Genomic DNA, 164,813 nt, shown 5'->3' with positions numbered 1-164,813 from the left:
CCGGGTCAAGCCCGGGCATGACAGAAGGGCAAACTCACACCCGTCCCTTCAGCGCCTCGCCGATCTCGTCGAGCGCCTTGGGATCCTCGATCGTCGCCGGCATGGTCCAGGATTCGCCGTCGGCGATCTTCTTGATGGTGCCGCGTAGGATCTTTCCGGAGCGCGTCTTGGGTAGGCGGCCGACGGTGATGGCGAGCTTGAACGCGGCGACCGGGCCGAGCTTGTCGCGCACCAGCGCGACGATTTCCTTCTCGATCTCGGTTGGCGGGCGCTTGACGCCCGCCTTCAGCACCAGGAAGCCGCACGGCACCTCGCCCTTGATCGCGTCCTTGACGCCGAGCACAGCGCATTCGGCGACATCGGGATGCGAGGCCAGGATCTCCTCCATGCCGCCGGTGGAGAGGCGATGGCCGGCGACGTTGATGATGTCGTCCGTGCGGCCCATCACGAAGACATAGCCGTCCTCGTCCTTGTAGCCGGCGTCGGAGGTTTTGTAATAGCCGGGGAATTCGCTCAGGTACGCCTCCTTGAAGCGCTCGTCCTGGTTCCACAGCGTCGGCAGGCAGCCCGGCGGCATCGGCAGCTTGATGACGATCGAGCCCATGGTGTTGGGGCCGACCGGCTTTGCCGCTTCATCGACGACATCGACCTGATAACCCGGCATCGGCACCGTGGGCGAGCCGTGCTTCACCGGCAGCATGCCGAGGCCGACCGGATTGCCGGCGATGCACCAGCCGGTCTCGGTCTGCCACCAATGGTCGATCACCGGTACCTTCAGCTGCTGCTCCGCCCATTCGACGGTCGGCGGATCGGCACGCTCGCCGGCGAGGAACAGCGTGCGGAATTTGGAGAGGTCGTACTGCCGGATGAATTTCCCTTCCGGGTCCTCTTTGCGGATGGCGCGGAAGGCTGTCGGCGCAGTGAAGAAGGCGACCGCCTTGTGCTCGGAGATCACGCGCCAGAACGCGCCGGCGTCGGGCGTGCCGACCGGCTTGCCCTCGTACATGACCGAGGTCGCGCCGTGCAGCAGCGGGCCGTAGACGATGTAACTATGACCGACCACCCAGCCGATGTCGGAGCCGCACCACCAGACCTCGCCCGGCTTGACGCCATAGAGGTTGAACATCGACCATTTCACCGCGACGAGATGACCGCCATTGTCGCGCACGACGCCCTTCGGCACGCCGGTCGTGCCCGAAGTATAGAGGATGTAGAGCGGGTCTGTCGCGGCGACAGGCACGCAAGCGGCGCGCTTGCCGTCGTTCAGCGCCTTGCGGCGCAGGCTGGCCCAGTCGTAATCGCGGCTCGGCGTCATCTCGCAGGTAAGCTGCGGACGCTGCAGCACGATGCAGGCCTTCGGCTTGCTGCTGGCAAGCTTGATCGCCTCGTCGAGCAGCGGCTTGTACTGCACGATGCGACCGGGCTCGATGCCGCAGCTGGCGGACAGGATCAGCTTGGGCTGCGCATCGTCAATGCGGGTGGCAAGCTCCTTGGCGGCAAAGCCGCCGAACACCACCGAGTGCACCGCACCGAGCCGCGCGCAGGCGAGCATCGCGACCACCGCCTCCGGCACCATCGGCATATACAAGATGACACGGTCGCCTTTGGCGACGCCGAAATCCTGCATGATTGCGGCGAGCGCCTGGACCTCGTTCAGCAGTTCGGCATAGGTGAGCTTGGCGACCGAGCCGGTCAGCGGCGAATCATGGATCAGCGCAACCTGGTCGGCGCGGCCGCGTTCGACATGGCGGTCGAGGGCGTTGTAGCAGGTGTTAACGACGCCGCCGGCAAACCAGCGGCCGTAGGTTCCTTGCGAGGGATCGAAGATCTTCGTCGCAGGCTTGATCCAGTCGATCTCTTTCGCCGCCTCGGCCCAGAAGCCCTCGGGATCGGCCAGCGAGCGCGCATGAACCTCGTGATAACGGCTTTTGCCGTTGACGTTTCCTTGGACGTTCCCTCGGACGTTCATTCCCGCGCTCCCGTGCCTTTATTCGCCTGGCGCCGACCCTTGTGGCAGGACAGGCGCCCCGCCATGACAAGGATCAATTGCCGGCCTTGTTGTGGGCTTATTTTCGCGGGAATGGGCCGCCGTTCAAGCTGAAAAGGATGGGCCTTTTGAAGGAGTCACAGGGCTGGCCGCCTTGGCGGTTCGCTCTCTCGCCCCGTTCTTACGGGGAGAGGGCTAGGGTGAGGGGCTGCATCGGCGAGTACGGTGAGAGATGAGTTCGCGGAGAGCCCCCTCACCCGGAATTTGCTGATCGCAAATTCCGGCCTCTCCCCGCACGCGGCAGGGCTAACTACATATGAAATGTAGCTATGGGCTGTCTCCACAGCGTCATGGCCGGGCTTGTCCCGGCCATCCACGCCTTTCCACGCAGCACAAAGAACGTGGATGCCCGGGACAAGCCCGGGCATGACGACCTCTGCAAAATTCAAAATGCGATGCCCCTGCCGCACGCGGGGAGAGGCGAAGACCGCCTAGCTCTCCATCGCGTTCAAGCGCTGCAAGCGATTTTGCATGACCTTTTTCAGATCATAGCCGGGGCGACGGAAGCTCGCATCGCGTGTGGCGAGGAAATCGCGCTGCGACTTGCGCAGGCTGTCGGCGGCGCGCTTGCTCGCGGATTTCAGCACCCGCTCGTAAGCCTCGGCGATCTGGCGGTCGAGCACGCCGAGCTGCGGATCGGCGCAGATCGCTTTCTCGACCTCGCGTTTTGCGGCGACACAATCGAAGGACGGCCCGCTGTCGTCGGCCGAGCGCGCATGCATCGGGCCCGGGGACGCCGCGCCGAACCTGGCGATCTCGGCGATCATGCTGCGACGGCCGTTCGCTGCATTCTCGTTGCCGGGATCCAGCTTCAGCGCCGTCTCATAATCGGCCAGCGCCTTCTTGCGCTCGCCCATCTTCTTGTAGAGCACCGCGCGGTTGTTGTAGGCCTTCGCGAAATTCGGATCGAGCTTGAGCGCAGCCTCGTAGTCGCTCAGCGCCGCCCCGAGCTCGCCCTTGAACTGATAGGAATCGCCGCGGTTGGTCAGGAAGTTGGCGCGCTGCTCCCGCCGGATCGCCTGGTCGTAATCGGCAATCGCCTTGTCGTACTCGCCCATCGCCGCATAGGTCAGGCCGCGGTTGTCGTAATATTCCGGCACTTTCGGGTCGAGCCTGATCGCCTCGCCGTCGTCGGCGACCGCCTTGTCGAGCTGGCCGAGCTTCTTGTAGGCCGCGCCGCGATTGGTGTAGGTGCGCGCGCGGTTGGGATCCAGCCGCAGCGCCTCGTCGAAATTCCTGATCGCCTTCTCGTTGTCGCCGCCGAGATAATAGGCCACGCCGCGGTCGGACCAGGCCTGCGCATCGTCCGGCTTCAGCTTGATGGCCTGGTCGTAATCGGCGAGCGCGCGGTCGAGCCGGCGCTGACTGGTGTAGACGACGCCGCGCAGCTCGTAAGCTTCGGCATCCTGCGGGTCGAGCTCGATCGCCTTGGTCAGATCCGCTGCGGCCCGATTGAGGTCGCCGCCGGCCTCGCGCAGGAGCTCGCCGCGCATGCGCCAGGCCTTCGCGTTCTTGCCGTCGAGCGCGATGGCGCGGTCGAGATCCCGCAGCGCCTGCGCCTGGCCTCCAAGGGTCTGCGCATTGGCTTCCGCGCGGACGACGAGGGCCACGCTGCGTTCGGCGGCGGGATTGGCGGTCTTGTCGATGATGGCGCTGCACGCGGAGATCAACTCGGCCGGGGCAGCCTTGCTCCCCAGCACGCACTCGGTGCTCGCCGCGGCCGGGGCCGCAAGAACGAAACTCATGGCCGCGCCAAGGAAGAGGGCGCGAAGCGAGATCTTGGCTGGCGAAAGCGCTTGCGCGGAGGCGTGAGTGCCGCACATGACATAGGGCTCCGTGACGTCGGGTTCTCACCGTTGTCGCAGCTGGCAAGAGATGGGTTCAAACCGGGCCTGGGGAGGGGGATGCGGACTCTCCCTCGCCCCGCACGCGGGGAGAGGCTAGGACTCAATACCCGTCCACGCCGTTGAGCCGCTGCAAGCGCTCCTGCATCGCCTTCTTCAGGTCGTATCCCGGCCGGCCGAAATCGGCATTGCGGCGCGCGATGAACTCGTCCTGCTCGCGCTGGAGCGCTTTGGCCTCGGCCGCATTGCGCGCCTCGCGGATCGCACGGGCATTGGAGGCAAAGACCTCGCGATCGAGATCGGCGAGCTCGCGATTGCCGCAGATCGCCCTTTCCACCGCCCGACGCGCTCGCGCGCAATTGAAGCTGGGCTTGCCGGCGAGCGCCATCTGCGCGCCGATCCGCTCAATCTCGCGCGCCATCGCCTTGTGATTGGCCTTGGCCTTCTCGTGGTTCGGATCGATCCTGAGCGCTGCGCCGAAATCCTGCACCGCCTTCGGCTTGTCACCCTTCTTCAGCCAGAGCTCGCCGCGCGCATTGAAGATGTCCGCAAGTCCGGGATCGAGCAGAAGAGCACGGCTGTCGTCGGCGATGGCGCGATCGACCTGATCGTGCCGCGCATAGAGTGCACCGCGCGCGATCAGGGCTTTGATCAGGTCACCCTTCGCCGTCTTCTCGTTCTCGATCACTTCGGCACAGGCATTGGCCGCCTTGTCCATGTCATCGGCTGCGGCCGCGGCGAGGCAGGGCGCGACGTCGACCTGCGTCACGGCCACCGGCTCGCCGCCGGTCGCGGCATCGGCCCGAGCGAACGAGATCGCGCAGAGCACTCCGGCGCCGATCAGCTGAATGAGAAAACGCATGCTCGTTGCAGTCGAAGCCTTGTCGTCGATGTTAAGCTCTTGCCTTGAAACCGCACTATCCACCATACGGCCGGATTGGTGCTAGCTTGTGGCGCCGCTGAAATCGGCTTCGGGGATCATCGTGTCGACATTCGAATGGATCATTGCGCTGCTGCTCGGCGCGGTTGGCTTATCGGCGCTGGCGCGGCGGATCAAGGTCCCCTACCCGACCTTTCTCGCCATCGGCGGCGCGCTGATCGCCTTCGTCCCGTCGAGCCCGTCCTGGACGCTGGAGCCGGACCTCGCCCTTGCCCTTTTTGTCGCACCGGTCCTGCTCGATGCCGCCTTCGACACATCGCTGCGCGACCTTCGCAAAAACTGGGTTCCGGTTTCGACCCTGGTGGTGGCCGCGGTCGGCCTGACCACGGCCGGCGTGGCCTATGTCGCGCACCGGCTGATGCCCGACATGCCCTGGGCCGCCGCGGTCGCGCTCGGCGCCATCGTGGCGCCGCCGGATGCGGCCGCCGCGGTTGCGATCCTGAGCCAGGTCAAGCTGCCCCACCGCATGGTCAAGGTGCTGGAAGGCGAAAGCCTGCTCAACGATGCCAGCGCGCTACTGATCTATCGCATCGCCGTCGGCGCCGTCGCCACCGAGCATCTGACCTGGAGCCAGGTCGCCCCGACCATGGCGCTGGCGCTGGTCGGCAGCGTCCTCGCGGGTCTGGCCGCGGGCCGCATCATTCCGCTGTTCATGGAGCGGGTGACGGAGGCGCCGAGCGCCATCATCGTGCAGTTCGCCACCACCTTTATGGTCTGGATCGCCGCCGAGCACCTCGGCCTCTCCGGCATCCTGACCATCGTGGTCTACGCCATCACGGTTGCGCGCACCGCGCCGGCCCGCATCCCGGCGCGGCTGCGGGTGCCCTCCTATGCGGTGTGGGAGACGACCGTGTTCGTGCTCAACGTGCTCGCCTTCATGCTGATCGGCATGCAGATGCGGCCGATCTGGACGCGGTTGGATGCAGACGTGCGCTGGGAATATTGTGTGGCGGCCGCCTGGATCCTGCTCACGGTGATCCTGGTGCGCCTGTTCTGGGTGACGTTCTATCGCACGAGCCTGCGGGTGCTGATCGCGCGAGGACTCTATCATCCCAAGGATCCGCAGCAGGTGGCCTCGCGCGAGGGCGGGCTCATCATCTCCTGGTGCGGCATGCGCGGTCTCGTCACGCTCGCCACCGCCTTTGCCCTGCCGGAAAGCTTTCCCTATCGCGACTTCATCGTCTTCATCGCCTTTGCGGTGGTGCTGGGATCGCTGGTGATCCAGGGCCTGACGTTGCGGCCGCTGATCCTCGCTTTCAACCTCAAGGACGATGATCCCGTCGGCATCGAGGTCGCACGCGGCCGCGCCGTGGCCTATCGCGCCGCGCTCGATGCGATCGAGAGTGATCCGTCGGAGGAGGCTGAAATCCTGCGGCTCGAATATCGCGCTATCCTGATGCAGGCCGAGACCGATCCCAACGGCGGCATCAGCAACGGCGAACTGCCCGCCGATCCCCTGCGCCGCCGCGCTATCGAGGCCGCGCGCAAGGCGATCTTCGATCTGCGCGCCACCGAGGTGATCGGCGACGATGCGTTTCATCGGCTCGAGGAGGAGCTCGATCGCGCAGAGTTAAGCGCGGGCGGATGATGTCTCTCCGCTGTCGTCCCGGTCAAGAGTTTTGGGGCGCTTCAGCAACGTGCGCCGAGTCACACACGGCGCTGCGAAGTTTGAACCAAACCCAGCCGCCCCAGACTCACTCCTGATGACAACCCTGATCGACGACCGTCGTGTACGCGCGCGTGATGCGTCGCCTGCACGATATTTTTATCTCAACATGGCGCTCGCCTGCGCCGCCACCGCCTTTCTCGGCTTCGCACCGACCTATTGGGTGCCGCTCGCTCACCGGACATTGTCCGCAAGCCCGGTGATTCATTTTCACGGACTCTTGTTCTTCACCTGGTCGCTCTATTTCGTGCTCCAGACCTGGCTCGCGGCCTCGGGCCGTGTGGTCAACCACCGCTCGTTCGGCATTGTCGGCGTCTCGCTTGCGACGGCAATGGTCATTTTTGGCTTCTTCGCGTCCGTGACCTCGATGAAGAACGCCGCGGCGCTCGGGCAGGCCGATGCAGGCATCGCCTTCTCGATCGTGCCGCTCAGCGGCATCGCATTCTTTGCCGTGGTGTTCGTGCTCGCCATCATGAACACGCGCAGGCCCGAGATTCACAAGCGCCTGATGCTGCTTGCCGCGGTCTCGATCCTCGACGCCGCGATCGCGCGCTGGTTCCTGACCTTCCTCGCACCTCCTGGACCTCCCGGCCCGCCGCCGGTGCCCGTAACGATCGCGCCGGCTGTAGTCGCCTCCCTTCTGCTTGTCGTCGCCATGGTGCGCGACTGGCGCGCCGAGGGCCGCGTGCATCCGGTGTACATTATTGGCACGCTCGCGCTTCTGGCGGTGAAGGTGCTGAACTGGCCGGTCAGCGAAACGGCGGCCTGGCACGCATTTGCCGGCGGCATTCTCGCGCTGGCGCAGTAGGCGAGCACACGCCGCTATCGTCCCGAGTCATGTGAGGGTGCACCCATCACGGCGGATTCTAAAGCGCGATGCGATTAGGATGAATCGTCATCGCGCTTTAGCTTATTGTTTGAGCATGATCTTTTCGGAAAACCGCTACGCACTTTTCCGGATCATGCTCTAGAACCGCGGCAAATCCGGGAACGCCAGCTTGCCCGCGTGGACGTGCATGCGGCCGAGCTCGGCGCAGCGGTGCAGGGTCGGAAATACTTTTCCGGGATTGAGCAGGCCCTTCGCGTCGAAGGCGCATTTCAGGCGCTGCTGCTGGTTGAGGTCGATCTCGCTGAACATGTCGGGCATGAGGTCGCGTTTCTCGATGCCGACGCCGTGCTCGCCGGTGAGCACGCCGCCGAGCTCGACGCACGCGCGCAGGATATCGGCGCCGAAGGCTTCGGCGCGCTCGATCTCGCCGGGCTTGTTGGCATCGTAGAGGATCAAGGGGTGCAGATTGCCGTCGCCGGCGTGGAACACGTTGGCGCAGCCGAGCTGGTACTTTTCCGAGAGCTCGCGGATGCGCGCCAGCGCCTTCGGCAGCGCGCCGCGCGGGATGGTGCCGTCCATGCAGAGATAATCGGGTGAAATGCGGCCCACGGCGGGGAACGCGGCCTTGCGGCCGGCCCAGAACAGGTTGCGCTCGGCCTCGGAATTGGAGATCTGCAACGTCACCGAGCCGCAGCCTCTCGCGATGCTCTCGACCCGCGTGATCAGCTCGTCGACCTCGATCTTGGGCCCGTCCAGCTCGATGATGAGCAGCGCTTCCACATCGAGCGGATAGCCGGCATGGACGAAGGCCTCCGCGGCGTGGATCGCCGGCTTGTCCATCATCTCCATGCCGCCGGGAATGATGCCGGCGCCAATGATGCGGGCGACGCATTCGCCGGCCGCCTCGACCTGCGCAAAGCCGACCATCAGCGCGCGCGCCGTCTCGGGCTTCTGCAGGATGCGCACCGTGATCTCCGTGATGACGCCGAGCAGGCCCTCGGAACCGGTGATGACGCCCATCAGGTCATAGCCGGGATTTTCGCACCCCTTGCCGCCGATGCGCAGGATCTCGCCACTCATCAGCACGATCTCGCAGCCGAGCACATTGTTGGTGGTCATGCCGTATTTCAGGCAGTGCACGCCGCCGGAATTTTCCGCCACGTTGCCGCCGATCGAGCAGGCGATCTGCGAGGACGGATCGGGCGCGTAATAGAAGCCGGCATGGGCGACCGCCTGGCTGATCGCGAGGTTGGTGACGCCGGGCTCGGTGACCACGACGCGGTTGTCGAAATCGATCTCGCGGATGCGCTTGAACTTCCCGAGCCCGAGCAGCACGCCGTCCTCGAGCGGCAGCGCACCGCCGGACAGTGAGGTGCCGGAGCCGCGCGGCACCACCTTGATGTTCTGTGCGGCACAATATTTCAGGACGAGCGAGACTTGCTCGGTCGTATCCGGCAGCACCACAACCATCGGCGGCTGCCGATAGGCGGTCAGCCCGTCGGATTCATAGGCTCGCATCTCGGCAGGCGTATCGATCACGCCCTCGCCGGGCACGATTGCGCGCAAGGCGGCGACGATTTCGCTGCGACGCGCCAGCACGGCCTGGTCGCTTGCGGGCATCATGATGGCCATTTTGAGAAGCCTTCGTCTGACGGATGGAATTATCTCGGCAAATCAATCATGTCTTGCCGTCTTTGGGTAGGTCCTCCGAAGGTCGCATTGCTTTGTTGCAGCGCAAGTTCTCTCTGGGGCAAGTCTGCTAGCAGGAAACCTGTCAAAGTTTCGCGGCTTGTCCACTTGCACCGGACCTGCCAAAACCACGACCCTCCATCTGACCCGGGAAGAGACGAAGAGCACACTTATGACAAAACTAACTTTCGGCGCGCTGACGATCCTCAGCGTCATGGCCGCCGCACCCGCCGCGATGGCGCAGGATGTCGCGGCCGGCAAGACATCGTTCAACAAGTGCCTGGCCTGCCACGCGATCGGCGAAGGCGCCAAGAACAAGGTCGGCCCCGAGCTCAACGGCCTCAACGGCCGCAAGTCGGGCACGGCTGAGGGCTATAGCTACTCGGACGCGAACAAGAATTCCGGCATCACCTGGGACGAGGCCACGTTCAAGGAATACATCAAGGACCCCAAGGCCAAGATCCCGGGCACCAAAATGGCGTTCGCCGGCATCAAGAACGAGACCGAGATCAACAATCTGTGGGCCTTCCTTGCCCAATACGACAAGGACGGGAAGATCAAGCAGTAAGCCCACACGAGGCGGCCGCTAGAGCTTCGGTTCTGATTGGACCAGAATCGAAGCTCCAGCTTTCTTATTTTGACGCGTTTTCTTCACGCGAACCGGTTTCTACTTCGCTCGAAAACGCTTTAGTCGGCGGCCGCCTGCGCCGGGGCGATGTGTCCGATCATCGTCTCGATCTCCGCCTTGACGAGATCCGGCACGGCGTTCTGCACCATGTGGCCGAGATCGGGCAGCACGATCAGCTTTGCATTCGACACAGCCGCGGCGAACGGACGCGCGTGGATGCTGGTTCTCACCGTCTTGTCGGGCTCGCCGGCGATGATCGTAACAGGCGCCGTGATCTCGCCATAGCGCACGGCTTGCGCGGCGACCGACTCCTTCAGCGTCACCAGATCATAGGCATTGGCGATGAACTCGCGTGGGCGCAGCAAAAGCGGCGTCGCGGAGTCCTGCACGAAACCATCCGGCATGGTTTGCGGCAGGAACACGTTGCGGGCTCCGGCTTCGGTGATGAAATAGCCGAGCGGCAGCGTAATGGTGTAGGCGAGCAGCGGGCCGATCACCGGCGTTGCGATGATCTCGTTGTAGCGCCCGACGCCACCGCGCCAGGGATGCGTGACGGGCGCGAGCATCACCAGACCCGCCACCCGGCGCGGGTGATCGAGCGCGATCCGCGCGCCAAGGGCGCCGCTCCAGGAATGCACCACGAAGACTGCACGATCGATCCCGAGCTTGCCGAGCGCCTCGTCGATCATCCGCGCCTGGATCTGCGGCGTCGAATCCTGGCGGCTGGCGCGCGTGCTCCAGCCATGGCCGGGGCGGTCGATCAGAATCACGCGATGATCCCGGGCAAGGAGATCGCCGAGCGGCCGCCGCATCGCTTCGAGGTTTGAGCTCGCGCCGTGCAGCATCACGATCGGCGGGCCGGCCTCGCGCGGGCCGATCTCGACGACGTGAAGCATGGCGCCGTCGACCTCGATCATGCGCCCCTGCGGCGGAAAGGCCCGCTGCACGGCGACGACCCCGGCTTGCGTGAGCAGCGCCAGCAGGACCAGCGCCGTCACGACTGACATCACGATCATGGAGAGAATCCGGGTGGTCCTGGGCACGGGGCAGCTACGGGTCTGCTCGGCCGGCAGTTTCGCCGCCGTCGATCCGCGCTTCCACCGAAAATGCTGGGGCTGTGGATATGTGCATAATTGCGGATCGAGAAAATTCAATGAAATCAGGGCTGTTCTAAGCGGCACGCAAGCTTCCGACCAGCTTCATGCGGGCGTCATCGCGGCTTCCATATAATCGCCATGGTCGGTTCCGCCATCTAGGCGCGGGTTGGGCGCCGATCCTCCTCGCAACGTCAGGGGATGCGGGAAAGGCCGGCAGGATTGTCCTGGTTTGAACCGGAGAATTTTCGATGAGCTTCAGATCGAACGATACTGCAATCGACGAAATCGTCGCGAGCTGCAACGGCGACCTGCGCGGTGCCGTGCGGGCGCTGCTCCTGATCAACGAGCATCTCGAGACCGAGCTGGCAAAGGCCTACGCCGCAGCCGCCGACCGCGGCCTCGTCGAGCGCGGCAGCAGCGTGCTGCATTGAGCGCAGGCTAGTTCGCCCCGTCCTCTTCCTTTTCCTGCTCGGGCGTGACCGGGGGACAGGCGCGGATCGTCGAGCGGGCAAGCTTGGCATCGGCCCTGGACTTGTAGGGACCGTCGCCGAACCAGACGTCGCCGATGATGACGGGATTGCTGGTCACGATGGTGCATTTGCCGGTGGCGCGGTTGCCGACCACCCAGAACAGTCCGTCGGCGAAGCTCACCGTTCCCGACGCGAGCAGCAATGTCGCTGCGACCATCAAACGCTTCATGGCTTTCGCTCCTGCCATGCAGGTAGGCCTGTAACAGGCCCCGCAATAGTCCTTGCGACGCCCTGACTCGGATCGTGGTTAATCCGCGCCGGCCGCGATCGCTCAAGAAATGATCGAGTTATAGCTAGATGTCGCGGCCTTCGACCTTCTCGGTCAGCGCCTTGACCTGATCGGGGATCTTTTCCAGGTGCGGATTGACGGCAAGCGCCTTGCGGTAGGCCTCGAGCGCGCGCTTCTCGTCCCCGACCTCCTGCATGATCATGCCGAGGCCGGCGAGCGCGCCGAAATGGCGGGGCTCCCGGATCAGCACTTGCTGAATGTCCGCGAGCGAGCGGCCATAATCGTTCTGCATGTAGTAGAGCGTCGCACGCCGGTTCCAAGCCTCGATGTAATCGGGCCTGAGCTTGATGACCGAATCCAGGAGCTTGATCGCGACGTCGATCTTCTTCGCATCGACCGCGGTCTTGGCGCGTGACATCAGGAGCGCGGCGGTGTCGCTCGGGGTCTGCAGCCAGATCGCCCAGATCCGCGCCTCGACGTGCTTGGCGCTGGCCTCATCGGGCGCGGCCTTCAGCGCGCCGAACAGGAAATCGAGATTCTTGCTGCGGTCGACCTTTGGCAGCTTTGACGGCGCCTCGGGGAGCTTCTTCTGCTTGCCGGGCGGCTCGACCTGCTGGGCCAGGGCGGCCGGAGCAAGGCCGGCGGTTCCCAGCACGAGGGCCAGACACAAGGTGCGCGCGAAGCGGAATCTCACTGCCATGGTGAAAGTCTAAACGCGCAAAGCCGCCCTTGCAAAGCAAAGGCGGCGTCAAACTCGTGTGAGACCGTGGTCTTGCGGGGCGCGCGAAAGGCGCCCGGCCAGGATCAACCGCTCAGATCAGCCTTGGCGCGCCTTGAAGCGGCGCTGCACCTTGTTGATCACATAGACCCGGCCCTTGCGGCGGACCAGGCGGTTGGCGCGATGGCGACCGCGCAGCGATTTCAGCGAGTTACGGACCTTCATGGCAGAATCCTGAACGTTCGAAAGGCCGTGTTCGGCACTACCGTTTCGGCACGCGCGAATGTGGCAAAATGAGATTTTTCCCGCTGGCGGACCGACCGCCCGGGACGGAGCGGTTCTTAAGGCATGGCGGGAGGTCATGTCAATGTTAACTGCCCGGCCTCCAACGAGCAAAATCGCGAAAACAACCCCATGCACAGTAGAAGCGGCCGGATCGGCCCGATCCGGCGCATTGCAGGTCAGGCCCGGCAAAGACTTTCGCCGCCTGCGCTTTCGCCGCCACCAGCGCCTTGCCAAATTCGTTATATCCTATAATCAATTCGGCAACCCGTCGGGAGGACACCCATGCCAAAGCTGAAGCTGCCAAACATCGACGACGTCGTCGCGATCGACATCCACACCCACGCCGAGGAGCCCTGCGGCACCCATCCCGACGACGGCTATGACGATTTCCAGGCGCAGATGGCGGAGTATTTCAAGTCGCCGCACAAGCATCCGCCGACCGTGCCGGAGACCGCGGCCTATTACCGCTCCAAGAACATCGCCGCCGTGATCTTCCCGGTTGATGCCGAGCGCGAGACCGGCTTCCGCCGCTACAAGAACGAGGAGATGCTGGAGATCGCCTCCGAGCATCTCGACGTGCTCATCCCCTTCGTCTCGATCGACCCGCACAAGGGCAAGCTCGGGGCCCGCGAGGCGCGCAAGCTGATCGAGGAATACGGCGTGCGCGGCTTCAAATTCCATCCGACCATGCAGGGCTTCTACGCCAACGACCGAATGGCCTACCCGCTCTACGAAGAGATCAACAATGGCGGAGCGATCGCCCTGTTCCACACCGGCCAGACCGGCGTCGGGTCCGGCATGCCCGGCGGCATGGGCATGCGGCTGAAATATTCCAATCCGATGTACATGGACGACGTCGCGGCCGATTTCCCCGACCTCAAGATCATCCTCGCCCACCCGTCCTTCCCCTGGCAGGAAGAGGCGCTCTCGGTCGCGACCCACAAGCCGAACGTCTACATCGACCTCTCGGGCTGGTCGCCAAAGTATTTCCCACCGATCCTGGTGCGCTACATCAACTCGATCCTGCAGGACAAGATGCTGTTCGGCTCGGACTGGCCGGTAATCACGCCGGACCGCTGGCTGTCGGATTTCGCCAAGATCGACATCCGCGACGAGATCCGGCCGAAGGTGCTGAAGGCGAACGCGCGCAAACTGCTGGGGATCTAGTCTAAGGCGTGATGAGACCAGGTTGATTGCTACAACGGAGGCGAGGCGCACTCCCTCTCCCGCTTGCGGGAGAGGGTCGGGGAGAGGGTGTTTCCGCACTGGGACAGTTTCCAAGAGGAGAAAGCCCTCACCCGGCGCGCGGGACGATGCTTCGCATCGCCCGGACGCGCCGACCTCTCCCGCAAGCGGGAGAGGTGAACGAGAACCTCAGACCTGCGCCAAGCCGCCGTCGACGAAGACCTCACCGCCGGTCATGTAGCTGCTGTCCGATGAGGCCAGGAAGGCTGCCACCGCGCCCGTCTCGGAGGGATCGCCCACGCGCCCGATGGGCGTCGCGCTGCCGAGTGCATCGAAAGCTTCCTCGCCCACGACCTCCAGCGCCAGCTCGGTCTTGGTCGGCCCCGGCGACAGCACGTTGACGCGGATGCCCGTGCCGCGCAGGTCCAGCGCCCAGCTGCGCGCCAGATTGCGGATCGCCGCCTTGGTCGCGCTGTAGATGCTGAATTGCGGCGTTCCCATCACGCCCGTGCTCGATCCGGTCAGAATGATCGACGACCCCTGGCGCATCAGCGGCAGGGCTTTCTGCACGGTGAACACCACCCCCCTCACATTGACGTCGAAGATCTGATCGTAATGCTCGGGCGTGATTTGGCCGAGCGGCGCAAACGCCCCGGTCCCGGCATTGGCGAACAGGACATCGACGTTGCCGCGTTCGGCTTTCACCGTCGCATACAGTCGGTCGAGGTCGGACAAGTCGGTGACCGATCCCCTGACGGCACGCGCCGAGGACCCCAGCTGCGCGAGCGCAGCGTCGAGTGGCTCCTGCCGTCGCCCGAACAGATAGACGAATGCGCCTTCGTCGACGAACCGCTTCGCCGCGCCAAATCCGATGCCCGTGCCGCCGCCGGTCACCACTGCCGTCTTGCCTTGTAGTCTGCTCATGATGTGCTCCTTCATTGAGGTTGCACTGAGCTGGCGGCGTACCCACCTATCGACAAGTATGCACCTTTTGGTAAGTACTCAAAAAATGTCGTCAGATCGTTCAGACCCAATCTCCCCGCCGGCGCAAGCTCAAGCAGACGTCCAGCGTTGCACGCCAAATCTGCCCGGCTTCACCTGCGGCCTGGATGCGACCTTGCGGGTCGTCTCGGGCAAGTGGAAGCCGCTGATCCTGTACTTCGTCGCCCAGGGCGGACCGACCCGTTACGGCGAGCTTCGGCGCGCCGTCCGCGACGTCAGCGATAAGGTGCTGATCCAGCAACTGAAGGAGCTGGAGGCCGATGGCCTGGTGAAGCGGACCGACTACAAGGAGGTGCCGCCCCGGGTGGATTACAGTCTCACCCCCTTGGGTCATAGCCTCGCCCAGGCCCTCGTGCCGCTCTGCACGTGGGGCACCGAGCACATGGCGGAGGTCAGCCGGGTGTTCGCCGAGCGGGCGACCTGGACGCGGCGAGGACGTCAGTCGACTGGCTAGCTTCCGCTGCACTCGTGTGAGGTTTTCTCCGCCCCGATTGCTGCGCGTTCGCGCAACTCGCCCTGAGTCCGGCTTTGGTCATAAGCAGGCGTCGTATCCTGCGGCGAATAGAAGGGCGAAGCCGCTCTATGAACAGCAGCTGGTGCAGGCAACAACCAGCCAAAGACAACGACCGCGGCACCCGCGCCGATGACCTCCGCTGCGATGAAGCCGAGAACATCCTGTGGCCTTATGCCAGCGAATGAGTCGGTAAAAGCGCGCGCGATGGTCAGCGCTGGATTGGCAAAGTCGGTGGCTGTGAACCAGAAAGCACCGCCGATGTAAGCGGCGACAACGCCGGCGACTGATGCCGGACGAAGCCGTGAGCAAACCCATACCGCCCCCAGCAGTCCGAATGTTGAGACGAACTCGCTCAATAAATTGGAAAAGCCGCTTCGGTCGTTGACCGAGACGGAAAAGACCGGCGCTGCAAACATTGCATTCGCCACGCCCACTCCCAACAAGGCGCCGACGAGCTGAACAGAAACGTATGAAGCCCCCGTTCGAAGCGGTAAATCGCCTCTGATCACGAGCGCGGCTGTCACCAGGGGATTAAAATGAGCCCCAGATACCGGGCCCAGCCATTCAATCAGCGCGTATAACGCCGCGGCTGTCGCGAGTGCATTGGCAATGAGCGCGATAGCCGTATTGCCGCTTGCCAGCCGAGCCCCGAGTATGCCGGATCCCACAACGGCCATCAGTAGAAAGCAGGTCCCGAGTCCCTCCGCCGCGAGTCTCTGCGACAAACTAAAGTCGGGAGAATGGGATCTCGAGCCCTCGCTCGCTTTCACGTCAGACAACCTGAAAGATCTTGTAGGCCACCGCGCCCTCGACGAGATATCCGGTTCCGACGCACACGATGTCATTCATCCAAGCGTAGGAGGACGAGCCGGTCTCGAACAACGGCTGCGTTCGGAAATAGTAGCGTGAGGGATCGACGCTGTAGCGCTTGGCCGGATCAGCCATGTCGGCCTTCAGCTCGGGCGGCGTGATCCAGCGTCCGCCATATGTCATGTAGATCAGTTCGTTGTCGTCGGTACGCAGGGTCAGCCGCACGTCGAGCGCCATCTCTCCGTTGGGCCGGAACAGGGCCCAGTCGCCACCGCCAGCAAGAACTTCACCGCGCACGCGCTCTCCGGCGAACGATCCGCCTGCGGCGCCGAACAACACCCGCCGGCCAACCGGCGTTTCACCAAAGGAAACACGTGGATTGAGGTCAACGACGATGTCGAACAGCGGCACCGTCTTGATATCGGCAACCGGTCTTATGCGCGGATCCATCGTGCCATTCTCCATTGCGTAAACGTGTGATGCCGGCTCAGACGACTAGAGAACTTCGCCAAAGAGCTTCTGGCGGACCTGATCGGTCGAGACTCCCGACTGCGCGCACAGGGCCGAGAGATCGAAGAAGAAGTATTCGCTTGCAATCAGGTCGTTACGGAAGGTGAAGCGGATAAAGACCGGAAGTTCGGCGCGCTTTCCGTTGGGAGTGACCCCAAAACGGTCTCCCGTCATGGTCATTCGCGCCTCTCCCCAGCAGACCAGCGTCTCGGCGTCGTTGGCGTGGCCGGACAGCACGACGTTGTAATCCGGGAACGACTTGAAAAACCGCGCCAGCGCCGCCTCGTTTTCCGCAAGTCCTTTTGCACGGGTGCCGAACGCGGGTCCTTCGAGCACCATGTCGCTGTCGAGAAAGGTAAGTGCAGAGGCAACGTCTTGCCGGCTCTTGGCAGCAGCCAACCCCTGGGCCAGCTCGAACATCCGGTCTCCATTCAAGGCAACTTCCTCCAGTCTAACATACCATGGGAATATTACATACTATGTGTATGTGATATTCAATTTGCATATGAGTTGTCAAGCGGTATGTAATTGGCCCATGAACAAGGCTGCAAATGACCAACGAACGCGCCGTGAGGAATATGCGGAAGCAACCCGGCAAGCGTTGCTTGCTGCGGGGCGGGAAATATTCGCCCGTGAGGGCTATCAGGCCGCGGGCATCGAAGCGATTTCAAGAGCTGCAAGAGTGACGCGCGGTGCCTTCTATCACCACTTCGAGGACAAGAAGGCTCTGTTCGACGCCGTCGTCGTTTCGCTTCAATCGGATGCCGCTGCACGCGTGCAGGAGATCTCCAAGCGGAAGTCGAAACTCTGGGAGCGGCTCTACACCGGCATCGACGCATATCTGGATGTTTCGATCGAGCCTGCTTACGCGCGAATTGTGGTTCAAGAAGCACCGGTCGTTCTAGGCAATGCCCGCTTCGCAGAGATCGAAGAGCAGTACCCAATGGCGCTTCTGAAGGCGACGCTGAGGGTGCTCAAGCGCGAAGGCGAGCTGGTCTTCGATGATATCGATCTGCTCGGACACATGCTTGACGCGGTCATTTGCGAGCTGTCGATCAAGCTTCCAACGGCGTCCGACCCCAAAAAAACCCGCGTTCTCGGTCGCAAGATCATAGAGGGGTTGCTGGACTCGTTTCGCCGTAAATAGCGGCGGCTACGCAGGTACTTGGAGGTGAGCTCCGATTCCGCTTCGGGTCCAGGAAGCGCCGGTCATTATCGCAGTGGCAGACTTCCGTTGTTCTTTGATAAGCTGGCATGGTGCACACTCCCGATCGGAGTTTCGAGTGATCACAGCGCCCTGGAAGGACAGCCGATGAGCATCAAAGCCGTCGTCTTCGACGCCTACGGAACGCTCTACGACATCCAGTCGGTCGCTGACGTCACCGAGGATGCGTTTCCGGGCTATGGCGCGATCATCACGCAGGTCTGGCGTATCAAGCAGCTCGAATACACTTGGCTGCGCTCGCTGATGCGGCGCTACCAGGATTTTGCCGTCGTCACCCGCGACTCGCTCGCCTATACGCTGCGTGTGCTCGGGCTGACCTATGAGGACGAGGCGTTCGAGCGCATCATTGAAAAGTACCTGCATCTCGATCTTTATTCGGACGCGACCGCAGCCCTCACCGCGCTCAGGCCGCGCAAGCTCGCCATCCTCTCCAACGGCAGCCCGGACATGCTCAATGCGCTGGTGCGCAATTCCGGGCTCGACCGCCTGCTCGATGCCACGATCAGCGTCGACGCGAAGAAAGTCTTCAAGCCGAGCCCACAGGCCTATGAGCTGATCGGCGAGGTGCTCGGCACCGCGCCTGATGAGGTTCTGTTCGTCTCCTCCAATCCCTGGGACGCTGCCGGGGCGAAATCGTTCGGGCTGAAGGTCGCCTGGATCGAGCGGGTGACGCCCGAAGCCATGGCGCTGGCTTGCGTCGAGACCGAACTCGTGGCACCGCTCACCATGTTTAGGGCGATCCGCACCCAGATGGACGAGCTCGGCTTTGAGCCGGATCATCGTGTCCGCGCGCTCTCCGAGCTGCCGGGAGTCGCTTAGGGGTCATCGCCCGCCTGTAAGATTGGAATGAGCTGCCCGGAATGAGCCTGGAATCCGTTCGCGCCTTCTTCGCCGAGAAAGCCCCCGACATCTCCGTCATCGAATCCCCGATCAGCTCCGCGACCGTGGCGCTGGCGGCCGAAGCCTATGGCGTCGAGCCGGGACGGATCGCCAAGACGCTGAGCTTGCGGATCGGCGAGCGCGTGATCCTGATCGTCGCGGCCGGCACCTCGCGCATGGACAACAAGAAGGTCAAGGCGCAGTTCGGCGGCAAGCCAAAGATGCTGGGTCTGGAGGAGGTCGCCGACATCACCGGCCACGAGGTCGGCGGCGTCTGCCCGTTCGGCCTGAAGTCGCCGCTGCCGATCTATTGCGACGTCTCGCTGAAGGCGTTCGATGTCGTGGTGCCAGCCGCAGGCTCGACCCACAGCGCGGTGCGCATCACGCCGGAGCGGATGGCCGAGCTGACCTCGGCTGAATGGGTCGACGTCTGCGAGCACCGGCCCTGAGCGGCGCTAGTCATCCTCGTCGTAAGGCCGCTGTGGAGGCGGCGGAGCGTTGTAGCGCGGTGGCGGCGCGGCGCGATTGCGCGGCACCTGTTGCGGCTGCACCTGGTTGCTGGATTGGAACACCGCACGGCAGCCGCTCGAAAGCTGCGGCGTGTTCTGCTGCAAGCAGGCTACGATGCGGTTCACATCCGGAATCTGATCGCTACACAGGCGCCACACATCGGGCGTGCAGGCCATCTGCTGTTCCATCGTGCCGCGGTATTCCTGCGCGGATGCAGCGCTCTGCGCCACGATGCCGCCGACCGCAAGCGCCACACCTAGCGCGATCCGCTCTGCTCGCATGTCCAGATCCTTCCCAAGTCTCTCGAATTCTCTTCAATCAATGAGACGCGAGCTTGTTCTGGACCAACAACAAAATGTGAAAAGCGCGATTGGAACCTACTCCACCTTGCCGATCTTTTTCACCGCCGCGATCAGACGCGCGCTGTCCGCCGCGATGAACTGCGCGAAGGCCGGCGCGTCCTGATAGGCGACGAGGCTGCCTGAGGTCTCGAACGCCTTGAGGACGTCAGGGCTCGTCATCACCTGCGCCATCGCCTCGCGCAGGCGTGTCGCGATCGGCGCAGGAAGAGCGCTCTGCGCGAACAGCCCGGCCCAGATGTAAAACTCGACGTCCTTGTAGCCGAGCTCCTGGAAGGTCGGCACATCGGGGAAGCTCGCGATGCGCTGCGCGCCGCAATTGCCGAGCACGCGCAGCCTGCCATCGTCGACCTGCGGCTTCAGCGTGCCGGGTGCGGCGGCGATCGCCTGCACGGTGCCCCCGAGGATGGCGGTCAGCGCGGGCCCCGCGCCGCGGAACGGCACGTGCAGCAGCTTGATGCCGGCGCTGCTCGCGAACATCTCCATCGCCACATGCAGCGTGCCGTACGGACCGGACGAGCCATAGGCGATTTGGGCCGGCCGCTTCTTCGCATCCTCGACGAATTCCTGCGCGGTTCTCCAGGGCGCCGAGGCCGGCACCGCGAGCAGCGTGGGATCGGCGAGCACGCGCGCGATCGGCATGAACTGCGAGAGCTCGTAGGCGACGGGACGATCGAACAGCCGGTCGGCCTCGGGCAGCACCGCGAGCGAGGACAGCGTCATCAGCAGCGTGTAACCGTCGGGCTCGGCTCGCGTGGCCGCGGCATTGCCGACCGATCCACCGCCGCCTCCCGCGCGGTTGTCGACGATCACGGGCTTGCTGAGGATCCGCTCCAACGCCGCCGCAACCGGTCGCGCCGCGAGATCAGCCTGCCCGCCGGCCGGGAACGGCACGATCATGGTGATGTTGCGCGCCGGATAGGTTTGCGCGAAGGCCTTGTCCGGCCACGCCAGCCGCAGCAACGGCAATGCCGCAGCGGCGCGCAAGAGATCGCGTCGATCCATGGTGGCCCTCCCCTGATTTTCTTGTTTCGCCCGCCAGCCTAACGTGGCGGCCGGCAAGAACAAGTCGTTTACCAAGCGTTAGCCATTGTCTGGGGTGGCCAGGAACGCCGGCCTGCAGCCACCGTTGGCCTTCCAGGGAGTGAGTGATGCACAATCTTGGAACCATCGACGTCGCCTTGGACGAGATGCTGGTGAATCTCGCAGCGATCGTGTTGCGGCTTTCGACGCCCGAATTGACGCGAACGCCGGAAGCGCGGCGCGCGCTGGCGCGATCCGTCCATCAATATGGGGTGTGTGCGGCACGGTCGAGCGATCCACGCGTTCACGAATTGAAGGCGCAATTGGAGGGGACGCTGACGCCGAGCCTGCGCGTTGTCGCGATCCATGGCGTGAAGGTGTCGTAGCCACACCCCGTCATTGCGAGGAGCTCTTGCGACAAAGCAATCCAGACTGTCGCCGCGGAAAGATTCTGGATTGCTTCGCCTGTCATCGGGCCGCGCTTTGCGCGGACCCGGTGGCTCGCAATGACGGGTGTTGAAGCCGTCCGCGCTACGTCCCCTTCACTTTCCCGCGCGGCCGCCGCTTGCACGTGCCGGGCAGCTTGGCTGCGAGGAAATCGGCGAGCGCTTCGACGCGCGCGGGGCGGGGGCCGCCGGGCGGGGTCACGAGGTGCACGGCGCCTTCGGCCTGCTTCCAGTCCTTCAGGATGACTTCGACCTCGCCCGACGAGATCGCCTCACCGACGATGAATTCCGGCAGCTCGGCGATGCCGAGGCCCGCGATCAACGCGGGCATCACGGCTTCGCCGTTGTTGACGCGAAGCTGGCCGCCCGGGCGCACGCTGGCCTGCTCGCCGGCCGAATTGGTGTAGTGCCAGGCGTTGGGCGTGGACAGATAGGCGTAGCTGAAGCATTTGTGCGCGGCGAGATGCATCGGGTGCGTCGGCCGGCCGTGTTTCTTGAGATAGGACGGCGCGGCGACCGTGTACCGCGGCATGGTGAAGAGCCGCCGCGCGATCAGCGAAGAGTCCGGCAGCCGCGCGATCCGAACCGCCATGTCGAAACCTTCGCCGATCAGATCCACGGTCGCATCGCTCAAGTGCAGGTCGACGGAGACCTCCGGATAGGTCTCGAAGAATTCCGGCAGCAGCGGCGCAACCGCCTTGATGCCGAACGTCATGGGCACGGCGAGCCGCACCAGGCCACGCGGCGCCACCGACTGCGCCAGCGCCTCGTTCTCGGCGGCCTCGCCGTCGGCCAAAAGGCGCGTCGCACGCTCGGCCAGCTTGTGGCCGGCATCGGTCAGCGCGAGCCGGCGCGAGGTGCGGTTGAACAGCCGCGCGCCCAGCCGCTCCTCCAATCGCGTGACCGCCTTGGACACCGTGGCCTTGGACATCCCAAGCTCGCTCGCAGCGCCGGCAAATGATCGCAGCTCCACGACTTTGGCGAAGATCGCGAGCGCTTCGAAGTCTGGGAGTTTTGCCATGGCAGCCGGTCCTTGGGGGCATTTAAGGAAACAATGCGTTTCAACAGTTTCTATTTCTATACCACAGGCGAATGCTTATCCAAGAGCCATCAGACATTTAGGACATGGAGAAATCCAATGACCAAGAAGCTCTCCGGCAAGGTTGCCCTCGTCACCGGCGGTTCGCGCGGCATCGGCGCGGCCTCTGCCCGTGCACTCGCCGATGAAGGCGCGGATGTCGCCATCAGCTACGTCGCCTCGCCCGACAAGGCGGGGGCCGTCGTCGCCGAGCTGAAGGCGAAGGGTGTCAAGGCGCGTGCGTTCAAGGCCGACCAGGCCTCCGCGAAGGAGGTGACGCAGCTCGTCAACGACGTCGCCAGGGAATTCGGCCATCTCGACATTCTCGTCAACAATGCCGGCGTCGCCGCCGGCGGCGCAATCGACGATCCCAAGGCCGACGCGGAGGCGTTTGCCCGCCAGGACGCGATAAACGTTCACGGCGTGATCGCGGCGATCCGCGCCGCCGCGCAATTGATGGGTGACGGCGGTCGCATCGTCACCGTCGGTTCGATGCTCGCGGACCGCGCCTCGTTCCCGGGCCTTGCCGACTACGTCGCCACCAAGGCGGCCATCGTCGGCTACACCAAGGGTGCGGCGCGCGACCTCGGCCCGCGCGGCATCACCGTGAACGTGGTGCAGCCCGGCTCGATCGACACCGACATGAATCCGAAGGACGGCGGCGAATTCGCCGAGACCCAGCGCAAGGAGCACGCGTTGCAGCGCTTCGGCCGCCCCGAGGAGGTGGCCGCCGGAATCGTGTTCCTCGCAAGCCCGGAAGCATCCTTCATCACCGGCACGGTGCTCAACGTCGATGGCGGGTTCGGCGCCTGAACAAGGCGCCAACCACTCACCCAAGGATTACGCAAATGATCGAACTCAGACCTTTCAATAAGCTCGGCGGCGCCGATCACGGCTGGCTAAAAGCAAAACATCATTTCTCCTTCGCTGGCCATTACGACCCGAACAACATGGGCCACGGTGCGCTGCGCGTCTGGAACGATGACGAGATCGCGCCGAACACCGGCTTTCCCGCCCATCCCCACGCCAACATGGAAATCATCACCTATGTGCGCGAGGGCGCGATTACCCATCAGGATAGCCTCGGCAACGAGGGCCGCACTGAAGCGGGCGACGTGCAGGTGATGAGCGCCGGCAGCGGCATCCGCCACTCCGAGTACAATCTCGAGCCGACCAGGACGCGGATCTTCCAGATCTGGATCGAGCCGACCGAGCGCGGCGGACAGCCGACCTGGGGCTCGAAGCCGTTCCCGAAGGCGGACCGCTCCGGCAGGCTCGTCACCATCGCCAGCGGCATTGCGGGCGACACGGACGCACTGCCGATCCGCGCCGATGCCCGGGTGCTCGCCACCACGCTGAAAGCGGGCGAGAGCGCGGAGTATGAACCGCAGAAGTCGCGGCATCTCTATCTGGTGCCGGCGGCAGGCGCCGTCGAGATCAACGGCGTCCGCGTCAATGCCCGCGACGGCGCCGCAATCCGCGACGAGGCCAGGCTGAAGATCACGGCGCTCGAAGATTCCGAGCTCGTGCTCGTCGACGCGGCGTGACGCGCCAACCACAAGCTCGTCATGCCCGGCCTGACCCGGGCATCCATCCCCTTAGCAAAGAGCTTTTCGAAGAGCGATGGGTTGCCGGGTCAAGCCCGGCAACGACACCGAACAGAACGGCTCACCTCATCAGCCCACGGAGACCACCATGACCAAAGTTCTCGTCCTCTATTATTCCGCCTATGGCCATATTGAAGCGATGGCCAATGCCGTCGCCGAAGGCGCGCGCGAGGCCGGCGCGACCGTCGACATCAAGCGCGTGCCCGAGCTGGTGCCGCCCGAGGTCGCGAAAGCTTCGCATTACAAGCTCGATCAGGCCGCGCCGGTCGCCAAAGTCGAGGACCTCGCCAATTACGACGCGATCATCGTCGGCACCGGCACCCGCTTCGGCCGCATGGCCTCGCAGATGGCCAACTTCCTTGACCAGGCCGGCGGGCTCTGGGCTAAGGGCGCGCTGCACGGCAAGGTCGGCGGCGCCTTCACTGCCACCGCGACCCAGCACGGCGGCCAGGAGACCACGCTGTTCTCGATCATCACCAACTTGCTGCATTTCGGCATGGTCGTGGTCGGCATGAACTACGGCTTTGCCGGCCAGATGAAGCTCGACGAGGTCACGGGCGGTGCGCCCTATGGCGCCACCACGATCACCGGCGGCGACGGCAGCCGCCAGCCCAGCGCCAACGAGCTCGCCGGCGCGCGCTATCAGGGCCGCCAGATCGCGGAGACCGCCAAAAAGCTGCATGGCTGATACGACCCCGGGCGGCATTCTCGGTCGGGAATGCCGTCCCCGATCCGGGCTTGGGTTAGGTCACCGTTAAATCTGCGTGATGTCGGCGTGAGGCCGAACCGGCTCCGTCCGTATAGGTGCGGGCGCCGTCGAAAGCCACCAGCCCTCACCGGCAAACCAGCATGTCTGGTCGGGGGCGCCCTCTCTCCGCAACGACTGCACCCCTTCCCAACCTTTCGCGAACGCCTCGCCCAATCGTCGGCCGGCCTCGGCATCCTGCAATCCCGCGCAGCCGATGAATTGGGCGCGGCTGAGGAATTTCGCCGGCCAGATCGCACCGTCCTCCGGCCGGGTGATCATCAACATGCCGCCGAGCATGCCTTCGGGCGCGAGCGGAAACACCAGCCGGCCGCCGGGCCGCAGCGCATCGAGCCATTCCGCCGCCGGCTGCGCCGCGCCCGCGCAGACATAGATCACGTCGGCCGTCGGCAGATCCGCGGCAATGCCCGAGCGTCCGCGCACGTCCACATGGGCGATGTCCTTCAGATTGTCGCGCGCAAGTCCCGCCAGACGCTCGTCGATCTCATAGGCGTGAACGCGGCCGCCGGGGCCGACGAGATGCGCGAGAATCGCGGTGTAATAGCCGCTGCCGGCGCCGATCTGGACCACGGTCTCGCCTTCCTTCACGGCGCAGCCGTTGAGCCAAAAAGCGTGCGCACCGGGCATTCCGATGTTGAGACCGCGCGCCGGGTCCAGCGCCAACAGCGCGTTCTGATAGAGGAAGGCGGGATCATCGTCAGGCGTGACCACATAGGGATGACCGCCGAGACAGATCGACCAAGGCCCGGGCCCGACGAACGGCTCGCGCCTGACGGTCCGAAAGGCTTGCTCGAGGCGAGGGTCCGCAGCCTTCGCCGCCGCGCAAATCAACTGCGCATAGAATGCACGATACTTTGCCGAACGATTTTCCATGCCGCCTCCGTTATTGAGGCGACGATAGCACATCGATTGCGATGTTCGAGTGACCTTGCAATCCGGTGCGGCGTCAACGCGCTCCCTTGCCCATCGCCCTCGCTGCGAGGGCGGCGAGCTTCGGATAGCGCCGCACGCCTTGAGCTGCGTGATCGCGCCAGGCGAAGGGCAGACCGCGCCAGGACAGCGCGACGCTGACGTCGGTCAGCGGCACCCTCTCGGCGCCGAAACGGCGCTTGTAGGCTTGATTGCCGATGCTGAGGTCGAAACGGCGCACGCCCAGTGCATGCAGCGCGGCCATGGTGCGCTCGATGACGAGCAGGCCCGGCGAGCAGCTCGACCATTGATCGCCGGCATGGCTGATGCGCAGCAGGATATAGGTCGCGCCATGCTTGACGCCGAAAGCGGTGGCGACAACGCCTTCGTCGCACACCAGCGCCGAGACCATGACATGACCTTGGGCGAGGCCCTGGCGGACGACCTCGCGATAGAATCGCGCGTGGGTGTCGTCGTTGAGAACGAACGGCGAGCCGAGCTTGCGCATGCGCGCGTGCTGCTGGGCATCCATCACGTCCAGCAGTTCGTGCGCACGCGCGACATCCGCGGCGATCTCGAACCGCGCGCCGGCATGACGGCCGAAGACCCGCCAGCAGCGCGGCATCTGCAGGCGCTTGATCGCGGCTTGATAGTCGTCATGGTCGTCGCCCATCAACACGAGATTGCAGTTGAGCGAGGAGGATCCGATCCGGCCGAGCGATACCAGCGGGTTCGGTTTGCCGCCGACCTCTGCCGGCATCTTCTTCAGGCGGAGCAGATCGAGACGATCGGGCAGCGCGCGCAACGCGCCGATCAGCGCCGTGTTGATCGCGTCCGTCGCCCCCGCATCCAACTCGGCATCGCGCGCCAGAATCGGCGCGTTGTTGTCGGAGACGCCGAGGTCCGCGAACTCGACGATGCGGATACCTCGCCTGACATGGCTGATCATCGGTACGACCGCGATGTCCTTGCGGGTGGCAGCATCGGAGATCACGGCGATCAGCGGAGCGACGTCGACAAACGCCTCGTACCAGGCGCCGAGCCAGTCAGCGTGCTGGAAAGCGGTGCGGTGCCCGGCGCTCAAGCGCGAGGCCGCGTGCCGCCAGTCACGCACGACATCGACCGCGATGGCCGGCGCGCTGGACGCAAGATCATCGGGCTGCTCGATGCTGAGGAGGGTCATCGGCGGGGCTCGCTCTGCTCGATGCATTGGAACCTCGCCAGGAAGTGCAGGCCAGCCACCGCCAGCGCGAACATGAACCAGATCGGATTCTGTCGTTCGAGCAGGAAGGTCTCGGTGGCACCGTAGTACAGGCCGAACAGCCAAACGGTCAGGAACAGCTTGGCCAGCGCGCCACTGCGGCTGTGAGCCTGCGCCGTCTGGAAATTGCCGAGCGGGGCGAGCACGAAGATGAGAATCACGAGCAGCAGCCCCGGCAGACCGATCGTGACCGCGAGATCGAGGTAGCTATTGTGGCTGTGCGCCGCCGATGTCGCCCATTCGGCGCCCTGAGCGGTGGCCCGCGCACTCACATCGTCCCAAAACGCAGCATAGCCGTGGCCGATGATCGGCTTCTCGGCGACGGCCGCGAGCGCGAAGTCCCAGATCGCGGAGCGTCCGGTGAAGGTGGGATCGAGCGGAAGCAGCCGCGTCATCGCCGCCAGCGCCGGGCTGACGACACTGCCGACGGTCAACAGGTTCATCGCAACCAGCGGCACGAAGCAGATGATCCGCTTCAGCCACAGGCTAGGAGTGACATAGACCAGTGAGGCGAGCGCGTAGATCGCAAGGCACAGCACCGACGACGTCTTGCCGCCGGTGAAGATCAGGAAGGTGCCGGCCAGCACGGCGATCGCCGGTCCCATCGCGAACGAGCCCACGGCGGACAGGTAGATGCCGACATAGACCAGGATGGTCATCACGGCCGAGGCGATGTTCTTGTGGCCAAAGCTGCCGCGCCAGTCACCGGCGAGCTGCGGCTCGGTGACGTCGAGCGCCGTGTGGATCGCATATTGCGGCGCGAGGACGACGCCGAGATAGCAGAGCGCGAGCAGCACGAGTGCGGCGGCACCGAGGCAAGAATTGAAGCTGCGCTGCGTCGGCGGCAGCAACGGCAACACGATGGCGAGCGACGTCACGCTGACCGTGAGCACGAATCGCTGCATCGAAACGCCGCGGCTCTCGGAGAAGACGATGTTGATCACAAGCCAGCCCAGCAGGCAGAGATGCAGCGGCGTCACCAGGCTCTTCAGCGCGGGCGCATCGGTGGCAGCGACACACAGCATAGCGACCGCAGCCAGCAGGCCCCAGACGATATAGGTCAGCGCCATTCGTCCGCCAACGATGACGGTGACGTCGGGATTGCGCAGGTCCGGGAACGGATCGAGCGTCACCAGCACCAGCAGCAGCGCCCCGACCGCGACGAGGCAGCGCGCCACCTGCACGGCATCGAGCCCTGCAAGGCGGTCGCGCAGGACATGGCCCCACGATCGGGCCTCGACGTCGGTCATGTCGGCGGCGCTGCGGTCCATGGTTCAAGACATTTGGTGGCGCGGGTGAGGCTTTGGCTCGCGGCTCAACCCTTCCGAGGCTTCGTCAACGGGCCTTGCGGCGGTCTGCGACACCGCGGGCTGCCGCATGATGCTCCGCGCGATCTCGTAATATTGCAGCGCCCGCTGCTCCAGCGTGAGATTGTCCAGGATGTAGCCGCGTGGATCGAACTCGCCCGCGGTGCACCCGGCCCAGAACTTGTCCCAGCCCGCCTCGAAGCCGGCGATGTCGGTGAACTTGACGCCGCAGCGTTCGTCCCAGTACGGCACCGACGATACCGGCGCGAACTGCACGCGGTGCGGATAATAATCGGGGTCGCGCCATGGCCCGCCCGGATCCCAGGCAAACACCGGCACACCGCAGGACAAGGCCTGTTGATAGGCGATGCCCTGGCTCTCGCTCTGGCATAGAAAAATCATCGCGCGCGAACGCGCGAGCGCAGCCTGATAATCTGCTTCCTTGTAGCTGCCGTAGCGCAGCTCAGTGAACGAGCGGCCTTCCTTGATGAGCCGGGCGCGCACGGGCTCGATCATCTCCGGCGCGTAGCGCTCGCGGTCCCAGTGCACCTTGTCGTAGATCAGGACATCGACGGTCTTTTGGGCTTGAGCCGACGGCGCCCAGAGATTCGTGTCGATGCCGACAGGCCAGGCCTCGGTATCGGGCCAATATGGCCGGTACATGTCGACGTACCAGGGACCGGGCACCACGACCTTCTTCACCGGCAGACGCTTGAACAGGTCAGGGTCGTCGAGCGGATGATTGTGGGCGGCAACGCCGAGCAGGATCGGGTTCCTCCATGCGAACTTGTCGAGCAGGAAGGTGCGCCCGATGATGCAGGCAAGCTCGTCGGGATGTTGCGCGATGTAGCCGTAATCGTTGACGCGGTAGCGGATGCCGAGCCGGTCGAGTCCCGCACAGAGATTGAGGAACACGCGCAGCTGGCCGCTCATCCGCGGCTCGCCGAGCAACAACCGGCGGGCGATGCGCCGCAGATGCCGATCGCCCGGAAACCAGCGGTCATCCTTGTCCTCGTAGAAGAGGTTCAGGATCATCGTATCGGGGGCGTGTTCGAACGTGTTTGCGGGCACTGGATTCCATCCGCGGCAGTCCGATGCGCATTCTCGCACGGGGCAGGCCGCCGCACTCTTCCAAATTTGCCACAGGCTTAATGCCAGCGGCTTAACGTTATTCTACGAAACAGGCGGCACACGAGCCTTCTCGGCAACGGTTCGAGTGCAATGTGAGTATCATCCGCGGACACCGGGCTTCGAGATCGCCAGCGTCACCAGCGCGGCACATGGGGCCTGGTTAACAGATCATTAAAGGCGAGCCGTAGCTTGATCACCGCCGAAGAGGTTCTCGAACTGCCGGCCGCCTCGCGCGCGGCGGCGCCAGCGCGCTTGCCGCTTCAGGTCGGCTCGACCACATCGGTATCGGTCGTCATTCCCGCCAAGAACGTTGCGGCCTATGTCGGCGAGACGCTCGCCAGCGTACTGGCGCAGCGCGAGGTGACCGAGGTGATCGTCGTGGACGACGGCTCGGACGACGAAACCGTTGCGATCGTCCGCGGCATGCGTGACCCGCGGCTGCACTTGATCCGCAACGATTCCGCTGGCGTATCGGCCGCACGCAATCTCGGCGCAAGGCGGGCAAGCGGCGAGTGGTTGCTCTTCCTCGATGCCGACGACCGCCTGCGCCCCGGCGCGGTGGCGGCGCTGCTCGCTGCAGCGCGCGGCGCGCCGCGCGCCGTTCTCGTCTATGGCGATTACAACACGATCGACAGCGAAGGCCGCCAGATCGGCCGACGCGGCCTCTTGAAGGGCCGTCGGAAGCCGTCCGGAGACGTGCTGACGCGGCTGGCCGCCGGCAATTTCATCGTCAATGGCGGCATCGCGCTCGCACGCGCGGAAGCTTTCCGTGCCATCGGCGGCTTCGATACGTCCCTCAAATATTGCGAGGACTGGCATTGCTGGTGCCGCCTCGCTGCGATCGGCGAATTCGAGTTCGCGCCGGAGTTGCTGCTCGATTATCGTCTTCACATCGCCAACACCATGAACGCCGCGGTCCGGACGCCAAAGGACTTCTTCCCGGCCATCGCGCGGGTGTTCGATGACGGATTGATCCTGGCGAGATTGCCCGAGCGCATGACAGCCGGGCTGCGCCTCGCCGCCGAGATTCATCTCGTCACCTATTCGGCGATGCAGGCGGTCCGCTTCGGCAGGTATCGCCAAGCATTCGCGTATCTTGCGATGATCGGCCGGCGGTCGCTTACATCGCTGCCACGCTCGGCGATCCGGGTCGCCCTCGCGCGCTTCGGCATCTAAAGCGCAAGGGCTTTAGGTTGAATCGCTTGCCATGGGCTCGTTGCAACCTCTCCCGCTTGCGGGAGAGGTCGCGCCGTAGGCGCGGGTGAGGGCTTTCTCCTCTAGGGGGCTATCTCATTGCGGAAACACCCTCTCCCCGGCCCTCTCCCGCAAGCGGGAGAGGGAGTGCACTTACCGTGTAGCAATCAACCTGATCTCATCATGCTCTAGTCGCCGCCGCCTCAAGACGCGATTTTCGAGGCCTCGTAAGGCTTCGGCTCGAGGCCGAGAGCCGCCAGGGCGGCGCCAAATGCAACCATCACGGGGTGCATCGCGACGACGCCTTTCGACGACGGCAACAAGGCCGCAGCGCGAAGGAGCGACAGCGGCAAGCGCCCCAACATCTGCGCGAACACCCGCGCCCGCGCTGCTACGCTCGGGGCGGCCTTGTACTGCACACGATAATTGATCGCGCCGATGCGCAGGCCGCGCTTTGCGATCCAGCCGAGGCTGGTGCGGTTGCGCGGCACGGTCTCGGTGATGACGGCCTCCGTCGTCCAGTGGAACAGCATGCCGGCGTCACGGCACCGCACGAAGAAGTCGCAATCGCCGCCGCCGAGAAAATTGAAGCGCAGGTCGAACGCGGGACGGTCGAACCGCTCGAAGGCGGCACGCGTGATCAGACAATTGCCGCAGCCGTAGATCAGCGGCACCGCACCGCTGTAGTCATAGGCTGGACAGAAGGCGGGATGACGCGAAAGCCAGGGCTTGCTGTCGTCGTCGAAGACCGGCAGCACCGGCCCGCCGACCACGTCGGCGCCGGTCGCCTCCGCGGTTCGGACCATCAGTTCGAGCCAGTCCGGCGAGGCGATCTCGTCGTCGTCGATCATCAGGAAACGGGTCGCGGCGGGAAACAGCTCCTGCGCCGTCTCGAAGGCAGCATTGATCGCCTGGCAATTTCCCTGTCGCTTCTCGAAAAGGCAGACGCCCTGGAGCCTTCCAGCGGCCAAGAACTCCGCGGCAACAGGCGCGCTTTCGCGCCGCACCGCATCGTTCTCGACCATGACGACGGCAAAGGAACGCGGGGTGCGCTGGCTCGCCAGCGATTCCAGCGTCAGGCGCAGGTGTTGCGGACGACGGAAGCAGGGAACACAGACGACGATGCCGACCGACAGGTCGATGACGCGAGAGCTCGCCACGATCTCCCGGTTGGGATCGCGCACGGCATCCGAGATGCGCGCGGCAGACAGGTCTGTCGGGATCAATGTCATGAGGTCTAGATGTCCGAGATGTATTGAAAAAGCCCTGCTTCGATCGCGCGTCCCACGACGGCACATCGCCGCGGGACAGATGCGTCTCAAAATGGACGGCTGCCGGTCGGTCCATGGCCACCAAGTTCGCCGCGCGTCATGCTGCAATTGGCGGTCCATGCGCCGACGCCAGCCCAACATGAACAATGCCGTAGTTAATGCGCATGCGCATTAACCGGGTCGTAAGCACTGCGACCGGTGAGACGATGCGGCATCGGATTTGCTCTTCGGGCAGGCGCATTTTTTCCTGTAAATTTGAATAGAACAAGCGCGGTCAGAGAATATGAACAAGCCAGCCACGATCGATTTCGCGACAGCCACGCCGATCCAAATCCCCGCGGCCACGCCATATGCCGAAGCGCTTCATGATCTCGTCCCCGGCGAAGCCCGCGACAGCCTGCTCACCGTCCATGACGTGCTGCGCCGCGAACTGCCGCAGGGACGGCTCGCCATCTATGAAGCCGGCGGCGGCTCGTGCAGCGTTCTGCCACCGGAATTACTGAGCCGCAGCAAGGTCACCGTCGTCGATATCGACGAGGACCAGGTCCGCAACAACACCTACGCCGACGAGGCGATCCTCGGCGATGTCCAGACCTATCGCTTCAACCGCGAGACCTTCGATCTTGTGATCTGCTACAACGTGATCGAGCATCTGCCTGATGTCGACGCCGCGCTGCTGAACTTCCGCGATGCGCTGAAGCGCGGCGGGATGATCCTGATCGGCGCACCCAATCCGCGCTCGATCTCCGGGTTCGTCACCAAATATTCGCCGCACTGGTTTCACGTCTGGTTCTACCGGCATATCCGCGGCATCAAGGACGCCGGCCTGCCGGGCGAGCCGCCGTTCCCGACCTTCTTCCATCCGCTGGTGACATTGCCCCGGCTCGAAGCATTCGCGGCCGCCAACGGCCTCGAGATGATCTATCGTCGTGAGGTCGAAAGTCCGCGCTATCCCGAGATGCGCCGGCGCAAGCCGCTGTTTGCGGCCCTGGTCGACGCCGGTGCAGCGGTGCTCAACGCCGTGCTGTCGCGCGGCACCGACGTCCGCCGCGGCGACTATCACGTCATCCTGCGGAGAATCTGACGGCGATGGCGCGTAGGCGGCCCATCACCGGACGAGCGGCGGCTCGCGGCCATGCTGCGCGCGGTAACGAACCGTTAATTCCTGGACGCGGCGAATATCGCGAGCGTCACGGTAACGTGCCGAGGGATGGCATGCGCTTAAACGCTTTGTTTGCCATTTCGGTGAATAGTCCCTCAATGAGTATGGTTAATTTTCCCTGTTGCGTTGATTGGGCACCTATATCCCGGGTGCGTGGCGTAAAGCGAAGAGTAACCCCTCAGCCCGCGGCAGTTGGAATGAAAGCTGGGGATCATGCTTGATTATAACCAGCCGATCGATCGAGCCAGACCGGAGGCCTCTGAGCGGAAGCCTCAAGTCGGCTTCAACGTGCTGGAGCTCGCCAATCTGCTCTGGCGGCGGAAGGTTCCGATCGCTGCGGCCGCCCTGCTCGGCGCGACGCTTGCCGTCACCATCGGCAAGAGCGTGACGCCCCGCTACACCGCCACCGCTCAGCTCTACGTCGACCCGCGCGAGCTTCAGCTCGTCGATCGCGAGCTCACGCCCCGGGCCCAGGACGTGTCCGGCATGGCCATGGTGGTGGAGAGCCAGGCGCGCATGATCACCTCCAACAGCGTGCTGCTCCAGGTGATCCAGCAGGCCGGTCTCGACAAGGATCCGGAATTCGGAGGCGGTGAGGCTGGGAGCCTGATGTCGTCGCTGCTCGGCCTGATCGGCCTGCAGCCCCGCGCGTCCTCCGCTGCGGAGACGAAGGAGGTGCAGCTTGCGGCGCTCGAGGCGCTAAACAGGCACATCGCCGTCCGCAAGACCGAGAAGAGCTTCATCGTCGACGTCGAGGTCTGGTCGACGGATCCCGCCAAGGCGGCGATGCTCGCCAACACGCTGACCAATGCCTATCTCGCGGAATCCCGCAAGTCGCAGGCTTCGGCGGCACGGCGCGCAACCAACGATCTCTCCAGCCGCCTGAAGGAGCTGCGCGACCGGCTGCGTAACGCCGAGACCGCGCTGGCGACCTACAAGGCCCAGAACAACTTCGTCGGCACCCAGGATGCGCTGATCAGCGATCAGCAGCTCTCCGCCAGCAACCAGCGGCTCTCCGCGGCCCGTGTGGCGACGATGGATGCGCAGGCGCGGCTCGACCAGATCGAGGCGAGCCGCCGCACCGCCGCCGATGCCGGCGCGATTCCAGAGGCGCTGCAATCGCCGACCATTGCGAACCTGCGCGCGCAATATGCCGACGCCCGGAAGAAATACGCGGAGCAGACCGGTGAGCTCGGCCCGCGCCATCCGGCGCTGCGCCAGACCGAGAAGCAGGTCGAGGACCTCAAGCGCACCATCAACGAGGAGATCGACCGCTTCGCCCAGTCCGCCAAGAACGATCTGACGCGCGCCCGGGATTTCGAGGCCTCGCTCAACCGCGCGCTGGAAGCGCAGAAGCGGCAGAGCGTCCAGCTCAGCCAGGCCGCCGTGCGCCTGCGCGAGCTCGAGCGCGAAGCCGATGCCAGCCGCGAGGTCTATCAGTCCTTTCTCAAGCGCTCGCGCGAGACCGAGGAGCAGGAGAGCCTGAACACCTCGGCCGCCCGCGTCATCGGCGAGGCGACAGTGCCGCAGCGCCGCTCGTTCCCACCGGCCATGAGCCTGTTCGCCATGATCGGCTTCATCTTCGGGGCGATCGCCGCATCGAGCTGGTTCGTTGTGGCAGACCTGCTGTTCGCCGGCGCAACCGCGCCTGCGACGCCGGCACCCGCCCGGCGTGAGCGCACGCCGGCGCCACAGGCGTCCCGAGCACCGGAGCTCGCGCGCGCTGCGGAGGTTGCTCAGCCGCGGCAGGCCTCGCGCGCTCCTGAAGCTGCGCCGTCAACGCCGGAGCTTGCCGCGCCGGCGCCGCAGCCTTCGATGGTCGAGCAGCCAGTGATCGAGAAGCCGCTGATCGCACGCTTCCAGGAGGCCGACGTCATCCATACGCTCGGCGCCATACTCCCCACAGGCGGAGGCGTCGATCTCACAAGGCTGGGTTGGCCGACGCTGCGCCCGGGCTTTCCCCTGACGAGCCTGCTCAACGCCTGGCGCGACATGCGCGCGGCGGTGGCGCGGCGCGCCGGTGGCAAGGCGATGCCGGTCGTCGCGCTCGTCGGTGCGGGCAGGACCAGCGGCCGCAGCGTGGCCGCGCTGAACTTCGCGCTGGCGGCCGCACGCGACGGCGCCCGCGTGCTGATGATCGATGCCGACCATCAGACGCGCTCGCTCTCGAACAGGGTGATCCGTCCCGGCAAGAGCGAGCCGAGCAGGCTCGGCTGGCTCTCGATCGGCAGCAAGGAGGCACGCGAGATCAAGACGGTCAACGGCATCTCGGTGCTGCCGGCCGCCGAAGGCGACGCCGGCAAGGCCGCCGATGCCATCCGCAAGGCGATTGCGCAGGCCCGTTCCGCCGGCGGCTATGATCTCGTGATCCTCGACGGCCCGACCATTCCGCTCGCGGCCGACGGCCGCAAGCTGCTCGACGACATCGACTCGCTGGTGGCCGTGCTGCCGACCAGCCTCGACGTCAACGACGGCCTGGAAGAGATCTTGACCGCGCTCGGCGAGGCCGAGCGCAAGCTCGTCGGCGTCGTGCTCGACGAGCTCACCCCTGCAATGCAAGCGCGTCAACGAGGCAGACAATATGCTTGAGCGCCGCGTCAACCTCGATGGACGGGCAGCAACTGCCGACGTGCCGAGAATCACCGTCGGCGGACTTCGCATGGCCGCGCTCGACCTGGAAGCCACCGCCGATTTTATGATCGAGGCGACGAATCCCGAGCATCGCATCGGCCGTCCGCTGTTCCTGACCTCGGCCAATGGCGAGGTGCTGGCGCGCTGCTCGACCGAGCCGCAGACCGAGCGCCTGTTCCGTGCCGCCGACTTGATCAACGCCGACGGTCAGCCGCTGGTCGCAGCTTCGAAGCTGCAATCCTGGTTCCCGCTCCCGGAGCGCGTCGCAACCACGGACCTGTTCCACATCGTCGCGCGCAAGGCCGAAGCCGCCGGCCGCACCTTCTACATGTTCGGCGCAAGCGAGCCCGAGAACGCCGCTGCGGTCGAGAACGTTCAGAGGATGTATCCACGTCTCAAGATCGTCGGGCGCAGCCACGGCTATCTGCGCGGCGAGGCGCTGCGTGCCAAGATCGAGGAGATCAACGCCCTGGCGCCGGATTATCTGTGGGTCGCGCTCGGTGTGCCCAACGAACAGGCATTCGTGAAGGAATTCACGCCGCAGCTGACCAATGTTGGCGTCATCAAGACATCCGGCGGATTGTTCAACTTCTTGTCAGGAAGCCGTTCCCGTGCGCCGCAATGGATGCAGAAGATCGGACTCGAATGGGCCTGGCGCACCTTGCTCGAGCCCCGCCGTCTGCTCTGGCGTTATTTGACCACCAACCCCCGCGCGTTTTATCTTCTCTTCAGCCGCAACCGCCCCCTCCGCTAAGAGAAGAGCAGAACACGACATGACCGACCGACCGACCGTCCTCGTCACCGGAGGCGCGGGCTATATTGGCTCGCATGCCTGCCGCGCATTGACTGCCGCCGGCTATCAGCCCGTCGTTTATGACAATCTCTCGACAGGTCATCGCAGCTTCGTATCCGGCCCGCTGGTGACGGGCGATCTGCTCGACGGCGCGGCGCTGGCGCGCGCCTTCGCCGACCACAAGATCACGGCGGTGATGCATTTCGCGGCGGCAAGCCTGGTCGGGGAATCCATGACGGACCCGCAGAAATATTACATCAACAACGTCCAGGGCACGCTGTCGCTGCTGCAGGCGATGCGCAACGCGGGCTGCCATCGCATCGTGTTCTCCTCGACCGGCGCGGTCTACGGCAACGCCGATTCCAAGGCGCTGCCGGAAGACTTTCCTTGCGCGCCGATCAATCCTTACGGCGCGTCGAAATTGATGATCGAGCGCATGCTCGCCGATTACCGCACGGCCTACGGCTTCGGCGCGTTCTGCCTGCGCTATTTCAATGCCAGCGGCGCCGATCCGGCCGGCGGCATCGGCGAGCTGCGCGACAACGAAACCCACCTCATTCCCCGCGCGATGATGGCGCTTCAGGGCCATGTCGAGTTCGCAGTTTTCGGCGACGATTACGACACGCCCGACGGCACCGCGATCCGCGACTACATCCACGTCACGGACCTTGCGGCGGCGCATGTCGCGGCTTTGAGGCTCTTGGAGCAAGGCGATGCCGGCGGCAGCTTCAACCTCGGCACCGGCTCCGGCTTTTCCGTGCGCGAGATCCTCGACGCCATCAGGCAGGAGACCGGGCGCGAGGTGCCGCACACGATCAAGCCGCGCCGCGCCGGCGATCCCACCTTTCTGGTCGCCGATCCCACTGCCGCCAGAAAGGTGCTGAACTTCGTCCCCCGTCACTCCGACCTGCCGACAATCGTCCGCACGGCCTGGGCCTGGCACCAGAAGGCGCATCCGTTCAGGCCGCGTTAGGCAATTGCGGCTCCAATTGCTTGCTTGCCGTGCCCTCCAGCGGCTAGAATGAATCATCGTGGCTGCGCCGGCGCATCGCCGACAGCCGCGCGTTCCGCATTGCCGACGACGACGTCGGCCTGCATGGTTCGGCCCTGTTGCACGAGCCGATTTTTCCGAGCGACGTGACGATCAAGTCAGCGTGTCGACCCGTCGTCGGACGCGATTCTGGGAGCATCGAGCATATGCATCAGGCTGCACGCCTGGAATTCGAACGCGTGATGGAGGAGTTCGTCCGCTGGCATGTCGTGCCGGTGGACGAGCGTTCGCCCGCGCCTGCCTGGTGGTGGGGCCCTGCGATGGCCGTGGTCGACGACCAGGAGCCGATGAGCCCAACGTGCTGCTGCGCGTTGAATCTGAGCGAAGGGACCAGCTTCGCCGCGGGCGCGCGCGCCATTCTCGCGCTGTTCACCGAGCAGACGTCACTGACGGGCCCCCAGGATTTCCCGAGCAAGGCCGAGGGGGAAGAGCACGACGTGCGCGAGCTGCACCCGCAGCCGTCAGATGACAGCGCGTTTCAGCCCTGAGGCTGCGTCTTCGCCGGCCGCTTCCGGCTGGAGCGGCGGCGCGACGGGCAGCACGGTGGGCCGCAACAGCTCGCCCATCTGCCGCGCCGGCAGCGGCTTGGAGACGAGGAAGCCCTGCATCTCGTCGCAGCCATGGGCGCGCAGGAACGCCTCCTGCTCGGCATTCTCGACGCCTTCGGCGACGACGGTCATGCCGAGGGCCTTGCCCATGCTGATGATCGCCTGCGCGATGGCCTGATCCTCCGAATCCTGCGGCAGGTCGCGCACGAAAGAGCGGTCGATCTTGATGGTGTCGATCGGAAAGTGCTTCATCAGCGACATGGACGAATAGCCGGTGCCGAAATCGTCGATGGCGAGACGGATGCCGCGGCTCTGGATGGAGTCGAGCACCTTCAGCGCGCGGCCGACATTGCGCATCATCATGCTCTCGGTGACCTCGAGCTGGAGCAGCACAGGCGACATGCCGGAGGCCGCCAGCGCCTCGTCGACGTCCTGCAACAGATGCTCGTCGGCAAATTGCCGCGGCGACAGGTTGACCGCCATCGACAGCGGCAGCAGGCCGCGGCGCTGCCAGGCCATGGCCTGCGCGCAGGCCTCTTTCAGCACCCAGCGGCCGATCGGCACGATCAGCCCGGTTTCCTCCGCAAGCGGAATGAACTGGGCCGGCGAGACGTTGCCCAGATCGGGATGCGCCCAGCGCAGCAGCGCCTCGACGCCCGTGATCTGACCGGTCGCCATGTCCACCTTGGGCTGGTAATTGAGCGAGAACTGCTCGCGCTCCAGCGCGCGGCGCAGCGCGCTCTCCAGCGACAGCCGCTCGATCGACTGCGTTTTCACCTCGTTGGAGAAGAAGCGATAGCCGTTCTTGCCATCCTCCTTGGCGAGGTACATCGCCATATCGGCGTTCTTGGTCAGGGTCTGCGCGTCGGAGCCGTTCGCCGGATACATCGCAATGCCGATCGAGGCGGTGGAATGGCACTCGTGGCCGGCCAGCTGCATGGGCTCGGCGAGCGCGGCGAGCAGCCCGGTCGCGATGCGCTGGACGTCCTCGATCTCGCCGCACTGGTCGAGGATCACCACGAACTCGTCGCCGCCGAGGCGCGCGACTACGTCGCTCGCCCGCAGGGCGCCGCGCAGGCGGTTCGCCACTTCGAGCAGGAGCAGGTCGCCGGCCTCGTGACCCAGCGAATCGTTGATGACCTTGAAGCGGTCGAGATCGATGAACAGCACCGCAAAGCGGTGATCGTGGCGTTGCGCCGCATCGATCGCCTCGCGCAACAGCCCGTTGAAGGTCTCGCGGTTCGGCAGATCGGTCAGGCTGTCGTGCGAGGCGAGGTATTCGATGCGCTCGTCGGCCTTGTTCTTCTCGTCCGCGCGATCGAAATTCTCCATCGCGAAGGAGACGTTGTCGGCGAGGCGCTGCAACAGCTCGACGAATTCGGGCGTGAAGGTCGCCGGTTCGGTCGACATGTAGATCATGACGCCGACCGCCTGGTCGTGCGCAATCAGCGGAAACGCGGCGCCCGACCGCGCGCCGTCCCTGCGCACGATGGGGTGGAAGACACGGACGCGGTCGTCGTTGAGATAGTCGTTGCTGATGCAGGGCTGGCGCGTGCGGAATGCCGTTCCGCTCATGCCGCGCCCTTCGGGCCGTTCGGGATCGATGGAGAGACGCACATTGCGCGTGGTGCCGGCGGACGGACCGGCGGCGGCGACGATCTCGAGCTGGTCCGTGCCGGGTCTGGCCAGGGCAATCGTGGTCGAAGTGAACTTGGCGCCGTTCGATGCCGCAAGGCAGACGAGGTCGAACAGCTCGGCACGCGACTTCGCGCGCATGATCGCCTCGTTGGTCGCGCTCAGGGCGGCGAACATGCGCGTCAGGCGCTCCTTCTGCGCTTCGGTGCGGTCCTTCTCCTCGGCGCGCTCGAAATTGTCGAGTGCGAAGGAGACGTTCTCCGCGAGGCGCCCGAGCAGCTCGACCAGATCGGGCGTGAACGTATTCTCTTCCGGTGCGAGGAAGAGCAGAATGCCAACCGGTTCCCGTCCCGCTCTCAGAAGCGGGAAGCTCGCCGCAGCCCGTGTTCCATCCTCGATGGCCTTCGCCCGCCAATATGCGGAGCGCGGCTCGTTCAGATAATCGTTCATCACACTGGGCCGGCACGTCCGCAGCGACGTCCCGATGATGCCCTGGCCCTCGGGATGGTCGGCGGAAATGATGCAGGTACGCCCGACCATTCGCTCCTGGAGACGTCCCGTCCCGGCGACGACCCGCACGACTTCGCGTGTCTCGTCAATGATCCCGATCGTCGCCGATGCGAACATGCCGCCGAGCACGGCCGCCTGGCAGGCAACTTCAAACAACTCCTCGCGGGTCTCGGCGCGCATGATCGCTTCGTTCGTGGCGCTCAATGCCGCGAACATGCCGCTCAGGCGGTCGCGTTGCTTGTCGGCTTTGGCCTTCTCATCGGCACGGTCGAGATTTGCGATCGCAAATGAGACATTGCGCGCGAGACGCTCGAGCAGTTCCACCAGCTCCGGCGTGAACGTGCCGACCTCGAGGGAATTGAACAGGAATACGCCCTCGACCCGGTCGCCGCTCAGCAACGGCAACGCAGCGGAGGACTTCACACCGGTACGTCGGGCACTCTCGTGCCACGGCTTGAGGCGGTCATCGGCCATCAGATCGTTGGCGAGGCAGGGCCGCCCGGTGCGGTAGCACGTGCCGGTCAGGCCGCGTCCCTCGGGTACGTTATCTGTGGTGGCGAATTTGAGCCTGCGCACCTCGTCCGAGTTTGGCCCTGCGGAGGCGACAACCCGCAGCCGCTCGGACGCAGGATCGGCGAGTGCGATCGTTGCCGATCCGAACTTGCCGCCTTGCACCGACGCTTCACAGACCAGATCGAACAGCTCGGCACGCGAGGTCGCCCGGATGATCGCCTCATTGGTGGCGCTCAGCGCGGCGTACATGCGCGCGAGCCGCTCCTCCTCGCGCGCGATCTCCGCCTTCTCCTGGTCGCGGTCAAAATTCTCGAGTGCAAAGCACACGTTCTCGGTGATGCGCAGCAACAGCGCGACGATGCCCTCGTCCTTCGCCCAGGACTTGCTGACGAAGAAGAACATCACGCCGACGCTGGTTCCGCGCTTGATCAGCGGCGCCACGACACAGGCGACCGATCCGGCATTGACGTTGGCCTGCTCCCAGATCGTTCCCTTGGTACGACCGGCGAGATCGTCTTCGACCATCGCCTTCTGGGTCCGGAAGACCTGGCCGGAGATGCCCTGTCCGTGAGGATTGTCGGGATCGATCGAGTAGCGCGCCTGCCTGATCAGATGAAGATTCTGGCCGGTCGCCGCGACCGGCGTCAGCCAGTGCGAATTCGGCTCGCGCAGCAAGACGAAGGTCGCGAGCGACTTGCCGTCGTGGACCGAGGCGTCGCACACCAATTGATACAGCTCCTGCTCGGACTTGGCGCGCAGGATGGCCTCGTTGGTGGCGCTGATGGCTCCGAACATGCGGTTGAGCCGCCGGGTCGCCCGCTCGCTGGTCTGGCGCGCGGTTTCGCGCGCGAAATTGTCCAGCGCGTAGGAAATGTTCGCCGACATGCGCTCGAACAGCGACACCATCTGCTCGTTCAGCGAGTTGGCCTCTCTCCGCGTCACATACAAGACGCCGACGCTCTTGCCGTTGCAGAGCAGCGGCAGCGCCGCGGCCGCACCGATATGGGCCTTGGCAGCGCCCTCGCGCCAGGCCAGCGAGCGCGGATCGTTCAGATAATCGTTGCTGACGCACAGCTTCTGATCGCGAAACGCCTCGCCGCCGACGCCGGACCCCTCCTGCGTGCCGGCTTCCGTCGTGATCACGATCGAACGCAGCCGCGGAATGTCGTCGCCACAGCCGGCCGCGAAGCACAACCTTCGGCCGTCCGGTTCGACCAGGAACACGGCGACGGCCAGAAAATCCCCGCTCGAAAACCCGGCGTCGCAGACCTTCTGGTACAGCTCCTCCGGCGATCTCGCGTAAAGAATCGCTTCATTGATGGCGCTCAGCGCCGCAAAGGTGCGCGCGAGTGTCGTCGGCACGATCTCAGCTCCCAGGCATTTCTGCCTATTTATCCCGGTGCCTTTTATGAGCGGCGATCGCCTAAGTGGTCGTTATTACGCGGCGCAAACCGTCGATCAAAGTGAACGAGCTGCGAACGGGCGCGACAAAACCGACGGGAATACCGCTGCGAGGCCGAGCCGTCGACGCAAGGCATGTTCCGTTTACCAATCTGCAGCCCCGTGTTGGTTTACGGGAGATTGATGTCGCGGTGCCCAGCACCTCCTTCAGAACGGCAGCGCCACGCTGGTCTTGATCTCCTTCAGCACCACGTTGCTGCGGACGTAGCGGATGCCGGGGATGCGGAACATGAACTCGTCGAGGAAGCGGTTGTAGGCTGCCATATCCTGGACGACGACGCGCAAATGATAGTCGGCGTCGCCGGTGGTCGCAAAACACTCCAGCACCTCACGGCGCTTGGTGACCCTCGCCACAAATTCGTCGACGAACTTCGCATCGTGCCGCTCCAGCGAGACGTGGAGGATGGCGGACATCGCAAAACCCGCCTGCTCGCGCGCGACCAGCGCCGCATAGCCCTGGATGACGCCGCTTTCCTCCAGCGCCCGCACCCGCCGCCAGCAGGCCGAGGTGGACATGCCGACCTCGTCGGCGAGTTGCTGGTTGGTGGCGCGGCCATCTCTCTGGAGATGGGCGAGAATGCGGGCGTCCTGCTCTTCGATCATGGGGGGCTCCAGTTCGAGCAGACCTACCAGATTGAATGCTCATATGCAAAATTCTACCGATTCTATGCGCTAGAGGGGATAAATAGGTAAGACCTACCAGCGGCGCGGGCATAACCTCCCAAACTGGGCAGGATGCCGCGCGAGGTCCGCCATGGACGCGATTCCGTCACTCGACACGTACGAACTCTCCGACCGCTACGAGCGTGAGGAGGGCCGCGTCTTCCTCACGGGCACGCAGGCCATCGTCCGCATCGCGCTCGACCAGGCGCGACGGGACCGTGCGGCCGGGCTCAACACCGCCGGCTTCATCTCCGGCTATCGCGGCTCGCCGCTCGGCGGCATCGATCTCGAGCTCTGGCGCATCCAGGAGCGGCTCAAGCGGGACCGCATCGAATTCCTCCCCGCCGTGAACGAGGACCTCGCGGCGACAGCTGTGCTCGGCTCGCAGCAGGTCGAGACGCAAGCTGACCGCGAGGTCGATGGCGTATTCGGGCTCTGGTACGGCAAGGGCCCGGGCGTCGATCGGTCCGGCGATGCGCTCAAGCACGGCAACGCCTACGGCTCCTCGCCGCATGGCGGTGTGCTGGTGGTCGCCGGCGACGACCATGGCTGCGTCTCCTCCTCGATGCCGCACCAGTCCGACGTCGCCTTCATGAGCTGGTTCATGCCGACGCTGCATCCTGCCGACGTCGGCGAATATCTGGCGTTCGGCGAATATGGCTACGCGCTGAGCCGCTTCTCGGGCATGTGGGTCGGCTTCAAGGCGATCTCCGAGATCGTGGAATCAGGCGCATCCGTCACGCTGCGCCCGCCGCGCATGTTCCGCACGCCCGACTTCACGCCGCCGCCCGGCGGCCTGCACTATCGCTGGCCCGATTTGCCGGGCCCGCAGATCGAGGAACGGCTGGAAGCCAAGAAGCACGCGGTCTACGCCTTCGCCAAGGCCAATCCGATCGACCGGCACATCTACGATATTCCCGGCGCCACCTACGGCATCGTCACGACCGGCAAGGCGCATTTCGACTTGATGGAAGCGTTGCGGCTGATGGGCCTCGATGAAGCGGCCTGCCGCCGCATCGGCATCGACGTCTACAAGGTCGGCATGGTCTGGCCGCTGGCGCTGCATGATGCGATGGAGTTCGTGAAGGGCAAGCGCGAGATCCTGGTGGTCGAGGAGAAGCGCGGCATCATCGAGAGCCAGTTCAAGGAATACTTTTACGACTATCCCGGCAGCAAGCCCGAGCGCATGGTCGGCAAGCACGACGAAACCGGTGCACGGCTGATCTCCTGGATCGGCGAATTGTCGCCCCGCGCGCTCGCGAGCGTGCTCGCGCGCCGGCTCGATCCGATGTTTCCGGGTCTCAGTCTCGCCGCGCGCGCGGCCGCCCTAATGCCGGAGGCCGCGCGCACGATCAATGTCAGCGGCGCGACCCGCACGCCCTATTTCTGCTCGGGATGTCCGCACAACACCTCGACCAAAGTACCGGAAGGATCGAAGGCGCTCGCCGGCATCGGCTGTCACTTCATGGCGAGCTGGATGGACCGCGAGACCTCCTCGCTGATCCAGATGGGCGGCGAGGGCGTGAACTGGGCAGCCTCGTCACGCTTCACCGGGCACAAGCACGTGTTCCAGAATCTCGGCGAAGGCACCTACTACCATTCCGGCTCGATGGCGATCCGGCAGGCGATCGCGGCCAAGGCCAACATCACCTACAAGATCCTGTTCAACGATGCCGTGGCAATGACCGGCGGCCAGCCGGTCGACGGTCCCATCAGCGTCCATGCGATCGCGCACAGCGTCCGCGCCGAAGGGGTGACGCGCATCGCGCTGGTGTCGGATGATCCCGCGCAGTTCTCGCCGTCCGACCTGCCAGCCGGCGTCACCATTCACCCGCGTGAGGAGATGGATGCCGTGCAGCGCGAGCTGCGCGAAGTTGCCGGCGTCTCGGTCCTGATCTATCAGCAGACCTGCGCCACCGAGAAGCGGCGCCGACGCAAACGCGGGCAGATGGCCGATCCCAAGCGCTTCGCCTACATCAACGATCTCGTCTGCGAAGGCTGCGGCGACTGCTCGGTCGAATCCAACTGCCTCAGCGTCGAGCCGAAGGAGACGCCGTTCGGCCGCAAGCGGCAGATCAATCTGTCGACCTGCAACAAGGATTTTTCCTGTCTGGACGGCTTCTGCCCGAGCTTTGTCACGATCGACGGCGCAACGCGGCGGAAGAAGAACGCGAGCCGGATCGATGCGGCCGGCCACGCCGCGACGCTCCCCCTGCCCGCGCCCGCAACGCTCGACCGGCCCTACGACCTGCTCGTGACCGGGGTCGGCGGCACCGGCGTGATCACGGTCGGCGCGCTGATCGGCATGGCCGCGCATCTGGAACGCCGCGGCGTTTCGGTACTCGACTTCACCGGCTTTGCGCAGAAATTCGGGCCTGTGCTGAGCTACATTCGCCTGGCGGCGAGCCCCGAGGCGCTGCACCAGGTTCGCATCGACCAGGGCGCTGCCGACGCGCTGATCGGCTGCGATCTCGTCGTCAGCTCCTCGCCGAAGGCCTCAGGCACCTATCGCCGCGGCACCCGTGCCGCCGTCAACACCGCGGAGATGCCGACCGGCGACGTGGTCCGCTTCCGCGACGCCGATCTCGCTGCGCCAAGCCGCCTGCGCGCAATCGGTCAGGCCATCGGCGAGCACAATCTCGACACGATCAATGCCAATGCGCTGGCCGAGCGCCTGCTCGGCGATGCCGTCTACGCCAACATCATCATGCTGGGCTTTGCCTGGCAGCGCGGTCTCGTCCCTGTTTCGTTGCAGGCGCTGCTGCGCGCGATCGAGCTCAACGGAGTCGCGGTCGAACGCAACCGGCAGGCCTTTGCCTGGGGCCGGATCGCCGCCGCCGATCCGGATTTTCTGCCGAAGGCGGACGATGTGTCCACGGTCGAGACGCTCGACCAACTCATTGAACGCCGCGCCGACTTCCTCACCGCCTATCAGGATGAAGCCTATGCCGCGCGCTACCGGGCGATCGTTGCGAAGGTCCGCCGCGCCGAGGCTGTCCTGAGCAGCGAGGCCATGACCGATGCGGTGGCTCGCGCCCTGTTCAAGCTGATGGCCTACAAGGACGAGTACGAGGTGGCACGGCTGCACATGCGAAGCGGCTTCTTCGACGAGCTGAAGCGCGAATTCGAGGACGGATTCAGCATCCAGTACCACCTCGCCCCGCCATTCCTGCAGTCGCGGCGCGATGCACGGGGACGTCCGCGCAAACGGGCCTTCGGCCAGTGGATTCAGGTGCCTCTGGCCATGCTCGCGCGCCTGAAGGGGTTGCGCGGAACGCCGTTTGATCCGTTCGGCTACACCGGGGAACGGCGCGCCGAGCGTGAGCTGATCGCCTGGTATGAAGGCCTGATCGAGCGGATGCTGGGCGAGCTCGACGCGGCGCGCCTTCCAGATCTCATTGCCATAGCCAAGGCCCCCATGAACATCCGCGGCTATGGGCCGGTGAAGGAGGCTGCGATCGCGCAAGTCAAGACCGAGGTCGAATCACGGCTCGGCCGGCCGGCAATGGCGCGAGCGGCCTGAGCACGGTGCCGCTCATGAATACGGATTGATCAGCTTCTGTTGCTCGGCGCTGTGGTGCACGAGCAGGTCGATGAAGGTCCTCACCTTCGCCGACAGATGATGACGATGCGGATAGACCGCGTTCATGGAGAGCTCGACGGTCCGATATTCCGGCAACAGGCGCACGAGGCGGCCGGCTTCGAGATCATCCTGAATGAGGAACCCCGCCATCAGGCAGATGGCGGCGCCCTCCAGCGCGACCTTGCGCAGCGCTTCCCCGCTATTGGTGACGAAGCTGCCGGAGACGCGCACCGAGGCCGGCGTGCCCTTGCGATCGAGGAACTGCCATTCGTCGCCGAACGGATAGTTCAAGTGCCGACCACAATTGTGCCCGGTGAGCTCGTCGAGCTTCTGCACCCGGCCGTGCTTTTCGATGTAATCGTGGGAGCAGCACAGCACGTGACGCCAAGTGGCAAGGCTGCGCACGATCAGGCTGGAGTCCGGCGGCGAAGTCATGCGCAGGGCAACGTCGTAGCCTTCCTCGATGAGGTCGACCTCGGCCTCGCCCATGCGCAGATCGATCTTGAGCTCCGGATAGGTCGACAGCAGTTTCGCCGCAATCGGCGCGACGAACGGCACCATGTGCGTGGCGACGTGAATGCGCAGCGTGCCGCGCGGCACCGACTGCAATTCGCTCGCGATGTCGTCGGCCTGTTCGATGTCGGCGAGAATCTGGACGCAGCGGTCGTAATAGGCCTTGCCGATCTCGGTCAGATTGACCTTGCGCGTGGTGCGGTGAAGCAGCCGCACCCCGAGCCGGTCTTCCAATGCCTGCACGTGATTGCTCACCATGGTGGTCGACATGTTGAGCTTGCGGCCTGCTGCGGAGAAGCCGCCGGTCTCGACCACCCGGCTGAACACTTCGAGGCTGGTCAATCGATCCATGGCTTTCCTTGCACTGGGATGTGCGCCTCAGCAGCAATCGCGCGACAGAGACGGCAATCGCCCTGGCGCAGCTGTGCGCCTGACCCGGTAGACATCACGGTGACGGCTTAGATTATCCACCCTCAATGGATAATCCTTCCAGAATTTAGCCGATTATCATCCGTGCCAGCAAGACCGATAGTCTCAGCGAGCTGACAGGAGACCGCAATGTCCGAAATGCCCCGCACCGAGACCTTCCAGGAAGCAACTGAAATCACTCGTGATTACGCCAAGGCGCCGCCCACTGCCCAGGCCCGGAACAGGGTCCGGCGCGCGGCCTTGGTGCTCGCGCTCCTCGCAGGCACGGCAACCATGGCCTACTACGGACACGATTACTGGACTAACGGCCGCTACCTCGAATCGACCGACGACGCCTATGTGAAGGCGGACTCCACGATCGTCGCGCCGAAGGTCTCCGGCTACATCGCCAAGGTGCTGGTCGGCGACAACGAGAAGGTTCGGGCGGGCCAGCTGCTGGCCAAGATCGACGACCGCGATTTCAAGGCGGCGCTCGACCAGGCGAAAGCCGACGTCGCTGCCGGCGAAGCCTCGGTCCGCAACATCGACGCCCAGCTCGAACTGCAGCAGCCGATCATCGAACAGAGCACTGCCGATGTCGCTGCTGCGGAGGCCAATCTGAAATTCGCGCAGGAGGAGCGCGCCCGCTACGACGACCTCATGAAGTCGGGCTCCGGCACGATCCAGCGCGCGCAGCAGACCGATGCGGCGCTGCGCGCCAGCAGCGCGCAATTGCAGCATGCCAAGTCCGGCCTCGTCGCCGCGCAGCGCAAGGTCGACGTGCTCACCACCCAACGCGCCCAGGCCGCCGCCCAGCTCGAACGCGCCCGCGCAGTCGCGCAGCAGGCGGCGCTGAATCTGTCCTATACGGAGATCACAGCTCCCGTGGACGGCACGGTCGGCGCCCGCAGCTTGCGGGTCGGCCAATACGTGCAAGCCGGCACGCAATTGATGGCGGTGGTGCCGCTCGACGCCGTCTATGTCATCGCCAATTTCAAGGAGACCCAGCTCACGCATGTGCGGCCGGGCCAGCCGGTCGAGCTGCACGTCGACAGCTTCCGCAACACCACCCTGCGCGGCCATGTCGACAGCCTGTCGCCGGCGAGCGGGCTCGAATTCGCACTGCTGCCGCCCGACAACGCCACCGGCAACTTCACCAAGATCGTGCAGCGCGTTCCGGTGAAGATCGTGCTCGACGACCACAATCTCACCGGCTTGCTGCGGCCCGGCATGTCCGCGGTACCGACCGTCGACACCAAACAGGCTGTGCTGGCCGAGCGCGACAGCGCAAAGCGTGTGGCTGACAACGCACCAAACCCAAACGGCGGCTGAAGCCGGCAGGCTCCGGCCGGACTGTCGAATCCGCAAGGATGATCCTTCCAGAACGTCCACGATGATCGAACCCACCCGCCTAACGCATCCTGTCTCCGTACCCGAGACGAGGCTTCCATGAGCACGCTCCAACCAGCCCTCAACGCCACCTCCGCCAATCTCGCCGTCCGTGCTGCGCCCACGGCGCCGGCGGTGTCCACAAAGACCTGGATCGCGGTGATCGGCGCCACGCTCGGCGCCTTCATGGCGGTTCTGAACATCCAGATCGTCAACGCCTCGCTCGCGGACATCCAGGGCGCGATCGGCGCCGGCATCGACGACGGCGGCTGGATCTCGACTTCCTACCTGATCGCCGAGATCGTGGTGATCCCGCTGTCGGGCTGGCTGGCGCAGGTGTTCTCGATCCGCATCTACCTGCTCACCAATGCGATCCTGTTCCTGGTTCTGTCCGCGGCCTGCGCATTGGCGCAGGATCTGTCGCAGATGATCGTGCTGCGCGCCATCCAGGGTTTTACCGGCGGCGTGCTGATCCCGATGGCCTTCACGCTGATCATCATGCTGCTGCCGCGCGCCAAGCAGCCGGTCGGGCTTGCGCTGTTCGCGCTGTCGGCGACATTCGCGCCGGCGATCGGCCCGACCATCGGCGGCTATCTCACCGAAAATTTCGGCTGGCAATACATCTTCTACGTCAACCTGGTGCCCGGCGTGATCATGGTCGGTATGCTCTGGTACGCGCTCGAGACGAAGCCCATGAAGCTGTCGCTGCTTCGCGAGGGCGACTGGGCCGGCATCATCACCATGGCGATCGGGCTGTCAGCGCTCCAGACCGTGCTGGAAGAAGGCAACAAGGACGACTGGTTCGGCTCGCCCTTCATCGTCAAGCTCTCGATCATCGCCGCCGTTGCGCTGACCGCCTTTCTGATCATCGAGCTCACGGTGAAGAAGCCGCTGCTCAATCTGCGCCTGCTCGTGCGCCGCAATTTCGGCTTCGGCATGCTCGCGAACTTCCTGCTCGGCATCGCGCTCTACGGCTCGGTGTTCATCCTGCCGCAATATCTGTCGCGCATCCAGGGCTACAATGCCGAGCAGATCGGCATGGTGCTGGCCTGGACCGGGCTGCCGCAACTCGTGCTGATCCCGCTGGTGCCGCGCCTGATGCAGAAGCTCGATGCGCGGATTATCATCGGCGTCGGCTTCGTTCTGTTCGCGGCATCCAACTTCATGAACATCGACATGACCAACGACTATGCCGCCGACCAGCTGCTGTGGCCCAATATCGTGCGCGCCATCGGCCAGGCGCTGGTGATGGCGCCGTTGTCGGCGGTGGCGACGACTGGCATCGAAGCGGAGAATGCGGGCTCGGCCTCCGGCCTGTTCAACATGATGCGCAATCTCGGCGGCGCCGTCGGCATCGCGCTGCTGCAAACCGTGCTGACCAAGCGCGAGCAATATCACTCCAACGTGCTGATGCAGTCGGTTTCTGTGTTCGAGGAGGCCACGCGCACGCGGCTCGAGCAGCTCACGCAATATTTCGTCAATCACGGCGTTCTCGACCGTGCGGACGCCGCGCATCGCGCCTATGTGGCGATCGGCCATATCGTGCAGAAGCAAGCCTTTATCTTCGCCTTCAGCGATACTTTCTACCTGCTCGGCATGGCGCTGATCGTTGCCCTCGTCGCCGTATTCTTTCTGAAGAAGCCCGGCCAGGTCTCGGCCGGTGGAGCCCACTGATCAACCAAAGAAAAGGAGAACGACCATGAAGCCCCGCATGAACTACTACCAGGCCGCGCCCGATACGATCAAAGCGCTGCTGGCGCTGGAAGAGCAGATCCAGTCGACGGGCCTGGAGAAATCGCTGATCGAGCTGGTCAAGATCCGGGCGTCGCAGATCAACGGCTGCGCGTTCTGCATCAACATGCACACCGAGGATGCCCGCAAGCGCGGCGAGACCGAGCAGCGCATTTACCTGCTCAACGCCTGGCGCGAATCCCCGCTCTATTCCGACCGCGAGCGCGCCGCGCTAGCCTGGACCGAAGCGGTGACGCTGATCGCCGAGACGCATGCGCCCGACGAGACTTACGAACAGGTCCGGGCGCAGTTCTCCGAGGAGGAGACGGTGAACCTGACCATGCTGATCGGGGCCATCAATGCCTGGAACAGGATCGCGATCGCGTTCCGCGCGGTCCATCCGGTGAAGGTGAAGGCGTCGGTGGCGTGATCTGACCAAAACGGCCAGCTTCCTCGCGGCGACAACCCCTCACCCCACCCTCTCCCCGTAAGAACGGGGCGAGGGAGAGAGAGAGCGACGCGTTCCTCACCGCAATAATCCAAGTGAAGAGTCCATCTCGGCGCACTCAACCTCTCCCCGCTCTTCTGCGGGGAGAGGTCGGATCGCGTAGCGATCCGGGTGAGGGGCAGGGCAATACGTGGCCTAGCGAAAAGTACGTCCGACTCGCAAAGCTTCTCAGACCGCCGTCGCCTTGGCGAACTCCACGTAGATCTCGCGAAGGCGCGTCGCCATCGGGCCGGGCTTGCCGTCGCCGATCGTCTTGCCATCGATGGCGACCACCGGCTGCACGAAGGAGGATGCGCTGGTGATGAAGGCTTCCTTGGCGGCGAGCGCTTCGGCGACCGTAAAGGAGCGTTCCTCGACGCGAAGCTGGCGCTCCTCGGCAAGCGCGATCACGGCCTTGCGGGTGCAGCCGGGCAGGATCGCGTTGGAGTTCTGGCGGGTGACGATGACGTCGTCCTTGGTCAGGATGAACGCCGTGGACGAGCCGCCTTCGGTGACGTAGCCGTCCTGCAGCATCCAGGCTTCGCCGGCGCCGGCTTCCGCCGCGGCCTGCTTCGCCAGCACTTGCGCAAGCAGCGCCACGCTCTTGATGTCGCGGCGCTCCCAGCGGATGTCGGGCACCGTGATGACGTTGATGCCGGTCTTGGCCACCGCGGCGTTGATGATGTCCTTCTCGGACGTGAACATCACCAGGCTCGACTTGACGCCAGCCTTGGGAAACGGGAAGTCGCGCCCCTTGTCGGCGCCGCGCGTCACCTGGAGATAGACGAGGCCGTTCACGAGCTTGTTGCGCGCGATCAGCTCCTTCTGCAGTTCGGTGATACGCTCGATGGTCTCCGGCAGCTTCAGCTTGATCTCCCCGACGGACCGCTCCAGCCGGGCCAGATGCGAGGCATTGTCGACCAGCTTGCCGTCGAGCACGGCCGAGACCTCGTAGATGCCGTCGGCGAACAGGAAGCCGCGGTCGAGCACCGAGATCTTGGCTTCGGAGAGCGGGACGAATGAGCCGTTGACGTAGGCGATCGAGTCCAAGGCAGGTCTCCTGGGAGGGAAGGGGGAATTGCCTGTTCGTATATGGGATTTGGTGGCGCCACGAAACCCTCAACCTGTCATTCCGGGGCGGCGCGCAGCGACGAGCTTTGATGCGCAACTGCGCATCTGAGAATCCATAACCCCGGCTGGTGGTTATGGATTCCGGGCCCGCGCCAGGAGGCGCGTCCCGGAATGACAGAGGAGCTAATGCGACAGAATCTTCGACAAGAACTTCTGCGCGCGGTCGCTGCGGGGCTTACCGAAGAAATCGTCCTTCGCTGCGTCCTCGACGATCTCGCCGCGGTCCATGAAGATGACGCGGTTGGCGACCTTGCGGGCAAAACCCATCTCGTGAGTCACGACCATCATGGTCATGCCCTCGCGGGCAAGATCGACCATGACGTCGAGCACCTCGCTGACCATTTCCGGATCGAGCGCCGAGGTCGGCTCGTCGAACAGCATCACGATCGGATCCATCGCGAGCGCGCGTGCGATGGCGACGCGCTGCTGCTGGCCGCCGGAGAGCTGCGCCGGGAATTTCTGCGCCTGCTCCTTCAAGCCGACGCGCTCGAGCAGCTGCATGCCCTTGGCCTGCGCCTTGTCATGCCCCCTGCCCAGCACCTTCTCCTGCGCCAGGCAGAGATTGTCGATGATCTTGAGGTGCGGAAACAGCTCGAAATGCTGGAACACCATGCCGACGCGCGAGCGCAGCTTCGGCAGATCGGTCTTGGGATCGTTGACCTTGGTGCCGTCGACCAAGATGTCGCCGCTCTGGAACGGCTCCAGCGCATTGACGCATTTGATCAGCGTCGACTTGCCCGAGCCCGAGGGGCCGCAGACCACGACCACCTCGCCCTTGGTGACATTGGTGGTGCAGTCGGTCAGCACCTGGAAGGTGGGGCTGTACCATTTGTTGACATGGCTGATTTCGATCATGATCGACACGCTCTATCGAATGATGGCGATGCGCGCCTGCAGGCGGCGGACGCCGTAGGACGCGATACAGGAAATGGTGAAGTAGACGATCGCAGCGAACAGATACATCTCGACCAGGCGGCCGTCGCGCTGCGCCACCTTGCTCGCCGCGCCCAGAAAGTCCGTGATCGACAGGACGTAGACCAGCGAAGTGTCCTGGAACAGCACGATGGTCTGCGTGATCAGCACCGGCAGCATGTTGCGGAAGGCCTGCGGCAGCACGACGTAGCGCATGGTCTGCGCGTAGGTCAGCCCCAGCGCGCTGGCCGCGGCCGGCTGGCCGCGCGAGATTGACTGGATGCCGGCGCGCATAATCTCGGAGAAATACGCCGCCTCGAACATGATGAAAGTAATCAGCGAGGACGCGAAGGCGCCGACGCTGATCGGGCGCGAGGCGCCCGTCACCCACTGCCCGATATAGGGCACCAGGAAGTAGAACCAGAAGATCACCAGCACCAACGGCAGCGAGCGCATGAAGTCGACATAGACGCCGGCGATGCGGCCGAGGATCTTGAAGCCGGACAGGCGCATTAGGGCGAGCGCCGTACCGAAGATGAGGCCGCCGAGGGCGGCGAGTGCCGTCAGCGTCAGTGTGAACGTCATGCCCTCGTAGAACAGATAGGGCAGCGCACGGCGGATAACGTCGAAATCGAGATTGCCGAACATCGCTTATTTCCCCGTGATGTAGCCGGGGATCGCGACCCAGCGCTCAAGGAAGCGCATCGCGGTCACGACGACGGCGTTGACGAGGAGATAGAGGATGGTCGCGGCGGTGAAGGCCTCGAACACCTGGAACGAGAATTCCTGCATCGAACGCGCCTGTCCGGTCAGCTCGAGCAGCCCGATGGTGATGGCGACCGCGGTGTTCTTGATGGTGTTGAGAAACTCGGAGGTCAGCGGCGGCAGGATGATGCGGAATGCCATCGGCAGCAGCACGTAGCGATAGCCCTGCACCGTGGTCAGACCCAGCGCGGTTGCGGCCATCCTCTGCCCGCGCGGCAGCGAACTGATGCCGGCCTGCAGTTGCACGGCAACGCGCGCCGACATGAAGAAGCCGACGCCGATCGCAGCCGTCCAGAACGGCGCGTTCGGCAATTGCTTCAGCCACAGGCCCGCGGCCTTGGGCAGGATCTCCGGCAGCACGAAGAACCACAGGAAGAGCTGCACCAGAAGCGGCATGTTGCGGAAGAATTCGACGTAAGCGAAGCCGAACCAATTGGCGCCCTTCGACGGCAGCGTGCGCATGACGCCGACGATCGAGCCTGTGATCAGCGCGATCACCCAGGCCAGCGCCGCGGTCTTGAGGGTCAGCACCAGCCCCGACAGCAGCATGTCGAGATAGGTGCCGGTCCCCATCGGGTTCGGCTGGAAAAAGATTCCCCAGTTCCAGTTGTAGTTCACGTGTCCCCCGCGCGAACGCGCCAGTCATGGATGTCCCGGCGCCTATGCAAATGTCCGGCCATTCTCCCTCCAGAATGTCCGAAATGTACCGCCTCTCCCCTCAAGCGGGGAGAGGCGAATAGCTCATCTTACTTGTAGTCGTCCGGGTTCGGCGAGTCCGTCGGCTTGGCGAACTCGTTCTTCAGCTCGGCCGAGATCGGCGTGTTGAGGTTCAGGCCCTTCGGCGGGATCTTCTGGGTGAACCATTTGTTGTAGATCTTCTCGGCCTCGCCCGAGGAGTAGAGCGCGGCGGTCGCAGCATCGACCACCTTCTTGAAGGCAGGGTCGTCCTTACGCAGCATGATGCCGTAGGGCTCGGGCTTGGAGAACGCGTCCTTGGAAATGGCATAGTCGTCCGGCGACTTCGAGCCGGCGACGAGGCTCGCCAGCAGGATGTCGTCCATGACGAAGGCGACCGCGCGGTCGGTCTCGACCATCAGGAAGGCTTCGGCGTGATCCTTGGCCGGAATGATGTTGGCGCCGAGGCCCTTGGCGACGTTGGCTTCGGTGAGCTGCTTGATGTTGGTGGTGCCGGCGGTCGAGACCACGGTCTTGCCCTTGAGGTCCTCGATCGACTTCAGGCCGCTCGATTTCTTGAAGACGTAGCGGCTCGCGGTCAGGAAGTGCGTGTTGGTGAAGGCGACCTGCTTCTGGCGCTCGGCATTGTTGGTGGTCGAGCCGCATTCGAGGTCGATGGTGCCGTTGGCCATCAGCGGGATACGGGTCGCCGAGGTCACCGGGTTGAGCTTGACCTCGAGCTTGTCGAGCTTGAGCTCCTTCTTCACGGCGTCGACGATCTTGTAGCAAATGTCCATCGCGAACCCGACGGGCTTCTGGTTGTCGTCGAGGTAGGAGAACGGGATCGAGGAGTCGCGGAAGCCGAGCGTGATCGCGCCGGTGTCCTTGATGTTCTTCAGCGTGCCGGTCAGCTCCTGGGCCCCGGCCTGGCTGACGACGAAGGTCGCGGCGAGCGCGAGCCCGATGTGACGGAAATGTTTCACTTTTCTTCCCCTTTCGGATGATGCGGCCCGGATGCAAGCACAAATCGAGCCGGATTAGAATGTAACTTTCGGCTGGATCAAGGGCTCAGGTTAACGGGCCTGTCAGTGGTTTTGGCAACTCGCCGAGATCCCAGAACAGCCCGGCCATCACCGTCAAGGCTTCTTCGGTCAATGGCAGCAGGATGTGCTCATTGGGCGCATGCTGGGAGCAGCCGGGATAGGAATGCGGCACCCAGATCGTCGGCAGGCCCAGGATCTCGGAAAACACGTCGTTGGGCAGCGAACCGCCGAAATTCGGCAGCACGGCCGGCGCCTTGCCGGTGGTCTCTTGTACCGAATCCGCCGCCCATTTGATCCATGGGCTGTCGAAATCGGTGCGCGATGCAGCAAAACTCTGCGCGGCGCGCACCTTGACCATCGGAAAACCGTGCCCGACCAGATGCGTGCGGATCGCCTCGATCAGCCCATCAACCTTCGTCCCGACCACGAACCGCAGTTGCAGCACCGCATTGGCCTGGCCCGGGATCGCATTGGCCGGCTTCTCGATATTGCCCGAGGACATCGCCAGCACTTCCAGCGTGTTCCAGGCGTAGAGCCGTTCAGCGGCCGAAAGACCCTCCTCGCCCCAGTTTTCGGCCAGCGCCGGCTCGTCCGCAGTCGGCACCACCTCGACGTCGGCGAGATAGGAGCGGATCTGGTTGGTCAGCCGCGGCGGCTTCAAGGCGTCCAGCTGGAGACGGCCGCGGCCGTCGACCAGGGTCGAGATCGCGTTGACCAGGATGGTCGCGGGGTTGGCAAGCACGCCGCCCCAATTGCCGGAATGGTGACCGCCGTCGCGCAAGTTCACGTCGAGATGGATGCGGATGCCGCCCCGGCAGCCGAGAAACAGCGTCGGCCGCTCGGCCGAGAGGCGCGGGCCGTCGGAAGCCATGAACAGGTCCGCCTTCAGCGCGTCGCGATGGAGGTCGCAGACCTTGCCGAGATCGGGCGAGCCGATCTCCTCGCCCATCTCGATGATGAACTTGGCATTGAAGCCGAGCTTGCCGCCGCGCGCCTCGCGCACCGCACGGAGTGCCGCCATGTTGATGCTGTGCTGGCCCTTGTTGTCGGCGGTGCCGCGGCCGTAGAGGCGCGCCCCTGCTACGGTGGTGCGCCAGGGATCGCGGCCGTCACGCCATTCGCCTTCCATGCCGTCGACGACGTCGCCATGGCCATAGACCAGCACGGTCGGCGCGGACGCGCTCTCGTGATGCTCGGCGAACAGGAACGGCGCCTTGCCGCTCGGGGATTCGACGATGCGGCTGGAAAAATCGAGCGCGGCGAAAGCCGGCTGCATCTCCTGTTCCAGATAGGCACGCAGCTCGGGGCCGCGCTGCGGATTCTGGCTCTCGGTCTTGTAGGCGACGCGGCGGTCGAGTTCAGCGAGGAACGCGCCGGAGTTGAAATCCTCACGGGCGCGGGCAATGGCGTCGGCTCTGGTCATACTTGCTTTTCGAGATCGTGGACAAAGGACCTTACCCGAGGCGGGTTGGCCTTCGAAAGTGGCGAGGACTTGGATAGTTCTTGTACTTCCCTTGCAGTTCTCTTGGGATTTCGCTCTTGCTTCGTTGAGATCGGCCTGCCAAGCGCAGCTGCGACGCTGACTTTGGCCTTGCCAAGCGCAAGCGATATGCAAGAAGTTCGCCAAGTTGGGGCGCACATCTATCATTCGAAGAGCGCTCAGTACAGGGTGCCGAGGGATCAGCATGGCCAAAGAGATCAGGCTCAACGCCTTTGCGATGAATTGCGTCGCACACCAGTCACCAGGCCTGTGGACCCATCCGCGCGACCGCACCGCCGAATATAACCGCCTGCCCTACTGGATCGACTTGGCCAAGACGCTGGAGCGCGGCCGCTTCGACGGGCTGTTCCTGGCTGACGTGCTCGGCGTCTATGACGTCTATGGCAATAGCCCTGACGCAGCCTTGCGCAATGCAGCGCAGACGCCGTCGAACGAGCCGCTGCTGCTGCTGTCGGCGATGGCGGCGGTGACGCAAAATCTTGGCTTCGGCGTCACCAGCAATCTGTCGTTCGAGCCGCCCTACCCGTTCGCACGGCGGATGTCGACGCTCGATCATCTCACCGAGGGGCGGATCGGCTGGAACGTCGTCACCGGCTATCTCGACAGCGCCGCGCGCGGCGCCGGCAAGGACAAGCAGACCGGGCACGACGACCGCTACGACATCGCCGACGAATATATGGAGGTCGTCTACAAGCTCTGGGAAGGCAGCTGGGAGGACGATGCCGTGCTGCGCGACCGCAAGCGCGGCATCTTCACCGACCCGGCAAGAGTTCATCGCGTCAATCATGACGGCCCGAACTTTCGCATCAACAACACGATTCATCTCAGCGAGCCATCGCCGCAGCGCACGCCGGTGCTGTACCAGGCCGGCACCTCGCCGCGCGGCCGGCAATTCGCGGCCAAGCATGCCGAGTGTGTGTTCATGTCGGGGCCGTCGGCCAAGGTGATCGCGCCGCGCGTGTCTGCGATCCGGCAGGAAGCCGCCGCGCTCGGCCGCAAGCCGGCCGAGATCCTGATGTTCTCGATGATGACGATCATCCTCGGACGGACGGAAGCCGAGGCAAAGGAAAAATACGCCGACTATCGCCGCCACATCAGCCCCGAAGGCGCGCTGGCGCTGATGTCGGGATGGACCGGCGTCGACTTCTCCGGCTACGACCTCGACCAGCAGGTGCGCCACGTCCAGAACGATGCCGGCCGCAGCGCGATGGACAACGTCACCCGCGCCGATCCTGACCGTGTCTGGACCGTGCGTGACGTCATCGAGCATGTCGGCATCGGCGGCGCCGGCCCGGTCGTGGTCGGCACGCCCGAGATGGTCGCTGACAAGATCGAAGAATGGTTCGAGGCGACGGATGTCGATGGCCTCAACGTCGCGTTCGCGATCTCGCCCGGCGATTTCGAGGACATCGCCGACATGCTGGTGCCGGAGCTGACACGACGGGGAAGGTACAAGAAAGAGTATGCGAAGGGGACACTGCGGGAGAAGCTGTTCGGCGGCGGGCGTGCGAGGCTCGACGCGCCCCATCCGGCAGCGGGGTATCGGGTGGGAAGAAAGGGGTAGGTTGCCGCCTCCTCGTCATTGCGAGCGAAGCGAAGGAATCCCTCCGCAGACACAGCCTGGATTGCTTCGTCGCTGCGCTCCTCGCAATGACGGTTGAGGCGTCCTGCCTCAAACCTTCCCATCCACCATCACCTCGATCAACTTCGTCCCCGGCCGGTTGAACGCCGACGCCAGCGTCGCCTTCAGTTCGCGGGGATCGCTGACCTTGATCGCCTCACAGCCGAGCGCCTTGGCGACGCCGGTGAAATCCACGGGCGGATCGGCGAAATCCATGCCGACGTAATTGTCATCGCCGTGGAAGGCGAGCAGCCGCTGCTTGATGATGCGATAGCCGCCGTTGTTGGCGATGACGACGTTGAGCGGCAGCTTGTGATGCGCCGCCGTCCACAGCGACTGGATCGAATACATCGCGCTGCCATCGCCGGAGAAGCACACCACGGGGCGATCCGGATTGGCAATGCTCGCCCCGACCGAGGCCGGCAGGCCCCAGCCGATGCCGCCGGAGGCGAGCCCGTGGTAGCCGTAGCGATCGCGATGCGGATGCAGGGCCGTGACCTGCCGGCTGGAGGTGAGGCCTTCGTCCACGAGAATGGCGTTGTCAGGCATGGCTTCGATCATTTGCAGCACGAGAAAGTCCGGATCGATCGGTGTGCGGCCCGCGCTGTTGCCGATCTGTTCGACCAAAGCGGCACGGCGTGCAGTCCAGTTCTTCGGCGCGAGCTCGGCGAGACGCTGCTTTGCGCGACTCGCGAGTGTCGCGCCGCCCATCTCCTTCAGCACCGGGATCAGCGCGCGCAGCGTTTCCTTCAAATCCGCCTTCAGCGCGATTTCGGCCCCGTAGTTCTTGGCGATCTCCCAATCGACGAGGCCGATCTGCACGATGCCGAGGTGCTCGGGCAGCGCGTCGACCTCGCTATAGACCGACATCCGCAAGGGATCGCCGCCGAGCGCGATCAGCAGATCGTAAGGCGCGAGCGTATCGCGGGCGGCCTTCTGCACGCGCGCGAGCGTGCCGACGAAGCTCGGGCTCTCGGACAGAAAGTGCGAGCCATACGGCGTCGAGGACTGATAGGCCGCAGCGCCGAGCAGCTCGGCCAGTCCGGCGGCCTCCTTCAGCGCATCGCTCTTGACCACCTCGTCCATGGTGACGATCACGGGACGCTCGGCCTTGAGCAGGCGTGCGGCAAAGGCCTTCAGCGCCTCGTCCGATGGTTTCGTGCGCGCATCGATGCGGGTGGAGCGGCCGAGATCGATGCCGGCTTCGCTGTTGAGGATGTCGCCCGGCAGCGAGATGAACACCGGCCCGGTCGGCGGCGTCATCGCCACCTTGGCGGCGCGGCGCACGATGCGCGGCAGGTCCTCCAGCCGCGTCACCTCGACGGCCCATTTCACCAGCGGCTCGGCCATGCGCACCAGCGGACCATAGAGCACCGGCTCCATCAGGCCGTGGCCCTGCTCCTGCTGGCCCGCGGTCAGGATCATCGGCGTGCCCGTGAACTGGGCGTTATAGAGCGAGCCCATGGCATTGCCGAGGCCGGGCGCGACATGCACGTTGCAGGCGACCAGCTTGCCGGAGGCGCGGCTGTAGCCGTCGGCGATCGCGACCACCAGGCTCTCCTGCATCGCCATGACATAGGTGAGATCGGGATGGTCCTTCAGCGCATGCATGATCGGCAGCTCGGTGGTGCCGGGATTGCCGAACAGATGCGTGATGCCCTCGTCCTTGAGCAGCGCGAGAAAAGCGGAGCGGCCTGTGATCTTGTTCTTCATGTTTCCTCCAGGAGCGGACAATTGCCGCAAGGACTGAAGGCATGATGGCCGAGATGTTGGCAGACGCGCAAGGAAGCGCGGTCATGGCTGCGTTGCGCGGGCGAGGCAAACTGCGCTCTCGCGTCCCGGACGCGGCGCAGCGCCATAGCGCGCCGAAGACGCGCGTGAACGCGCTTACGGCGGTGCGACGCAGAGCCGGGACCCAGATTCGCGCCGAGCTCGCTGATACATGGGTCCCGGCTCTGCGCAGCGTTTCACGCTGCAGCGCGTCCGGGACACGAGAGCGGAGCGAACAGAGCTACATCTCCTCCCGCCCGAGTTCGAACGGGTCCTCGGCGCCAGCGCGCTTCTTCTTTTTCGAGCGCTGCCAGACGACCCCGGGAAAGCCCTTCAGCGGCACCAAGGGCTCACCGGTATAGGCCCATTCCTGCAGCTCTTCGATGGCGATGTGATAGAGCGGCTGGCGGCCGGTGCGCTCGTTGAACAGCGCCCGCGGGATGTTGACCATGTGCGGGCCGCGCGGGCGTTCGTACATGATCGGCGTGCCGCAATGCGAGCAGAAGCTGCGCACGGTCTTCGTCGCCCTGTCCTCGTAGCGGGTCAGCGCGGTCTTGCCGGAGGTGATGCGGAAGCGCTTCTTCCAGCTTCCGACATAGGTGGCATAGGCCGCACCATGAGCGCGGCGGCTGGCGGCGGAATGATCGTGCCAAGCCCAGCGCGCAGGCACGTCGATCTCGAAGGCGACCTTGCCGCAGAGGCATTGGCCAGTAGCGATCCCTGCGGCGGCTGCGGCTTTGGCCATAGACGTCTCTCCGTTGTCATTGCGAGCCCAGCGAAGCAATCCAGAATCTTTCCGCGGAGGTAGTCTGGATTGCTTCGCTGCGCTCGCAATGACGGAAACTGTGGTGGCGGTCGCGCAACAAATCAATGTCGTCATTCCGGGGCGATGCTCCGCATCGCCTCGGAATGACGGAGCAAGCTACGCCGGCGTCAGCTCGTCATACACCGGATAATCCGTGTACCCCTTCTCCTCGCCGCCGTAGAAGGTCGCGCGGTTGTACGGCGTGATCGGGTAGCCGTGCTGCAGGCGCCGCGGCAGATCCGGATTGGAGATGAAGATGCGGCCGAAGGCGATGATGTCGGCGTGGCCTTCCGCGATCGCCGCGTTCGCGGTCTCGCCGGTGAAGCCGCCCGCCGTCATCAAGACGCCGCTGTAAAGCGGGCGGAACAGCACCATCGCCGATGGCACGTTTTCCCAATGGACATCAGCACGGCCCGCGCCGCTCGAGCGCGGCTCGATGAGATGCAGATAGGCCAGACAGAGCTGGTCGAGCGCCTTCACCACATGGGAATAGAGCGGCATCGGATCGGGCTCGCCGGAATCATTGGCGATGCCGTAGGGTGACAGCCGCACCGCGACGCGGTTCGCGCCCCAGACGTCGATCGCGGCGTGTGTGACCTCGAGCAAAAGGCGCGCGCGGTTCTCGATTCCGCCGCCATATTGATCGGTGCGCTGGTTGCTGCGCGATTGCAGGAACTGCTCGAGTAGGTAACCGTTGGCGCCGTGGATCTCGACACCGTCGAAACCGGCGGCGAGCGCATTCTTGGCACCCTGCCGGAACGCCTCGACGATGCCCTTGACCTCATCGGTCTCCAGCGCGCGTGGCGTCTCGTAATCGGCGATCTTGCCGTCGGCCGTCATCGCCTTCATGCCTTCGGCCTTGATCGGAATTGCCGAGGCCGAAACCGGCAGCGCACCGCCGTGGAAGGAGGAATGCGAGACGCGGCCGACATGCCAGAGCTGGAGGAAGATGATGCCACCCTTGGCGTGCACCGCGTCGACCACCTTGCGCCAGCCCGCTACTTGCGCCTCCGAATAGATGCCGGGTGTCGCCGGATTGCCGCGGCCGTGCGAGAGCACCGGCGAGGCTTCGGCGATGATCAGGCCGCCCTTCGTCGCGCGCTGGCCGTAATATTCGGCGTTGAGCGGCCGCGGCGCGAAAGTGTCGCGCTCGGCACGCATGCGCGTCAACGGCGCCATCGCAACGCGATGCGCAAGCTGGTAGGGACCGACCTGCAACGGTCGAAACAACGCCTCGAATTTCATGCTGGCCTCAATTGGAGCTTGGTAAGATGACGATCATATAGCGGGGGGCGACACCCGGAAAAGGTGCCGCCCCCTCGAAGAAAATTCCTCCTCGCGAAACGCAGGAGGGACACTAGGCCGTCTTGATCCAGACGGCCTTCACGTTGAGATATTCCTCGACGTGCTGCTTGCCGGATTCGCGGCCGTAGCCGCTCATCTTGTAGCCGCCGAACGGCACCGCCGGATCCATCGCCTGGTAGCAGTTGACCCACACCGAGCCGGCACGCAAGCGTTTCGCCACCGCATGGGCCTTGCTGACATCGCGCGTCCACAAGCCGGAGCCGAGGCCGAACGTGGTGTTGTTGGCGCGCTTGACGAGTTCGTCCATGTCCTTGAACGCGATCGCGGAGATGACGGGGCCAAAAATCTCCTCCTGCGCGATGCGCATGTTGTCCTCGACGCCCGCGAACACCGTTGGCGAGACGAAGAAGCCCTTCGACAATGCGCCTTCGGTCACGCGTCCGCCGCCGGCGAGCGCCCTGGCGCCTTCCTTCTGGCCGATGTCGAGATAGCCGGTGACACGTTCGAGCTGCTGCTCGGACACCAGTGGGCCGATCTGCACGTTGGGATCGAGGCCGTTGCCGACCTGCAGCTTCTTGCCGAACTCGGCGACGCGGCCGACGAACTCGTCGTAGATCGACTGCTCGACGAACAGGCGCGTGCCGGCGCTGCAGATCTGCCCCGAATTGGCGAACACCGCCATCGCGGCACCCGGCACGGCGGCGTCGAGATCGGCATCGGCGAATACGATGTCCGGCGACTTGCCGCCGAGCTCGAGCGAGACGCGCTTGAGGTTGCCGGCCGAGGCACGGATGATCGACTGGCCCGTGACGTGCGAGCCGGTGAAGGCGACCTTGTCGACGTCGTGATGCGAGGCGAGCGCCGCGCCCGCGGTCTCGCCATAGCCGGGAACGACGTTGATGACGCCGGGCGGCACGCCCGCTTCCATCGCAAGCTCAGCGATGCGCAGCGAGGTCAACGGCGCTTCTTCGGCCGGCTTGAGCACCACGGTGCAGCCGGTCGCGATCGCGGGGCCGATCTTCCAGATCGTCGCGGTCAGCGGACCGTTCCAGGGAATGATGGCGCCGACGACGCCGACCGGCTCCTTCAGCGTGTAGGAGAAGATCTCGCCGGGCAACGAGTTCTCGATGGTCTCGCCGTGGATCGCGGTGGTCTGGCCGGCATAATAGCGCAGCATGCCGATGGCGCGGAGACGATAGGCACGGGTGCGGCTCAGCGGCGCGCCCATGTCGAGCGTGTCGAGCTGCGACAATTCGTCAAAGTTCTTCTCGACGAGATCGGCGAGCTTCAAGAGCAGGTTCTGCCGCTCGAACGGCTTGACCTTGCTCCACGGACCTTCGAAGGCGCGGCGCGCGGCCGCAACCGCACGATCGATGTCTTCCTTGTCGCCCTCGGCGACGGTTGCGAGCAGCTCGCCGGTAGCGGGATTGCGGGTCTCGAAGCGCTTGCCCGAGGCTGCATCGACCCACTTGCCGTCGATCAGCATCTGCTTGTAGGACCCGTTTGCAAACGGATGGCGCGTGATCGGAATAGCCTGCGACACAGCCATGGCTGCACTCCCTGTCAGGTGATTGATTGGTTCGATCTGGGCGGGATCGTTCGGCCGAGGATACAACCGTGCCTGATCAGCGTAAAGGCAGCGCGGAACGAAGACCTCCCATGCCGACTTGTGCAGGGTCGCACTGCTGCCATGCTATAGCTCGGCCGAAGGCTTTCCACGGAGAAGATCCATGTCACACCCCGCCATCGTCAAAGACAATGTTGCCGTGATCACGGGTGGCGCTGCCGGCATCGGATTTGCCGCGGCCGCCGCCTTTGCGCGTGCTGGAATGAAGGTGTGTATCGCGGATATCGATGAGGCACGCTTGACAGACGCCGCAACAAAACTGTCATCGGTCACATCTGCCGCGAACGTGATGACCTCGGCCGTCGATGTCAGCAAGATCGAAAGCGTGACGGAACTCGAGCGCGCAGTCCGCGAGCGGTTCGGCGGCACCGACGTCCTCATGAACAATGCCGGCATCCAGCCGGGCAGCACCTTGTTCGACGCGCCGGACAATTGGCAGCGCATCATCGCCGTCAACATGTGGGGCATCATCAACGGCTCGCGTGTCTTCGCACCTGACATGATCGCGCGTGGCAGGCGCGGCCTCATCATCAACACCGGTTCCAAGCAGGGCATCACCACGCCGCCGGGCGATCCCGCCTACAATGTCTCGAAGGCCGGCGTGAAAGCGTTCACCGAGGCGCTCCAGCACGAGTTGCGCAACACCAAGGACTGTCGCGTCACGGCGCACCTGCTGATCCCGGGCTTCGTCTTCACCGGCCTGACCGCAAAGGGACGCACCGAGAAGCCGGCCGGCGCCTGGACGCCGGAGCAGACGGTCGATTTCATGCTGGCGCGGCTGCAGGCCGGCGATTTCTACATTCTCTGCCCGGACAATGACGTGCCGCGCGTGCTCGACGAGAAGCGCATGCTCTGGGCGGCCGGCGATATCGTGGAGAACCGCCCGCCATTGTCGCGCTGGCATCCGGATTATGCCGATGCGTTCGCGAAGTTTGTGACGCAAGACTAGGCCTGCACCGCTCAGTCGCTCGCCCCGGGTCTCGCGGAGGGGGGTGGGGTCCCGCTCACCTGGCTATGCCCAGCTTGACTCCCCCAAAATTCGTTATACAACATAACTATTCTGACAAGGACGCAAATGACACAAGGAAACGCCGAGACCGCGAACGCGAGCGCCTCCGGGCTGTTGAGGATCGAGCGGGCGGACCGGGTTCTGACCGTGGGTCTGAACCGGCCGGCCAAGCGCAATGCGCTCAATGACGGCATCATCCTGGAAATCGGCGAGTGTTTTGCGAACCTGCCCGACGACATCGGCGCGGTCGTCATCCATGGCATCGGCGACCATTTCTCCAGTGGTCTCGACCTCTCCGAGTTGACCGAGCACGACGCCACCGGCGGGCTGCTGCACTCCCAGATGTGGCACCGGGTGTTCGACCGCATCCAATACAGCCGCGTGCCCGTGATCGCAGCGCTCCGGGGCGCCGTGATCGGCGGCGGGCTGGAGCTGGCCTGCGCGGCCCATATCCGCGTCGCCGAGCCTTCGACTTATTTCGCGCTGCCGGAGGGGCAGCGCGGCATTTTCGTCGGCGGCGGCGGCTCGGTGCGGCTGCCACGGCTGATCGGCGTTGCCCGGATGATGGACATGATGCTGACGGGACGCGTCTACAGCGCGACCGAAGGCGCGTCCTACGGCTTCGCGCAATATCTGACGGAGGCCGGCAACGGGCTCGGCAAGGCGCTGGAGCTTGCGACCAAAGTGGCGTCCAACGCCCCGCTGACGAATTTCGCAGTGCTCCAGGCGCTGCCGATGATCGCAGAAGCCAACCCGCAGACCGGCCTGTTGATGGAGTCGCTGATGGCCACCGTCGCGCAGAGCGACAAGGAGGCCAAGCGGCGGATCCGCGAATTCCTCGAGCACAAGACCGCGAAGGTGAAGCCCAAGCCATGAGCGCTAAAGCCACGAGCGTAAAGTCATGAGCGCGCAGCCGTCCTCGTCCGGCATGGAGCGCGGCGCGAGCAATGTCCCGCTGCGGCCCATCTCGTTCGGCGATCCCGTCGTCAACATCGAGCGGCGCGACGACGGCACGATTTACCTGCGGCCAAAGCAGCCGCTCGGCGACTATCCCGTCCGCATCACCGACCGCCTGCATCATTGGGCAACGACGACGCCGGACCGCGTCTTCATGGCCGAGCGCGAAGGCGGTCGCGGCTGGCGCAAGATCACCTATGCCGAGCTGCTCACCGCGAGCCGTCATATCGCATCCGCGTTGATCCAGCGCGGCCTATCGGCGGAGCGGCCGGTCGTCATCCTCTCCGGCAATTCGATCGACCACGCGCTCCTGGCATTCGGCGCCTTCTATGCCGGCGTTCCGTTCTGCCCGGTGTCGCCGGCCTATTCGCTGGTGTCGAAGGATTACGGCAAGCTGTCCTATCTGATGAAGCTGCTGACGCCGGGCCTCGTCTTCGCCGACGACGCCGACAAATTCGCCGATGCGCTCGCCGCCAACGTCTCGCTCGGCACCGAGATCGCCGCGTCCTATGGGCACGTGCCGGGCCGCGACGTCACCCTGCTCGCCGACCTCATGGCGACGCCGATCCGTGGCGATCTCGACGACGTCCACGGCAGGATTGGGCCCGACACGATCGCAAAATTCCTGCTGACCTCGGGCTCGACCGGCAATCCCAAGGCGGTCATCAACACCCAGCGCATGATCTGCGCCAACCAGGTGATGCTGCGCGAGACGCTCGCCTTCCTGAAGGACGAGCCGCCGGTCATCATCGATTGGCTGCCGTGGAATCACACCTTCGGCGGCAATCACAATATCGGCCTGACGCTCTACAACGGCGGCTCGATGTATCTGGACGCCGGCAAGCCGGTGCCTGGCGGCATCGAGGAGACCGTGCGCAACTTGCGGGAAATTTCGCCGACGGTCTATTTCAACGTGCCCAAGGGCTACGAATCGCTGCTGCCCTATTTGCGCGACGACCAGGGCTTGCGCGCCAAGTTCTTCGACCGGCTGCATGCGATGTTCTTCTCCGGCGCGGCGCTGTCGCCGTTCGTCTGGAACAGCCTCGACGAGCTCGCGGCGAAGGAGAAGGGCTATCGCGTGCCGATGCTCACCGGTCTCGGCGCGACCGAGACTGCGCCGTTCTTCATGTCGGTCAATCCGCGCACCAGCCGCTCCGGCCATGTCGGCCTGCCCGTCTCCGGCAACGACGCCAAGCTGGTGCCGAACAACGGCAAGCTGGAAGTGCGCGCCAAGGGGCCGAACGTGATGCCCGGCTACTGGCGCCAACCCGACATCACCGCAAAATCCTTCGACGAGGAAGGATTTTACAAGATGGGCGACGCGCTCAAGCCCGCCGATCCCGATGATCTCAACGCTGGCTTCGATTTTGACGGCCGCGTCAGCGAGGACTTCAAGCTCGCGAGCGGCACCTGGGTCAGCGTCGGCCCCCTGCGTGCGCGCTTCGTCGCAGCCTGCGCGCCCCTGGTGCGCGACGTCGTCATCGCCGGTATCAACCGCGACGAGATCTCCGCGCTGGTCGTGCTCGACCTCGACGGCTGCCGGCTGATCAACCCGACACTGCCGCCGGACGATCTCGTCGTCGCGACGCGCGACCGGCTCGTCCGCGAGGCTTTTCGCGAGCGCCTGACCCGTTTCCTCGGCCAGGCCACTGGCTCCTCGACACGGATTACACGCGCGATCCTGATGGACACGCCACTCTCCATCGACAAGGGCGAAGTCACCGACAAGGGCTCGATCAACCAGCGCGCGGTGCTGGAGCATCGCGGCGAGCTGATCGAGGAGCTCTACGCTGCCAATCCGTCGAACCGTGTGATATCGGTCGGCTAGAAAATTATCGCCAAAGGAGAACGCCATGTTGTTGAAGGATCAGGCAGCCATCGTCACCGGCGGCGCGTCGGGACTGGGCGCGGCGACCGCGAGAAAGCTGGCGGCGCAGGGCGCCAAGGTCGCGGTGTGCGACCTCAACACCAAGCTTGCGGAATCCGTTGCCGCCGAGATCAAGGGCGTGGCCGTCACCTGTGACGTCTCCGATGCCGCCTCCGCTGAAGCCGCGATCGCGCAGGCGACCAAGGCCCATGGCCCGGCGCGCGTGCTGGTCAATTGCGCCGGCATCGGCGTTGCCAAGCGCGTGGTCGGCCGCGACGGCCCGATGGCGCTTTCCGATTTCGACAAGGTGATCAAGGTCAACCTGATTGGCACCTTCAACATGCTGCGCCTCGCCGCCACCGAAATGTCCAAGCTGGAGCCGCAGGCGACCGGCGAGCGCGGCGTCATCATCAACACCGCCTCCGTTGCCGCCTATGACGGCCAGATCGGCCAGTCCGCCTATTCGGCCTCCAAGGGCGGCATCGTCGGCATGACGCTGCCGATCGCGCGCGAACTCGCCCAGTTCGGCATCCGCGTGCTGACGATTGCCCCCGGCCTATTCCTGACGCCGCTGCTGGCGAACCTGCCGCAGGAGGCCCAGGACTCGCTCGCCGCCGCCATCCCCTTCCCGCGCCGGCTCGGCCAGGCCGACGAGTTCGCCGCGCTCGCGCTGCACATGGTCGAGAATGCCTACCTGAACGGCGAGGTGGTGCGCCTCGACGGCTCGCTGCGCATGGCGCCCAAGTAAATTCGCAGAGCAAGGCCAGCCAGATGTTCGTGAACCGGCGCGAGGTCCAGATCCAGTGGGGCGATTGCGACCCCGCGAACATCGTCTACTACCCGCGCTATTTCGCGATGTTCGACGATTCGACCTCGACCCTGTTCGAGGTCGCCGGCTTCTCCAAGCAGGACCTGGTCCGCAAATACGGCCTCGTGGGCATCCCCATGGTCGACACGCGGGCCAAGTTCTACATCCCCTCCACCTATGGCGACTGGATCACCATCGAGACCAGAATCGAGAGCATCAAGCGCTCGAGCTTCGAGGTGAAGCACAACGTCTACAAGGGCGAGGCGCTCGCGATCGAGGGTTTCGAGACCCGCGTCCTGGTCGGCCACGATCCTGATAATCCTGACAAGCTGAAATCCGCACCATTCCCGGCGGAAATGGTCACCAAGTTCACGGGGAGTTAAGTCCGGAGCTAAATCGCCGCATCACCAAAAGACGGGGCTGAATTACCCACCGATTTCTGCTTTCAAATAAACACGTCAAGGGAGGAATAGATGAAACGCTTTTATTTGACCGCTGCCATCACTGCGGCCGCGTTGGCTCTGCCGGCGCTGCCCGCGCTGGCCCAGACCAGCGAAGTCACCATCGGCATCACCACCACCACGACCGGCCCGGGCGCGGCACTCGGCATTCCCGAGCGCAACGCGCTGGAATTCGTGCCGAAGGAAATCGCCGGCGTGCCGCTGAAGGTGATCGTGCTCGACGACGGCGGCGATCCCACCACCGCCACCACCAACGCCCGCCGCTTCGTCACCGAATCCAAGGCCGACATCATAATGGGCTCGGCGCTGACGCCGCCGACCATTGCGGTCTCCAACGTCGCCAATGAAGCCGGTATCCCGCACTTCGGCCTGGCGCCCTTCCCGATCACGCCCGAGCGCATGAAGTGGTCGGTGGCGATGCCGCAGCCGATTCCGATCGTCGGCAAAGTGCTGTACGACCACATGAAGGCCAAGGGCGTGAAGACGCTCGGTTACATCGGCTATTCCGATTCCTACGGCGACCTCTGGTTCAACGACCTGAAGGCGCAGGCCGTGCCGATGGGGATGACGATCGTCGACGAGGAGCGCTTCGCCCGTCCCGACACTTCGGTGACCGGCCAGGTGCTGAAGCTCGTCGCCGCCAATCCCGACGCCATCCTGGTCGGCGCCTCCGGCACCGCGGCCGCGCTGCCGCAGACCGAGCTGCGCGAACGCGGCTACAAGGGGCTGATCTACCAGACCCACGGCGCGGCCAGCATGGACTTCATCCGGATCGCCGGCAAAGCGGCCGAAGGCGTGCTGATGGCCTCCGGTCCCGTCATGGATCCCGAGGATCAGCCGGATGAAGCCGCCACCAAGAAGCCGGGTCTCGCGCTCAACTCGGCGTATGAAGCCAAGTACGGCCCGAACAGCCGCAGTCAGTTCGCCGGCCACTCCTACGATGCCTTCGAGATCCTCAAGCGCATCATTCCTGTGGCATTGAAGACGGCCAAGCCCGGCACGCCGGAATTCCGCGAAGCGATCCGTCAGGCCTTGCTGACGGAGAAGGAGCTCGCGGCGAGCCAGGGCGTCTACAACTTCACCGAAAAGGACCGCTACGGCCTCGACGAGCGCTCGCGCATCCTGCTCACGGTGAAGGACGGCAAGTACTCGCTGGTGAAATAGGCTTCGCGAAGATTCAAGACGACGAGAGCCGGCCCAATGGGCCGGCTCTTTTGTTTGGCGCTTGAAAATAGGCAGAGATCCCGGCGGCGGTGCGCTCCCTGTCCCGCTTGCGGGAGAGGGTTGGGGAGAGGGTGTCTCCGCGCAGGGATTATTCGATGTTTGCCGAGGAAGCCCCCTAGCCGAGAGAACCCTCACCCGGCGCTTCGCGCCGACCTCTCCCGCAAGCGGGAGAGGTGCACGCACCGAGCCCGTGGAAGCAATATTCGCCTCAAGCCGCCTGCCGCAGCGGGGTCCAGGCGAACTCCGGATAATAGTCGTCCATCATGCGGTCGACATAGGCGGTGAGGTTCGGAAATCCCTCTGCGCGCTCGCGCAAGGCGGATTCGAAGAACGGCGAGAGAACGCCGGCGAGCATGCCGAACGCAGTGGCATCGACGCCGCAGGGCCTGCTGCCCATCAGATACGCCTTGTCGCCGAGCTGCACCGACAGCGCGAACAGCGAACGCGCGGCAAGATCGACGTCGTCATCCGGCGCATGGCGGCCGAGCCCGGAGAGCAGATAGTTCTCGGCGACGCGGAATTGCGCATCCTCGCGCAGCTTCTCGCGATTGTGCTCCGGCGCGCCGTCGAAGAAATGCGCGGGCCCCTTGGCGAAATTGACCGGATCGACCCAGCGCGCGCCGACCAGCGCCCAATAGACGTGGTGCTCGATCATGCGCTCGAACGCCCAGGCCTGCGCACGCTCAGGCAAGGAGAGGCCGGCATCGAAATCGAAGCCGTAGCGGCGCTCGATATGGGCCCGGATGAAGGTGGAATCGGCCACTGCCTCGCCGCCATCGTCGATGAAGGGCAGCTGCCCCTTGGGAGAAGCCGGCGGCATCGCCCGCTCTTTCCGGTAAGGCAGTCCCGCCATCTTGAGCTGCACCTCGGTCTTGGTGACGAAGGGGCTGATTTCCGGCAGGCCGAAGCCGGCGCCAAAGCCGTAAAGCGTGATCATGCAAGCTCTCCTGAACCTGTCGAACGAGTGGAAGGAACCTAGCGGCCGGCTGCTGCCACCATGGTGGCAGCAGCCGTGATATCTTCTGCGAAGCGGGCCCCGCGCCAGGCGCGGCCCATCACATGGCGGACCAGCGCATCCGCGGCATGGACCAGCGAGCGCGTCGCGGCGGTCGCAAGCGCAAGGCGGAGGTCGACAACTGTCGTGGCATCAAGCGAGACGAGGCGGCTGAATGCCCAGGCATGCCATGCCTGGACCTGGAAAGGCCGGCTCCGCCACAACGGGCCGGCCTGGCCGAAATGGGATGGAATGATCATGGACAAATCCTCTTCAGTCGATGTGTTGTCCCGGTATAGAACTCCCCTGCTGCCAACATCCTGTCAGCAACCGCGCGCCGCCTTGAAAACACCACCTTAGAAAAAAGCAGCGACAAGAGACCTGTCATGAGACGCGCCGACCGGCTGTTTCAAATCATCCAGGTGCTGAGGCGCACGCGTAAGCCGCTGACGGCGGACGCGATCGCGGCCGAGCTCGAGACTTCGAAGCGCACCATCTATCGCGACATCGCAACCCTGATCGGCCAGCGCGTGCCGATCCGCGGCGAAGCCGGCATGGGTTACATCCTGGAAAAGGGTTTCGACCTGCCGCCCTTGATGCTGACGCCCGACGAGATCGAGGCGGCCGTGCTGGGCGCGCAATGGGTCGCGGGCCACGCCGATTCCGCGCTGGCGCGCGCGGCCGAAGACTTGATGGCCAAGATCGCCGACACCGTGCCGGAGCGCCTGCGCCCCTTCGTGCTGGAGCCGGCGAGCCGGGCGCGTCCGAGCTGGAACCGGGAACCGGACCGCCTGGACATGGCGCGTACCCGCACCCAGATCCATGAAGGCAAGAAGATCATGCTGCGCTATCGCGACGAGCAGGGCCGCCCCAGCGAGCGCGTGATCTGGCCGATCTCGGTCGGCTATCTCGAAGCGGTGCGGCTGTTGGCGGCCTGGTGCGAGCTGCGCGGCGACTTCCGCAGCTTCCGCACCGACCGCGTGGTCGAGGCGACCTATCTCGACGAGAAATATCCTGAAAGGCGCGACGTGCTGCGCGCGAGATGGCGGCAGAGCCTGGTCTGGGGTCCGCCGAAGGACACGTGAGGACGATGGACGAGATCGAGCTGTCGAGCTGTTGCCAGGGCTGCGGTGCCTGCTGCGGCTATTCGCAGAACTGGCCGCGCTTCTCGATCGAGAGCGACGATGAGCTTGCCCTGATCCCGGAGGCGCTCGTCAACGACCGGCAATCGGGCATGCGCTGCGAGGGCGATCGCTGCGCGGCGTTGCAAGGTGAGATCGGAAAGATGACGGCCTGCGGCATCTACGACGTGCGGCCGGAGGTGTGCCGCACCTGCATGCCGGGTGACGCCGAATGCGCGATGGCGCGGCGGAAGTTCGGCCTGCCCGTTATTGAGGCCGCTTAGGCGGGAACGGCTTCGCCGATCTCGTCGTCGAGCTCGTCATCGAGCGGTGCGAGCACCGAGAGCGGCTTGGTCGACAGCGTGATCGGCTTGCGCCCACCCGACAGCGACGTTGAAGCTTTCGCCGTGCCTTCGCGCGACAGCGCGAAGAGGGTCGAGCCGACGCGGCCGCCATTCTCGATCAGGTCGCGCTCGCTGCAGCTCGCTGCGATCGCGACCGCCAGCGAGTGCAAATGGCTGCGGCGGTAGCAGAACAGCGCCAGCCTGGCGCGCACGTCAGGGGAAACGCTCTCGACCAGCCTCGGCAGGCCACTCTCGCTGGCCCGATACATCTCGCCAAGGAGCTCGTCGCGGACCGGGCAGAAATCGCTTTCAAAGGCGTCGCGGCTTGAAAACATTGCAGTTCTCCCTCGTGTGGGGAAGATGCAGCGCAATTCTCTAACGAAAGGTTAACCACGCTGCCCGGTAGTCAACCGGGGTGGTTGCGCGTGAGTCGCGAATCAGAGGGGCCCGGTAGGCAGCTTCGCTGCGGCCATCCTTCGAGACGCCCGCCTTCGGCGGGCCCTCAGGATGAGGTCCTTATTCGCCGCGAAATACCAGATCCTCATGGTGAGGAGCGCCGCCATACGGCGCGTCTCGAACCATAAAGGCCGAGCAGCCAGCCGCGGCTACCCTCAGTTCGCCGCCATGAAGATGGAGAGGCCGAAGCCGGTCAGGTGATGCAGCGCCTGGTCGACACCGATCAGGGTCCAGAACCAGGGATGGGTGAGGTCGACGCCGAAATTGGCGGAGACGAATCCCTTGGCGCGGTCGATCGTGATGTGGATCGCGAAGTCGATGAAGGCCACGAACCAGAATCGCGGTGCCACGATCACGATCAGCGGCAGCGCGACGGCAAGGTGGACCAGGCAGTGCACCAGGAGCGGCAGGGCCCAGCCATGCTTCTGGTCCTTGCCGTGCGCCATCCAGGCGGTCTGAAGCACGAAATCGGCGATGACGTGCTTGAATGTGAGCAGCAACATCCAGCCAATGAGCGCTTCAACCGGAATCGCCGATGACATGGGTGGAAACGACAAAGCTGACGCCCTCATTGACGTGACGAGAAGAATTGGAGCGTTCAGCGCAACTTCTTCTTGGACCGGTCAAATGGCCGGGACGCGCATTTTATGACATCTCCCGCGGCGGAATGCAGCCGGGTGGAATCGGAAAATCGCCAAGTGTGGCTAACTGGTGATACGATGACCAATCGCCGCGGACAGATCGAGTAAGGTTACCTTCGGCTCGAAATTTGCATTCCAATGCCTTCGCGATATCATCGGCGATCGAGAATATCGTTCTTTTTTCAGGCGTTTACGAATTACCGGGCCCGCCGCGCTTCCAAGCCAGGCGCCGCCGCCAGCCAAACGATAAGGCCAGAGTGCTGCCATGAGTACTGAAGGCCCCACCGCATCGCCGACCGTGCCGCCGCCCCGGCGCCCCAAGGTGATCAAGACCAACCAGCAGCAGGTTCTCCTCTACGTCGTGCTGACCCTGCTGCTGTCATTCGCCACCGTCTGGGCTGGCCGCACGCTGGTGCACAATTCGGAGACGCTGACCTTTGCCGTCGGCGGCCCCAACAGCGACGAGGCGCTGTTCGCGGCCAAGCTCGCCGCCCTCCTGAAGAACAACGCATCGCGCTTCCGGATCAACATCGTCAACAACGCCGACAATGCCAAAGCGCTCGCACAGTTCGACCGCAGGCAGGCCGACCTCGCCGTGCTGCGCACCGACGCCAAGGTGCCGCTGCGGGCGCGCACGCTCGCGATCCTCGAGCACGATCTCGTGCTCCTGCTCGGTCCCGGCAACAAGAAGATCAAGTCGCTGGCCGAATTGAAGAAGAAGAAGGTCGCGGTCGTCGCCGAGAACGAATCCTCGCTCGCCTTCGTCCGCAGCATCCTCGACGTCCCCGATGGCCCCGAGGCTGCGAAGATCCAAATGGCGCCGCAGGGCGCGACGCTCGACAAGCTGTTCGCCCCGGCAAACGGCTTCAGCGCGGTGATCGCGATCGTCCACGCCTCGAAGGCGGTCCGGGACAAATCCTATGAGCAAGCCGCCAAGCGCGGCGGCTTCACGCTGAACGCCATCGAAGAAGCCAAGACGCTGGCGCGCAAATTTCCCGGCATTTCCGACGAGACCGTGACGGCGGGCTCGGTGGCGACATCTCCGCAGATTCCCGACGACGATCTCGACACGATCGGACTCGAATGGCTGCTGGTCGCGCAATCCCGGATGTCCCCGACCACGGCCGGCGAGCTGGCCCGCATCGTTTACGAGAACAAGTCGGCGCTCGGGCTCGACAACGGCTTTGCCACCAGGATTGAGCCGGCCTCAGTGGAGAAGGACGCCTTCGTGATCGCGCATCGGGGCGCCGCCGACTACATCAACGACGACACCAAGTCGTTCATGGATAAGTACAGCGACTTGATGTATCTGAGCGCCGCAGCGCTCAGCGTCATCGGCTCGATCTTCGCCGCAATCTACGCCAAGATCACCCGCATCGCGCCGGAGAAGGCCAGCGAGCTCTCGACCGCCATCCTCGACATCGGCGAGCGGATCGAGCACGCCCACTCGCTGGATCAGCTCGAATGTCTCCAGGATGAGCTCGAGACCATCTTGCGTGGTGCCGTCATCGGCCTCAGGGACGGCACGATCAGTACCGACGGGCTCGACACCTTCAAGCTCGGCTACGAATTCGTCCGTGACGAGATCGGCATGCGCCGCGACTATCTGAAACGTCATGCCGGCGAAGCCGACAAGACGGTACGCGATGCCGGCCCGGCTCCGTCGGACGACAGCAATGTCGTGGTGGTGAAGACCGCCCAGAGCGCCTGACCCGCCGGATTGGGCAATCCACCGTCCGTGTCCCGGACAAGCGGCCATGGCCGAGGCACTGTAGCGCTGAGCCGGGACCCAGGAACCGGGCACAATACGCGTTGCCGCTCCTTTGCGGTGCATCACTTGTGCTGCGCCGCGTCCGGCCACGCCACGGAGGACTCCCGTCCGATCGCCAACCAGCCTTTCGGGAACCCTGCCCATTCGCAACCGTTGGTTACCAGTCGCAACCGGAGAACGCGGCATGCGTGCACTCCTCATCATCCTTCTTTTGGCAATGCTGGCGGCGGCCGGCTACTTCGCCTATTCCGCAATGGCGGTCGAGGCTGAGCCGATCCCGACGGAAGGCTATGTGGCACTGGCGCTGGGTGCGGGGTTTTCCGTCATTGTCGGCGTCGGGCTGATGGTGCTGCTGTTCTTCAGCAGCCGCCGCGGCTACGATGAGCCGCCGCATTTCAGGTAGGCATCCCCTCCAGTGACGTCGGCACCGACGGCAGGCCGATGCAGCGGCGCCGGCAAAACGGCCTGCGCCGTCGTTGACGACCTACGCCCGGGCAGGCACTTTGGCGCCGACGTCCCATCCGGGGCCTCGAGACCTGCCCCGAGACCGAATAGCCTTCTTCGCATGTCCAAGCCGCTGATCTCCGCTCTGGCCCAGTTCGCGGCCGCCACGGCCGGCCGCAACATGACCAAGGCGGCCTATGTCGCGGTGACCATCGGCGTGCTCGGCATGGTCCTGCTGACGGATAACCAGGCCAAACAGGCATGGGGCTGGGTCGGCGCCCTGCTCTGGGTCTGCCTCGCCTATTTCGTGTTCGAATGGCTGGTCCGGCTGCGCCACATGGCGCGGCAGGGGCGGCTTTCGCTCTACGTGTCCTCCTCCGCCGGCATCGTCGATGCGATCGGGGCGCTGGCCGTACCGACCGCGCTTCTCCTCGGCGTCGAGCCGAAGACGGCCTGGCTGCTCAGTGTGCTCTGGGTGCTGAAGGTGGTACCGGGCATTCCCGGCCTGCGGCAGCTGCGCCGCGTTCTGGTGCTGGAATCGGGCCCGCTGGTCAGCGTGCTCGTGATCTTCCTGATGGTGGTCTTCCTCGCCTCCGTCGCTGAATATTTCCTGGAGCGGGACGTGCAGCCGCAGACATTCGGCAGCGTCCCGAGCGCATTGTGGTGGGCGGTCGTAACGCTCACCACGACGGGCTATGGCGACGTCGTGCCGGTCACCCCGCTGGGCCGCGTCGTGGCAGCGCTGGTGATGATTTCCGGCCTCGGCGTGTTCGGCCTCTGGACCGGTATCCTGGCGACCGGCTTTGCCGCGGAGACGCGGCGCGACAATTTCCTCAAGACCTGGGAATCCGTCAGCAAGGTGCCGTTCTTCGCAACCTTGGGACCGGCGGCAATCGCCGACGTCACCCACATGCTGCGCACCATCGAGCTGCCGGCGCGCACCACGATCATCCGCAAAGGTGCGCAGGGCGACTGCATGTATTTCATCGCTGCCGGCGAGGTCGAGGTCGATCTGCCCGGCAAGAAGGTGCAGCTCGGCGAGGGTGCCTTCTTCGGCGAGATGGCGCTGCTCGGCAACAACACGCGCGGGGCCAACGTCTCGACCACGAAGGTGTCGCGGCTGCTGGTGCTCGACCTGGTCGATTTCCGCATGCTGATGGCGCGGCATCCCGATCTTGCCGAGACCATCGATGCGGAAGCAAAACGGCGCGCGCTCGAAAACAAGTAATGGAGACAAGAATGTCGGACACAGCCGACGCAGCCAGTGGCCCCCTGCTCGAAGTCACCGGCGCCCGCGCCACCATCCGCCTCAACCGGCCGAAGCATCTCAACCGGCTGCAGGCGGAGGATCTCAGCGAACTGACGAGATTGTTCGACCGGGTCGAGGCCGACCCCGATATTCGTGTGCTGGTGCTGACGGGCACCGGGCGCGCCTTCTCCGCCGGCTACGATCTCAATTCGGTGGCGGAACGCGCGGTCAGCGCGAGCGAGCAGCAGAGCGCGGGCTCGGCCTTCGAGGCGGTCGTGAACCGGCTCGAGGACCTCGGCGTGCCGACGATCTGCCGGCTCAACGGCGGCGTCTATGGCGGCTCGACCGACCTCGCACTCGCCTGCGATTTCCGCATCGGCGTCGATACCGCGGAAATGTTCATGCCGACGGCGCGGCTTGGGCTGCATTATTACCCGAGCGGCATCAAACGCTACGTGACCCGCCTCGGCGTCGACAATGCGAAGAAGCTGTTCCTGACCGCACAGAAGTTCAGCGCGCCGGAGATGCTGCGCATCGGCTATCTCACCGCGATGGTGCCGGTGGAATTCCTGGATGAGGAGGTCGACAAGCTTGCCGGCGTTCTCGCCGGCAACGCGCCGCAGGCGATGCGCGGCATGAAGCGCGCGATCAACGAATTCGCCCGCGGCGAGCTCGACGAAGGCGCCGCCGACCGGCGCCACCGCGACAGCATGCGCGGCGACGAGATCAAGGAAGGCATCAAGGCGTTCGCCGAGAAGCGGGCACCGAGGTTTTGAGGCGCCCTCTCATCCACCCGCTACAGCCGCGTGTTGCGCCGCCATCTCGGCATCGGCGGCATTGATGCGCTGGAACGCCGGACGTGCCGTCATGCGCTCGGCATAGCGGACGAAGATGTCCTTCCTCGGCACGATGCCGAACATCATGGTCCAGCTGAAGGCGACGCCCCACAATACGTCGGCCGCCGTCATGCGCTCGCCGAGCAGATAGGGCCCGTTCGCCAGCTGGGCCTCGAGCGCACCCAGCATCGTATCGTAATCGGCATAGGGCGATTGCGTGATCGGCGCCGGCTCACGCTGCATGAACTTGTCGATCAAGGCCGGCTCGAACGACGACCCATAATAGGCGATCCAGCGCAGGTAAGGCCCGCGCAGCGGATCGTTCAGGGCGGGCGTCAGCCCCGCCTGCGGGAACAAATCGGCGAGATAGATGGTGATCGCGACCTGCTCGGTCACTAGCGCCTCGCCGTGGCGAATCGCCGGCACCTTGCCGAGCGGGTTGACGGCGAGATAGGCGGGCTTGCGCTGATCCCCGGCCTTCATGTTGAGGACATGCAGATCGTAAGGAGCTCCCAGCTCCTCCAGCAGCACGCGGGTGCCGGTGGCGCGCGTCTGCGGCGAATAGAACAGAGTGATGCGGTTCGGATCGGTCATGGCAGTCTCCATCTGGCCGGCTGGCGATGGCGCCGCTTGTAGCGGACCATACCTGACATCCTGTGTCAGGTATGGTTTAAGGGATCATGCGCGCGAGCCGGATGCTGTCGATTCTCACCACCCTCCAGGCCAAGGGACAGGTCACCGCGCCCGAGCTCGCGGAGGCCTGCGAAGTGTCGGTGCGCACGATCTATCGCGACATCGACGCGCTCGCGGCGTCCGGCGTTCCCGTTTATGCCGACCGCGGCGCGGAAGGCGGCTATCGCCTGCTCGACGGCTATCGCGTGCGGCTGAACGGGCTGTCGCAGAGCGAGGCGGGCGCGTTGTTCCTGGCGGGATTGCCGGGCCCGGCCGCCGCGCTCGGGCTCGATGCCGCGATGATCGCCGCCCAAAACAAGCTGATGGCGGCACTGCCTCCGAATTTGCGCGAGGATGCCGGGCGGATGCAGGAGCGTTTCCACCTGGACGCGCCCGGCTGGTTCGGCGAAGCGGAGGACCCCAAGCACCTGCGCACAATCGCCGGCGCCGTCCTGCGCGGGACGCTGATCAGGATTCGGTACCAGAGCTGGCGTGCTGAGAAGCAACGGCGCGTCGCGCCGCTCGGCCTCGTGCTGAAGGGCGGCAGCTGGTATCTCGCAGGGCAAGTCGACGGCAGCGTGCGCACCTATCGCGTCGCACGCGTGCTCGACTGCACAGCCCTCGGCGACCGCTTCGATCGTCCGGCCGGCTTCGACCTCGCCGCCTATTGGCAGGCCGCGACGCTGCGGCTCGAAGCGGAGATGCATCCCAATGTCGCGGTCGTCCGGCTGTCGCCGTTCGGCGTCAAGCTGCTCGACGCGCTGAGCCAGCCCTACGTCAAGGCGCGTACGCAGCTCGAAGAGACGACCGACGCAGACGGCTGGCGCATTGCGCGCGTGCCGGTCGGCAAGACGTCGTGGCACGCCGCGGCCGAATTGCTGCGGCTCGGTCCGGAGGCCGAAGTGCTGGAACCGGCCGATCTCCGCGACAAGATGGCCGAGATGACGCAAGCGATGGCCGCGCGCTATCGCGCGGCGCGCAAAGCCTGATCGCGGCACATTCTTCCGCAGCCGACGAAACAATCCTGAAACACGATTCTTCCCGCTCGCCGTGAACGCGATCGCGTCTCGTCTCGACCGAAATGCAGGGACGCAACAATGGCCCTAGCGCCGAATGGAGAATGAAAATGTTTCGTAGGCTTGCACTTGGTCTGATCGCCGCCGGCTCGCTCGGCGTTGCCGCTCTCGCCCCCACCGCCGCTTCGGCCGGTGGCTTCCATCATCACCACTGGGGTCATCACTGGGGTCCCGGCTGGGGCTTCGGCGGCGTCTACGTCAACACTGGTGTCGGCAACTGCTACCAGGAGCGCCTAGTCCAGACCCGTCATGGTCTGCGCGTGCGCGTCGTGAACGTCTGCGCCTACGGGATCTACTGATATCTCGCCTTGACGACAAAGCTCCGGTCGCATCGCGGCCGGAGTTTTGCGTTGAGCTAGCTGGTCTGCCGCTGCCGGCGAAACCAGGCCCAGGTCTCGCGCGTCGTTCTGATGTAGCCGCGGCCGCGATGGACGATCTCGCCATCGACGATCGCGTTCAGCTTCGGCAGGGCGTGAAAGGGGATCGAGGGATAAGCGTGGTGCTCGACATGATAGGGCATGTTCCACGCGAACCATTTGACGATCGCGCCGGTGTAAGTCGTGCGGGTGTTCTGGAAGGCGCTGCGGGTGCGGTCGCAACCGGTATGCTCGGCGTAGAGATAGGGCCGCAGGAAGAACTGCCCGATCACAAGCGGGACGATCCAGACCCAGAGCAGCAGCGCTGAAGAGAACCACAGCGATAGCGCGAGCAGCAGGGCGTACAGCGCGACATAGGCGCGCGCCTCGGCCACGATGGTGCTGTGCTTGCTCTCGGGGATCCATGGCACGACGATCTTGCCGGTGATCGCATGGCCGAGCATCAGCCGCAGACGGCCGGCGACCTGGAGCAGGCCGCTATAGGCGATCGCAAGCTGCGCATCGGACGTCGGCTTCACGCCGACGATCAGCTCGGGATCCTTTTCCGGGTCCTGCGTATAGCGATGATGGTCCCAGTGAAACAGGCAGTAATATTCGTAAGGCAGCCCGATGATGAAGGCCGAGAGATAGCCTACGCCGAGATTGAGGCCCCGGCTCCTGAACGCCGTCTTGTGCGCGGTCTCGTGCACCGCCATGAACAGGAAGGCGACGACATAGCCCTGCACCACCATCAGCGGCAGCGCCCAGAGCGCGCCCCAACTCGACGAAACCATCCAGATCAGCGCGCCCACCAGCACAATCGCGCCGTAATGGCCGAGGCTCTGCGCCGCACCTCTGAGGTCGGAGCGAACCGACAATTCGCGCAGCATGGCCGGCGTCAGCGGCTTCAGGCGATGGCCGGTGTCTGAAACGGTTGCCTCGCTCATGATCGGTTGCCTGCCCTACTTGCGGAGAAGCTCGGCGACCTCGGCCTTGATGAAGGCTTGGTCGCGTGGATTGTTGATGGGGTTGCCGGCGCGATGGCCATGCAACGATAGGATCGGATGCAGCACCGCCGATCTCGCGTTGACGAGCTTGCCGAGCTCGTCCTCGTTGTCGTGCACGTCGAAATAGCGGTCAGTCGCGCCCGGCATCAGCAGCATGTGTGCCTTGATCGCCGCCAGCGCGCGATCGAGATCGCCGGCGAACGCCGCACAACGACTGATGTCGCCACGCTGCCAGATGCCGATCTGCGCCAGGAGATCATTGGCATCGCGCCGCGCGAAGGCCGCATCCCAGGCGCGGACGAGATAATCCTCGAGTGAGGTGAAGCCCGCTTCGCGCCAGAGCTCGTCGCGATAGAAGCCGTGCGACATCGCCCAGCCGGCATAGACGCGGCCCATGGCGCGGTAGCCGGCGGCGGGTTTTTCGAGGAAACGGCCATCGCGGAAGGCTGGATCGGCCGTGAGCGCGGCCTTCACACTTTCGAGGAAGACGTAATTGTAGGGTGCGCAGCGGGCGCTGCCGCAGACGATCGCGGCGCGCTCGACCATGTCGGGATGCAGCGCCGACCAGTGATAGGCCTGCATGCCGCCCATCGACCAGCCATAGACCAGCGCAAGCTTCGAGATGCCGAAGCGTTCGGTGAGCAGCCTGTGCTGCACCGCGACGGCATCGTGATAGCTCACCTCGGGGAAGGGCGCGGGCGTGTTCGAGGGCGAAGACGACAGGCCGTTGCCGAACAGGTTCGGGATGATGATGAAGTAACGGGTCGGATCGAGCACGCCGTCGGAGCCGATCAGCCATTCCGTGTCGGTGTGCTGGGCGCTGAACGAGGTCGGATAAAGGATGACGTTGTCTTTGGCCGGGCTCAGCTTGCCGTAGACCTTGTAGGCGAGCTTCAGCGCGGGAAAAACGCTCCCGGATTGGAGCGCGACGTCGCCGGCTTCGAAAATCTCGTAATCGCGCTGCGCCGTCATGCACTCAGCTCCCGCTAACGCGGCCTTCTCAGCGTCCCCGATGCATCGATCATGCCGGCTTTGGCCAGATGCGTCGCTTGCCTTATAATGTACTTTTAGTACAGTTATTCGGGATCGGCAAGATAAATCCGATTCCCAGCCCGGCTCAGGCGATGGCCGCGAGATAGCGCGCGACCGACGCAGCAAACGCCGCCTTGGCACCGCTGGCGATGTTGCGGCCCCACCAGGCGCCGTAGATCCGGTCGAAGGCGAACGGCTCGACGGCTGCCGCAATCCGTCGCACCGCGGCGGCGTTGAGCGGCATGTAGTTCGGATAGGAGTACATGAAGCTGACGAAGCGCCGGTCCATCGTCACCTGCGCGATATCCCCCGTGAGCAGTGCGCCCTTGCCGTCCGCACCACGCGCATAATGCAGCACGGTGGCGCCGGCGAAGTGGCCACCGGTGCGCAGCAGCAGCACGTCCTCGGAGAGGCGATGGCTTTCGCCGGTCCAGTGCACGATCGCCGGATGAGGCCGCGTGACGAAGGCGCGATCGTCAGCGTGCAGATAGACGGGCACGCCGCCGAACGTGTCGCTCCAGTCGGCGGCCGCGCCATAATAATGCGGATGCGAGATCGCAATGGCCTTGAGACCGCCGAGTGCTGCGACGTGCTGGATGGCCTCGTCGGTCGCGAGCGGAATGCAATCCCACATCACGCAGCCGTCGTCGTCAGGCACCAGCAGCGCACGCTGCCCGATGGCAAAGCTCGGCTCCATCCCGATCCCGGTCAGGCCGAGATCGTCGCGCCCGACCAGTCGGTGCTTGCGCGCGAGCTCCTCGCGCGTGAGGAAGGCCTGACCGTCCCAGCCGACGAACTGGCGCTCGTCCTCGCAGATCGGACAGGCCGCAGGGGGATTTCCGCTATCCGGGAATTGAGCGCCGCAGGTTGCGCAGGTCCAAAGGGCCATTGCGGTGATCCATCATGAGTCCATTCCTGCAAGACATGACGTCGCAGCCGCCGGATCGCAAGAGGAGCCGGAACCAACGCGATGAGAGCAGGTTAAGTTCTGGTCCGCCCCGGGCAACCGCAGCGCCCGCCTCATGCGAGATCCGATTCGATCGGCCATCAAGTTCAGCGTCTCGATGACATCGCGCCCATCAACGTCTCGCATCTGGCCCCTGTTCGCGCTCAACTTCTTCATGGCCGACATGCAGTCGGGCATCGGGCCGTTCGTCGGGGTATTCCTCCAGGAGCGTGGCTGGGCCAGCGGCCTGATCGGCACCGCCATGACCATCGGCAATGTCGCGGGCATGCTGATCACCACACCGATCGGCGGCTTCATCGATTCCAGCCGCAACAAGCGGCTGTGGGTGGTCATTCCCGGCATCTGCGTGGTCGCGGCATCCGCGATCATCCTGATCTCGCAAAACTTCTGGGCGGTGACGTTCTCGCAAGTCGCGCAATCGCTGGCGAGCGCCGCAATCGTGCCGGCGGTCACGGGCATCACGCTCGGCATCGCCAAGCAGAAGGGCTTCAATGCGCTCAACGGCCGCAACCAGGCCTACAACCATGCCGGCAATATGGTTGGCGCCGCCTTGTCGGGTTATCTCGGCTACAAGTTCGGCTATGTCGCCGTATTCGCGCTGGCGGCTGTATTCGGGGCCATCGCCATCGCCTGCGTCATGATGATTCCAGCCCAGGCGATCGACGACCGCGCCGCGCGCGGCATCAGGGAGGACGATTCCAAGGCGCCGCCGGATGCGATGACAATGCTGCTGAAGCACAAGGCGCTGCTCGTGCTGGCTCTCGCCCTCGCGCTGTTCCACCTCGGCAATGCCGCGATCGTGCCGTTGTACGGACTTGCCGCGGTCGCCGAGGGACAGGCCAACGGCCCGAGTTTCGTCGCAACGACCGTGGTGATCGCACAAGGCGTGATGATCGTGACCTCGCTGATCGCGATGAAGGCCGCGAGCAAGCGCAATTACTGGCCGGTGATCCTGGTGTCTTTCATGTTCTTGCCGATCCGCGGCGTGCTCGCCTTCTTCGTCACGGGATGGTGGGGCGTCGTGCCGATGCAGGTGCTCGACGGCATCGGCACCGGACTGCAAACGGTCGCCGTCCCCGGCATGGTCGCGCGCTCGCTCAACGGCACCGGCCGCATCAATCTCGGCCAGGGCGCCGTGATCACCGTGCAGGGCGTCGGCGCGAGCCTCAGTCCCGCCCTCGGCGGCTGGATCGCGCAATGGATCGGCTATGGCCCGACCTTCCTGCTGCTCGGCGGCTTTGGCCTCGCGTCGATCGCGTTATGGCTGGCCTTCGGTGCGGCGGTGAAGAAGTATTGAGCCTCACCGGCGCGGAATGCCGAGCTGCGGCACCTCGTCGCTGGCGCCGCGCGTAGTTGCGTGTGGCTTTTCGCGCAATCCCGCGCTTTTCTCGTTGTCGCAGTGCGGCGCACCAACCAGGATACCCCTGCAACAGATCGCCCACCGACGCTTACCGCCGACCAATGACCCAGCCTCAGCTCTCATTCAGCGGCGATCCGACGGGACCGGCCTATGAGGGCTGGCGCGAGCAGTTCTGCCGGCAGGTGATGGGGACCGATTTCGTTCCGATCGGAGACGGTCCAGTGCACCGAACCATCAGGCCCGCCATCCTTCCGCGCGTGAGGCTGTCCGCCTCCCACGGTACGCCGATGAGCTTTGTGTCCATGGGCACCAACGACGAATTGGTGGTCGTCATGTCGCCGAATTCGGCCCTGAACGGGACCATGGCCAGGCGCGCGCTAAACATCGCCGCCGGCGACCTCACGATCGGAGATCCGTCGATCAGGGGTGCGCGAGTCACACAGATGGCCTACGGCAACTTCCAGACCGCACTGTTGCCGCGCAAGGCGCTGCTGCGCGCCTGCCCGAATGTCGAGGACCTGATTGCGCGACCGATTGACGGCGTCAAGCCGATCACATCGATGTTCCTGCGATACTACGACCTCGCGCACGCGCACGCGGACAAGCTCGCGCCGGCAGAGCTCGACGCGTCTCGCAGCACCTGTTCGACCTCGCCGTCCTGATGCTCGGCGCACGCGGCGATGCCGCCGAAGAGGCGCGACTGCGCGGCCTTGCGGCAGCGCGCTTCGAAGCCATCAAGGCCGACATTCTGGCGCAGCTGGACAGCCCCGCATTGTCGCTGTCCGACCTCGCAGCCGCGCACCGCATCAGCGCGCGCACGATCCAGTTGCTGTTCGAGAAGGCCGGCATCACCTATAGCGGCTTCGTGCTCGAGCAACGTCTGCTGCGCGCCGAGCGGCTGCTGAGGAACCCGGGCCTGCGCTCGCGCAAGATCATCGAGATCGCGCATCTCGCGGGATTCCACGACGTCTCCTACTTCCATCGCGCATTTCGCCGCCGTTTCGGAGCGACGCCCGACGATGTCAGGAAGCTGGCCAGCGAGGCCGAATAGGCTTATTCCGCCGCGACGGCGCCGGAACGGTGCCGACTATGTCCCAAAGCTCTTCTGGACCGCCTTGTCGAGCGTCTCGCCGCCAACGAAGCGCTGGCGCAGCTCGCGCTTAAGCAGCTTGCCGCTCGGATTCTTCGGCAGGGCGTCCACGAAGATCACGCGCTTGGGCACCTTGAAATGGGCCATCTGGCCGGCGCAATGCTTGATGACGGTGTCTTCGTCGAGCTTTGCCCCGGTCTTGACCACGACGATGGCGGTCACCGCCTCGATCCAACGCGGATCGGGCAGGCCGACGACCGCGACCTCGGAGACCTCTGGAATGCGATAGACCATCTCCTCGACCTCCCGGCTCGCGACGTTCTCGCCGCCGGTCTTGATCATGTCCTTGACGCGGTCGACCACGGTGATGTGGCCTTCCTCGTCGACGGTGGCGAGATCGCCGGAATGAAACCAGCCGCCGGTGAATGCCGCCGCGGTCTTGACCGGATCGTTGTAGTAGCCGGAGAGCAGATGCGGCGAGCGATGCACGATCTCGCCGACTTCGCCGACCTTGACGTCCTCCATCGCCGTGTTGACGACGCGCGTCTCGACATTGAGCACGGGCTTGCCGGCGGAGCCGGCCTTGCGCAGCTGGTCCTCGGGACGCAGCACGGTCGCGAGCGGCGCGATCTCGGTCTGGCCGTAGAAATTCCAGAACTTTACGGCAGGCAGCCGGCGCTGCAATTCGAGCAGCACCTCCACCGGCATGATCGAGGCGCCGTAATAGCCCTTCTGCAAGGTCGACAGATCGGTCTTGTCGAAGTTCGGCGAGCGCAGCATCGCGATCCAGATCGTCGGCGGCGCGAAGAACGAGGTGATCCTGTGCGCCTGGATCAATGCCAAGATGTTATCGGCCGTCGGCTTGCCCGTGATGACGCCGGAGGCGCCGAGATACACCTGCGGACCCAGGAACACATCCAGCTGGGCGCAGTGATAGAGCGGCAGGGCGTGCAGGAACTTGTCGTCCACGCTCATGCCGCCGTCGATGATGCAGCTGACATACTGCCACATCACGGCTTCATGGGTCAGCATCGCACCCTTGGGCAGCGATTCCGTGCCCGAGGTGTAGACGATCTGCGCGAGATCGCGGCTATCGACCGAGGCGTCCAGGAACGAGCCGTCGGGATGCAAGAGATCATCGAAGGTGGTGAGGTCCGCAGGCGTCGCGGCCGGATCCTCGCCCGGCAGCCAGATCATCTTCTCGACCGCGCAATCCCTCGCGCTCGCCGCGCGTGCCGGCCCGACGAAATCGGCACCGGTCGCGAGCAGCTTTGCGCCTGAACTCTTCAGGATGAAATTGATCTCGTCCGGATTGAGCATGAAGTTGATCGGCACCAGCACCGCGCCGATCCGCGCCGCCGCGAAGCGTAGCGCGGCAAAGGCGTGCGAGTTGCGCGAGAGCACGGCGAGGCGGTCGCCCTTCCCGACGCCGAGGCCGAGCAGGCCGCGGCCAAGCCGGTTGCAGATCGCGTCCATCTCGGCAAAGCTCCAGCTGACATCGCCGCAGCTCACGGCAAGCTTGTTGGGCTCGCGGCCTGCGGAGCGGCGCAGGAGATCGCCGATGGAATGCTCGCGCGCTTTCGAGATGGTGGCTGCAATGTCTCCGGTCATTTCTTCCCCGTGGAATTTTCGTCCAGCACAAATGCTGCGAGTTTTCGCGTTCCGCGGAGCGTAGTCGGCGCTTCCTGCGCCGTCAAATTGCGCGCGGGCAGGTTGAGGCTGCAGCTGAATGAGTCCGCGCGACAGACGCCGCGCATCAGTACGGCTCAGGGTTTGCGCCCCTTCTGCCGGAGCTGCTCGATCAGACGCTGCTTCAAGTCGTCAGCGACCTTCTGGCTGACGTCCTGGCCGACCTGCGCGCTCGCCTGCGCCAGCGCATCCGACTTCGCCAGGAATTTCTGTCCCACGGGCTGGGCGTAGAACGCCTCGATCTGGCGCAACTCGTCGGCGCTGAAGCTCGCAGCATAGAGCGCGGCGATCTGGTCGGTGATCGCCGCAAGGGCCGGAGCGTAAATCTCGGAGCCGGCGGCCGTCATCGCGTCATAGTCGCGCTCGATCTCCGGCCGGTCCTGCGCAACCACCGGACGGAGCTTGAGCAACAGCTGCGGCAATAGCGCGCGATAGGGGTCCGCGATCTTCAAGGTGGCCACGAGCTTGCGCGCCGCGTCCATCGCCTCCGGCGAGGGCGTCTGTGCCGATGCAGCGCAGGTGAAGAGCAGCAGGACCCCGGCGATGGTCAACATACGTCTCGACATGAATCTCTCCTTCGCCCCATGGAAGCCGGGTGCACGATGTTTCAACGAGCCGCAGGCGCCGTGGCGGCCGTCGCCGCCGGCGTGCTCTCCAATGCCGCCTCCTCGACCTCCGTCACCTTCACGAACAGGTTCGGCACCCGCTCGGCCCGGTCGAGCAGCCAGGCCGCGCCGATCATGATGACGATGCCGGCGATGGAAACGGCAAGCTGCTCCCAGACGCCCTTGCTGTACTGAGTGAGGATCCAGTGCGCCGAGAACGACAAGAACACACCCAGGCAGAAGATCGGCAGCGAATGCTGGCCGCAGAGGATCACCGGGCGCAGCCAGCCGCGGTACAGCGGCCGCCATTTGCGCGAGATGAAATAGGTGACCCAGATCGCCAGCGCCAAGAAATGGGTGAAGCGCAGCATGTCGAGGTCGGTCTTGTCGATCGGGTAGATCGCCTTGATCATCCATTTCGGGATCAGGGCTTCCAGCGCGGGGACGTGCCAAGTCATCACGATCAGCAGCGCAAAGACGAGCCAGGCCGCGGCCAGCACCATCGCCGGCTTCGACCACACCCATCGGGCGATCTTGTCGATCTGGCCGATGCCGCACCAGGCCGCGAACACGAACATCAGCTGCCAACAGAACGGATTGAAGTACCAGTGGCTGCCGGGCGGATAGGACGCCACGTTCCAGTCGAACCAGCGCGAGAGAATGTAGAGCACCACCGAGCCGGCGAGCGTCAGGTTCGGCCGCCGCACCAGGCACCACACAACGAAGGGCGAGGCAAGCACCAGCGTGATGTAGAGCGGCAACACGTCGAGATTGACTGGCTTGTATTTCAACAGGATCGCCTGCCCGATCAACTCGTCCGGATGCGCCAGGAAATTGAACACGTTGAACTCGTGCTCGTACATCGGATTGTCGAAGCGGCGCGTGGTGCGGGCGATCTGCGCGGTGAACAGCAGAAACAGCATGATGTGGGCGACGTACAGCTCCGCCGCGCGGCGCCACAGCCGCTTGAGCGCAGCGAGGAACCAGCCGCCGGCGACGATCGGACCGTAGATCCAGCCGACGATATAGCCAGAGATGAAGACGAAGAACTCGGCGGCATCGCTGAAGCCGAAATTGCGCAGCGTCAGCCAGGCCACGACATCGTGCGGGATGTGGTCGAGGAAGATCATCCACAAGCCGATGCCGCGGAAGAGATCGAGCCGCAAATCGCGCTCGACCGGCGCTAACAATGCCGACTGGTCCTTTGTGATCATGGCCCCGCCTCTTCCGCTGGGCGTCGCGCCAAGAGCGGCGCCGAACGATCGGATGCTAAAAAACGTGAATCAAAAGATCGACTGCCGCAATGGCTAGCCCGACAACGGTAACCAACCCCGGGAGCCACGCAAGGGACTTGTGGGGCAGCAAACCGCGCCTTCGCACTGCAACAGGCGAGGCCGACATCAAAATCGCGAAAACAACCCCATGCACAGTAGACGGTGGTTGCAAGATCAATGGGTTAAGTGGGGCGCGAGATTGGGTGCGGGTCGGGTCGGAGTTCAGGAGCCCAAAATCCAAGGGATCGTGGTTTGATCCGCCCGTCCGGCTCGCCCAAGCGAACCGAGGAGATTTGGCCGCGACCGTTGCCGCCCATTCCGAATGAGGTCTCCCGTGATTTGCTTCGTCGGGCAAAACAGGAGCATAGTGCCATCATCGCAGGAGGTCGGACAGGCGGGATCTGACCGGCGCCTTTTCGAGGCGAGCGAGTTGCGCGGTCGAGGCTTGTTAGGACTTTTGTTTTTTGCGACGTGATGCACACCGACCAAGCGCGCGATCACAACTATCCATCAGGTAGCGGTTTGGCACTCCAACCTCAATTGCCGCGCTTGACCAGCGGGCATTCACTGTCAGCCAAGGAGGCATAGACTTCGCCGCTTGGAACTTTTTCGAGCACGTTATAGTACTCCAGGGCGCCTTGACCTCGGACAGATCCTTCACCTGCACAAGGTAGAAGTCGTGCACGAGCTTGCCGTCCTCGCGCAAGCTCGCGCCGCGTGCGTAGAAATCGTTGACGGGCGTCGAGCGCATCTTCTCCAGCACTGGATCCGTTGCATCCGTGCCTACGGCAGCGATTGCTTTCAGATAGTGGCTGACGCCGGAATAGACCGCGGCTTGCGGCGCCGTGGGCATGGCGTTACGAAGCTTGAAGAAGCGCTGGCCGAACGCCCTGCTCTCCTCATCCAAAGCCCAGTACCATGCCGTGAGCGTGGTCAGACCCTTGGCAATGTTCGGGCCCATGGCATGAACGTCGGTGTCAAACATCAGTTCGGCCACGGGCTTCTGGCTTCCCGTGTTCATCCCGAACTCGTTCCATTGCTTCATCAAATTCACGAGTTGGTCGCCGGCATTGGCGAAGGCGATCGCCTTGGCGCCGGAGGCCTTCGCCTGCAGGATGAACGAGCTGTAGTCCGCGTTGCCGATCGGGTGATACACCGCGCCGAGCGACTTGCCGCCGGCCGCCGCCAGCACGCGCTGCGATTCCAACACCATGTTCTTGCCGAACGCGTAATCGGCCGCGATGAAGAACCAGGTGTCATAACCCTGGCTGACCAGGGTGCGGATCGGTCCCGACACCAGATTGTAGGAATCGTGTAACCAGGCCAAGCCGTTTCGCGAACATTGCTTGCCCGTCAGTTCGGTGGTCGCCACCGCAGAATAGACCGCAATCTTGTTCTTGTCGCGGGCCAGCGACTGGATCGCCAGCCCCACGGCCGAATTGGACACGTCGGCGATCATGTCGACGCCGTCGACGTCGAACCATTTGCGGACAATGCCGACGCCGATATCAGGCTTATTTTGGTGATCGGCGGCCAAAATCTCGACCTTGATCGACGGCACCAATGCCTGAAAGTCTTCCGCCGCCATCTTGGCCGCCGTGACGGAGCCCGATCCCGACAGGTCTGACAATGGTCCGGTCTGGTCGTTGATGATGCCGATCCGGACCACGCCACCGGATATTTCGGCGGCGCGCGCGGTCGGAAAAGATGCGGTGAGAGTTCCGGCGACGAGAAGGGTAGCGATGCGGCCGTGCCAGTTCATGCGAACACCTTTCCAATAGTGGCGCTTGTGGCTTTCCTCCCTGTCCCGAACGAGCTTAAGCCGCCGTTGCTTTCGCCTTGAGCTTAGAAACCGCCTTCTGCACCGCGGCTGCGCGCTTTTGCAGCCAAGGTTCGGCCTCGAAGCGCATGCGGGAAATCAGCTCACGCGGCGCATTCTGCACGGTGATATCGAACGGCGGCTGCGGCTGATATTCCAGCATCAGCTGGAGCTTTTTTGCAACTTCTTCGCCGCAGAGTTCGGCGGCGACCTGAAAACCGAAATCGATACCAGCGGTGACACCGCCGCCGGAAATGCGGTTGCGGTCGACCACGACGCGTTCGTCGACGGCGATTGCGCCAAAGGCAGCAAGCTGGTCGCTCATCAGCCAATGGCAGGCTGACTTGTATCCATCGATCAGGCCTGCGGCGCCGAGGATTAGACAGCCGGCGCAAACTGAGGTGACGTAGCGCGCCGATCCACCCTTGTCGCGAACGAACGCGATCACCTCGTCATCGTCCATCGTGGCGACCTGTCCCGGGCCGCCGCCGATGCAGAACACGTCCAGATCCGGGCAGTCGGCGAACGTCGTGGTTGGTAGCAGCGGCAGACCGACGTCGCTGACGACGGGCTCAATGCGCTTCCACAGCAGGTGCATGCGGACGTTCGGCAGACGAGCAAACACTTCGAAAGGTCCGGTGACGTCCAGTTGCGTCATCCCGGGATAGTACAGAATTCCGATTTCGATCCGGTTGCCGGACATGGAGCCCTCCCACGATGGATAACCCATGTTGACAGCGGAGGGCATTTGCCGAAATGTCATAACACACGCAATTCCTGCCAAGTCTTCTTCTCTGGTAAAGGCGCTGCCAATGGCCCGTTACGCCCCCCGCCGCGTGGTCTTCGTGCTGTTCGACGACTGCCTGTTGCTCGACTTCGCAGGGCCGCTACAGGCCTTCGAGCTGGCTTGCGAAACGTCCAAAGCGGGGCAAGCGCCCTATGTCTGGCAGATCTGCTCGTTGAGAGGCGGGCCGGTCAAAACCTCGTCTGGTCTGGAGGTGATGACGACCGCCCTCGCTGACTGCGACCACAAGTACATCGACACCCTCATGGTGGGTGGCGGTCCCGGCGTCCATCGCGCCGCTGCAGAAGCCGCGCTGGTCGATTGGTTTCGCTTGGCAGCACCGAAGGCAAGGCGCGTCTGCTCGGTCTGCACGGGCACATTCGTCTTGGCTGCGGCCGGGCTGCTGGGTGGGCGGCGCGCGGTCACCCATTGGGGTTCCTGCGACCTCCTGCGCGCAAAACATCCTGACGTTTCGGTTCAGGTCGATCCGGTCTTTGTGCATGACGGCGGCATCTGGACATCGGCAGGCGTGACGGCCGGCATCGACCTGACGCTCGCGCTGCTGGAAGATGATCTCGGCCATCGCGAGGCCATGCGCATCGCGCGCCGCCTCGTCGTTTTCCTCAAGCGGCCCGGCGGGCAGGCGCAATTCAGCGTGCCGCTGTCAATTCAGGCCTCGGAAGACCGGGCTTTCGAAACAATTTCGAGCTGGATGCAGGAAAATCTCGGCCGCGATTTGCGCGTCGAAAGTCTCGCCGAACGAGCGGGCATGAGCCCGCGCACCTTCGCGCGCGTGTTTCGCCAGAAGACCGGCCGCACCCCCGCCAAGGCGGTGGAAGAGCTTCGCGTCGAGGCTGCCCGACGCGCGCTGGAAGAGTCCGCCTCCCCTATCAAGGAAATCGCCGCGCGCGCAGGCTTTCAGAGCGAGGAGCATCTGCGTCGCGCGTTCCGTCGCCGCCTTAATGTGCTGCCGCATGACTACCGGGTTCGATTCCACCAGGGATAAGGACAATAAGCGACGGGGCGGGTTAGCTCGACCGTCCCGCGATGGCCTCGGAAAGGTCTTCAACCCACGGGTCTTCTATCGCGCATGCTCTAGAACGGCGGAAATGCTCGCGGCACTCATGTAATCTGCGGCGGCTCCAGTTGATCATCTCCCAAAACAAAACGGCCCGCATCGCGCTGGGCCATTTTTCTTCGGGGATCCGGTCAACCCGAATTTCGTTACTGGAGCTGCCCCCACCGAGACCGACAATTGCTGCCATTTGACGCGATGGGCGCCCAACGCTGGCCTCAAAAAGCTACCCCTCCAAAATCGCGACCGCGCGCGTCCAGCCTGCCGAGGCTCGTTCGATCTTCACGGGGAAGCATGACACCTTGAAGCCGGTTGCCGGCAGCAATTCGAGATTGTGCAGCTTCTCGAGATGGCAATAGCCGATATGACGTCCGGCCTTGTGGCCTTCCCAGATCAGGCTGGCGTCTTTCGTCTCGGCATATTTCTTCGCGGTATGGACGAACGGCGCGTCCCAGCTCCAGCCGTCGGTGCCGGTCAGGCGCACACCGCGCTCGAGCAGGTACATGGTTGCTTCGTAGCCCATGCCGCAGCCCGAGGTGACGTAGTCCTGCCGGCCATATTTGACGCCGGCGCTGGTGTTGACCACGACGATCTCGAGCGGCTTCAGCTCATGGTCGATACGCTTGAGCTCGGCCTCGACGTCTTTGGCCGTTGCGACATAGCCGTCCGGAAAATGCCGGAAGTCGAGCTTCACGCCGGGCTGGAAGCACCACTCCAGCGGCACCTCGTCGATGGTCCAGGACCGCTCGCCGCGATTCATGGTGGGGTGAAAATGCCAGGGTGCATCGAGATGCGTGCCGTTGTGGGTCGAGAGGCTGACCTGCTCCACCGCCCAGCCCTGCCCATCCGGCAGATCCTCGGCCTTCAGTCCGTTGAAGAACTGCAGCATGGCCGGCAGGCCCTGCTGGTGATTGATGTACTGGATCGTCGGATGGTTGCCGGGCGGGTCGGCCGGCACGTCGTTCTGCAGGGGGACGGAAATGTCGATCAGCTTGGTCGTCATGGCGCTTCCTCGTTGATTGTTTCGTTGGCGGCAATCAGGCGTCTCTTCAGGCGTCTTGCCGCTCGACGCGGTTCTTCAAGATACCGATCTTCTCGACTTCGAGCTCGACTGTGTCGCCATGCTCGAGATACCAACCGAGCTCGAGGCCGCAGCCATTGCCGACCGTGCCGGAGCCGATGAATTCGCCGGGCATCAGCGTCTCGTCCTGGCTGACATGGGCGATGATCTCCTCGAAGGAGAACAGCATGCCCTCGCTCACGCCTTTGGAGCGGATCTCGCCATTGACCCGCGCTTCCATCTTCAGCTTGTAAGGATCGCCGATCTCGTCCGGCGTCACGATCCACGGCCCCATCACGTTGCCGCCGTCGAAGCTCTTGCCCTTGGCAGGGCCGAGCCGTCCCTCCATCTCGATGCGCTGGGCGTCGCGCGCGGAGAAATCGTTGAAGATGGTGTAGCCGAAGATGTGATCTTTGGCCTTCGCAGGCGTGATGTTGGCCCCTTTGTTCTTGGTGATGATGCCGAATTCGAGCTCGTAGTCCATCACCTTGCTGTAGCGCGGCCATTTCACCGTGGTGTTGGTGCCGCGGACGCTGAAACGGTTGGTGATGTAGAAAATCGGCTGCTTGCGATAGACCTCCGGCAGCTCGCCGAGCGGCTCGGCGTCGATCTGCGCCAGCTCCGCCATGTCGCCCCTGGCGCGGGCGGCGAGCTTCCGCTGCCCGCGCGGCGCCTGGAGGATGTGCAGGGCAAAGGACATGCCGTCGCGCATCTGTCTTGGCTCCGGCACCGGGGCGAGGATCTCGACGGTGCCGACCGCCGTCGACAGCGTCGCGTCCTTGCCGTGCTTGTCGAACAGCGCGCGGGCCTGATCGAGCGCGCGGGGACCTGCGTCGATCAGCGCCAGCATCGAGCCGAAGGCCGGGTTGGCCTCGCTGTCGCGCGCTGCTGCGGCGGCGAGGTCGAACACCTGACTGTCATTGTTATGGACGACCCCGATCTTCTCCTGACCGGCCGAACTGAATGTTGCGAGCTTCACCTTGGGTACCCCCCTTGCTATTGGTTGAAATATATGATCAGATAAAATATCGATAAACAAGAACGAAAAATACAAATTTGGGAGAGCGCGGTGAGGCGAACGCAGGTAGGAGCGGTGTTGGCGGGTCTCGTGGTTGGGTCGACTATTGCCTTGACCGCACCGGCGCTGGCGCAGGCGAAGATCAAGATCGGCTGCACCGCGACCTCCGACTGCGCCTCGGCCATGGTCGCCGTCGACGAAGGCATCTTCAAAAAGCACGGCCTGGACGTCGAGATGACGCCGATCGCGATCAACTCCAACATCCCGGCGGCAATCCTGTCGAACTCGATCCAGATTGGCGGGCCGACCTCGACCGTGTTCCTCCAGGCGGTCGACGGCGGGCTCGATCTCGTTGCGATTGCGGGCGCTACCGTGATGAGCCCGGTGAACCAGAACAGCATCGCCGCCTTCGTTCGCAACGGCATCACCATCAAGGAGCCGAAGGATTTCGCCGGCAAGAAAGTCGGCGCGCCCGGGCTCAATGCCTTCCTACATGTATTGTTCGTGAAGTGGCTCGTGGAGAAAGGCGTCGACTCCAAGAGCGTCAAGTTCGTCGAGGTCACCTTCCCGACCATGGCCGATATCATCAAGTCGGGCGGCGTCGACGCGGTGCTCACGGCCGAGCCGTTCGTGACCCGTATGCTCAATGCCGGCCTCGGCTCGGTCGGCGCCCGCTATGCGCTCGATCTTGCCCGAACCGATCCGATCATCTTCTATGCCGCATCGCGCGAGTGGGCGGAGAAGAATGCCGCGACTGTGAAGAAATTCCGCGAGGCCATTGCGGAAGCCGCCGTCATCGTCAACAGCGATCGCGAGAAGGCTTCCGCCTCGATCGCGAAGTTCACCAAACAGCCTCTCGACCTCGTCATGGCGACGCCGCCGAACCAGTCCGAGCCGAACCTCAGGGCAGAAAATCTCAGCTGGTGGATCGACGTGATGTCGTCGCAGAAGATGCTGCAATCGAAGCTCGACGCCACGAAACTGGTGCTCAACTAGAGGACATCGGCGATGCCTGCCCCCGAGCGCACCCTCGAACGCCCACAGGCCGAGGCCGGCACCTTGAGCGAGCGCGCCGCAAGCCTGATCGAGCAGGACATCCTGGCCGGACATCTCGCGCCGGGATCACGGCTCGGCATCGTCGATCTGGTGCAGCGCTACGAGATCGGCGCGACCCCCTTGCGCGAAGGCCTGTCGCGGCTGATGTCGCGCGGCCTGATCGTCGGCATCGGCCAGCGCGGCTTCCGTGTCGCCGAGGTCAGCCGCGAGGATCTTGCCGACATCACCTGCATGCGGACGGCGGTCGAGATAGAGGCCGTGAGGCTCGCGATCCTGCACGGCGATGCCGCCTGGGAGGCCGGCATCATCAGCACGCTGCATCAGATGCGGCGGCATATCGAGCGCACCGGCAATGAATTCCGCGAAGGCGCGGCCGATTTCGACCGGCTGCACAAGGGTTTTCATACCGCGCTGCTCGCCGCCTGCGGCTCGCAGCGCATGCTGGCTGCCCATTCCGACCTCTACGACCAGGCCTACCGCTATCGCCGCGTGATGATGGCAGCCATCGACAGCGGCGAAGGCTTCATCCGGACTCACCAGATGCTCGCCGACCACGTGCTCGCTCGCGATGTGGCCGCCGCGCAGAAGATGCTCGCAGCGCATCTGCACTCGACCATCGATTTCGTCTATCCATCGGCCAGCCGGGAGCAGTCATGAGCGTCGTTGCCAGACTCGACGAGGCGCGCGCCGCGCGGCGGCAAAAAACACTGATCGCGTTCAACGCCGCGACGCTGCGGCTCGGCGGCAAGACCATCATCGAGAATCTCGATCTTCAGGTGCGGCCGGGCGAATTCCTCTGCATCGTCGGCGCCTCCGGCTGCGGCAAGACCACGGCGCTGCGGCTCGCCGCGGGCCTCTATCGCCCGACGAGCGGCGCCGTGACCTTTGACGGCGAGCCGATCACCGAGCCGCGCCGCGAGGTCGCGATCGTGTTCCAGGATTACGGCAAGGCGCTGTTGCCTTGGCGGACCGCGGCCGGAAATATCTCGCTGGCACTGGAGGCCTCCCGTGTGCCGGTGCGCGAGCGCGGCGCGCGTATCGAAGCGCTACTGCGCAAGGTCGGATTGCCCGGCCATGCCGATAAATATCCGACCGAAATGTCGGGCGGCATGCAGCAGCGCCTGCAGATCGCGCGCTGCCTTGCGCAGGAGCCGTCGACGCTGCTGATGGACGAACCGTTCGGCGCGCTGGATGCGATGACGCGCCAGGGCTTGCAGGACGAGGTGCTGTCGCTGACGCAGGCGAGCCAGACCACCGTGGTCTTCGTGACCCACGATCTCGACGAGGCCATCTATCTCGGCGACCGCGTCATCGGCCTCTTGCCGCATCCGGGCCGGATCGGGATCGAGCTCGACGTCGACCTGCCGCGTCCGCGCGACCAGCTCGCCACCCGCGAGCATCCGGAATTCCTGCGGCTGCGCCGGCAATTGTTCGACTTCATCAAGGCGACCGAACATTGAGCCTCGACCGCACCAAGCCCTTGCTGCTGCCGCTGGCGCTGATGCTGGCGCTCGAGCTCTGGGCGCGCCTTACCCAACTGCAAAGCGACAGCCTGGCCCCGCCGAGCGCGATCTTCGCGGCGCTGGCCGCGGCGCTTGCCGATCTCTCTATACCGATCGCGACCCGGGACACGCTGTTCGCTACCTTTGCAGGCCTTGCCATTGGCAGCGCCATCGGGCTTGCGCTCGGCATCGCCTTGGGCGTTTCGCGTCCCCTCGACCGGCTGATGGAGGTGACGGTCGAGGCGATCCGCCCGATTCCCTCGATCGCGCTGCTGCCGATTGCGTTGATCGCGCTCGGCTTCGGCTACCGCATGGAGATCGTGATCGTGGCGTTCGCCTGCGTCTGGCCGATGCTGATCATGACGCGCAGCGCGGTGCGCAGCATCGAGCCGCGATTGATGGAAGTGTCGCGCGCCTTACGGCTGAGCGCGCCGCAACGGATCGCGAAGGTCGTGATCCCGGCCGCACTGCCGCGGATCTTTGTCGCCTTCCGCCTGTCGGCCGGGATCGCCCTGATCGTCGCGGTCACCGTCGAGATCGCCATCAACCCGATTGGCTTGGGTGCCGGCATTATGCTGGCGCAGCAGGCACTGCGCGCCGACCTGATGCTCGCCTATCTCGTCTGGATCGGCGCGATCGGCTACGCGCTGAACATGCTGTTGATCGTGGCCCAGCGCCGCCTGTTCGGCCGCGCCGCGCTCGCCGGAGACCATCCATGAAGCGAGCGGCGATCCTCTGGCGTGTCGCAAGCGTCCTCGTCGCGGCCGGCTTCATCGCGGCGTGGCAGCTCATCGCCAATCTGAAGCTGGTGTCGCCGGTGTTCCTGCCCGGTCCTGATAGAGCCTGGGCCGCTTTGGTGCGCGGCTTCTCCAGCGGCGATCTCGCGGGCAAGCTGATCGGCACGCTGGAGCATATGGCCTATGGCTGGTTCGCCGCCTCGATCGCCGGCATTGGGCTTGGCGCGCTGATCGGTTCGTCCAAGATGATGCGGGCCTATGTCGCGCCGTCGCTGGAATTCTTAAGGCCCCTGCCGGTCTCGGCGATCATCCCAGTCGCGATCGCGATGCTCGGGCTGACGCAAGGCATGGCGCTGTTCGTGATCGCCTTCGGCGCGATCTGGCCGATCATGCTCGCAACCATTCACGGCTTTGCCGCAGTCGAGCCGCGGCTGTATGAGGTCGCCCGCTCGCTGCAGATGTCGCGCGCCGCAATCATTGCCAAGATCGCCCTGCCCTCGGCATTGCCGGACATCCTCGCCGGCATGCGGCTCAGCCTGACTGTCGCGCTGATCCTCTCGGTGGTCTGCGAGATCCTGGCCGGCCTCGACGGCCTTGGTCACTGGGTCCTGCTCTCGGCACGCGCGTTCCGATCCGCCGACCTCTTTGCTGGGGTGATCCTGCTCGGCGCCACCGGATATGTCACCTCGATAGCGATGTCGCTGCTGGAGCAGCGACTGCTCGCGTGGCAAGCGGCGGCACGGTGAAGAGGCTCAATTTCCAATCAGAGGTCGAGCTGAAGATCAAGCTGGCCTGCCCGGACCTGACGTCGCCTCAGCATCCCCACCGCCATGAACACGAGTTCGGTCAGATCTTCGGAATTTTCGCTCGTTCCACCACCGCAGACCATTTGGCGATTTCGGACTCGATCAGTTGTTTCATTTCATCGGGCGTGCTTCCGCGGACTTCACCTCCAACGGCGGTCTCAAGACGCTGCCTCAGTTCCGGATCCTTCAGTACGTCGAGCGTGGCGGCATTGAGGGCGCCGACGACGGACGGTGGCGTTCCCTTGGGGGCAAGTAGTCCTGCCCAGGTGCGCACGTTGTATCCCTTGACGCCAGCTTCCTCGACGGTCGGCACATCCGGCAGCAGCGCGGTCCGCTTCGGCGACGTGACCGCCAGGCCGCGGATCGCACCGCTCTGGATCTGCGGCGCGAGCAGGACGGGCGTGCCGACGACGACAGGCACATCACCACCGAGCAGCGCGGTGAGCGATTGGGAATCGCCGCGATAAGGCACATGCATGATGTCGATGCCGGCCGTCGCATTGAGCAGCTCTCCGGCAAGATGATGCGTGCTGCCAAAGCCGACCGATCCGAAGCTCAACGTCCCGGGCTTCTCTTTGGCCATAGCAATGAGCTCGCCCAGCGATTTGGCCGGATGATCGCTACGCACCGCGATGACAAGCGCGTAATAGACCAGCGTCGAAATCATGTCGAAGCTCTCGGCCGGCTGATAGCTGAGACTCTTGTAGGTCGCCGCCGATATCGCGTGCGCGCCGGTGACAAGGCCGAGCGTGTAACCGTCGGGCGCTGCTTTTGCGACGGCGTCTGCCGCGATGTTGCCGCCGGCGCCGGGCTTCGCTTCGACGACAATCGGCTGCCCGAGCTTCTTCGAGAGCCCATCGGCGATCATGCGCGACAGCGTGTCGGCCGCGCCGCCCGCGACAAAGCCGTGTAGCAGACGGATCGGGCGCGACGGATAAGTGTCCGCCGACGCCGGACCCGTCGCGAGACAAGAGCCCAGCAGAAAAATGGCCGCAGCAAGCCGCTTGATCCGACCCATGGATGCTTCTCCCGTTTGGTTATTGTGTTGTTGGCCGCAATGTGTGCGGCGATCTTCAAGTCGTCGTTGAGCCGCTACCGCGCGAACTCCGTGCATTCAGGCGATGGCGGCATGCCCCAGACGTCGCGCGGCAGCCCGACCCAGACTTTTGGCCGCTGTGGGCGATCGCGATGCCACGGACGCGGCTCGAAATAGCCGAGCGCCTCGTCGGTCATGCGGTCGAGGTCGAAGAACAGCTCGACCAGGTGACCGTCGGGATTGCGGTGGTAGATCGCGGTGTTGTGCCCGGGACCATGACGCACCGGCCCCCAGAGCACGGGGACCTTGTGCCGCGCGAGATGGTCGCAGGCTTGATGCATGTGGTCGGGGCCCCGCAGCTCGAAGGCGAAGTGATGAAGATTGCGCACCGGCGCGCGGGCGAAATTCAGCGTGTGGTGCTCGAAGCCGCTACGCATGAAGACGAAGCGGTCCTCGATCCAGTCGGAGACCCGCAGGCCCATCGCATTGGCGTAGAACTCGGAAGCTGCTTGCGGATCGGGCGTGCGCAGCGCGACATGGCCGAGCTTGCTGACGGCGAGCCCTGCGATGCGCTCCTGCGCGGGCGTCGGCGTCCAGCCCTGGATCAATTCGAAGCGTGTCCCCTCGGGATCGCTGAACGACAGCAGGCGAGAGATGCCCGGCAACGGATCACTGTGAAGCTCGGGCCGCAAGTCAGCCTGCTTCAGCGCAGAGCCGAGCGCCTCGAACTGGATGTCAGGGGATATTTCGAAGGCGATGCTCTTCAGCGCGGCATTGCCGGGCTCGATTACCAGCGAGAGCTGCTCGGACTCATTGGCGAGAAACAGGCGGCCTCCGTCGCGAGCGACTAGGCCAAGACCGATCACGCCGCGGTAGTAGTCGAGCAGCCGTTCCGGATCCGGCGAGGTGAAGGTCGCGTGCCGCAGCCGGGTGAGGCGTGCAATGGGTGCTTGTGTCATCGTGCGGTCCAGCCCCTCATGGCGTCATGATGATCTTGCCGAGCGCGGAGCCTTGCTCCAGCAGCGTATGCGCTTTCCTGACCTCGTCGAGCCTCAAGACCGCCGAGATCGCCGGCTTGATCGCATTGCGACCCAGCGCCTCGATCACGCTGCGCATCAGGGCGCGACGACCGTCGCGATCATGGTCGTAGATGTGGAAGGAGAAGCAGCGCACCGCCGGACAGATATCGAGATGGTTGCGCATCGCCGTCATCAGGTTTTCTTCCGGCAGCCCCGCGAAGGCATTGTACGACAGCAGCGCGCCCCATTTGCCGAGCGCGCCGAGATAGGCGGTGAATTCGGGCCCGCAGACGTGATCGAGCACGAGGCCGACGCCCTCGCCCTTGGTCAGCTCGCGCGTCCGCGCCACCACATCCTCGCTGCGGTAGAAGATGATGTGATCGGCGCCGTTGGCCTTCGCGAAGGCGGCTTTCTGCTCGGTCGAGACCGTGCCGATCACGGTCATCCCGGCGAGCTTTGCCAGCTGCACCAGCGCGGTGCCGACGCCGCCGGCAGCGCCGATCACCAGCACGCTGCTAGGTGCGCGCGGATGGCGGCACTCGTGCAGCAGCGCGTAGGCCACCTGGTAGTTCGACAGGCACACGGCGGCTTGCAGATCGACATGGTCGGGCAGTGTATGCACAGCGTCTGCGGGCGCCACCACATAATCGGCGTAGCAGCCGCCGCGCTGGGACAGATCGCGTGCGCTCAGCAGCACCTTCTGGCCGACGGCAATGCCCTCGACATCAGGCCCGAGCGCGGAGATGCGGCCCGCAACGTCGTTGCCGGGATTGGCCGGCAGAGGCGGCATCCATTTGTACACGCCGCGCCGGATCAGCGCGTCGGGCTGCCCGACCCCGAACGCCTCAGCCCTGATCTGCACCTGGCCTGCGCCCGGCCCGGGCACGGGAACCTCGACCACCTCGAGTGCATCCGGCCCACCCGGCTGACGCACCAACACCGCCCTCATGTCTCCACGCTCCCCAGACCTCTTCAAAACGTTATTTTCGAAAATCATACCGTTTGCGAAAATTATTGCAAGATGGTCGTTGCCGCGGCATCTTGGGCCATCGATTCATTGGCAGGCCCATGCCCGACAGCGCCATTCGTCCCCGCAAGGAATTCGGCAAGACCATTGCCGCCGACATCACCCATCGGCTGCGCGAGGAGATCATCGCCTGCAGCCTGGCACCCGGCGAGCCGCTGCGTTTCGACGTGCTGCGGGAGCGCTTCGGCGCAAGCTTTACGACGCTGCGCGAGGCGCTGACGGCGCTTGCCGCCGAGGGCCTCGTCGACGCCCAGGAGCAGCGCGGGTTTCGCGTCGCGCCGGTCAGCCGCCAGGATCTGGTGGAGGTCACTGATGCCCGCGTGCTGATCGAGGTGGAATTGATCCGCCGCTCGATCGAGCGCGGCGATGACGACTGGGAAATCGCCGTGATCTCGACGCTGCACCGCCTGAAGCGGATCGAACAGCGCGATCCCGCGCATCCCCTGCGCGATCCCGAATGGAAGATCGCTCACCGCCAGTTCCACCAGGCGCTGGTCTCCGCCTGCGGCTCGGCAACGCTGCTCGCCATCCGCGCCGAGCTGTTTGACCGTGCCGAGCGCTACCGGCACCTCTCCGCCAATTTCCGCCCTCGCCCACGCGACAAGGCCGGCGAGCACCAGGCGATCATGCAGGCGGCGATCTCGCGTAATGCCGATCTCGCCGTGCAGCTCATCGAGGCGCATATCCGCTCGACCTTCGACAACGTGGCGACTTACGCCGGCCATCTGCTCGACGCCGAGTAGGCAGTACGGACATTTTCACGCCGCGGGCTTGCGTCGCGAGCAATTTTCGAAAATAATACGCCTCATCGAAAATTGAAACCCTTGGGGCGAAACCATGAAGCTGCTGTCGTTCTTGGACGGAAACCGGGAAAGCTGGGGTGTCGTCGTCGAAAATGGCGTCATCGATCTCGGCCGCGCCTTGCCCCAGTACCCGACGCTGGCAGACTTCCTCGGCAGCGACGACTACGCGCGCCGCGAGTCTATCGTCGCCGGGCACAAGCCGACGATAGCGCTGAGCGACGTCAAATATCTGCCGGTGATCCCGCGCCCGGAAAAGATCGTCTGCGCCGTGCGCAATTACCTCGACCACCACAACGAGGCGGTGGCCTTCGGCATGAAGCGCGAGATCACGGAGTTTCCGCCGATCTTCCTGCGGGTCTGGCGCTCCCAGGTCGGCCACAATGCCCCGGTGATCCGGCCGAAAGTGTCGGACAATTTCGACTGGGAAGGCGAGCTTGCGGTCATCATCGGCAAGGGCGGCCGTCACATCAGCCAGGCCGAGGCCTGGAGTCATGTGGCGGGCTACTCGATCTACAATGACGTCAGCGTGCGCGACTGGCAGCGCCATGCGCAGCAGATCGCTTCCGGCAAGAACTTCGTCGGCACCGGCCCCTTCGGACCGTGGCTCGTCACTCCCGATGAGATCGGCGACCCGACCAATCTCAAGCTGGAGACCCGCGTCAACGGAACGGTGATGCAGTCCTCCAACACCTCGATGCTGATCTTCTCGATCCCACGCCTGATCGAATATTGCTCGACCATTTTCGACCTCGTTCCGGGCGATGTGATCGTCACAGGTACACCCGCTGGCGTCGGCTTCACACGCAAGCCGCCGATCTTCCTCAAGCCCGGGGATATCGTGGAGGTTGAGATCGAGAACATCGGCGTGCTGAGCAATCCGGTCGAGGATGAGGCATAGGCCCGGCATGTCGTCATACGACATTCGCAAGACCGCACTCAGCGTCGAGACGATCTTGCACGAGCGCGGCCCCCGGCTGGAGAAGCCGCTGCTGGTGGGGACCGCGGTCGCAGTGATCCGCAATCCCTTCACCGGCCGCTATGAGCCTGACCTGATACCGTTCCAGGCGTCCTTGCGTGGGCTCGGCCGCGAGCTCGCGAGCCGACTGATCGCGCAACTCGGCGGCGCCGAGCGTATCGAAGCCTATGGCAAGGGCATCATCGTCGGCGAGGACGGCGAGCTCGAGCACGGCGCCGTCTGGCACGAAGCCGGCGGCCAGGGCATGCGCGAGGTGCTGGGACAGCCCAAAGCGATCGTGCCGGCGGCGAAGACCATTGGCGGCGCCGGCACGCGCCTGATGGTGCCGCTCGGCCATATCCACGCGGCCTACGTCCGCAGCCATTTCAGCACGGCTGAGATGACGATCTGGGATGCGCCCAGGCGTGACGAGATCGCGTTCGGCCTGGTGATGGCGACCGGCGGCAGACCTCATGCGCGGATCGGGGGCCTCGCCGTGTCGGATATCTCGGTGCACGATGGGCAGCGCTGAGGATTGACGGCGGATTCCGCCTCAGACATCACAAACCCTGGCAGTCATGACGCCCGCTGGTCTAACAAAGGCGCCGGTTCATTCCGGCGCCTTGTGCTTTGACTGAAGAGCCTTAAGCCAAACTGGGTCGCCGCGATCCCATCGACCTCGATCATCAAACCGGGCCAGCCTGGATTCTTCACGGCTATCACCTCTGAGAAGCGGCCCTCGGCCCATTCACTGTAATTGGAGCTCTGTTCTCGTAGCCGCCTCCGTGCTGGGCTGGGCCTACATCACGAGGCGGCCAATTCGGCCCCTACGCAAATCACACCATCGCGTTCCATGAGGTTGCGTCAGCGACTGCTCGCCTAGCAAACTGCGGCGCGGTAGCGCGGCGATCACACCGCCAAAACAAAAACGGCCCGCTTTGCGCGGGCCGTTTTTCGTCACGGATCCGGTCAATCCGAATTTGGTTGCGGGGATAGGATTTGAACCTATGACCTTCAGGTTATGAGCCTGACGAGCTACCGGGCTGCTCCACCCCGCGTTAAACCTTTGCGCGCCTTCGGTTAAATCCCGGGGACGGTCGGTTGAGGCCGGCGCTGGTCGCGCTGGCTTTCCGCTTCCGTCCCAAAGGCTTCCTTGGAAGGCGACCCCCGGGCAATGCCCGTCGGGTGCGGGCGGTATGTATCAAGGCGGGCTGCCTTTGGAAAGGGCTGCGGGAACGTTTTTTTCGACTTTGTGACAGGGGGATGGACGAATTTCCGCACCGTTCCGGGCGCTCTTGCCAGAAGTTCCACAAAGGGCCAGCTTGCGGCAACAAGATTAAGGCTGAACGCCGGGGGTCATTCCGGGGCGATGCGCAGCATCGAACCCGAAAATCCGTTTCGCAGCACGTCATGCGGCTGAATGGATTCCGGGCTCGCGCTTCGCGCGCCCCGGAATGACGGTAAATGGGGAAACATATTGACCGACACATTCGATTTCGTCGTCGTGGGCGCGGGCTCGGGCGGCTGCACCGTCGCGGGGCGGCTGTCGGAGGATGCGCCGACATCCGTTGCGCTGCTCGATGCGGGGGGACGGAACGACACCTGGCGGATCACGACGCCATTCGGGCTCGCGCTGCCCTATGCCGCGGCCAACTGGGCCTTCGATACGGTGCCGCAGAAAGGATTGAACGGCCGCATCGGCTATCAGCCGCGCGGCAAGGGCCTCGGCGGTTCTTCGGCGATCAACGCCATGGTCTACATCCGCGGCCATAAATGGGATTACGACCATTGGGCCGCGCTCGGCAATACCGGCTGGTCGTATGCGGACGTGCTGCCCTATTTCAAGCGGTCGGAGAACAACGCCGATTTCGACGGCGAATATCACGGCAAGGGCGGCCCGCTGCACGTCAACCGGCTGCGCTCGGACAATCCGATCCATGACGTCTTCCATCAGGCCGCGCGCGAGGCGCAGTTCCGCATCCGCGAGGACTTCAATGCCGAGGACCATGAAGGGCTCGGCAGCTACCAGGTGACCCAGCGCAACGGCGAGCGCTGGAGCGCGGCGCGCGCTTATGTGGCTCCCCATCTGGGCAAGCGCGCCAATCTGCGGGTCGAGACGGGAGCACGGGCAACGAAGATCCTGTTCGAAGGTGGGCGCGCGGTCGGCATCGAATATGTGCAGGGCAACCAGAAGAAGCAGCTGCGCGCCCGCCGTGAGGTGGTCCTCGCCGCCGGCGCCTTCCAGTCGCCTCAGCTGCTGATGCTGTCGGGACTAGGTGACGGCGATGCGCTTGCCGCGCACGGCATTGCCGTCGTGCATCACCTGCCCGGCGTCGGGCGCAATCTGCAGGACCATCCGGATTTCGTGTTCGTCTACGCCTCCGATTATCCGCACTTCGTTCACGCCTCGATCAGTCGGCTGCCATCCCTGCTGCGGGGTATCCAACGATATCGCCGCGAACGGCGCGGCGTGATGACCACCAATTTCGCCGAGTGCGGCGGCTTCCTGAAAACCCGGCCTGATCTCGACGTGCCGGACATCCAGCTCCACTTCGTCATCGCGATGCTCGACGACCACGGCCGCAAGAAGCACAAGGAGGCGGGCTTCTCATGCCATTTCTGCCTCCTCAGACCGAAGAGCCGCGGCAGCATTTGGCTGAAAAGCGCCGATCCGCTCGCAGCGCCGCTGATCGACCCGAACTTCCTGGGCGAGGCGGAGGATCTCGAGGCGATGGTCGCCGGCTTCAAGACGACGCGGCGGCTGATGGAGACACCTGCGATGCGGGCGCTACAGAAAAAGGACATGTTCACATCGGAGGTGAGAACCGATGACGACATCCGCGCCATTCTGCGCGCGCGCGTCGACACCGTCTATCACCCCGTCGGCACCTGCAAGATGGGCACCGACGCGATGGCCGTGGTCGATCCGGTGTTGAAGGTGCACGGCGTGGCAGGATTGCGCGTGGTCGATGCCTCGATCATGCCGACTCTGATCGGCGGCAACACCAATGCACCGACCATCATGATCGGGGAGAAGGCGGCGGATATGATCCGGGCGGAGATGCGATAACTCCCTCTCTTCCGTCATTGCGAGCGCAGCGAAGCAATCCAGGGTCTTTCCGCGGCGGGATTCTGGATTGCTTCGCTGCGCTCGCAATGACGGGGTGGCTAGAGCAGTGCGTGTCGGCTCAACTCAACAAGAACCCGCCATCCACGGTCACCACGCTCCCGGTCATGTAGCGCGACGCGTTGGAGGCCAGCAGCAGAATCGCGCCGTCGAGATCGGACTCGGCGCCGACGCGGCGTTGCGGGATGCGTTTGGCAAGGCGCTCGCCTGCCGGCGTCGACCAGAAGGCGTGGTTCATCTCCGTATCGATATAGCCGGGCGCGAGCGCGTTGATGCGGATGTTCTGGCCCGCGAGCTCAAGTGCCATCGCTCTCGTCGCCTGGATGATGCCGGCCTTGGAGATCGCGTAGGGCGAGAGCGCCTTCAAGACGCCGGTGCCGAGCACGGAGGCGATGTTGACGATGTTGCCCGGCTGCTTGCGCGCGATCATGCGGCGCGCCACTTCCGTCGCGAGGAAATAGGCGCCCTTGAGATTGGCGCCGATCACCGCGTCCCAATCGGCCTCGGTCTGCTCGGTCGCGAGCTTCTCGATGGCGATGCCGGCATTGTTGATCAGCACCGTGACGGGCCCGAGCGCGGCTTCGACGGCGTCGACAGCCTTGGCGATCGAGGCGGTGTCGGTGACGTCGAGCGCGACCGCAGTCGCGCGGCCACCCTTGCCGCGAATGTCGTCTTCCAGGCTCTTCAATTTGTCGGTCTGCCGCGCAGCGAGCGCGACGGCCGCACCATGCGCCGCCAGTACGCGAGCAAATTGCCGGCCCAGCCCCTGGCTCGCACCCGTGACGAGAATGGTTTCTTTACTGACGTCGAATAGGTCTGACATGACGCGTTCCTTGCGCGGTTCCCTTAAGCTTTGGAGCCACCAATACAGACGATTTTAGCGATCTGAAACCGGAATGATCAGCTCGGCGTTCATTCGTTCCGTCGAGGCAGGGTTGTGCGTATGAACAGTTTCGATCTCGCCATCTACGCCGCGCTGGCCGTCGCGGTCGGCTTGGGGTTCAGAACCGGGCTGCTGCGCAGCGCCATCACCATCCTCGCTTATCTGCTCGCCGCGCCGATCGCGGTGGCGCTGATGCCGCTGATCGCACCGCAGATCGCCAGCAATCCGAACTCGCCGCTGCTGCAGAACTGGATCTGGTTCTTCGCCATCTTCGTGGTCGTCGGCGTGTTGTTCGGCCATATCGGCCGTGTCGCGCTGAACGACACGATCGGTGAGGCCGGCATCGGCGACCGGCTCGGCGGCGCGGCGCTCGGCGCCGTCAGGGTCGGCCTCGTCGCCACCACCTTGGTGCTGGTGTTCGACCAGATCGTGCCGACGAACCGCGAGCCGCCCTTCCTCGCCGGCTCGCATCTGCGCCCGCTGTTCTCGACCGTGGGCCAGATGGGCTTCAAGTCGCTGCCGCCGGAAGCCGCCGCCGCAATCGACCGCCTCAAGCAGGAGCAGCGGATCTGATCTGGCGCATTTGCATCGCTGGCCGCGAGGCGCATGCATTTTGGTGCGGGCCGATCCCTTATCAGCGGCATCACACTTGGCTAAGGTAGCCCCCGTCCAAAACCTGCCTGACATTTACGGGAGTGAAAGAGTGGATCTTGGGATCAAAGGTCGCCGCGCCATCGTCTGCGCATCCAGCAAGGGCCTCGGACGCGCCTGCGCCGTCTCGCTGGCTGAGGCCGGCGTTCACGTCACGCTGACAGCGCGCGGCGCCGAAGCACTGAAGAAGACCGCCGATGAGATCCGCGAGGCCTATCCCGACGTGACGGTCACCGAGATCGTCGGCGACATCACGACGCCGGCGGGCCGCGAGGCGGTGCTGAAGGCCTGCCCCGAGCCTGACATCCTGATCAACAACGCCGGCGGCCCGCCGCCCGGCGATTTCCGCAATTGGACCCGCGACGACTGGATCAAGGCGATCGACGCCAACATGCTGACCCCGATCGAGCTGATCAAGGCGACGGTCGACGGCATGATGGCGCGCAAGTTCGGCCGCATTGTCAACATCACCTCGGCCGCGGTGAAGGCGCCGATCGACATCCTCGGCCTTTCCAACGGCGCCCGCGCCGGCCTCACGGGCTTCATCGCCGGCCTGTCGCGCAAGACTGTGATCAACAACGTCACCATCAATGGCCTGTTGCCGGGCCCGTTCGAGACCGATCGGCTCACCGGCACCGCGAAGGCCGAGGCCGACAAGCGTGGCGTCAGCCCTGAGCAAATCCTGGCCGAGCGCGCCAAGCAGAACCCCGCCGGCCGCTTCGGCCAGCCCGAGGAATTCGGCTATGCCTGCGCCTTCCTGTGCGGCGCCAAGGCCGGCTTCATCACCGGACAGAACATTCTGCTGGATGGCGGTGCTTTCCCGGGGACGCTGTAACGTATCTCACTCTCCCCGTCGTTACGGGGAGAGCGCTCTCCGCCTCACCGTCGCTTGGTCGGCTCGTCCTCATCCTGCTGGCTCGGAGCGGAGGAATCGGCGGTGGTGCGCTCATCGGTCCAGTCGATGCCGAATTCGTCGAGCCCGTTCGCGAGCAGATCCCCCAGCATGGGCTCGCCGAGCAGGTAGTGCACCGTTTCGCGGCGCGGGCTGCCATATTCACGGCGCGCCTCCGCCGCGCGGGCGCGCAGATCGTCCCAGTCATCGATCGTGCCGTCACCGCGGCCGAGCCAGGTCAGCGCGACGAGATCGAGCTGCTCGTCCTCGTTCAAGGCGATCATGAAGCTGCCGAGCTCTTGCACGACGGGATCAGAGCCATCGTCGTCGAGGACATCCATCATATCGTCGTCGGCCGCATTCGAGCCGGAATCCGGATCGGAATCGCCCTCCTTGACGTCGAATTCGCGCGCCTTCTCGATGATGAAGGCAACCTTCTCCGCGGAAATCGCAAGCTCTGGCATGGCGTCCTCTTCGGCTAACGTCCAGTTCCCCGCGATAACGCCACATCACCTCAGATGATCCATTGCGCTCGATGGCAGAAAATGTGCATGTTCCAGCACAAGAGCAAGAACACGGGGGAGGCGCCGGTGGAGTGGAAGGTCGGCAAGGTCAAGATCACGAGATTCGTCGAAATGGAGACGGTCGGCTCGACCCGCTTCATCCTGCCGGCAGCCACCAACGACGAGATCCAGAAGCTGCCTTGGCTGACCCCGCATTTCGCCACCGAAGAAGGCCGGCTGAAGATGTCGATCCATTCGCTGGTGGTGGAGACACCCTCGCGCCGCATCGTGGTCGATACCGGTCTCGGCAACGACAAGCAGGGCCGCGGCGTGCCCACCTGGAACAACCGCAGCTCGCCGTTCCTGGAGACGATGATTGCGGCCGGCTTTCCGCCCGAGAGCATCGACACCGTGCTGTGCACGCATCTCCACGTCGACCACGTCGGCTGGAATACGAAGCTGGTCGACGGCTCATGGGTGCCGACCTTTCCCAAGGCGCGCTACGTTTTCGGCATGACCGAATACGAATATTGGCGCGACCATTCGACCGAGCCGGACAAGCAGGCCGTGTTCGGCGATTCCGTCCAGCCGATCGTCGACGCCGGCAGGGCCGATCTGATCCCGAGCGACCACAGGCTCTGCGAGGAGATCAGCATGATTTCGACCCCGGGCCACAGCCCCGGCCACATGAGCGTCCTGATCCAGTCCGACGGCGAGCAGGGCCTGCTCACCGGCGACGTCGCCCACCACCCCTGCCAGATGGCGCATCTCGACTGGTCCTCCACCGCCGATTCCGACGGGGCGCAATCCGCCGCGACCAGGGCGGCGCTGTTCGGCCGCTTCGCCGACACGCCGACGCTGGTGATCGGCGGGCATTTTTCGGCCGGGCACATCAAGCGCGACGGCGACGCGTTCAGGTTTGAGGCGCTGGGGTGATCTCCGTTTTGAGCGGTTGAATTTCCCGCCGCCCTGTTCCAAGAAGCTATTCAACCGATCGGTCCAATCTCCAGGGAGAAACGAGAATGAAGCTTGTTCGTTATGGCGAGAAGGGGGCGGAAAAGCCTGGCCTGATCGACAGATCCGGCCAGTTGCGAGACCTGTCGGCGCATGTGAAGGACCTCACCGGCGAGGCCTATTCGCCTGAATCCCTGAAGAAGCTCGCGGCGCTCGATCCCGCCTCGCTGCCCGCCGTTTCCGGCAAGCCGCGGTTCGGCGCGCCCGTCACGGGCATCTCGAAATTCGTGGCGATCGGCCTCAACTATTCCGACCATGCCAAGGAGACCGGCGCCGAGATCCCGAGCGAGCCGATCATCTTCATGAAGGCCAACACCTCGCTGTCGGGGCCGAACGATCCGGTCGAGAAGCCGCGCGGCTCGACCAAGCTCGACTGGGAGGTCGAAATCGCCGCCATCATCGGCACCCGCGCGAAATACGTCTCGGAAGCCGACGCGCTGAACCACGTCGCCGGCTATTGCGTCTGCAACGACGTCTCCGAGCGCGCCTTCCAGATCGAGCGCCTGGGACAGTGGACCAAGGGCAAGTCGCACGACACGTTCGGTCCGCTCGGGCCGTGGCTCGCCACCAAGGACGAGATCAAGGACGTGCAGAACCTCTCGATGTGGCTCGACGTCAACGGCCAGCGCCGCCAGACCGGCTCGACCAAGACCATGATCTTCTCGATGGCCAAGTGCATTTCCTATGTCTCGCAGTTCATGACGCTGTTGCCCGGCGACGTCATCACCACGGGCACCCCGCCCGGCGTCGGCCTCGGCATGAAGCCGCCGACCTTCCTCAATGTCGGCGACGTCGTGACGCTCGGCATCGAGGGCCTCGGCGAGCAGCGCCAGGAGATCATCGCGGCGTAAGGCGCACCGTCATTGCGAGCGAGCGAAGCAATCCAGAATCCTGCCGCGGTGACACTCTGGATTGCTTCGTCGCTTCGCTCCTCGCAATGACGAACCAATTGATTCATTTGGGACACAACAATGAAGCTCACCTTTTCCCCCGCGTCGCCCTTTGCCCGCAAGGTGCGCATTGCCGCGATCGAGCTCGGGCTGATCGATAGAATCGAGCTCGTGCCCGCGAGCGTCGTGCCGGGCACGGCCAACGAGGACTACTCGAAGATCACGCCGCTGAAGAAGCTGCCGGTGCTGATCACCAACGACGGCGACGTGATCCTGGATTCCTACGTCATCGTCGAATATCTCAACGAGATCGCCGGCGGCAGCCTGATTCCGGATTACGGCCCGCGGCGCTGGAAAGCCAAGACCAATCACTCGCTGATCAACGGCATGCTCGATTCCATGCTGCTGTGCCGCTACGAGAAGATGGTGCGGCCGCAGGGCCTGCAATGGCAGGCCTGGTCGGACGACCATTGGAACAGAGCCTGGACCGGCATGGCGCGCTTCGAGAACATGCCTGACGTGCTGAACGGCCCGTTCGACATCTCGCAGATCGGCCTCGTTTGCGTGCTCGGCTATGCCGACTTCCGCTTCGCCGATTGCGGCTGGCGCAAGGCCTATCCGAAATGCGACGCCTTCTACCAGAAGATGCTGGAGCGGCCCTCGGTGAAGATCTCGGTGCCGCCGCCCGCGTAAATTTCGGGAGTCCTCATGAGCCTCAAGTTCTCGGTCGGCGATCTCACCATCCATCGGATCATCGAGCAGGAGACCTCGTTCGTCCCGGCGCTGGAGATGCTGCCGGGACTGACGGCCGAAGTGCTGGCCGAGAACCGCGCCTGGATGCGCGAGGCGAAGGCGCTGGACGAGCAGGACGTGCTGCTGCTGTGCTTCCAGTCCTACGTGGTGAAGACGCCGCACCACACCATCCTGGTCGACAGCTGCATCGGCAACGACAAGCCGCGGCCGCAGCGGCCGAAATGGAACATGAAGACCGACGACACCTATTTGCGCGGCCTCGGCGCCGCGGGGTTTTCGGTCGACGACATCGATTTCGTGATGTGCACGCATCTGCATGTCGACCACGTCGGCTGGAACACGCGGCTGGAGAACGGCCGCTGGGTGCCGACCTTTCCCAAGGCGCGTTACATCTTTGCCAAGCAGGAATTCGATCATTGGTCCGCGCAGAACGCGAAGGCGGAGATCCCGCCCTTCGTCGACAGCGTGCTGCCGGTGGTCGAGGCTAACAGGCACGAGCTCGTCGGCAACGACCACGAAATCGGCGACCACGTCCGCATTCTGCCGACACCGGGCCACACGCCGGGCCATATCGCCATCACGATGGGCCGCGGCAAGGACGATGCGGTGTTCTCGGGCGATCTCATGCACTCGCCGCTGCAGACGCTCTATCCGGAGCTGTCGATCAAGTTCGACGTCGATCCGGCCGCAGCCGCGAAGACGCGCCGCAGCTTCCTGGAACGCTATTGCGACACCGACACGCTGTGCTGCACGGCGCATTTTCCCTCGCCGTCGGTCGGTAAGATCAGGCGCAAGGGCAGTGCGTTCGAATGTGTGGCGGTTAGCGAGATGTCGTAGGGTGGGTTAGCTCCGCGGCTGCGCAAAGCGCAGTCGCTGAGCGTAACCCACCTCTTCAGGATCTGCAGAAACAGAAGCGGTGGGTTACGCCTTCGGCTAACCCACCCTACGATTCCACTGCCCGTGTTGAGAGATCACCCCACCCCGCTCGCGCTTCGCGCGATCGACCCTCCCCCTCCAGGGGAGGGTAAGAGACCCCTACGACGGAGGAATTGATGACCGCACTCCCCGACATTCCCCTGCCCGCCGGCATCCGCTCGCGCACCATCGACGGCGTCAACGGCTTGCGGATGCATGTGCTGGAGGCCGGTTTCGAGACCAAGGGACGGCCCTGCATCCTCTTGCTGCACGGCTTTCCCGAACTCGCCTTCTCCTGGCGCAAGGTGATGCCGGCGCTTGGCGCGGCCGGCTACCACGTGATCGCACCGGACCAGCGTGGCTACGGGCGCACCACGGGATGGAGCGCGGACTATGACGGCCCTCTCGCGCCGTTCTCGCTGTTCAATCTCGTGCGCGATGCGCTCGGCCTGGTGTCGGCGTTCGGCTACAGGCAGGTCGATGTGGTCGGGCACGATTTCGGCAGCCCGGTCGCAGCCTGGTGCGCCTTGATCCGGCCCGACGTGTTTCGTTCGGTGACGATGATGAGCGCGCCGTTCGGCGGTCCGCCGGCGCTGCCGTTCGGCACTGTCGACAATCCGGCAAAGCCCGCGGTGGAAGACCCCGTGCATCGCGAGCTCGCCGCGCTGCCGCGGCCACGCAAGCACTATCAATGGTACTATTCGACACGGGAAGCCAATGCCCACATGCAGCAGGCACCACAGGGCGTGCATGATTTCCTGCGCGCCTATTATCATCACAAGAGCGCGGACTGGACCGACAACAAGCCCTATCCGCTGCAGGCATGGTCGGCGCAGGAGCTGGCGAAGCTGCCGACCTATTACGTGATGGACTTGCACGAGACCATGGCCGAGACGGTCGCGAAGGAAATGCCCTCGCCGGCCGCGATTGCCGCCAATCAATGGCTGCCAGACCGCGAGCTCGCCTACTACAGCGCCGAATATGGCCGCACCGGATTTCAGGGCGGGCTGCAATGGTATCGCTGCGGCACGTCGGGGGCCTTCAACAGCGAGCTGCAATTGTTTGCCGGCCGCAGCATCGACGTGCCTTCCTGCTTCATTTCGGGCAAGCAGGATTGGGGCACTTATCAGCGGCCGGGCGTATTCGAGACGATGCAGCGCAGCGCGTGCACGAAGATGCTCGGCTGCCATCTCGTCGACGGCGCCGGCCATTGGGTGCAGCAGGAGCAGCCGGGAGAGGTAAGTCGGTTGCTGCTCAACTTCCTGGCAAAGGCGCGCACAGCTTGATTTGACCCGGAACCCGCAGCCTCCTATAGTTTAGAACCGTTCTAAATTTTGGAAGCCAGGGCTGCTGTGAAGAATTTTGCCGATCTGACCGAGCGCGAGGTGCTGGCGGTCGCGATCTCCTCCGAGGAGGAGGACAGCCGTATCTACATGACTTTCGCCGAGGACCTGAAGGAACGCTATCCCGACTCGGCCAAGCTGTTCGAGCAGATGGCCGAGGAGGAGCGCGGCCATCGTCACATGCTGCTCGAAATGTACGAGCAGCGCTTCGGGCAGCATCTGCCGCCGATCCGCCGCGAGGACGTCAAGGGCTTCCTGCGCCGCCGCCCGATCTGGCTGACCAAGAACCTGCCGCTCGATACGATCCGCCGGGAAGTCGAGACCATGGAGCTCGAGGCCGAGCGCTTCTACGCCAAAGCCGCCGAGCAGGCCGAGGACGTCAACGTGCGCCGGCTGCTCGGCGATCTCGCCGAGGCCGAGAAGAGCCACGAGCACACCGCAGCCCGATTGACCGACGAGATCCTGAAGCCCGACGTGCGCGCCGAGGAAGACCGCACCCGGCGCCGCATGTTCGTGCTGCAATATGTGCAGCCGGGTCTCGCCGGCCTGATGGACGGCTCGGTCTCGACGCTGGCACCGCTGTTCGCGGCCGCCTTCGCCACGCACCAGAACTGGCAGACATTCCTGGTCGGCCTCGCCGCCTCGATCGGCGCCGGCATCAGCATGGGGTTTGCGGAAGCTTTGTCCGACGACGGTTCGCTGACCGGGCGCGGCTCGCCCTGGCTGCGCGGCGTCACTTGCGGCGCGATGACGACGCTCGGCGGGCTCGGCCACACCGCGCCTTATCTGGTGCCCGATAGCTGGGCCAACGCATTCTGGATCGCGACGGTGATCGCCTGCGTCGTCGTGTTCTTCGAATTGTGGGCGATCGCCTTCATCCGCTCGCGCTACATGGACACGCCGTTCCTCCAGGCCGTGTTCCAGATCGTGCTCGGCGGCGCCATTGTGCTGGCGGTGGGGATCGTGATCGGGGCGGCGTAGACGTTCCGTCCCGCCAGAATATCAATCGCGATCAAACAGCCGTTGCAGCATTCGGCCAAACTGCGCATCATTCTTCGACAACAAGAACAGGAGAAGCGACGTGGCAAGGTCGGAATGGAGTTTCAAGAGCGCAGTGGAGCTGTCCGCCGCATTGACCGCGAAGAAGGTCTCCGCAGTCGAGCTCACGCAGGATGCGATCGACCGCATCGAGCGGCACGACGGCAAGGTCAACGCGATCTGCGTGCGCGATTTCGACCGCGCGCTTCAAGCAGCGCGCGATGCGGACGCCGCTTTGGCACGCGGCGAGCGCAAGCCCTTGCTTGGCCTGCCGGTCACGGTGAAGGAATCCTACAACGTCGCCGGCCTGCCGACGACCTGGGGCTGGCTCCCGCAGAAAGATTTCAAGCCGGCGGAGGATGCGCTCTCGATCAGCCGAGTCAAGAACGCCGGCGGCGTCATTCTCGGGAAGACCAACGTTCCGGTGGGGCTGGGTGACTGGCAGAGCTACAACGACATCTACGGCACGACGAACAATCCGTACGACCTAGGCCGCACACCCGGCGGCTCGTCGGGCGGCTCCTCGGCAGCGCTCGCGGCCGGCTACGGCCCGTTGTCTCTCGGATCCGACATTGGCGGTTCGCTGCGCGTGCCGGCGTTCCATTGCGGGGTCTACGCGCACAAGCCGACCTACAATCTATGTCCGACCCGCGGCCATACGCCGCCACCATTCCCTGCGATCCCGATGGAGCGCGACATGGCGGTGATCGGACCGATGGCCCGCAGTGCCGCAGATCTGACCCTGCTGCTGGACGTGCTGGCCGGCCCCGATCCGCTGGACCTCGGCGTCGGATACAAGCTCGCGCTGCCCGACGCACGCCACGTCAGGCTGAAGGATTTCCGCCTGCTGGTGATCGACAGCCATCCGTTGCTGCCGGCCAATGCCGAGATTCGCGGCGCGATCGAGAAGCTGGCCGGGCAACTGACGAGCCTCGGCGCGAGCGTCATGCGCGAAAGCCCGCTGTTTCCGGACTTCCGCGAGGGCTCGCGTCTCTACATGCGCATGCTGATGAGCTTTCTCGGCGCGTTCTTTCCGCCCGACATTCTCTCCGGTGCCCGTGCCGGCGCAGCGCAGCTCTCGCCCGACGACACGAGCCTCGCCGCGGAGCGGCTGCGCGGCATGACCAGCACCCATCAGGCCTGGGTGTTCGACGAGGGCGCGCGCGCCGGGCTGCGCGCGCAATGGCGGCAATTGTTCAGGACGTTCGATGCGGTGATCTGCCCGATCATGCCGACCCCGGCCTATCCGCATGATCATTCGCCGGAACAGGAAAAGCGGCGGATCAACATCGACGGCAAAGACCATGTCTATCCGGACCAACTCGCCTGGCCCGGCATCGCAACGCTTCCGGGTTTGCCGGCCACGGCGATCCCGCTCGGCCTGTCGAAGGACGGCCTGCCGGTCGGCGTTCAGATCGTCGGTCCCTTCCTCGAAGACAGGACGCCGCTCAAGCTCGCCGAGCTGATCGAGCGCGAGTTCGGCGGCTTCGTGCCGCCGAAGATGTTCGATAACTAGCGGTCCTTCGTCATTGCGAGGAGCTCTTGCGACGAAGCAATCCAGACTGCATCCGCGGAAACAGTTCTGGATTGCTTCGCTTCGCTCGCAATGACGAAGGTAAATCGCTCAACTGTCGAATACGATCACGCTGCGCAGCGTCTTGCCGGCTTTCATGTTGGCAAAGCCCTCGTTGATCTCGTCTAGCTTCAGCTTGGCCGAAATCCAGTCTTCAAGATGCAACCGGCCGCGCAGGTAGAAATCGACGAGGCGCGGCATGTCCACGCGGAAATGGTTCGAACCCATCGAGGAGCCCTGGATCTTGCGCTCGCGCAGGAAGTCGAAGCCGTGCAGCTCGATCTTCTGACCGAACGGGATCATGCCGACGATGGTGGCTGTGCCGCCGGAGGCGAGCATCGCAAAAGCCTGCTCGGCCGTCTCCTTGCGGCCGAGCACCTCGAAGGAATGGTGCACGCCGCCATTGGTGAGATCGCGGACCTGCTTCACGACGTCGCCGTCGGCCGGATTGATGATGTCGGTCGCGCCCAGCTTGGTCGCGAGCTGGAGTTTTGCGGGATTGGTGTCGATGGCGATGATACGGCCGGCGCCGGCGATCTGCGCGCCGTTGATCGCGGCCATCCCGACGCCACCGCAGCCGATCACGGCCACGGTCTCGCCGGCCGTCACCTTCGCCGTGTTCACCACCGCGCCATAGCCGGTGATGACGCCGCAGCCGATCAGGGCGGCGAGATCGAGCGGCATGTCCTTGCGGATCTTCACGATGGCGTTTTCGTGCACCAGCATCTGCTCGGCGAAGGAGGAGAGATTGAGGAACTGGTGCAGCTTCTCCGGCTTCGACCATTGCATGCGGTTGGAGACGCCCGGCAGCATTTTCACCGTCGCGTCAGTGCAGAGCACGGTGCGGCCGGTTGTGCAATTGTCACAGGTGCCGCAGAAGACGGAGAGACACGTGACGACGTGGTCGCCCGGCTTCACATAGGTAACATCGGAGCCGACCTGCTCGACCACGCCGGCGGATTCGTGCCCTAGCACTGCAGGCAGCGGATGCGGATAGAGCCCTTCCATGAAATGCAGATCGGAGTGGCAGAGGCCGGCAACGGCGGTGCGGATCAGCACCTCGCGCGGTCCCGGCTTCGGCAGGCTGATGTCCTCGATGACGAGCGGCTGGTTGACTTCATAGAGGACGGCGGCCTTCATCGGTGTTTCCTCGGTTATTGTTGGTTCGTTGTATGTTGCTCGTGCGGCGGTTCTTCACCTCTCCCCAAGGGAGAGGTGAAAGAAAGCCTACGCCGCCAGGACCAGTTCGCCAACCTTGCTCATGCCGGCTGCGCGATCGCCGAGCAACAGTTCGGCCATCTTCGCTTGCACTGCATTTTCCGTCAGCCGGAATGGATCACTCGGCGTTACGCGATGGTCGATCACGAGGCGCGAGAGCAGCAGCCGGCGTGCATCGCCGCGCATCTCGTGGATGCGGTGCGATTCCCAGGCGAGTGCCACCGCGCTGGCGACGTGGTAGAGCGCGCTGGTGGCGCGGCGCGCATCGGCTTCGTTCTCGGACTTAGCCGCAACGTCACGTGCGAAGCTGACCGCGCGGTCGGTGAGATCACGCAAATTGTCGCGCCAGGCCTGCGGCACCGAGCCGCTGTCGTCGAGCCGGGCGTGCAGATCGGCCGCGAGCGCGGACTCCGCGCCGTGGCGGCCCACTGCGCGGCAGAGCGCATCGATCGCGACGATGTTGCCGGTGCCTTCCCAGACCGAGCCGAGATGCGCATCGCGCAGCAGGCGGGCGGTGGCGAATTCCTCGATATAGCCGATGCCGCCGCGCATCTCGAGCGCATCGCCGCAAACCTTGCGCGCATCGCGCGTGGCGCGGAATTTCAGCGTCGGGGTGAGGATGCGCAGCAGCGCCGCAGCGTCCTGGCTGCCGGCCTCGGCACGGTCGAGCGCGTCCGCAGTGAGGAAGCTCATCGACAGGCCCTGCTCCACCGGCAGCATGATCTTCAGCATCTGCCGCCGTCCCAGCGGCAGATCGATGATGCGCTGGCCGAACACGACACGGTTGGTCGCGACCGTCATCGCGTCATGATAGGCGCGGCGCATCAGCGCAGTGGACTTGACGCCGTTGGAGAGCCGCGAGGAGTTCACCATCTCGGCCATCTGCACGAAACCACGGTCGAGCTTGCCGACGGCGTAGGCGATCGCGCCTTCAAGCTTGATCTCGCCAGAAGCCATCGAGCGGGTGCCGAGCTTGTCCTTGAGACGCACGATCCGGTAATGGTTCTGCGTGCCGTTGTCGAGGAAGCGCGGCATCAGGAACAGGCCGACGCCGCGCGTGCCGGGCCCGGCGCCTTCGGGCCGCGCCAGCAGCATCACGACTTTCGCGTCGGCATTCGAGCAGAACCATTTCTCGCCGTAGAGGCGCCAATGGTCGCCCTCCTGCACCGCGCACGTGGTCAGCATGCCGACGTCGGAGCCGCCTTCCTTCTCGGTCATGAACTGGCCGCCCTGGGTCAGCTTGCTCATGTCCGTCGAGGTGAGGCCGTCCAGATATTTCGCCTTCAGCGCCTCGCTGCCGAAATTCGCCAGCAGCTTGGCGCAGCCGTCGGTGACGTTGATCGGACAGCCCATGCCGAATTCAGTCTGGTTGAACAGGAAGGTGAAGGCGTGCTTGGCGACAACAGGGTATTTGTCCGGCCAGCCCATGATGCCCTTGCGGATCGAAAGCGCGTGAATGCCGAACTCGCCAAACGCGGCGTTCTCCAGCTCGCGATAGGCCGGGTGATATTCGATCCATTGCACGTCGCGGCCGAACTTGTCGCGCTGGTGCAGGATGGGCGTGTGCCGGTCGGCGAGCCGCGCGCATTCATCAAGATGGCCGCCGGCGAGCTCGCCGAGCCGGTCGAGATGCGGCTCGATGTGGCGGAACAGATTCTCCGGCAGATGGATGCGGAGCAGGTCCGTGAGCGCGGGATCGGCGCGGTAGAAATTCATGCCTGATGTATCGGGCGCCAGCAGGCCGGATGGTGCGGCCGCGACATCTTCTGGCTGCGCTATCACAGGTCTGGGCATGATCGTCCTCTTCGCTTCCGTCCCACGGCAATTCTTTGCGCTTGCCGCTTTGGATGATGTCGATCATGCTCCAGTCGCGGACCGCGATAAAGCCGCAAAATGTCAGGGCGGCATGATCGCCGTGAGGGAGCACTTCGCCCTCGCGGAATTGTGGCCACGCCGGCTGGTTGTCCGCGCGGACCATGCATAGATCAGCGGCTCCCTTCTTCCGAGAGATCACGCCATGGAACACCCGAAATACAAGATCGCCCTCATCGTCGGTGCCGGCGAAGGCCTCAGCGCGTCGCTGGCGCGCCTGCTTGCAGCGCAGGGCATCCGCATCGCGCTCGCCGCACGCAAGATCGAGAAGCTTGGCGCGCTCTGCACCGAGACCGGGGCCAAGGCCTATGCCTGCAACGCCGCCGAGTCTGACGAGGTCGAGCGGCTGTTCGGCCTGGTCGAGCGCGAGATCGGCACGCCCGATCTCGTCGTCTACAATGCCTCAGGCCGCACGCGCGGGCCGTTCGTCGACCTCGTCCCGGCCGACGTCGCGCAGGCGATTGCGGTCAGCGCCTATGGCGGCTTCCTGGTGGCGCAGCAGGCGGCCAAGCGCATGCTGCCGAACCAGCACGGCGCGATCCTGTTCACCGGCGCCTCCGCCAGCGTCAAGGGCTATGCGCAGTCCGCTCCCTTCGCGATGGGCAAGTTCGCGCTGCGAGGACTGGCGCAGAGCATGGCGCGCGAATTGTCGCCGCAGGGCATCCATGTCGCGCATTTCGTCATCGACGGCGGCATCAGGAGCGCGACGCGGACGGACCCGGCGGATAGACCGGATTCGACGCTCGATCCCGATGCGATCGCACAGAGCTATTGGAACGTGCTGCAGCAGCCGCGCAGCGCCTGGAGCTGGGAGCTGGAGCTGCGGCCCTGGGTGGAGAGGTTTTGAGGCAAGCCAACAACAACAACCCGTCATTGCGAGGAGCGAAGCGACGAAGCAATCCAGACTGTCTCCCCGGAAAGACCCTGGATTGCTTCGCTTCGCTCGCAATGACGAACTAGGGAGAAACCATGACCAGCGAAACCACCATCGACACCGGCACCAGTGAGCTCCTCTGCGTCATCCGCGACCGCGTCGCGGTCATCACGCTGAACCGGCCGGAAGCGCGCAACTCGCTGTCGGATGCGCTGACGCCGGCGCTGCGCACGATGATCCGCAGCTGCGGCGAGAATCCCGATGTCGGCGCGCTGCTGCTCACCGGCGCGGGCGAAGCGTTCTGCGCCGGCGGCAACGTCAAGGGCATGGGCGCGCATCGCGACAAGGCGAAGCTCGACATGTCCTTTGACGACAAGGTCGCCGATCTGCAGGAGCGGCAGCGGCTGCTCACCGGCGCGCTGGTGTCGGTGCGCAAGCCGACCATCGCTGCGCTCCCCGGCCCGGCGGTCGGCGCCGGGCTTGCCATCGCCTTGGCCTGCGACATCCGCATCGTCGCGCAATCGGCCTTCGTCGCCACCGGCTATGCCCGCATCGCCCTCAGCGGCGATTACGGCATCGCCTGGCTGCTCACCCGCCTCGTCGGCACCGCGCGGGCGCGCGAATTGATGTTCACAGGCGACCGCGTCGATGCGGCGCGCGCCGAAGCGATCGGCCTCGTCAACCGCGTCGTGCCCGACGACAAATTGCAGACCGAGGCGTTCGCGCTGGCCAAATCGCTCGCCGAAGGCCCGCGCCTCGCGCTGCGCTACATGAAGGACAATCTCGACGAGGCCCTGCTGTTCGACTTCGAAACCGCGCGCGACCACGAAGCCGAACGGCTGGTCCGCCTCACCACGACCGCCGACCACAAGGAGGCGGTGCAGGCCTTCATCGAGAAGCGCAAGGCGGTGTTCACGGGGAAGTAGGCGCGCCCAACGCCCAGGGCGTCATTCCCGGCGATGCGGCGGGGACCGCGCAAGGCGCGGCCCGGAGCATCGAACCCGGAATCCATTGGGCTGCAAGCCGAGCCGCGAAATGGATTCCGGGTTCGCGCTACGCGCGCCCCGGAATGACGATGGAGAGAGAGCGACGGCAAAAAAACGCCCGGCCCTGGCTTGGCCAGGCCGGGCTGCAGTCATGTCAGGCCGAGGCTGAGGGGCTGTCGGCCTGACGGGAAAGGGCGGCGAGCCGCCAGCTCGCACAGGGAATGTCTTGCGGAGCGAGGTTGATCTCCTTGTCGAAGCGCACCAGCTTCCAGTCATCAGGGTGGTTGACGAACGTAAAGCCGGATTTGCGCGCGAGCGAGACCATGGTCTCGTTGGCGCGCAGCGTGTCGCCGTACATGTGCTCGGCCCCGAGCGCGGCCGCGCGGCATTCGAGGTTCTTCATGAGCGCGGTGGCGATGCCGTGGCCCTGCCAGCGGTCATCGACCGACAGGCCGAACTCGAGCGTCGCGGTCTCGGCATGGAAGGCATAGCGGGCTTCAGCCACAATGGTCTCGAAACCGTCGATCATCATGGTCGCCACGATCGTGAAGCGATCGCGCGCGCCGACCTCGAGGAAATCGTGCAGCAGGCCCTTCGGCAATTCGCTGATCGCGCCGAAGAAGCGGTTGTAGCGGGAGCGGGTCGAGAGCGAGCGGAAATAGTGCTGCACCTCATCGGTGTCGCGCGGCTCGACGAAGCGGACATTGAGCCGCTCGCCGTGCCTTGTGCGCAGCACGTCCGAATATTGCTTGAGGTCTTCGACGTGGAAAGTGCTCATGACACGTGCCAGGCGGAAAAGGGGACCGCCGGCGCCCCTGTGCTCAGGCGGCGCCGGCCTGACGGCCTATCAGGCCCGCCAGAAGGGTTTGTCGGCCTCGTAGGCAATGTCGGACCAGGACAGCCCGACGTCGTGGAGGTCGCGGGCGGTCCAGTGGGTCAGCTCGCGCCGGGTCCGGTAGCGCTCGTGCCAGACGTGAAGGATCTGGCCGATCTGCTGGAGCAGGCCGGGTACATGATGATTTGTCATCGAATTGTCAGTCAGCGTAGACATTTTCAGCTCCTGGAGCTAAGTTGACCGCTAATATCTGCCTTCTGCTGCGCCGCGACAAACGACAATTTGTACCCTTTCGCATGAAATAACGTCATGCATCCTGCTGCCAAATGACTGCCAGATTGCCCTCCCTGAACGGATTGCGGGCGTTCGAGGCCGCCGCGCGCCATCTCAGCTTCACGCTCGCAGCCAGCGAGCTGAACGTGACCCAGACCGCGATCAGCCATCAGATCCGCAGGCTGGAGGAGGAGCTCGGCATCCGCCTGTTCATCCGGCAGAACCGGGCGCTGGCGCTGACGCCGGAGGCGCGCGACTATCTGCCGGGCGTTCGCGCCGCCTTCAACGATTTGCGCCTCGCCACCGACCGCCTGCTGCGGAAAGAGGACGACAAGGTGCTGACGGTGTCGACTCTGGCCTCGCTCGCCGCCAAATGGCTGCTGCCGCGGCTGACCGATTTCCAGGAGCAGCATCCAGGCATCGACGTGCGCATCACCACCTCGACCAGCCTCGTCGACTTCCAGCGCGACAACGTCGATGCCGCCATCCGCTATGGCCGCGGCCAATGGCCGGGCCTGCGCGCCGACTGGCTGATGGCGGACGAGCTGTTTCCGGTCTGCAGCCCGTCGCTGCTGCGCGGCGACAAGCCGCTGCGCCGCCCCGAGGACCTGCGCAACCATCCACTGCTGCACACATCCAACACCAACAGCGATGACTGGCGGCTATGGCTGACCGCGGCGGGCCTGCCGGCCGATATCGCGCGGCATCCGGGCATCACGTTCGACATGATCTTCATGACCATCCAGGCGGCGATCGACGGCATCGGCGTCGCTATGGGACGGACATCGTACGTGCGGGATGACATCGCCAAGGGCCGGCTCGTGGTTCCATTCAAGATCGCGCTGCCGGCCGATGCCGGGTTCTACCTGGTCGCACCCGAGGGACGCCGGGAGGCGCCGAAGCTTGCCGCATTCCGACGATGGGTGCTCGCGGCAGCGCAGAATAAGGCGTGAAGAAAACAGCGGCTTCCCGCCCCGCTGTCATTCCGGGGCGCCTCGAAGAGGCGAGCCGGGAATCCATTTCTCCTAGCATTTCTGTCGCACGATGGATTCCGGGTTCGCGCTACGCGCGCCCCGGAATGACAGCGAGAGTTACAGCTCCACCACCACGTAATCGCTCTCGACTTTCACCGGGATGGTTTCGGCGACATACGGTCCCTTCACCACGCTGGCGCCCGGCTCGACATGGGCGGGGTAGGCCTTCACGCGGAAACGGCGCGGATCGCAATAGGACTGGCCGGTGCGGATATCGAACTCCCAGCCGTGCCAGGGGCAGCGGATGATCTCCCCCAGCTTGGTGTATTCGATCTCGCCGGGATTGCGCGACTGCGCGAGCCCGATCAGCGGACCCTCGCACAGCGCCGCGCCCTGATGCGGGCAGCGGTTCATCAGGCCGAAATATTCGCCCTTAATGTTGAAGACTGCGATCGGCCGCCCTTCGATCTCCAGGAATTTTCGCGTGCCGGGCGGAAGTTCATCCACTGGCGCAATGACGTGCCGCGCCATGCTTATGTTTTCCGCATGATCTGATCGAAAAACCGCTTCACACTTTTTCGGATCATGCGGTGATCCCGTACAGCTTTTTCGCATTGCCGAGATAGAACGCCTCGCGATTGGCCTCGCTGACTCCCGCCGGCAGCACGCGCGAGGGCTCGTCATAATCCCAGTGCGGATAGTCAGTCGCGAACAACAGCTTGTCCCAGCCGATCCATTTGATGACGTCGAACAGATCCTCGCGGCTTTCAGGATCCTCCATCGGCTGCGTCGTCCACCACACCTGCTCGCGGATATATTCCGACGGCGGGCGCTTTACATGCGGCACCTCGCTCCTGAGCCGCTGCCAGGCCTTGTCGAGCCGCCAGCACAGCGACGGCGCCCAGCCGAAGCCGGCCTCGATCATCACCATCTTCAGTTTCGGGAAGCGCTCGAACACGCCCTCCAGCACCAGGCTCGCCAAAGCCGATTGCTGGCATTGCGAATGCCCGACCATCTCCTCGATGTAATAGGACGGCCAGCCTGAGGGTGTGATCGGGTTGCCACCGAAGCCGAAGGCGTGCACGCCAACGGGAAGGCCGGCCTCTTCCGCGGCCTGATAGATCGGCCAGTAACGGCGCTGGCCGAGCGGCTCGACATTGCGGCTGAGCAGCAGCACCTGCACGAAGTTCTTGTCCCCGGCGCGCTCGCGGATCTCTGCGGCCGCCGACGGGCCATCTTCATTACCGACGACGATGGAGGCTTTCAGCCGCTTGTCCTTGCTGGTCCATTTGTCGATCTGCCAATCGTTGATCGCCGAACACAGAGCGGCCGAGAGCTCGTGATTGCGGATGCCCTGCCCGGTGTTGAGCGGGTTGAGCACGCCGAGCTGCACGTTGTTGGGATCGAGCAATTGCTTCTGCATGAAGGCGAGCGAGGAGCCCTGCGGGCCGCCTTCCGGCGGATAGGCATCGCGGCGCGAGGCGTTGGGCTGGGCCTTCGGATAGGGCGGGCCTTCCATCATGCCCTGATAGGCATGGACGCCGTAGATCTCGAGGTGATGCTGCCAGCGTTTGGCGAGGTAGGGATAGAGCTCGGTGGGGGTCGTTCGTGCCGGATGGATGTCGCAGTCCGCGATCGCGGGTTTGACGGTCAGTGGGGAAGCGGCTTCTTGGTTCTCGCGGAACTGGATATTCATCGCCTTGCCTCCTTTGGCAGCGGGCTCATTTCAGGCGGGGGTAGGTTGCATGCGGATTGTCGATCATGATCTTGCGCACGAGATCGGGGGACAGCCCTTCGGGCAGCGCGTCCTGGCCGTCGAACTGCCAGTGCGGATAGTCCGTGGAGAATAGGACCAATTCGTCCGACTGCATATGCTCAAACAGGCGAATTAATGTCTCCGGTTCCGGCGGCGCATCAAATGGCTGTAACGAGAAGCGGATGTTGCTGCGCACAATCTCCAGCGGCGCGCGATCGACCCACGGCGTCTCCATCCGCACCCCGCGCCAGAACTTGTGCAACCGCCAGAGATAGGGTGCGATCCAGGACACGCCGGACTCCAGCATCACCATTTTCAGCCGCGGATATTTGGCGAACACGCCCTCGACGATCAGGCTGGTGAGCTGGGTCTGGAACGCCTGGGCCTGCCCGACATAATCCTCGATGTGATAGGACCCCCAGCCCACCGCGGTCGGCGGATTGTGATAGGCGGAACCGGCGTGGATGCCGATCGGGAGTTCCAGACGTTCCGCGGCCTCGTAGATCGGCCACAGCGCGCGCTTGCCGAGCGGCGTATCGCCCATCACCAGCATCAGCACCTGCACGAAGCGCTTGTCCGGTGCGCAGCGCTCGATCTCGGCAACGGCTTTCTCGATGCTTTGCGTCGGGATCACGATCGAACCACGCAGCCGGGCGTCGCGATCGAGCCATTCCTTTGCCAGCCAATCGTTCAGCGCGCGGCAGAAGGCGGCCTGCATGTCTTCCGAAAACACCATCTGAACCCCATAGAGCGGGTTGCAGATGGCATGCTTGAGCTGGAAGGGGTCGAGCACGTGGCGCTGCATGGCCGCCAGACTCTCGCCGGGCTTGCCGGTCTCGGGACGCCAGTCCGGTCGCGCGGTGATCGGGGAGTTCTGTGGATAGGATTGCGAGATAAGGTCGACCATGCCGCGCGTCGTCACCTGATCGCGCCAATAATCGTTCAGGTACGGCAGCAGGCTGGTCAGATGCGGCACGGCCGGATGCACGTCGCAATCGATGCCGCCGGCGATCAGGGACGCCATCACGTCTCCCTTCTCACGTTTCCTCGCATGTCTCTTCTTATCCCATTCAAGCAGGCCTGCCCGCCGCCCGCAACTCGGCCAAGCATCCTGTCATATGCTAGGAAGGCTGAGCTCGGTTGCGAAGGAATGAGGGGTTGCGACATGAAAGAGCTCGTGGGCATTGCGGAACAGATCGCCGCCAAACTGATCGCGCGCAAGCAGACCATTGCGGTCGCCGAGTCCTCCGCCGGCGGCCTGATCGCGGCCAGCCTGCTCGCGGTGCCCGGCGCTTCCGCCTATTTCCTTGGTGGCGCGGTGGTCTATACGCGCGATGCCAGGCGCGTGCTGATGGATATTTCGGACGAAGGAATGAAGGGCTTCCGCTCCTCGTCCGAGCCCTATGCACGATTGCTGGCCGAGCAGATGCGCAGCCGCTTCGGATGCGACTGGGGGCTGTCGGAAACCGGCGCAGCCGGCCCTACCGGCAACCGCTACGGCGACGCCGCCGGCCACAGCTGCATGGCGGTTGCGGGGCCGGCGGTGGAGGTGATGACGCTGGAGACGGGAAGCGATGACCGGTTCGGCAACATGCAGGTGTTTGCCGCGACGGCGCTGAAGCTAATGTTGAGGAGGCTTGAGGGGTGAGCGGGCCCACGCTCATCTCACCATCGATGCCCCTGCTCAGGGGCAAGACAAGCCATTACCGGGTTCGCGGCACAGCTTCGCGCGGACCTCCACGACATCGATTTTGCTATCCCTGGCTCGCCGCAGGCGCGAGGCGTAAGCTGAGTAAACACTGTCTGCTGACAGCAGATTGAGCTGCTTCTTGATGGCTGCGCTGCACATCAGAGCGGGGTTGCCGTCGAGGTATCTCGACTGTGCCCCGAGCTCCTGGCGGGTGAGCTCCGCGAAAGGCCCCAGACGCAATTGCATCTCGATCGCTCTGAGCTCTTCGTCGTCAGCCTGCGCCCGGGCGACACCTTTTATCTTGCGTTCGAATCCGTTTGCGATCGCCGCCCCGTGAGCCGCCCCAAGCTCCGCAAGTTGTTGCGCGGCGTCCGAAAACTCGCCGCGCTGGAAACCCGCCATGAGGAAGGACTTGCATGCCAATGGGTCGCTCATCAGCTTCAGAAGGGCTGCCAGCTCCGCCCGATCCAGTGCATTGATGTGCTCGTCATCGGCATAGGCTTCCATCTCGTTTGCCAGAATGATGTTGAGCACGCCATTGGCAGCGGGCCATCCGCCTTCATTGAAGGCCGCCTCGGTCTTTCGGAGCAAGACCTCCCGGAGAGCGGGATCGCTGCGGGCGATAGACGCCGCCAGTGGGAATCGCGCGAGGTTCTGATCGAAATCGCGTGCAAACCCGCTGGGCCCGGAGAGGCTGGCATATGCCAGATTTCCGGCCAGCAGGGCGACGGCGACGAGCAGCAGGAGTGATCTTCTGGTCATGCGAGAATGTTGGCGTGAATTACCGCGAGACATCATCGCACGCCGGGTCGGCGCCATCCATTGCAACTACAGGCTGCCGTTAACGAATCCTTTCGCAGCCAATCCTTTCACCGCCTGGCGGATCGTATGCAGGCTGGACTATTTTGCCAAATGCCGCATGAAAATCCGCACCACATAGCCTGGGAATCGCGGTGCTTCGTCGTAGAGATCCGACGCGATCCGCTCGATGGTCTCGCGCAACGACAGGAATTGCGCCTGACGCGCGCTGCTTTCGGTGCCCTGCATGCCCGCGAGCTCGTCCATCGCGGCGTCGCTGATCTGGCACTGCACGACCTCGCCGTCGTTCAGCATGGTGAAGCGAAAGGCCAGCCGTTCCAGATCATGGCCAATGATCTTATCGCGCATGAGCGGCATCAAAGCGTCCCGGTCGAGCCCCGCGCCGGACAATGCTGAAAATCGCTCCGCTTGTCAGCAGCAAAGTGCGGCTTCGGCCCTACTGGAATGCCACTTCGGCAAAGCTGCGGAGCTTGCGCGAATGCAGCCGCTCCGATTCCTGCTGCTTGAGTCGCTCCAGCGCCTTCAGGCCGATCTCGAGATGCTGGCCGACGCGGCGGCGGTAGAACTCGCTGGCCATGCCCGCAAGCTTGATCTCGCCATGCAGCGGCTTGTCCGACACGCACAGCAGCGTGCCATAGGGAACGCGGAAGCGGTAGCCGTTGGCCGCGATCGCGGCCGATTCCATGTCGAGCGCCACCGCGCGCGACTGCGACAGGCGGCGGATCACCTCGGGCCCGGAAATTTCCCAATTGCGGTTGTCGACGCTCGCGACCGTGCCCGTACGCATCAGGCGCTTGAGCTCGAAGCCTTCAAGCCCGGTGACGTCCTCGACCGCCTCCTCGAGCGCGACCTGCATCTCGGCCAGCGCCGGGATCGGCACCCACAGCGGCAGCTCGCGGTCGAGCACGTGATCCTCGCGCACATAGCCGTGCGCGAGCACGTAGTCGCCGAGGCGCTGCGTGTTGCGCAGGCCGGCGCAATGGCCGAGCATCAGCCAGGCATGCGGCCGCAGCACCGCGACGTGGTCGGTGACGTTGCGCGCATTGGACGGACCAGTGCCGATGTTGATCAGCGTGATGCCGCGATAGCCTGACACGACCAGATGGAAGGCCGGCATCTGCGGCGCGCGAGCCGGCGCGGTGCCGCTGATGGCGCCGCCGCTCTGCATGATTACGTTGCCCGGCCCGACGAAAGCGTCGAGGCCGGCCTCGCCGGACTGCAGCCGCTGCTGGCACGCTTGCGCGAAGGCGTCGACATAGAACTGGTAATTGGTGAAGATCACGAAGTTCTGGAAATATTCGGGATCGGTGCCGGTGTAGTGATAGAGCCGGCGCAGCGAGTAATCGACGCGGGCGGCGCGGAACAGCGACAGCGGCTCGGGTGCGCCGGGCTGGAGCTCGAAGGTACCGTCGGCAATCGAATCGTCCATGGTCGCGAGATCGGGAACGTCGAACGCATCGCGCAGTGAGCGTGTAACGAGCGAGTTCTCGCTGGTGGTGATGGCGGCTTCGATATTGATGTCGCGCCGATAGGCGAAGTGGATCGGGATCGGCTCGACTGACTCGCCGACCTCGACGGGCACGCCGTGGTTCTGGATCAAGAGGCCGATCTGCTCGGTGAGATAGCTGCGGAACAGATCCGGCCGCGTCACGCTGGTTTCATGCACGCCAGGTCCGGCAACGAAGCCGTAAGCGAGACGCGAATCCAGCCGCGCATGGGTCGCGGTGGTGATACGGACGAAGGGGTAGTAGGCGCGCACTCGGGCCGTGATTGCTTCGCCGCCAACGTAAGCCTCGAAACGATCGCGCAAGAATTTAGTGTTGCGCTCGTAGATCTCTTCGAGGCGGGCAACGGCGAGGTCCGCATCGGTGAAGGATTCGGTGGCGATGGAGGGAGGGGATTGCATGCGTCGACCGCCGGATTGATGTTTTGCCATCGCAGTATAGCAAATTGCCAGCCAAGTCGTCATTGCGAGCGCAGCGAAGCAATCCAGAAATCTCGCCGCGGAGACAGTCTGGATTGCTTCGCTACGCTCGCAATGACGAGGGAAGGTGACGCGCTTATCGCGCGTCACTTCTCGCGGAACGCCCGCATCAGCTGGTCGTGCAGCGGCTTCATCAGATAGGACAGCATGGTGCGGTCGCCGGTCTGGACGAAGGCTTCCACGGGCATGCCGGGGATCATCTTGACCTCGCCGAGCCGGGCGATCTCTTCCGGCGGCATCGAGACACGGATGGTGTAATAGCCTTGGCCGGTGCGCTGGTCGGTGGTGACGTCGGGCGAGACGCGGCTGACGACGCCGTTGAGCTCGGGCGTGGTGCGCTGGTTGAATGCCGACAGGCGCAGCAGCGTCTTCTGGCCGATCTGGAGCTTGTCGATGTCGACCGGATTGACCTTGGCCTCGACCTGGAGATCGTCGGCCTGCGGCACGATCAGCATCAATGTGTCGCCGGCGGTGACGACGCCGCCGATCGTGTGCACCGTCGATTGCAGCACCATGCCGTCCTGCGGCGCGCGGATGTCGACGCGGCGGAGCTGGTCTTCGGCCGCGACCTTGCGCTCGATCAGCTCGCCGATCTTGTCATTGGTCTCGCGCAGGTCCTTGGAGACCTCGCTGACCACGTCCTTGTCGATCTGGATGATCTGGAGCTCGGTCTCGGTGATCTTGCCCTTGGCCTGGGCGCGCGAGGCGATGTACTGCGCGCGCTCGCCGTTGAGGCGGGCTGAGTCGCGTTCGAGCTGGGTCAGGCGCGAGATCTGCACCAGGCGCTTCTCGTAGAGCTCGCGCACGCCGGTGAGCTCGTTCTGCACCAGCGCGATCTCCTGGTCCTTGGCCTTCTCCTGGGCACTGAGACCTGCGATCTCCTCGTTGAGCTGCGTGATGCGTTCGCGCAGCTGCGCCTTCTGCCCGGTGCGGCCGTTGACGCGAACGTCGAACAGCTTGGTTTCGGCCGCGAGCAGCGCCTTGACGTCGGGATCGCCCGCCCGCTCGATGAGGCTCTGCGGGAATTCGATTCGATCGAGACCGCGCTGCTCGGCTTGCAATCGCGCCGCACGCACCTGGGCCGCATCGAGATTCTTGGTGACGATGGCAAGGTTGGCCTTGGTGACGGTGTCGTCGAGCCGCACCACGATGTCGCCGGACTTGACCAGGTCACCGTCGCGGGCGCGCACCTCGCCGACCACGCCGCCGGTCGGATGCTGCACCTTCTTGACGTTGGATTCGACCACGATCTGGCCCGGCGCGATCAGCGCGCCCGAGATCAGGACGGTCGAGGCCCAGCCGCCGAGGCCGACGACCAGGACCACAACGATCGCGAGGCCGAGCATCAGGTGGAACCTGATGGAGTCGCGTACGGTCTTCGCGGCCGCCTTGGTGCCGCCGATGGGCAACGTGCTCATGGCTTCGTGCTCATGGTTTGGCCACTCCGCCTTCACTGACGATCTTGATCGGGGCCGGCGGCGTCACGCGCGGCTGCAGCACCTGGGCGAGCACCTGCTCCTTCGGGCCAAACGCCTGCATGCGGCCATCGCGCAGCACCAGGATCTGGTCGACCGCCTCGACGCCGATCGGCCGGTGCGCCACCACCACGACGATGGCACCGCGCTCGCGCGCCGAGCGGACGGCGCGGGTCAGCGCTTCATCGCCTTCGGTGTCGAGATTGGAATTGGGCTCGTCGAGCACGATCAGGAAAGGGTTGCCGTAGAGCGCGCGCGCCAGCGCCACGCGCTGGGCCTGGCCTGCGGAGAGCGCGGCGCCCTGCTCGCCGACTTGCGTGTTGTAGCCCTCGCGCATCTTGATGATCATCTCGTGCACGCCGGCCTCCTTGGCCGCGGCGATGATCGCCTCGGAGGTGGCCTCGGGATCGAACCGGCTGATGTTCTGCGCGATGGTGCCGCCGAACAATTCGACGTCCTGCGGCAGATAGCCGATATGGCGGCCGAGCGCGTCGCTCGACCATTGATCGAGCGCCGCGCCGTCCAGCCGCACCTTGCCGCGCATCGGCTGCCAGACGCCGACCAGCGCGCGGATCAGCGACGACTTGCCGGAGCCGCTCGGGCCGATCACGCCGAGGCCGTTGCCGGCGGCGAGCGCGAACGTGACATCCTGCACCACGAGACGCTGATCGCCGGGCGGCACCATAGCGACGCCTTCGACCGAGAGCCGGCTGGTCGGCGCCTGCAACTGGGTCGGCATCGCCTGCGCCGGCATCTGCTCCAACAGGCGCGTCAGGCGCTGCCAGCTCTGGCGCGCCGCGACGAAGGATTTCCAATGCGCGATGGCGAGATCGACAGGGGCGAGCGCGCGGGCGGAGAGGATCGAGCCGGCGATGATGATGCCGGCGGTCGCCTCCTGATGAATGACGAGATAGGCGCCGACCGCGAGCACGGCTGATTGCAGCATCATCCGCAGCACCTTTGCCACCGCGCCGAGACCGCCAGCGACGTCGCTCGCCCGCTGATTGCCGGCGAGGTATTTTTCGTTGGCCTCGCTCCAGCGCTGGTTCATCCGGCCGGCCATCCCCATCGACACCATCACTTCGGCGTTGCGGCGGCTGGCCTGGGCGAGATCGTTGCGCTGGGCGGCGAGGCCCATTGCCTCCTTCGCCGGCTGGCGGGACATGAACTCGGTGACCAGCGTCAGCCCGACCAGGATGATGGCGCCGACCAGCGCGGTGACGCCGATCAGGACATGGAAGGCGAAGCAGATGGCGAGATAGAGCGGCAGCCAGGGCAGGTCGAAGAACGCGCTCGGGCCCATGCCGCCGAGGAAGGAGCGGACATTGTCGAGATCGCGCAGCGGCTGCAGGCCCTCGTTGCGGCTCCCGACCAGCAGCGGCAGACGCACGATGGTATCGAACACGCGCTTATTGAGGGCCTCGTCCAGTGAGGTGCCAATCCGCCCCAAGATGCGGTTGCGGATCATATCGAGCACGCCCTGCGCCATGTAGAGGAAGCTGGCGAGGATGATGAGGCCGACCAGGGTCGGGATGCTGCGGCTCGGCAGCACGCGGTCGTAGACCTCCAGCATGAAGATCGACCCGGTCAGGTAGAGCAGGTTGATCATGCAGCTCATCAGGCCGACGCCGATGAAAGCCGTGCGACAAGCGCGCAAGGCGTCACCGAGCTCCGAACGGCGGACGCCAGGGTTGGCTGCCATCAGTCTGATCTCTTTCAGGTGGGGGCCACAGCCCCTGATTTCACTGGCAATTCAGGGTACTCGACCCGGATTAACATCCTGTTCACTCTGCGTCCAACGCAGCCGAGTTCATCCAGAGCCCTGATGGGCCACATCTATCCCCGACGGCCTCGCACGCAAGTCCGGTATTTCACAGTCTTTGCGGCTTTTTGGTGCAGAGGCCGCAGCCCTCAGCCAGCAGAGTTGGCAAGTTCCGATCCATCGAACCGAGCGGCTGGCTACAGCCGGCCCCCGCCGCGCACCAGCCGCACCACCAGCAGCAGGATAACCGCGCCGATTGCGGAATAGACGATCTCGGAGATCAAGCCGGTGCCGAGGCGGATACCAAGCTTTGGAAACAGCAGGCTCGCCACCAGCGCACCGCAGATGCCGATCACGATGTCGCCAATAATGCCGAACCCGGCGCCACGCACGATCTTGCCTGCGAGCCAACCGGCGACGAGACCGACGAACAGGATGACGAGCAGGCCTTCGTTGGAAATGTACATCAGTGAGGTCCCCTCTGCGTGAACGGGAGCCATGGAACGGGAACCGGGATGAATGGGGTGTGAATGCTGGGAAGGCTCGCGCAGCCCGGTTCAACTCATCCGAACTATGACGGCACGGTGGCCGGCTCCGCCAGGACACATCGGGCCGCCCGACCCGGCCCGACCGCGACATTCCCGGGCAATTGCTCCAGGCAGCGCGGCTCGGCGAGCTTGCAGCGGGGAGCGAAGGAGCAATTGTGCGGCTTCTCGGCCAGCGACGGCGGCGTGCCGGGGATGGTCTCCAGCCGCTGGCCCCGCTTGGCGCCGTGGATGGTGGAGGCGAGCAAGCCCTTGGCGTAGGGGTGGACCGGCGAGCGGACGATGTCGCGCAAGGTCCCCTGCTCCACGATCTGGCCGGCATACATCACCGCGACGCGGTCGCAGATCTCGATCGCAACACCAATGTCGTGGGTGACAAAGATGACGGACATGCCGAACTCGCGCTGAAGTTCGCGCAGCAAGAGCAGGATCTGGATCTGCACGGTGGCATCGAGCGCGGTGGTCGGCTCGTCCGCCAACAGGATCTTCGGCCGGCAGGCGAGCGCCAGCGCGATCATGGCGCGCTGGCGCATGCCGCCCGACATTTCGTGCGGATAGGCATCTAACCGGCGCTTGGCCGAGGGAATGCGCACGACCTCGAGCATCTCCAGCGCCCGCGCGCGCCCTTCCGCAAAGCTCTTACCCTCGTGGCGCACCACGCTTTCGGCGATCTGCGCGCCGATCGTGTAGACCGGATCGAGCGCCAGCGCCGGCTCCTGGAAGATCATCGAGACGGTCTGGCCGCGGAACGACGACAGCTGCTCGTCGTTCATGGCCAGCACGTCCTGTCCCAAGACGTTGACCGTACCCGAAATCTGCGTGCGCTTCTTCGGCAATAGCCGCATCAAGGCACGCAGCGTCACGCTCTTGCCCGAACCGGATTCGCCGAGCAGGCCCAGCACCTCGCTGTTGCCGAGCGAGAGGCTGAGATCGTTCACGGCATAGACCGTGCGCTCGCCGGTGAAGCGGATGTTGAGGCCTGAGATCTCGACGAGGTTTGTCATGACGGCAGCTTCGGCAATCGGTCGTGATAGTCGGTGACGCGCTGGAACGCGGCGCCAATGGTCAGCAGGGTGGCTTCGTCGAAGGAGCGGCCGATCAGCTGCATTCCGACCGGCAGGCCGGTCTTGGTGAAGCCCGATGGAATGGTCAGTGACGGCAGGCCCAGGAAGTTCACCGGGCGGGTGAACAGCGTCAGCCGCTGCAGCAGCGCCGGCGCGTTCGGGCCGCCGCCGACGTCGCTCTCCTCGATCGTCGGCGCCGGCACCGGGGACGCCGGTGCGATCACCGCATCGACGCCTGCTGTCGCGGCATTGTGGGCCGCGAGCGCCGGCCCGCGCCAACGCATCGCTTCCAGATAGGTGATGGCGGGAACGGCGAGGCCGTTCTGAAGCCGCATCAAGACCTGCGGTCCGTAATCCTGTGGACGCTCGATCATCCAGCGCTTGTGGAAGGCGGCGGCTTCCACGGCGAGCACGAGCTGGCTGGCCGAGGACAATTGCCGCTGGTCCGGCAGCTCGACATTGACGATGTCGGCGCCTTCGCGCTTGAGCACCGCGATGGTCTCGTCCAGCACGCGCGCGACCTCGCCGTCGAGATCGTCCACATAGAACGAGGCGGGCACGCCAATCTTCAGACCTTTGAGCGAGCTCTTGGTGGCCGCGACGTAGTCCGAGAGCGGCTCATGGCTGCAGGTCGAATCGGCGGGATCGGGCCCGGCCATCAGCGCCAGCAGAAGCGCGCAATCCTCGGCGGTGCGAGCGAGCGGACCGACGGTGTCGAGCGATTGCGACAGCGGCATCGCGCCGGCGCGGCTGACGCGGCCTACGGTGGTCTTCAAGCCTGTGACGCCACAGAAATGCGCGGGCATGCGGATCGAGCCGCCGGTGTCCGAGCCGAGCGCCGCATAGGTCAGGCGAGCGGCCACGGCCGAGCCGGAGCCCGATGAGGAGCCGCCGGTGATATGGGCGACATTCCAGGGATTCCGCACCGGCCCGTAATGGGCGTTGTGGCCGGTCGGGCCGTAGGCGAACTCGGCAAGATGCAGCGTGCCGAGCCGGACCTGGCCGGCGTCCTTCAGCCGCTGCAAGGCGGTGGACGTGACGGTCGGCACGAAATCGCGGCGGATCAGCGAGCCGCAGGTCGTGACGTGGCCGGCATCGTAATACATGTCCTTGTGCGCGAGCGGCACGCCATGCAGGGGACCCCGGACATTGCCCTTGGCGAGCTCGGAATCGGCGGCATCCGCCGCTTTCAATGCAGCCTCGGCCTCGATCGACATGAAGGCGTTGAGATGCGGCTGCCACTGCGCGATGCGCTGCAGCAGCGCGCGCGTCGCCTCGTGCGAGGACACCTGCTTCATCGCGATCGCGCGCGCGACCTCGGTGAGCGTCAATAGAGCGGGCTCACGGCTCATTTCGACACCTTCTGCATCTGCGCGAGCACATAGGTGGCGGGCTCCAAATCGAACGGCAGCGTGCCGGCGATGGCGGCGAAGCCTTCGAAGGCGGGGCCGATGGCATTGGAGATGCGGGTTGCGATCTCGTCGTCCACGGGCACGCCGGCGATGTGCGCGATCGGCTTGATCTCTTTCGGTGTCGGTCTCGTCATGCGATTTCTCCCCTGGGCGCGCGGCTATGGCCTGAACCCGGTATCGCCATGTAGCACGCGGCCTCGTGGCCCATATTATCCAGCGCAGTGAGCTTTGGTGTCGCATTTGCGCAGAGCGGCTCCGCAAACGGACAACGGGTGTGGAAACGGCAGCCCGACGGCGGATCGATCGGATTGGGCGGGTCGCCCGTGATCGGCGGCGTCTCGGTGCGGCGATCAGGATCGGAGGAGGGCATCGCGGCGAGCAGCGCGCGGGTGTAGGGATGCGCCGGGCTGTCCCAGACCTGGTCGACAGGGCCGAGCTCGACGACCTCGCCGAGATACATCACCAGCACGCGGTCCGAGATGTAGCGGACCACGTTGAGGTCGTGGCTGATGAAGAGATAGGTGAGGCCGAATTCGCGCTTGAGATCGGCGAGCAGGTTGAGCACCTGCGCTTCGACGGATTTGTCGAGCGCCGAGACCGCCTCGTCCAGGATCACCAGCCGCGGCGACAGCGCCAGCGCACGGGCGATGTTGACGCGCTGGCGCTGGCCGCCGGAGATCTCGTGCGGATAGCGGCTCGCGAAGTTTTCCGGGCGCAGGCCGACCTTGCCGAGCAGCTCGCGCGCAAGGATGCGCGCCGCACCATCGGCCATGCCATGGACTTTCGGGCCGAAGGCGATGGACTCCTCGATCGTTAGGCGCGGATTGAGCGAGGCGTAGGAATCCTGGAACACCATCTGCATGCCGCGGCGCAGCTCGCGCAAGCTCAGCGACTGGCCGACGGTCATGCCGTCATAGATGATGTCGCCGTCATCGCGCGGCATCAGGTGCATCAGGAGCCGCGCGGTGGTGGACTTGCCGCAGCCGGATTCGCCGACGATGCCGACCGTCTCGCCCTTGGCGACGGAGAAGGAGACATTGTCGACGGCACGCACGGTGCGCTTGGCGGCGAACAGGCCGCCGCGCACCGGAAAGTGCTTGGTCAAACCGTTGACCTGAAGCAGCGGCTGCGCAACGCCGCCGCGGTCCTCGACCGGCTCGAGCATGGCGACGGAGGTGTTGGTTTCGCTCATGGCCTAGTTCCTGATGTCCATGGCGCTGCGCAGGCCGTCCGAAAGGAGATTGAAGCAGATCGAGACTGCGAAGATCATCGCGCCCGGCAAGGCTGCGACCCAGGGATTGACGTAGATCGCGGTGCGCAGCGTGTTCAGCATCAGGCCCCATTCCGGCTCCGGCGGTTTTGTGCCGAGGCCGAGGAAGGAGAGACCGGCCGCCAGGATCATCGAGACTGAAATCAGACTGGTGGCATAGACGAAGATCGCGCCCAGCACGTTGCCGAGAATGTGCACGCGCATGATGGTGAAGGCCCCCGCGCCGGAGGCACGCGCGGCCTCGACGAAGTCCATGTTGCGCACGCCGGTCGTGACGCTCTCGGCGACGCGGGTGATCTGCGGCACGAACACGATGGTCAGCGCCACGATGGAGTTGAGAATGCCGGCGCCGAGCGCGCCGGAGATCGCGATCGCCAGCAGCACCGACGGGAAGGCGTAGAACACGTCCACCGTGCGCATAATCGCGGTGTTGAGCTTGCCGCCGACATAGCCGGCGATGATGCCGAGCGAGGTGCCGATGCAGAAGGCCAGGATCACGGGCAGGATGCCGATCACCAGCGAAAGCCGGCCGCCATAGATCAGCCGCGCCAGCATGTCGCGGCCGAGCTCGTCGGTGCCGAGCGGATAGCCTGTGGTGCCGATGTGGCGGAGGCGACGGATCATCGAGCCCTTGTAGGGGTCTTCGAGACCGAGCCACGGCGCGAGGATCGCGGAGAGGAAGATCAGCAGCAGCACCAGCGCACAGGCCATGCTGACCTTGTCGCGCATGATGCGGCGGCCGACGGTCGTCCAATAACCGCGCGCCCTGGTCGCGGGCGCGGCCTGCAGCGCAGCATCGGCGGTGGCGGACAGGGGGAGCTCGCTCATCGGCCTGCTCCCGGTTGGCATTGACGCGATCGGTGCAAGCTCAGCGCTCGGTGCACCTCTCCCGCTTGCGGGAGAGGTCGCGCCGCAGGCGCGGGTGAGGGTTTTCGCCTCTGGGGGGTTCTCGCGAGCGGAGACACCCTCTCCCCAACCCTCCCCCGCAGGCGGGGGAGGGAGCGCACCGTTTGCGTGGCGACAGCTGGGCTCATCCGTCAGCCCCGCTTGATGCGGGGATCGATCGCCGCTTGGGCGATGTCGACCAGGAGATTGAGGAAGACGAAGAACAGCGCCAGGATCAGGATAGTGCCCTGCAGCAGCGGCAGGTCGCGCTGGAAGATCGCGGAATTGAGCAGGAAGCCCGAGCCCGGCCAGGAGAACACCGTCTCGATCAGGATCGATCCGCCGAGCATGTAGCCGAGCTGGAGCCCCATCACCGCGAGCGCGGTGGGCGCGGCGTTCTTGATGACGTGACGAAACACGCCGCGTTCGTGCAGGCCCTTTGCGCGCAAGGCCTCGACGAAATCCTGCGAGAGGATGTCGCCGGTGAGCGCGCGTACCGTGCGGGTGACGATGCCCATCGGGATCACCGAGGTCGTGATCGCCGGCAGCACGAGATATTGGAGATGCGCCCAGTCCCAGGCCCAGGAGTTGGAGCCGCTGGGGCCTGCGCCGACCGCCGGCAGCCAGTTCAGCTGGACCGAGAAGATGATGACGAGCAGCATGCCGAGCCAGTAATGCGGCACCGAGACGCCGGCGATGGCAAAGGAGGTCGCGACCTTGTCGATCCAGGTCTCGCGGAAATAGCCGGCGATCAGGCCGAGCAGAATGCCCATGGTAAAGCCGATGAGGGCGGCGGCAATCGCCAGCGTGACGGTGTTGCCGACCGCGCGCATGACCTCGGCGAGCACCGGGCGCCCGGTCGCGATGGAATTACCGAGATCGCCATGCAGCGCACGGAGCAACCAGAGCCCGAACTGCACCGGCAACGGCCGGTCGAAGCCATAGGCGGCGCGCAGCTGCGCCGCGAGCTCCTGCGACGCATCGGCCGGCAGCACGGCGACCAGCGGATCGCCCGGCGTGACGTGCACGAGCAGGAAGCACACCAGCGCCACGCTGATGACGATGGGGACGACGTAGACAATGCGTCTGGCGGTATAGGCGAGCACGTTGTTTCTTTCTTCCTTCTCCCCTTGTGGGAGAAGGTGGCATAGGCCGCCTCCGGCGGCCGTTTTTAGTCGACGCCGAAGCGAAGCTTCGGCTACGGCGCCGGATGAGGGGTTCTATCCGCGGCTATAGCCTTTCAAAGGAGAGAGAGCCTCTCCGCGGAGAGAGACCCCTCACCCGGCTTCGCTACCCGCGAAGCCACCCTCTCCCAGAGGGGGAGAGGGTGCACTGAGCAAGTCGAACCTCACTGCGCAATCGACACCGGCGAGAAGTCGATGAACCAGCTCTTCGGCTGCACGACGCCTGTCACCTTCGGGCTCATCGCGCGCGGGCCGACGTCGTGGGCGACGTAGAGGAAGGCGGCGTCGTCGACCGAGGCCGCGTGCAGCTCGGCCAGCGCGGCGTCGCGCGCGACCGGATCGAAGGTCTGGCGCGCCTTCTTCACCAGCTCGTCGAATTTGGGGTTGTTGATGAAGCCCCAATTGTTCGAGACCGGCGGCGCCATGCCCGACTGCAGGAAGCGCACCAGCGCGAAGAACGGGTCCATCGCCGCATAGGTGACGTTGGTCGCGTGCGAGCCGTTGGCGCTGGGGTCCTTGGCGCCGCGGCGCCAGTTGGTGAACAGCGTATTCCATTCGATAACGTCGAGCTGGACATCGAAATAGCATTCGGCCAGCGCCTGCTGGAGGTACTCGTTCATCGGCAAGGGCTGCATCTGGCCCGAGCCGGACGCCGACGTCTGCGTCTTCACGGTCAGCTTCTTGTTGGGACCGTAGCCGGCCTCCTGCATCAGCTTTTGCGCAGCCGCCTTGTCGTACTTGATCTGGAAGGTGGGATTGCCGCGCCAGGGATGGCCGGGCTCGAAGGTGCCGGTCGCCGGCACCATGAGGCCGGCGAGCAGACCGTCCTTGAGACCTTCGCGGTCGACGCAGAGGTTCGCGGCCTTGCGCACCCGGATATCGTTCCAGGGCGAGCCCTCGACGCGCGAGAACTGCCACGGCCAGACGTGCGGCTGCTCGTTGGCGTAGAGCTTGAAGCCGCGCTGCTTCAATTCGGGAATCGCGTCCGGCGCCGGTGCCTCGACCCAATCGACCTGACCCGAGAGCAGCGCCGCGGTGCGCGCGTTGGCTTCCGGCATCGGCAGGAGCACCATCTTGTCGATCTTGGGAACACGCGCCTTGTCCCAATAGTTCGGGTTCTTGACCAGTTCGAGCCGCTCGCGCGGGGTGAAGCGCGCCATCTTCCACGGGCCGGTGCCAGAGGCGTCCTTGGCGAAGGCGGTCCATGCAGCTTGTGACTTCGCCTTGGCGTCGGCGCCTTCGGCCTTGTCATAGAAGGACTGCCACTTCGCCGGGCTCGCCATGAACAGATTGGTGAGGTTGATCGGCAGGAAGCTGTCGGGCTCCTTGGTGGTGAGCTCGACGGTCATGTCGTCGATCTTCTTCGCGGAAGCCAGCGTCGGCATGCGCGAGGCCGTGACGCCGACCTGGCTGGCGTCGAATTGCGGCGCATCCTGCTTCAGCACCTTCTCGACGTTCCACACCACCGCGTCGGCGTTGAACGGCGAGCCGTCATGGAAGGTGACGCCGGGGCGCAGCTTGAAGGTCCATTTGGTCTTGTCGGCGTCGTCGACCTTCCACTCGGTGGCAAGGCCGGGGATGACAACGCTCGGCTTATCGGCGGATGACAGGTCCCAGCCGGTCAGCGCGTCGTACATGGTGAGACCGGTGAAGCGGTTGCCTTCAAAACCCTGATCGGGCTGGCCGAGCGTGCGCGGAATATCGGCAGCAGTCATGCCGATGCGCAACACAGTTTCCGCAGCCACCAGGCGCGGCCATGCGGCCGCGCTGCCGAGCGCCAGGAGCGCGATCAGCGCCGCCCGTGTCTTCTTGTTTTTCATAAGCATCGCCTCAGTCCCTTTCCGGCTTTCGATGATTAATTTTGATGCAATCGTATGCAATGGCTATGCCAAGGAGAAACTTTTTCTGCAAATTGCCCCTGCGTCGACAAGTCCTTGTGATGACGCACGGGCGAAACCGGCGCGCTGCCTATTCTGGCATCAAGATTGCAGGTTTGACCCGGAAATCTCCTGGGAGCTTTGGGCCATGCGTAATCGTCTATCGACCTGTCTCGCCGTGCTTGCGCTGGCGGTGTCCGCCATCTCTGCGCGCGCCGAAACAATGGTGCGCTACGGCATCTCGATGGCGGATATTCCGCTCACCACCGGGCAGCCCGATCGCGGCGCCGGCGCCTATCAGTTCACGGCCTATACGATCTACGATCCGCTGGTGGCCTGGGAGATGGACGTCGCCGATCGGCCCGGCAAGCTGGTCCCGGGCCTGGCCACCGAATGGAAGGTGGACGACGCCGACAAGACGAAGTGGCGCTTCACCCTGCGCAAGGGCGTGAAGTTTCACGACGGCAGCGATTTCAACGCCGATGCGGTGATCTGGAACCTCGACAAGGTGCTCAACGACAAGGCGCCGCAATTCGACAAGCGGCAGAGCGCGCAGGTGAAGACCCGCCTGCCCTCCGTCGCCAGCTACGCCAAGATCGACGACTTCACGGTGGAGATCACCACCAAGACGGTGGATTCCTTCTTCCCCTATCAGATGCTGTGGTTCCTGGTCTCGAGCCCGGCGCAATATGAAAAGCTCGGCAAGGACTGGGACAAGTTCGCAAGCCAGCCCTCCGGAACCGGCCCGTTCAAGCTGACGAAGCTGGTGCCGCGCGAGCTCGCCGAGCTAGCCAAGAATCCAGACTACTGGAACAAGAAGCGCATTCCGAAGGTCGACAAGATCGTGCTGGTGCCGATGCCGGAAGCGCTGACGCGCACCAACGCGCTGCTCGCCGGCCAGGTCGACCTGATCGAGACGCCGGCGCCGGATGCCGTGCCGCAGTTGAAGGCGGCCGGCATGAAGCTGGTCGACAACGTCACGCCGCATGTGTGGAATTATCACCTCAGCGTGCTGCCGGGCTCGCCCTGGACCGACATCCGCCTGCGCAAGGCGCTGAACCTTGCGATCAACCGCGACGAAGTCGTCGGCCTGATGAACGGCCTCGCCAAGCCCGCCAAGGGCCAGGTCGACCCGTCGAGCCCATGGTTCGGCAAGCCCAGCTTCGAGCTGAAATACGATCTCGCCGCCGCCAAGAAGCTGGTGGAGGAAGCAGGCTATTCCAAAGCAAAGCCGCTGAAGACCACCTTCATCATCGCGCAAGGCGGCACCGGCCAGATGCTGTCGCTGCCGATGAACGAATTCCTGCAGCAGAGCTTCAAGGAGATCGGCATCGAGATCGACTTCAAGGTGGTCGAGCTCGAGACGCTCTATACGCATTGGCGCAAGGGCGCCGCCGACGAGATGAACGCCGGCATCACCTCCAACAACATCGCCTATGTCACCTCGGATCCGCTCTACGCCATCGTCCGCTTCTTCCATTCCGGCCAGATCGCGCCGGTGGGCGTCAATTGGGGCGGCTACAAGAACCCGAAGGTCGATGCGCTGATCGACGAGGCCAAGCAGACGTTCGACAGCACCAAGCAGGACCAATTGCTGGCGCAGGCGCATGCGCTGATCGTGGACGATGCCACGCTGGTGTGGGTCGTCCACGACACCAACCCGCACGCGCTGTCACCGAAGATCAAGCAGTTCGTGCAGGCGCAGCACTGGTTCCAGGACCTGACGACGATCGGGGTGGAGTGAGGAACACGCAAGGGTGGCCACGGCGCTTTGCGCCTTTGCCCACCCGGGATACAAGCGCTGCGCGCGATCACCGCCCCTTGGTCGGAATCTTGTTGTACGGTACGTCCTTGTCGACGCGGATGTCGCCCGGCAGGCCCAGCACGCGCTCGGCGATGATGTTGCGCAGGATCTCGTCGGTCCCGCCGGCGATGCGCATCGAGGGCGAGGACAGCAGCATCTGCTGGAATTGGCCCTGCGCCGTCTCCTCGTCATTGCCGGTGAGGACACCGGCCGCGCCTTGCAGGTCCATGGCATAAGTCGCAATGTCCTGCAGCATCATGCCCGAGACCAGCTTGCCGATCGAATTCTCCGGGCCCGGCCGCTCGCCCTTCGACAAGGCCGAGATCGTGCGGTAGCTGGTATATTTCAGCCCGTTCGACTTGGCCGCCCAGCTCGCGAGCTTCGAGCGCACGGCGGGATCGTCGATCGCGAGGCCATCCTCCAGCATCAGGTTCGAGCAGAACTCGAACATCTCGGGCACGCCGGTCGCGAGCCGCGCGCCGATCGACATGCGCTCGTTCATCAGCGTGGTCAGCGACACGTTCCAACCGTCGCCGACGGCCCCGAGCCGCTGGCTGTCGGGAATCACGACATCGGTGAAATAGACCTCGTTGAACTCCTGCATGCCATTGGCCTGCTTGATCGGCCGGACCTCGACGCCGGGGCTCTTCATGTCCAGGAAGAACATGGTGAGGCCCTTGTGCTTGGGCACGTTCGGATCGGTGCGCGCGATCAAAAGGCCATAGTCGGAATAATGCGCGCCCGAGGTCCAGATCTTCTGGCCGTTGACGACCCAATTGTCGCCCTTCTTCTCCGCGCGGGTGCGAAGTCCTGCGACATCGGAGCCGGCGGACGGCTCGGAGAACAGCTGGCACCAGATCTCCTCACCCGATGCGAGCTTCGGCAAGTAACGGCGCTTAGCCTCCTCGCTGCCGAACGCCATCACGGTCGGGCCGCACATGCCCTCGCCGATCTGGAACGGCTGCGTCAGCTTGCCGTAGACGCCCTCCTCCTGCTGCCAGATCACCTTCTCGATCGGCGTCGCACCGCGGCCGCCATATTCCCTAGGCCAGTGCAGGCAGGCCCAATTGCCCTCGAACTTCTTCTTCTGCCAGGCCTTGCCGACATCGACGATGTCGTGATTGGCAAGGCGGATGCGGCCGAGCGAAGATTTCGACAGCTCGGCATGCAGCTCCTTCGGCGCATTGGCATCGATCCATTTGCGCGCGGTCTCGCGGAACTCGGCTTCCTGCGGGGTGTCGTCGAAATTCATGGCGGACCTCTCAATCCTTGCGCGATGCGTAGGGTGGGCAAAGCGAAGCGTGCCCACCATTTTTCCCTCGATAGAATTCGTGGGCACGGCGCGCACCGCGCCTTTGCCCACCCTACGATTTCAGCCCCTTCCTTTGGTCGGGATCTTGTTGAACGGCACGTCCTTGTCGACCCTGATATCGCCGGGCAGGCCCAGCACCCGCTCGGCGATGATGTTGCGCATGATCTCGTCGGTGCCGCCTTCGACGCGGGTACCCGGCGCGCGCAGCAGCATGGCCTGGAAACGGCCGGCCAGCTCGGCATCCTCGCCGCTGACGATGCCGGCCGCGCCCTGCAGATCGAGCGCGTAGGTCGCAACGTCCTGGATCATGGAGCCCGCCACCAGCTTGCCGATGGAGTTCTCCGGCCCCGGGCGTTCGCCCCTCGACAACGCCGAGATCGCGCGCATGCTGGTGTATTTCAGGCCGCTCGCCTTCACCGCCCAGTTTGCCAGCTTGGATCGCACCGCGCGATCCTCGATCGCCGGGCCGTCGTCGAGCATCAGGCTGGAGCAGTACTCGAACAGTTCAGGGAAACCGGTCGAGACGGCCGCGCCGATCGCGCTGCGCTCGTTCATCAGCGTGGTCAGCGAGACATTCCAGCCGTCACCGACCTCGCCGAGGCGCTGATGGTCGGGGATACGGACATTGGTGAAATAGACCTCGTTGAAATCGGAGGCGCCGCTCGCCTGCTTGATCGGCCGCACCTCGACGCCGGGACTCTTCATGTCCAGGAAGAACATGGTGAGGCCCTTGTGCTTGGGCACGGTCGGATCGGTGCGCGTGAGCAGAATGCCGTAGTCGGAATAATGCGCGCCCGAGGTCCAGATCTTCTGGCCGTTGATCACCCAGTCGTCGCCGTCCTTTTCGGCGCGCGTGCGGAGGCCTGCGACGTCCGAGCCGCCGGCGGGCTCGGAGAACAGCTGGCACCAGACGTTCTCACCGGAGGCGAGCGGCGGCAGATATCTGCGCTTATGCTCCTCGCGCGCGAACGCCATCATGGTCGGCCCGCACATGCCGTGGCCGATGATGAACATGCGGGACAGCTGGCCGTACGGCCCTTCCTCCTGCTGCCAGATCACGCGCTCGATCGGCGAAGCGCCGCGGCCGCCATACTCCTTCGGCCAGTGCAGGCAGGCCCAGCCGGCATCGGCCTTTTTCTTCTGCCAGGCTTTTGCGACCTCCAGAATATCAGCGTTTTTGAGCACGGTGCGGCCGAGCGAGGATTTGCGCAGCTCCTCCTCGTATTGCTTGGGCGCGTTGGCGCTGATCCAGGCGCGGGCGGTGGCGCGGAACTCGGCTTCCTGCGGAGTGTCGTCGAAGTTCATGGTCTCATCTCTCGGTTCGTTCCCCGGACGCTGCGCAGCACGAAGTGATGCGCTGCAGATCCGGGGTCCATTTCGGCCCCTGGGTCCCGGCTCTGCGAAGCGGCACTACGTGCCGCATCGCGTCCGGGACACGCACATCGACATCAAGCCGCGTTCTTCTTCCGCATCCGTTCGATCAGCTGGTCTTCCCAATAGGACAGGCTGCCCAAGCCCAGCGCCATCGCATTGGCGCGGCGGTAATACATGTGGCAGTCGAATTCCCAGGTGAAGCCCATGCCGCCGTGAACCTGGATGTTGTTCTTGGCGCAGTGCTGGAACGCCTGCGTCGCGCTGATGCGCGCGGCGGCGGCGGCTTCCGGCAGCTCGGCCGCTTTGGTCGAGAGCGCCCAGGCACCGTAATAGCTGTTGGAGCGCGCCAGCGTCGCCGAGACGTACATGTCGGCGAGCATGTGCTTGACCGCCTGGAACGAGCCGATCGGACGACCGAAGGCGATGCGGTCGAGCGCGTAGTCGCGGCCCATCTCCAACGCGCGATCAGCGCCGCCGACCTGCTCGAACGCGCACAGCACCGCGGCGCGGTCGAGCACCTGGGTGAGGATGCTCCAGCCTTCGCCGGCAGCTCCCAGCGGCTCGGCTTTGGCGTCCTTAAAGGTGATCTCGGCCTGTCCGCGGGTCGGATCCAGATTGGTGAGGTTCTTCACGTCGACGCCGCCGGCTTTCAGATCGACCAGAAACAGCGAGATGTCGCTGTCGCGCCCGCTCGATCCCGTGCGCGCGGCAACCACCGCAAAATCCGCGATCGCACCATCGGCGACCGGCTTCTTGACACCGCTGAGCACGCCGTTCGCAGCGGTCAGCTTGACGTTCTTCGGCGCCGGGTTGCCCTTGCCCTCGAACAGCGCCAGCGTGCCGATGGCCTCGCCGGCGGCAATCGCCGGCAGCCACTTCTTCTTCTGCGCGTCACTGCCGGCGATCAGCAGCGCTTCGGCGGCGAGGTACACGGTCGAGGAGAACGGCACCGGCGCGTTGGCCCGGCCCATTTCTTCTGCGATCACGCAAAGCTCGAGATGACCGGCGCCAGCGCCGCCGAATTCCTCCGGAATGGCGACGCCGAGGAAGCCCATCTCGGCGAGACCTTTCCACAGCTCCTTGTCGTAGGGCGTCTTGCCGTCGAGCACGACACGCACCGCCTTGGGCGAGCATTTCTCGGCGAGGAATTTGCGCGCCTGGTCGCGGAGCTGTTTTTGGTCGTCGGAGAAATCGAAGTTCATGGCGGGCTTACCTTTTATTTGTCGCTTTGTATTGATGCCGTCATTCCGGGGCGTCGCGCAGCGGCGAACCCGGAATCCATTTCGCCACGCGCATGCGGCCCGATGGATTCCGGGTTCGCGCTCCGCGCGCCCCGGAATGACAAATGGAGAGAGATGGGCTTCATCGCTGCACGATCACATCTTCATCCGGCTTGTCCGCATAGAGCCGCTCCACCAGCGCCGCGCGGCGTTCGAGGCCGGCGCGCTGGTTGATGTAGCCCTTGTCAGTGAGCTCGTTGCCATCGATCGAGGGTGGCTCGACCATCAGCATCGCGCGTGCGATGACCCGGCTGCTCGCGCCCTCGCATTCTTTGTTATGCGCTTCCAGGCCGCGCCTGAAGCAGGCGACCACTTCCGGATGCCTCACCGCATCGGCAAAGCTCAAATCGGGATTGCCGACCAGTTGGCGGCAGGCGTGCAGGTTCGGCCACGCCAAGAGGCCGATGAAGGGACGGTCCTGACCCGCGACCAGCGCGTCGTGCACGACTGGCGTTGCCGCTGCGATCGCATCGGTCCGCAGCGAGCCGACATGCACGAATGTGCCGGTGGTGAGCTTGAAGTCTTCGACCACGCGGCCGGCAAAGATGATGCCTTGCACCGGATCGGCATCGTCGACGAAGATTCCGGCATCGCCGATGCAGTAAAAACCTTCCTCGTCGAACATCTTTTTAGTCAGCTCAGGCTGACCAAAGTAACCGGGCGTGACGTTGACGCCGCGCAGGCGCAATTCGTACTTCGAGCCGCAGGGCACCATCTTCAACTCGACGCCGGGGAACGGCAGGCCGATCAGCCCGACGCGCTCGGTGTCCCAATAGGTGCCGGTCGAGGTCGGCGCGGTCTCAGTCGAGCCCCAGCCGGTATAGAACACGATCCGCTCGCCGGTGGTCTTCACTGCGAGAGCCTGCATGCGCTCGTAGAGATCGTCGGGCAGCCGCGCACCGCCGTAGGCCATGATCGAGAGGTTCTTGAAGAAGGAGCGGCAGAGCGCGTCGTCCTTCTCCATGGCGGCGGCGAGCGCGGCATAGCCGGCGGGCACGTTGGCGTAATAGGTCGGCGAGATTTCGCGCAGATTGCGCAGCGTCTCCTCGAACTGGCCCGGCATCGGGCGGCCGTCGTCGATATAGAGCGTGCCGCCGTCGACCAGGATCGGATGAAACGCGGCATTGCCGCCCATGGTGTGGTTCCAGGGCATCCAGTCCAGCATGGTCGGGATCGGCCCGTTCGGATCGCGCGGCCGCACCTGCATCATCATCGCCGCATTGGCGCACATCATCTCCTGGGTGTTGATGACGGCCTTGGGCATGCCGGTCGAGCCCGACGTGAACAGCAGCTTGCCGATGGTCTGCGGCGTGATCTTCGCGATCGAGGCCTCGACATCGGTCGTGACAGGGGTTGCCGCGAGCTCGGCGAAGCTGACGCTCTTGATGCCCTCGCAGGGCCGCGCGACGTGAACGACGGGCACGCCGCCGAGGTCGAGCGCCTTCAGCGCCTTCTCGAAGGTCGGGCCGTCCTGCACCATCAGTACGGCCGGCTTGATCAGGTCGAACAGGTACTTCAGCTTGACGTGGTCGTGGCTCATCAACGAGTAGGCCGGCGACACCGGCGCTGCCGGGACGCGCGCCTGCATCGCGGCCTGCGTCATCAACGCATGCTCGATCGAATTGCCGGAGAGGATCGTGACGGGCCGGCCGTCGAGCTTAAGATTGAGCAAGCCTTGCGTCAGCGCGTCCACGATGCGCTTGGCTTGCCCATAGGACACCTTGCGCCATTCGCGGTTCGGGCCGCCGCGCTGTGCCAGCCAGATGCGCTCGGGTGCTTCCTTCGCCCATTTCGCCAGAGAGGCCGGGATGTGCTTCTCATAAGGCTGCAGCGGAATGCGTGACTTCAGCACCAGCGTGCCATCGCCGCGGCGCTCGACCTCGATGTCGCGCGCGAGCCACTGGACCTTGCGAAAGGCGGGCTTCGTCATCATCACCGCCGCGCTTCCACTCATTTTGCGTCTCCCGGAATTATTGTCCTTTGCGGATCTTCGTGGTTCAGCGCCTGATATAGACAGGCTTTCGCTTCTCAAGGAAGGCCCTGATGCCTTCCGAAAACTCTTCCGAGCGGCTGCACAGGACCTGGTTGCGATCCTCCATCGCGATCGCAGCTTCCAGCGAGCCGGCATCGACGCTCATGTTGAGGCATTCCTTCGATAGCCGCAGGCCCACGGGCGAGGCCGTCATCATCGCCTCGACGTAAGGCTCCGCCGCGTCATCGAGCTTGTCCTCGTCCACGACCTCCGAGACGAGACCGACCGCAAGCGCGCGCTCGGCGCCGATGAAGCGTCCGGTGAGGATCAGCTCGGATGCGACGGAGACGCCGACGAGGCGCGGCAGGAAATAGCTGGTGCCGATGTCGCAGCCGCCGAGCCCGAGCTTGATGAAGGCGCAATTCATCCGCGCCGATCTCGTCGCGATGCGGATGTCGGAGGCCAGCGCCAGCGCAAAGCCGCCGCCGGCGGCCGCACCCTGCACCAGCGCCAGGATCGGCTGCGGACAGCGCCGCATCAGCATCACGATGTCGGCGATGCGGCGCTGCGAATCCAGGGACTCCGTGACGCCGGGTGGCTCCTGCTGTCCGGCCCGGCGCGCCATCGCGGCCTTGAGATCGAGGCCGGCACAAAAATTCTTGCCGGCGCCGCGAAGCACGATAACGCGCGTGTCGCGATTGCGCTGCCGGCACTGGAAATAGTCGTTGAGCGCATCGATCAGCACAGGATCGAGCGCGTTGAGGTGCTCGGGACGGTTGAGCGTCACCCGGTCGACGCCGTCGTTGTGCTCGATCAGCAGCGGTTGGGACATGAGGCGCTCCTGCATCCGCTCTTAGAGTGGCGGTTATTGCGCCCTCTCCCCTTGTGGGAGAGGGCATGCACGTCGGTAGCCAAGAACTCACTTGGGTGAGGGGTCTGTCTCCGCGGATAGAGACCCCTCATCCGGCGCTTCGCGCCACCTTCTCCCACAAGGGGAGAACGAAAAAAGCGTCTTACCTTGGCGCCATGCGGATGGCACCGTCGAGGCGGATGGTCTCGCCGTTCAGCATCGGGTTCTCGACGATGTGCACCGCGAGCATGCCGTATTCGGCGGCGTCACCGAGCCGCGAGGGATGCGGCACCTGGGCGCCCAGGCTCTTGCGAGCCTCTTCGTTCAGACCCATCAAGAGCGGCGTGAAGAACAGGCCGGGCGCGATGGTGTTGACGCGGATCTTCTGGCTGGCGAGATCGCGCGCAGCGGGAAGCGTGAGGCCGACGACGCCGCCCTTCGATGCCGAATAGGCGATCTGGCCGATCTGGCCTTCGTAAGCTGCAACCGAGGCGGTGTTGATGATGACGCCGCGCTCTTCGCCGATGGGCTCCGCAGTGACGAGGCGCTCGGCGAACAGACGCAGGCAGTTGAACGTGCCGATCAGATTGACGTTGATGATGCGCGCGAACTTTTCGAGCGGATAGACGCCGTCGCGGCCGACGATGCGCTGCGAGCCGCCGATGCCGGCGCAGTTCATCAGCACGCGGGCGACGCCGTGTGCGGCTTCCGCTTTGGCAATCGCAGCCTTGATCTGCTCCTCGCTGGTGACGTCGGCGTGCAGCGCGACGCCGCTCACTTCGGCGGCGACCTTCTCGGCGTTTTCCTTGCTCTGATCGATCACGCCGATCTTGGCGCCCTTGGCGGCCATGGCGCGGGCGGTCGCGGCACCAAGGCCCGAGCCACCGCCGGTGATGAGAACGGCTACGTCTTTCAACTGCATCGCTTGTACCTTTCCTTGAGCGTTTCTTCTCTAGACTTGTGAACTGTTGGCCGGACTATCCGGCCGCAGCGGCTTCCTCGGCTTGCGCGAGGATGCCGCCGCAGATCAGCGTTTCCATGTGCTTGATGTATTGCCGGCAGACATCGTCGGTGACCGGGCCGATGCCGGTCGCGCGGGACATCGCGTGCCGGCCGAAGAACAGATGATCGCAGGCGCCGATCAGGCTGGTGTAGAACAGCACCGGATCGGTCTGGCGGAATTCGCCGCGGCTGACGCCTTCAGCCAGCAGCCGGCGATGGAAGTCCAAGAGCGGCGCAACGAAGAATTTCGAGACTTCGTCGGCAGAGCTCGCGCTCGTCTCGTGCAAGAGATAGTGGATCAGCCGGTTCATATAGGGGAACCGGTGATAGGCGCGGATGATGCCGGCGATGTGCAGCTTCAGCTTCGCCGTCGACGTGATCGGCTGCGCCAGCAGATATTCGAGATTGGACATCTCGGTCGCAGCATCCCGGGCGAGCAGCGCCAGCAACAGGCCGTCCTTGTTGCCGAAGTGATATTTGACCAGCGCGGCGTTGGCGCCCGACTTTTGCGCAATATCGGAGAGCGAGATCTCGATCGAGGAGCGCTCGATCATCAGCTCGCTCGCGGCCAACAGCAATTTCTCTGCCGTGGAATTTTTCCCGCTGGGGAGCCTGTTCGGTACGCTGGTAGCCACGGAGATCCCTGTTCGGCCGCTGGAGCGGGCGCAGATAAGCGCAAGCAGCGCCTCATCACAAGAGTTAATTGATCGATTGACTAAACGACGATCCACCCCTTAAATCCGCCCCCGACAACCCAATCCAAAACAATCATGGGAGAGACCGAAATGGCCGAGGCTTACATCGTCGCCGCTGCGCGTACCGCCGGCGGGCGCAAGGGGGGCCGCCTCGCCGGCTGGCATCCGGCCGATCTCGCCGCGAAGGTGCTGGACGAGCTGGTCGACCGCACCAAGGTCGACCCGGCCCAGGTCGAGGACGTGATCATGGGCTGCGTCATGCAGGTCGGCGAGCAGTCCAACAATGTCGCGCGCAATGCGGTGATGGCCTCGAAGCTGCCGGAAAGCGTGCCGGGCACCTCGATCGACCGCCAGTGCGGCTCCTCGCAGCAGGCGCTGCACTTCGCCGCGCAGGCGGTGATGTCGGGTGCGATGGACGTCGTGATCGCCGCCGGCGTGGAGTCGATGACGCGGGTGCCGATGGGCCTGTCGTCGCAGCTGCCGGCCAAGAACGGCTTTGGCAATTACAAGAGCCCGGGCATCGAGAAGAAGTATCCGAACATCGTATTCAGCCAGTTCACGGGCGCGGAGATGATGGCCGAAAAGTACGGTCTCTCCAAGGATGAGCTCGACGAATATTCTTACCAGAGCCATCAGCGCGCGATCGCGGCGACGCAAGGAGGTCACTTCAAGAAGGAGATCGTGCCGCTCGACATCACCCGCGCCGACGGCTCGAAGGACACCCACCACATCGACGAAGGAATCCGCTTCGATGTCACGCTCGACGGCATCAAAGGCGTCAAGTTGATCGCCGAGAACGGCAAGCTCACCGCGGCCAGCGCCAGCCAGATCTGCGACGGTGCCTCCGGCGTCATGGTGGTGAACGAGAAGGGCCTGAAGCAGCTCGGCGTCAAGCCGCTCGCCCGCATCCACCACATGACCATGATGGGCGGCGATCCCGTGATCATGCTCGATGCACCCTTGCACGCCACCAAGCGCGCGCTGGAGAAGGCCGGCATGAAGATCGACGACATCGACCTGTTCGAGGTCAACGAGGCCTTCGCCTCGGTGCCGACCGCCTGGCTGAAGACCACCGGCGCCGATCCGGAGCGTCTCAATGTCAACGGCGGCGCCATCGCGCTCGGCCATCCGCTCGGCGGCTCCGGCACCAAGCTGATGACCACGCTGATCCACGCCCTGCACCAGCGCGGCAAGCGCTACGGCCTGCAGACCATGTGCGAGGGCGGCGGCATGGCCAACGTGACGATCGTGGAACGGCTGTAAGTCGCGGCCACACAAACAGTATCGTCCCGGACAAGCGCGCCTCAAGCGCGCGCCGATCCGGGACCCATAACCACAGGAGGCTGTGGTTATGCTGCGCCGGAGCTCCATCTCGTTTCAACGACCACGCCCTTTGGTTATGGGTCCCCGCCTTCGCGGGGACGACATCTCGTTTGCCTCGGGACTTGCGCTTATGACCCACCCCTCCATCCACGCAAAGACGACGCCCGACAAGATCGCCTACCGGATGGCCGGGACCGGCAAGGCGATCACCTATCGCGAGCTCGACGAACTCTCGAACCAGGGCGCGCAGCTGTTCCGCTCGCTTGGCCTCAAGGCCGGCGACCACATTGCGCTGTTGATGGAGAACCGGCTCGCCTTCATGGAGCTCTGCTGGGCGGCACAACGCAGCGGGCTCTATTACACCGCGATCAGCCGCTACCTGAAGCAGGACGAGATCGACTACATCATCGCCGATTGCGGCGCCAAGGTCGTGATCACCACGCCGAAATGCGCCGACCAGATCAAGGGCCTGATCAAGGGCGCACCCGGCGAGCCGATCTTCTACATGATGGACGACCCACGGCCCGGCTTCCGCTCCTACGACAAGGAAGCCGCCGCGCAACCGACCACGCCGATTGCCGACGAGGTCGCCGGCTACGATATGCTCTATTCATCCGGCACTACCGGACGGCCCAAGGGAATCAAGAAGGCTTTTGAAGGCAACAGGATCGACGTGCCGAACGCCTTCCTGCGCGTGCTCTGCGCCGACATGTGCGGCATGAATGCGGAGAGCACCTATCTGTCACCGGCGCCGCTCTATCACGCGGCGCCCCTGCGCTTCAACATGATGGCGATCGTGCTCGGCGGCACCTCAATCATCATGGAGCACTTTGACGCCGAAGAGTTCTTGAAGCTGGTCGAGAAGTACAAGGTGACGCAATCGCAGCTGGTGCCGACCATGTTCGTGCGCATGCTAAAGCTGCCGGACGAGGTGCGCGCCAAGTACGACGTTTCCAGCCTGAAGGGCGCGATCCACGCCGCCGCGCCCTGCCCGGTCGACGTCAAGGCGAAGATGATCGAATGGTGGGGGCCGATCCTGATCGAGTATTATGCCGGCTCGGAAGGCAACGGCGTCACCGTCTGCAACTCGAAAGAATGGCTGGCGCATCGCGGCAGCGTCGGCCGTGCCGTGGTCGGCAAGATCAAGATCCTGGACGAGAACGACGAGGAGCTGCCGGTCGGCGAGATCGGCACCGTCTACTTCGCCGACGCGCCCGCCTTCACCTATCACAATGATCCCGAGAAGACGAAGAAGGCCTACAACGCCAGGGGATGGTCGACGCTCGGCGATGTCGGCTATCTCGATAAGGACGGCTTCCTCTATCTCACCGACCGCAAGTCCTACATGATCATCTCCGGCGGGGTGAACATCTATCCGCAGGAGACGGAGGACGTGCTGATCACCCACCCCGAGGTCGCCGACGTCGCCGTGTTCGGCGTGCCGAACGAGGAGATGGGCGAAGAGGTCAAGGCGGTGGTGCAGCCGCACGCGATGAGCCGTGCCGGCAAGGCGCTCGAGGCCGATTTGATCGCCTTTTGCAAGAGCCGCCTCTCCGCCATCAAGTGCCCGCGCTCGATCGATTTCGAAGCCGAGCTGCCGCGCACGCCCACCGGCAAGCTGGTGAAGCGGCATTTGCGCGATCGGTACTGGCCGAAGACGGCGGCGAAGATTTAGGGCGCTCTTACCCTCCCCCGGAGGGGGAGGGTCGCTGAGCATGAAGCGAAGCGGAGTGCGCAGCGGGGTGGGGTGATCTATCCACACAAGCACTGCCCGCGTGGAGAGATCACCCCACCCCGGCGCTACGCGCCGACCCTCGCCCTCCAGGGCAGGGTGGCAGGCGCGTCAATCAAACAAGCTCGGCGTGTGGTTCACCAGCGCGCCTTCGATCTCGAGCATCTTCAGCTTCGTGACCACGCCGCCATTGGCCGAGAAGCCGCCGGGCTTGTTGCCGGCCGCCAGCACGCGATGGCAGGGCACGACGATCGGGCACGGATTGCGACCGAGCGCCTGGCCGACGTCGCGCGACAGCTGGACGCCGCCGAGCTGTTTTGCGATGTCGCCATAGGTGATGGTCTTGCCGGGCGGAATGGTGCGGGCGATCTGGTAGACGCTGCGATTGAACTCGGGCACGCCGTCGAGGTCGAGCGGGATGTCGGTGAGATCGTCCGGCTCGCCCGCGAGCAGCTTTGTCATGCGGTCGATCGCCTCTCGCACCTCGGCGGTCGGCTCGGTCTCGAGCGCGTCGGCATGGCGCTGGCTGATGCGGGTGCGGATCTTCTGCTCGCCGCCCATCGGCAATTGCGTGCCGTTGATGCCGCGCGGGCCCCAGGCGATGGCGCACAGGCCGATCCTGGTGTCGAACAGGGCAAAATGCTGGTCGGTCATGGCTTGGTTCCTGGCTTGCTTTCGTTGCAGGCCGCACTTTCTTCTCGCGCCAAATCTAGGCTTGGAAATAGTTGCGATCCACCCGGTTTCCGGGAATCTTGCACAGCCGTTCCGATTCTCTCCCGCGAGTCCATCATGCAGAGCCTCCACGTCAACGGTTACGACATGCCCTATCTCGACGTGGGCGAAGACAGGAACCGTCCGCCTCTGGTCTGCGTGCATGGATCGCTGAATGACTTTCGCGTCTGGGGCTGCGTGCTGGGGCCGCTGACGCAGCGGCACCGGGTGATCGCCGTCAGCCTGCGGCACTTCTTCCCGGAGCGCTGGGACGGCCTCAGTGACACCTATTCGATCGCGCAGCATGTCAGCGACGTCATCGCCTTCATCGACAAGCTCGATCTCGGGCCAGTCGACCTGATGGGCCACTCCCGCGGCGGGCACATCTGCTTCCGCGTGGCGCAGCAGCGGCCCGATCTCTTGCGCCGGCTGATCCTGGCCGAGCCTGGGGGCGAGCTCGATGCCAGCCTTGATCCTGATTACGTCGGCGGCCCCTCGCCGCTGCTGGCACGCTTCACGGCCTCGGCCGAGAAGATCGCGGCCGGCGATGTCGACGGCGGCCTTGCCGTCTTCGTCGATACGCTGGAAGGCCCCGGCACCTGGCCGCGGCTGCCGGCGATGGTCAAGCAGAACCTGCGCGACAACGCCTATACCCTGATCGGCCAGGTTCGCGACAACCGCCCGCCGTTCTCCAGGGCGGATGCGGAGGCGATCAAGATGCCGACGCTGTTCATCCTGGGCGCGCGGACCAAGGGCCTGCTGCCGAAAGTGCTGCATGCGCTCGCGGCGCATGTGCCCGATTCCAAGACGGCGATCATCCCGAATGCAACGCATCCAATGTTCGAGCAGGCGCCACAGAAATATTCCGAAGTGGTGCTGGATTTTCTGGCGAGCTGACCGTGCAAAGCTTCCGCGTCAACGGTTACGACATGGCCTATCTCGAAGTCGGTGAGGGCCCGCCGCTGGTTTGTGTGCACGGCACGTTAGGTGATTTCCGCACCTGGTATTCGGTGCTCGGTCCGCTGTCGCAGCATCATCGCGTGATCGCGGTGAGTCTGCGGCACTTCTTTCCCGAGCATTGGGACGCCGTCGGCGACGACTACAAGATGGCGCAGCACGTTGCCGATACGATCGCCTTCATCGAGCAGGTCAAGCCCGGCCCCGTCGACCTGATGGGCCATTCGCGCGGCGGACACATCGCCTTTCGCGTGGCGCAGCCGCGACCTGATCTGTTGCGCAAGCTGGTGCTGGCCGAGCCCGGCGGCGATCTCGACGCATCCCTGCCTGTGCCCGAAGGCACGCCCGCGCATCCACCGCTGGCGGCCCGCACCGCGCGATCGGTCGAGATGATCCGCGCCGGCGATCTCGAGGGCGCGCTGCGGAATTTCTACGAAGGCATCGAGGGCGACGGCTCCTGGCGGCGCGTGCCGGCCGCGGCGAAGCAACAACTGCGCGACAACGCGCTCACCTTCCTCGGCCAGATCAACGAGCAGCGCCGGCCCTACACGCTCAGCGACGCGCAGGCGATCAGGACGCCGACGCTGCTGATCGGCGGCGGCGCCACCAGCGGCAGCCTGTCGGTGATGTGGCGCGTGCTGGCCGCACACATCGCTGGCGCCGAGACGGCGGTGATCGCGAACGCCGCCCACTGGATGTTCGAGCAGGCGCCGCTCGAGTTCGGCGAGGTGGTAAACAGATTCCTCGCGAAGTAGCTCACACCTTCCACACGCCGACGGGCATCTTGATCGTCGCGTTCAGGCGGTTCCACACGTTGATCGTCGCGATCGCGAGGATCAGGGTGGCGAGCTCGCGCTCATCGAAGTGCTTGGCGGCTTCGTTCCAGATCGCGTCGGGCACCGGATCCTCGCGATCGGCAAGACGCGTGACGGCTTCGGTCAGGGCCAGCGCGGCGCGCTCGGCGTCGGTGAAGTAGGGCGCCTCACGCCAGGCGGATACGGCGAACAGGCGCTCGTCGGTCTCGCCCAGCCTGCGGGCGACCTTCGGGTGCATATCGACGCAGACGCTGCAGCCATTGATCTGGCTGGCGCGCAGGTGCACCAGTTCCAAGAGCTTTTCCGGCAGACCTTGCTTTGTCAGGTTGCCGAGGGACTGAAGGACATTCATGGCCTCGGGGAAGACCATGACAGGGTGTTTCATGCGGGCGTGCATCATGTTGCGTCTCCATCTGTCGAATCTCGAAGGTTCCGGTCACATCGGCCGGATTGGCTCCGTCATGGGCATGACGGATCGCGACGAGGAAATGTGACCGATGACCGAAGAAAATTTTCTCACTGAACAGTTCGAGGCGAGCAGGGACCATTTGCGTGCGGTCGCCTACCGCATGCTGGGCTCGCGCGCCGAGGTCGACGATGCCGTGCAGGAGGCCTGGCTGCGGGTCAGCCGCTACGACCTGTCGGACATCGCGAATTTGCGCGGCTGGCTGACCACGGTCGTCGCGCGCATCTGCCTCGACATGCTGCGCGCCCGCAAGTCGCGTCGCGAAGATCCGATGGGTCCGCACGTACCCGAGCCGGTCGACGATACAAGCGAGCGCGAGGCGGAGATGGCCGATTCGGTCGGCGCGGCGCTGCTGGTCGTGCTGGAAACGTTGCAGCCCGCGGAGCGGCTCGCCTTCGTGCTGCACGATATGTTCGCCGTCCCGTTCGAGGAGATCGCGCCGATCGTCGGCCGCTCGGTCGATGCCTCGCGGCAGCTGGCGAGCCGTGCCCGGCGGCGCGTGCAGGGCGCGCCGGTGCCCGAAACGGATCTGGCGCACCAACGAAGGATCGTCGATGCATTTCTCGAAGCGTCGCGCGAAGGCAATTTCGAAGGGCTGCTCGCGGTGCTGGATCCCGACGTCGTATTCCGCGCCGATCAGGCGACGGTACGGCTCGGCTCGCTGGCGGAGATCCGCGGCGCGGAGGCCGTCGCGCAGCTCTACAAGGGACGCGCCCGGGCCGCGCGCACCGCGCTGGTCGATGGCGAGATGGGTGTTGCCGTCATCCTCGGCGGACAGCTGCGTATTGCGCTGCGCGTGACGTTCGTGGGCGAGCGGATCGGGGCGATCGAGGCGGTGGCCGATGCGGAAGAGATCGCCGCGATGGAGGTGGAGGTGCTGGACAGCCCAGATCCGGACCAATCGCGAAAACAACCCCATGCACAGTAGACGGGCCTAGCAAAATCAATAGCTTACCCGAGCGAGAAGAAGCCATCGGATCGCCCGAGGATACGGCTTGACGCTCCATCTCGCCGAGCGTAACTTCGAATACGGAATTCCGTATTCCGATATAGCGATCTGTTGGAGCTGCCGGCGTGATCCCTCTCGACCCGCTCCCGAACCTGATCGACCAGGTCTATGCGCGGATCCTGGAGGCGATCTCCGACCGCACGCTTCAGCCCGGCCAGCGCATCCGGCAGAACGAGCTCGCCGACCGGCTCGGCGTGTCGCGCCAGCCGGTGTCGCATGCGCTGCATCTGTTGCATCGGCAGGGACTGGTCGCCGAGAGCGGCCGCCGCGGCTTTGAGGTGACACAGCTCGATCCCGCGCGCATCCGCCAGCTCTACGAGGTGCGCGGCGCCATCGACGCGCTGGCGGCCGGACTTGCCTCTCAGCGCGCGGCCAGCGACGCAGCGGGACGCGCGCGACTGGAGGCAGCGCTCGCCGCCGGGCATCGCAGCGACCGCAACACGACGCTATCCGAGCTCATCGCGCTCGATGTCGATTTTCACCGCGCGATCTATCAGCTCGCCGACAATCCCGTGATCGAGGAGACCATGGCGCCGCAATGGCCGCATATGCGGCGCTCGATGGCGACGGTGCTCTCCGAGCTCGATTATCGGACCAAGGCCTGGGCCGAGCATGCTGATATTGCCGGACACATTCTCAGCGGCAACGCGAAGGCGGCCGAACGCTCAGCGCTCGCGCACGCACAGACGGCGGGACGGATGACCGAGGAGAGATTGCGGGCGACGGAAGAGGCGGCGTAGCGATTTACACGCACGCCGTCATGCCCGGGCTGGTCCCGGGCATCCACGTTCTTCCGGAGGTGGAGCAAAGACGTGGATGGCCGGGTCAAGCCCGGCCATGACGAGAGAGAAAACAAGAAACAACACAGCAGGAGGACGACCCATGAAACTGTCCCAGGAGCAATTGGAGTTCTTCCACCGTGAGGGCTGGCTGTTCCTGCCCGAATTGTTCGCCCAAGAGGAGGTCGACCTGCTCGCGCGCGAGGCGGTCGCCATCTACGACGCCAACCGGCCGGAGGTCTGGCGCGAGAAGAGCGGCGCGCCGCGCACGGCCTTTGCCGCGCATCTCTACAACGAGGCGTTCGCGATCCTCGGCGCGCATCCGCGCATGATCGAGCCGGTCGAGCAGGTGTTCGGCGAACCCGTCTACATGCACCAGTTTAAGATCAACGCCAAATCGGCCTTCACCGGCGACGTCTGGCAATGGCACCAGGATTACGGCACCTGGAAGCGTGACGACGGCATGCCGGAGCCGCGCGCGATGAACATCGCGATCTTCCTCGACGAGGTGATGCCGATCAACGGCCCGTTGATGCTGGTGCCGCGCAGCCAGAACGCCGGCGATCTCGAGGCTTCGCATGATCTCGCCACCACCTCTTATCCGCTGTGGACGCTGGACGAGGATACGGTGACGCGCCTCGTCAAGCAGGGCGGCATCGTTGCGCCCACCGGCAAGCCGGGCGGCATGCTGATGTTCCACGGCAATCTCGTGCATGGCTCCAGCGGCAACATCACGCCCTATCCGCGCAAGATCGTGTACCTGACGCTGAACGCAGTCTCGAACTATATCCGCACACCGACGCGGCCGGACTACATCGCGCATCGCGATTTCACGCCGATCAAGACGGTCGACGACGACGCGCTGCTGCGGCTGGCACGGGCCCCGCGGCAGGCGGCGGAATAACCTGTCATTCCGGGGCGACGCGGAGCGTCGAGCCCGGAATCCATAACCACCATCGGGAGTATGGATTCCGGGCTCGCGACTTCGTCGCGCCCCGGAATGACGACGTTGATAGTTCGCGTGGTCACCCGATCGCGACTGCAATCCTGGATCTTTCCCATGAACCTCTTCCGCCTCCTCCAGGCCCGCGCATCCGCCGGCAAGCCCGTTCGTGTCGCGCTGATCGGCGCCGGCAAGTTCGGCTCGATGTTCCTCGCACAGGTGCCGCACACGCCGGGACTCGAGGTGCCCATCATCGTCGACATCGACCGCGACCGCGCGCGCGAGGCCTGCCGCAGCGTCGGCTGGGACGCCGAGCGCATCGCCGCGACCGTGTTCGCCGATGACGGCGTGCGCGCCATCGCGGGCGGCGCCATGGACGTGGTGGTGGAGGCGACCGGCAATCCCGCCGTCGGCATCCGCCACGCGCGCGCCGCGATCGCGGCGGGCAAGCATATCGTGATGGTGAATGTCGAAGCCGACGTGCTGGCGGGCCCGCTGCTCGCCGACGAAGCGCGCAAAGCCGGCGTGGTCTATTCGCTCGCCTATGGCGACCAGCCGGCGCTGACGGCGGAGATGGTCGATTGGGCCCGCGCCACCGGCTTTCGTGTCGTTGCCGCCGGCAAGGGCACAAAGTACCTGCCCGCCTATCACGACGTGACGCCCGACGGTGTCTGGCAGCATTATGGCCTGACCGCGGGCGAAGCGCAGTCGGCCGGCATGAATCCGCAGATGTTCAACTCCTTTCTCGATGGCACCAAATCGGCGATCGAGATGGCCGCGATCGCCAATGCTTGCGGCCTCGACGTGCCCGCGGACGGCTTGCTGTTTCCGCCCTGCGGCGTCGATGATCTGCCGCACATCATGCGGCCACGCTCGCGCGGCGGCGTGCTGGAGCGATGCGGTGTCGTCGAAGTCGTCTCCTCGCTCGAGCGCGACGGCAGGCCGGTGTTTCGCGACCTGCGCTGGGGCGTTTATGTCGTGCTGGAAGCGCCAAACGACTATGCCGCCGACTGCTTCCGGCAATATGGCCTGAAGACCGATTCCAGCGGACGCTTCGCCGCCATGTACAAGCCGTATCATCTGATCGGGCTCGAGCTGAACATCTCGGTGCTGTCGGCCGCGCTGCGGGGCGAGCCCACCGGGCAGCCTTACGGCTTCCGGGGCGACGTCGCGGCCGTGGCCAAACGTAACTTGCGCGCCGGGGAGATGCTCGACGGTGAAGGCGGCTACACGGTATGGGGCAAGTTGATACCGGCGGCCGCGAGCCTCAAGGCCGGCGCCCTGCCTATCGGGCTCGCACATCGCCTGAAGCTGAAGCACGACGTCGCCCATGGCACGTTGGTACGCTGGAGCGATGTCGAATTCGACCCGGGCAACGAAACGGTGAGGGCGCGCAAGGCCATGGAAGCGGCGTTCGCACCGCAGCATTAATCGGCGCAGGCGGCCCCGCAGCCAAAGTGCGCTTGATTTGCGGTTCCCCTTTGGTCATCCTGACCGCGATCCGGGAATACTGAATTTCGGACACCAAGAAACGTCGGCCACCGGCGGAGACGAAAGCGGCAGCAAGACCGCGATCCCTCGTCGAGGACACGACATCACAGGAGGGAAATGCATGGAACGTCGTAAATTCCTGACGGCAGGCGGGCTGGGCCTTGCCGCAAGTGCAGTCGCTGCGCCGGCGATCGCGCAATCGATGCCCGAGGTGAAATGGAGGCTGGCGGCGAGCTGGCCGAAGTCACTCGATACGCTCTACGGCGGCTGCGAATATTTCTGCAAGCGCGTCGCGGAGATCACCGACAACCGCTTCCAGATTCAACCGTTTGCGGCCGGTGAAATCGTGCCGGGCCTGCAGGTGCTCGACGCCGTCTCGAACGGCACTGTCGAGATGGGCAACACGGCGCTCTATTATTATTGGGGCAAGAACCCGGCGTTCACCTTCGGCACGTCGCTGCCGTTCGGCCTCAACACGCGTCAGCACATCTCCTGGCTGTTGTGGGCCGGCGGTCAGGACATGCTCAATGATCTCTTGAAGGAGCACAACGCGATCGGCGTGCCGACCGGCTCCACCGGAGCTCAAATGGGCGGCTGGTTCCGCAAGGAGATCAAGACCGTCGACGATCTCAAGGGTTTGAAGTTCCGCGTCGGCGGCTTCGCCGGCACGATCGTCGCCAAGCTCGGTGGCGTGCCGCAGCAGATCGCGGCCGGCGACATCTATCCGGCGCTGGAGAAGGGCACGATCGACGCGGCCGAGTGGGTCGGACCGTATGACGACGAGAAGCTCGGCTTCGTAAAGGTGGCGAAGTTCTATTACTATCCCGGCTGGTGGGAAGGCACCGGCCAGGGCCACAACATCATGAACCTCGAAAAGTGGAACGCGCTGCCGAAGCATTATCAGGCCGCGATCAGCACGGCGTCGCTGGACACCTTCACCTGGGTGACGGGCAAGTACGACTCGGTCAATCCGCCCGCCCTGAAGCGCTTGCTGTCCGTGGGCGCGGTCCTGAAGCCGTTCCCGCAGGAGGTGCTCGAGGCCTGCTACGGCGCAGCCAACGAGATCTACGCCGATCTCGCCAAGAACAACCCGCATTTCGGCAAGATGTATGCGAGCCTCACCGCCTTCCGCAGCGAGTCACTCGCCTGGAATCAGGTGGCCGAGCTCAGCTTCGATACCTTCATGATGCGGATGCGGACGCGGACGTAAGCGCATCGCGTGCTGCGCGCGGCGAAACGACGAAAGCCCCGGAGATATCTCCGGGGCTTTTTGTTTGGCGATGAACGGGCCGTCCCGAAAGTGTCATCGCCAGGCTTCGACCGGGCGATCCAGTATTCCAGAGGCGGTCATGAAAGAGCTCGCTCTCAGCGCATCCGCCGCGGCGCACTGGATGCCTCGCTTTCGCGGAGCATGACAGCGGGGGTTGTGGCATGCGGTGCGGCATCCTCAGGCCGCGCCAAGCATCGCGCTTTGCGAAGCTGCAACATCCTCAATTCTCATCGTCGCCGAGCGCGGCAACTAGCTTGTCGTAGTACTTGGCGACGAGATCGATGTTGCCTTTGTTCTCGACCGGCGGCACCGGCGTCTTGAGCGCCTGGTTGAGCTCGTCGAGGGCTTCTTTCTTGTCCTTGGCCGGCATCTTCTTGTCGGCCTGGATCTGCGCGATCTGCGCCTTGATCACTGCTTCGGGACCGACATATTTCTTGGTGGCGGGATCGAAGCCGCCGATGACGAGGCTGATGTTATCGACGACGTTGTTGTAGTCGTCGTAGCTGGCAAAGCCGTGCTTCTTGGCGACCTCTTCGAGCTGCGCGATCACCTTCTGATCGGGCGCGGTGTTTTCGGGAAGCTTTTCGATGATCGCATCCATATCCTTCTGCGCGGCAAGCACGCCGTCGAGCTGCTTGTCGGTCAGCGCGATCTGCTTCAACGCGGGCGCCTCCTGCTGCGCGGGCGCGGCTTGCTGAGCGGGCGCGGGCTGCTGCTTGGCTTGTGCGAACGCAGTGCCGGAGGAGGCGATCGATGCTGCAGACACGAGGCACGCGACGCCGAGCGCGGTGAAGGCGGAACGAAGCAATGCTGGCATGGAAGTCTCCTCCTGAAGCGGATGGTTGGTTTTGCCGGCGGGAAAGCTAGGGGCCGCGAAATGAACTTCGTATGAACTTGCGCGCCTCCGTGCTAGCGGCAGATCATGGCTGAATGATCACGACTCGGTGGGAGCCTGATGGCAG

Annotated in this window: 157 protein-coding genes and 1 tRNA gene; 74 read left to right on the top strand and 84 right to left on the bottom strand. The window is 64.6% G+C overall.

From position 1 onward, the window contains the following. Nucleotides 1-34: 34 nt before the first annotated feature. From HZZ16_RS19310 to HZZ16_RS19300, 3 genes are all read right to left on the bottom strand, one after another. Nucleotides 35-1,969, bottom strand: coding sequence for a propionyl-CoA synthetase (locus HZZ16_RS19310; protein WP_197950605.1), 1,935 nt, complete (start codon nucleotides 1,967-1,969; stop codon nucleotides 35-37). A gap of 509 nt (nucleotides 1,970-2,478) precedes the next feature. Continuing rightward, on the bottom strand, nucleotides 2,479-3,870 hold the full coding sequence (locus HZZ16_RS19305) for a tetratricopeptide repeat protein (protein WP_197950603.1): 1,392 nt from the start codon (nucleotides 3,868-3,870) through the stop codon (nucleotides 2,479-2,481). A 124-nt stretch (nucleotides 3,871-3,994) separates the two neighbouring features. Beyond that, entirely contained in the window at nucleotides 3,995-4,753 is a 759-nt protein-coding gene (locus HZZ16_RS19300; RefSeq protein WP_197950601.1) for a tetratricopeptide repeat protein, read from the bottom strand. A gap of 88 nt (nucleotides 4,754-4,841) precedes the next feature. On the opposite strand from HZZ16_RS19300, the gene HZZ16_RS19295 reads away from it, so the two are divergent. Further along, nucleotides 4,842-6,419, top strand: coding sequence for a cation:proton antiporter (locus HZZ16_RS19295; RefSeq protein WP_197950599.1), 1,578 nt, complete (start codon nucleotides 4,842-4,844; stop codon nucleotides 6,417-6,419). A 115-nt stretch (nucleotides 6,420-6,534) separates the two neighbouring features. Further along, on the top strand, nucleotides 6,535-7,305 hold the full coding sequence (locus HZZ16_RS19290; protein WP_197950597.1) for a hypothetical protein: 771 nt from the start codon (nucleotides 6,535-6,537) through the stop codon (nucleotides 7,303-7,305). Nucleotides 7,306-7,464: 159 nt separating this feature from the next. On the opposite strand, the gene HZZ16_RS19285 is transcribed toward HZZ16_RS19290, so the two are convergent. After that, nucleotides 7,465-8,958: an FAD-linked oxidase C-terminal domain-containing protein gene (locus tag HZZ16_RS19285; RefSeq protein WP_197950595.1), complete on the bottom strand. Its 1,494-nt coding sequence runs from the start codon at nucleotides 8,956-8,958 to the stop codon at nucleotides 7,465-7,467. Nucleotides 8,959-9,187: 229 nt separating this feature from the next. On the opposite strand from HZZ16_RS19285, the gene cycA reads away from it, so the two are divergent. Next, on the top strand, nucleotides 9,188-9,583 hold the full coding sequence (gene cycA, locus HZZ16_RS19280) for a cytochrome c-550 CycA (protein ID WP_197950593.1): 396 nt from the start codon (nucleotides 9,188-9,190) through the stop codon (nucleotides 9,581-9,583). A 119-nt stretch (nucleotides 9,584-9,702) separates the two neighbouring features. On the opposite strand, the gene HZZ16_RS19275 is transcribed toward cycA, so the two are convergent. Beyond that, nucleotides 9,703-10,659 (bottom strand): alpha/beta fold hydrolase, encoded by a 957-nt coding sequence (locus tag HZZ16_RS19275; protein ID WP_197950591.1) that lies wholly within the window; start codon nucleotides 10,657-10,659, stop codon nucleotides 9,703-9,705. A 329-nt stretch (nucleotides 10,660-10,988) separates the two neighbouring features. Between HZZ16_RS19275 and HZZ16_RS19270 the strand changes: the two genes are divergently transcribed. After that, nucleotides 10,989-11,171: a hypothetical protein gene (locus tag HZZ16_RS19270; RefSeq protein WP_028180446.1), complete on the top strand. Its 183-nt coding sequence runs from the start codon at nucleotides 10,989-10,991 to the stop codon at nucleotides 11,169-11,171. Between the two features lie 7 nt (nucleotides 11,172-11,178). On the opposite strand, the gene HZZ16_RS19265 is transcribed toward HZZ16_RS19270, so the two are convergent. The 3 genes from HZZ16_RS19265 to ykgO form a co-directional block, all read right to left on the bottom strand. Next, nucleotides 11,179-11,439, bottom strand: coding sequence for a hypothetical protein (locus HZZ16_RS19265; RefSeq protein WP_197950589.1), 261 nt, complete (start codon nucleotides 11,437-11,439; stop codon nucleotides 11,179-11,181). Between the two features lie 124 nt (nucleotides 11,440-11,563). Further along, nucleotides 11,564-12,199 carry a tetratricopeptide repeat protein gene (locus tag HZZ16_RS19260; protein ID WP_172787131.1) on the bottom strand — a complete coding sequence of 212 codons (636 nt, stop codon included), beginning with the start codon at nucleotides 12,197-12,199 and terminating at the stop codon, nucleotides 11,564-11,566. A gap of 117 nt (nucleotides 12,200-12,316) precedes the next feature. After that, nucleotides 12,317-12,442: a type B 50S ribosomal protein L36 gene (ykgO, locus tag HZZ16_RS19255; RefSeq protein ID WP_006611362.1), complete on the bottom strand. Its 126-nt coding sequence runs from the start codon at nucleotides 12,440-12,442 to the stop codon at nucleotides 12,317-12,319. 342 nt (nucleotides 12,443-12,784) lie between these two features. Between ykgO and HZZ16_RS19250 the strand changes: the two genes are divergently transcribed. After that, nucleotides 12,785-13,669, top strand: coding sequence for an amidohydrolase family protein (locus HZZ16_RS19250; RefSeq protein WP_024337500.1), 885 nt, complete (start codon nucleotides 12,785-12,787; stop codon nucleotides 13,667-13,669). A 207-nt stretch (nucleotides 13,670-13,876) separates the two neighbouring features. Here HZZ16_RS19250 and HZZ16_RS19245 read toward each other — a convergent pair whose 3' ends face one another. Beyond that, nucleotides 13,877-14,611: an SDR family NAD(P)-dependent oxidoreductase gene (locus tag HZZ16_RS19245; RefSeq protein WP_197950587.1), complete on the bottom strand. Its 735-nt coding sequence runs from the start codon at nucleotides 14,609-14,611 to the stop codon at nucleotides 13,877-13,879. Between the two features lie 160 nt (nucleotides 14,612-14,771). On the opposite strand from HZZ16_RS19245, the gene HZZ16_RS19240 reads away from it, so the two are divergent. Next, nucleotides 14,772-15,143, top strand: coding sequence for a winged helix-turn-helix transcriptional regulator (locus tag HZZ16_RS19240; RefSeq protein WP_197950621.1), 372 nt, complete (start codon nucleotides 14,772-14,774; stop codon nucleotides 15,141-15,143). Here the strand turns inward: HZZ16_RS19240 and HZZ16_RS19235 are convergent. Genes HZZ16_RS19235 through HZZ16_RS19225 form a run of 3 tightly spaced genes read right to left on the bottom strand, consistent with a single transcriptional unit; the run spans nucleotide 15,140 to nucleotide 16,943 of the window. After that, a complete protein-coding gene (locus HZZ16_RS19235) occupies nucleotides 15,140-15,973 on the bottom strand; it encodes an aquaporin (protein ID WP_311974215.1) in 834 nt (277 codons plus the stop codon). The genes HZZ16_RS19240 and HZZ16_RS19235 overlap by 4 nt on opposite strands. A gap of 1 nt (nucleotide 15,974) precedes the next feature. After that, nucleotides 15,975-16,463 (bottom strand): DUF3237 domain-containing protein, encoded by a 489-nt coding sequence (locus HZZ16_RS19230; RefSeq protein ID WP_197950583.1) that lies wholly within the window; start codon nucleotides 16,461-16,463, stop codon nucleotides 15,975-15,977. A gap of 45 nt (nucleotides 16,464-16,508) precedes the next feature. Next, entirely contained in the window at nucleotides 16,509-16,943 is a 435-nt protein-coding gene (locus HZZ16_RS19225) for an ester cyclase (protein ID WP_246510213.1), read from the bottom strand. A gap of 115 nt (nucleotides 16,944-17,058) precedes the next feature. On the opposite strand from HZZ16_RS19225, the gene HZZ16_RS19220 reads away from it, so the two are divergent. From HZZ16_RS19220 to HZZ16_RS19210, 3 genes are all read left to right on the top strand, one after another. After that, the gene (locus tag HZZ16_RS19220; RefSeq protein ID WP_197950579.1) at nucleotides 17,059-17,670 is read left to right on the top strand and encodes a TetR/AcrR family transcriptional regulator; all 612 of its coding nucleotides are present in this window, start codon (nucleotides 17,059-17,061) and stop codon (nucleotides 17,668-17,670) included. A 165-nt stretch (nucleotides 17,671-17,835) separates the two neighbouring features. Continuing rightward, complete coding sequence (locus HZZ16_RS19215; RefSeq protein ID WP_197950577.1) at nucleotides 17,836-18,567, top strand: haloacid dehalogenase type II; 732 nt, start codon at nucleotides 17,836-17,838, stop codon at nucleotides 18,565-18,567. 41 nt (nucleotides 18,568-18,608) lie between these two features. Then, entirely contained in the window at nucleotides 18,609-19,076 is a 468-nt protein-coding gene (locus HZZ16_RS19210) for a YbaK/EbsC family protein (RefSeq protein WP_197950575.1), read from the top strand. A gap of 6 nt (nucleotides 19,077-19,082) precedes the next feature. Here HZZ16_RS19210 and HZZ16_RS19205 read toward each other — a convergent pair whose 3' ends face one another. Both HZZ16_RS19205 and HZZ16_RS19200 read right to left on the bottom strand, forming a co-directional pair. Next, on the bottom strand, nucleotides 19,083-19,418 hold the full coding sequence (locus tag HZZ16_RS19205) for a hypothetical protein (protein ID WP_197950573.1): 336 nt from the start codon (nucleotides 19,416-19,418) through the stop codon (nucleotides 19,083-19,085). A 96-nt stretch (nucleotides 19,419-19,514) separates the two neighbouring features. After that, entirely contained in the window at nucleotides 19,515-20,501 is a 987-nt protein-coding gene (locus HZZ16_RS19200; RefSeq protein ID WP_197950571.1) for a tripartite tricarboxylate transporter substrate binding protein, read from the bottom strand. A gap of 146 nt (nucleotides 20,502-20,647) precedes the next feature. Here HZZ16_RS19200 and HZZ16_RS19195 point away from each other — a divergent pair, with 146 nt between their 5' ends. Further along, nucleotides 20,648-20,905, top strand: a complete 258-nt coding sequence (locus HZZ16_RS19195) for a hypothetical protein (RefSeq protein ID WP_197950569.1) — start codon at nucleotides 20,648-20,650, stop codon at nucleotides 20,903-20,905. A gap of 145 nt (nucleotides 20,906-21,050) precedes the next feature. On the opposite strand, the gene HZZ16_RS19190 is transcribed toward HZZ16_RS19195, so the two are convergent. After that, the gene (locus HZZ16_RS19190) at nucleotides 21,051-21,986 is read right to left on the bottom strand and encodes a LysR family transcriptional regulator (RefSeq protein ID WP_197950567.1); all 936 of its coding nucleotides are present in this window, start codon (nucleotides 21,984-21,986) and stop codon (nucleotides 21,051-21,053) included. Between the two features lie 117 nt (nucleotides 21,987-22,103). Between HZZ16_RS19190 and HZZ16_RS19185 the strand changes: the two genes are divergently transcribed. The 3 genes from HZZ16_RS19185 (at nucleotide 22,104) to wrbA (ending at nucleotide 24,338) form a co-directional block, all read left to right on the top strand. Then, nucleotides 22,104-22,856: an SDR family NAD(P)-dependent oxidoreductase gene (locus HZZ16_RS19185; RefSeq protein ID WP_197950565.1), complete on the top strand. Its 753-nt coding sequence runs from the start codon at nucleotides 22,104-22,106 to the stop codon at nucleotides 22,854-22,856. A gap of 35 nt (nucleotides 22,857-22,891) precedes the next feature. After that, complete coding sequence (locus tag HZZ16_RS19180) at nucleotides 22,892-23,590, top strand: pirin family protein (protein WP_197950563.1); 699 nt, start codon at nucleotides 22,892-22,894, stop codon at nucleotides 23,588-23,590. Between the two features lie 148 nt (nucleotides 23,591-23,738). Next, nucleotides 23,739-24,338 carry an NAD(P)H:quinone oxidoreductase gene (gene wrbA / locus HZZ16_RS19175; protein ID WP_197950561.1) on the top strand — a complete coding sequence of 200 codons (600 nt, stop codon included), beginning with the start codon at nucleotides 23,739-23,741 and terminating at the stop codon, nucleotides 24,336-24,338. A gap of 66 nt (nucleotides 24,339-24,404) precedes the next feature. Here wrbA and HZZ16_RS19170 read toward each other — a convergent pair whose 3' ends face one another. The 4 genes from HZZ16_RS19170 to HZZ16_RS19155 all read right to left on the bottom strand — a co-directional run bounded on the left by HZZ16_RS19170 (nucleotide 24,405) and on the right by HZZ16_RS19155 (nucleotide 28,964). Further along, nucleotides 24,405-25,289, bottom strand: a complete 885-nt coding sequence (locus tag HZZ16_RS19170; RefSeq protein WP_197950559.1) for a protein-L-isoaspartate O-methyltransferase family protein — start codon at nucleotides 25,287-25,289, stop codon at nucleotides 24,405-24,407. Nucleotides 25,290-25,362: 73 nt separating this feature from the next. Beyond that, nucleotides 25,363-26,508: a GNAT family N-acetyltransferase gene (locus HZZ16_RS19165; RefSeq protein ID WP_197950557.1), complete on the bottom strand. Its 1,146-nt coding sequence runs from the start codon at nucleotides 26,506-26,508 to the stop codon at nucleotides 25,363-25,365. Continuing rightward, on the bottom strand, nucleotides 26,505-27,857 hold the full coding sequence (locus HZZ16_RS19160) for an O-antigen ligase family protein (protein ID WP_197950555.1): 1,353 nt from the start codon (nucleotides 27,855-27,857) through the stop codon (nucleotides 26,505-26,507). Before HZZ16_RS19160 ends, HZZ16_RS19165 begins: the two co-directional genes overlap by 4 nt. A gap of 3 nt (nucleotides 27,858-27,860) precedes the next feature. Further along, on the bottom strand, nucleotides 27,861-28,964 hold the full coding sequence (locus HZZ16_RS19155) for a glycosyltransferase (RefSeq protein WP_197950553.1): 1,104 nt from the start codon (nucleotides 28,962-28,964) through the stop codon (nucleotides 27,861-27,863). Nucleotides 28,965-29,213: 249 nt separating this feature from the next. On the opposite strand from HZZ16_RS19155, the gene HZZ16_RS19150 reads away from it, so the two are divergent. Further along, nucleotides 29,214-30,200: a glycosyltransferase gene (locus HZZ16_RS19150; RefSeq protein ID WP_197950551.1), complete on the top strand. Its 987-nt coding sequence runs from the start codon at nucleotides 29,214-29,216 to the stop codon at nucleotides 30,198-30,200. 221 nt (nucleotides 30,201-30,421) lie between these two features. Here HZZ16_RS19150 and HZZ16_RS19145 read toward each other — a convergent pair whose 3' ends face one another. Next, nucleotides 30,422-31,450, bottom strand: coding sequence for a glycosyltransferase family 2 protein (locus HZZ16_RS19145; protein ID WP_197950549.1), 1,029 nt, complete (start codon nucleotides 31,448-31,450; stop codon nucleotides 30,422-30,424). A gap of 322 nt (nucleotides 31,451-31,772) precedes the next feature. Here HZZ16_RS19145 and HZZ16_RS19140 point away from each other — a divergent pair, with 322 nt between their 5' ends. From HZZ16_RS19140 to HZZ16_RS19120, 5 genes are all read left to right on the top strand, one after another. Next, the gene (locus HZZ16_RS19140) at nucleotides 31,773-32,573 is read left to right on the top strand and encodes a class I SAM-dependent methyltransferase (RefSeq protein WP_197950547.1); all 801 of its coding nucleotides are present in this window, start codon (nucleotides 31,773-31,775) and stop codon (nucleotides 32,571-32,573) included. Between the two features lie 291 nt (nucleotides 32,574-32,864). Beyond that, nucleotides 32,865-35,240, top strand: a complete 2,376-nt coding sequence (locus tag HZZ16_RS19135; protein WP_197950545.1) for an exopolysaccharide transport family protein — start codon at nucleotides 32,865-32,867, stop codon at nucleotides 35,238-35,240. Continuing rightward, nucleotides 35,233-36,036: a WecB/TagA/CpsF family glycosyltransferase gene (locus tag HZZ16_RS19130; RefSeq protein ID WP_197950543.1), complete on the top strand. Its 804-nt coding sequence runs from the start codon at nucleotides 35,233-35,235 to the stop codon at nucleotides 36,034-36,036. The genes HZZ16_RS19135 and HZZ16_RS19130 overlap by 8 nt, the downstream gene beginning before the upstream one ends. 19 nt (nucleotides 36,037-36,055) lie before the next feature. Further along, nucleotides 36,056-37,048, top strand: a complete 993-nt coding sequence (gene galE, locus HZZ16_RS19125) for a UDP-glucose 4-epimerase GalE (RefSeq protein ID WP_197950539.1) — start codon at nucleotides 36,056-36,058, stop codon at nucleotides 37,046-37,048. Between the two features lie 224 nt (nucleotides 37,049-37,272). Continuing rightward, nucleotides 37,273-37,614, top strand: coding sequence for a hypothetical protein (locus HZZ16_RS19120; RefSeq protein WP_197950537.1), 342 nt, complete (start codon nucleotides 37,273-37,275; stop codon nucleotides 37,612-37,614). Here the strand turns inward: HZZ16_RS19120 and HZZ16_RS19115 are convergent. Together HZZ16_RS19115 and HZZ16_RS19110 are read right to left on the bottom strand one after the other, a co-directional pair. Continuing rightward, nucleotides 37,588-41,694: a bifunctional diguanylate cyclase/phosphodiesterase gene (locus HZZ16_RS19115; RefSeq protein WP_197950535.1), complete on the bottom strand. Its 4,107-nt coding sequence runs from the start codon at nucleotides 41,692-41,694 to the stop codon at nucleotides 37,588-37,590. The genes HZZ16_RS19120 and HZZ16_RS19115 overlap by 27 nt on opposite strands. A gap of 246 nt (nucleotides 41,695-41,940) precedes the next feature. Further along, complete coding sequence (locus HZZ16_RS19110) at nucleotides 41,941-42,396, bottom strand: Lrp/AsnC family transcriptional regulator (protein ID WP_197950533.1); 456 nt, start codon at nucleotides 42,394-42,396, stop codon at nucleotides 41,941-41,943. Between the two features lie 151 nt (nucleotides 42,397-42,547). Between HZZ16_RS19110 and HZZ16_RS19105 the strand changes: the two genes are divergently transcribed. Then, nucleotides 42,548-45,979, top strand: coding sequence for an indolepyruvate ferredoxin oxidoreductase family protein (locus HZZ16_RS19105; protein ID WP_197950531.1), 3,432 nt, complete (start codon nucleotides 42,548-42,550; stop codon nucleotides 45,977-45,979). A 12-nt stretch (nucleotides 45,980-45,991) separates the two neighbouring features. On the opposite strand, the gene HZZ16_RS19100 is transcribed toward HZZ16_RS19105, so the two are convergent. Then, complete coding sequence (locus HZZ16_RS19100) at nucleotides 45,992-46,903, bottom strand: LysR family transcriptional regulator (RefSeq protein WP_197950529.1); 912 nt, start codon at nucleotides 46,901-46,903, stop codon at nucleotides 45,992-45,994. Nucleotides 46,904-47,110: 207 nt separating this feature from the next. Here HZZ16_RS19100 and HZZ16_RS19095 point away from each other — a divergent pair, with 207 nt between their 5' ends. The 3 genes from HZZ16_RS19095 to HZZ16_RS19085 all read left to right on the top strand — a co-directional run bounded on the left by HZZ16_RS19095 (nucleotide 47,111) and on the right by HZZ16_RS19085 (nucleotide 50,510). Next, nucleotides 47,111-48,292, top strand: a complete 1,182-nt coding sequence (locus tag HZZ16_RS19095) for an HlyD family secretion protein (protein WP_197950527.1) — start codon at nucleotides 47,111-47,113, stop codon at nucleotides 48,290-48,292. A 117-nt stretch (nucleotides 48,293-48,409) separates the two neighbouring features. Continuing rightward, on the top strand, nucleotides 48,410-50,023 hold the full coding sequence (locus HZZ16_RS19090) for an MDR family MFS transporter (RefSeq protein WP_197950525.1): 1,614 nt from the start codon (nucleotides 48,410-48,412) through the stop codon (nucleotides 50,021-50,023). A gap of 25 nt (nucleotides 50,024-50,048) precedes the next feature. Beyond that, on the top strand, nucleotides 50,049-50,510 hold the full coding sequence (locus HZZ16_RS19085) for a carboxymuconolactone decarboxylase family protein (RefSeq protein WP_197950523.1): 462 nt from the start codon (nucleotides 50,049-50,051) through the stop codon (nucleotides 50,508-50,510). 246 nt (nucleotides 50,511-50,756) lie between these two features. Here the strand turns inward: HZZ16_RS19085 and HZZ16_RS19080 are convergent, their stop codons facing one another. The 6 genes from HZZ16_RS19080 to HZZ16_RS19055 all read right to left on the bottom strand — a co-directional run bounded on the left by HZZ16_RS19080 (nucleotide 50,757) and on the right by HZZ16_RS19055 (nucleotide 56,516). Next, on the bottom strand, nucleotides 50,757-51,617 hold the full coding sequence (locus tag HZZ16_RS19080; RefSeq protein ID WP_197950521.1) for a D-amino-acid transaminase: 861 nt from the start codon (nucleotides 51,615-51,617) through the stop codon (nucleotides 50,757-50,759). Between the two features lie 204 nt (nucleotides 51,618-51,821). Continuing rightward, entirely contained in the window at nucleotides 51,822-52,553 is a 732-nt protein-coding gene (locus HZZ16_RS19075; RefSeq protein ID WP_035997285.1) for an amino acid ABC transporter ATP-binding protein, read from the bottom strand. Between the two features lie 12 nt (nucleotides 52,554-52,565). Next, on the bottom strand, nucleotides 52,566-53,258 hold the full coding sequence (locus tag HZZ16_RS19070) for an amino acid ABC transporter permease (RefSeq protein ID WP_197950519.1): 693 nt from the start codon (nucleotides 53,256-53,258) through the stop codon (nucleotides 52,566-52,568). 3 nt (nucleotides 53,259-53,261) lie between these two features. Next, on the bottom strand, nucleotides 53,262-53,993 hold the full coding sequence (locus tag HZZ16_RS19065) for an amino acid ABC transporter permease (RefSeq protein WP_197950517.1): 732 nt from the start codon (nucleotides 53,991-53,993) through the stop codon (nucleotides 53,262-53,264). 128 nt (nucleotides 53,994-54,121) lie between these two features. Further along, a complete protein-coding gene (locus HZZ16_RS19060) occupies nucleotides 54,122-55,033 on the bottom strand; it encodes an amino acid ABC transporter substrate-binding protein (RefSeq protein WP_197950515.1) in 912 nt (303 codons plus the stop codon). 85 nt (nucleotides 55,034-55,118) lie between these two features. Continuing rightward, nucleotides 55,119-56,516 (bottom strand): M20 family metallopeptidase, encoded by a 1,398-nt coding sequence (locus HZZ16_RS19055; RefSeq protein WP_197950513.1) that lies wholly within the window; start codon nucleotides 56,514-56,516, stop codon nucleotides 55,119-55,121. A gap of 262 nt (nucleotides 56,517-56,778) precedes the next feature. On the opposite strand from HZZ16_RS19055, the gene HZZ16_RS19050 reads away from it, so the two are divergent. Beyond that, the gene (locus HZZ16_RS19050) at nucleotides 56,779-58,158 is read left to right on the top strand and encodes an LLM class flavin-dependent oxidoreductase (protein ID WP_197950511.1); all 1,380 of its coding nucleotides are present in this window, start codon (nucleotides 56,779-56,781) and stop codon (nucleotides 58,156-58,158) included. Nucleotides 58,159-58,266: 108 nt separating this feature from the next. On the opposite strand, the gene HZZ16_RS19045 is transcribed toward HZZ16_RS19050, so the two are convergent. The 4 genes from HZZ16_RS19045 to HZZ16_RS19030 form a co-directional block, all read right to left on the bottom strand. Next, nucleotides 58,267-59,928 carry a thiamine pyrophosphate-binding protein gene (locus HZZ16_RS19045; protein WP_197950510.1) on the bottom strand — a complete coding sequence of 554 codons (1,662 nt, stop codon included), beginning with the start codon at nucleotides 59,926-59,928 and terminating at the stop codon, nucleotides 58,267-58,269. A gap of 298 nt (nucleotides 59,929-60,226) precedes the next feature. Further along, the gene (locus tag HZZ16_RS19040) at nucleotides 60,227-60,730 is read right to left on the bottom strand and encodes a GFA family protein (RefSeq protein ID WP_197950506.1); all 504 of its coding nucleotides are present in this window, start codon (nucleotides 60,728-60,730) and stop codon (nucleotides 60,227-60,229) included. A 177-nt stretch (nucleotides 60,731-60,907) separates the two neighbouring features. Further along, a complete protein-coding gene (locus HZZ16_RS19035; RefSeq protein WP_197950504.1) occupies nucleotides 60,908-62,035 on the bottom strand; it encodes an alkene reductase in 1,128 nt (375 codons plus the stop codon). Nucleotides 62,036-62,147: 112 nt separating this feature from the next. After that, on the bottom strand, nucleotides 62,148-63,644 hold the full coding sequence (locus HZZ16_RS19030; RefSeq protein WP_197950502.1) for an aldehyde dehydrogenase family protein: 1,497 nt from the start codon (nucleotides 63,642-63,644) through the stop codon (nucleotides 62,148-62,150). A 181-nt stretch (nucleotides 63,645-63,825) separates the two neighbouring features. Between HZZ16_RS19030 and HZZ16_RS19025 the strand changes: the two genes are divergently transcribed. The 6 genes from HZZ16_RS19025 to HZZ16_RS19000 all read left to right on the top strand — a co-directional run bounded on the left by HZZ16_RS19025 (nucleotide 63,826) and on the right by HZZ16_RS19000 (nucleotide 69,988). Continuing rightward, nucleotides 63,826-64,671 (top strand): SDR family NAD(P)-dependent oxidoreductase, encoded by an 846-nt coding sequence (locus HZZ16_RS19025; protein ID WP_197950500.1) that lies wholly within the window; start codon nucleotides 63,826-63,828, stop codon nucleotides 64,669-64,671. A gap of 126 nt (nucleotides 64,672-64,797) precedes the next feature. After that, on the top strand, nucleotides 64,798-65,607 hold the full coding sequence (locus HZZ16_RS19020; RefSeq protein WP_197950498.1) for a crotonase/enoyl-CoA hydratase family protein: 810 nt from the start codon (nucleotides 64,798-64,800) through the stop codon (nucleotides 65,605-65,607). A gap of 25 nt (nucleotides 65,608-65,632) precedes the next feature. Next, complete coding sequence (locus HZZ16_RS19015; RefSeq protein WP_197950496.1) at nucleotides 65,633-67,516, top strand: feruloyl-CoA synthase; 1,884 nt, start codon at nucleotides 65,633-65,635, stop codon at nucleotides 67,514-67,516. Between the two features lie 25 nt (nucleotides 67,517-67,541). Then, the gene (locus tag HZZ16_RS19010; RefSeq protein WP_197950494.1) at nucleotides 67,542-68,303 is read left to right on the top strand and encodes an SDR family NAD(P)-dependent oxidoreductase; all 762 of its coding nucleotides are present in this window, start codon (nucleotides 67,542-67,544) and stop codon (nucleotides 68,301-68,303) included. A gap of 23 nt (nucleotides 68,304-68,326) precedes the next feature. Next, the gene (locus HZZ16_RS19005; protein ID WP_197950492.1) at nucleotides 68,327-68,746 is read left to right on the top strand and encodes an acyl-CoA thioesterase; all 420 of its coding nucleotides are present in this window, start codon (nucleotides 68,327-68,329) and stop codon (nucleotides 68,744-68,746) included. Nucleotides 68,747-68,836: 90 nt separating this feature from the next. After that, nucleotides 68,837-69,988, top strand: a complete 1,152-nt coding sequence (locus HZZ16_RS19000) for an ABC transporter substrate-binding protein (protein WP_197950490.1) — start codon at nucleotides 68,837-68,839, stop codon at nucleotides 69,986-69,988. A gap of 268 nt (nucleotides 69,989-70,256) precedes the next feature. Here the strand turns inward: HZZ16_RS19000 and HZZ16_RS18995 are convergent, their stop codons facing one another. Together HZZ16_RS18995 and HZZ16_RS18990 are read right to left on the bottom strand one after the other, a co-directional pair. Further along, nucleotides 70,257-70,985: a glutathione S-transferase family protein gene (locus HZZ16_RS18995; RefSeq protein WP_197950488.1), complete on the bottom strand. Its 729-nt coding sequence runs from the start codon at nucleotides 70,983-70,985 to the stop codon at nucleotides 70,257-70,259. 38 nt (nucleotides 70,986-71,023) lie between these two features. Beyond that, nucleotides 71,024-71,302 (bottom strand): hypothetical protein, encoded by a 279-nt coding sequence (locus HZZ16_RS18990; RefSeq protein WP_197950486.1) that lies wholly within the window; start codon nucleotides 71,300-71,302, stop codon nucleotides 71,024-71,026. A gap of 126 nt (nucleotides 71,303-71,428) precedes the next feature. On the opposite strand from HZZ16_RS18990, the gene HZZ16_RS18985 reads away from it, so the two are divergent. Further along, nucleotides 71,429-72,127 (top strand): helix-turn-helix transcriptional regulator, encoded by a 699-nt coding sequence (locus tag HZZ16_RS18985; RefSeq protein WP_197950484.1) that lies wholly within the window; start codon nucleotides 71,429-71,431, stop codon nucleotides 72,125-72,127. Nucleotides 72,128-72,132: 5 nt separating this feature from the next. Continuing rightward, nucleotides 72,133-72,447 carry a YkgJ family cysteine cluster protein gene (locus HZZ16_RS18980; protein WP_197950482.1) on the top strand — a complete coding sequence of 105 codons (315 nt, stop codon included), beginning with the start codon at nucleotides 72,133-72,135 and terminating at the stop codon, nucleotides 72,445-72,447. Here the strand turns inward: HZZ16_RS18980 and HZZ16_RS18975 are convergent. Both HZZ16_RS18975 and HZZ16_RS18970 read right to left on the bottom strand, forming a co-directional pair. Further along, nucleotides 72,444-72,842 (bottom strand): hypothetical protein, encoded by a 399-nt coding sequence (locus HZZ16_RS18975; RefSeq protein WP_197950480.1) that lies wholly within the window; start codon nucleotides 72,840-72,842, stop codon nucleotides 72,444-72,446. The two genes, HZZ16_RS18980 and HZZ16_RS18975, sit on opposite strands and share 4 nt — an antisense overlap. A 276-nt stretch (nucleotides 72,843-73,118) precedes the next feature. Continuing rightward, nucleotides 73,119-73,466: a DUF3307 domain-containing protein gene (locus tag HZZ16_RS18970; RefSeq protein WP_197950478.1), complete on the bottom strand. Its 348-nt coding sequence runs from the start codon at nucleotides 73,464-73,466 to the stop codon at nucleotides 73,119-73,121. A 403-nt stretch (nucleotides 73,467-73,869) separates the two neighbouring features. Here HZZ16_RS18970 and HZZ16_RS18965 point away from each other — a divergent pair, with 403 nt between their 5' ends. From HZZ16_RS18965 to HZZ16_RS18950, 4 genes are all read left to right on the top strand, one after another. Next, a complete protein-coding gene (locus tag HZZ16_RS18965) occupies nucleotides 73,870-75,315 on the top strand; it encodes a TAXI family TRAP transporter solute-binding subunit (protein WP_197950476.1) in 1,446 nt (481 codons plus the stop codon). Nucleotides 75,316-75,559: 244 nt separating this feature from the next. Next, nucleotides 75,560-75,778, top strand: a complete 219-nt coding sequence (locus HZZ16_RS18960) for a hypothetical protein (RefSeq protein ID WP_197950474.1) — start codon at nucleotides 75,560-75,562, stop codon at nucleotides 75,776-75,778. 162 nt (nucleotides 75,779-75,940) lie between these two features. After that, nucleotides 75,941-77,047, top strand: a complete 1,107-nt coding sequence (locus tag HZZ16_RS18955; protein WP_197950472.1) for a cyclic nucleotide-gated ion channel — start codon at nucleotides 75,941-75,943, stop codon at nucleotides 77,045-77,047. 11 nt (nucleotides 77,048-77,058) lie between these two features. Continuing rightward, nucleotides 77,059-77,844, top strand: coding sequence for an enoyl-CoA hydratase/isomerase family protein (locus HZZ16_RS18950; protein ID WP_197950470.1), 786 nt, complete (start codon nucleotides 77,059-77,061; stop codon nucleotides 77,842-77,844). A gap of 9 nt (nucleotides 77,845-77,853) precedes the next feature. Here the strand turns inward: HZZ16_RS18950 and HZZ16_RS18945 are convergent, their stop codons facing one another. After that, complete coding sequence (locus HZZ16_RS18945) at nucleotides 77,854-78,498, bottom strand: glutathione S-transferase family protein (protein WP_197950468.1); 645 nt, start codon at nucleotides 78,496-78,498, stop codon at nucleotides 77,854-77,856. Between the two features lie 86 nt (nucleotides 78,499-78,584). On the opposite strand from HZZ16_RS18945, the gene HZZ16_RS18940 reads away from it, so the two are divergent. Together HZZ16_RS18940 and HZZ16_RS18935 are read left to right on the top strand one after the other, a co-directional pair. Further along, on the top strand, nucleotides 78,585-79,565 hold the full coding sequence (locus HZZ16_RS18940) for a helix-turn-helix transcriptional regulator (RefSeq protein ID WP_197950466.1): 981 nt from the start codon (nucleotides 78,585-78,587) through the stop codon (nucleotides 79,563-79,565). Between the two features lie 137 nt (nucleotides 79,566-79,702). Next, nucleotides 79,703-79,951 carry a hypothetical protein gene (locus HZZ16_RS18935; RefSeq protein WP_197950464.1) on the top strand — a complete coding sequence of 83 codons (249 nt, stop codon included), beginning with the start codon at nucleotides 79,703-79,705 and terminating at the stop codon, nucleotides 79,949-79,951. A gap of 56 nt (nucleotides 79,952-80,007) precedes the next feature. On the opposite strand, the gene HZZ16_RS18930 is transcribed toward HZZ16_RS18935, so the two are convergent. The 3 genes from HZZ16_RS18930 to HZZ16_RS18920 form a co-directional block, all read right to left on the bottom strand. Continuing rightward, nucleotides 80,008-80,955 (bottom strand): fatty acid desaturase, encoded by a 948-nt coding sequence (locus HZZ16_RS18930; RefSeq protein ID WP_197950462.1) that lies wholly within the window; start codon nucleotides 80,953-80,955, stop codon nucleotides 80,008-80,010. A 15-nt stretch (nucleotides 80,956-80,970) separates the two neighbouring features. Continuing rightward, nucleotides 80,971-81,987, bottom strand: a complete 1,017-nt coding sequence (locus HZZ16_RS18925; protein ID WP_197950460.1) for an alpha/beta fold hydrolase — start codon at nucleotides 81,985-81,987, stop codon at nucleotides 80,971-80,973. 145 nt (nucleotides 81,988-82,132) lie between these two features. Further along, entirely contained in the window at nucleotides 82,133-82,936 is an 804-nt protein-coding gene (locus HZZ16_RS18920; RefSeq protein ID WP_197950457.1) for an MBL fold metallo-hydrolase, read from the bottom strand. A gap of 175 nt (nucleotides 82,937-83,111) precedes the next feature. Here HZZ16_RS18920 and HZZ16_RS18915 point away from each other — a divergent pair, with 175 nt between their 5' ends. The 3 genes from HZZ16_RS18915 to HZZ16_RS37930 all read left to right on the top strand — a co-directional run bounded on the left by HZZ16_RS18915 (nucleotide 83,112) and on the right by HZZ16_RS37930 (nucleotide 85,425). Continuing rightward, the gene (locus HZZ16_RS18915) at nucleotides 83,112-84,311 is read left to right on the top strand and encodes an MFS transporter (protein ID WP_197950619.1); all 1,200 of its coding nucleotides are present in this window, start codon (nucleotides 83,112-83,114) and stop codon (nucleotides 84,309-84,311) included. A 365-nt stretch (nucleotides 84,312-84,676) separates the two neighbouring features. Beyond that, on the top strand, nucleotides 84,677-85,036 hold the full coding sequence (locus HZZ16_RS37935) for a hypothetical protein (RefSeq protein ID WP_283815832.1): 360 nt from the start codon (nucleotides 84,677-84,679) through the stop codon (nucleotides 85,034-85,036). After that, a complete protein-coding gene (locus tag HZZ16_RS37930) occupies nucleotides 85,036-85,425 on the top strand; it encodes a helix-turn-helix domain-containing protein (protein ID WP_283815831.1) in 390 nt (129 codons plus the stop codon). Before HZZ16_RS37935 ends, HZZ16_RS37930 begins: the two co-directional genes overlap by 1 nt. A 36-nt stretch (nucleotides 85,426-85,461) precedes the next feature. On the opposite strand, the gene HZZ16_RS18905 is transcribed toward HZZ16_RS37930, so the two are convergent. From HZZ16_RS18905 to HZZ16_RS18885, 5 genes are all read right to left on the bottom strand, one after another. Beyond that, nucleotides 85,462-87,075: an acyl-CoA synthetase gene (locus HZZ16_RS18905; RefSeq protein WP_197950455.1), complete on the bottom strand. Its 1,614-nt coding sequence runs from the start codon at nucleotides 87,073-87,075 to the stop codon at nucleotides 85,462-85,464. Nucleotides 87,076-87,230: 155 nt separating this feature from the next. Then, a complete protein-coding gene (locus tag HZZ16_RS18900; protein ID WP_197950453.1) occupies nucleotides 87,231-87,719 on the bottom strand; it encodes a DUF2059 domain-containing protein in 489 nt (162 codons plus the stop codon). A 41-nt stretch (nucleotides 87,720-87,760) separates the two neighbouring features. Further along, nucleotides 87,761-88,972, bottom strand: a complete 1,212-nt coding sequence (locus HZZ16_RS18895; protein ID WP_197950451.1) for an OpgC domain-containing protein — start codon at nucleotides 88,970-88,972, stop codon at nucleotides 87,761-87,763. Between the two features lie 508 nt (nucleotides 88,973-89,480). Next, nucleotides 89,481-90,794, bottom strand: coding sequence for an ABC transporter substrate-binding protein (locus HZZ16_RS18890; RefSeq protein ID WP_246510211.1), 1,314 nt, complete (start codon nucleotides 90,792-90,794; stop codon nucleotides 89,481-89,483). Between the two features lie 55 nt (nucleotides 90,795-90,849). After that, nucleotides 90,850-91,635 (bottom strand): DJ-1/PfpI family protein, encoded by a 786-nt coding sequence (locus HZZ16_RS18885; protein WP_246510209.1) that lies wholly within the window; start codon nucleotides 91,633-91,635, stop codon nucleotides 90,850-90,852. 28 nt (nucleotides 91,636-91,663) lie between these two features. On the opposite strand from HZZ16_RS18885, the gene HZZ16_RS18880 reads away from it, so the two are divergent. Then, nucleotides 91,664-92,641 (top strand): GlxA family transcriptional regulator, encoded by a 978-nt coding sequence (locus HZZ16_RS18880; protein ID WP_246510207.1) that lies wholly within the window; start codon nucleotides 91,664-91,666, stop codon nucleotides 92,639-92,641. Nucleotides 92,642-92,936: 295 nt separating this feature from the next. Here the strand turns inward: HZZ16_RS18880 and HZZ16_RS18875 are convergent, their stop codons facing one another. Together HZZ16_RS18875 and HZZ16_RS18870 are read right to left on the bottom strand one after the other, a co-directional pair. After that, a complete protein-coding gene (locus HZZ16_RS18875) occupies nucleotides 92,937-93,713 on the bottom strand; it encodes a cyclase family protein (RefSeq protein ID WP_197950447.1) in 777 nt (258 codons plus the stop codon). Nucleotides 93,714-93,759: 46 nt separating this feature from the next. Further along, nucleotides 93,760-94,749 carry a fumarylacetoacetate hydrolase family protein gene (locus tag HZZ16_RS18870; RefSeq protein ID WP_197950445.1) on the bottom strand — a complete coding sequence of 330 codons (990 nt, stop codon included), beginning with the start codon at nucleotides 94,747-94,749 and terminating at the stop codon, nucleotides 93,760-93,762. A gap of 150 nt (nucleotides 94,750-94,899) precedes the next feature. On the opposite strand from HZZ16_RS18870, the gene HZZ16_RS18865 reads away from it, so the two are divergent. From HZZ16_RS18865 to HZZ16_RS18845, 5 genes are read left to right on the top strand one after another with little or no spacing between them, the layout of a single operon-like run. Next, a complete protein-coding gene (locus HZZ16_RS18865; protein WP_246510205.1) occupies nucleotides 94,900-95,784 on the top strand; it encodes an ABC transporter substrate-binding protein in 885 nt (294 codons plus the stop codon). A 12-nt stretch (nucleotides 95,785-95,796) separates the two neighbouring features. Then, nucleotides 95,797-96,501 (top strand): GntR family transcriptional regulator, encoded by a 705-nt coding sequence (locus HZZ16_RS18860; RefSeq protein ID WP_197950441.1) that lies wholly within the window; start codon nucleotides 95,797-95,799, stop codon nucleotides 96,499-96,501. Next, a complete protein-coding gene (locus HZZ16_RS18855) occupies nucleotides 96,498-97,304 on the top strand; it encodes an ABC transporter ATP-binding protein (protein ID WP_197950439.1) in 807 nt (268 codons plus the stop codon). Before HZZ16_RS18860 ends, HZZ16_RS18855 begins: the two co-directional genes overlap by 4 nt. After that, nucleotides 97,301-98,065: an ABC transporter permease gene (locus HZZ16_RS18850; RefSeq protein WP_197950437.1), complete on the top strand. Its 765-nt coding sequence runs from the start codon at nucleotides 97,301-97,303 to the stop codon at nucleotides 98,063-98,065. Before HZZ16_RS18855 ends, HZZ16_RS18850 begins: the two co-directional genes overlap by 4 nt. Further along, a complete protein-coding gene (locus HZZ16_RS18845; RefSeq protein ID WP_197950435.1) occupies nucleotides 98,062-98,829 on the top strand; it encodes an ABC transporter permease in 768 nt (255 codons plus the stop codon). Before HZZ16_RS18850 ends, HZZ16_RS18845 begins: the two co-directional genes overlap by 4 nt. A gap of 100 nt (nucleotides 98,830-98,929) precedes the next feature. Here the strand turns inward: HZZ16_RS18845 and HZZ16_RS18840 are convergent, their stop codons facing one another. The 3 genes from HZZ16_RS18840 to HZZ16_RS18830 all read right to left on the bottom strand — a co-directional run bounded on the left by HZZ16_RS18840 (nucleotide 98,930) and on the right by HZZ16_RS18830 (nucleotide 101,893). Beyond that, the gene (locus HZZ16_RS18840; RefSeq protein WP_197950615.1) at nucleotides 98,930-99,907 is read right to left on the bottom strand and encodes a tripartite tricarboxylate transporter substrate binding protein; all 978 of its coding nucleotides are present in this window, start codon (nucleotides 99,905-99,907) and stop codon (nucleotides 98,930-98,932) included. A 74-nt stretch (nucleotides 99,908-99,981) separates the two neighbouring features. Further along, nucleotides 99,982-100,884 (bottom strand): VOC family protein, encoded by a 903-nt coding sequence (locus HZZ16_RS18835; RefSeq protein WP_197950433.1) that lies wholly within the window; start codon nucleotides 100,882-100,884, stop codon nucleotides 99,982-99,984. A gap of 16 nt (nucleotides 100,885-100,900) precedes the next feature. Next, nucleotides 100,901-101,893, bottom strand: a complete 993-nt coding sequence (locus HZZ16_RS18830; protein ID WP_197950431.1) for a zinc-dependent alcohol dehydrogenase family protein — start codon at nucleotides 101,891-101,893, stop codon at nucleotides 100,901-100,903. A gap of 119 nt (nucleotides 101,894-102,012) precedes the next feature. Between HZZ16_RS18830 and HZZ16_RS18825 the strand changes: the two genes are divergently transcribed. The 3 genes from HZZ16_RS18825 to HZZ16_RS18815 all read left to right on the top strand — a co-directional run bounded on the left by HZZ16_RS18825 (nucleotide 102,013) and on the right by HZZ16_RS18815 (nucleotide 104,261). Further along, the gene (locus tag HZZ16_RS18825; protein ID WP_197950429.1) at nucleotides 102,013-102,714 is read left to right on the top strand and encodes an FCD domain-containing protein; all 702 of its coding nucleotides are present in this window, start codon (nucleotides 102,013-102,015) and stop codon (nucleotides 102,712-102,714) included. A 94-nt stretch (nucleotides 102,715-102,808) separates the two neighbouring features. Beyond that, complete coding sequence (locus HZZ16_RS18820; RefSeq protein ID WP_197950427.1) at nucleotides 102,809-103,672, top strand: fumarylacetoacetate hydrolase family protein; 864 nt, start codon at nucleotides 102,809-102,811, stop codon at nucleotides 103,670-103,672. 7 nt (nucleotides 103,673-103,679) lie between these two features. Continuing rightward, nucleotides 103,680-104,261, top strand: a complete 582-nt coding sequence (locus HZZ16_RS18815; protein WP_197950424.1) for an amino acid synthesis family protein — start codon at nucleotides 103,680-103,682, stop codon at nucleotides 104,259-104,261. A gap of 449 nt (nucleotides 104,262-104,710) precedes the next feature. On the opposite strand, the gene HZZ16_RS18810 is transcribed toward HZZ16_RS18815, so the two are convergent. Beyond that, a tRNA-Met gene (locus HZZ16_RS18810) sits at nucleotides 104,711-104,787 on the bottom strand. A gap of 419 nt (nucleotides 104,788-105,206) precedes the next feature. On the opposite strand from HZZ16_RS18810, the gene HZZ16_RS18805 reads away from it, so the two are divergent. Beyond that, nucleotides 105,207-106,799 carry a GMC family oxidoreductase gene (locus HZZ16_RS18805; protein WP_197950421.1) on the top strand — a complete coding sequence of 531 codons (1,593 nt, stop codon included), beginning with the start codon at nucleotides 105,207-105,209 and terminating at the stop codon, nucleotides 106,797-106,799. A 118-nt stretch (nucleotides 106,800-106,917) separates the two neighbouring features. Here HZZ16_RS18805 and HZZ16_RS18800 read toward each other — a convergent pair whose 3' ends face one another. Then, nucleotides 106,918-107,679, bottom strand: a complete 762-nt coding sequence (locus HZZ16_RS18800) for an SDR family oxidoreductase (protein WP_197950418.1) — start codon at nucleotides 107,677-107,679, stop codon at nucleotides 106,918-106,920. 120 nt (nucleotides 107,680-107,799) lie between these two features. On the opposite strand from HZZ16_RS18800, the gene HZZ16_RS18795 reads away from it, so the two are divergent. Both HZZ16_RS18795 and HZZ16_RS18790 read left to right on the top strand, forming a co-directional pair. Next, nucleotides 107,800-108,312, top strand: coding sequence for a CvpA family protein (locus HZZ16_RS18795; protein ID WP_197950415.1), 513 nt, complete (start codon nucleotides 107,800-107,802; stop codon nucleotides 108,310-108,312). Nucleotides 108,313-108,442: 130 nt separating this feature from the next. Beyond that, nucleotides 108,443-109,225 carry an SDR family oxidoreductase gene (locus tag HZZ16_RS18790; RefSeq protein WP_197950413.1) on the top strand — a complete coding sequence of 261 codons (783 nt, stop codon included), beginning with the start codon at nucleotides 108,443-108,445 and terminating at the stop codon, nucleotides 109,223-109,225. 44 nt (nucleotides 109,226-109,269) lie between these two features. Here HZZ16_RS18790 and HZZ16_RS18785 read toward each other — a convergent pair whose 3' ends face one another. Then, nucleotides 109,270-109,746, bottom strand: coding sequence for a DUF3775 domain-containing protein (locus HZZ16_RS18785; protein WP_197950410.1), 477 nt, complete (start codon nucleotides 109,744-109,746; stop codon nucleotides 109,270-109,272). An 87-nt stretch (nucleotides 109,747-109,833) separates the two neighbouring features. Between HZZ16_RS18785 and HZZ16_RS18780 the strand changes: the two genes are divergently transcribed. The 7 genes from HZZ16_RS18780 (at nucleotide 109,834) to HZZ16_RS18750 (ending at nucleotide 117,254) form a co-directional block, all read left to right on the top strand. Further along, nucleotides 109,834-110,721: an MBL fold metallo-hydrolase gene (locus HZZ16_RS18780; protein WP_210342520.1), complete on the top strand. Its 888-nt coding sequence runs from the start codon at nucleotides 109,834-109,836 to the stop codon at nucleotides 110,719-110,721. Nucleotides 110,722-110,807: 86 nt separating this feature from the next. Then, nucleotides 110,808-111,650 (top strand): fumarylacetoacetate hydrolase family protein, encoded by an 843-nt coding sequence (locus HZZ16_RS18775; protein WP_197950407.1) that lies wholly within the window; start codon nucleotides 110,808-110,810, stop codon nucleotides 111,648-111,650. 120 nt (nucleotides 111,651-111,770) lie between these two features. After that, a complete protein-coding gene (locus tag HZZ16_RS18770; RefSeq protein WP_197950404.1) occupies nucleotides 111,771-112,382 on the top strand; it encodes a glutathione S-transferase family protein in 612 nt (203 codons plus the stop codon). Between the two features lie 15 nt (nucleotides 112,383-112,397). Then, the gene (locus tag HZZ16_RS18765) at nucleotides 112,398-113,279 is read left to right on the top strand and encodes an MBL fold metallo-hydrolase (RefSeq protein WP_197950401.1); all 882 of its coding nucleotides are present in this window, start codon (nucleotides 112,398-112,400) and stop codon (nucleotides 113,277-113,279) included. A 215-nt stretch (nucleotides 113,280-113,494) separates the two neighbouring features. Continuing rightward, nucleotides 113,495-114,643 carry an alpha/beta hydrolase gene (locus tag HZZ16_RS18760; protein ID WP_197950399.1) on the top strand — a complete coding sequence of 383 codons (1,149 nt, stop codon included), beginning with the start codon at nucleotides 113,495-113,497 and terminating at the stop codon, nucleotides 114,641-114,643. Nucleotides 114,644-114,709: 66 nt separating this feature from the next. Further along, nucleotides 114,710-115,681, top strand: a complete 972-nt coding sequence (gene mbfA, locus HZZ16_RS18755) for an iron exporter MbfA (protein ID WP_197950396.1) — start codon at nucleotides 114,710-114,712, stop codon at nucleotides 115,679-115,681. A 100-nt stretch (nucleotides 115,682-115,781) separates the two neighbouring features. Next, nucleotides 115,782-117,254: an amidase gene (locus HZZ16_RS18750; protein WP_197950393.1), complete on the top strand. Its 1,473-nt coding sequence runs from the start codon at nucleotides 115,782-115,784 to the stop codon at nucleotides 117,252-117,254. Between the two features lie 108 nt (nucleotides 117,255-117,362). On the opposite strand, the gene HZZ16_RS18745 is transcribed toward HZZ16_RS18750, so the two are convergent. Together HZZ16_RS18745 and HZZ16_RS18740 are read right to left on the bottom strand one after the other, a co-directional pair. Further along, entirely contained in the window at nucleotides 117,363-118,451 is a 1,089-nt protein-coding gene (locus HZZ16_RS18745; RefSeq protein WP_197950390.1) for a Zn-dependent alcohol dehydrogenase, read from the bottom strand. A gap of 87 nt (nucleotides 118,452-118,538) precedes the next feature. After that, nucleotides 118,539-120,323 (bottom strand): acyl-CoA dehydrogenase family protein, encoded by a 1,785-nt coding sequence (locus HZZ16_RS18740; RefSeq protein WP_197950386.1) that lies wholly within the window; start codon nucleotides 120,321-120,323, stop codon nucleotides 118,539-118,541. A gap of 223 nt (nucleotides 120,324-120,546) precedes the next feature. Here HZZ16_RS18740 and HZZ16_RS18735 point away from each other — a divergent pair, with 223 nt between their 5' ends. After that, the gene (locus HZZ16_RS18735; protein ID WP_197950383.1) at nucleotides 120,547-121,248 is read left to right on the top strand and encodes an SDR family NAD(P)-dependent oxidoreductase; all 702 of its coding nucleotides are present in this window, start codon (nucleotides 120,547-120,549) and stop codon (nucleotides 121,246-121,248) included. A gap of 122 nt (nucleotides 121,249-121,370) precedes the next feature. Then, nucleotides 121,371-122,201: an enoyl-CoA hydratase gene (locus HZZ16_RS18730; protein WP_197950380.1), complete on the top strand. Its 831-nt coding sequence runs from the start codon at nucleotides 121,371-121,373 to the stop codon at nucleotides 122,199-122,201. A 214-nt stretch (nucleotides 122,202-122,415) separates the two neighbouring features. On the opposite strand, the gene HZZ16_RS18725 is transcribed toward HZZ16_RS18730, so the two are convergent. Then, the gene (locus HZZ16_RS18725) at nucleotides 122,416-123,039 is read right to left on the bottom strand and encodes a GNAT family N-acetyltransferase (RefSeq protein ID WP_197950377.1); all 624 of its coding nucleotides are present in this window, start codon (nucleotides 123,037-123,039) and stop codon (nucleotides 122,416-122,418) included. Between the two features lie 69 nt (nucleotides 123,040-123,108). Continuing rightward, entirely contained in the window at nucleotides 123,109-123,312 is a 204-nt protein-coding gene (locus HZZ16_RS18720; protein ID WP_197950374.1) for a DUF1127 domain-containing protein, read from the bottom strand. 110 nt (nucleotides 123,313-123,422) lie between these two features. Between HZZ16_RS18720 and HZZ16_RS18715 the strand changes: the two genes are divergently transcribed. After that, on the top strand, nucleotides 123,423-124,322 hold the full coding sequence (locus tag HZZ16_RS18715; RefSeq protein WP_197950372.1) for a transcriptional regulator GcvA: 900 nt from the start codon (nucleotides 123,423-123,425) through the stop codon (nucleotides 124,320-124,322). Nucleotides 124,323-124,460: 138 nt separating this feature from the next. Here the strand turns inward: HZZ16_RS18715 and HZZ16_RS18710 are convergent, their stop codons facing one another. The 3 genes from HZZ16_RS18710 to HZZ16_RS18700 are packed head-to-tail and all read right to left on the bottom strand — an operon-like array spanning nucleotide 124,461 to nucleotide 127,123. Beyond that, nucleotides 124,461-124,874, bottom strand: a complete 414-nt coding sequence (locus tag HZZ16_RS18710) for a Rieske (2Fe-2S) protein (RefSeq protein ID WP_197950368.1) — start codon at nucleotides 124,872-124,874, stop codon at nucleotides 124,461-124,463. 52 nt (nucleotides 124,875-124,926) lie between these two features. After that, nucleotides 124,927-126,039, bottom strand: coding sequence for an amidohydrolase family protein (locus tag HZZ16_RS18705; protein ID WP_197950365.1), 1,113 nt, complete (start codon nucleotides 126,037-126,039; stop codon nucleotides 124,927-124,929). 25 nt (nucleotides 126,040-126,064) lie between these two features. Continuing rightward, nucleotides 126,065-127,123, bottom strand: a complete 1,059-nt coding sequence (locus HZZ16_RS18700; RefSeq protein ID WP_197950363.1) for an amidohydrolase family protein — start codon at nucleotides 127,121-127,123, stop codon at nucleotides 126,065-126,067. A gap of 141 nt (nucleotides 127,124-127,264) precedes the next feature. On the opposite strand from HZZ16_RS18700, the gene HZZ16_RS18695 reads away from it, so the two are divergent. Beyond that, the gene (locus tag HZZ16_RS18695; RefSeq protein WP_197950360.1) at nucleotides 127,265-127,747 is read left to right on the top strand and encodes a CinA family protein; all 483 of its coding nucleotides are present in this window, start codon (nucleotides 127,265-127,267) and stop codon (nucleotides 127,745-127,747) included. A 36-nt stretch (nucleotides 127,748-127,783) separates the two neighbouring features. On the opposite strand, the gene HZZ16_RS18690 is transcribed toward HZZ16_RS18695, so the two are convergent. From HZZ16_RS18690 to HZZ16_RS18630, 13 genes are all read right to left on the bottom strand, one after another. After that, nucleotides 127,784-128,551 carry a hypothetical protein gene (locus tag HZZ16_RS18690; RefSeq protein ID WP_197950357.1) on the bottom strand — a complete coding sequence of 256 codons (768 nt, stop codon included), beginning with the start codon at nucleotides 128,549-128,551 and terminating at the stop codon, nucleotides 127,784-127,786. Between the two features lie 138 nt (nucleotides 128,552-128,689). Next, on the bottom strand, nucleotides 128,690-128,998 hold the full coding sequence (locus HZZ16_RS18685) for a DUF1488 family protein (protein ID WP_246510203.1): 309 nt from the start codon (nucleotides 128,996-128,998) through the stop codon (nucleotides 128,690-128,692). A 46-nt stretch (nucleotides 128,999-129,044) separates the two neighbouring features. After that, nucleotides 129,045-130,514, bottom strand: a complete 1,470-nt coding sequence (locus HZZ16_RS18680; RefSeq protein WP_197950354.1) for an AMP nucleosidase — start codon at nucleotides 130,512-130,514, stop codon at nucleotides 129,045-129,047. A gap of 164 nt (nucleotides 130,515-130,678) precedes the next feature. Then, on the bottom strand, nucleotides 130,679-132,010 hold the full coding sequence (locus HZZ16_RS18675; RefSeq protein WP_197950351.1) for an HlyD family type I secretion periplasmic adaptor subunit: 1,332 nt from the start codon (nucleotides 132,008-132,010) through the stop codon (nucleotides 130,679-130,681). A 10-nt stretch (nucleotides 132,011-132,020) separates the two neighbouring features. Next, nucleotides 132,021-133,769: a type I secretion system permease/ATPase gene (locus HZZ16_RS18670; RefSeq protein WP_197950349.1), complete on the bottom strand. Its 1,749-nt coding sequence runs from the start codon at nucleotides 133,767-133,769 to the stop codon at nucleotides 132,021-132,023. A 257-nt stretch (nucleotides 133,770-134,026) separates the two neighbouring features. Next, nucleotides 134,027-134,296 (bottom strand): GlsB/YeaQ/YmgE family stress response membrane protein, encoded by a 270-nt coding sequence (locus HZZ16_RS18665; protein ID WP_197950346.1) that lies wholly within the window; start codon nucleotides 134,294-134,296, stop codon nucleotides 134,027-134,029. 104 nt (nucleotides 134,297-134,400) lie between these two features. Then, nucleotides 134,401-135,378, bottom strand: coding sequence for an ABC transporter ATP-binding protein (locus HZZ16_RS18660; RefSeq protein WP_197950344.1), 978 nt, complete (start codon nucleotides 135,376-135,378; stop codon nucleotides 134,401-134,403). After that, the gene (locus tag HZZ16_RS18655; RefSeq protein ID WP_197950341.1) at nucleotides 135,375-136,790 is read right to left on the bottom strand and encodes an amidase; all 1,416 of its coding nucleotides are present in this window, start codon (nucleotides 136,788-136,790) and stop codon (nucleotides 135,375-135,377) included. Before HZZ16_RS18655 ends, HZZ16_RS18660 begins: the two co-directional genes overlap by 4 nt. Beyond that, nucleotides 136,787-136,984, bottom strand: a complete 198-nt coding sequence (locus HZZ16_RS18650) for a hypothetical protein (protein ID WP_197950338.1) — start codon at nucleotides 136,982-136,984, stop codon at nucleotides 136,787-136,789. The genes HZZ16_RS18655 and HZZ16_RS18650 overlap by 4 nt, the downstream gene beginning before the upstream one ends. After that, nucleotides 136,981-138,042 carry an ABC transporter ATP-binding protein gene (locus HZZ16_RS18645; RefSeq protein WP_197950336.1) on the bottom strand — a complete coding sequence of 354 codons (1,062 nt, stop codon included), beginning with the start codon at nucleotides 138,040-138,042 and terminating at the stop codon, nucleotides 136,981-136,983. The genes HZZ16_RS18650 and HZZ16_RS18645 overlap by 4 nt, the downstream gene beginning before the upstream one ends. 3 nt (nucleotides 138,043-138,045) lie before the next feature. Then, entirely contained in the window at nucleotides 138,046-138,948 is a 903-nt protein-coding gene (locus HZZ16_RS18640) for an ABC transporter permease (RefSeq protein ID WP_197950334.1), read from the bottom strand. 209 nt (nucleotides 138,949-139,157) lie between these two features. Beyond that, nucleotides 139,158-140,111 (bottom strand): ABC transporter permease, encoded by a 954-nt coding sequence (locus HZZ16_RS18635; protein ID WP_197950332.1) that lies wholly within the window; start codon nucleotides 140,109-140,111, stop codon nucleotides 139,158-139,160. A 242-nt stretch (nucleotides 140,112-140,353) separates the two neighbouring features. After that, on the bottom strand, nucleotides 140,354-142,015 hold the full coding sequence (locus HZZ16_RS18630) for an ABC transporter substrate-binding protein (RefSeq protein WP_197950330.1): 1,662 nt from the start codon (nucleotides 142,013-142,015) through the stop codon (nucleotides 140,354-140,356). 199 nt (nucleotides 142,016-142,214) lie between these two features. On the opposite strand from HZZ16_RS18630, the gene HZZ16_RS18625 reads away from it, so the two are divergent. Beyond that, on the top strand, nucleotides 142,215-143,810 hold the full coding sequence (locus tag HZZ16_RS18625) for an ABC transporter substrate-binding protein (RefSeq protein ID WP_197950327.1): 1,596 nt from the start codon (nucleotides 142,215-142,217) through the stop codon (nucleotides 143,808-143,810). A 67-nt stretch (nucleotides 143,811-143,877) separates the two neighbouring features. Here the strand turns inward: HZZ16_RS18625 and HZZ16_RS18620 are convergent, their stop codons facing one another. From HZZ16_RS18620 to HZZ16_RS18590, 7 genes are all read right to left on the bottom strand, one after another. Further along, entirely contained in the window at nucleotides 143,878-145,122 is a 1,245-nt protein-coding gene (locus HZZ16_RS18620; RefSeq protein WP_197950324.1) for an acyl-CoA dehydrogenase, read from the bottom strand. Nucleotides 145,123-145,242: 120 nt separating this feature from the next. After that, entirely contained in the window at nucleotides 145,243-146,487 is a 1,245-nt protein-coding gene (locus HZZ16_RS18615) for an acyl-CoA dehydrogenase (protein WP_197950321.1), read from the bottom strand. 143 nt (nucleotides 146,488-146,630) lie between these two features. Beyond that, nucleotides 146,631-147,758, bottom strand: coding sequence for an acyl-CoA dehydrogenase family protein (locus tag HZZ16_RS18610; protein WP_197950319.1), 1,128 nt, complete (start codon nucleotides 147,756-147,758; stop codon nucleotides 146,631-146,633). A gap of 160 nt (nucleotides 147,759-147,918) precedes the next feature. After that, the gene (locus tag HZZ16_RS18605; protein WP_197950316.1) at nucleotides 147,919-149,790 is read right to left on the bottom strand and encodes an AMP-binding protein; all 1,872 of its coding nucleotides are present in this window, start codon (nucleotides 149,788-149,790) and stop codon (nucleotides 147,919-147,921) included. A 43-nt stretch (nucleotides 149,791-149,833) separates the two neighbouring features. Next, nucleotides 149,834-150,640, bottom strand: coding sequence for an enoyl-CoA hydratase/isomerase family protein (locus HZZ16_RS18600; protein WP_197950314.1), 807 nt, complete (start codon nucleotides 150,638-150,640; stop codon nucleotides 149,834-149,836). Between the two features lie 181 nt (nucleotides 150,641-150,821). Next, complete coding sequence (locus HZZ16_RS18595) at nucleotides 150,822-151,580, bottom strand: SDR family NAD(P)-dependent oxidoreductase (RefSeq protein WP_197950312.1); 759 nt, start codon at nucleotides 151,578-151,580, stop codon at nucleotides 150,822-150,824. A gap of 55 nt (nucleotides 151,581-151,635) precedes the next feature. Continuing rightward, nucleotides 151,636-152,238: a TetR family transcriptional regulator gene (locus HZZ16_RS18590; RefSeq protein ID WP_246510202.1), complete on the bottom strand. Its 603-nt coding sequence runs from the start codon at nucleotides 152,236-152,238 to the stop codon at nucleotides 151,636-151,638. A gap of 207 nt (nucleotides 152,239-152,445) precedes the next feature. On the opposite strand from HZZ16_RS18590, the gene HZZ16_RS18585 reads away from it, so the two are divergent. Together HZZ16_RS18585 and HZZ16_RS18580 are read left to right on the top strand one after the other, a co-directional pair. Further along, nucleotides 152,446-153,618, top strand: a complete 1,173-nt coding sequence (locus HZZ16_RS18585; protein WP_197950306.1) for an acetyl-CoA C-acetyltransferase — start codon at nucleotides 152,446-152,448, stop codon at nucleotides 153,616-153,618. A gap of 190 nt (nucleotides 153,619-153,808) precedes the next feature. Then, on the top strand, nucleotides 153,809-155,353 hold the full coding sequence (locus HZZ16_RS18580) for an acyl-CoA synthetase (protein ID WP_197950303.1): 1,545 nt from the start codon (nucleotides 153,809-153,811) through the stop codon (nucleotides 155,351-155,353). A gap of 168 nt (nucleotides 155,354-155,521) precedes the next feature. On the opposite strand, the gene HZZ16_RS18575 is transcribed toward HZZ16_RS18580, so the two are convergent. Then, nucleotides 155,522-156,064, bottom strand: a complete 543-nt coding sequence (locus HZZ16_RS18575) for a methylated-DNA--[protein]-cysteine S-methyltransferase (RefSeq protein ID WP_197950301.1) — start codon at nucleotides 156,062-156,064, stop codon at nucleotides 155,522-155,524. Between the two features lie 135 nt (nucleotides 156,065-156,199). On the opposite strand from HZZ16_RS18575, the gene HZZ16_RS18570 reads away from it, so the two are divergent. Together HZZ16_RS18570 and HZZ16_RS18565 are read left to right on the top strand one after the other, a co-directional pair. After that, nucleotides 156,200-157,018 carry an alpha/beta fold hydrolase gene (locus tag HZZ16_RS18570; protein ID WP_197950299.1) on the top strand — a complete coding sequence of 273 codons (819 nt, stop codon included), beginning with the start codon at nucleotides 156,200-156,202 and terminating at the stop codon, nucleotides 157,016-157,018. Nucleotides 157,019-157,020: 2 nt separating this feature from the next. Then, complete coding sequence (locus HZZ16_RS18565; RefSeq protein ID WP_197950296.1) at nucleotides 157,021-157,833, top strand: alpha/beta fold hydrolase; 813 nt, start codon at nucleotides 157,021-157,023, stop codon at nucleotides 157,831-157,833. Nucleotide 157,834: 1 nt separating this feature from the next. Here HZZ16_RS18565 and HZZ16_RS18560 read toward each other — a convergent pair whose 3' ends face one another. Further along, entirely contained in the window at nucleotides 157,835-158,290 is a 456-nt protein-coding gene (locus HZZ16_RS18560) for a carboxymuconolactone decarboxylase family protein (protein ID WP_197950609.1), read from the bottom strand. Nucleotides 158,291-158,390: 100 nt separating this feature from the next. Here HZZ16_RS18560 and HZZ16_RS18555 point away from each other — a divergent pair, with 100 nt between their 5' ends. The 5 genes from HZZ16_RS18555 to HZZ16_RS18535 all read left to right on the top strand — a co-directional run bounded on the left by HZZ16_RS18555 (nucleotide 158,391) and on the right by HZZ16_RS18535 (nucleotide 163,791). Continuing rightward, nucleotides 158,391-159,287 carry a sigma-70 family RNA polymerase sigma factor gene (locus HZZ16_RS18555; protein WP_197950293.1) on the top strand — a complete coding sequence of 299 codons (897 nt, stop codon included), beginning with the start codon at nucleotides 158,391-158,393 and terminating at the stop codon, nucleotides 159,285-159,287. Between the two features lie 146 nt (nucleotides 159,288-159,433). Next, nucleotides 159,434-160,108, top strand: coding sequence for a GntR family transcriptional regulator (locus HZZ16_RS18550; RefSeq protein WP_197950290.1), 675 nt, complete (start codon nucleotides 159,434-159,436; stop codon nucleotides 160,106-160,108). Nucleotides 160,109-160,250: 142 nt separating this feature from the next. Further along, complete coding sequence (locus HZZ16_RS18545; protein WP_197950288.1) at nucleotides 160,251-161,051, top strand: phytanoyl-CoA dioxygenase family protein; 801 nt, start codon at nucleotides 160,251-160,253, stop codon at nucleotides 161,049-161,051. Between the two features lie 156 nt (nucleotides 161,052-161,207). Beyond that, entirely contained in the window at nucleotides 161,208-162,521 is a 1,314-nt protein-coding gene (locus HZZ16_RS18540) for an NAD(P)H-dependent oxidoreductase (RefSeq protein ID WP_197950285.1), read from the top strand. A gap of 181 nt (nucleotides 162,522-162,702) precedes the next feature. Further along, nucleotides 162,703-163,791, top strand: coding sequence for a TRAP transporter substrate-binding protein (locus HZZ16_RS18535; protein WP_197950283.1), 1,089 nt, complete (start codon nucleotides 162,703-162,705; stop codon nucleotides 163,789-163,791). A gap of 280 nt (nucleotides 163,792-164,071) precedes the next feature. On the opposite strand, the gene HZZ16_RS18530 is transcribed toward HZZ16_RS18535, so the two are convergent. Then, on the bottom strand, nucleotides 164,072-164,668 hold the full coding sequence (locus HZZ16_RS18530) for a hypothetical protein (RefSeq protein WP_197950280.1): 597 nt from the start codon (nucleotides 164,666-164,668) through the stop codon (nucleotides 164,072-164,074). Nucleotides 164,669-164,813: the final 145 nt, after the last annotated feature.

This window comes from Bradyrhizobium glycinis, assembly GCF_016031655.1.
Taxonomy (GTDB): domain Bacteria; phylum Pseudomonadota; class Alphaproteobacteria; order Rhizobiales; family Xanthobacteraceae; genus Bradyrhizobium; species Bradyrhizobium glycinis.
The sequence above is the reverse complement of the archived record's forward strand: the minus strand, read 5'-3'. Positions and strand labels throughout refer to the sequence as shown.

Coding starts and splice junctions, on each gene's coding strand:
- HZZ16_RS19310 (WP_197950605.1), bottom strand. CDS start 1,969: ATGAACGTCCGAGGGAACGTCCAAGGAAACGTCAACGGCAAAAGCCGT.
- HZZ16_RS19305 (WP_197950603.1), bottom strand. CDS start 3,870: ATGTGCGGCACTCACGCCTCCGCGCAAGCGCTTTCGCCAGCCAAGATC.
- HZZ16_RS19300 (WP_197950601.1), bottom strand. CDS start 4,753: ATGCGTTTTCTCATTCAGCTGATCGGCGCCGGAGTGCTCTGCGCGATC.
- HZZ16_RS19290 (WP_197950597.1), top strand. CDS start 6,535: ATGACAACCCTGATCGACGACCGTCGTGTACGCGCGCGTGATGCGTCG.
- HZZ16_RS19285 (WP_197950595.1), bottom strand. CDS start 8,958: ATGGCCATCATGATGCCCGCAAGCGACCAGGCCGTGCTGGCGCGTCGC.
- cycA (WP_197950593.1), top strand. CDS start 9,188: ATGACAAAACTAACTTTCGGCGCGCTGACGATCCTCAGCGTCATGGCC.
- HZZ16_RS19275 (WP_197950591.1), bottom strand. CDS start 10,659: ATGATCGTGATGTCAGTCGTGACGGCGCTGGTCCTGCTGGCGCTGCTC.
- HZZ16_RS19270 (WP_028180446.1), top strand. CDS start 10,989: ATGAGCTTCAGATCGAACGATACTGCAATCGACGAAATCGTCGCGAGC.
- HZZ16_RS19265 (WP_197950589.1), bottom strand. CDS start 11,439: ATGAAGCGTTTGATGGTCGCAGCGACATTGCTGCTCGCGTCGGGAACG.
- HZZ16_RS19260 (WP_172787131.1), bottom strand. CDS start 12,199: ATGGCAGTGAGATTCCGCTTCGCGCGCACCTTGTGTCTGGCCCTCGTG.
- ykgO (WP_006611362.1), bottom strand. CDS start 12,442: ATGAAGGTCCGTAACTCGCTGAAATCGCTGCGCGGTCGCCATCGCGCC.
- HZZ16_RS19250 (WP_024337500.1), top strand. CDS start 12,785: ATGCCAAAGCTGAAGCTGCCAAACATCGACGACGTCGTCGCGATCGAC.
- HZZ16_RS19245 (WP_197950587.1), bottom strand. CDS start 14,611: ATGAGCAGACTACAAGGCAAGACGGCAGTGGTGACCGGCGGCGGCACG.
- HZZ16_RS19230 (WP_197950583.1), bottom strand. CDS start 16,463: ATGGATCCGCGCATAAGACCGGTTGCCGATATCAAGACGGTGCCGCTG.
- HZZ16_RS19225 (WP_246510213.1), bottom strand. CDS start 16,943: ATGTTCGAGCTGGCCCAGGGGTTGGCTGCTGCCAAGAGCCGGCAAGAC.
- HZZ16_RS19220 (WP_197950579.1), top strand. CDS start 17,059: ATGAACAAGGCTGCAAATGACCAACGAACGCGCCGTGAGGAATATGCG.
- HZZ16_RS19215 (WP_197950577.1), top strand. CDS start 17,836: ATGAGCATCAAAGCCGTCGTCTTCGACGCCTACGGAACGCTCTACGAC.
- HZZ16_RS19210 (WP_197950575.1), top strand. CDS start 18,609: ATGAGCCTGGAATCCGTTCGCGCCTTCTTCGCCGAGAAAGCCCCCGAC.
- HZZ16_RS19205 (WP_197950573.1), bottom strand. CDS start 19,418: ATGCGAGCAGAGCGGATCGCGCTAGGTGTGGCGCTTGCGGTCGGCGGC.
- HZZ16_RS19200 (WP_197950571.1), bottom strand. CDS start 20,501: ATGGATCGACGCGATCTCTTGCGCGCCGCTGCGGCATTGCCGTTGCTG.
- HZZ16_RS19195 (WP_197950569.1), top strand. CDS start 20,648: ATGCACAATCTTGGAACCATCGACGTCGCCTTGGACGAGATGCTGGTG.
- HZZ16_RS19190 (WP_197950567.1), bottom strand. CDS start 21,986: ATGGCAAAACTCCCAGACTTCGAAGCGCTCGCGATCTTCGCCAAAGTC.
- HZZ16_RS19185 (WP_197950565.1), top strand. CDS start 22,104: ATGACCAAGAAGCTCTCCGGCAAGGTTGCCCTCGTCACCGGCGGTTCG.
- HZZ16_RS19180 (WP_197950563.1), top strand. CDS start 22,892: ATGATCGAACTCAGACCTTTCAATAAGCTCGGCGGCGCCGATCACGGC.
- wrbA (WP_197950561.1), top strand. CDS start 23,739: ATGACCAAAGTTCTCGTCCTCTATTATTCCGCCTATGGCCATATTGAA.
- HZZ16_RS19170 (WP_197950559.1), bottom strand. CDS start 25,289: ATGGAAAATCGTTCGGCAAAGTATCGTGCATTCTATGCGCAGTTGATT.
- HZZ16_RS19165 (WP_197950557.1), bottom strand. CDS start 26,508: ATGACCCTCCTCAGCATCGAGCAGCCCGATGATCTTGCGTCCAGCGCG.
- HZZ16_RS19160 (WP_197950555.1), bottom strand. CDS start 27,857: ATGGACCGCAGCGCCGCCGACATGACCGACGTCGAGGCCCGATCGTGG.
- HZZ16_RS19145 (WP_197950549.1), bottom strand. CDS start 31,450: ATGACATTGATCCCGACAGACCTGTCTGCCGCGCGCATCTCGGATGCC.
- HZZ16_RS19140 (WP_197950547.1), top strand. CDS start 31,773: ATGAACAAGCCAGCCACGATCGATTTCGCGACAGCCACGCCGATCCAA.
- HZZ16_RS19135 (WP_197950545.1), top strand. CDS start 32,865: ATGCTTGATTATAACCAGCCGATCGATCGAGCCAGACCGGAGGCCTCT.
- HZZ16_RS19130 (WP_197950543.1), top strand. CDS start 35,233: ATGCTTGAGCGCCGCGTCAACCTCGATGGACGGGCAGCAACTGCCGAC.
- galE (WP_197950539.1), top strand. CDS start 36,056: ATGACCGACCGACCGACCGTCCTCGTCACCGGAGGCGCGGGCTATATT.
- HZZ16_RS19120 (WP_197950537.1), top strand. CDS start 37,273: ATGCATCAGGCTGCACGCCTGGAATTCGAACGCGTGATGGAGGAGTTC.
- HZZ16_RS19110 (WP_197950533.1), bottom strand. CDS start 42,396: ATGATCGAAGAGCAGGACGCCCGCATTCTCGCCCATCTCCAGAGAGAT.
- HZZ16_RS19105 (WP_197950531.1), top strand. CDS start 42,548: ATGGACGCGATTCCGTCACTCGACACGTACGAACTCTCCGACCGCTAC.
- HZZ16_RS19100 (WP_197950529.1), bottom strand. CDS start 46,903: ATGGATCGATTGACCAGCCTCGAAGTGTTCAGCCGGGTGGTCGAGACC.
- HZZ16_RS19095 (WP_197950527.1), top strand. CDS start 47,111: ATGTCCGAAATGCCCCGCACCGAGACCTTCCAGGAAGCAACTGAAATC.
- HZZ16_RS19090 (WP_197950525.1), top strand. CDS start 48,410: ATGAGCACGCTCCAACCAGCCCTCAACGCCACCTCCGCCAATCTCGCC.
- HZZ16_RS19085 (WP_197950523.1), top strand. CDS start 50,049: ATGAAGCCCCGCATGAACTACTACCAGGCCGCGCCCGATACGATCAAA.
- HZZ16_RS19075 (WP_035997285.1), bottom strand. CDS start 52,553: ATGATCGAAATCAGCCATGTCAACAAATGGTACAGCCCCACCTTCCAG.
- HZZ16_RS19070 (WP_197950519.1), bottom strand. CDS start 53,258: ATGTTCGGCAATCTCGATTTCGACGTTATCCGCCGTGCGCTGCCCTAT.
- HZZ16_RS19055 (WP_197950513.1), bottom strand. CDS start 56,516: ATGACCAGAGCCGACGCCATTGCCCGCGCCCGTGAGGATTTCAACTCC.
- HZZ16_RS19050 (WP_197950511.1), top strand. CDS start 56,779: ATGGCCAAAGAGATCAGGCTCAACGCCTTTGCGATGAATTGCGTCGCA.
- HZZ16_RS19045 (WP_197950510.1), bottom strand. CDS start 59,928: ATGAAGAACAAGATCACAGGCCGCTCCGCTTTTCTCGCGCTGCTCAAG.
- HZZ16_RS19040 (WP_197950506.1), bottom strand. CDS start 60,730: ATGGCCAAAGCCGCAGCCGCCGCAGGGATCGCTACTGGCCAATGCCTC.
- HZZ16_RS19035 (WP_197950504.1), bottom strand. CDS start 62,035: ATGAAATTCGAGGCGTTGTTTCGACCGTTGCAGGTCGGTCCCTACCAG.
- HZZ16_RS19030 (WP_197950502.1), bottom strand. CDS start 63,644: ATGGCTGTGTCGCAGGCTATTCCGATCACGCGCCATCCGTTTGCAAAC.
- HZZ16_RS19025 (WP_197950500.1), top strand. CDS start 63,826: ATGTCACACCCCGCCATCGTCAAAGACAATGTTGCCGTGATCACGGGT.
- HZZ16_RS19020 (WP_197950498.1), top strand. CDS start 64,798: ATGACACAAGGAAACGCCGAGACCGCGAACGCGAGCGCCTCCGGGCTG.
- HZZ16_RS19015 (WP_197950496.1), top strand. CDS start 65,633: ATGAGCGCGCAGCCGTCCTCGTCCGGCATGGAGCGCGGCGCGAGCAAT.
- HZZ16_RS19010 (WP_197950494.1), top strand. CDS start 67,542: ATGTTGTTGAAGGATCAGGCAGCCATCGTCACCGGCGGCGCGTCGGGA.
- HZZ16_RS19005 (WP_197950492.1), top strand. CDS start 68,327: ATGTTCGTGAACCGGCGCGAGGTCCAGATCCAGTGGGGCGATTGCGAC.
- HZZ16_RS19000 (WP_197950490.1), top strand. CDS start 68,837: ATGAAACGCTTTTATTTGACCGCTGCCATCACTGCGGCCGCGTTGGCT.
- HZZ16_RS18995 (WP_197950488.1), bottom strand. CDS start 70,985: ATGATCACGCTTTACGGCTTTGGCGCCGGCTTCGGCCTGCCGGAAATC.
- HZZ16_RS18990 (WP_197950486.1), bottom strand. CDS start 71,302: ATGATCATTCCATCCCATTTCGGCCAGGCCGGCCCGTTGTGGCGGAGC.
- HZZ16_RS18985 (WP_197950484.1), top strand. CDS start 71,429: ATGAGACGCGCCGACCGGCTGTTTCAAATCATCCAGGTGCTGAGGCGC.
- HZZ16_RS18980 (WP_197950482.1), top strand. CDS start 72,133: ATGGACGAGATCGAGCTGTCGAGCTGTTGCCAGGGCTGCGGTGCCTGC.
- HZZ16_RS18975 (WP_197950480.1), bottom strand. CDS start 72,842: ATGTTTTCAAGCCGCGACGCCTTTGAAAGCGATTTCTGCCCGGTCCGC.
- HZZ16_RS18970 (WP_197950478.1), bottom strand. CDS start 73,466: ATGTTGCTGCTCACATTCAAGCACGTCATCGCCGATTTCGTGCTTCAG.
- HZZ16_RS18965 (WP_197950476.1), top strand. CDS start 73,870: ATGAGTACTGAAGGCCCCACCGCATCGCCGACCGTGCCGCCGCCCCGG.
- HZZ16_RS18960 (WP_197950474.1), top strand. CDS start 75,560: ATGCGTGCACTCCTCATCATCCTTCTTTTGGCAATGCTGGCGGCGGCC.
- HZZ16_RS18955 (WP_197950472.1), top strand. CDS start 75,941: ATGTCCAAGCCGCTGATCTCCGCTCTGGCCCAGTTCGCGGCCGCCACG.
- HZZ16_RS18950 (WP_197950470.1), top strand. CDS start 77,059: ATGTCGGACACAGCCGACGCAGCCAGTGGCCCCCTGCTCGAAGTCACC.
- HZZ16_RS18945 (WP_197950468.1), bottom strand. CDS start 78,498: ATGACCGATCCGAACCGCATCACTCTGTTCTATTCGCCGCAGACGCGC.
- HZZ16_RS18940 (WP_197950466.1), top strand. CDS start 78,585: ATGCGCGCGAGCCGGATGCTGTCGATTCTCACCACCCTCCAGGCCAAG.
- HZZ16_RS18935 (WP_197950464.1), top strand. CDS start 79,703: ATGTTTCGTAGGCTTGCACTTGGTCTGATCGCCGCCGGCTCGCTCGGC.
- HZZ16_RS18930 (WP_197950462.1), bottom strand. CDS start 80,955: ATGAGCGAGGCAACCGTTTCAGACACCGGCCATCGCCTGAAGCCGCTG.
- HZZ16_RS18925 (WP_197950460.1), bottom strand. CDS start 81,987: ATGACGGCGCAGCGCGATTACGAGATTTTCGAAGCCGGCGACGTCGCG.
- HZZ16_RS18920 (WP_197950457.1), bottom strand. CDS start 82,936: ATGGCCCTTTGGACCTGCGCAACCTGCGGCGCTCAATTCCCGGATAGC.
- HZZ16_RS18915 (WP_197950619.1), top strand. CDS start 83,112: ATGACATCGCGCCCATCAACGTCTCGCATCTGGCCCCTGTTCGCGCTC.
- HZZ16_RS37935 (WP_283815832.1), top strand. CDS start 84,677: ATGGGCACCAACGACGAATTGGTGGTCGTCATGTCGCCGAATTCGGCC.
- HZZ16_RS37930 (WP_283815831.1), top strand. CDS start 85,036: ATGCTCGGCGCACGCGGCGATGCCGCCGAAGAGGCGCGACTGCGCGGC.
- HZZ16_RS18905 (WP_197950455.1), bottom strand. CDS start 87,075: ATGACCGGAGACATTGCAGCCACCATCTCGAAAGCGCGCGAGCATTCC.
- HZZ16_RS18900 (WP_197950453.1), bottom strand. CDS start 87,719: ATGTCGAGACGTATGTTGACCATCGCCGGGGTCCTGCTGCTCTTCACC.
- HZZ16_RS18895 (WP_197950451.1), bottom strand. CDS start 88,972: ATGATCACAAAGGACCAGTCGGCATTGTTAGCGCCGGTCGAGCGCGAT.
- HZZ16_RS18890 (WP_246510211.1), bottom strand. CDS start 90,794: ATGAACTGGCACGGCCGCATCGCTACCCTTCTCGTCGCCGGAACTCTC.
- HZZ16_RS18880 (WP_246510207.1), top strand. CDS start 91,664: ATGGCCCGTTACGCCCCCCGCCGCGTGGTCTTCGTGCTGTTCGACGAC.
- HZZ16_RS18875 (WP_197950447.1), bottom strand. CDS start 93,713: ATGACGACCAAGCTGATCGACATTTCCGTCCCCCTGCAGAACGACGTG.
- HZZ16_RS18860 (WP_197950441.1), top strand. CDS start 95,797: ATGCCTGCCCCCGAGCGCACCCTCGAACGCCCACAGGCCGAGGCCGGC.
- HZZ16_RS18855 (WP_197950439.1), top strand. CDS start 96,498: ATGAGCGTCGTTGCCAGACTCGACGAGGCGCGCGCCGCGCGGCGGCAA.
- HZZ16_RS18845 (WP_197950435.1), top strand. CDS start 98,062: ATGAAGCGAGCGGCGATCCTCTGGCGTGTCGCAAGCGTCCTCGTCGCG.
- HZZ16_RS18840 (WP_197950615.1), bottom strand. CDS start 99,907: ATGGGTCGGATCAAGCGGCTTGCTGCGGCCATTTTTCTGCTGGGCTCT.
- HZZ16_RS18835 (WP_197950433.1), bottom strand. CDS start 100,884: ATGACACAAGCACCCATTGCACGCCTCACCCGGCTGCGGCACGCGACC.
- HZZ16_RS18830 (WP_197950431.1), bottom strand. CDS start 101,893: ATGAGGGCGGTGTTGGTGCGTCAGCCGGGTGGGCCGGATGCACTCGAG.
- HZZ16_RS18825 (WP_197950429.1), top strand. CDS start 102,013: ATGCCCGACAGCGCCATTCGTCCCCGCAAGGAATTCGGCAAGACCATT.
- HZZ16_RS18820 (WP_197950427.1), top strand. CDS start 102,809: ATGAAGCTGCTGTCGTTCTTGGACGGAAACCGGGAAAGCTGGGGTGTC.
- HZZ16_RS18815 (WP_197950424.1), top strand. CDS start 103,680: ATGTCGTCATACGACATTCGCAAGACCGCACTCAGCGTCGAGACGATC.
- HZZ16_RS18800 (WP_197950418.1), bottom strand. CDS start 107,679: ATGTCAGACCTATTCGACGTCAGTAAAGAAACCATTCTCGTCACGGGT.
- HZZ16_RS18795 (WP_197950415.1), top strand. CDS start 107,800: ATGAACAGTTTCGATCTCGCCATCTACGCCGCGCTGGCCGTCGCGGTC.
- HZZ16_RS18785 (WP_197950410.1), bottom strand. CDS start 109,746: ATGCCAGAGCTTGCGATTTCCGCGGAGAAGGTTGCCTTCATCATCGAG.
- HZZ16_RS18780 (WP_210342520.1), top strand. CDS start 109,834: ATGTTCCAGCACAAGAGCAAGAACACGGGGGAGGCGCCGGTGGAGTGG.
- HZZ16_RS18775 (WP_197950407.1), top strand. CDS start 110,808: ATGAAGCTTGTTCGTTATGGCGAGAAGGGGGCGGAAAAGCCTGGCCTG.
- HZZ16_RS18770 (WP_197950404.1), top strand. CDS start 111,771: ATGAAGCTCACCTTTTCCCCCGCGTCGCCCTTTGCCCGCAAGGTGCGC.
- HZZ16_RS18765 (WP_197950401.1), top strand. CDS start 112,398: ATGAGCCTCAAGTTCTCGGTCGGCGATCTCACCATCCATCGGATCATC.
- HZZ16_RS18760 (WP_197950399.1), top strand. CDS start 113,495: ATGACCGCACTCCCCGACATTCCCCTGCCCGCCGGCATCCGCTCGCGC.
- HZZ16_RS18745 (WP_197950390.1), bottom strand. CDS start 118,451: ATGAAGGCCGCCGTCCTCTATGAAGTCAACCAGCCGCTCGTCATCGAG.
- HZZ16_RS18740 (WP_197950386.1), bottom strand. CDS start 120,323: ATGCCCAGACCTGTGATAGCGCAGCCAGAAGATGTCGCGGCCGCACCA.
- HZZ16_RS18735 (WP_197950383.1), top strand. CDS start 120,547: ATGGAACACCCGAAATACAAGATCGCCCTCATCGTCGGTGCCGGCGAA.
- HZZ16_RS18730 (WP_197950380.1), top strand. CDS start 121,371: ATGACCAGCGAAACCACCATCGACACCGGCACCAGTGAGCTCCTCTGC.
- HZZ16_RS18725 (WP_197950377.1), bottom strand. CDS start 123,039: ATGAGCACTTTCCACGTCGAAGACCTCAAGCAATATTCGGACGTGCTG.
- HZZ16_RS18720 (WP_197950374.1), bottom strand. CDS start 123,312: ATGTCTACGCTGACTGACAATTCGATGACAAATCATCATGTACCCGGC.
- HZZ16_RS18715 (WP_197950372.1), top strand. CDS start 123,423: ATGACTGCCAGATTGCCCTCCCTGAACGGATTGCGGGCGTTCGAGGCC.
- HZZ16_RS18710 (WP_197950368.1), bottom strand. CDS start 124,874: ATGGCGCGGCACGTCATTGCGCCAGTGGATGAACTTCCGCCCGGCACG.
- HZZ16_RS18705 (WP_197950365.1), bottom strand. CDS start 126,039: ATGAATATCCAGTTCCGCGAGAACCAAGAAGCCGCTTCCCCACTGACC.
- HZZ16_RS18700 (WP_197950363.1), bottom strand. CDS start 127,123: ATGGCGTCCCTGATCGCCGGCGGCATCGATTGCGACGTGCATCCGGCC.
- HZZ16_RS18695 (WP_197950360.1), top strand. CDS start 127,265: ATGAAAGAGCTCGTGGGCATTGCGGAACAGATCGCCGCCAAACTGATC.
- HZZ16_RS18690 (WP_197950357.1), bottom strand. CDS start 128,551: ATGACCAGAAGATCACTCCTGCTGCTCGTCGCCGTCGCCCTGCTGGCC.
- HZZ16_RS18680 (WP_197950354.1), bottom strand. CDS start 130,514: ATGCAATCCCCTCCCTCCATCGCCACCGAATCCTTCACCGATGCGGAC.
- HZZ16_RS18675 (WP_197950351.1), bottom strand. CDS start 132,010: ATGAGCACGTTGCCCATCGGCGGCACCAAGGCGGCCGCGAAGACCGTA.
- HZZ16_RS18670 (WP_197950349.1), bottom strand. CDS start 133,769: ATGGCAGCCAACCCTGGCGTCCGCCGTTCGGAGCTCGGTGACGCCTTG.
- HZZ16_RS18665 (WP_197950346.1), bottom strand. CDS start 134,296: ATGTACATTTCCAACGAAGGCCTGCTCGTCATCCTGTTCGTCGGTCTC.
- HZZ16_RS18660 (WP_197950344.1), bottom strand. CDS start 135,378: ATGACAAACCTCGTCGAGATCTCAGGCCTCAACATCCGCTTCACCGGC.
- HZZ16_RS18655 (WP_197950341.1), bottom strand. CDS start 136,790: ATGAGCCGTGAGCCCGCTCTATTGACGCTCACCGAGGTCGCGCGCGCG.
- HZZ16_RS18650 (WP_197950338.1), bottom strand. CDS start 136,984: ATGACGAGACCGACACCGAAAGAGATCAAGCCGATCGCGCACATCGCC.
- HZZ16_RS18645 (WP_197950336.1), bottom strand. CDS start 138,042: ATGAGCGAAACCAACACCTCCGTCGCCATGCTCGAGCCGGTCGAGGAC.
- HZZ16_RS18640 (WP_197950334.1), bottom strand. CDS start 138,948: ATGAGCGAGCTCCCCCTGTCCGCCACCGCCGATGCTGCGCTGCAGGCC.
- HZZ16_RS18630 (WP_197950330.1), bottom strand. CDS start 142,015: ATGCTTATGAAAAACAAGAAGACACGGGCGGCGCTGATCGCGCTCCTG.
- HZZ16_RS18625 (WP_197950327.1), top strand. CDS start 142,215: ATGCGTAATCGTCTATCGACCTGTCTCGCCGTGCTTGCGCTGGCGGTG.
- HZZ16_RS18620 (WP_197950324.1), bottom strand. CDS start 145,122: ATGAATTTCGACGACACCCCGCAGGAAGCCGAGTTCCGCGAGACCGCG.
- HZZ16_RS18615 (WP_197950321.1), bottom strand. CDS start 146,487: ATGAACTTCGACGACACTCCGCAGGAAGCCGAGTTCCGCGCCACCGCC.
- HZZ16_RS18610 (WP_197950319.1), bottom strand. CDS start 147,758: ATGAACTTCGATTTCTCCGACGACCAAAAACAGCTCCGCGACCAGGCG.
- HZZ16_RS18605 (WP_197950316.1), bottom strand. CDS start 149,790: ATGAGTGGAAGCGCGGCGGTGATGATGACGAAGCCCGCCTTTCGCAAG.
- HZZ16_RS18600 (WP_197950314.1), bottom strand. CDS start 150,640: ATGTCCCAACCGCTGCTGATCGAGCACAACGACGGCGTCGACCGGGTG.
- HZZ16_RS18595 (WP_197950312.1), bottom strand. CDS start 151,580: ATGCAGTTGAAAGACGTAGCCGTTCTCATCACCGGCGGTGGCTCGGGC.
- HZZ16_RS18585 (WP_197950306.1), top strand. CDS start 152,446: ATGGCCGAGGCTTACATCGTCGCCGCTGCGCGTACCGCCGGCGGGCGC.
- HZZ16_RS18580 (WP_197950303.1), top strand. CDS start 153,809: ATGACCCACCCCTCCATCCACGCAAAGACGACGCCCGACAAGATCGCC.
- HZZ16_RS18575 (WP_197950301.1), bottom strand. CDS start 156,064: ATGACCGACCAGCATTTTGCCCTGTTCGACACCAGGATCGGCCTGTGC.
- HZZ16_RS18570 (WP_197950299.1), top strand. CDS start 156,200: ATGCAGAGCCTCCACGTCAACGGTTACGACATGCCCTATCTCGACGTG.
- HZZ16_RS18560 (WP_197950609.1), bottom strand. CDS start 158,290: ATGCACGCCCGCATGAAACACCCTGTCATGGTCTTCCCCGAGGCCATG.
- HZZ16_RS18555 (WP_197950293.1), top strand. CDS start 158,391: ATGACCGAAGAAAATTTTCTCACTGAACAGTTCGAGGCGAGCAGGGAC.
- HZZ16_RS18545 (WP_197950288.1), top strand. CDS start 160,251: ATGAAACTGTCCCAGGAGCAATTGGAGTTCTTCCACCGTGAGGGCTGG.
- HZZ16_RS18540 (WP_197950285.1), top strand. CDS start 161,208: ATGAACCTCTTCCGCCTCCTCCAGGCCCGCGCATCCGCCGGCAAGCCC.
- HZZ16_RS18535 (WP_197950283.1), top strand. CDS start 162,703: ATGGAACGTCGTAAATTCCTGACGGCAGGCGGGCTGGGCCTTGCCGCA.
- HZZ16_RS18530 (WP_197950280.1), bottom strand. CDS start 164,668: ATGCCAGCATTGCTTCGTTCCGCCTTCACCGCGCTCGGCGTCGCGTGC.